This window comes from Streptomyces sp. WAC03905, assembly GCF_057371075.1.
The window spans coordinates 6492501-6721781 of sequence record NZ_JBXYDZ010000003.1 but is presented as its reverse complement, the minus strand read 5'-3'; the positions used below and the strand labels follow the sequence as shown (position 1 = coordinate 6721781).

Annotated in this window: 197 protein-coding genes, 2 rRNA genes and 1 riboswitch (2 of these 200 running past the window's edge); of the genes, 90 read left to right on the top strand and 109 right to left on the bottom strand. The window is 72.9% G+C overall.

Features of this window, described 5'->3' with window-relative positions:
- On the top strand, positions 1-1560 hold the 3' portion of the coding sequence (locus AC2RP6_RS32845) for a SpoIIE family protein phosphatase (RefSeq protein ID WP_486449472.1). 882 nt of this gene lie to the left of the window's left edge; the window shows 1560 of its 2442 coding nt (coding positions 883-2442); the start codon falls outside the window, past its left edge; it ends in the stop codon at positions 1558-1560.
- 51 nt (positions 1561-1611) lie between these two features.
- On the opposite strand, the gene AC2RP6_RS32840 is transcribed toward AC2RP6_RS32845, so the two are convergent.
- Positions 1612-2592 carry a serine/threonine-protein kinase gene (locus AC2RP6_RS32840; RefSeq protein WP_486449471.1) on the bottom strand — a complete coding sequence of 327 codons (981 nt, stop codon included), beginning with the start codon at positions 2590-2592 and terminating at the stop codon, positions 1612-1614.
- A gap of 514 nt (positions 2593-3106) precedes the next feature.
- Between AC2RP6_RS32840 and AC2RP6_RS32835 the strand changes: the two genes are divergently transcribed.
- On the top strand, positions 3107-5626 hold the full coding sequence (locus AC2RP6_RS32835) for a class III lanthionine synthetase LanKC N-terminal domain-containing protein (protein WP_486449470.1): 2520 nt from the start codon (positions 3107-3109) through the stop codon (positions 5624-5626).
- A 12-nt stretch (positions 5627-5638) separates the two neighbouring features.
- Here AC2RP6_RS32835 and AC2RP6_RS32830 read toward each other — a convergent pair whose 3' ends face one another.
- The 3 genes from AC2RP6_RS32830 to AC2RP6_RS32820 form a co-directional block, all read right to left on the bottom strand.
- On the bottom strand, positions 5639-8656 hold the full coding sequence (locus AC2RP6_RS32830) for a helix-turn-helix transcriptional regulator (protein ID WP_486449469.1): 3018 nt from the start codon (positions 8654-8656) through the stop codon (positions 5639-5641).
- A gap of 105 nt (positions 8657-8761) precedes the next feature.
- The gene (locus AC2RP6_RS32825; RefSeq protein ID WP_486449468.1) at positions 8762-9421 is read right to left on the bottom strand and encodes a response regulator; all 660 of its coding nucleotides are present in this window, start codon (positions 9419-9421) and stop codon (positions 8762-8764) included.
- The gene (locus AC2RP6_RS32820) at positions 9409-10587 is read right to left on the bottom strand and encodes a sensor histidine kinase (RefSeq protein ID WP_486449467.1); all 1179 of its coding nucleotides are present in this window, start codon (positions 10585-10587) and stop codon (positions 9409-9411) included. Before AC2RP6_RS32820 ends, AC2RP6_RS32825 begins: the two co-directional genes overlap by 13 nt.
- A 413-nt stretch (positions 10588-11000) precedes the next feature.
- Between AC2RP6_RS32820 and AC2RP6_RS32815 the strand changes: the two genes are divergently transcribed.
- Both AC2RP6_RS32815 and AC2RP6_RS32810 read left to right on the top strand, forming a co-directional pair.
- Positions 11001-13244, top strand: a complete 2244-nt coding sequence (locus tag AC2RP6_RS32815) for an MMPL family transporter (protein ID WP_486449466.1) — start codon at positions 11001-11003, stop codon at positions 13242-13244.
- An 8-nt stretch (positions 13245-13252) separates the two neighbouring features.
- Complete coding sequence (locus tag AC2RP6_RS32810; RefSeq protein ID WP_486449465.1) at positions 13253-13999, top strand: LmeA family phospholipid-binding protein; 747 nt, start codon at positions 13253-13255, stop codon at positions 13997-13999.
- An 11-nt stretch (positions 14000-14010) separates the two neighbouring features.
- Here the strand turns inward: AC2RP6_RS32810 and AC2RP6_RS32805 are convergent, their stop codons facing one another.
- Positions 14011-14646 carry a TetR/AcrR family transcriptional regulator gene (locus tag AC2RP6_RS32805; RefSeq protein ID WP_486449464.1) on the bottom strand — a complete coding sequence of 212 codons (636 nt, stop codon included), beginning with the start codon at positions 14644-14646 and terminating at the stop codon, positions 14011-14013.
- Between the two features lie 93 nt (positions 14647-14739).
- Positions 14740-15360, bottom strand: a complete 621-nt coding sequence (locus AC2RP6_RS32800) for a sigma-70 family RNA polymerase sigma factor (protein WP_486449463.1) — start codon at positions 15358-15360, stop codon at positions 14740-14742.
- 159 nt (positions 15361-15519) lie between these two features.
- On the opposite strand from AC2RP6_RS32800, the gene AC2RP6_RS32795 reads away from it, so the two are divergent.
- Entirely contained in the window at positions 15520-16572 is a 1053-nt protein-coding gene (locus tag AC2RP6_RS32795; protein WP_486449462.1) for a MerR family transcriptional regulator, read from the top strand.
- Here AC2RP6_RS32795 and AC2RP6_RS32790 read toward each other — a convergent pair.
- From AC2RP6_RS32790 to AC2RP6_RS32780, 3 genes are all read right to left on the bottom strand, one after another.
- Complete coding sequence (locus AC2RP6_RS32790) at positions 16563-17939, bottom strand: cryptochrome/photolyase family protein (RefSeq protein ID WP_486449461.1); 1377 nt, start codon at positions 17937-17939, stop codon at positions 16563-16565. The genes AC2RP6_RS32795 and AC2RP6_RS32790 overlap by 10 nt on opposite strands.
- Entirely contained in the window at positions 17936-19486 is a 1551-nt protein-coding gene (locus AC2RP6_RS32785) for an SDR family oxidoreductase (protein WP_486449460.1), read from the bottom strand. The genes AC2RP6_RS32790 and AC2RP6_RS32785 overlap by 4 nt, the downstream gene beginning before the upstream one ends.
- A gap of 102 nt (positions 19487-19588) precedes the next feature.
- Complete coding sequence (locus AC2RP6_RS32780; RefSeq protein WP_486449459.1) at positions 19589-20590, bottom strand: GlxA family transcriptional regulator; 1002 nt, start codon at positions 20588-20590, stop codon at positions 19589-19591.
- Between the two features lie 178 nt (positions 20591-20768).
- Here AC2RP6_RS32780 and AC2RP6_RS32775 point away from each other — a divergent pair, with 178 nt between their 5' ends.
- Positions 20769-21398 (top strand): isochorismatase family protein, encoded by a 630-nt coding sequence (locus tag AC2RP6_RS32775; protein ID WP_486449458.1) that lies wholly within the window; start codon positions 20769-20771, stop codon positions 21396-21398.
- Positions 21399-21454: 56 nt separating this feature from the next.
- Positions 21455-22645, top strand: a complete 1191-nt coding sequence (locus AC2RP6_RS32770; RefSeq protein ID WP_486449457.1) for an SLC13 family permease — start codon at positions 21455-21457, stop codon at positions 22643-22645.
- Positions 22646-22656: 11 nt separating this feature from the next.
- Here AC2RP6_RS32770 and AC2RP6_RS32765 read toward each other — a convergent pair whose 3' ends face one another.
- From AC2RP6_RS32765 to AC2RP6_RS32750, 4 genes are all read right to left on the bottom strand, one after another.
- Positions 22657-23700, bottom strand: a complete 1044-nt coding sequence (locus AC2RP6_RS32765) for an LLM class flavin-dependent oxidoreductase (RefSeq protein WP_486449456.1) — start codon at positions 23698-23700, stop codon at positions 22657-22659.
- 13 nt (positions 23701-23713) lie between these two features.
- Complete coding sequence (locus AC2RP6_RS32760; RefSeq protein WP_486449455.1) at positions 23714-24232, bottom strand: hypothetical protein; 519 nt, start codon at positions 24230-24232, stop codon at positions 23714-23716.
- Between the two features lie 48 nt (positions 24233-24280).
- A complete protein-coding gene (locus AC2RP6_RS32755) occupies positions 24281-25144 on the bottom strand; it encodes an alpha/beta hydrolase (protein ID WP_486449454.1) in 864 nt (287 codons plus the stop codon).
- A gap of 72 nt (positions 25145-25216) precedes the next feature.
- Positions 25217-26626 carry an MFS transporter gene (locus AC2RP6_RS32750; protein ID WP_486449453.1) on the bottom strand — a complete coding sequence of 470 codons (1410 nt, stop codon included), beginning with the start codon at positions 26624-26626 and terminating at the stop codon, positions 25217-25219.
- A 167-nt stretch (positions 26627-26793) separates the two neighbouring features.
- Between AC2RP6_RS32750 and AC2RP6_RS32745 the strand changes: the two genes are divergently transcribed.
- A complete protein-coding gene (locus tag AC2RP6_RS32745) occupies positions 26794-27711 on the top strand; it encodes a helix-turn-helix domain-containing protein (protein WP_486449452.1) in 918 nt (305 codons plus the stop codon).
- A 9-nt stretch (positions 27712-27720) separates the two neighbouring features.
- Here AC2RP6_RS32745 and AC2RP6_RS32740 read toward each other — a convergent pair whose 3' ends face one another.
- From AC2RP6_RS32740 to AC2RP6_RS32690, 11 genes are all read right to left on the bottom strand, one after another.
- Complete coding sequence (locus tag AC2RP6_RS32740; RefSeq protein WP_486449451.1) at positions 27721-28938, bottom strand: acyltransferase family protein; 1218 nt, start codon at positions 28936-28938, stop codon at positions 27721-27723.
- A gap of 191 nt (positions 28939-29129) precedes the next feature.
- The gene (locus AC2RP6_RS32735) at positions 29130-30377 is read right to left on the bottom strand and encodes an FG-GAP repeat domain-containing protein (protein WP_486449450.1); all 1248 of its coding nucleotides are present in this window, start codon (positions 30375-30377) and stop codon (positions 29130-29132) included.
- Positions 30374-31156: a hypothetical protein gene (locus tag AC2RP6_RS32730; RefSeq protein ID WP_486449449.1), complete on the bottom strand. Its 783-nt coding sequence runs from the start codon at positions 31154-31156 to the stop codon at positions 30374-30376. The genes AC2RP6_RS32735 and AC2RP6_RS32730 overlap by 4 nt, the downstream gene beginning before the upstream one ends.
- Positions 31157-31344: 188 nt before the next feature.
- A complete protein-coding gene (gene wecB / locus AC2RP6_RS32725) occupies positions 31345-32541 on the bottom strand; it encodes a non-hydrolyzing UDP-N-acetylglucosamine 2-epimerase (protein ID WP_486449448.1) in 1197 nt (398 codons plus the stop codon).
- A gap of 317 nt (positions 32542-32858) precedes the next feature.
- Positions 32859-34544 (bottom strand): FAD-binding oxidoreductase, encoded by a 1686-nt coding sequence (locus tag AC2RP6_RS32720; protein WP_486449447.1) that lies wholly within the window; start codon positions 34542-34544, stop codon positions 32859-32861.
- Positions 34541-35761: an MFS transporter gene (locus tag AC2RP6_RS32715; protein ID WP_486449446.1), complete on the bottom strand. Its 1221-nt coding sequence runs from the start codon at positions 35759-35761 to the stop codon at positions 34541-34543. The genes AC2RP6_RS32720 and AC2RP6_RS32715 overlap by 4 nt, the downstream gene beginning before the upstream one ends.
- Positions 35762-35768: 7 nt before the next feature.
- A complete protein-coding gene (locus AC2RP6_RS32710; RefSeq protein WP_486449445.1) occupies positions 35769-36554 on the bottom strand; it encodes an SDR family NAD(P)-dependent oxidoreductase in 786 nt (261 codons plus the stop codon).
- Positions 36555-36819: 265 nt separating this feature from the next.
- On the bottom strand, positions 36820-38250 hold the full coding sequence (locus tag AC2RP6_RS32705; RefSeq protein WP_486449444.1) for an MFS transporter: 1431 nt from the start codon (positions 38248-38250) through the stop codon (positions 36820-36822).
- A gap of 78 nt (positions 38251-38328) precedes the next feature.
- Positions 38329-39306, bottom strand: a complete 978-nt coding sequence (locus AC2RP6_RS32700; protein ID WP_486449443.1) for a ParB/RepB/Spo0J family partition protein — start codon at positions 39304-39306, stop codon at positions 38329-38331.
- A 196-nt stretch (positions 39307-39502) separates the two neighbouring features.
- Complete coding sequence (gene galU, locus AC2RP6_RS32695; RefSeq protein ID WP_486449442.1) at positions 39503-40435, bottom strand: UTP--glucose-1-phosphate uridylyltransferase GalU; 933 nt, start codon at positions 40433-40435, stop codon at positions 39503-39505.
- A gap of 57 nt (positions 40436-40492) precedes the next feature.
- Positions 40493-41098, bottom strand: coding sequence for a TetR family transcriptional regulator (locus AC2RP6_RS32690; protein WP_486449441.1), 606 nt, complete (start codon positions 41096-41098; stop codon positions 40493-40495).
- Positions 41099-41388: 290 nt separating this feature from the next.
- Between AC2RP6_RS32690 and AC2RP6_RS32685 the strand changes: the two genes are divergently transcribed.
- Positions 41389-42639 carry an IS701 family transposase gene (locus AC2RP6_RS32685; protein WP_486449440.1) on the top strand — a complete coding sequence of 417 codons (1251 nt, stop codon included), beginning with the start codon at positions 41389-41391 and terminating at the stop codon, positions 42637-42639.
- Here AC2RP6_RS32685 and AC2RP6_RS32680 read toward each other — a convergent pair.
- From AC2RP6_RS32680 to AC2RP6_RS32665, 4 genes are all read right to left on the bottom strand, one after another.
- Entirely contained in the window at positions 42619-43053 is a 435-nt protein-coding gene (locus AC2RP6_RS32680; protein ID WP_486449439.1) for a hypothetical protein, read from the bottom strand. The genes AC2RP6_RS32685 and AC2RP6_RS32680 overlap by 21 nt on opposite strands.
- Positions 43054-43415: 362 nt before the next feature.
- On the bottom strand, positions 43416-44783 hold the full coding sequence (locus AC2RP6_RS32675) for a phosphomannomutase/phosphoglucomutase (RefSeq protein ID WP_486449438.1): 1368 nt from the start codon (positions 44781-44783) through the stop codon (positions 43416-43418).
- A 117-nt stretch (positions 44784-44900) separates the two neighbouring features.
- Positions 44901-45860 carry an NAD-dependent epimerase/dehydratase family protein gene (locus tag AC2RP6_RS32670; protein ID WP_486449437.1) on the bottom strand — a complete coding sequence of 320 codons (960 nt, stop codon included), beginning with the start codon at positions 45858-45860 and terminating at the stop codon, positions 44901-44903.
- Positions 45857-46543: a ScbR family autoregulator-binding transcription factor gene (locus AC2RP6_RS32665; RefSeq protein ID WP_486449436.1), complete on the bottom strand. Its 687-nt coding sequence runs from the start codon at positions 46541-46543 to the stop codon at positions 45857-45859. The genes AC2RP6_RS32670 and AC2RP6_RS32665 overlap by 4 nt, the downstream gene beginning before the upstream one ends.
- A gap of 110 nt (positions 46544-46653) precedes the next feature.
- Here AC2RP6_RS32665 and AC2RP6_RS32660 point away from each other — a divergent pair, with 110 nt between their 5' ends.
- The 5 genes from AC2RP6_RS32660 (at position 46654) to AC2RP6_RS32640 (ending at position 53907) form a co-directional block, all read left to right on the top strand.
- On the top strand, positions 46654-47631 hold the full coding sequence (locus AC2RP6_RS32660) for a ScbA/BarX family gamma-butyrolactone biosynthesis protein (RefSeq protein ID WP_486449435.1): 978 nt from the start codon (positions 46654-46656) through the stop codon (positions 47629-47631).
- 194 nt (positions 47632-47825) lie between these two features.
- Positions 47826-49454 carry an AMP-binding protein gene (locus AC2RP6_RS32655; protein WP_486449434.1) on the top strand — a complete coding sequence of 543 codons (1629 nt, stop codon included), beginning with the start codon at positions 47826-47828 and terminating at the stop codon, positions 49452-49454.
- 132 nt (positions 49455-49586) lie between these two features.
- On the top strand, positions 49587-50795 hold the full coding sequence (locus AC2RP6_RS32650) for a serine hydrolase domain-containing protein (RefSeq protein WP_486449433.1): 1209 nt from the start codon (positions 49587-49589) through the stop codon (positions 50793-50795).
- Positions 50796-51065: 270 nt separating this feature from the next.
- A complete protein-coding gene (locus AC2RP6_RS32645) occupies positions 51066-53129 on the top strand; it encodes a galactose-binding domain-containing protein (RefSeq protein ID WP_486449432.1) in 2064 nt (687 codons plus the stop codon).
- A gap of 118 nt (positions 53130-53247) precedes the next feature.
- Positions 53248-53907, top strand: a complete 660-nt coding sequence (locus AC2RP6_RS32640; protein ID WP_486449431.1) for a TetR/AcrR family transcriptional regulator — start codon at positions 53248-53250, stop codon at positions 53905-53907.
- Between the two features lie 73 nt (positions 53908-53980).
- Here the strand turns inward: AC2RP6_RS32640 and AC2RP6_RS32635 are convergent, their stop codons facing one another.
- Positions 53981-55636 (bottom strand): FAD-dependent oxidoreductase, encoded by a 1656-nt coding sequence (locus AC2RP6_RS32635; protein ID WP_486449430.1) that lies wholly within the window; start codon positions 55634-55636, stop codon positions 53981-53983.
- Between the two features lie 147 nt (positions 55637-55783).
- Here AC2RP6_RS32635 and AC2RP6_RS32630 point away from each other — a divergent pair, with 147 nt between their 5' ends.
- Both AC2RP6_RS32630 and AC2RP6_RS32625 read left to right on the top strand, forming a co-directional pair.
- The gene (locus AC2RP6_RS32630; RefSeq protein WP_486449429.1) at positions 55784-56905 is read left to right on the top strand and encodes a SchA/CurD-like domain-containing protein; all 1122 of its coding nucleotides are present in this window, start codon (positions 55784-55786) and stop codon (positions 56903-56905) included.
- A 13-nt stretch (positions 56906-56918) separates the two neighbouring features.
- The gene (locus tag AC2RP6_RS32625) at positions 56919-57176 is read left to right on the top strand and encodes an acyl carrier protein (protein ID WP_030660595.1); all 258 of its coding nucleotides are present in this window, start codon (positions 56919-56921) and stop codon (positions 57174-57176) included.
- 100 nt (positions 57177-57276) lie between these two features.
- Here the strand turns inward: AC2RP6_RS32625 and AC2RP6_RS32620 are convergent, their stop codons facing one another.
- Together AC2RP6_RS32620 and AC2RP6_RS32615 are read right to left on the bottom strand one after the other, a co-directional pair.
- Positions 57277-58359 carry a methyltransferase gene (locus AC2RP6_RS32620; RefSeq protein WP_486449428.1) on the bottom strand — a complete coding sequence of 361 codons (1083 nt, stop codon included), beginning with the start codon at positions 58357-58359 and terminating at the stop codon, positions 57277-57279.
- A 35-nt stretch (positions 58360-58394) separates the two neighbouring features.
- On the bottom strand, positions 58395-59483 hold the full coding sequence (locus tag AC2RP6_RS32615) for a right-handed parallel beta-helix repeat-containing protein (RefSeq protein WP_486449427.1): 1089 nt from the start codon (positions 59481-59483) through the stop codon (positions 58395-58397).
- Between the two features lie 289 nt (positions 59484-59772).
- On the opposite strand from AC2RP6_RS32615, the gene AC2RP6_RS32610 reads away from it, so the two are divergent.
- The 4 genes from AC2RP6_RS32610 to AC2RP6_RS32595 all read left to right on the top strand — a co-directional run bounded on the left by AC2RP6_RS32610 (position 59773) and on the right by AC2RP6_RS32595 (position 66444).
- Positions 59773-60135 carry a hypothetical protein gene (locus tag AC2RP6_RS32610; RefSeq protein WP_486449426.1) on the top strand — a complete coding sequence of 121 codons (363 nt, stop codon included), beginning with the start codon at positions 59773-59775 and terminating at the stop codon, positions 60133-60135.
- Positions 60136-60291: 156 nt separating this feature from the next.
- Positions 60292-64197, top strand: coding sequence for an nSTAND1 domain-containing NTPase (locus AC2RP6_RS32605; RefSeq protein WP_486449425.1), 3906 nt, complete (start codon positions 60292-60294; stop codon positions 64195-64197).
- Positions 64198-64437: 240 nt separating this feature from the next.
- The gene (locus AC2RP6_RS32600; RefSeq protein ID WP_486450532.1) at positions 64438-64989 is read left to right on the top strand and encodes a streptavidin; all 552 of its coding nucleotides are present in this window, start codon (positions 64438-64440) and stop codon (positions 64987-64989) included.
- A gap of 216 nt (positions 64990-65205) precedes the next feature.
- A complete protein-coding gene (locus AC2RP6_RS32595; protein WP_486449424.1) occupies positions 65206-66444 on the top strand; it encodes a cytochrome P450 in 1239 nt (412 codons plus the stop codon).
- Between the two features lie 55 nt (positions 66445-66499).
- On the opposite strand, the gene AC2RP6_RS32590 is transcribed toward AC2RP6_RS32595, so the two are convergent.
- The 5 genes from AC2RP6_RS32590 to AC2RP6_RS32570 all read right to left on the bottom strand — a co-directional run bounded on the left by AC2RP6_RS32590 (position 66500) and on the right by AC2RP6_RS32570 (position 72042).
- The gene (locus AC2RP6_RS32590) at positions 66500-68041 is read right to left on the bottom strand and encodes an AMP-binding protein (RefSeq protein WP_486449423.1); all 1542 of its coding nucleotides are present in this window, start codon (positions 68039-68041) and stop codon (positions 66500-66502) included.
- Positions 68042-68090: 49 nt separating this feature from the next.
- Positions 68091-69257 carry an 8-amino-7-oxononanoate synthase gene (locus AC2RP6_RS32585; RefSeq protein ID WP_486449422.1) on the bottom strand — a complete coding sequence of 389 codons (1167 nt, stop codon included), beginning with the start codon at positions 69255-69257 and terminating at the stop codon, positions 68091-68093.
- A gap of 16 nt (positions 69258-69273) precedes the next feature.
- Positions 69274-70455 (bottom strand): beta-ketoacyl-[acyl-carrier-protein] synthase family protein, encoded by a 1182-nt coding sequence (locus AC2RP6_RS32580; protein WP_486449421.1) that lies wholly within the window; start codon positions 70453-70455, stop codon positions 69274-69276.
- Positions 70452-70697 carry an acyl carrier protein gene (gene acpP, locus AC2RP6_RS32575; RefSeq protein ID WP_486449420.1) on the bottom strand — a complete coding sequence of 82 codons (246 nt, stop codon included), beginning with the start codon at positions 70695-70697 and terminating at the stop codon, positions 70452-70454. Before acpP ends, AC2RP6_RS32580 begins: the two co-directional genes overlap by 4 nt.
- A gap of 118 nt (positions 70698-70815) precedes the next feature.
- Entirely contained in the window at positions 70816-72042 is a 1227-nt protein-coding gene (locus AC2RP6_RS32570; RefSeq protein WP_486449419.1) for an MFS transporter, read from the bottom strand.
- An 801-nt stretch (positions 72043-72843) separates the two neighbouring features.
- Here AC2RP6_RS32570 and pabB point away from each other — a divergent pair.
- The 18 genes from pabB (at position 72844) to AC2RP6_RS32480 (ending at position 100874) form a co-directional block, all read left to right on the top strand.
- Complete coding sequence (gene pabB, locus AC2RP6_RS32565) at positions 72844-74853, top strand: aminodeoxychorismate synthase component I (RefSeq protein WP_486449418.1); 2010 nt, start codon at positions 72844-72846, stop codon at positions 74851-74853.
- On the top strand, positions 74850-75326 hold the full coding sequence (locus AC2RP6_RS32560; RefSeq protein WP_486449417.1) for a GNAT family N-acetyltransferase: 477 nt from the start codon (positions 74850-74852) through the stop codon (positions 75324-75326). Before pabB ends, AC2RP6_RS32560 begins: the two co-directional genes overlap by 4 nt.
- Positions 75323-76261 (top strand): arginase family protein, encoded by a 939-nt coding sequence (locus AC2RP6_RS32555; protein WP_486449416.1) that lies wholly within the window; start codon positions 75323-75325, stop codon positions 76259-76261. The genes AC2RP6_RS32560 and AC2RP6_RS32555 overlap by 4 nt, the downstream gene beginning before the upstream one ends.
- Positions 76258-76578, top strand: coding sequence for a chorismate mutase (locus AC2RP6_RS32550; protein WP_486449415.1), 321 nt, complete (start codon positions 76258-76260; stop codon positions 76576-76578). The genes AC2RP6_RS32555 and AC2RP6_RS32550 overlap by 4 nt, the downstream gene beginning before the upstream one ends.
- Positions 76575-77162: a hypothetical protein gene (locus AC2RP6_RS32545; protein WP_486449414.1), complete on the top strand. Its 588-nt coding sequence runs from the start codon at positions 76575-76577 to the stop codon at positions 77160-77162. The genes AC2RP6_RS32550 and AC2RP6_RS32545 overlap by 4 nt, the downstream gene beginning before the upstream one ends.
- Positions 77159-78319 carry a LeuA family protein gene (locus AC2RP6_RS32540; RefSeq protein WP_486449413.1) on the top strand — a complete coding sequence of 387 codons (1161 nt, stop codon included), beginning with the start codon at positions 77159-77161 and terminating at the stop codon, positions 78317-78319. Before AC2RP6_RS32545 ends, AC2RP6_RS32540 begins: the two co-directional genes overlap by 4 nt.
- Positions 78316-79092, top strand: coding sequence for a class I SAM-dependent methyltransferase (locus AC2RP6_RS32535; RefSeq protein ID WP_486449412.1), 777 nt, complete (start codon positions 78316-78318; stop codon positions 79090-79092). The genes AC2RP6_RS32540 and AC2RP6_RS32535 overlap by 4 nt, the downstream gene beginning before the upstream one ends.
- On the top strand, positions 79082-80329 hold the full coding sequence (locus AC2RP6_RS32530) for a GNAT family N-acetyltransferase (RefSeq protein ID WP_486449411.1): 1248 nt from the start codon (positions 79082-79084) through the stop codon (positions 80327-80329). The genes AC2RP6_RS32535 and AC2RP6_RS32530 overlap by 11 nt, the downstream gene beginning before the upstream one ends.
- Positions 80326-82353 carry a LeuD/DmdB family oxidoreductase small subunit gene (locus AC2RP6_RS32525; RefSeq protein WP_486449410.1) on the top strand — a complete coding sequence of 676 codons (2028 nt, stop codon included), beginning with the start codon at positions 80326-80328 and terminating at the stop codon, positions 82351-82353. Before AC2RP6_RS32530 ends, AC2RP6_RS32525 begins: the two co-directional genes overlap by 4 nt.
- On the top strand, positions 82350-83417 hold the full coding sequence (locus AC2RP6_RS32520) for an isocitrate/isopropylmalate dehydrogenase family protein (RefSeq protein WP_486449409.1): 1068 nt from the start codon (positions 82350-82352) through the stop codon (positions 83415-83417). The genes AC2RP6_RS32525 and AC2RP6_RS32520 overlap by 4 nt, the downstream gene beginning before the upstream one ends.
- Positions 83418-83422: 5 nt before the next feature.
- Positions 83423-84331, top strand: a complete 909-nt coding sequence (locus tag AC2RP6_RS32515) for an aminotransferase class IV (protein WP_486449408.1) — start codon at positions 83423-83425, stop codon at positions 84329-84331.
- Positions 84328-85701, top strand: coding sequence for an ATP-grasp domain-containing protein (locus AC2RP6_RS32510; protein ID WP_486449407.1), 1374 nt, complete (start codon positions 84328-84330; stop codon positions 85699-85701). Before AC2RP6_RS32515 ends, AC2RP6_RS32510 begins: the two co-directional genes overlap by 4 nt.
- Entirely contained in the window at positions 85698-86969 is a 1272-nt protein-coding gene (locus tag AC2RP6_RS32505) for an MFS transporter (protein ID WP_486449406.1), read from the top strand. Before AC2RP6_RS32510 ends, AC2RP6_RS32505 begins: the two co-directional genes overlap by 4 nt.
- A 100-nt stretch (positions 86970-87069) precedes the next feature.
- Positions 87070-88287, top strand: a complete 1218-nt coding sequence (locus AC2RP6_RS32500) for a 3-deoxy-7-phosphoheptulonate synthase (RefSeq protein WP_486449405.1) — start codon at positions 87070-87072, stop codon at positions 88285-88287.
- Positions 88288-88346: 59 nt separating this feature from the next.
- Entirely contained in the window at positions 88347-93458 is a 5112-nt protein-coding gene (locus tag AC2RP6_RS32495; protein ID WP_486449404.1) for an amino acid adenylation domain-containing protein, read from the top strand.
- Positions 93455-98857 carry a type I polyketide synthase gene (locus AC2RP6_RS32490; RefSeq protein WP_486449403.1) on the top strand — a complete coding sequence of 1801 codons (5403 nt, stop codon included), beginning with the start codon at positions 93455-93457 and terminating at the stop codon, positions 98855-98857. The genes AC2RP6_RS32495 and AC2RP6_RS32490 overlap by 4 nt, the downstream gene beginning before the upstream one ends.
- Positions 98854-99609, top strand: coding sequence for a thioesterase II family protein (locus tag AC2RP6_RS32485; RefSeq protein ID WP_486449402.1), 756 nt, complete (start codon positions 98854-98856; stop codon positions 99607-99609). Before AC2RP6_RS32490 ends, AC2RP6_RS32485 begins: the two co-directional genes overlap by 4 nt.
- Positions 99606-100874, top strand: coding sequence for an MFS transporter (locus AC2RP6_RS32480; protein ID WP_486449401.1), 1269 nt, complete (start codon positions 99606-99608; stop codon positions 100872-100874). The genes AC2RP6_RS32485 and AC2RP6_RS32480 overlap by 4 nt, the downstream gene beginning before the upstream one ends.
- On the opposite strand, the gene AC2RP6_RS32475 is transcribed toward AC2RP6_RS32480, so the two are convergent.
- Positions 100834-101514 (bottom strand): 4'-phosphopantetheinyl transferase family protein, encoded by a 681-nt coding sequence (locus AC2RP6_RS32475; RefSeq protein ID WP_486450531.1) that lies wholly within the window; start codon positions 101512-101514, stop codon positions 100834-100836. The genes AC2RP6_RS32480 and AC2RP6_RS32475 overlap by 41 nt on opposite strands.
- Positions 101515-101672: 158 nt before the next feature.
- Between AC2RP6_RS32475 and AC2RP6_RS32470 the strand changes: the two genes are divergently transcribed.
- Positions 101673-103028, top strand: coding sequence for a cytochrome P450 (locus tag AC2RP6_RS32470; protein ID WP_486449400.1), 1356 nt, complete (start codon positions 101673-101675; stop codon positions 103026-103028).
- 65 nt (positions 103029-103093) lie between these two features.
- Here the strand turns inward: AC2RP6_RS32470 and AC2RP6_RS32465 are convergent, their stop codons facing one another.
- The 7 genes from AC2RP6_RS32465 to AC2RP6_RS32435 all read right to left on the bottom strand — a co-directional run bounded on the left by AC2RP6_RS32465 (position 103094) and on the right by AC2RP6_RS32435 (position 114481).
- Complete coding sequence (locus AC2RP6_RS32465; protein WP_486449399.1) at positions 103094-104803, bottom strand: AMP-binding protein; 1710 nt, start codon at positions 104801-104803, stop codon at positions 103094-103096.
- Positions 104800-109530 carry an amino acid adenylation domain-containing protein gene (locus AC2RP6_RS32460; RefSeq protein ID WP_486449398.1) on the bottom strand — a complete coding sequence of 1577 codons (4731 nt, stop codon included), beginning with the start codon at positions 109528-109530 and terminating at the stop codon, positions 104800-104802. The genes AC2RP6_RS32465 and AC2RP6_RS32460 overlap by 4 nt, the downstream gene beginning before the upstream one ends.
- Positions 109531-109555: 25 nt before the next feature.
- Entirely contained in the window at positions 109556-110398 is an 843-nt protein-coding gene (locus AC2RP6_RS32455; protein ID WP_486449397.1) for an SDR family NAD(P)-dependent oxidoreductase, read from the bottom strand.
- A 30-nt stretch (positions 110399-110428) separates the two neighbouring features.
- Entirely contained in the window at positions 110429-111577 is a 1149-nt protein-coding gene (locus tag AC2RP6_RS32450) for an MFS transporter (RefSeq protein ID WP_486449396.1), read from the bottom strand.
- A 227-nt stretch (positions 111578-111804) separates the two neighbouring features.
- Complete coding sequence (locus AC2RP6_RS32445; RefSeq protein WP_486449395.1) at positions 111805-112380, bottom strand: streptavidin; 576 nt, start codon at positions 112378-112380, stop codon at positions 111805-111807.
- A 211-nt stretch (positions 112381-112591) separates the two neighbouring features.
- Positions 112592-114157 carry a hypothetical protein gene (locus tag AC2RP6_RS32440; protein WP_486449394.1) on the bottom strand — a complete coding sequence of 522 codons (1566 nt, stop codon included), beginning with the start codon at positions 114155-114157 and terminating at the stop codon, positions 112592-112594.
- 129 nt (positions 114158-114286) lie between these two features.
- Positions 114287-114481 (bottom strand): hypothetical protein, encoded by a 195-nt coding sequence (locus AC2RP6_RS32435; protein ID WP_030660483.1) that lies wholly within the window; start codon positions 114479-114481, stop codon positions 114287-114289.
- Between the two features lie 324 nt (positions 114482-114805).
- On the opposite strand from AC2RP6_RS32435, the gene AC2RP6_RS32430 reads away from it, so the two are divergent.
- Positions 114806-115771, top strand: coding sequence for a fibronectin type III domain-containing protein (locus AC2RP6_RS32430; protein ID WP_486449393.1), 966 nt, complete (start codon positions 114806-114808; stop codon positions 115769-115771).
- A 64-nt stretch (positions 115772-115835) separates the two neighbouring features.
- A complete protein-coding gene (locus AC2RP6_RS32425) occupies positions 115836-117932 on the top strand; it encodes an ATP-binding protein (protein ID WP_486449392.1) in 2097 nt (698 codons plus the stop codon).
- A 152-nt stretch (positions 117933-118084) separates the two neighbouring features.
- On the opposite strand, the gene AC2RP6_RS32420 is transcribed toward AC2RP6_RS32425, so the two are convergent.
- Positions 118085-118270, bottom strand: a complete 186-nt coding sequence (locus AC2RP6_RS32420) for a DUF5999 family protein (protein ID WP_486449391.1) — start codon at positions 118268-118270, stop codon at positions 118085-118087.
- Positions 118271-118425: 155 nt separating this feature from the next.
- On the opposite strand from AC2RP6_RS32420, the gene AC2RP6_RS32415 reads away from it, so the two are divergent.
- Together AC2RP6_RS32415 and AC2RP6_RS32410 are read left to right on the top strand one after the other, a co-directional pair.
- Positions 118426-118863 (top strand): SRPBCC family protein, encoded by a 438-nt coding sequence (locus tag AC2RP6_RS32415; protein ID WP_486449390.1) that lies wholly within the window; start codon positions 118426-118428, stop codon positions 118861-118863.
- A 63-nt stretch (positions 118864-118926) separates the two neighbouring features.
- A complete protein-coding gene (locus tag AC2RP6_RS32410) occupies positions 118927-119658 on the top strand; it encodes an LppU/SCO3897 family protein (protein ID WP_486449389.1) in 732 nt (243 codons plus the stop codon).
- A gap of 63 nt (positions 119659-119721) precedes the next feature.
- On the opposite strand, the gene AC2RP6_RS32405 is transcribed toward AC2RP6_RS32410, so the two are convergent.
- Positions 119722-120951 carry an acyl-CoA dehydrogenase family protein gene (locus tag AC2RP6_RS32405; protein ID WP_486449388.1) on the bottom strand — a complete coding sequence of 410 codons (1230 nt, stop codon included), beginning with the start codon at positions 120949-120951 and terminating at the stop codon, positions 119722-119724.
- Positions 120952-121165: 214 nt separating this feature from the next.
- On the opposite strand from AC2RP6_RS32405, the gene AC2RP6_RS32400 reads away from it, so the two are divergent.
- A complete protein-coding gene (locus AC2RP6_RS32400) occupies positions 121166-121810 on the top strand; it encodes a TetR/AcrR family transcriptional regulator (protein ID WP_486449387.1) in 645 nt (214 codons plus the stop codon).
- Positions 121811-121867: 57 nt separating this feature from the next.
- Here AC2RP6_RS32400 and def read toward each other — a convergent pair whose 3' ends face one another.
- A complete protein-coding gene (gene def, locus AC2RP6_RS32395; protein ID WP_486449386.1) occupies positions 121868-122416 on the bottom strand; it encodes a peptide deformylase in 549 nt (182 codons plus the stop codon).
- A 124-nt stretch (positions 122417-122540) separates the two neighbouring features.
- On the opposite strand from def, the gene AC2RP6_RS32390 reads away from it, so the two are divergent.
- The 6 genes from AC2RP6_RS32390 to AC2RP6_RS32365 all read left to right on the top strand — a co-directional run bounded on the left by AC2RP6_RS32390 (position 122541) and on the right by AC2RP6_RS32365 (position 127902).
- Positions 122541-123779, top strand: a complete 1239-nt coding sequence (locus AC2RP6_RS32390; protein WP_486449385.1) for a MurT ligase domain-containing protein — start codon at positions 122541-122543, stop codon at positions 123777-123779.
- A 28-nt stretch (positions 123780-123807) separates the two neighbouring features.
- The gene (locus tag AC2RP6_RS32385) at positions 123808-124536 is read left to right on the top strand and encodes a type 1 glutamine amidotransferase (RefSeq protein ID WP_486449384.1); all 729 of its coding nucleotides are present in this window, start codon (positions 123808-123810) and stop codon (positions 124534-124536) included.
- Positions 124537-124751: 215 nt separating this feature from the next.
- Positions 124752-125777, top strand: coding sequence for a 6-phosphofructokinase (locus tag AC2RP6_RS32380; protein ID WP_030660435.1), 1026 nt, complete (start codon positions 124752-124754; stop codon positions 125775-125777).
- 114 nt (positions 125778-125891) lie between these two features.
- Positions 125892-126848 (top strand): cytochrome c oxidase assembly protein, encoded by a 957-nt coding sequence (locus AC2RP6_RS32375; RefSeq protein WP_486449383.1) that lies wholly within the window; start codon positions 125892-125894, stop codon positions 126846-126848.
- A 99-nt stretch (positions 126849-126947) separates the two neighbouring features.
- Positions 126948-127106, top strand: coding sequence for a hypothetical protein (locus AC2RP6_RS32370; RefSeq protein WP_037929045.1), 159 nt, complete (start codon positions 126948-126950; stop codon positions 127104-127106).
- An 85-nt stretch (positions 127107-127191) separates the two neighbouring features.
- A complete protein-coding gene (locus AC2RP6_RS32365) occupies positions 127192-127902 on the top strand; it encodes a lysophospholipid acyltransferase family protein (protein WP_486449382.1) in 711 nt (236 codons plus the stop codon).
- Positions 127903-127960: 58 nt separating this feature from the next.
- Here AC2RP6_RS32365 and AC2RP6_RS32360 read toward each other — a convergent pair whose 3' ends face one another.
- The 8 genes from AC2RP6_RS32360 to AC2RP6_RS32325 form a co-directional block, all read right to left on the bottom strand.
- Positions 127961-129622: an alpha/beta hydrolase gene (locus AC2RP6_RS32360; protein ID WP_486449381.1), complete on the bottom strand. Its 1662-nt coding sequence runs from the start codon at positions 129620-129622 to the stop codon at positions 127961-127963.
- Positions 129623-129806: 184 nt separating this feature from the next.
- The gene (locus AC2RP6_RS32355; protein ID WP_486449380.1) at positions 129807-130592 is read right to left on the bottom strand and encodes an urease accessory protein UreD; all 786 of its coding nucleotides are present in this window, start codon (positions 130590-130592) and stop codon (positions 129807-129809) included.
- Positions 130589-131284, bottom strand: a complete 696-nt coding sequence (ureG, locus tag AC2RP6_RS32350; RefSeq protein WP_486449379.1) for an urease accessory protein UreG — start codon at positions 131282-131284, stop codon at positions 130589-130591. The genes AC2RP6_RS32355 and ureG overlap by 4 nt, the downstream gene beginning before the upstream one ends.
- Positions 131285-131322: 38 nt before the next feature.
- Positions 131323-131997, bottom strand: a complete 675-nt coding sequence (locus AC2RP6_RS32345) for an urease accessory protein UreF (protein WP_486449378.1) — start codon at positions 131995-131997, stop codon at positions 131323-131325.
- A 13-nt stretch (positions 131998-132010) separates the two neighbouring features.
- Positions 132011-133732: an urease subunit alpha gene (locus AC2RP6_RS32340; protein ID WP_486449377.1), complete on the bottom strand. Its 1722-nt coding sequence runs from the start codon at positions 133730-133732 to the stop codon at positions 132011-132013.
- The gene (locus AC2RP6_RS32335; protein WP_486449376.1) at positions 133725-134036 is read right to left on the bottom strand and encodes an urease subunit beta; all 312 of its coding nucleotides are present in this window, start codon (positions 134034-134036) and stop codon (positions 133725-133727) included. The genes AC2RP6_RS32340 and AC2RP6_RS32335 overlap by 8 nt, the downstream gene beginning before the upstream one ends.
- A gap of 16 nt (positions 134037-134052) precedes the next feature.
- Positions 134053-134355, bottom strand: a complete 303-nt coding sequence (locus AC2RP6_RS32330; protein ID WP_486449375.1) for an urease subunit gamma — start codon at positions 134353-134355, stop codon at positions 134053-134055.
- 335 nt (positions 134356-134690) lie between these two features.
- Entirely contained in the window at positions 134691-135140 is a 450-nt protein-coding gene (locus AC2RP6_RS32325) for an ATP-binding protein (RefSeq protein ID WP_486449374.1), read from the bottom strand.
- A gap of 195 nt (positions 135141-135335) precedes the next feature.
- Here AC2RP6_RS32325 and AC2RP6_RS32320 point away from each other — a divergent pair, with 195 nt between their 5' ends.
- The gene (locus tag AC2RP6_RS32320; RefSeq protein ID WP_486449373.1) at positions 135336-136220 is read left to right on the top strand and encodes a helix-turn-helix domain-containing protein; all 885 of its coding nucleotides are present in this window, start codon (positions 135336-135338) and stop codon (positions 136218-136220) included.
- 13 nt (positions 136221-136233) lie between these two features.
- A complete protein-coding gene (locus tag AC2RP6_RS32315; RefSeq protein WP_486449372.1) occupies positions 136234-136461 on the top strand; it encodes a DUF397 domain-containing protein in 228 nt (75 codons plus the stop codon).
- Here AC2RP6_RS32315 and AC2RP6_RS32310 read toward each other — a convergent pair.
- On the bottom strand, positions 136458-137630 hold the full coding sequence (locus tag AC2RP6_RS32310) for an 8-amino-7-oxononanoate synthase (protein ID WP_486449371.1): 1173 nt from the start codon (positions 137628-137630) through the stop codon (positions 136458-136460). The genes AC2RP6_RS32315 and AC2RP6_RS32310 overlap by 4 nt on opposite strands.
- A gap of 156 nt (positions 137631-137786) precedes the next feature.
- On the opposite strand from AC2RP6_RS32310, the gene bioB reads away from it, so the two are divergent.
- The 3 genes from bioB to bioD are packed head-to-tail and all read left to right on the top strand — an operon-like array spanning position 137787 to position 141117.
- Complete coding sequence (gene bioB, locus AC2RP6_RS32305) at positions 137787-139055, top strand: biotin synthase BioB (RefSeq protein WP_486449370.1); 1269 nt, start codon at positions 137787-137789, stop codon at positions 139053-139055.
- Entirely contained in the window at positions 139048-140370 is a 1323-nt protein-coding gene (locus tag AC2RP6_RS32300; protein ID WP_486449369.1) for an adenosylmethionine--8-amino-7-oxononanoate transaminase, read from the top strand. Before bioB ends, AC2RP6_RS32300 begins: the two co-directional genes overlap by 8 nt.
- A 9-nt stretch (positions 140371-140379) precedes the next feature.
- A complete protein-coding gene (gene bioD, locus AC2RP6_RS32295) occupies positions 140380-141117 on the top strand; it encodes a dethiobiotin synthase (protein WP_486449368.1) in 738 nt (245 codons plus the stop codon).
- A gap of 189 nt (positions 141118-141306) precedes the next feature.
- On the opposite strand, the gene AC2RP6_RS32290 is transcribed toward bioD, so the two are convergent.
- A complete protein-coding gene (locus AC2RP6_RS32290; RefSeq protein ID WP_486449367.1) occupies positions 141307-141729 on the bottom strand; it encodes a GNAT family N-acetyltransferase in 423 nt (140 codons plus the stop codon).
- Positions 141730-141966: 237 nt separating this feature from the next.
- Here AC2RP6_RS32290 and AC2RP6_RS32285 point away from each other — a divergent pair, with 237 nt between their 5' ends.
- The 5 genes from AC2RP6_RS32285 (at position 141967) to mug (ending at position 147228) form a co-directional block, all read left to right on the top strand.
- A complete protein-coding gene (locus AC2RP6_RS32285) occupies positions 141967-143310 on the top strand; it encodes a hemolysin family protein (protein WP_486449366.1) in 1344 nt (447 codons plus the stop codon).
- A complete protein-coding gene (locus tag AC2RP6_RS32280; protein ID WP_486449365.1) occupies positions 143307-144332 on the top strand; it encodes a hemolysin family protein in 1026 nt (341 codons plus the stop codon). The genes AC2RP6_RS32285 and AC2RP6_RS32280 overlap by 4 nt, the downstream gene beginning before the upstream one ends.
- 69 nt (positions 144333-144401) lie before the next feature.
- On the top strand, positions 144402-145184 hold the full coding sequence (locus tag AC2RP6_RS32275; RefSeq protein WP_486449364.1) for an SGNH/GDSL hydrolase family protein: 783 nt from the start codon (positions 144402-144404) through the stop codon (positions 145182-145184).
- A gap of 71 nt (positions 145185-145255) precedes the next feature.
- Positions 145256-146689, top strand: coding sequence for an adenylosuccinate lyase (gene purB, locus AC2RP6_RS32270; RefSeq protein ID WP_486449363.1), 1434 nt, complete (start codon positions 145256-145258; stop codon positions 146687-146689).
- Positions 146686-147228, top strand: coding sequence for a G/U mismatch-specific DNA glycosylase (gene mug, locus AC2RP6_RS32265; protein WP_486450530.1), 543 nt, complete (start codon positions 146686-146688; stop codon positions 147226-147228). Before purB ends, mug begins: the two co-directional genes overlap by 4 nt.
- A gap of 2 nt (positions 147229-147230) precedes the next feature.
- On the opposite strand, the gene AC2RP6_RS32260 is transcribed toward mug, so the two are convergent.
- The 4 genes from AC2RP6_RS32260 to AC2RP6_RS32245 are packed head-to-tail and all read right to left on the bottom strand — an operon-like array spanning position 147231 to position 149886.
- A complete protein-coding gene (locus AC2RP6_RS32260) occupies positions 147231-147707 on the bottom strand; it encodes a hypothetical protein (RefSeq protein ID WP_486449362.1) in 477 nt (158 codons plus the stop codon).
- A 12-nt stretch (positions 147708-147719) separates the two neighbouring features.
- Positions 147720-148157 carry a hypothetical protein gene (locus tag AC2RP6_RS32255; protein WP_486449361.1) on the bottom strand — a complete coding sequence of 146 codons (438 nt, stop codon included), beginning with the start codon at positions 148155-148157 and terminating at the stop codon, positions 147720-147722.
- Positions 148158-148197: 40 nt separating this feature from the next.
- Entirely contained in the window at positions 148198-148947 is a 750-nt protein-coding gene (locus AC2RP6_RS32250) for an ABC transporter permease (protein WP_486449360.1), read from the bottom strand.
- A gap of 27 nt (positions 148948-148974) precedes the next feature.
- Positions 148975-149886, bottom strand: a complete 912-nt coding sequence (locus AC2RP6_RS32245; protein WP_486449359.1) for an ABC transporter ATP-binding protein — start codon at positions 149884-149886, stop codon at positions 148975-148977.
- A 108-nt stretch (positions 149887-149994) separates the two neighbouring features.
- Here AC2RP6_RS32245 and AC2RP6_RS32240 point away from each other — a divergent pair, with 108 nt between their 5' ends.
- From AC2RP6_RS32240 to AC2RP6_RS32230, 3 genes are all read left to right on the top strand, one after another.
- Positions 149995-151173: a sensor histidine kinase gene (locus AC2RP6_RS32240; protein WP_486449358.1), complete on the top strand. Its 1179-nt coding sequence runs from the start codon at positions 149995-149997 to the stop codon at positions 151171-151173.
- 4 nt (positions 151174-151177) lie between these two features.
- Entirely contained in the window at positions 151178-151828 is a 651-nt protein-coding gene (locus AC2RP6_RS32235; RefSeq protein ID WP_486449357.1) for a response regulator transcription factor, read from the top strand.
- 100 nt (positions 151829-151928) lie between these two features.
- Complete coding sequence (locus AC2RP6_RS32230; protein WP_486449356.1) at positions 151929-153086, top strand: ROK family transcriptional regulator; 1158 nt, start codon at positions 151929-151931, stop codon at positions 153084-153086.
- Positions 153087-153244: 158 nt separating this feature from the next.
- On the opposite strand, the gene AC2RP6_RS32225 is transcribed toward AC2RP6_RS32230, so the two are convergent.
- On the bottom strand, positions 153245-154012 hold the full coding sequence (locus AC2RP6_RS32225) for a GntR family transcriptional regulator (protein ID WP_486449355.1): 768 nt from the start codon (positions 154010-154012) through the stop codon (positions 153245-153247).
- A gap of 288 nt (positions 154013-154300) precedes the next feature.
- Between AC2RP6_RS32225 and AC2RP6_RS32220 the strand changes: the two genes are divergently transcribed.
- From AC2RP6_RS32220 to AC2RP6_RS32205, 4 genes are all read left to right on the top strand, one after another.
- A complete protein-coding gene (locus AC2RP6_RS32220; protein ID WP_486449354.1) occupies positions 154301-155179 on the top strand; it encodes an alpha/beta fold hydrolase in 879 nt (292 codons plus the stop codon).
- Between the two features lie 339 nt (positions 155180-155518).
- Positions 155519-157087, top strand: coding sequence for an alkaline phosphatase D family protein (locus tag AC2RP6_RS32215; RefSeq protein WP_486449353.1), 1569 nt, complete (start codon positions 155519-155521; stop codon positions 157085-157087).
- A gap of 111 nt (positions 157088-157198) precedes the next feature.
- Positions 157199-158638 (top strand): GNAT family N-acetyltransferase, encoded by a 1440-nt coding sequence (locus AC2RP6_RS32210; protein ID WP_486449352.1) that lies wholly within the window; start codon positions 157199-157201, stop codon positions 158636-158638.
- A gap of 327 nt (positions 158639-158965) precedes the next feature.
- The gene (locus AC2RP6_RS32205; RefSeq protein ID WP_486449351.1) at positions 158966-160669 is read left to right on the top strand and encodes a DUF885 domain-containing protein; all 1704 of its coding nucleotides are present in this window, start codon (positions 158966-158968) and stop codon (positions 160667-160669) included.
- A 110-nt stretch (positions 160670-160779) separates the two neighbouring features.
- Here the strand turns inward: AC2RP6_RS32205 and AC2RP6_RS32200 are convergent, their stop codons facing one another.
- Positions 160780-161301 (bottom strand): rhodanese-like domain-containing protein, encoded by a 522-nt coding sequence (locus tag AC2RP6_RS32200; protein WP_486449350.1) that lies wholly within the window; start codon positions 161299-161301, stop codon positions 160780-160782.
- A gap of 94 nt (positions 161302-161395) precedes the next feature.
- On the opposite strand from AC2RP6_RS32200, the gene AC2RP6_RS32195 reads away from it, so the two are divergent.
- Positions 161396-161842, top strand: coding sequence for an Lrp/AsnC family transcriptional regulator (locus tag AC2RP6_RS32195; RefSeq protein ID WP_486449349.1), 447 nt, complete (start codon positions 161396-161398; stop codon positions 161840-161842).
- Here the strand turns inward: AC2RP6_RS32195 and AC2RP6_RS32190 are convergent.
- The 3 genes from AC2RP6_RS32190 to AC2RP6_RS32180 all read right to left on the bottom strand — a co-directional run bounded on the left by AC2RP6_RS32190 (position 161832) and on the right by AC2RP6_RS32180 (position 166721).
- Positions 161832-164843: an AAA family ATPase gene (locus AC2RP6_RS32190; RefSeq protein ID WP_486449348.1), complete on the bottom strand. Its 3012-nt coding sequence runs from the start codon at positions 164841-164843 to the stop codon at positions 161832-161834. The two genes, AC2RP6_RS32195 and AC2RP6_RS32190, sit on opposite strands and share 11 nt — an antisense overlap.
- Entirely contained in the window at positions 164840-166009 is a 1170-nt protein-coding gene (locus AC2RP6_RS32185; RefSeq protein WP_486449347.1) for an exonuclease SbcCD subunit D, read from the bottom strand. Before AC2RP6_RS32185 ends, AC2RP6_RS32190 begins: the two co-directional genes overlap by 4 nt.
- Positions 166010-166094: 85 nt before the next feature.
- The gene (locus AC2RP6_RS32180) at positions 166095-166721 is read right to left on the bottom strand and encodes a YigZ family protein (protein ID WP_486449346.1); all 627 of its coding nucleotides are present in this window, start codon (positions 166719-166721) and stop codon (positions 166095-166097) included.
- Positions 166722-166865: 144 nt separating this feature from the next.
- Between AC2RP6_RS32180 and AC2RP6_RS32175 the strand changes: the two genes are divergently transcribed.
- Positions 166866-167288: a CoA-binding protein gene (locus tag AC2RP6_RS32175; protein WP_486449345.1), complete on the top strand. Its 423-nt coding sequence runs from the start codon at positions 166866-166868 to the stop codon at positions 167286-167288.
- A 6-nt stretch (positions 167289-167294) separates the two neighbouring features.
- Here AC2RP6_RS32175 and AC2RP6_RS32170 read toward each other — a convergent pair whose 3' ends face one another.
- Positions 167295-167918, bottom strand: coding sequence for a cupin domain-containing protein (locus tag AC2RP6_RS32170; protein WP_486450529.1), 624 nt, complete (start codon positions 167916-167918; stop codon positions 167295-167297).
- Between the two features lie 107 nt (positions 167919-168025).
- Here AC2RP6_RS32170 and AC2RP6_RS32165 point away from each other — a divergent pair, with 107 nt between their 5' ends.
- Entirely contained in the window at positions 168026-168892 is an 867-nt protein-coding gene (locus AC2RP6_RS32165; protein ID WP_486449344.1) for an EamA family transporter, read from the top strand.
- Between the two features lie 13 nt (positions 168893-168905).
- Here the strand turns inward: AC2RP6_RS32165 and AC2RP6_RS32160 are convergent, their stop codons facing one another.
- Positions 168906-169799 (bottom strand): acyltransferase, encoded by an 894-nt coding sequence (locus tag AC2RP6_RS32160; protein WP_486449343.1) that lies wholly within the window; start codon positions 169797-169799, stop codon positions 168906-168908.
- Between the two features lie 138 nt (positions 169800-169937).
- Here AC2RP6_RS32160 and AC2RP6_RS32155 point away from each other — a divergent pair, with 138 nt between their 5' ends.
- Entirely contained in the window at positions 169938-170477 is a 540-nt protein-coding gene (locus AC2RP6_RS32155; RefSeq protein WP_486449342.1) for a gamma carbonic anhydrase family protein, read from the top strand.
- A gap of 58 nt (positions 170478-170535) precedes the next feature.
- On the opposite strand, the gene AC2RP6_RS32150 is transcribed toward AC2RP6_RS32155, so the two are convergent.
- The 4 genes from AC2RP6_RS32150 to AC2RP6_RS32135 all read right to left on the bottom strand — a co-directional run bounded on the left by AC2RP6_RS32150 (position 170536) and on the right by AC2RP6_RS32135 (position 174701).
- Positions 170536-171207, bottom strand: a complete 672-nt coding sequence (locus tag AC2RP6_RS32150; protein WP_486449341.1) for a DedA family protein — start codon at positions 171205-171207, stop codon at positions 170536-170538.
- A 58-nt stretch (positions 171208-171265) separates the two neighbouring features.
- Complete coding sequence (locus tag AC2RP6_RS32145) at positions 171266-173797, bottom strand: beta-glucosidase family protein (protein WP_486449340.1); 2532 nt, start codon at positions 173795-173797, stop codon at positions 171266-171268.
- Positions 173798-173913: 116 nt separating this feature from the next.
- Positions 173914-174114, bottom strand: a complete 201-nt coding sequence (locus AC2RP6_RS32140) for a type II toxin-antitoxin system VapB family antitoxin (RefSeq protein ID WP_387124738.1) — start codon at positions 174112-174114, stop codon at positions 173914-173916.
- Positions 174115-174248: 134 nt separating this feature from the next.
- Entirely contained in the window at positions 174249-174701 is a 453-nt protein-coding gene (locus tag AC2RP6_RS32135; protein WP_185893812.1) for a DUF4442 domain-containing protein, read from the bottom strand.
- 96 nt (positions 174702-174797) lie between these two features.
- Here AC2RP6_RS32135 and AC2RP6_RS32130 point away from each other — a divergent pair, with 96 nt between their 5' ends.
- Both AC2RP6_RS32130 and AC2RP6_RS32125 read left to right on the top strand, forming a co-directional pair.
- Positions 174798-175835: a DUF8017 domain-containing protein gene (locus tag AC2RP6_RS32130; RefSeq protein WP_486449339.1), complete on the top strand. Its 1038-nt coding sequence runs from the start codon at positions 174798-174800 to the stop codon at positions 175833-175835.
- 77 nt (positions 175836-175912) lie between these two features.
- On the top strand, positions 175913-177256 hold the full coding sequence (locus AC2RP6_RS32125; protein WP_486449338.1) for an MFS transporter: 1344 nt from the start codon (positions 175913-175915) through the stop codon (positions 177254-177256).
- Here AC2RP6_RS32125 and AC2RP6_RS32120 read toward each other — a convergent pair.
- The 4 genes from AC2RP6_RS32120 to AC2RP6_RS32105 form a co-directional block, all read right to left on the bottom strand.
- A complete protein-coding gene (locus AC2RP6_RS32120) occupies positions 177243-178034 on the bottom strand; it encodes a spermidine synthase (protein WP_486450528.1) in 792 nt (263 codons plus the stop codon). The genes AC2RP6_RS32125 and AC2RP6_RS32120 overlap by 14 nt on opposite strands.
- Before the next feature lie 101 nt (positions 178035-178135).
- On the bottom strand, positions 178136-178984 hold the full coding sequence (locus tag AC2RP6_RS32115; protein ID WP_486450527.1) for a patatin-like phospholipase family protein: 849 nt from the start codon (positions 178982-178984) through the stop codon (positions 178136-178138).
- Positions 178985-179090: 106 nt separating this feature from the next.
- Positions 179091-180272 carry an elongation factor Tu gene (tuf, locus tag AC2RP6_RS32110; RefSeq protein ID WP_486449337.1) on the bottom strand — a complete coding sequence of 394 codons (1182 nt, stop codon included), beginning with the start codon at positions 180270-180272 and terminating at the stop codon, positions 179091-179093.
- 264 nt (positions 180273-180536) lie between these two features.
- Positions 180537-181253, bottom strand: a complete 717-nt coding sequence (locus tag AC2RP6_RS32105) for a DNA alkylation repair protein (protein ID WP_486449336.1) — start codon at positions 181251-181253, stop codon at positions 180537-180539.
- Between the two features lie 49 nt (positions 181254-181302).
- Here AC2RP6_RS32105 and AC2RP6_RS32100 point away from each other — a divergent pair, with 49 nt between their 5' ends.
- From AC2RP6_RS32100 to lnt, 5 genes are all read left to right on the top strand, one after another.
- Entirely contained in the window at positions 181303-182031 is a 729-nt protein-coding gene (locus tag AC2RP6_RS32100; protein ID WP_486449335.1) for a TVP38/TMEM64 family protein, read from the top strand.
- A gap of 48 nt (positions 182032-182079) precedes the next feature.
- Positions 182080-182958, top strand: a complete 879-nt coding sequence (locus AC2RP6_RS32095; RefSeq protein WP_486449334.1) for an undecaprenyl-diphosphate phosphatase — start codon at positions 182080-182082, stop codon at positions 182956-182958.
- Positions 182959-183069: 111 nt separating this feature from the next.
- Positions 183070-183246: a hypothetical protein gene (locus AC2RP6_RS32090; protein ID WP_106967693.1), complete on the top strand. Its 177-nt coding sequence runs from the start codon at positions 183070-183072 to the stop codon at positions 183244-183246.
- A gap of 69 nt (positions 183247-183315) precedes the next feature.
- A complete protein-coding gene (locus tag AC2RP6_RS32085; RefSeq protein WP_486449333.1) occupies positions 183316-183783 on the top strand; it encodes a nuclear transport factor 2 family protein in 468 nt (155 codons plus the stop codon).
- Positions 183784-183901: 118 nt separating this feature from the next.
- On the top strand, positions 183902-185467 hold the full coding sequence (gene lnt / locus AC2RP6_RS32080; protein ID WP_486449332.1) for an apolipoprotein N-acyltransferase: 1566 nt from the start codon (positions 183902-183904) through the stop codon (positions 185465-185467).
- Here lnt and AC2RP6_RS32075 read toward each other — a convergent pair.
- Positions 185412-186317 (bottom strand): Gfo/Idh/MocA family protein, encoded by a 906-nt coding sequence (locus tag AC2RP6_RS32075; RefSeq protein ID WP_486450526.1) that lies wholly within the window; start codon positions 186315-186317, stop codon positions 185412-185414. The genes lnt and AC2RP6_RS32075 overlap by 56 nt on opposite strands.
- 84 nt (positions 186318-186401) lie before the next feature.
- On the opposite strand from AC2RP6_RS32075, the gene AC2RP6_RS32070 reads away from it, so the two are divergent.
- Both AC2RP6_RS32070 and AC2RP6_RS32065 read left to right on the top strand, forming a co-directional pair.
- Complete coding sequence (locus tag AC2RP6_RS32070) at positions 186402-186926, top strand: DinB family protein (protein ID WP_486449331.1); 525 nt, start codon at positions 186402-186404, stop codon at positions 186924-186926.
- 199 nt (positions 186927-187125) lie between these two features.
- On the top strand, positions 187126-187587 hold the full coding sequence (locus tag AC2RP6_RS32065; protein ID WP_486449330.1) for a hypothetical protein: 462 nt from the start codon (positions 187126-187128) through the stop codon (positions 187585-187587).
- 20 nt (positions 187588-187607) lie between these two features.
- Here the strand turns inward: AC2RP6_RS32065 and AC2RP6_RS32060 are convergent, their stop codons facing one another.
- The 9 genes from AC2RP6_RS32060 to AC2RP6_RS32020 form a co-directional block, all read right to left on the bottom strand.
- Complete coding sequence (locus AC2RP6_RS32060; RefSeq protein ID WP_486449329.1) at positions 187608-188150, bottom strand: hypothetical protein; 543 nt, start codon at positions 188148-188150, stop codon at positions 187608-187610.
- 94 nt (positions 188151-188244) lie between these two features.
- Positions 188245-188913, bottom strand: a complete 669-nt coding sequence (locus tag AC2RP6_RS32055; RefSeq protein WP_486450525.1) for a uracil-DNA glycosylase — start codon at positions 188911-188913, stop codon at positions 188245-188247.
- A 111-nt stretch (positions 188914-189024) separates the two neighbouring features.
- Entirely contained in the window at positions 189025-190608 is a 1584-nt protein-coding gene (locus tag AC2RP6_RS32050; protein WP_486449328.1) for an ABC transporter substrate-binding protein, read from the bottom strand.
- Positions 190609-190760: 152 nt separating this feature from the next.
- The gene (locus tag AC2RP6_RS32045; RefSeq protein WP_486449327.1) at positions 190761-191522 is read right to left on the bottom strand and encodes an SDR family oxidoreductase; all 762 of its coding nucleotides are present in this window, start codon (positions 191520-191522) and stop codon (positions 190761-190763) included.
- Positions 191523-191549: 27 nt separating this feature from the next.
- Positions 191550-192311 (bottom strand): 3-oxoacyl-ACP reductase FabG, encoded by a 762-nt coding sequence (fabG, locus tag AC2RP6_RS32040; protein WP_486449326.1) that lies wholly within the window; start codon positions 192309-192311, stop codon positions 191550-191552.
- A 130-nt stretch (positions 192312-192441) separates the two neighbouring features.
- Positions 192442-192825, bottom strand: a complete 384-nt coding sequence (locus AC2RP6_RS32035) for a DUF3037 domain-containing protein (protein WP_030658325.1) — start codon at positions 192823-192825, stop codon at positions 192442-192444.
- Positions 192822-193670 (bottom strand): HipA family kinase, encoded by an 849-nt coding sequence (locus tag AC2RP6_RS32030; protein WP_486449325.1) that lies wholly within the window; start codon positions 193668-193670, stop codon positions 192822-192824. The genes AC2RP6_RS32035 and AC2RP6_RS32030 overlap by 4 nt, the downstream gene beginning before the upstream one ends.
- Before the next feature lie 52 nt (positions 193671-193722).
- On the bottom strand, positions 193723-195357 hold the full coding sequence (locus tag AC2RP6_RS32025) for an MFS transporter (protein ID WP_486449324.1): 1635 nt from the start codon (positions 195355-195357) through the stop codon (positions 193723-193725).
- 52 nt (positions 195358-195409) lie between these two features.
- On the bottom strand, positions 195410-196372 hold the full coding sequence (locus AC2RP6_RS32020) for a hypothetical protein (RefSeq protein ID WP_486449323.1): 963 nt from the start codon (positions 196370-196372) through the stop codon (positions 195410-195412).
- Positions 196373-196774: 402 nt separating this feature from the next.
- Here AC2RP6_RS32020 and AC2RP6_RS32015 point away from each other — a divergent pair, with 402 nt between their 5' ends.
- Together AC2RP6_RS32015 and AC2RP6_RS32010 are read left to right on the top strand one after the other, a co-directional pair.
- Positions 196775-197113 (top strand): carboxymuconolactone decarboxylase family protein, encoded by a 339-nt coding sequence (locus tag AC2RP6_RS32015; RefSeq protein ID WP_486449322.1) that lies wholly within the window; start codon positions 196775-196777, stop codon positions 197111-197113.
- 173 nt (positions 197114-197286) lie between these two features.
- Positions 197287-198717, top strand: coding sequence for a DUF2252 domain-containing protein (locus AC2RP6_RS32010; RefSeq protein ID WP_486449321.1), 1431 nt, complete (start codon positions 197287-197289; stop codon positions 198715-198717).
- Between the two features lie 53 nt (positions 198718-198770).
- Here AC2RP6_RS32010 and AC2RP6_RS32005 read toward each other — a convergent pair whose 3' ends face one another.
- Positions 198771-199199: a subtilase-type protease inhibitor gene (locus tag AC2RP6_RS32005; RefSeq protein ID WP_486449320.1), complete on the bottom strand. Its 429-nt coding sequence runs from the start codon at positions 199197-199199 to the stop codon at positions 198771-198773.
- A gap of 308 nt (positions 199200-199507) precedes the next feature.
- Positions 199508-200122: a cysteine hydrolase family protein gene (locus tag AC2RP6_RS32000; RefSeq protein ID WP_486449319.1), complete on the bottom strand. Its 615-nt coding sequence runs from the start codon at positions 200120-200122 to the stop codon at positions 199508-199510.
- A gap of 76 nt (positions 200123-200198) precedes the next feature.
- On the opposite strand from AC2RP6_RS32000, the gene AC2RP6_RS31995 reads away from it, so the two are divergent.
- The gene (locus tag AC2RP6_RS31995; protein WP_486449318.1) at positions 200199-200657 is read left to right on the top strand and encodes a pyridoxamine 5'-phosphate oxidase family protein; all 459 of its coding nucleotides are present in this window, start codon (positions 200199-200201) and stop codon (positions 200655-200657) included.
- Between the two features lie 92 nt (positions 200658-200749).
- Here AC2RP6_RS31995 and AC2RP6_RS31990 read toward each other — a convergent pair whose 3' ends face one another.
- Positions 200750-201658 carry a LysR substrate-binding domain-containing protein gene (locus tag AC2RP6_RS31990; RefSeq protein ID WP_486449317.1) on the bottom strand — a complete coding sequence of 303 codons (909 nt, stop codon included), beginning with the start codon at positions 201656-201658 and terminating at the stop codon, positions 200750-200752.
- Positions 201659-201696: 38 nt separating this feature from the next.
- Between AC2RP6_RS31990 and AC2RP6_RS31985 the strand changes: the two genes are divergently transcribed.
- Positions 201697-202752, top strand: a complete 1056-nt coding sequence (locus tag AC2RP6_RS31985; protein WP_486449316.1) for a DMT family transporter — start codon at positions 201697-201699, stop codon at positions 202750-202752.
- Between the two features lie 94 nt (positions 202753-202846).
- Here the strand turns inward: AC2RP6_RS31985 and AC2RP6_RS31980 are convergent, their stop codons facing one another.
- Complete coding sequence (locus AC2RP6_RS31980) at positions 202847-204181, bottom strand: aminotransferase class I/II-fold pyridoxal phosphate-dependent enzyme (RefSeq protein ID WP_486449315.1); 1335 nt, start codon at positions 204179-204181, stop codon at positions 202847-202849.
- A 37-nt stretch (positions 204182-204218) separates the two neighbouring features.
- Between AC2RP6_RS31980 and AC2RP6_RS31975 the strand changes: the two genes are divergently transcribed.
- Positions 204219-204917 (top strand): pyridoxamine 5'-phosphate oxidase family protein, encoded by a 699-nt coding sequence (locus AC2RP6_RS31975; protein ID WP_486449314.1) that lies wholly within the window; start codon positions 204219-204221, stop codon positions 204915-204917.
- On the opposite strand, the gene AC2RP6_RS31970 is transcribed toward AC2RP6_RS31975, so the two are convergent.
- The gene (locus AC2RP6_RS31970; RefSeq protein WP_486449313.1) at positions 204899-205957 is read right to left on the bottom strand and encodes a DMT family transporter; all 1059 of its coding nucleotides are present in this window, start codon (positions 205955-205957) and stop codon (positions 204899-204901) included. The genes AC2RP6_RS31975 and AC2RP6_RS31970 overlap by 19 nt on opposite strands.
- Before the next feature lie 160 nt (positions 205958-206117).
- Entirely contained in the window at positions 206118-207074 is a 957-nt protein-coding gene (locus AC2RP6_RS31965; protein ID WP_486449312.1) for an EamA family transporter, read from the bottom strand.
- Between the two features lie 181 nt (positions 207075-207255).
- Between AC2RP6_RS31965 and AC2RP6_RS31960 the strand changes: the two genes are divergently transcribed.
- A complete protein-coding gene (locus AC2RP6_RS31960; protein ID WP_486449311.1) occupies positions 207256-207684 on the top strand; it encodes a type II toxin-antitoxin system Rv0910 family toxin in 429 nt (142 codons plus the stop codon).
- An 88-nt stretch (positions 207685-207772) separates the two neighbouring features.
- On the opposite strand, the gene AC2RP6_RS31955 is transcribed toward AC2RP6_RS31960, so the two are convergent.
- Positions 207773-208390 (bottom strand): PadR family transcriptional regulator, encoded by a 618-nt coding sequence (locus AC2RP6_RS31955; RefSeq protein ID WP_486449310.1) that lies wholly within the window; start codon positions 208388-208390, stop codon positions 207773-207775.
- A gap of 182 nt (positions 208391-208572) precedes the next feature.
- Here AC2RP6_RS31955 and AC2RP6_RS31950 point away from each other — a divergent pair, with 182 nt between their 5' ends.
- Positions 208573-209394 (top strand): PhzF family phenazine biosynthesis protein, encoded by an 822-nt coding sequence (locus AC2RP6_RS31950; RefSeq protein ID WP_486449309.1) that lies wholly within the window; start codon positions 208573-208575, stop codon positions 209392-209394.
- Here the strand turns inward: AC2RP6_RS31950 and AC2RP6_RS31945 are convergent.
- The 3 genes from AC2RP6_RS31945 to AC2RP6_RS31935 all read right to left on the bottom strand — a co-directional run bounded on the left by AC2RP6_RS31945 (position 209381) and on the right by AC2RP6_RS31935 (position 212653).
- Positions 209381-210091 carry a hypothetical protein gene (locus AC2RP6_RS31945; protein ID WP_486449308.1) on the bottom strand — a complete coding sequence of 237 codons (711 nt, stop codon included), beginning with the start codon at positions 210089-210091 and terminating at the stop codon, positions 209381-209383. The two genes, AC2RP6_RS31950 and AC2RP6_RS31945, sit on opposite strands and share 14 nt — an antisense overlap.
- Positions 210092-210175: 84 nt before the next feature.
- The gene (locus AC2RP6_RS31940) at positions 210176-210997 is read right to left on the bottom strand and encodes a CPBP family intramembrane glutamic endopeptidase (RefSeq protein ID WP_486449307.1); all 822 of its coding nucleotides are present in this window, start codon (positions 210995-210997) and stop codon (positions 210176-210178) included.
- A 123-nt stretch (positions 210998-211120) separates the two neighbouring features.
- Positions 211121-212653 (bottom strand): glutamate-cysteine ligase family protein, encoded by a 1533-nt coding sequence (locus AC2RP6_RS31935; protein WP_486449306.1) that lies wholly within the window; start codon positions 212651-212653, stop codon positions 211121-211123.
- Between the two features lie 495 nt (positions 212654-213148).
- On the opposite strand from AC2RP6_RS31935, the gene AC2RP6_RS31930 reads away from it, so the two are divergent.
- Together AC2RP6_RS31930 and AC2RP6_RS31925 are read left to right on the top strand one after the other, a co-directional pair.
- Positions 213149-213769 carry a hypothetical protein gene (locus AC2RP6_RS31930; RefSeq protein ID WP_486449305.1) on the top strand — a complete coding sequence of 207 codons (621 nt, stop codon included), beginning with the start codon at positions 213149-213151 and terminating at the stop codon, positions 213767-213769.
- 261 nt (positions 213770-214030) lie between these two features.
- Entirely contained in the window at positions 214031-214219 is a 189-nt protein-coding gene (locus AC2RP6_RS31925; RefSeq protein ID WP_030009772.1) for a DUF5999 family protein, read from the top strand.
- Between the two features lie 99 nt (positions 214220-214318).
- Here the strand turns inward: AC2RP6_RS31925 and gcvP are convergent, their stop codons facing one another.
- Positions 214319-217204, bottom strand: coding sequence for an aminomethyl-transferring glycine dehydrogenase (gene gcvP, locus AC2RP6_RS31920; protein ID WP_486449304.1), 2886 nt, complete (start codon positions 217202-217204; stop codon positions 214319-214321).
- A 195-nt stretch (positions 217205-217399) separates the two neighbouring features.
- Positions 217400-217498, bottom strand: a riboswitch (glycine riboswitch).
- A gap of 112 nt (positions 217499-217610) precedes the next feature.
- Between gcvP and AC2RP6_RS31915 the strand changes: the two genes are divergently transcribed.
- The gene (locus AC2RP6_RS31915; RefSeq protein ID WP_486449303.1) at positions 217611-217976 is read left to right on the top strand and encodes a PRC-barrel domain-containing protein; all 366 of its coding nucleotides are present in this window, start codon (positions 217611-217613) and stop codon (positions 217974-217976) included.
- A gap of 25 nt (positions 217977-218001) precedes the next feature.
- Here the strand turns inward: AC2RP6_RS31915 and AC2RP6_RS31910 are convergent, their stop codons facing one another.
- The 12 genes from AC2RP6_RS31910 to AC2RP6_RS31855 form a co-directional block, all read right to left on the bottom strand.
- Positions 218002-219426, bottom strand: a complete 1425-nt coding sequence (locus AC2RP6_RS31910; RefSeq protein WP_486449302.1) for a DNA polymerase IV — start codon at positions 219424-219426, stop codon at positions 218002-218004.
- Between the two features lie 76 nt (positions 219427-219502).
- On the bottom strand, positions 219503-220141 hold the full coding sequence (locus AC2RP6_RS31905) for a MerR family transcriptional regulator (protein WP_486449301.1): 639 nt from the start codon (positions 220139-220141) through the stop codon (positions 219503-219505).
- Between the two features lie 181 nt (positions 220142-220322).
- The gene (locus tag AC2RP6_RS31900; protein WP_007262890.1) at positions 220323-220796 is read right to left on the bottom strand and encodes a bifunctional nuclease family protein; all 474 of its coding nucleotides are present in this window, start codon (positions 220794-220796) and stop codon (positions 220323-220325) included.
- A 63-nt stretch (positions 220797-220859) separates the two neighbouring features.
- A complete protein-coding gene (gene ftsR / locus AC2RP6_RS31895) occupies positions 220860-221630 on the bottom strand; it encodes a transcriptional regulator FtsR (RefSeq protein WP_486449300.1) in 771 nt (256 codons plus the stop codon).
- Between the two features lie 43 nt (positions 221631-221673).
- Positions 221674-222612: an FHA domain-containing protein gene (locus AC2RP6_RS31890; RefSeq protein ID WP_486450524.1), complete on the bottom strand. Its 939-nt coding sequence runs from the start codon at positions 222610-222612 to the stop codon at positions 221674-221676.
- 88 nt (positions 222613-222700) lie between these two features.
- Positions 222701-223510, bottom strand: coding sequence for a DUF881 domain-containing protein (locus AC2RP6_RS31885; protein ID WP_486449299.1), 810 nt, complete (start codon positions 223508-223510; stop codon positions 222701-222703).
- 5 nt (positions 223511-223515) lie between these two features.
- Complete coding sequence (locus tag AC2RP6_RS31880) at positions 223516-223848, bottom strand: small basic family protein (protein WP_007262894.1); 333 nt, start codon at positions 223846-223848, stop codon at positions 223516-223518.
- Positions 223845-224753, bottom strand: coding sequence for a DUF881 domain-containing protein (locus tag AC2RP6_RS31875; protein ID WP_486450523.1), 909 nt, complete (start codon positions 224751-224753; stop codon positions 223845-223847). The genes AC2RP6_RS31880 and AC2RP6_RS31875 overlap by 4 nt, the downstream gene beginning before the upstream one ends.
- Before the next feature lie 137 nt (positions 224754-224890).
- A complete protein-coding gene (locus AC2RP6_RS31870) occupies positions 224891-227386 on the bottom strand; it encodes a sugar phosphate nucleotidyltransferase (protein WP_486449298.1) in 2496 nt (831 codons plus the stop codon).
- Between the two features lie 100 nt (positions 227387-227486).
- Positions 227487-228077: a cardiolipin synthase ClsA gene (clsA, locus tag AC2RP6_RS31865; RefSeq protein ID WP_486449297.1), complete on the bottom strand. Its 591-nt coding sequence runs from the start codon at positions 228075-228077 to the stop codon at positions 227487-227489.
- Positions 228078-228216: 139 nt separating this feature from the next.
- Positions 228217-228333: ribosomal RNA gene (gene rrf, locus AC2RP6_RS31860) — 5S ribosomal RNA — on the bottom strand.
- 78 nt (positions 228334-228411) lie between these two features.
- A 23S ribosomal RNA gene (locus AC2RP6_RS31855) occupies positions 228412-229281 on the bottom strand (it continues 2250 nt past the right edge of the window).

Sequence of the window (229281 nt, the reverse complement as noted above, 5' to 3'; positions counted from 1 at the left end):
GAGCCCCTGCCGCGCGGCAACGGCCACGCCTCCGCCCCCCAGACGGGCCCCTTCACCGTGTGCCGCACGGCGGTGCGGTCGGCCGTCGAGGGCAGTTCCGAGGGGCGGGTCGCGGTCGGTGAGACGACCCTCTACGCGCCGTTCTCGCCGCCCGCCGAGTGCCTGGCCTCGGGTCGCGGCGCCGTGTACGAGACGACCGCCCCGGCGGTCGCCGAGTGGATGGCGCGCGACCCGGCGGCCGCCTGGCTGGGGGCGCACGGCGCCCGTTCGATGCTGGTGGTGCCGATGCACGCCGACGGCGTCAAGCTGGGCGTGGCCGTCTTCGGCCGCCGCAGCAGCCGGGAGCCCTTCCTGCCGCAGGACCTGACGCTGGCCGAGGAGCTCGCGGGCAAGGCCGCCACGAGCATCCACACGGCGCACCGGTCGGCGCGCGAGCACACCAGCACGATGACGCTCCAGCGCAGCCTGCTCCCGCAGACGCTGCCCGACCACCCCGCGCTGGAGACGGCCTCCCGCTACCTTCCGGCCGGTACCGAGGCGGGAGTGGGCGGCGACTGGTTCGACGTGATCCCGCTCTCCGGCGCCCGGGTGGCGCTGGTCGTGGGTGACGTCGTCGGCCACGGCATCCGCGCCTCCGCGACGATGGGCCGGCTGCGCACCGCCGTGCGCACCCTCGCCGACGTGGACCTGCCGCCCGACGAACTGCTCACGCACCTCGACGACCTGATCATCCACCTGTCCGCCGACGAGGGCGGCCGGGAGGCCGTCGACGAGAGCGCCGGCGGTATCGGTACGACGTGCCTGTACGTGGTCTACGACCCGGTCACCCGGCACTGCACGCTGGCCCGGGCCGGTCACCCGCCGCCGGCGGTGGTCTCCCCGGAGGGTTCGGTGTACCTCCTGGACGTGCCGGCCGGGCCGCCGCTCGGCCTGGGCGGGCTGCCCTTCGAGACGCTGGACGTCGACCTTCCCGAGGGCAGTGTGCTGACCCTCTACACGGACGGGCTGCTCCAGCCCCGCGAGCGGGACATCGACGAGGCCCTGGACACGATGTTCGGGGCGCTCGCGCAGCCCGCCTCCACCCTGGACACGGTCTGCGACCGGGTCCTGACGGCCCTGCTGACCCACCGTCCCGACGACGACGTGGCCCTGCTCGTGGCGCGGACGCGGGCCCTGCACGCCGACAAGGTCGTCGTGTGGGACCTGACCTCGGACCCGTCCAACGTGTCCCAGGCCCGCCGTCAGACCACGGACCAGCTGACGGCGTGGGGCCTGGAGGAGGCCTCGTTCGTCACGGAACTGCTGGTCAGCGAGCTGGTCACCAATGCCATCCGGTACGGGGAGCCGCCCATCCAGCTGCGGCTGATCCACGAGAAGGACACCCTCATCTGCGAGGTCTCCGACGCCAGCAGCACGGCGCCCCACATGCGGCGGGCCCGGACCTTCGACGAGGGCGGCCGGGGTCTGCTGCTGGTGGCGCAGCTGGCCCAGCGCTGGGGCACCCGGCACGCCCCCGTCGGCAAGACCATCTGGGCCGAGCAGTCGCTGCTCGGGTTCTAGGGGGTGTCCGGCCTTGATCCGCCGGACACCCCCAGGGGGGCGTCTCGTCGATCAGGCCGGGCCGCGGAAGACGGGCAGGGCCCACTCGGGGGGCTCCGGCGGCGGTGCGGCCACGACCTGGGTCGTGCGGCGGGGCTTGCGGTCGGGCCCCGGGCCGTCCGCGGTGGCGACCCGGAGGGCGGCGACGAACTCCAGGCAGGAGCCGTAGCGGTCCTCGGGGACCTTGGCCAGGGCCTTGGCGAGGACTTCGTCGGCGGCCGGGGCGATGTCGGGCCGCCGCTCGGTGAGGGGAGGCGGCTGGTCGTACTGGTGCGCCCACAGCAGGGCGGCGTCCTCCTCGCGCACGAAGGGCGGCCCGCCGGCGAGGGTCTCGTAGACGACGCAGGCCATGCTGTAGAGGTCGCAGCGGCCGTCCACCGGGCGGCCGGAGATCTGCTCGGGCGCCATGTAGTCGAGCGTGCCGACGAACTCGCCCGCCGTGGTGAAACCGCTCAGCGACAGGGACTTCTTCGTCAGGCCGAAGTCCGTGAGGTAGATGTGCTCGGGGTGGTCCCGGTCGGGGCCGGCCGCGACGAGGACGTTGCCGGGCTTGACGTCACGGTGCACCAGGTCGTGGTCGTGGGCGGCGTCCAGCGCGGAGGCCACCTGGGCGGCGATCCGCAGGGCGGTGTCGACGGGCAGCGGCCCCTCCCGGTCCAGCAGACCCCGCAGGTCCAGCCCGGGTACGTAGCGCATGGCGATGTAGAGGACACCGTCGGTCTCTCCGGCCTCGAAGATCGGCACGATGTGCGGGTGCTCGATCGAGGCGGCCACCCTCGACTCGTGGGTGAACCGGCGCCGGAAGGTGTCGTCGCGGGCCCGCTCGGGGGCGATCAGTTTGATGGCGACCGTGCGGTCCAGGCGCAGGTCCTTGGCGCAGTAGACCACGGCCATGCCACCCCGGCCGATCAGGCGCTCGATCCTGTATCCGGCGATCTGCTTGCCGACCAGCCCGGAGGGCCGGCCCGTGTACTGGCTCAGGTCCGCGCCCATCCGGCGCCCCCTTCCTCAGCAGGAATTCTATCGAGCGCCCCCGCGGCCCGCCCGGCGGGGATCCGGCCCGGCAGCCCCTGCGCCGGTCGCACCGGCAGGGCGTCCTACCACGGTACGGGCGGCTTGCGCCAGGGGGTGGACCACCACCATTCGGAGATTGCCGGTGCCGTGTCCGGATGGGTGGTCCGGCCGCGGAAAGTGCGGGGCCGACGCGCATGTGCCGGAGGCTCGGATGTCGTTGACTCGTGAGTGCCGATCGGCCGGCGCCAGTCCGACTTCAGCCGCGCGTCCCGCGCATTCGACCTTTCTAGGAGGTGAACCGGGTGAGCGTACTCAAGCCCCATGACACGGAGGCCCGCAGGACGCAGCGCGGCCCGGGATACCTGAACTGACCCGACGGATCCGGGCGGGGGCGCTCCCCCGTGCCCCGGCCCGGATCCCGTCGCTCCCACCGGTCGCTCCCGGCGTCGGCCCGGCGGCGCCCGGCCGACGACCACAGAGGCTGGCAGCTCAGATGCGCAACGAACGTCGGGTCCACCGCGCCCCGTTCACGTGGCACGACACGCTCTTCTTCGATCCGCTCGACGTCTTCCACGAGCCGGACGCCGACCATTTCCTCGCCGGGTTCGACGCCGGCACCCGGGCCCGGTTCGTCCGCAGCGGCACCCGGTGGAGTCACCGGCACGACCCGGCCCCGCCGGAGCAGGGCTGGCAGATCCACGTCTCGGCGGGGCCGCGCGAGGCGCGGGAGGTCGCCGCTCGCGTGGTCCGGTACCTGACGGAGCGCGGAGCCGACTTCGACATCGCCCTGGACCCCACCGTCCTCGCGGTGCTCCACTCCGGTCGTCCCTCCCCGGGCGGCGGCGCGCTCGTCACCGTCCGCCCGCACGACGACGCGGAGTTCAGGACCTGCCTGGCCGCCCTGGCCCGCCTGCTGGACGGGGTGGAGGGCCCGTGCCTCCCGTCGGCCGTGCGCCACCGCGACAGCAGGGCGCTGTACGTCCGCCACGGGCGCTTCCACGGGGCCCGCGCCGTCGACGTCCTCGGGCGTCCCGTGCCCGACGCGGCGGCGCCCTGGCCGTTCGACGACTGGAAGCCGGCCGACGAGGACGCCTCCGACGGCCTGCCGGGAGGCCGGTTCCGGGTGACCGGCACGCTCAGGTCCTTCTCCGGCGGCGGCGTCCACACGGCCGAGGACACCGCGTGCGACGACCGGAAGGTGCTGCTCAAGGAAGCCCGCGACCCCGATGCCGTGGAACTCCTCGGCCGCGAGTGGATGTTCCTCAACCTGCTGGCCGCCACCGGCTCCTATCCGGCTCCGGTCGCGAGGTTCCAGCACGGGGAACACCACTACGTCGCCGAGGAGTTCGTCGAAGGAACCCGCCTGGACGCACTGCTGCCCGCACCCGACCCGCTCGCGCGGCCGGGCTTCGACGTGGAGCGGTCCCGGGAGCACCTGCGGCTCTTCCTCACCGTCTTCCGGGGGGTGGCCCGCGCGGTGCGGGCGGCGCACGACCGCGGGGTGGTCCTCGGCGGCCTGACCGCCTCCGACGTCCTCGTCGACCCGGAGTCCCTCGCCGTGCGCATCGTCGGGCTGGGCGCCGGGCGGGTGACCGGACCGGGCGGCGGGTCCGCGGCCGGGGGCGGTGAGGCCGGGGACCGGTCGGCCATGGCCTACGCCATGGCCGACCTCGTCCTCCCGATCACGGCGATGTCGTACCTGCGCGAGGACGTCCTGGACCTGTACCGGATCCCCCTGACGGAGTGCCTGGGCTGGCCGGAGCGGCTGCACCGGCTGCTCGTGGACCTGGCCCGCGGCCGCCTCGGCCTCAGCGGCCTGATCGACGCCCTGGAGGAGGAGACGGAGCTGCTCGGCGCGGTCGGGCCGGTCCCGCCGCCGCGTCTCGCGCGGTCGGCGCCGCCGGGACCGGGCGGGACGGAGGCCGCCGTGGCGGCGTTCGTCGAGGCGGCCGCCGACGTCCGCCGGGACACGCTCTTCCCCGTCGACCCGTTCGCCCACGTCACCAACCCGCTGGGGCTCGGGACGGGGGCGAGCGGTGTCCTGTGGGCACTGCACGCCTCCGGTGTGCCCGTCCGCCCCGAATGGCTCGACTGGCTGCGCTCCGCGCTGGCGGGGATCGACCCGGCCCGGTACCCGGACGGCCTCATGAACGGCCTGGCCGGCATCGCCTGGGCGGCCGACGTCCTCGGCCTCGGGTCCCGGGCCAGGGACCTGCTCGACCGGGCCAACCGGCGCGTCGTCGCGCAGGGCGACCCCACCTTCCACCACGGCCTGGCCGGGGTGGGCATGACGAACCTGCGCTTCTTCCTGAGCAGCCGCGACCCGAACGACCTGGCCGCCGCGCAGCACTGCGCGCGCGCCCTGCACGAAACGGCCCGGCGCGACGGCGGCCACGCGTACTGGCCGGCCGGGTCCGGCACGCGGGGCCCGCTGAGCGGGCTGGGGTCCGGGCCGGCCGGTGCCGCGATGTTCCTGCTGCGGATGCACCAGATCTCCGGCGAGGAGCACCACCTGCGGCTCGGGCGGGAGGCGCTCGCCACGGAGCTGGCCCGTGCCGCGGCGGCCGGGCCCGCGGGCTCGCGGGACGCGTCCGTCGAGGCGGGCGCGGCTGGCCTGGCGAAGGTGCTGCTGCGCTACGGGGATCTGGCCTCGGCCCGTGCCGTCCTGCGCGGGCCGGACCTGAGGTGGGCGGCGGGGCCGGGGTACGCCTCCGGGCTGTGCGGGGTCGCCGACGCGCTGCTGGACGCGGCGGAGTTCACCGGCGACGCCTCCTACCGCGATACGGCGCTGCGCCGGCTCGACTTCGTCCGGCGGGTGTTCCTCTTCGAGCCCGGCGAACGCTTCGGTGTGCGCGACCCCGGCGGGCGACCCCTGCTGGCCGTGCCGGGTGAGGGACTGCTTCGCTGTTCGACCGACTACCTGACCGGGTCGGCGGGCGTGCTGCGGGTGCTGCACCGCGCCGCCTGCGGTGGCGCGGCCGACTTCCTGCTCGACGAGGTGGGGCCGCCGTAGCGGGCCGGCCGGTCAGGCCGGCACGCGCGGGACGAGGTCGCGGGCGGCGGTGGCGAAGGCGCCCCGGTTCGGGTGGCCGGTCTTCTGCAGGACGCTCGCCACGTGCTTCTCGACGGTGCGCGGCGAGATGTGCAGCCGGCCCGCGATGTCCCGGTTGCTGATCCGTTCCGCGACCAGGCGTGCCACCTCGAACTCGCGGACGGTGATGCCGGACCTGCGCAGGTGGGGCGGTACCTGTTCGGTGCCCGCGCGCCGCTGCCGGACGGACGCGCCCATCCCCCGCAGCAGGGCCCGGCCGGCCGCGGCGGCCTGGTGGTGGCCGGCGGCGTGGAAGTACTCCTCGGCCTCGCGCAGCCACTCGACCGGCGCGCCCCAGCCGTCCTCGAACGCGGGGCGGGCCACCAGCCGCAGGCACAGGCGGCGGGCCAGGGGGTACGGGGCGGCCGCCGCCAGCGCCTCGGCGGCGACGGCCGTGGCCTCCTCCCGGCGTCCTTCGCGGCCCAGCAGCACGGCGTGGGCGAAGCCGGTGAACTGGCGGTTCCAACGGGTACCGGCGGCTCCGGCCCGCGGCGGGCCGGAGCAGTGCCGACGGCCCATGCGGCCGGCCAGTACGCCGAGGAGCACCACGGGGCCGTGCCGGCCGAAGTCGACGGTGGCCGGGTTCTCCGTGTCGTGGGCCAGGGCCCGCGCGAGTTGCTGCTCCGCGGCGTCGTGCCGCTCCTCCAGCAGCGAGCAGAAGGCCCGGGCGGCTCCGTACGACAGGGCCCGCAGGCCGGGGGCGGCGTCGAGGAGCGGCTCCAGGCGCTCCAGCGCCGCGGTCATCTCGGCGCGCCGCCCCTGGTGGGCGTACCGGACGGCGTCGGCGAGCCGGAACAGGGCGAGGGGCCGGTCCAGTCCCAGCGCGGCGGCTTCGGCCGTGCCCTCGGCGATCCCGTCACGGGCCTCGTCGAAAGCGCCACGCCGGACGTGCTCCAGTGCGAGTGCGAAGCCGGCCTCGTGCGCGGCCGGCCGCAGGCCCGCGCGCCTCGCCTGCCGGCGGGCCCGCTCCAGGCGGGTCGGCCGTTCGTCGTGTCCGGCCGCGGTGACGGCCAGCTGTACGTCGGCGGCCGCACGCGGTGCGGGAAGTCCGTGGGCGAGGGCGATCGCGCGGGCCCGCTCGAAATGGACGGCTGCCGAGGCTTCGTCCTCGGCCCGGGCCAGTTGTCCGAGCAGCAGCCGGGCTCCGCAGGCGACGTCCGGCCGGTCGCCGCCGCGGGCGCCGTCGACGGCCCGGCGGGCGAGCCGGGCGGCGGTGTGCAGCCGGTCGGGGGCGGGCCGGCCCAGCTCCGCGTGGGCCGCGGCGAGGTCCACGAGGGCGGTGTGGCCGTCGGCGGGGTGTCCCGGGAGCAGGGAGCGGGCGGTGTCGACGTGGCGCAGTGCCTCGTCGGGGCGGCCGGCGAGGGTGGCGATGGTGCTGAGCCGGGCGTGGATCCCGGCGCGGCGCGCGGCGGGAACCCGCTCGTCGGGGCCGGCCGGGGCCGGCAGGCGGTCGAGGCGGCCCGAGCGGGCGACGGCGTCCAGCAGCAGTTCCAGCACGGTGGCGTGCAGTTCGGGTCCGACGGTGCCCGGCTCCAGGAGGCGGTGGGCCCGGCTGAGCAGGTCCAGGGCCTGCTCCGGACCCTGCCGGCGGGGCGGCTCCGGTGCCTGCTCCAGGGGCTGTTCGGGGGCGGTCCCGGCCGTCGCCCACCGCGCCGCCTCGCAGTACAGGCGTACGGCCTCCCGGGCCTCGCCGGCGTGTTCGTGCAGGCGGGCGGCGTGCGCGCGCCAGGCTCCGGGCAGGCCGGGGTGGAGGTGGGCCAGCGCGCGCGCCGCGCCGCGTGCGTGGCGGGCGCGTTCGCCGGGGCCGAGGTCGTCCAGGAGCGCCTCGGCCGCGAGCGGGTAGCGGAAGGCGTACCACTGGGCGCCCGGTCCGTCGGGTGTGATGAGGGAAGAGGCGAGGGCGGCGCGCAGGACCTCGGAGAGGGCCGTGTGGTCGACGCCCATCGCGTGCTCCAGGACCGGCAGGGGGAAGCGCCTGCCGAACAGGGCGGCCGTGCGCAGGAAGCGCGTGCCGAGCGGCCCGAGCGCCGCGGTCCGCCGCCTGACGTCGTCGGCGACGGCGGGGGGCACGGACGGGGTCCGGCCGCCGTGGTGGGTGGGGCGGCCGGCGTGGTCGTGGACGAGTTCCTTGACGACGAAGGGGATGCCGGCGCTCCCGGTCACCGCGCGGTCCAGGAGTTCGGGGCAGACCTCCTCCGGTGCGACGCCCAGCTCGTCCGCGACGAGGAGGCGCACGTCGGGGTGGGTCAGCGGGGCGAGGTCGAGGGTTTCGGCGGCCTCCCGCTGGCGGGCGCGCAGGGCCAGTCCGGCGGCCGCGCGGGGGGTGCGCCCCGCGACGAGCAGGAGGAGGGCGGGCAGGTGGCCGACGTGGTCGAGGAGGTACTCGACGACGGCCAGGGTGCCGGCGTCGGCGTCGTGGAGGTCGTCGAGGACGAGCAGGCAGCCCCGTTGCCGTCCGACCGCGGCGAGCAGCCGCAGCACGGCTTCGGCGACGGTGAGGGGGGACGGGCGGCCGTCCGCGGTGTCCGGCGTGTCCGCCGTGCCCGGGGGGTCGTTCAGCAGGCGGTCCATGACGGGGCCGTAGCCGCCCACTTCCTCCGGGTCGGGCAGCAGCCCGGCGCGGGCGAGCAGGAGCAGCGCCTCGACGAGCGGCCGGTAGGGGACGGGCGGGCCGACGGTGCTGGCCCGCCCGCGGACGGTGACCATGTCCGCCGCGGCGGCCTCGGCGAGGGCCTCGGTGGCGAGGCGGGTCTTGCCGACCCCGGGCTCGCCGGTGACGAACAGGGCCCCGCCCCGCCCGGACCGGGCGGCGGCCAGGGAGGCCGCGATCCGCGCCGTCTCGGCCGTGCGCCCGACGAGTCGGCCCCTCCCCCGGTGCGGGCCGCGGGCGTCACCCGCGGCGGTGCGGTCCTCGGCCGGCCCCGCCGGCCCCCCCGACCAGAGTGCGGTCACCGGCTCGTCCCCTTCCCGGCGGGCCGTCCGAGGCACCGCCCGGGTGACGATACGAGGAGCGGGGCTCCCCCGGAAGCCGCCTGTTTGGGGGGCTTGCGGCGGGTGTCATCCCCCGTCGAGGCTGTCCTCCCGTACGCGCAGGGCGAGGTCGAGCTTGGTGTGGGCGGGACGGCCCGCCTGCTGGTACTTGGCCTTGACGCGGTCCAGGTAGTCCTTGGCCGTGTGGACGGTGATGCCGGCCCGGCGGGCGGCGGACTTGAGGGTCATGCCGGAGGCGTAGTCGAGCAGGATCTGCCGCTCCCGTGGCGAGAGCCGGGGGCGGGTGGGGCTGTCGTCGTAGGCGCAGGCGAAGGCGAGTTCCATGGAGTGGGCGCCCCGGCCCTCCGCGAGGTCCTTGACGGCGGCCACCAGGGTCGGCAGGTCGTGGTCCTTGGTGAGGTAGCCGTCGGCGCCGGCCCGGATCGCCTCGATGATGCGGGAGCGGTCCGGCACCGTGCTGATCATGAGGACGCGGGTACCGGTGTGCAGCAGACGGCGGATGTTGTCGGCGGGGTCCGAGCCGTCCCGCAGGACGAGGTCGAGGAGGACGACGTCGGCCGGCGGGCGGTCCGGGGGGCCGTGCCGGGCGGGGTCCGCGAGGAGTTCCCCGACGGTGCCGGCGGTGGCGACGAGCCGCAGGTCGGGTACGCCGTCGAGCCAGGCCCGCAGTCCGTCGCGGAGCATCCGGTCGTCGTCGACCACGGCGACGGTGATCACCCCGGCCATCTCAGCTCCACCCGTACGCCTTCGCCGGGGGCGGTGTCCACGGTGGCCCGGCCGCCGGCTTCGGTCATCCGGCCGTGGACCGATCCGCGCAGGCCGAGGCCGGGCTCGCAGCGGGCGGGGTCGAAGCCCGGGCCGCGGTCGACGACGGTGACGACGGCCGCACCGCTGCCGTCCGGGTCGGCGGCGGCGGTGAGGTAGGCGTGGCCGGTGCCGGCGTGCCGTCGCACGTTGTTGAGGGCCTCCCGGGCGGCGTGCCCCAGTGCGGCGGCGACCTCGGGCGGTACGTGCGGCAGGGCGTGGTACTGGGCGGTGACCCGCAGTCCGAGGCTTTCCACGGAGGAGACGGCCTCTTCCAGGGCGGCGCCGATCTCGCGGTGGGGGGCCTCGTCCGCGGTCTGCTGGATCAGGCGGCGCAGGTAGTCGGCCTCGCGGGCGCAACGGCGGCGCACTTCGGGCGCGTTGGCGTCGACGGCGCCAGCCGCCAGGGTGGTGAGGGTGGCGAGGACGGTGTCGTGCAGGGCCCGGTGGTGTTCGAGGCGTTCGGCGTAGCGGGCCTTGTGGGCCTCGGCGGCCAGGGCGCGGGCGTTGGCCTCGTCGAGGAGGCGGCCCTGGCGGCGCAGGTACCAGCGGAAGACCCAGGTCATGACGGCGGACGACACGAGCGAGTTGAGGTGGCCGACGACGACGGCGGGGGTCGCGCCGACGCTCTGGTAGCCGATGAAGTGGGTCACCAGGAGCAGCGCGACCGCGGCGACGGCGTGGAGGCGGTCGAGGGAGATGGCCGCGGCGGCGCTGGCGGAGCCGCCGAGCAGCATCGCCCAGGCGATGGTGGGCGGTTCGCGCACGCCTCCCCAGGCGCACAGGGCCAGGGGCAGGACGCATCCGGTGACGAGGACGTCGGCCCAGATGTGCCGCCGGTCGAAGCTGCCCCGGCGCAGGGCCGTGCCGTAGGTCAGCGCGCTGAGCCCCAGGGCCGCGGCGAGGCCCAGGTGCTGCAGGGGCAGGTTCCAGGGGCGGTGGGCGACGGCCATGACGGCGACCGTGAGGTGGCTGCCCCGGTAGAGCAGGGTGGCCACGATCAGGAAGGACTGGGCCCTGTTCAGCCCGGACTTTATGGAGGTCGTTCCGCGCAGTGCTCGTATGCGGCGTATCTGTAAGGACTGCAACGCCAGGACCACACCTTCCCGAGCCGTGGGCGGCGCGGGGTCCGGGGCGTACCGTGGGGACGATGCGCCGCGAGGCCCGCAGTTGCCGGTGACACCAGGCATTTTGCCCCAGCGGGCGCACGCCAGAAAGCCACGTCCCGGACGGGTCGGTACCCGCCCGAGGCCCGATTTCACCCTCCGTGCGGGTGCTGGGTGCCGGGCGTACCGGAGTCGGACGTGGTGCGGCCGGCTCCGGCCCTGCGGAACGACTGCCTTGCGGGCGGCGGGCGGGACGCCCGGGGGCGCGCCGGCCGGTGCGGTGTTCGACGCACCCGACTGCCTGCGGGCTCCGATTGACATCCTTGCACTGCAAGTGCAAGCGTAAAGCTGCACGGTAAGTGCAACATGTTGTCTGCGGATCACGGAGGGCCCGGATGTTCCTCACCCTGGGGCGCTGGTGCGCCCGTCGGCCGAGACGGGTGATCGGCGCCTGGCTCGTGCTGCTCCTCGCGCTCGGCTGCGCCGTCATGACGTACGGGCGCGTGACCAGCGAGGCGGTGACCATTCCGGGCAGTGACAGCCAGGCCGCCCTGGACACGGCGGCGACGGCCTTCCCCGGTCCGGCCTCCGGCAACCAGCCCCTCGTCCTGCGCACCGGACCCGGGGGCCCGGCCCTGACCGATGAGAGCGCGCGGGACGCCGTCGAGCGCAGCGCTCGGGCCATCGCCGAGGTGCCGCACGTGGTGAGCGTCGTCGTGCCCCACGACAGCGCGGGCACCGCCTCGATGAGCCGTGACGGGCACACCGCCCAGCTCGTCGTCGGCCTCGACGTCACCGGCCGCGACATCACCCCCGAACTGTCGGAGCGGATCACCGACGCGGCCGGGCCGGCCGTGGCCGCCGGGATCGAGGTCACGCCGGGCGGCGACCTGGCCGCGGCCGTGGACCGGCCGGACACCGGACACAGCGAACTCATCGGCCTCGGCGCCGCGGCCGTGATCCTCTTCGTCGGCTTCCGGCGGGCGGCCGCCGCCGGACTGCCCCTGGTCATCGGGGTCACCGGGCTGGTCGCGTCGCTGGCCGCCGTCGGCCTGGCCGGGCACCTCATGGACATGCCCTCCTCCGGCACCACCATCGCCGCGATGATCGGCCTCGGCGTGGGCATCGACTACACGCTGTTCTGCCTCACCCGCTTCCGGGAGTTCCGCGGCCGGGACGTGCCCGCCGTGGAGGCGGCCGCCCTGGCCACCGCCACCGCCGGGAAGGCCTCCGCCTTCGCCGGGTGCGCCGTGGTCGCGGCGCTGGCCGGGCTCGCGCTCGGCGGGCTGCCGCTGCTGCGCGCCCTGGCGTTGGCCCCCGCGATCGCGGTGCTCCTCGCGGTGGCCGCGACCCTCACCCTGCTGCCCGCCCTGCTGAGCCTGCTGGCCCGCTTCCTCGGCGCCGCCCGGGAGGAGGGCGCCGCCGCACCCGGCGGGGCGGACGCGCCCGCCCCCGCGGTCCACGGCTGGCAACGGATCGCCGACCGCGTCACGGCCCGCCCCTGGCGCCACCTGCTCGCCGGCCTCACTCTGCTCCTGCTGCTCGCCGCGCCCGCCACCCAGCTGTCCTTCGGTCAGCTCGACGCCGGCGACAAACCCGCCGGCTCGGCCAGCCGTACCGCCTACGAACAGCTCTCCGAGGCGTTCGGGCCCGGCGTCAACGGCCCCCTCCAGGTGACCGACACCCTGCCCGCGCCGGCCGCCGGCCCTCAGGACGCCCGCGTGGCCAGGGTCTCCACCGCCCTGGCCGCCACCCCCGGTGTGGCCTCGGTGAGCCCGCCGCAGCTCACCGCCGACGGCCGCACCGTCCGCTGGCAGGTCACGCCCACCACCGGCCCCGGCGACCCGGCGACGGCCCGGCCGGTCGGCACCCTGCGCGCCGACACCCTGCCCGCGGCCACCGCGGACGGGGCGGGGAACGCACACGTCGGCGGGGCCGCGGCCGCCGTCACCGACCTCAACGACCGCCTGGCGGACCGGCTGCCCGTCGTGATCGGGACCGTGGTGCTCGTCGCAGGACTGCTGCTCCTGGCCGCCTTCCGCGCGCCGCTCCTCGCACTGAAGGCCGCCGTGCTGAACCTGCTGTCGGTGGCCGCCGCGTACGGCGTGCTCACCGCGGTGTTCCAGTGGGGCTGGGGCGCACGCTTCATCGGCCTGGAAGGGCCGGTGCCCGTCCCCGGCTACGTACCGCTGGTGATGTTCGCCGTCCTGTTCGGACTCTCCATGGACTACGAGGTGTTCCTCCTGACCTCGGTGCGCGAGAAATGGCTGACGAGCGGCGACAGCCGGCATGCGGTGGTCGCCGGCCTCGCCTCGACCGGCCGCATCATCACCTCCGCCGCGCTGATCATGGTGAGCGTCTTCCTCGCGTACCTGATCTCGGACGACCCGGTGGTGAAGATGTTCGGCACCGGCCTCGCGGCGGCCGTCGCCCTCGACGTCACCGTCGTCCGCGGGCTGCTGGTCCCCACCACCATGGCCCTGCTCGGGGACCGCGGCTGGTGGCTGCCGCGCCGCCTCGACCGGATCCTGCCCGAGCTCGACATCGAGGGCACCGCCCACACCCTGCCGGGGGAACGGCCCGCAGCCGCCGCGCCGGAACCCGGCGAGACCACCACCAGCCCCCTTCCGACCCGGTGAGGTTCCGTATGCTCCCCCGCACCACCCCACGGCCCGGCGACACCGCGGGCCGCCGCCCGGCCGGGCCCGCCGCCCGGGCGCCCCGCTCCCGGGGCCGCCGCGCGCTGCTCGCCGCAGCCGTGGCCGGCGTACTGCTGCTCACGCTGCCCGTCACCGACTCCGTCGCCCGCACGCTGGCCGAGGAACGGCTGGCGGACCGGATCGGCGAGCGGCAGGCCAACCTCGCGGGACGCCCCGACGTGGACATCGAGGGGCTGCCGTTCCTCCTCCAGGCCGCCCGCGCGAACTACCCCCGGGTACGGGTGCGGGCCGACGCGACGACCGACCGGGGCAGACCGGTCAAGGCCGACATCACCCTCGACAACGTCACGCGCGAGGGCGACGGCTTCACGGCGGACTCGGCCTCGGCCCGCTTCACCGCCCCGTACTCCTCGCTGGGCGACGGCCCGGACGGCGACACCCGGATCTCCGACGCCGGGGACGGCCGGCTCCTGATCCGCCGCAGCGTGCTGGGCGCACCCGTCGTGCTCACGGCGGGCGTCGAACTCCACGACGGAGTCGTCTCGCTGCGCCCGACGGCGGCCTCGGTGGCCGGCCGGGCCATGGACCCGTCGAGTCCGCTCATCGCGCAGGCGCTCGCCCGGCAGACCCGGACCCTGCCCGAGCTGCCCCTCGGCCTGCGACCCGCGGGCGTCTCGGTGGGCGCGGACGGCGTCACCGTGACCGCGCGGGCCGAGGGCGTCCGCCAGGTCTGAGGAGTCGCAGGTCATCCCCGCGGCTGGTCGCCCGCCGCCAGCAGGTTCAGCACGGTGGCCGCCATCGCCGCGCGCGCCTCCCGCGGGCTCTTCCCGCCGGAGCGCCAGTGGTGCCAGGCCCCCCACGTGGTGACGGCGTCCAGGCCGTCCAGGAGTTCGGCCGCCCGGTTCTCGTCCAGGCGGCCGAGCTCCTCCGCGAAGACCTCCCCGACCTTGCGCCGGGCGTCCGCGAACGCCTCGTCCGTGACCTGCTGGATGCGCGGCGACGGGTGGTCGATCCGCATCAGCGTCAGCCGCGCCGGGGTGATCCACTCCAGGATCCGCGCGCGCTGTTCGGTCAGCGCCTCCACCCGCGCCCGGCGGGGGCCACTCACCGGCAACGGCCTGATCTGCTCGGCCAGTTGCTCCAGACGCCGGGTGATGGCGAGGTCCACCAGCTCCGACATGTCGGCGAAGTGGTGGAAGACCAGCCGACGCGAGACGCCCGCGCGTTCGGCGACCCGGTCGGCCGGGAACTCCACGACGCCCTCGTCCAGCAGGTCGAGCAGCGCGTCCACGATCCTGTCCCGGGTACGGCGTCCGCGCTCGGTCCGCCCGTCCACCCGTACCGGCGCCGGGCCGGGCACCCGGTCGTCCGCCTCCGCCACCGCTGCTCCCTCCGCCGTACGCCTCGCCGGTATTTTCGCACCCCGCAGGGGGGCTGCGGGGGATCGGGAGGCGGGCGCCCGCCTCTGCGCCCCTCAGGCGCAGCCGGCCACGGCCGCGTCCGCCTCCCGGGCGGAGGCGGCGAAGCGGTGGCGCATCCGGTGCAGACCCCGCCGGGTGTGGCTCTTCACCGTGCCGAGCGGCATTCCGGTGCGCTCGGCGATCTGGGTCTGGGTGAGGTCGCCGTAGAAGGCCATGGCGAGCACTTCCCGCTGCGGGCCCGGCAGTTTGGCCAGCTCTCCGGTGATCAGCAGCCGGTCCAGGACGGCCTCGGGGCCGACCGCGGGCTCGTCCGGCGGGGGGAGCTCGGCGCCGGCCGCGGTGACCAGGGCGAGCCGCCGGGTGCGCTCCGCGAGCGCGTCGGCGATCTTCCGCCGGGTGATGCCGACGAGCCAGCCGGGGAAGGCGCCGCGCTCGGGGCGGTAGCCCGCCCGGCCCCGCCAGGCGGCGAGGAAAACCTGCTGGCTGACGTCCTCGGCCTCCCGGGGATCGCCGAGGGTACGGGCGGCCAGGGCCTGGACGAGGCCGCCCCAGCGACGGTAGGCGGCGGTCAGGCACTGCTCGTCCCCGCGGACGAAGCCCTCGGCGACCTCGTGGTCGAGGAGCCCGTCCCCGGTCGGGGGGGACGGCTGGACGGTGGCGCTCCGGGCGGTCATACGGCTGCTCCTCGGGCCGGGACCGGACCGGCTGGGGGCCGGTCGGCGGGCGGGTGCGCCCCTTGGCTGGCCTGGTGGGGCCGGGGCTGGCGCCTCCAGATTCGCGCCGGTGCACGCTTTCGCACCACTCGCATCGGTTGTGCGTCGCATCATGGAGTCATGAACGAGTCCGCACACGGCCTGACCACGGGGGCGGTGGCCCGCCGCCTGGGGGTCGCCCCGACGACCCTGCGTTCCTGGGACCGGCGCTACGGCATCGGACCGGCCGCCCGCGAGGACGGCCGGCACCGGCGGTGGACGCCCGAGGACGTCGCCGTCCTGCACGAGATGTGCCGGCTGACCTCGTCGGGGATCCCGCCCGCCGAAGCCGCGCGGGCCGCTCTCACCGGCCCGTCGCCCGCACGGCCCGCGCCGCCCGGGCCGCCCCCGCCGCCCGTCGACCCGGTACCGCTCCCCCGGCCGGTCCGGCGGCCCGGTTCGGGCAACGGCCTGCCGCTGGGGGCGGTGCGCCAGGAGTGCCGCGGGCTGGGGCGGGCCGCCGTACGCCTCGACGCCTGGGCCGTGGACGACATGCTGGCCTCCGTGATCGACCAGTACGGCCTGGTCACCGCCTGGGAGGAGGTGATGGCGCCGACCCTGCACGCCGTGGGCCGCAAGTGGGAGACCTCGGGCGACCGGTACGTCGAGGTCGAGCACCTGCTGTCCTGGCACGTGTCGAGCGCGCTGCGCCGCGCCGCCCAGCCTCCGCCCTCCGGGGCGAGGGCGGGCGTGCCCCCGGTGCTGCTCGCCTGCGTGCCCGGCGAGCAGCACACCCTCGCCCTGGAGGCGCTGGCCGCGGGGCTGGCCGAACTGGGCCTGCCCACCCTCATGTTCGGGCCGGCCGTGCCGCCCGAGGCACTCGACCAGGCGGTGCGCCGGACGGGGCCCGCCGCGGTCGTGCTGTGGTCCCAGGCCCGGTCGACGGCGAACCCTCCGCTGGCCCGGCACGTCGCCGACACCGTGTGGGGCGTGCGGGGTGCCCGCGCCCGGCCGGCCGTCCTGCCGACGGGCCCGGGCTGGGCGGGTCAGCCCCTCGCCCCGGGCACGCTGCGTCCCCGCGGGCTGCGGGACGCCCTGGCCCTGCTGAGCGGGCTGTGCGACACGGCAGCCGCGGGGGCGGGGGCCCGGGCCGGCGAGGGGGCGGTGCGGTCCGCTCCCCCGGATCAGCCCTGACCGCGGGCCCTGCGGAAGCGGGCCAGCCCGTCCGGGAGAGCGATCAGCGGCTCGGGATAGCCGTCGTACCGGGCCCGTTCGGCGCCGTCCAGCTTCCACGGCTCGTGGACCCGGGGGCCGCGCAGCCCGGCGAGTTCGGGCACCCAGCGGCGGACGTACTCCCCCTCCGGGTCGTACCGCTTGCCCTGGATCACCGGGTTGAGGACCCGGTTGGGGCGGCTGTCGGTGCCGGTACCGGCCATCCACTGCCAGTTCAGCTGGTTGTTGGCGACGTCCCCGTCGACCAGCAGGTCGAGGAAGTGGCGTGCTCCGGCGCGCCAGTCGATGTAGAGCGTCTTGGTCAGGAACGAGGCGGTGAGCAGTCGGCCGCGGCCGGGCATCCAGCCCTCGTGGGCGAGTTGGCGCATGGCCGCGTCCACGACGGGATAGCCGGTCCGGCCGTCCTGCCAGGCCCGCAGGTCGGCCTCGGCCTGTTTGCCGCGCCGCCAGCGGTCGGACCGGGTGCGGTAGTCGGCGTCGGAGACGGCGGGGCGGGCGGCGAGGAGCTGGTGGTGGAAGTCGCGCCAGCACAGCTGCCGTACGAAGGCCTCGGCGCCCGCTCCGCCCCGGTCGCGGGCGCGGTGCACGGCCTCGGCGGCCGACAGCGCGCCGAAGTGGAAGTACGGGGAGAGGCGGGAGGTGAGGTCCGCGGCGAGGTCGTCGTGACCCTCCTCGTACGCGTCGGCGTGCCGGTCGAGCCAGTGCGCGAGCCGCTGGCGGCCCTCCTCCTCGCCGCCGACCGCCAGTCCCGCCGAAAGGGTGCCCGCGCCCGGACGGGCGGGGAGGTCGTCGGAGCGGATGCCGGACGGCACCCGGACCACGCGCGGGGCGGCGAGCGGCGGGCGCAGCCGCTCCGCCGACCAGCGTCTGAAATACGGGGTGAACACGGCGAAGTGGTCGGAGCCGTTCGGCGTGACGGCGCCGGCCGGCAGGGCGGTGACGACCGCGTCGTGGACGTACAGGCGGCGGCCGTCGGCCTCCAGGGCCCGGCGCAGCAGCTGCTCGCGCCGCAGGGCGAACGCACTGCACCCGGCGGCCATGTGCACCTCGTCGGCGTCGGCCTCACGGACGACGGCGCACACCTCGGCGACGGGGTCGCCCGAGCGGACGACGAGCCGGCCGCCCCGCCGGCGCAGCCCCTGGTCGAGGTCGGCGAGGCAGTCCGCGAGGAAGGCGAGGCGGTTCGGCGCCGCGAATCCGGCCCGGTCCACCGCCGGGTCCCGGACGAAGAGCGGGACGGTCTCGGTGCGCGGGCCCAGGGCGGCCCGGAGCGGCGGATGGTCGTGGACCCGCAGGTCCGAGGTGAACAGGACGACGGACACGCTCATGGCTTCGCTCCCGGGGTGCCGGCGCCGGCCGCCGCTTCCGCGGTGCGGGCGATGTTGCGGGCCATGCCACCGAAGACCAGGGCGTGGAAGGGCGAGACGCTCCACCAGTAGGCGTGGCCGGCCAGGCCGCGGGGGTGGAAGAGGGCACGCTGCCGGTACCGCGTACGGCCCTGGTCGTCGCGCTCGGCGTACATCTCCAGCCAGGCGAGGCCGGGGAGGCGCATCTCGGCGCGGAGTCTGAGCAGCCGCCCCCGTTCGATCTCCTCGACGCGCCAGAAGTCCAGGGAGTCGCCGATCCGCAGGAGGGTGGCGTCGCGCCGGCCTCGGCGCAGTCCGACTCCGCCGATGAGACGGTCGAGCCAGCCGCGGACGGCCCAGGCGAGCGGGAAGGAGTACCAGCCGTTCTCGCCGCCGATGCCCTCGACGACCCGCCACAGCGCCTGCGGCGGGGCGTCGACGGTGCGCTCGCGGACGTCGGTGTAGAGGCTGCCGCCGGCCCAGTCGGGGTCGGTGGGCAGCGGGTCGCTGGGGATTCCGGGTACCGAGGCGGAGGACCAGCGGGTGTCGACCTGCGCGTCGCGGACCTTCTGCAGGGCGAGGGAGAGCGCGCTGTCGAAGGTGATCGGGGTGCCGGGCGGGTCGGGCACCCAGTCCTCGATGTCGTGCTCGTCGCAGACGACCTCGTACTTCAGGGACTCCGCGAGGGGGCGGGCGATGGACCGGGGTACGGGGGTGACCAGTCCGACCCAGTGGCTGGACAGGCGCGGGGTGAGGACCGGGACGGGCACGATCAGCCGCCGGGGCAGTCCGTCGACCTCGGCGTAGCGCCGCATCATGTCGAGGTAGGTGAGGACTTCGGGGCCGCCGATGTCGAAGGCGCGGTTGACCTCGGCGGGCATCGTGGCGCTGCCGACGAGGTAGCGCAGCACGTCGCGGACGGCGATGGGCTGGATGCGGGTGCGCACCCAGCTGGGGGTGACCATCACGGGCAGCCGCTCGGTGAGGTAGCGGAGCATCTCGAAGGAGGCCGAGCCGGAGCCGATGATGACGGCGGCGCGGAGCACGGTGGTGGGCACCCCGGAGTCGAGGAGGATGCGGCCGACCTCGGCGCGGGACCGCAGGTGGGGTGAGAGGTCGCGGTCGGGGACGCCGCGCGGGACGAGTCCGCCCAGGTAGACGATGCGGCGCACGCCGGCGGCACGGGCCTGGTCTGCGAAGGTGCGCGCGGCCCGGCGGTCGGTCTCCTCGAAGTCGCGCCCGCTGCCCAGGGCGTGCACGAGGTAGTAGGCGACGTCGACGCCCCGCAGGGCCCCGGCGAGGGACGCGGCGTCGGTGACGTCGCCGCGGGCGATCTCCGCCTGTCCCGCCCAGGGGTGGTCGCGCAGCTTCTCGGGGGTGCGGGCGAGGCACCGGACGCGGTGTCCCGCCTTGAGCAGCTCGGGGACGAGCCGGCCGCCGATGTATCCGGTGGCGCCGGTGACCAGGCACAGCTCGCCGGAGGGCGGGGGGCCGGGGGGCTGGGCCGGGTGCCCTTGGGTGTCGGTCATGGAGGTGCTCCGTTCCGCCGTCGACCGGGGGTGGTTCCCTGATGTCTTCCTCGATCGCGGGCGCGACGGATGCACGGGGTACGCCGGATGGGCGTGTGCTCTTCAGCGGACGGGGCTGCGGAAGCGGTTGCGGTACTCGGTGGGGGTCGTGTCGAGGGTGCGGCGGAAGGCCCGGATGAGGGTGTCGGTGGTGTTGAAGCCGCAGGTGGTCGCGATGCGGTCGAGGGTGGCGTCGGTGGATTCGAGCTGGTTGCGCGCCACCTCGACGCGGGCCGACTCGATGTAGGCGGCCGGGGTGGTGCCCAGTTCCGTCTTGAAGATGCGGGTGAGCTGCCGTTCGCTGACGTGGGCGTGTGCGGCGAGGTCGGCGACGGAGAGCCGGCCGGTGATGTTCCGGGTGACGTAGTGGCGCAGGTCCTCCGTGCGCCGGGTGGTGGACAGGGGTGCCAGGGGGACGCTGAACTGGCTCTGGCCGCTGGGCCGCTTCAGGTACATCACGAGCTGCCGGGCGACCCGCAGGGCGACGGCCTCGCCGAAGTCGTCGGCGACGAGGGCGAGCGAGAGGTCGAGGCAGGCGCTGATGCCCGCGCCGGTCCAGACGTCGCGGTCGCGGATGAAGATCGGGTCGGCGTCGACCTCGACCTCGGGGTGGTCGTCGGCGAGCTGCTGCGCCGTGGACCAGTGGGTGGTGGCGCGCCGGCCGTCGAGGAGCCCGGCCCCGGCGAGGATGTGGGCGCCGACGCAGACGGACGCGACCCGCCTGGTCCGGCCGGCGAGCGCCTTCACCCGGTCGACGACGGCGGGGTCGGCGACGGCGCGGGGCCGGCCGGTGTCGTCGATCTCGACCGATCCGGGGACGACCAGGGTGTCGACGCTCCTGCCGGACAGCTCCAGTTCCGTGAAGGTCGTGTCGGGCAGGATCCGGACCCCGGCGGAGGTGGTGACGGGGTCCGCGGTCTCGGCGGCGAGGACGACGTCGTAGCCGGCGGCGTCGCCCACTTCGCGGCGCAGGAGGGCGAAGACCTCGGGCGGGCCGGTGACGTCGAGCAGGTCCACGCCGTCGAAGAGGACGACCACCACGTACCGTGCGCCGTTGCTGTCCACCGGGTCTCCGTTCGGCGGCCGGCGGGGCCCGGAGGTGCCCCCGCCCGCATGTCTGTTTCTGCAAGTTGGATGACATTGCAGACATTACCGGGTGCTCATAGCGTTCTGTGCACGGCCTCCGCACGAGGGACGGCCGTAACCGCCCGACACACCGTACGACGCCCGAGGGGGCACCTCCATGACCACGTCCACGTCCACGACCGCGCTCGCGCCCGTCACCACGACCACCCTGCGCGAGCTCAACGGCCTCGACCAGAAGCCGGCCTCGCTGGCCGGGTCGACGCTGGTCCTGGTCGACTACCAGAACACCTACACCCGCGGCGTGCTGGAGCTGACGGGCTGGGAGGCCGCCCTCGACGCCGCGGCCGACCTGCTGGCCCGTGCCCGCGCCGCCGGCACGAGGATCGTCCACGTGCAGCACGACGGCGGCGCGGGGACCCCGTACGACGTCCGTGAGGACATCGGCCGGATCCACCCCCGGGTGGCTCCCCGCGACGGCGAGAGCGTCGTCGTCAAGACGGCCGCCCCCAACGCGTTCGTCGGCACCGACCTCGGCGAACTCCTGGACGCCGCGGGCAATGAGGACGTCGTCGTCGCCGGGTTCATGACCCACATGTGCGTGACCTTCACGGCCGAGGGCGCCTTCCTGCGCGGCAACCGGCCGACCGTGGTCGCCGACGCCTGCGCGACCCGGCCGCTGCGGTCGGCGGTCGCCCAGGTGCCGGCCGAACAGGTCCACCACGGCGCCCTCGCGACCATCGCCGACCTGTACGGGGTGGTCGTGCCGACCGCCGCGGACCTCGGCTGAGCCCCGCGGGGGGGGCGTCTGCCGTCCTGGCGCGGGTCCGTGCGACCCTTCTCGCCGTGTCCCTCATCAGACGTCCGCACCCCCTCGACTGGCTGGCCGCCGGCCTGCTCGCACTCGGCGTGCTCTGCGTCGTCACCGGTCTGCTGCCCCGCGGGCCCGCCGGGGACGTCATGGAGCGCATCGGACCGCTGGTGGTCTTCCTGGCCACCGTCATCGTCCTCGCCGAGCTGACCGGCAGGGCGGAGGTCTTCGACGTGGTCGCCACCTGGGTGGCACGGGTGGGCCGCGGCAACTACGGGCTGCTCTTCTGTCTCTGCGTCGCCTTCGCCTCCGTCACGACCATCACCCTCAACCTGGACACCACGGCGGTCCTGCTGACCCCGGTGATGCTGGCGCTGGCCGCCCGGGTGGGCATCGCGCCCGTACCGCTGGCGATGACCACGGTGTGGCTGGCCAACACGGCGAGCCTGCTGCTCCCCGTGTCGAACCTGACGAACCTGCTCGCCGCGGACCGGGTGGCGCTGGCCCCGGCGGAGATGGCCGCCACCATGTGGGCGCCGCAGCTGGCCGCGGTGGCGGTGACGATGGCCTGTCTGTGGGGCTTCTACTGGCGACCGGGACGGCGCGGCGCGGTCAGCTACGTGCCCCCGGCTCCGCCGCGCCCCAAGGACCGGGTGCTGTTCCGGGTGTCCGCGTTGGCGTGCGGCGGCTTCCTGGTGGCGCTGCTGCTCGCCGACGTACCGCTGTGGTCGGCGTCTATGGCGGCGGCACTGGTCGTGGTGGCGGCCTACGCGGTCCGCGACCGCGGTGCGCTGCGGCTGTCCCTGGTCCCGTGGCGGCTGCTCGTGCTGGTCCCGGGGATGTTCCTGGTCGTGGAGACCGTCAACGCGCACGGCCTGCACGACGTCCTGGCCGCGGCGATGGGCTCGGACAACGACCTGGTCGGCATGCTGCGGTCGGCGTCGGTCGGCGCCGGCGTCTCCAACGTGCTGAACAACCTGCCGGCGTACCTGGCGGGCGAGGCGGCCGTGCCGGCCGCCGGCCGGCACCAGCTGCTGGCGCTGCTCGTCGGGGTGAACGTCGGCCCGGTCGTCACGCCCTGGGCCTCGCTGGCGACCCTGCTGTGGTTCGAGCGGTGCCGCTGGCACGGCACGCGCATCGAGATGCGCCGCTTCCTCGGTACGGGCCTGGTCCTCGCGGTGGCCGGCACCCTGGCCGCGACGCTGGCACTGGCCGCCACCACCTGAGCCGCAACGGCTCAGGCGACGGCGCCCGCCTCCCGCAGCAGGTACGCCGGGGTCTCGCCGCGCCCCGCGCGCACGCCGGTCCGCGGCCCCGGCGTCAGACCGCCGCCGCTGCTTCCCTCCGGTACGCCGGGAAGCTCGAAGGCCTCGGCCAGCAGCTCGTAGGAGCGCCGGCGGTCGGCCGGGTCGGCCGTCAGGGTGTTGACGATCAGCTCGTCCACGCCGTGGGCCGCGGCGAGCGCCGTCAGGACGGCGTGCACCTGCTCGGGCGCTCCGGAGACGAGCGCCGTGCGGTGCGCCTCGGCCCGCTCGAGCTCCGCACCCGTCCAGCGGTGCCGGCGCGTGGTCGCGTACGAGGGCAGCGGGGCGTCCTGGCCGAGGTCCTTGCGGGCCCGCCAGAGCAGCAGGCTCTGGGCCAGCTCCTCGGCGCGGCCGGCACTGTCGGCGGTGACCACGCGTACGGCGAGGGCGCCGCCGGCGGGCCGGCCGGTCGTCCTGCGGAACTGCGACCGGTAGTCGGCGAAGGCCTCCGGGCCGCCGGCCGGGGAGAAGAAGTGCCCGAACGCGAAGTCGGTGCCCAGCAGTCCCGCCAGCCGTGCCGACTCGCGTCCCGCGCCCAGCAGCCACATCTGCGGCGGGACCGGCGGGTGCGGTACGACGCCGCCCGCACCGAGCAGCGTCCGCAGTTCCGCGAGCCGCTGAGGGAAGTCCCGCGCGGGGCCGCCGGCCCGGCCGATGCCGAGGTCGACGCGGCCCGGGTGGAGGGAGGCGAGGACACCGAAGACCTCGGCGACCTTGGCCGGCTCGTAGCGGGGCAGCAGCACGCCGCCGGTGCCGATCCGCATGCGTGAGGTGTGGGCGAGGAGGGCTCCGGCGAGGATCTCCGGGGCGCTGCTCGCGAAGCCCGGGGAGCCGTGGTGCTCGGCGGCCCAGTAGCGGGTGTACCCGAGGTCTTCGGCGGCCCGGGCGAGGTCCACGGAGGCGCGCAGCGCCTGGTCCGGGGTGTGGTCCTCGCCGACGGGGGTCTGGTCCAGTACGGACAGTCGCGGCTTCGTCATGACGGACCGCCTTTCAGTGCTGGTGGGCGGGGAGGCCGGTGGCGCCCGCGACGGTGGCCGGGACGATCCTGAAGTCCCGTTCGAACACCAGGTTGTGCAGGTCGGCGGCGGCGATGGCGCGCATCGTGGGCAGTTCGGCGGCGGCCTGCGCCTCGTCGAAGACGTTCAGCGGCCATTCGGAGACCGTGGCGCCGCGCAGGTGGGGGTGGTGGAAGCCCGCACCGTAGTGGGCGTACAGGGTCACCGGCGGGATGTCGGCGGCCGACTGCTCGTCCCACCACAGGGTCCAGGCGTGGAAGAGGCTGCCGTCGTCGGCGCGTTGCACGCCGCTGGCGTCGATCACGCCCCGTCCGAGGAGGAGTTCGTCGTTGAGTTCGGTGAGGGCCCGGCGGGCGTACGGGTCGAGCAGCCGGGCGGCGGTGCGGAAGTGTTCCTCCTTGTCGGGGCGGGTGACCGCGCCGCCGTGGCGGCCGTCGCGGAGGTCGGCGAAGTGCCGGAGCAGGGCGTCGAGGTTGGGTGCGTCGGGGCTCATGTCGGCTCCATGTCAGGTGGGAAAGGGGGACGGGCGGCAGGACGCGTCTCAGGCGTCGGGGGTGTTCGGTGAGGTGAGCAGGCGCAGGGCCACGCCCAGCCAGCCGCGCAGGGACGCCGTCCCGGGTCCGCCGCCCGCGGACCGGTCGGGCTGGAGGAGGGCGCCGTGGCCGGTCTGCGCGAACTCCCGCAGGGTGACCTCCACTCCGGCCGCGTGCAGCAGCCGCGCGTAGCGGTGCACGTCGTCGCCGACGGGGTCGAGATCGCCGGTGGCGAGGACGGCTCGGGCGACACCGCTCAGGTCGGCCGCCTCGAAGGGGGTGCTGTAGAGCCTGGTGCCGTCGGCGGCGGTGGCCGGACCGCCCGGGTCGCGGTACTCCTGCCAGGCCGCCGTCAGGTAGGAGGCGGTCGGGAACAGGTCGGGGAACCGGTGGTACGAGTCCGCCGTGCAGCCGGGGTCCAGCGGCGGGTAGGCGAGCAGCTGGGCGGCGAGCGGGAGTCCCCGGTCCCGGCAGGCGAGCGCGGCGCAGGCGGCCAGGGTGGCTCCCGCGCTGTCCCCGCCGACCGCGACGGGTGATCCCGCCCCGGCCTGTTCCCGGGCCCAGGTGAGGCCCGCGAGTACGTCCTCGACCATGGCCGGGTGGCGTACGTCGGGAACCAGCCGGTAGTCGACGCTGGCTACGGCGAAGCCCGAGGCCCGGGCGAGATCGACGGTGGCGCCGTGCCAGTCCTGGGCGGATCCGGCGCGCCAGCTTCCGCCGTGGGCCCAGACCAGCCAGCCCTGCGGTACGCCTGCCGCCGGCCGGTACACCCGGGCGGGGAGGGGGCGGCCGGACGGGGAGGGGATGCTCGCGTGCTCCCAGCTGACCTGGGCACGGCTCCTTCCGGCGGTCGAGTGGGTGGGTGATGCCATCGGGGTTCCTTCCCTCCGTGCCTGGGGCCAACGTTCGCCGCCGCGGCAGGTCTGTCACAAGGCGGAGTTGCCTTAGTTGCCGGGCTGCTTGGTGCGGAGGAAGAGGACGGTGGTGAGGATCCCGAGGACGACGACGGCCGTGTTGACGATCACCGCGGTGGTGATGCCCGCGTGGATGTCGGAGTTCGCCGCGGCCACCGCCGACATGATCGGCGTACCCATCGTGATACCGATCTGCTGCGTCATCGTCGCCAGCCCCGTCGCCATGCCCTGCTCATGATCCGGCAGACCCGTCGTCGCCGTCACCATGAACCCCACGATCACCAGCATGTTCCCGACACCACCCGCGAACGTCGCCACCAGCAGCAGCCACATGCTCGCCGACGTCTCACCCAACGCCACCAGACTCAACGTCGCCACCGCCTGCAGCACACCACCAACGATCAACGTCGACCGCGTCCCCACCGCACCGATCACCCGAGGAGCCACCGAACCACCGATCACCGTGCCGACACCCAGCACCCCGAACGACAGACCGGCCGTCAACGGCGAGAAGTCCAGCACCTCCTGCAGATACAGCGTCATCAAGAACACCAGACTGGTCTCCGTCAGGAACGCGATCAGACCCGCGATGTTCCCCCACGCCACCGTCTTCCTCTTCAGAACGCTCACGGGAACCAGCGGCGCGGCCGACTTCGACTCGATCGCGTAGAAGACGACCAGCAGCACCACACCCGCAGCCAGCCAGCCCAGCGCCGAGCCCGAACCCCAGCCGTGCTCACCCGCCTGCGTCAACCCGTAGATCAAAGCCAGCAGACCCAGAGTGACCGCAGCCGCACCCGGCAGGTCCAGCCTCGGACGGTCCACAGGACGGGACTCCTTGATCACCGCCGGAGCAATGAACAGAACCGCCAGCGCGACAGGGACATTGATGAAGAACGCCCACCGCCACGACAACAGGTCCGTCAGAACACCACCCAGGATCGCGCCCGTCGTGAACCCCGCCGACATCAACGCCCCGTTCAGACCCAACGCCTTCTCCCGCAACGGACCCTCGGGAAACGACGTCGTCAGCAGCGACAGACCCGCCGGCGTCACCGCCGCCGTCGCCAGGCCCTGGAACACACGCGCCGCGATCAGCATCTCCGGCGACGTCGCCAGACCACCCACCAACGACGACAGACCCAGCACCGCCAGACCCACCAGGAACAACCGACGCCGACCGAACAGATCCGCCACCCGACCGAACAACAGCGTGAACCCCGCCGCACACAACGCGAACGACGTCGCGATCCACTGCAGGTTCGACAACGAGAAACCAAGACCGTCACCGATCACCGGCAACGCCACGTTCAGAATCGAAAAATCCACCGCCAGCATGAACTGCGCCACCAGCAGCACCACAAGCACCAACCTCAGGCGCCCGTCCAGCCTGACGGGCCCGGCGGCCGTATCGACCCGCGCACCTTCGACAACCGACATCGCGGAAACATCCCTTCGATCACGCAACGGTGTGTTGCGTCATCGACTCTGGACCGGTCGGAAGGGGTTACCCAGCCCCCTGGCTGTGCTGGCGCCGCGCAAGCTAGCACTCCCAGGGCCACCTTTGCGGGCACCGTTCGCCGCCCTCCCCCGGCACACTGGACCGCATGGACACACCGACCGCCCTGGGCGAGTTCCTCCGTACCCGGCGCGCCCAGCTCCAGCCCGAGGACGTCGGGCTCCCGTCCCACGGCACCCGGCGGCGCGTGCCCGGGCTGCGGCGCGAGGAGCTCGCCCTGCTGGCCGGCGTGAGCATCACGTACTACACGCACCTGGAGCAGGGGCAGAGCACCAACGCCTCCGACAGCGTCCTCGACGCCCTGGCCCGGGCGCTGCGCCTCACCCCGGACGAGCACGCCCACCTGCACAACCTGGCCCGTCCGCCGCGCGCCAAGCGGGCCCCGTCGCCCCGCCCCGAGTACGCCCGCGACACCACCCGGCGGCTGATCGGCGCGATGCCGCAGGTGCCCGCCGTGGTCCTGGACGGACGCAACAACGTGCTCGCCTGGAACCGGCTGGGGCACGCCCTGCTCGCCGGGCACCTGGACTTCGCGAGCCCCGACGATCCCGCCGTCCGCCCGAACCTCACGCGGATGCTGTTCCTCGATCCGCACACCCGGGAGCTGTACACGGACTGGAAGAGCGAGGCCCGGGTCGCCCTGGCGGCGCTGCGCCTGGTCGCGGGACGCAATCCCGAGGACCGTGCGCTGGCCGAGCTCATCGGCTCGCTCATGCTGCAGAGCCCGGACTTCGCCTCGCTGTGGTCCAAGCACCCGGTGCGGGACTGCACCGTCGGCACGAAGACGCTGCACCACCCGGTGGTGGGCCCGCTGACCCTCGACTTCGAGAACCTGCACCTCACCGACGGCACCAATCACCGGATGCTGCTCTACAGCGCCCCCGGGTCCTCCCCCTCCGACGCGGCACTGCGCATGCTGGCGAGCCTGACCGCCGGACCGGCGGGGGCGGGCCGGGGCACGCCGGAGCCCGCGCCGGCGGAGGCCGACGCGGGCGGGGAGAAGTAGGGCGGCGGGTCAGTCGCGGGCGGCCGCGGCGACCGGGGTCCGGTCGTCGGGCCGCTCGGCGGGGGCCGGCGGGACGGACGGCGTACGGGGCTTGGCGCGGCCGAAGCGGCGCATGGCGGGCATCTCGACGAAGCGGAAGAGGAGCCAGCCGCCGAGCAGGGAGGCGGCGAAGAAGCCGGCGATGACCAGCAGGGCGACGGGGACGCTGTAGGTGTGCTCGCCGAGCAGCGAGCGCAGGTAGAAGATCGTGACGCCCTGGACGAGGTAGAAGCCGAAGGAGACCTCGCCGAGCCAGATCATGGGGCGGCTGCGCAGGAAGGTGGTGCGGCCTTCGACGTCGGCGTGGGCGGTGGCGCCGATGAGCGCGCCGACCGGGATGATCGTGGCGACGACGAACCCGTACTGGAAGGGGGCGACGAGCGCGGCGGCGTATCCGAGGACGGTCAGGGCGAGGGAGACGCCGAAGCCGATGCGGCGCGGCCACAGGCCGGCGAGGACGATGCGGGCGAGCAGGATGCCGAGGACGAACTCGAAGAGGCGGCCGGCGGGCAGCAGGTAGCCGAACCAGAACTGCATGCCGGAGATGGGGGTGATGGTGGACTTCGGGGTGTCGGGGACGAAGTGGGTGGCGATCAGCTGGACGGCGACCATCCCGGCGATCATGGCGGCGCTCCAGCCCCAGAGCGCGGTCCGGCCGCGCAGCTTGCGGATCGGGACGATGAGCGCGGGGAAGAGCATGTAGAAGAGCAGTTCGCTGCCGAGGGACCAGCTGGGCGGGTTGACGCTGAGGTTGACGGTGGGTTGCGGCCACCAGGTGTGGATGAGCAGCAGGTTCGGGAGCCAGTCGGCGATCCCGGTGACGGCCGAGCCGGCGAAGAGGAGCATCGCGGCGGCGAAGACGACGACGTGGTTGGGGAAGATCTTCAGCAGTCGGCGGCGCAGGAACGCGGTGACGGGCTCTCCGGGTTTGGCGGCCCACGCGAGGACGAAGCCCGAGAGGACGAAGAAGAACGAGACGCCGAGGTAGCCGGCCTTGCCGAAGGCGGTGGAGAACCAGTCCGCGGTGCCGGCGTCGGCGAAGGGGTTGATGGGGGCGTTGGGCGGGATCGGGGAGTCGGTCAGGGAGGAGTGGAAGAAGAAGACGGAGAGGGCGGCGAAGAACCGCAGGCCGGTCAGGGAGGGCAGCTTCGCCCGCTTCGCGGCGTCGGAGGACGTCGTGGAGGCCACAGGGAATCGCTCTTTCGGAAGAGGTGCGGAAGAGGTTTCGTGAGGTACGGCCGCCCGGGGGCCGTGGTCCGCCGTGCGGCGGCGGGGCACGGTCCCGGGCGGCGCGCGCGGGGGCGTCGCGGGAGGCGGGACTGCCCGTCGGGGGCGTGGGCGGGGCGTCGGCCGGGCGTGGAGCCGGCGCGGACTCCGGCCTACTGTTCGATCTGGTTGCGGTGGAGCATGAGCTTGGCGTCCTTGGCCACGTAGTAGTTCTGCACGGAGTAGGCGATGGTGGCGAAGTCCAGGCGGCCGTCGCCGTTGAAGTCGGCGGTGGCGATGCGGGCGACGGACTCGTCGGAGACCCGCCACTTCGCCCAGATGCCGTTGGCGGCGTCGATGGCCTTGTAGTACATGACGCCCTGCCACGGCCACGGGCCGCGGAGCGCCACGAGGAACTCGTCGTCGCCGTCGCCGTCGAAGTCGGCGCAGACGATCTGGTGGCCGGGCCCCTCGCCGTTCTCGTTGGGGTCGCCGTACACGTCGAGCAGGACGCGGTTCCAGCCGTCGCCGTCCCCGGCCTTGGTGTACACGGCGACGGTGTTGCCGTGGAAGGGCTCGATGGCGGCGACGTAGGCCATCGGGTCGTCGCCGAGGCGGCCGGCGTTGAGGTCGCCGCTGCCGCGGAAGCCGGTCTGCTCGAACTGGGTGAGCTCGCCGGTGCCGATCAGCTCGCGGATCCACTCCTGGCGGTCCTCGTCGTAGTGGAGCCAGGTGACGCCCTCGTCGGAGGCGAGCAGCAGGGACTCCAGGTCGGAGCCGGGCACCAGGCCGCTCTTCTTCTCGGCTCCGTGGATCATCCGGAAGTGGCTGTCGTCGATGACGGTCATCTCCCATTCCTCGGCCGTGTGCACGTCGTCGGGCTGGGTGAACAGCACGACGGGCAGGACGGCGTGGACGTCCTCCTTGGCGACGATCGGGAGGCCGATGATCTGGAGCCGGTCGGTGCGGGTGAAGTGCCCGGCGCGCAGGCGGTGCATTCCGGTGGCGCGTCCGACGTAGTGGCGCTTCCAGCGGGACTCGTCCTTGTCGGGGGTGCCCGGGTTCTCCAGCCAGTCGATCTTGCCGCCTTCGGTGTTGGCGTCGTGGATCGTGCCGATCGGTCCGTACAGGTCGTAGCAGACGATGACGTCCGGGTGGCCGTTGCCGGTGACGTCGGCGTAGTCGGCGCCCACCGGCATCGTGATGCGGTCGGCTATGAGGCGGCGGGTCCAGTCGCCGTCATTGGCGTACCAGTAGATCTCGCCGAGGCGGAGGCCGTAGCCGAACAGGTCGGGCCTGCCGTCGCCGTCGATGTCGGGGGCCTCCAGCCAGTAGCCGTCGCGGAGCTGGTCGGCGACGACCTCGGCGGTGAACTTCGGTGCGCGCAGCGTGGTTTCGGGGGTGTTGCCGGTGGTGGTCACGACTGGTTCTCCAGGGGGTTCGGGGTGGTCACGGGGAGGAGGGTGCGCAGCGCGCGGGGTACGGGGTGGTACTCGATGGCGAGCCAGATGCAGTCGGTGTCGGCGCGGTACTGGTGCCAGGGGTAGTGGTAGGTGCACTGCGGGCCGGTGGCGCAGAACGGGTCGGGGGTGGTGTAGCCGGGGCTCATCAGGACGTCCTGGTAGAGCGAGGCGTGGTCGCGGTCGCGGAAGCGCTGCATCCGGCCGAGGCCGTGGACCTGGGTGTGGACCTCGATGAAGTCGTGGCTGTTGTGGACGGCGCAGTCGGTGCCGGCGGGCGAGAACCAGAGGTTGGCGCGGACGTTGAACTCGCGGAGGTCCGTGGCGGTCTCGCGCTCGCCGAGGACGTGCGCCGGGTCGAAGAGGACGGTGTTGATGTCGTCCTGGGGGCTGCGGTGGAGGGCGGTCTCGCGGGGGAACTCGCCGGGGCCGAGGAGGTCGGCGAGGTGGGACCAGCCGGGCTCGGCGGTGATGCCGCCGATGTCGGTCCCGTCGGGGGCGGTGCGCAGGAGGAGCAGCGCGTCGGCCTTCTCGATGCGGGTGTCGGCGAGGACGGTGGAGGAGAGCGGGGGGATGGCCTTGCGGGGTTCCTCCGCGATGGTCACGGGGGTGACGCCGGGGTTGACGACGATCGTGCGGCCTTCGACGGTGTAGTCCACGGCGTCGCGCACGAGGTCGGCCCTCAGGTACGGGGTGCTGAAGTTCAGCGGGCGTTCGACGGCGGACGGGGTGGCGCTCATGCGTGCTCCTCTCGATCGGGTGCCGGCCGGCCGGGGCACGGGTACCGGCTCGGGTACGGGCTCGGTGCGGCTCAGGCGCGGGCTCGGGCTCGGGCGCTGGCTCGGGCTCGGGCGCTGGCCCAGTACGGGCTCAGGTACGGGCTCGGTGCGGGCTCATGTGCGGGCTCGGTGCGGGCTCAGGTGCGGGCTCAGGTGCGGGCGAAGTCGGCCGTACGGGCCAGCTCGACGCTGAGCTCGTCGACGGCGTCGTCGGGGACGAACGGCTCGGGGGCGGGGCCCATGCCGAAGAAGTGGGCGAGAGCGGCGACGGTGCGCTCGGTCGCCCGGCCGTCGCCGTACGGGTTGGCGGCGTTGGCCATCCGGTCGTAGGCGGCCCGGTCGCGCAGCAGCTCCAGGGTGTGGGCGACGATGCCCTCGGTGGCCGTGCCGACGAGGCAGGCGGTGCCGGCGACGATGGCCTCGGAGCGTTCGGTGACGTCGCCGAGGACGAGGGTGGGCTTGCCGAGGGCGGGCCCCTCCTCCTGGCTGCCGCTGCTGTCCGAGACGATGACGTCGGCGCGGCCCATGAGCTTGCAGAAGCTCAGGTAGGGCAGCGGGTCGGTGACGGTGATGGCGGGGTGCTCACCGATGTGGGGCAGGAGTGCCTCGCGGACGACCGGGTTGCGGTGGAGCGGGACGACCACGCGCGTGCCGGGCTCGTCTGCGATGCGGGCGAGGGCCCGGCCGATCTGCGGCAGGTGCGGCCAGGCCTCACGGCGGTGCGCGGAGGCCAGGACGACCCGCCGCGGGTCGGTGTCGAGGTCGGCGAGGGCGGGATCGCCGTAGCCGTCGGCACGGCCGCTGGCCCAGCGCAGGGCGTCGATGACGGTGTTGCCGGTGACGGTCACGCTGTCGGCGGCGATGCCCTCGCGCAGCAGGTTCGCCAGGTTGCCGGGGGTGGGGGCCAGGTGGAGGGCGGCGACCTGGGCGACGAGCCGTCTGTTGCCCTCCTCGGGGAAGGGCGAGCCGAGGCGGCCGCTGCGCAGACCGGCCTCGACGTGGACGACGGGGATCCGCAGGTGGAATCCGGCGAGGGCGCCGGTCAGGGTGGTCGCGGTGTCCCCGTGCACGAGCACCGCGTCGGCGGGCGAGGCGGCGAAGTAGTCCTCCAGGCCGCGCAGCGAGCGGTAGGTGACCTGGGAGAGGGTCTGCTTGGGCGCCATCACCTTCAGGTCGACGTCGGCGGTCAGGCCGAAGGCGTCGAGGGTCTCGTCGAGCATCTGGCGGTGCTGCCCGGTGGAGATCACGACGGGCTCGAAACGGGGGTCGTCCCGGAGGGCGCGGATGACCGGCGCGAACTTGATGGCTTCCGGCCGGGTGCCGAGGACTAGGGCGACGGAACGCATGGCTTCCTCTTCTTTCTGGCGCATTCGGGGCGCGTCGGGAGATCGGGCCGTGGCGTGGCGGGAGAAGTGGCACGGCATGGCGGTGCCGCGGGTGCGTGTCGGAGGGTGTGTCCGAGGGGGGTGGCCAGGGGATCGGATCGCTCTGCGAGGGGCCTTTTCGGCTGCCCTCTTCCGGCCTGCACTCAGCTTTCCCGGCGCGGCCCGGACAGTCAACGAACCCCTGCGGCCACTCGAACAGGTGCGCGGAAACGGCGGAAGCCCCGCACTCCGGGGGAGGAGTGCGGGGCTTCTGACGGGAGGGGAGGGGACGAGAGGGATCAGCCTCGGGCCGGCTTGATCGACATGGAGTGGCGGAAGAAGTCGGACGGGTCGTAGCGCCTCTTGACCTGCTGCAGACGCGGGTAGTTGTCCTTGTAGTAGAGGGTCTGCCAGGGCACGCCGGACCGGTTGCGGCGCGGGTCGGTGATGTCGCGGTCGGGATAGTTGATGTAGCAGCCGTCGGTGCTGTCGTCGATGAGGGGCACGCCGCCGGTCGCCGAGAAGAAGTCCTCGTAGAGGTCGCGCAGCCAGCCCAGGTAGAAGTCGTCCTCGCTCTCCTCCTGCCAGAAGGTCTGGAAGCACATCTTGAAGATCGACGACCGCTGCGCGTTCGCCGTCGCGTCGGGTGCGACGGCGTTGACCTGACCTCCGAAGGAGAACAGCACCAGCATCGTGTCGGGATTCCGGAAGTCCGGCCGGCTCATGTACCGGTAGAGCGCGGAGATCTGATGGTCGGTGAAGTTCTTGCGCATGTAGGCGGACTTGTGCGCCCCGCGTGAGGTGGGGTTGGTGATGGTCGGGTTGTTCGTGCCGACGAGCCGGGTCGCCTGGAGCCAGGGCAGCGTTCTGGGCTCCGCGAACTGCGGCATGGCCGGGAGCTCGCCGGTGGCCCGGCTCAGGGCCCGGGGGGTGATCCCCGTACCGGCGGTGATGGCCGCCACGTAGTCGTCGAGCAGTTTCCGGGCGCCGGGCACGGTCGCGTCGACCTGGGTGAACATGCCGACGCTGCCATGGGCCTTGGAGCTGACGTTGAACAGGCTGGACAGATTGCGGTAGGGGCTGTCGGGGGCGCTGTGGGCGGCGTGCCACGCGCCGAAGTTCTTCAGCAGCCGGGTGAACCTGGCTTCGGTGAGCTGTTCCCAGGGGAAGTCGAGGGCGCTCACCAGGACCTTCGACGGCGGCGAGATCAGCTGCTCGGAGGGTTCGGAGCCCTTCGCGCCCGGGGAGCGGAACCAGTAGCGGGTCACCAGGCCGAAGTTGCCGCCGCCCCCGCCGGTGTGCGCCCACCACAGGTCACGGTGCGGGTCGTTCTTCTCCCGGGTGGCGACGACGGTACGGACCCCTCCCCTGCCGTCGGTGACGACCACCTCCACGGCGTACAGGTGGTCGACGACCAGGCCGTGGGCGCGGGAGAGGAGCCCGTAGCCGCCGCCGACGATGTGGCCGCCGGCTCCGACGCTGTAGCAGATGCCGCCGGGTATGGTCACGCCCCAGCCCTTGTAGAGGGCCTCGTACACGTTGATCAGGCGGGCACCCGCCTCGACGACGAAGGCGCGCCGTGCGGGGTCGTAGCCGACGTGGGTCATTTCCGAGAAGTCGATGATGACCTCGGTCTCGGGGTGTGCGGCGAAGTCGGCGAAGCAGTGGCCGCCGCTGCGCACGGAGACCCGCTTGCCGGCTCGGACGGCGTCTCTCAGGGCCCGTTCGGCGTCCGCGGTCGAGCGGACCATCTTGACGTAGTCGGGGCGGGCGACGAAGCGCTGGTTGTTTCCGGTGGTGAGCATCTCGTAGCGCGGGTCGCCCGGCCGTACGACGGCCCCGGTGCCGGCGGCCGCGCCGGACGCCGCGGAGGTTGCGGGGCCGGTGGCCGCGGCCGCGGGGCCGGCGAGGGCGCCGGCGACCGCCGCGCCTCCGACGACGGCAGCGCTGCGGGTGAGCATGGTCCGGCGATCGACACCGTTCATGGGGCTACCTCGACTTCTGTTCGACGATGGGGTGGGTCGGTGGGGAGCGGGGTCGTGCGTGGGTGCGGCGTACGGTTGCGGCGGTCGAGCCGCCCGGAGAGCGCCGCGGTGCCCAGGCCGGCGGCGGCGAGTGCGGCGCCGATCCAGGTCGGGGCGGTCCATCCCAGGCCGTGGGCGACGGCGAGACCGCCCAGCCATGCGCCGAGGGCGTTGCCCAGGTTGAAGGCGGCGATGTTCGCGGCGGAGGCGAGCGCCGGGGCCCCGGCAGCCTGCTGCATCACGCGGGCCTGGAGCGGCGGCACGGTGGCGAAGCCGATCGCCCCGAAGGCGGCCAGCGTCACCGCGGCGGGAAGGGCGGCCCGGGAGGTGAAGGTGAAGACGACCAGAACCAGGCACAGGCCGCCCAGGATGAGGTACAGGCTCGGCATGAGGGCCCGGTCGGCGGCACGGCCGCCGAGCACGTTGCCCACGCACAGGCCGGCGCCGAAGAGGACGAGGAGCCAGGCGACCGCACCGTCGGAGAACCCGGCCAGCTCCGTCATCATCGGGGCGAGGTAGGTGAAGGAGGCGAAGACGCCTCCGAAGCCGAGGACGGTCGTGGTCAGGGCCAGCCATACCTGCGGTCTGCGGAAGACGGCGAGCTCGCCGCGCAGGGCCCCGCGCTCCGGCGCGGGCTGTGCCGGGACCATGGTGATCAGGGCGACCAGTCCGGCGATCCCGATACCCGTGACCGCCCAGAAGGTCGAACGCCAGCCGAACTCCTGACCCAGGAAGGTCCCCAGGGGCACACCGAGCACGTTGGCGAGGGTGAGACCGGTGAACATCAGCGCGATGGCGCTGGCCCGCCGGTCAGGAGCGACGAGGTCGGCGGCGACGACGGAACCGATCCCGAAGAACGCGCCGTGCGTGAGGGCCGCGATCAGCCGCCCGCCCATGAGGGCGGTGTAGTCCCCGGCGAGCGCGCACAGCAGGTTGCCGGCGACGAAGATCGCCATGAGCACGACCAGCATGGTCTTGCGGGGCAGCCGCGCACCGGCTGCCGTCATCAGCGGCGCGCCGACGACCACGCCCAGGGCGTAGCCGGTGACCAGCATGCCGGCGGAGGGGATGGACACGGACAGGTCGTCGGCGACCTCGGGGAGCAGACCGACGATGACGAACTCGGTGGTCCCGATCCCGAAGGCACCGACGGCGAGGGCGAGGAGCGAAGCACGCATCGGCCGGTCAGATCTGCCGCAGGGCGCCGCCGTCGACGCTCCATTCGGCGCCGGTGACCTGGCCCGCCAGGGGCGAGAGCAGGTACGCGATGACGCCGGCGACGTCCTCGGGGGTGCCGATGCGGCCGCTGGGCAGTCGGCGCACCTCGCGGATGAAGTGGTCGACGGCCTCGTCGGCGGGCAGGCCGAACCGCTGACCGAGCTGGTCGGCGAAGCCGCCGGGCGCGTCGAAGAGCGCGGTCCGGGTGGGCCCCGGGGAGACCACGTTCGAGCGGACCGCCCGCGCACCGAACTCCGCGGCGAGGGATTTGGAGAGGGACAGCAGCGCCGTCTTGGCGCCGGCGTAGTCGACGATGCCGGGGTCCGGGTAGCGGGCGGCCTCGCTCGCGACGTGGACGACGGAACCGGCACCCGAGTCGAGGAGCGCGGGCAGGGCCGCGCGGGTCATGCGGACGGCGGAGTGGAAGTTGACTTCGAAGGTGGCCTTCCACTGCTCGTCGGTCACGTCGAGGAAGCCGGTACGGGACACCAGCGCGCCGACGTTGTTGACGAGGCCGTCGAGCCGGCCGTGGCGCTCGACCACGGCGTCGGCGACCTGCCGGGCCGCGGCGGCGTCGGTGAGGTCGGCGGTGAGGGTGCTGACCCGGTCGCCGAGACCCTCGGTGTTCCACGGCTTGCGGGCGACACCCACGACGGTGGCCCCTTCGGCGGCGAGCAGTCGGACGGTCGCCTCGCCGATGCCGGACGAGGCGCCGGTGACGAGGTACACGCGGTCTTCGATGTGGAGGTCCATCACGTTCCTTGAGAGAGGAGACCTTGGGGGTGTCGTGTCGATCGGGCCGGACCGGGGAGCGGGGGCCGGTGTCGCGCGTCGCAGGGCGGAGGAGGGGCGGCGCGGAGCGTCGCCGATGAGGTGCCCGGCGCGGTCGACGGGAGCGGTCGGACGACCGCTCCCGTCGCACTTTCCAGGGGGAGGGGGATCCTTACGGCCGGGCGATCCTCACGGCTGGGGGATCCTCACGGCTGGGGGATCCTCACGGCCGGGGGCAGCCGGTGGTTCAGGCGGCCGGCGCCGCGTCCTTCGCCGCCTTGGTGCGGAGGAAGAGGACGGTGGTGAGGATCCCGAGGACGACGACGGCCGTGTTGACGATCACCGCGGTGGTGATGCCCGCGTGGATGTCGGAGTTCGCCGCGGCCACCGCCGACATGATCGGCGTACCCATCGTGATACCGATCTGCTGCGTCATCGTCGCCAGCCCCGTCGCCATGCCCTGCTCATGATCCGGCAGACCCGTCGTCGCCGTCACCATGAACCCCACGATCACCAGCATGTTCCCGACACCACCCGCGAACGTCGCCACCAGCAGCAGCCACATGCTCGCCGACGTCTCACCCAACGCCACCAGACTCAACGTCGCCACCGCCTGCAGCACACCACCAACGATCAACGTCGACCGCGTCCCCACCGCACCGATCACCCGAGGAGCCACCGAACCACCGATCACCGTGCCGACACCCAGCACCCCGAACGACAGACCGGCCGTCAACGGCGAGAAGTCCAGCACCTCCTGCAGATACAGCGTCATCAAGAACACCAGACTGGTCTCCGTCAGGAACGCGATCAGACCCGCGATGTTCCCCCACGCCACCGTCTTCCTCTTCAGAACGCTCACGGGAACCAGCGGCGCGGCCGACTTCGACTCGATCGCGTAGAAGACGACCAGCAGCACCACACCCGCAGCCAGCCAGCCCAGCGCCGAGCCCGAACCCCAGCCGTGCTCACCCGCCTGCGTCAACCCGTAGATCAAAGCCAGCAGACCCAGAGTGACCGCAGCCGCACCCGGCAGGTCCAGCCTCGGACGGTCCACAGGACGGGACTCCTTGATCACCGCCGGAGCAATGAACAGAACCGCCAGCGCGACAGGGACATTGATGAAGAACGCCCACCGCCACGACAACAGGTCCGTCAGAACACCACCCAGGATCGCGCCCGTCGTGAACCCCGCCGACATCAACGCCCCGTTCAGACCCAACGCCTTCTCCCGCAGCGGACCCTCGGGAAACGACGTCGTCAGCAGCGACAGACCCGCCGGCGTCACCGCCGCCGTCGCCAGGCCCTGGAACACACGCGCCGCGATCAGCATCTCCGGCGACGTCGCCAGACCACCCACCAACGACGACAGACCCAGCACCGCCAGACCCACCAGGAACAACCGACGCCGACCGAACAGGTCCGCCACCCGACCGAACAACAGCGTGAACCCCGCCGCACACAACGCGAACGACGTCGCGATCCACTGCAGGTTCGACAACGAGAAACCAAGACCGTCACCGATCACCGGCAACGCCACGTTCAGAATCGAAAAATCCACCGCCAGCATGAACTGCGCCACCAGCAGCACCACAAGCACCAACCTCAGGCGCCCGTCCAAACGGGTCGGCACCTCCCCCGCACCCGCATCAACCCGCGCACCCTCGACAACCGACATCGCCAGACTTCCTTTCCGACACACACATGAACGGGGCCTTCCAGCGAGGAAGGCCGGTATTAGGGGTTTCTGGGCCGCTCAGGGGCGGTCCGCCGGCGAGGCGCGCCGGCCCAGTTCCTCCGACAGCTCCTGCCAGTCGCGGGCGCACTGCGCGGCAGCGGCGGCGGCGGTCTCGGCGCGGTACGGGGGCACCGCCGCCACGATCCGCTCCCGCTGCCGCAGCCCGCTCACCTGGAGGTCGAGCATGCGCAGGAGCAGCCTGCCCGCCTCACTGAGCCTGAGCAGGGGGTCCTTGCAGAGCCCGGTGACCAGCGCGGGCAGCGGTTGACCGCGGGCCCGTCCGCGGTCCGCCGGCCGGGCCGGCGGGGACGGTACGCCGCCGGAGCGCCGCTGCCCCGCCGGTACGGGGTCCTCGCCCTCGCCGATCCGGCGGCGTACGTCCCGTACGGTCGAGGGCGCGATGCCCGCCTCCCGCGCGATCTGCCGCAGGGATGCGGTGGGCCGGCCCGCGAGGAGCCGGGCCGCCGCTTCGCGGCCGCGGGCCGGATCGGCCGGCCGGACGCGTCCGTCCCGGCCGACGCGGCCCGGCGGCTCGTGCTCCGGAACTTCCCGCCGGCGCAGCGCGCCGACGGTCTTGGCCGCGAGCCCGGTCCGCTGCGCGATCCCACGGTCGGACCAGTCCGGGTGGGAGCGCAGGATCCGAATCGCCGCAGCGGTGCGTTCGGCCTGGGTCAGCGGGAGTCCGTGGCTGGTGTTGGCCTCGACGGAGAGGACGAAGGCGTCCTCGGCGCTGCCGTCGAAGTACGTCACTCCGACGGTGTCGCGGCCGCTCAGCACGGCCGCCCGCAGGCGGTGCGTGCCGTCGATGATCCGCATGGTGGGGCGGTGCACGAGCAGCGGCGGCAGCGTCCGGCCGGAGTGGGCGAGGGCCTGTGCGTGGCTCTCGTCCACCGGGACGGCGCGGGGGGAATCCGCCGCGAGCAGTGAGCCGACCGGCACCTCGGTCGCGGAGTGGGGGGTCTGCACGTCCGGGTGCCGTGCGTTCGGGTCGTCCATGGTGTTCACCTCCTTTCGTGCGCTCGACTCCTGGGGCACAGCACCGTGGCGCCGGGCCCGGAAAAGAAGTTACGTAACTACCGTTCGGTAACCTACGTCGCAGCCGAACCCCGTTGAGATTTGGGCAAGTTGGCAGAGTCGGCGCCGGTCGGGTGGGCGACCGGGGAACTTCGCCGGTCGCCCACCGGGCGGCGCATCAGGCGGTCTGGAGTGTGTCCGCGCGGACGAACTCCCGAAGCCACGAGAGGAATTCGGGCCCGAGGTCGTCCCGCTCGCAGGCGAGCCGGACCGTCGCACGGAGGTACTCGGCGCGGTCTCCGGTGTCGTAGCGCCGGCCGGAGAAGACCACGCCGTGGACCGGCCGTCCGGCCCGGACCAGGGCACGCAGTGCGTCCGTGAGCTGGATCTCGCCGCCGCGGCCGGGGGCGGTGCTCCGCAGCACGTCGAAGATCTCGGGATCGAGGAGGTACCGGCCGATGACGGCGAGGTTGCTGGGGGCGGTGCCGGGCTCCGGCTTCTCCACCAGTTCGGTGATGCGCACGCCGTCGCCGCCCTCGCCGTCGCCGGAGCCGCCGCCCGGCGCCGCCTGCTCGACCGCGGCGCATCCGTACAGGTGGATGGCGTCCGGGTCGACCTCCATGAGGGCCACGACACTGCCACCGAGCCGGGCGCGCACCTCGGCCATCCGGGCGAGCAGGGGGTCCCTGGGGTCGATCAGGTCGTCTGCCAGGAGGACGGCGAAGGGCTCGCGGCCGACGTGCGGAGCGGCGCAGAGGACGGCGTGCCCGAGTCCCTTGGGGTCGCGCTGGCGCACGTAGTGGATGTCCGCGAGTTCGGTGGAGGCGCAGACGCTGTTGAGTTTGTCCTGATCACCACGGCGCTGGAGGGCCTCCTCCAGCTCGTGGTTGCGGTCGAAGTGGTCCTCGAGCGGCCGCTTGTTGCGCCCGGTGACCATGAGGATGTCGGACATCCCCGCCGCGACCGCCTCTTCCACCACGTACTGGATGGCGGGCTTGTCGACCACCGGGAGCATTTCCTTGGGGGTGGCTTTCGTCAGCGGGAGGAAACGTGTTCCGAGTCCCGCGGCGGGGATGACTGCCTTGGTTATCTGCTGGGGTGTGGAATTCATGCCGCCGACGCTAGACGGCACCGTCCGCCGGCGGGTGGAACCGCCGCGCTTTCCTGCCTACTTGGGCATTTCCGTCGGGGGCTGGGCGGCGACGCGCCGCCGGACGAGGCACCACAGCTCCCCGAGTTCGCCGGCGACCGCCCCGGGGCGGACGTCGTCGCGCTCCCGGCGGGCCCGCGCGACGACGCCCCCGACCAGATGGCCCGTCAGCCGGGTGAGGGGACGCGGATCGACCTCCGGATGGAGCTGCCCGTCCTGCGCCGCCTGAGCCAGGAGTTCCTCCACGTCGGGGAGCCAGCAGCCGCACCATTCGGGACCGGCGCCGACGCGCTCCTGCGTGAGCCGCGCCGCGGCGCGCACGGCGGGGTCGGTCTCGATCAGCCGGCCGAGGGCAAGGACGAGCGAGGAGACGGTGTCCAGCGCCGGACCCCCGCGGGCCGTCACCCGCTCGACCACCCTTCGGGTGGCGGCCCGACCGGAATCTTCGACGGCGGTCGCCAGTTCCCCCTTCGCAGAAAAGTGAAAGGTGACGGCCCCGATCGAAATGCCGGCCGATCTGCTCAGCCGGGAAAGCGACGTGCCGTCATATCCGTTGCGGTCGAATTCGGCGGCGGCCACCGAGATCAGATGATTACGGGTGCGTACGCCGCGCTCTTGCTTCACCACTGCACTATCACTGCCATCCGGTTCGTTCCTCACTCGCCCCCGCGCCCGGCACGGGGACGACCTCCAGCCTCACCCCGGCGCGAGCCGCACACAACGGCCACTTGACGAAGAAGCGACCATGCGGCCGACGCTCCGGGCCGTCCGCCCGCGCCGGCGGCTGCCGTGGCTCCAACGTGCCCAAGTCGTTGCGGAGACGCCAGACTTTAGCTGGAAAACAAAACGAACGTTCTGTATTCTCCGAGGTGTCATGGCGCACACCCATGTCCGCACGGGAGGGGAGACGACAGATGACGACGCGCATGAGGACCAGAGCACCGGCTGCCGACGGCACCGCCCTGGACGACTTCACCGAACGCCTCTTCGGTCACTTACCGAGGGCCGACCAGCGCAGATGGGCCCGGGTCTACCTACAGGGCCTGCTCAGCACCCCGGGCAAGAAGTCCGTCCGCAGGCTCGCCGCGTCCGTGACCACGTCACCGACCGCCTCCCAGTCGTTGCAGCAGTTCATCAACGCCAGCCCCTGGGACTGGGATCCGGCCCGCACCGAGCTGCTCCGGCAGGTGGAGGAACGCCACCGGGTGCACGCCTGGACGATCGGACAGGTGTGCTTCCCCAAGCGCGGTGAGCACTCGGTCGGCGTACACCGCCGCTTCGACCCGGCGGCCGGACGCATCGTCAACTGCCAGTTCGGGTTCGGTCTGTTCCTCTCCCTGGACGGCATGAGCGTGCCCGTCGACTGGCGGCTGGTACTTCCCGAGAGCTGGTCGGTGGACCCGGCCCTGCGCCGTCGGGCGCGCATCTCGCCCGACGTCACGCACCGGACCCCCGAGTCACTGGTCCTCGACCTCATCGACTCGACCGCCGCCCGTACGGCGTCCGCCCGCGCCCCCGTGGTCGCCGACATCAGCCGACTCGGCGCCGCCGGCGCGCTGATCGGCACGCTCGGCCGCCGCGGCCACGACTTCCTGGTGTCCGTCCCGCCGACGCTCATCGTGCGCGCGGCCGGCCCGGCGCACGGGAGGGAACTGGCCCGGGGGCCCGTGCACCCGACCACCGCGGGCGACCTCGCCCGACGGGGGAACACCAGCCATCCGTACGCCGCTCCGTACGCCGCCTCCTCCGCGCACCCGCAGCGGCCGCACATCCGCTCGGCGCTGGTCCGGGTGCCCGGCGGGGAGCCGACGGCCCCCGGCACGCACCAGACGTACCGGCTGTTCGGCGAACCGGCGGTGTGGCCGGGGACGGGGGCGGGGCCCGGGGCGCGGCCCGGCGGGGCGGTTTGGCTCACCAACATGAGCCACCACCGGATGGACGACCTGCTGCACCTGGTACGACGCTCGGCCCGGGCGGCGGCCACCCTCGGCGTCCTGGCCGACGAGTTCGGCCTGCTGGACTTCGAGGGGCGCTCGTTCCCCGGCTGGCACCACCACATGACGTTGATGTCCGCCGCGTACGCCTACCAGGCCCTGTTCTCACGGTCCTGGGGAGGCGTCGAGGGTGTCGTCAGCCCGCCCCGATCACTGGCCCGCCGACGGTGACGGAGTGGTGAAGGGCAGGTCCGGGGAGGGGCCGACCTTGAAGGAGCGCAGCGGGACGTTGATGATCACCTTGCCCGGTTCCATCCCCGTGCTCTCTCGCGGTGCGCCCGCGCAGGCGTCGGCCTCGTAGACGAACAGGGACGCGTTGGTGTGGTTCGACACCGCACGGAAGTAGCTGCCCTCCGCCGCGTCGGGGAAGACGTCCTTGACCGAGTAGCACCGGTTGGACTCGGGGCTCTCGACCTTCTTGATCGGGGCGCCCATGAGCGGCCCGTCCTTGCCCGGCTCGCCCAGGGAGAGCTGGACGGCACCGACAGCCGCCGAGGCCGGGGTCAAGGGGGCCGCCGCGAGCAGGAGCGCGGCTCCGGCCGCGACGAGGAGCGCGGGCCGGCGTGCGATCGGTCGACGGGGCATGGGAACCTCCGGGGCGCCACGTGGTCCGGGGGTGCGGTGCGGGGGTGCGGTGCGGGGGTGCGATGCGGGGGCGCCCGACTCGATCCAGTATCCCCTCGAAGCGGCGTCGGTGCAGCGTCGGGCCCGGGCCTGCGGTGGCGCTGGGGCCGCTGGGCCCGGCGGCGGCAGACCCCGGCCACGCGGTAGCGCCGGGGCCCGGCGGCGGCAGACCCCGGCTGCGCCGGGTGCCGGGCTCCGCCCGGACCCGCGCCTCAAACGCCGGCGAGGCTGCATGTGCGGACCCGCCGGAAAGCCCGAGCACGCGAAGCGGGAAAGGCCGGCCCCCGCCGGAAAGCGCGAGCCGGCACCACCTGCCGGGCGGGTCAGGCGCGGATGAGGGCCAGGGCTTCGTCGCGGACGCGGGTCAGGGTGGCCTCGTCACGCGCCTCGACGTTCAGACGCAGCAACGGCTCCGTGTTCGACGCACGCACGTTGAACCACCACCCCTCACCCGTCACCGTCAAACCGTCCAGCTCATCCAGCGTCACACCCTCACGGCCACCGAAGGACTCCCGCACCGCCGCCAGCCGACCCGCCTGATCAGCCACCGTCGAATTGATCTCCCCCGACCCCTCATACCGGTCATAGGAAGCCACCAGCGCCGACAACGGACCGTCCTGACCGCCGAGGGCTGCAAGGACGTGCAATGCGGCCAGCATGCCCGTGTCCGCGTTCCAGAAGTCCTTGAAGTAGTAGTGCGCCGAATGCTCACCACCGAAAATCGCACCCGTCCGCGCCATCTCCTCCTTGATGAAGGAATGACCCACCCGCGTACGAACCGGCGTGCCACCGCTCTCCCGGACGACCTCCGGCACCGACATCGACGTGATCAGATTGTGGATCACCGTGCCCGACCCACCATGACGGGCCAGCTCACGCGACGCCACCAGAGCCGTGATCGCCGACGGCGACACCCCCACACCCCGCTCGTCCACGATGAAACACCGGTCCGCGTCCCCGTCGAAAGCGATACCCAGATCCGCACCCTCCGCCAGCACCCGCGCCTGCAGATCCACGATGTTCTTCGGATCCAGCGGATTCGCCTCGTGGTTGGGGAACGTCCCGTCCAACTCGAAGTACATCCGCGTCACATCCAGCGGCAGCCCCTCGAACACCGTCGGAACGGTATGACCACCCATCCCGTTGCCCGCGTCCACCACCACCTTCAGCGGACGGACCGACGACAGGTCCACCAGCGAACGCAGATGCTCCGCATACCCCTTCAGCGAGTCATGCTCCGTCACCGTCCCCGCCACCGTGCCCGCAGCAACCTCCGGAACGCCCGCGTCCAGCCAGCCCTCCACCAACGACCGGATCCGCGACAGACCCGTGTCCTGACCCACCGGCGCCGCACCCGCCCGGCACATCTTGATCCCGTTGTACCGCGCCGGATTGTGCGACGCCGTGAACATCGCACCCGGCAGACCCATCGACCCCGACGCGTAATACAGCTGATCCGTCGAACACAACCCGATCAACGTCACATCCACACCACGCGCCGCGGCACCCCGCGCGAACGCCGCCGACAGACCCGGCGACGAAGGACGCATGTCATGCCCCACCACGATCGCCGACCCACCCACGACCTCGACGAAAGCAGCACCGAACAGCTCCGCCAGGGACTCGTCCCACTCGTCCGGCACGACGCCACGCACGTCATACGCCTTGACGATGTTCGAAAGGTCGGGCATTTCCACTCCTCCATCGGGTGTACGGGCGACCGGGACCGGCCGTCCCGGACGCTACCCGTCGCCTTCCCCGCCACGGCCCTTCCGCCCCCATCCCGTTGCGGCTTTGGCAGATCTCCGTCACCCCGGCCGGACCGAGCCCCGCTCCCGGTACCAGGACGCCGCCCGGCCGAGCCGTGCCAGCGGGCCCGGTCCCGGGGCGATGCCCGCGAGCCGCCATGCCGCGTCCGCGCGGTACCAGTGGTCCCGGGCGAGCAGTGTGAACTGCCGCTCGCTGACCCAGCCCGGGGTCGCGGCCAGGACCTCCAGGCACCGGCTCCAGGGCCAGTCGGCGGTGGGCCGACCCGGCAGCACCCCGTGGTCGGCGAGCGCCCGCATGAGGTCCCGGTTGCGCACCGGCTCCGGATGGTGGGCGTGCAGTACGCCCGTGGCCGCGGTCGCGGTGCCGCCCCCGAGGGCGAAGGCCGCGACGAGCCGCGCCAGGTCGTCGACGTCGACGAAGGAAGCCGTCCCGGCTCCCCCGTCCCACTGCGCCGGTACCCGTCGGAAGGCGTCGCAGAGGGCCGGCACGGCCCAGCGGTCGCCCCTCCCCAGGACCAGGCCGGCCCGCAGCACCAGGCCGCCCGCGTCGAGCACGGACGCCTCCCCCGCCAGCCGGCTGCCACTGGCCGGCGACACCGGCGCCGGGGTCAACTCCCCTACCTCGGGCCCCCGGTGGGGCCCCGGGCCGTAGACGGCGCACGTCGACAGGTGCACGATGCGCCGCACGCCCGCGCGCCGGGCCTCCGCCATCAGGGCCGCGGTCCCGACGGAGTTGACCGCCTCGCACCGCTCGGCGTCCGGTCCGATGTAGGAGGCGAGGGACAGCAGGACGTCGGCGCCCTCGCACACCCCGTGCAACGAGGACGGGTCGGCCAGGTCCACGGCCGCGCGGTGACCGTGGTCCGCGGCGCCGCCGGCGGCGGGCGTACGGGACACCGCGCGCAGCACGGCGGACGGGCTCCGCTCGGCCAGCCGGCGCACCACCGCCGACCCGACGAAGCCCGTCGGCCCGGTCACGACGACCTGCGGCCCGGTCAACCCCGCTGCTCCGGCTCGGCGGCCGGCTCCGGTTCCGGTTCCGTCGCCGGTGCGGTCGTCGGCGGCAGCGTCAGGCGCAGACCGCCCCGGACGTCGTCGGCCGCCACGGCGGGCAGCAGGTAGCGCCAGAGCGAGGCGATCCGCTGGGGCAGATCGGCCCGGCCGGTGGACGCCTGGGAGAAGAGCTGTGCGCCGGTGAAGGAGCTGACGAGCACCCAGGCCAGTTCGTGGTCGTCGACGTCCGGCTGGAGTTCCCCCTTGGCCCGGGCGAAGCGCAGCTGCTGGCGGAACTCCAGCACCCAGGCCTGGTAGGCGACGTCGTCGCGCAGCCCGAACTCGCCCTGCTCCACGGCCAGTCGTACGCCGGCGCGGAGCACCGGATTGTGCTGGAGCTGCTCGGCGAGGTAAAGGGTGATGTCCACCAGACGCTGGAGGCCGTCCTCGCCCGCGGGGAACTCCAGCCCCTCACCCTGGCCGACCATCACCGCGTAGGCGAGTTCCTCCTTCGAGCCGAAGTGGAAGTACATCCCGCCCTGCGTGACGGCCGCCCGCTTCATGATCTTGCTGATGCTGGCCCCGCTGAAGCCGAACTCGTCGAAGACCTCCGCCGCGGCGCGCAGGATGGCCGCCTTCGTCTGAACTGCCCTGAGTTGAGGGGCCCGTTGCTGCTTCCGCTCTGACATGAGCACCTAATCCTTCTCGACAAAAAAAACGAACATCCTTTATTTTAGGACCCAGCGCCGAACAAGCACCAGCTCCAGCTCATGTCCGACGTTCCAGGGGGGCTCCACCAATGACTGTCTCAGCCACACGCTCCGCCTCGCCCGCGACCGCGCTCAGCAGCGCCTTGCCGCGGGAGTACGTGCACAAGAGCGCGCACTCCGAAGTCCTGCTCACCGGTTGGCGTTCCGTCGCTCCCGACGAGTTCGTCGTCACCGCCCAGTGGCCCCGCGCCCACAGCTTCTACTCGCCCGACGCGGGTCACCACGACCCGTTGCTCCTGGCCGAGTCCGTCCGCCAGGCCATCCCGCTGCTCAGTCACGTGGCGTACGACGTGCCCTTCGGTCACCGCCAGATCTGGGACACGTTCAGCTGTGCGACGGAGCCCGCCGCGCTCGTGGTCGGTCCGAGACCCGCCGACATCATGCTCCACATCCGCTGCTCGGGCATCGCCCGCCGGGGCCGCAGGCTCGCCCGTCTGACCATGCACGTCACCGCCACCCGGGACGGGGAGTTCCTCGGCACCGCCGAGGCCGGCTTCACCAACCAGCCCGAGACCGTCTACCAGCGCCTGCGCGGCGGGAACGCCGACATCGACCAGGTGACCGCCCGCATGATCCCGCTCCCGCCGCCGATGACTCCCCGGCGGGTGGGCCGCGACCGCTTCCACGACGTGGTGCTCTCCCCCACCAGCGCGATGCACCGGGCGCAGCTGCGGACCGACGTCAACCACCCCATCCTCTTCGACCACCCCGTGGACCACGCCCCGGGCATGCTGCTCCTGGAAGCCGTACGCCAGGCCGCGTACGCCTCCGCCTTCCCCCGCCGAGGGGTTCTGACCGACATGGAGATGCGGTTCTTCCGCTACGCGGAGCTGAACGCGCCCTGCTGGATCGAGACGACCCCGCTCCCGGACCTGACGGCGGCTCCGGACCGCCGACGGCTGCCCGTACGTGTCGTGGCCCGGCAGGACGGCGAGGAGGTCTTCACCGCCACGGCGACGATCACCGCCACGGCGCCCGCGCCCCTGCGCGCCTTCGCCGCACGCTGACCCTTCCCTCCGACGTGGACGAAGGCGCCTGCCGGGACTCCCCGGCAGGCGCCTTCCCTTCGGCCCGGAGGCGTGGGCACCCGCGCACGCGGGGCAGGCTGGCAGGGAGTTCCCCGCGTGCCCGTCGGTGACTTCGGGGCGAACCCCGCCCCGGACCGCACCGACCCACCCGCCCGCCCCTCCAGGAGGTCCATGTGTCTGCCGCATCGAGTTACGCGTCCGGGGTCTGCGAAGTGCCGTTGCTCGGTGACACCATCGGCGAGAACCTGGACCGCACGGTGCGCAGGTTCCCCGACCGCGACGCCCTCGTCGACGTGGCCGCCGGCCGCCGGTGGACGTACGCGCAGCTGGCCGCCGACGTCGACGCGCTCGCCCTGGGACTGCTGGACCTGGGCATCGTGAAGGGCGACCGCGTCGGCATCTGGGCCCCCAACCGCGCGGAGTGGACGCTGGTGCAGTACGCCACGGCCAGGATCGGGGCGGTCCTCGTCACCGTGAACCCCGCCTACCGCTCCCACGAACTGGAGTACGTCCTGCGGCAGTCCGGCATCCGGCTGCTGGCCGCCGCGGACCGCTTCAGGACCTCCGACTACGCCGCCATGATCGAGGAGGTCCGCCCGCGCTGCCCGGACCTGGAGTTCGTGGCCCTGCTCGACGGCCCGCTGTGGAACTCCCTGCTGGAGCGCGGCCGGCAGGGCGACCCGGCCGACCTCGCCCGGGCGCAGGCAGCGCTGAGCCCGGACGACGCCGTCAACATCCAGTACACCTCCGGGACCACCGGATTCCCCAAGGGCGCGACCCTCTCGCACCACAACATCCTCAACAACGGCTTCTTCGTCGGCGAGCTGTGCCACTACACCGAGCACGACCGGGTCTGCATCCCGGTGCCCCTCTATCACTGCTTCGGCATGGTCATGGGCAACCTCGCCTGCACCAGCCACGGCGCGGCCATGGTGATCCCCGCGCCGGTCTTCGACCCGGCGGCCACCCTGGCCGCGGTGGAGGCGGAACGGTGCACCTCGCTGTACGGCGTCCCCACGATGTTCATCGCCGAGCTGGCGGAGCCCGGGTTCGACTCGTACGACCTGTCCAGCCTGCGTACGGGGATCATGGCGGGCTCGCCCTGCCCGGTCGAGGTCATGCGGGAGGTCGTCGAACGCATGGGCATGGCGGAGGTGTCCATCTGCTACGGGATGACGGAGACCTCCCCGGTGTCGACGCAGACCCGCGCCGACGACCCGGTCGAGCGCCGCGTGTCCACCGTCGGCCGGGTCGGGCCGCACCTGGAGGTGAAGGTGGTCGATCCGCGGACCGGGCGGACGGTGCCGCGGGGCGAGCCGGGCGAACTGTGCACCCGCGGCTATGCGGTGATGCTCGGCTACTGGGAGGAACCGGAGCGGACCGCGGAGGCCGTCGACGCGGCGCGCTGGATGCACACCGGCGACCTGGCCGTCATGGACGGGGACGGGTACCTGAGCATCACCGGCCGGATCAAGGACATGGTGATCCGCGGCGGGGAGAACCTCTACCCGCGCGAGATCGAGGAGTTCCTCCACACGCACCCGGACGTCCTCGACGTCCAGGTCATCGGGGTGCCCGACCCCAAGTACGGTGAGGAGCTGATGGCGTGGGTGCGCATGCGCGAGGGGGCCGAGCCGCTGACGGCGGACGCCGTCCGCGCGTACTGCGCCGGCCGGCTGGCGCACTTCAAGATCCCGCGGTACGTGCACGTCGTGGAGGAGTTCCCCATGACCGTCACCGGCAAGGTCCGCAAGGTGGAAATGCGCCGGGAAGCCCTCCGCCTGCTGGAACTGCCGTCCTAGAACGGCGCGTTGCGGCTCGCGCCGGCACCGCTCCTGACCGATGATCTTCCTGGGCGCGTCGCGGTCGCGCCGTCCGGCCGTCCGCGACGCCCCGCCCTTTGCCGCCGACTGACCACCGACCAGAGGAACACCGTGCCGCTGCCCGTGAACCGACGTCTCGCCCTGACCGCCGCCCTGCTCGCCGTGACGGCCGCCGTCGCCCCCGCGACCACCGCCCAGGCCGCCGGAACCGCCCCCGACCTCGATGCGCTGACCCAGGCGCTGCGCAACACCACGGCCGCGGGCGCACCCGGCGCCATGGCCCGCTTCAGCGGCCCCGACGGGGTCCGCACCCGGGCCGTCGGCGTGCGCGACAGGTCCACGGGTGCGGCCATGGACCCGCAGGCCCGCTTCCGGATCGGCAGCGTCAGCAAGACCTTCTCCTCCGTGGTCCTGCTCCAGCTCGTCGGCGAGAAGAAGATCGACCTGGACACGTCCGTCAACCGCTACCTGCCCGGTCTGCTGCCCGACGACCGGATCACCGTGCGCCACCTGCTGACGCACCGCAGCGGTCTGGCGGACTACACGGACGCCATGTTCGAGCACACCGTCCCCGGGTTCGAGGCCGTGCGCAACCGGGTGTTCAGCTACCAGGAGCTGGTGGACCTCTCGCTGCGCGAGCCCAGGACCACCGAACCCGGCCTGGCGTACAAGTACTCCAACACCAACTTCGTCGTCGTCGGCATGCTCATCGAGAAGGCCACCGGCAACCGGGTGGGCAAGGAGTACGAGCGGCGCATCTTCAAGCCGCTGGGCCTGCGCAACACCACCTACGTACACCCCGACACCAAGATCAAGGGCCTGCACGCCCGCGGGTACCTGCACCCCGACGAGGCCGGCGCGCCGCTGGTCGACTCCACCGAGCAGACCGTGTCGTGGGCCCAGTCCGCCGGGGCGGTCATCTCCAGCCCGGCGGATCTGAACACCTTCACCTCCGCGCTGCTCGGCGGCCGGCTGCTGTCGCCCCGACTGCTGGACGCCATGGTGACCGCGACCCCGACCGACACCACGAACACCCGGTTCTACGGGCTGGGCCTGCGCCGCTACGACCTCTCCTGCGGCACGTCGGTCTACGGGCACACCGGTACGGTGCAGGGTTTCTACACCTACGCCTTCTCCACGCGCGACGGCCGGCGCAGCCTCTCGGCGATGGCGAACACCTCGAACCGCGGCGAGGCCAACACGGCGCTCGGCGGCACCCTGGAGGCCGCGTTCTGCGGCACGCAGACCGAGAAGAAGGGCGCGCGCGACTTCGGCTTCGCCCCGGCCGAGGTTGACCTTCCCGAGCACAACGCACGCTGACGCGCGCCCGGCGGTGGGTGCCGGCCCGGCTCCTCGGCCGGCGCCCACCGCGTCGTCACTTCGGGACACGAGAGCTACTGACGAATCATCAGGTCATCCGTCCCGGACTCTTGACTCCGTCGACGCCAGTGGCGATTCTCGGACCACCGTTTGCGGGTTCATGACAAGTCAGCACTCCCGTGTGGCCGTCGCGTCCCCCGAACGGGTCCGGCTCCACCCGATCGGATCCGGCTCCTCCACCGCGCCGTCCGCCGACCGAAGACGTGAGTGATGACCATTTCCCGACACACGCACCCCAGGCGCAGCCCCCTCGCGGTCCTGTCATTGCTCCTCGCCGTGGTGGCGATGGTGCTCGGCCCCGTGCCCAGCTCCGCCGCCGACCCCGGCTGGTGGAATCCGGTGGCGCGGCCCGCACCCGACTCCGACATCAACATCACCGGCGAACCGTTCAAGGGCACCGACTCCCAGGGCCGGGTGCGCGGTTTCGTCGACGCGCACGACCACCTGATGTCCAACGAGGGCTTCGGCGGCCGCCTCATCTGCGGCAAGCCCTTCTCCGAGATGGGCGTGGCCGACGCGCTCAAGGACTGTCCCGAGCACTACCCCGACGGCACCCTGGCGATCTTCGACTTCATCACCAAGGGCGGCGACGGCAAGCACGACCCCAACGGCTGGCCGACCTTCAAGGACTGGCCCGCCCACGACTCGCTGACCCACCAGCAGAACTACTACGCCTGGGTCGAGCGGGCCTGGCGCGGCGGCCAGCGCGTGCTGGTCAACGACCTCGTCACCAACGGCGTGATCTGCTCCGTGTACTTCTTCAAGGACCGCAGCTGCGACGAGATGACCGCCATCCGGCTGGAGGCGCAGAAGACGTACGACATGCAGGCCTACATCGACAAGATGTACGGCGGGCCCGGAAAGGGCTGGTTCCGCATCGTCACCGACTCCGCCCAGGCCCGCGAGGTGGTCAAGCAGGGCAAGCTGGCCGTCGTCCTCGGCGTGGAGACCTCCGAGCCGTTCGGCTGCAAGCAGATCCTCGACATCGCGCAGTGCAGCAAGGAGGACGTCGACCGCGGCCTCGACGAGCTGCACAAGCTGGGCGTGCGCAGCATGTTCCTCTGCCACAAGTTCGACAACGCCCTGTGCGGCGTCCGCTTCGACCAGGGTGCGCTCGGCACCGCCATCAACGTGGGCCAGTTCCTGTCGACCGGCACCTTCTGGAAGACCGAGAAGTGCACGGGCCCGCAGCACGACAACCCCATCGGGCTCGCGGCCGCCCCGCAGGCGCAGAAGGAGCTTCCGGCGGGGGTGTCCGTGCCCTCGTACGCGGCGGACGCGCAGTGCAACACCCGCGGCCTGACCGAGCTCGGCGAGTACGCGGTGCGCGGCATGATGAAACGCAAGATGATGCTGGAGATCGACCACATGAGCGTCAAGGCCGCCGGCCGGGCGTTCGACATCCTGGAGTCCGAGTCCTACCCGGGCATCATCTCCTCGCACAGCTGGATGGACGACAACTGGACCGAGCGCCTCTACAAGCTCGGCGGGTTCGTCGCCCAGTACATGAACGGGGCCGAGGGCTTCAGCGCGGAGGCCAAGGCCAAGAACGCCCTGCGCGACAAGTACAACGTCGGCTACGGCTACGGCACCGACATGAACGGGGTCGGCGGCTGGCCCGGACCGCGCGGGGCCGACGCCCCCAACCCGGTGCGCTACCCCTTCCGCAGCGTCGACGGCGGCTCCGTCATCGACAAGCAGACCACGGGACAGCGCACCTGGGACCTCAACACCGACGGCGCCTCGCACTACGGTCTGGTCCCGGACTGGATCGAGGACATCCGCAACGTCGGCGGCCAGGACGTGGTCGACGACCTGTTCCGCGGCGCGGAGTCCTACCTCACCACCTGGGGTTCCTCCGAGAAGCACAAGGCGGGCGTGAACCTGGCCGCGGGCTCCTCCACGCAGGCCAGCTCGGCGGAATGGAACCCGTTCACGAGCTACGCGCCCTCCCGGGCCGTCGACGGGAACACGAACACCCGCTGGGCGAGCGACTGGAGCGACGACCAGTGGATCCGGATCGACCTCGGCGCGGCCAACCTGGTCGGGCGCGTCACGCTCGACTGGGAGCGGGCGCACGGACAGGCCTACCGCATCGAGCTGTCGAACGACGGCACCGACTGGCAGACCGCGTGGTCGACCACCACCGGTGACGGCGGTCTGGACACGGCGTTGTTCACCGGCACCACGGCCCGCTACGTACGCGTCCACGGCGTGCAGCGCGGTACCAAGTGGGGTTACTCGCTCCACGAGGTGGGCGTCTACAGCAGCTGACGTCACGGAGCAGCCAGGGCCGGGGCCGGCCGGATCCGCCGATCCGGCCGGCCCCGGCCGCACCGCCGCACCACGGCACCACGGAACGGCACGATCAGAACGAAGGGAACGAGTGCCCATGGCCCGCATGCCGTCGGCCGAGCGACGCCGCCAGCTGACCGAGGCGGCGATCCGCGTGATGGCCCGCGACGGCGTGGCCGGGGCAACGACGCGGTCGATCTGCGCCGAGGCCGGCGTGTCCCTGAGCGTCTTCCACTACTGCTTCGACTCCAAGCAGGCCCTGCTGGAAGCGGTGATCGTGACGATCACCGAGCACGGCATCGCGGTGGCGAGGGAGGCCATCCGGCCCAGGGCCACCCTCCGGGAGACCGTCCGGGCCGGCTTCCAGGCGTACTGGGACCACGTCGCCGCCAACCCGGGCGAGCACATGCTCACCTACGAACTCACGCAGTACGCCCTGCGCCGGCCCGGGTTCGAGCACCTGGCACGTCGGCAGTACGAGCTGTACTCCGACACCTACACCGAGCTGATCGAGCAGCTGCGCCTGCGGATGCCCTTCGAGGTGCGCGTGCCGGTTCCCGTGCTGGCCCGCTACCTGGCCGCCCTGACGGACGGGCTGACCCTGAACCACCTGGTGCTCGGCGACGCCGAAGGCGTCGCGGCCGTCCTCGACATGATCGCCGATCATGTCGAGGGGCTCACCGACCCCGCGGACGGGGACCGGCCGCACGCGGGGCCGTACGCCCGGGCGTACGCCGGGCCACCACCGCGGGCCTGAGCCGGCCCTTCCCGTCAGGCGCCGTCGGCGCCCACCTCGCGGCCGTGCGGTTCCCCTCCCGGCGGGGCGGGTGTCAGTAGCGGTCCAGCAGGGTGGTCAGGACCTTGTAGAGGACCGATTCCGGGTCCGCGACGCCGTCGGGCGCGCGCCAGGCGACGAAGCCGTCGGGGCGGACCAGGACGGCTCCGGAGGCGGTGGTGCCGTGGGCCTCGGCCCAGTCGGCGCCGTCCTCCGGGACCAGGTCGGCCTCGGGGCCGGTGCCGATCGCGTAGGCGTCCAGCCGAACGCTCATCCGCTTGGCGACCGACCCCGCCGCTCCGCTCCACGGGGTGCCCTCGGAGCTGAGCAGGACGAAGGACCGCTCGTAGAGGTCGATGGTGGAGGTCCGCTCCCCGGCCGGGTCGCGCAGCCACAGGTGCGGGGCACGGGTGCCCGGGTCGCCGCACAGCCGCATCCGTTCGGGCACGACCGGCAGGTCCGGGTCGGCCCCCACGACCGCGCCCTGGACGTAGCCGTACCCCATCGCCACGGACAGGACCCCGCCCTGCGGGCCGCCACCGCGCGCGGGCGCCCCGGGGGTGTGCTCCGGGGTCGGTTCGTACCCGGGATGGCTGTGCTCCGCCGAACGGGCCGAGGCCCGCTCGCTCGTCGCCCGCGCCACCGGGAGCCGTTCGGACTCGTACGTCTCCAGCAGTCCCGGGCCGGCCGCGCCGTCCAGCACCGCGGCGAGCTTCCAGGCGAGGTTGTGCGCGTCCTGGATGCCGGTGTTGGAGCCGAACGCCCCGGTGGGCGACATCTCGTGGGCGGAGTCCCCGGCCAGGAAGACACGGCCGGCGGCGTACCGCTGGGCGACGCGCTCGGCGGCGTGCCACGGCGCCTTCCCGGTGATCTCGACGTCCAGGTCGGGTGCGCCGACGGCCCGCCGGATGTGCTCCACGCAGCGCTCGTCGGTGAAGTCCTCCAGCGTCTCGCCCCGGTCGGGGTGCCACGGCGCGTGGAAGACCCACCGCTCGCGGTTGTCGACGGGCAGCAGGGCGCCGTCGGCGTCCGGCTTGGTGAGGTAGCACACGATGAAACGGCGGTCGCCGATCACGTCCGCGAGGGCGCGCGAGCGGAAGGTGATGCTCACGTTGTGGAAGAGGTCGCCGGAACCGCTCTGGCCGATGCGCAGCTGTTCGCGCACCGGGCTGCGCGGCCCGTCGGCGGCGACGAGGTAGTCGGCGCGCACGGTGCTGTGCTCGCCGGTCTCGCGGTTCTTGACGATCGCGGTGACCCCGCTCTCGTCCTGTTCGAAGGAGAGCAGCTCGGTGGAGAACCGCAGGTCCGCCCCGAGCGCGGGGGTGACGGACATCAGCACCGGCTCGATGTCGTTCTGGCTGCACAGGCACCAGGTCGAAGGGCTGAACCGGGCCAGCGCGCCCCCCGGGTCGATCCGCTCGAACAACCACTCCTGGTCGTCACCGGTCAGGGAGCCGCCCTGCAGGATGCCGTGGTTCTCCGCCAGGACCGCGGCGGCCGCACGGATCCGGTCCTCGACGTGGGCGACCCGGAACAGCTCCATGGTGCGGACGTTGATGCCGCGTCCACGCGGGTGCAGCGAGGTTCCCGCGTGCTTCTCGACCAGCATGTGCGTGATGCCATGACGACCGAGGAACAGCGAGGTGCACAGGCCCACCAGCGAGCCGCCCACGATGAGGACCGGGACGCGGTGGTCGACGTTTTCCTTCATGGCTCTTCCATGCCCTGTACGACGGGGGTTCCCTCGCCCGTTCACCCGCTTGGTTCTCTCCTCTCGCGCCGACGGGGCTATCGGACAACGATCGGTTCGGGTGGCGCCGCCCCGTGGCGACCGTGTGGTCTCGAAGGAGTGTGAACGATGACAACCTTGTCGGAACGGATATCCCAGTCCGCCTTCGACGACTCGAGGCTTCGGGTCGTGCTGCTGCTGGATCTGTACGACGGTGCGCAGAACCAGTTCCTGGAGGTCTACGAGGACCTCCACAAACAGGTCTCCTCCGTCCCCGGGCACATCCGCGACGAGCTGTGCCAGTCGATCGAGAATCCGTCGCAGTGGCTGATCACCAGTGAGTGGGAGAGCGCACCGCGCTTCTTGGCCTGGGTCAACAGCGAGGCGCACGTCGCGTCCGTCCAGCCCCTCCACGGCTGCGTGCGGGACACCCGTTCGCTGCGGTTCAGCGTGCTGCGGGAGACGGGCAGGGACCACGGTCCCGGCGCCGCCGCGGCCTTCTCCCCCGGCCCGGCCACCCCGCGGCGGGGGGACGGCGTGGTCCGCCACGCCCTGACCTTCACCGTCAAGCCGGGCAGCGAGTCCGTCGTGGCGGAGCTGCTGAGCGGGTACGCGTCGCCGGAGGCGCAGGTCGACGAGAACACCCGGCTGCGCCGCAGCTCGCTCTTCATGCACGGCAACCGCGTCGTACGGGCCATGGAGGTCGAGGGCGACCTGCTGGCGGCGCTGCGCCACGTGGCCCAGCAGCCCGAGGTCCGGGCGCTGGAGGAGGCCATCAACCCGTACCTGGAGCAGGACCGCGACCTCGGCGATCCCGGTTCGGCCCGGACCTTCTTCACCCGGGCGGCGCTGCCCGCCGTGCACCACGTGGCGGCGGTCGGCGCCGACGGCGCGGACCTCGGACGGCACGCGCTGTTCTATCCCGCCAAGAAGGGGTGCGGCACCGAGCTCGCCCGGCTGCTCGCCGCACAGGACGAGGCGGCCGTGGACGACGCGACGAGCCCCATCGAGGCGAGCACCGTCTTCCAGCGCGACGACATCGTCGTGCGCCTCCTCGACCTGCGCGGGCCGCACGACGCCCGGCCGGCCCTGACGCTCGGCGTGGAGGGCGGTCACAAGGCGGCGGTGCTGGCACGGCTGCTGGACAGCGCCACGGACGGCGTCCCCACCACCCCCCAGGAGATCTCACGCTTTCTGGAGCGCTCCGAGATGCGCCTGATCACCGACCGGCGTTCGCCGGACCGAGTCTGAGGAGAAGCCCGCCATGACCGATCGACTGACCGTGGAAGAGCTGGCCGCGCTGATGAAGAAGGGCGCGGGCATCGCCGTCGACCCCGCCGTCATGGCGGACCGTCCCGATGCGAAGTTCGACGAGTGGGGGCTGGACTCCCTGGGGCTGCTCGGCATCGTCGGCGAGCTGGAGAACCGGCACGGCCGGTCCCTCCCCGCCGGTGCGGACCAGTGCAAGTCGCCGCGCGAGTTCCTCGACCTCGTCAACGACGCCCTGACGGCCGGGACCTGAGGCGTCCGGGCGGACGGGCGCCGCCGCCCGGCACGCATGACGACGCCCCGGGACCGGCCGACCGCCGGTCCCGGGGCGTCGTGGCGCGTGCCGGCCGGGATCACCCGGGCACGGTGCACTCGAAGGCGTGCAGGTACGCGTTGACGGGGCGGACGTCGCCGAGCAGGAGTCCGGCGTCCGCCAGCCGGGTGCGCAGGCTCTCCTCGGTGTGCTTCGCGCCGCCGACGTTGAGCAGCAGCATCAGGTCCATGGCCGTGGTGAACCGCATCGACGGGGTGTCGTCGACGAGGTTCTCGATGACGACGACCCTGGCTCCGGGGCGGGCCGCGGCGACCACGTTGCGCAGGGTCCGGCGGGTGCTCTCGTCGTCCCACTCGAGGATGTTCTTGATGATGTAGAGGTCGGCGTCGACGGGGACGGCCTCGCGGCAGTCGCCGGGGACGATGCCGGTACGGTCGGCGAGGGCGCCGCCGTCGAGCAGTCGGGGGTCGGCCTTCGCGACCACGCCGGGCAGGTCGAGCAGGTGGCCGCGTACCGTCGGGTGCCTCTCCAGGAGGCTGGCCAGGACGTGTCCCTGGCCGCCGCCGATGTCCGCGACCACCGAGACGCCGGTGAGGTCGAGGAGGTCCGCGACGTCCAGTGCCGACTGCCTGCTGGAGGTGGTCATGGCGCGGTTGAAGACGTGGGCCGACTCGTGCGCGTCCTCGTGCAGGTAGTCGAAGAACCCCTTGCCGAAGACGTCGTGGAAGACGCTCCCGCCGGTGCTGACGGCGTCGTCGAGCCGCGGCCACGCCTGCCAGGTCCAGGGCTCCGTGCACCACAGGGAGATGTAGCGCAGGCTGTGCGGGTCGTCCTCGCGCAGCAGCCGTGACATGTCCGTGTGGACGAAGGCGCCGTCCTCGGTCTCGGCGAAGATGCCGTAGCAGGACAGGGCGCGGAGCAGGCGCTGCAGGGGCTTCGGCTCCGCGTGCACCGCGGCCGCGAGTTCGGCGGGGGTGGCGGGCGACTCCCCGAGGGCGTCGGCCACCTTCAGCCGCGCGGCGGCCCGTACGGCGGCGGCGACGGCCGCGCCGAAGGCGAGCTCGCGCAGGCGCATGGCCGGCGGGGGCGTGTGCGGGGGGCCGGCGTTCGGGGCGGGGACGGGCGCCGGGGTGGCGGCGGGGGTGGAACTCACCGTGGTCATACGGCCTCGATTCTCGTGATGAGGGGGGACACGGGTCAGCACAGACCGGCCGGCACGGAGGTGTCGCACCGGTTGTTGAGGAACCGGTTGCCCGATCCGGCGCCCTGGTTGGCCAGGTCGGCGGGCAGGTTGTCCCGCACCACGTTGTCCTCGATGACGTTGTCGGTGTTCGTCGCGCCCACGAAGCTCTTGAACAGCAGGATGCCGCCCGACAGCGGGGAGGATCCGACGTTGCCCCGGATGGAGTTCGAACGCACGACCGTCTCTTCGGCGCCGGTGAGGACGACGCCGACGCCCTGGATGTCGGGGAGCCGGCTGTTGCCCTTGCAGAACTTGTTGTTCTCGTGGATGCGGTTGCCGCGGATGGTCAGGTCCCCGGCGCCGGGCTCGCCCTCGTCGCCGACGACGAAGACGCCGCCGCAGTTGCCGGTCAGGTGGTTGCCGCTGACGGTGAGGTTCCGCACGCGCCTGACCGTGACCCCGATCCGGTTGCCGGTCAGCCTGTTGCCGCGGATGACGGCGCCGCGGGTATCGGTGGCGCCGCCTTCGCGCGCGACGGTGTTGGCGATGAAGATGCCCGACTCGGCGTTGTCGCGGGCGATGTTGTCGCGGAAGAAGCCGCGGGTGGAGCGTTCCTGGGCGATGCCCCAGGTGCTGTTGTTCTCGGAGATCACGCGCTCGACGCTCAGCCGGTCGGTGTACGACGCCCAGATGCCGTTCCGCTTGAAGCCGGAGACGGTCAGTGCGCGGATCTCGACACCGGTGACGGGCTGCTCCTCCGTACCCATGACGCAGATTCCGGTGTCGGCCTGCGAGCAGGCCGGGGCTGCCCGTCGGGACGTCTTCGGGGTGGCGGGCAGGGTCGTCGCGGCCGGGGGCCTGATCACCGTCCGCTCGCCCCAGCCGCGCAGCGTCAGCCTCTTCGTGATCAGCACGTTCTCGTAGTAGGTGCCGGGCATCACGGTGATGATGTCGCCCGGCCGCGCGGAGTCCACCGCGTCCTGGATCGAGTCGCCCGGGCGCACTCGGTGTCCGGCCGCGGATGCGGGCGGCGCGAAGACGCCGAAGCCGGCGGCCATGACGACGGCGATGCACGTGAGGGACTTGAGTTGTCGGTTCGTCACAATGCAGAAGTTATGGGCGATTGCGACAAATCGCCACACTGGGTGAGCGGATCGACGCATGCCGTCGGCAAACGGCCGCATTTTGACGCCCGGAGAGTGGATCGTCGTACTGCGGGCGCCGCCCCCGGCCCGCGGCGTCGCCCGGTTGCCCGCGGGACGGCAGCGCCGCAGGCCGTACGGGGTTTCCCGGGCCGGCCCCGAACGGGCAACGGGCAACCCGTCGACCCCGGGGTCCCGGCGGCTCCAGCCTGGAGCCGTCAGCACGAGGCACGAACCGCAAGGGGAAACCATGCGCAAGCTGTTCCGCGGCGCCGCCGCTCTCGCCACGTCCGTCGTCGCGGTGATCGCGCTCAGCGCCTCGGTGGAGGCCAAGCCGGTCGACACCTGGGCCGGATGCCCGGACGGGGCGGTGTGCATCTACCCCCAGAACCAGAACCCCGCCGTCCGGCCGACGCACGTCTTCTACCGGTACGGGGCCCACAACCTCAGCAATCAGTTCGGGCACCACTGGGTGCTCAACAACCAGTACGGCGGTGCGACCGCAAACCTGTGCACCGGCACCAACGGCGCGGGCTGCGGCGGCCCCATCGCCGCCAAGACCGGTGTGTACGCCGACCTCACCCCGGTCAACTCGATCCGCCTCAACCGTTAGCGCCGCGGGGGCAGGCGTCGGGAGCCGTCGCGCACGGCGGCTCCCGGCGTTCCTGTGCTCGTCGTACCGGCTGGAAGATCCACGTGTCCGGTCCCCCCGCGCGGTAGCCTGGGCCACGCCGTCTCGTTGCCTGGGCACGCTGCCATGGGGGATGTTTTGGGGGATCCGGACCGCCGGCGGGAGACCGACCGGCCACGGGAGTCCGACGACACCGCGCGGCCCTTCCCGGCCCAGCTGAGACGTCTGCGGTTGCAACGCGGGCTGTCCCTCGCGGACCTCGCGCGCGAGACGCATTACAGCAAGGGCTATCTCAGCAAGATCGAGACGGGCGCGAAGCGCGTCACCGTCGACGTCGCGCGGCGCTGCGACGAGGTCCTGCGGGCGGGGGGTGAACTGCTGCGGATCGCCCGGGAGACCGAGGCCCCGGAAGGCGGTCCCGCGGGCCGGGCCGCCGTGGCCGGGCCGCGGTCGGAGGGCGATTGCCCCTACCGCGGCCTGCCCGCCTTCACCGCCGAGGACGCCCGCTGGTTCTTCGGCCGTGAGCGCGCCACCGCCGAGCTGGCCGAACGGGTCTTCGAGCGGATCGGCGCCGGGCCCGTGATGCTCGTCGCCCCGTCGGGCGCCGGGAAGTCCTCCCTGCTCAACGCCGGCCTCGTACCGGCCCTGAGGGGCGGCGGCTTCCCGATGCCGGGCGCCGACGCCTGGCCGGTGATCCGGTTCACGCCCACCGCCCGGCCGCTGGACGAACTGCTCGCCCGGGCCGCGAAGGTGCTGGGCGGTGATCTCGGCATCACGGCACGGGAGTTGCGGGAGCGCCCCCGGGCCCTGCTCGAAGCGGTCCACCGCCTGTCGGACCCGCTCCCGGCCGGTCCGGGCCTGCGTCCGCCGCCGCTGCGGCCGGTGCTGCTGGTCGACCAGTTCGAGGAACTGTTCACCCTGTGCACCGACGAGGACGAGCGGCACGCGTTCGTACGGTTGCTCCGCGCGCTCGCCGTCCCGGGTGGGGAGGGGGACCCGCACGCCCCGGCCGTCGTGGTCCTCGGCGTACGGGCCGACTTCTCCGGCAACTGCCTGGGCCTCCCGGAGCTGGCTGCGGTCTTCACCGGCGGACTGTTCGTCCTGCCGCCGATGTCACCCGCGGAGCTGAGCGAATCGATCACCCGCCCGGCCCGGCTCGCGGGCCTGGCCCTCGAACCGGGGCTCGTGCCCCTGCTGCTGCGCGACGTGGGCCCGGGAGACGCACCGCCCGGCGGGGCGACGCCGTCCGGGGTGCTGCCGCTGGTCTCCCACGCGCTGATGGCCACCTGGCGCCAGCGCGAGGGCGCCACGCTGACCGTCGCCGGGTACGAGCGCACGGGCGGCATCCGGGGAGCCGTCGCCCGGACCGCCGAGGAGGTCTTCGGCCGCCTGCACCCCGCCGAGCAGAACACGCTCCGCCGGGTCCTGGTCCGCCTGGTGCACGTCGCCGACGGTACGGGGGCGACGCGCCGCCGGATGAGCCGGACGGCCCTCCTGGAGCAGCTGTCCGACGCGGGCCCGGCCGCCGCCGCGCTCGACGCCTTCGTACGGGCCCGCCTGATCACCATGGACAGCGACACCGTGGAGATCACCCACGAGGCCCTGCTGCACGCCTGGCCGCGGCTGCGGGGCTGGATCGGCGCCGACCGGGCGGGACTGCTGATCCACCAGCAACTGGCGCACGCCGCCGCCGAGTGGGAGCGCGAGGGGCGCGATCCGTCGGCCCTCTACCGGGGGACGCGGCTGGAGACCGCCCGCTCCTGGGCGGACGAGCACGACGGCGAGGACCGGCTCACGCCCCGGGAGGCCGCCTTCCTCCGGGAGAGCCGGGCGGCACGGGACGGCCGGGAGCGGCAGGCCGCCCGCCAGGCGCGGTTGCGCCAGCGGATGCTGGCCACGCTGGTCGTCCTGCTGGTCCTGGCCGTGGGCGCGGGCGGGCTGGCGTACCAGCAGCGCGCCGGCGCGCTCGGCCAGGAGCGGACCGCCCGGTCGCGGGCGCTCGCCCTGCAGTCGGCGGCGCTGGCCGCGGGCCAGCCGGAGGCCTCGATGCTGCTCGCCGGCGACGCGTACCGGACCGCGCGGACGAGCGAGGCGCGCGGGGCGCTGCTGAGCACGCAGGCGCAGCCGTTCGTCGCCCGGCTGGGCGGGCACGGCGGGCCGGTGAACGCGGTGGCCTTCGGTCCGGACAACGGCACCCTGGCGACGGGCAGTTCGGACGGGACGGTGACCCTGCGGCGGGTGTCCGACCGGCGGACGACCGCGAGGTTCACGATGGCCGGGCGGGTCCGCGCGGTCGCCGTGAGCCCCGACGGCGGCACCCTCGCGGCGGTCTCCACGGACGGACCGGGCCGGCTCTGGGACACCGCCGACGGGCGTACGAAGGCGGTGCTTCCGGCGAGCACGACGGGCTCGCGGTCGCTGGCCTTCGCTCCGGACGGGCGGACCCTGGCGACCGGTTGCCCGGACGGGACGGTGCGGCTGTGGGAGACCGGCGGGCAGTACCGCGCCGTCGCGTCCCTGTCCGGGCACAGCGGGCGGGTCAACGCCGTGGCCTTCGCCTCGGACGGCAGGACGCTGGTGTCGGCCGGCGCCGACCGGAGCGTGCGCCTGTGGGACCCGGTGGGGGCCGCGCCACTGGCCGTGCTGTCGGGTCACACCGACGAGGTGCTGGGGGCGGCGTTCGCCCCGGACGGCCGCACGGTCGCGACGGGCGGCGTCGACCGCACCGTCAGGCTGTGGGACGTGGCCGGGCGCCGGGCGACGGCCACGCTCACCGGGCACAGTGACGACGTCAACGGTGTGGCCTTCACACCGGACGGGACGACGGTGCTCAGCGCGGGCGGGGACGGCGCGACCCGGCTGTGGGACGTGGCGGGCGCCCGGCTGACGGCGACGCTCGCCGGGCACACCGACTACGTGCTCGGCGTGGCCGTGGACAGCCGCGGCGCGCTCGTGGCCACCGCCGGCTTCGACCAGTCGGTGGTGCTGTGGGACCTGCGCGGCGCGGTGCTGGCGTCGCGGCCGTTCACGGAGGTCTGGCAGGCCGCGTACAGCCCCGACGGGAAGCTGCTGGCCACCGCCGAGGCGGATCACGCGGTGCGGCTGTGGGACGTGGCGGGGCACCGGGTCGTCGCCACGTTCGAGGGGCACAGCGAGACGGTGTTCTCGGTGGACTTCTCGCCCGACGGGCGGACACTGGCCTCGGCCGGGTCCGACGGCACCGTCCGGCTGTGGGACGTGGCGGCGGGGGAACCGTCGGCCACGTTGACCGGTCAGGGCGGGACCGTCTTCGCGGTGGACTTCGCGCCGGACGGCCGGACGCTGGCCTCGGCCGGGTCCGACGGCGCGGTCCGGCTGTGGGACGTCGCCTCGCGCCGGCGCCTCGCGACGCTCGGCGGGCACACCGATTTCGCCAACGACGTGGAGTTCAGCCCCGACGGGCGGACCCTGGCGAGCGCCGGCGACGACCTGACCGTCCGGCTGTGGGACGTGGCCGGGCGCCGGCCGCTGGCCGCCCTCACGGGTCATACGGGCGCGGTCCGGGGCGTTGCCTTCAGCCCCGACGGGCGCACGCTCGCGACCAGCGGCAACGACGGGACCGTACGGCTGTGGGACGCGCGGCGCCACCGTTTCGAGGCGGCGCTGGCCGGGCACACCGGCTCGGCGCGGGGAATCGCCTTCTCCCCCGACGGGCGCACGCTCGCGAGCAGCGGCAACGACCGGACGGTGCGGCTGTGGGACGTGGCCGGCCGGCGCGCGCTGGCGGCGCTTTCCGGACACACGAACGCGGTGTGGGGCGTCGCCTTCTCCCCCGGCGGGGGGACGCTGGCGAGCAGTAGCACGGACGGCACCGTGCGGCTGTGGAACCTCGACGTGGAGGCACGCCTGGTGGTCGTCGACCGGTTGCGCGACCGGGCGGCCGGGTCCTCCTCAGCAGGCGTCCGGGCCACGAACACAGGGGCATTTTTCAGCCGAATGCAACGGGGCCACCAAAAAGACTCGGCCAGAGTTTGGCCGAAATTCCTTTGCAGAAAACGTTGTTGAGAACCCGCCAATCGATAGTACGATTTACACCGAACATGTGCCCTTGGCAACCATCGACCGGGACCTCGACCATCCAGATCTGCCGCCGAGGCGCATGTCGCATTGCTGTTTCGCCCACCGGCACCGCCAGGTGCCCGGCCGAGGTCACAAACCTTGACGGGCAGGAAGCGGGGGAGGCCCACACCAAGCACGCCCCCGTGGCCCGTCGGCAACAACCAGGGGAGATTTTTCGTGTCGCACATGCGCAAGATCGTCGTTGCAGCCATTGCCGTTTCGCTGACCACCGTCGGTATTACGGCCAGCGCCTCCGCCGACCCGTCGAAGGACACCAAGAACCAGGCCGCCGTCGCCGAGGCCGGCATCACCGGCACCTGGTACAACCAGCTCGGTTCGACCTTCATCGTGACCGCGAACGCGGACGGCAGCCTCACCGGCACCTACGAGTCGGCCGTCGGCAACGCCGAGAGCCGCTACGTCCTGACCGGCCGCTACGACAGCGCCGCGGCCACCGACGGCAGCGGCACCGCCCTCGGCTGGACGGTGGCGTGGAAGAATAACTACCGCAACGCCCACTCCGCCACCACGTGGAGCGGCCAGTACGTCGGCGGCTCCGAGGCGCGCATCAACACCCAGTGGCTGCTGACCTCGGGCACCACCGAGGCCAACGCCTGGAAGTCCACGCTGGTCGGCCACGACACCTTCACCAAGGTGAAGCCGTCGGCCGCGTCCATCGACGCCGCCAAGAAGGCCGGCGTCAACAACGGCAACCCGCTCGACGCCGTCCAGCAGTAGCAGCGTCCGGGCACCGACGGTGCCGGGACGCCGGACCGAACACGCGCGGGCGGCCCGGAGGCATGCCTTCCGGCCGCCCGCCGTCGGCGGCCCCGCCGCCGGGCGGTGTCGGCCACGAGACGCGTCTCACAGGTTTTCCGCCCCGGCCGGTATTCAGCGTGATCATGACGGCTTGCTACCGTCGACCGGGGGGAAGGTGGAATTGACGTGATGGCAATGCCCGTTGACCGTGTGGACCTGTTCGACCAGGGGTATGCGCTGGACCCGTATCCGGCGATGGCGGCGCTGCGAGAACACGAACCCGTGAAGTTCGACGAGAACACGGGACTCTGGCTGATCAGCCGATACGAGGACGTGCGCGCCATTCTGCTTGATCCGGAGAATTACCTTCCGGACAATGCGATCGACGCGATAGGGCGATTCTCCGTGCGGACGCTGCGCGTTCTGGCACGGGTCAGGTTCGACCTTCCGCAAACACTTGCAAACAACGGTTCCGACAGCCACGCGGGCTATCGGCGCATCATGACCAGGCTCTTCAACGCCCAGGCCGTCGCCGCCTCGGTACCGATGGTCGAGAAGGTCGTCGCGGAGGCGCTCGACGACGTCGGGCAGCGGCTCGCCGCCGACGGCGTCTGCGATCTGGCGACGACGATCGCCCGGGACGTCCCCTTCCGGGTGATGCTGCGGCTCCTCGGCCTGGAATCGGCCATCGACGTGGACATCGACACCCTCGCCCGCTGGAGCGACGCCTCTCTGGAACTCTTCTGGGGACGGCCGCGCGGCGAGCGCGAGGTGGCGCTGGCGCACGGGGCGGCCGAGTTCTACGCCTGGCTCACCGACCTGGTGTCCAAGCCCGCGCCCGGGGCGGGCACACTGCTCGGCGCCCTGGCCGCGCACCGGTTGCCGGACGGGGAGCCGCTGGGTGTGACCCAGAGGGCGGCCGTGGTCTACTTCATGATCATCGCCGGCCAGATGACGACCACCCAGATGCTGAGCACCATGTACCGCAGGGCGCTCGGCGAGCCCGGCCTGTGGCAGCGGTTCGCCGCGGAACCGGCGGCCGTGGAACCGTGGACCGAGGAGGTCCTGCGGCGGGACCCGCCCATCACCACGTGGCGCCGTGTCACCGGCCGGCCGACGACGCTGTCCGGTGTCGATCTTCCGGCGGGGGCTCCGCTGCTGCTGATGCTGTCGTCCACCGGCTCGGACGCCGAGGTCTTCGAGAATCCCGAGCAGATCTGTCCGCACCGGGCCAACGTGCGCAAGCACCTGTCCTTCGGCATCGGCCGGCACCGCTGCTCCGGGGCCGAACTGGCCCGGATGGAGGCGGACGTGGTGATGCGGATGACCGCCGAGCGGCTTCCGGACCTCCGTCTGTGTGCCGAATCCTCGCCGGAGATGCTGGCACTGCTGTCCTTCCGCGCCCCGCTCCAGGTGCTGGTGCGGCGGGGCTGACCCCACCGCACCCGTGCCGCCGTCCGGCCGACCGGCGCCCGTCAGTCCGCGGCCTTCACAGAACCTCCCGCATGCCGTGCCGACCCTCCAGCAGGGCGCCGCGCACCCGCCCGTGGTCGATCTTTCCACTCGGTGTGTGGGGCAGCTCGTCCGTCTCGAAGAGCCGCCGGGGGCACTTCTGCCGCGACACGTGGGCCGCGGCCCGGTCGCGTACCTCGTCGAGGCCGAGACGGGCCCCCGGCCGCCACCGGACGACCGCGCACACCAGGTCGCCCCAGTGTTCGTCGGGCAGTCCGACGACGGCCACGTCCTCGATCTCCTCCAGCCGGAGCAGGGCCGCCGCGACCTCCTCGGGATGGACGTTGAGCCCGCCGCTGATCAGCATGCCCTTCTGCCTGCCGACGAGGTGCAGGTAGCCGCCCGCGTCGACGCGGCCGATGTCCCCGACGGTGAACCAGCCCTCCTCGTCGGGTGCTCCGCCGTCCTCGGCGGACAGGTAGCCGGAGAAGAGCATGTCGCTGCGCACGTGCACCCGGCCCGGCTCGCCGACGCCCACCTCCTCCCCCGTGGGCGTGCGCAGTGAGAGTTCCACGCCGGTCACGGGCCTGCCGACGGACTCCTTCGGGCCCTCGTCGTCGCCGTGCAGCACCGAGACGAGGCTGAGTTCGGTGGCCCCGTAGAACTCCACGGCGTCGGCGCCGGGAAACAGCTCCGCGGCCAGGGCCCTGCGTGCCGGGGACCACTTGGCGCCCACCGAGAGCAGTGAGCGCACCTGCGGGAACCGGCGGCCCGGATGCCGGCGCGCGTGGTCGAGCAGTGCCTGGAACATGGTCGGCACCAGGTAGAGCCGGGTGACACCGTGCCGTTCGACGGCGTCGAGCGCGCGGCCCGCGTCGAAGGCGGGCATCAGGTGGACGGTCGCGCCCACGTGGAGGGTGTGCACCAGGCCGAAGAGGAAGTGGGAGTGGGCCAGCGAGCCGGGCAGCAGGACGGTGTCGTCCGTACCGATGGCGAACTCGGCGGTGTAGCGGTCGAAGGTGCGCAGCCAGGAGCGGTGGGAGCGGACCACGCCCTTGGGGCGGCCGGTGCTCCCGGAGGTGAAGCCCACGTAGAACGGCCTGTCGTGGCCCACGGACGGCAGCCGCGTGTCCGGCGCGGCGTCGGGTGCCGGATCGTGGTGGCGCAGCCATGCCCGGAAGCCGGGGCCGGTGACGTCCACGAGGACGGCGGGGTCGGCGTACGCGGCGACCTCGCCCGCGGGGCGGTCGCAGAACAGCCGGGCGGGCGGTGCGTCCCGCAGGACGGCGCCCAGTTCGGCGCCGCTCCACGCGGGGTCGAGGACCATGACGGGGATGCCGGCGAGCGCGCCGCCGAGGAATATCCGCGCGAACTCCTCGCTGTTGCCGAGGAGTACGGCGATCCGGACCCCGGGGCCGGGGTCCGGGCCGAACTCGGCGCGCAGGGACCGGGCGACGGCGAGCACGCCGCACCGCAGCGCGTCGTAGCTCCACCGTCGTCCGGTCCCGTCGCCGACGGCGAGGGCGACCCGGTCGGGTGACCGGGTGGTGTGCGTGAGGAAACCGCCGGCGATCGTCATGACGCCCTCCGTCCTCCGGCCCGGCCGTCGTCCGTCCGGGCCGGTCGCGCTACCAGGGACTGTGCTTGACCACCACGTCGATGGCCCGGTCGATCTCCGCCTCGGTCAGGTCGGCCCGGGAGGTGAGCCGGATGCGGGAGAACCGGTCGGGCACCGACGGCGGGCGGAAGCACGCCACCTTGACGCCGTCGGCCAGGCAGTCCTCCGCCCATTGCGCGGTCCGGGCCGCGGAGGGTCCGCGGACCGAGACCACGGCCGCCTGGGCCTCGGTCACCGGCAGACCGGCCGCCGTGAGGCGTTCGGCGAGGGCCACGGCGACCGCGCGGGTGCGGGCCGGACGGTCGGGCTCGGCGCGCAGGACCCGCAGCGCCGCCAGGGCCCCGGCGGCGGAGGCCGGGGCGAGTCCGGTGTCGAACAGGAAACTGCGGGCCATGTTCATGACGTGGTCGACGACCCGGCGGGGGCCGATCACCGCGCCGCCCTGGGCCCCCAGGGACTTCGACAGGGTGATGGTGGTGACCACGTCGGGGCTGCCCGCCAGGCCGGCGGCGGTCACCGCGCCCTCGCCGCGTCCGCCGATGACGCCGAAGCCGTGCGCGTCGTCGACGAGCAGTCCGGCGCCGTGGCGGCGGCAGACGTCGAGGACGGCGCGGAGGTCGACGAGGTCGCCGTCGACGGAGAACACCGATTCGGTGACCGCCACCGCGCGCTGCTGTTCCCGCTCGGCGAGCACCCGTTCCAGGGCCTGCGGGTCGGCGTGTTCGGTGTCGGTCACGTCGGCGCCGGAGAGGCGGTACCCGTCGATCAGGGAGGCGTGGTTGAACGCGTCGGAGGCGATCAGGGTGCCGGGGCGGGCCAGTACGGTCACCGCGCCGAGGTTGGCCAGGTAGCCGGAGGAGAAGACCAGGGCGGCCTCCGCGCCGGTGAACTCGGCCAGTTCCCGCTCCAGTTCGACGTGCACCTCGGTGGTGCCGGTGGCCAGCCGGGAGCCGGTCGACCCGGCGCCCCACGTCAAGGAGGCGTCGGCCACCGCCCGGACGACGTCGGGGTGGCGGGTGAGGCCGAGGTAGTCGTTCCCGCCGAAGTCGATCACGTTCGGCCGGGGGCCCCGGACCTGGACCCGGCGGGTGAGGCCCGCCCGGTCCCGGCGCCGGGTGCTGTCGTCGATCCACGCGAAGACGTCGTGCGGATCGCCGTGTCGCTGCTCTGTTGCCATCGCTTCGCTCCGAACGCTATCCGGCAGGGCCGAGGACGAGGACGCCGTTGTGGCCGCCGAAGCCGAACGACTGGGTGAGGGACGGTCCGGGCTCCCACTTCCGGCCCTCGCCGGTGACCACGTCCACGGCGAGGGCCGGGTCGAGCGTGGTCAGTCCGACGGTCGGGGGTATGACCCCGTGGCGCATCGACAGCAGCACCGCGGCCGCCTCGAACGCGCCGCCAGCGCCGAAGGCGTGTCCGGTGGCCCCCTTGGTGGAGGTCACCGGCGGGCAGTCCGCGAAGACCGACAGGATGGCGTTGGTCTCCGCCTCGTCGTTGCGCAGGGTGCCGGTGCCGTGGGCGTTGATCTGCCGTACGTCCTGCGGACGCACTCCGGCGTCCTGGAGGGCCAGGCGGATGCACCGGGCGGCGTCGGCGCCGGTGGGCGCGGGCATGGTGATGTCGTGCGCGTCGGCCGTGCTGCCCGAGCCGAGCACCTCGCCGTGGACGGTGGCGCCGCGCGCCACCGCCGTGTCCCAGTCCTCCAGGACGAGCACCGCGGCGCCTTCGGCGATGGCGAAGCCGTCGCGCTCCGCGTCGAAGGGCCGGGTGCGGCCGGAGGAGGACAGGGCCCGCATGTTGGTGAACCCGGCCACGATGGTGGGAGTGATGGCGGCCTCGGTGCCACCGGCGAGCACCCGGTCGCAGGTGCCGTCGGCGATCATCCGTGCCGCGTGGCCGATGGCGTGGGTGGCGGCGGCGCAGGCGGTCTCCAGGCTCTCGCAGGGGCCCCGCCAGCCGTGGCGCATGGCCACGGTCGCGGCTGCCGCGTTGGCCATCATCATCGGCACGAGGAAGGGGGAGACCCGCCTGCCGCCGCGCTCGTGGTGGATGACGCTCTGCCGTTCGAAGGTACTGACCCCGGCCAGGGCCGTGGCGACGACGACGCCGCTGCGTTCGGCGTCCACCTCCGTCAGGCCCGCGTCGCGGCGGGCCATGTCGGCGGCCGCGACGGCGAACTGCGTGAACCGGTCGGTGTGCCGGGCCTCCCGGACGTCCATCCAGGGTGACGGGTCCCAGTCCGTCAGCTCCCGGTGGCCGTCCGGCGGTGTCCGGAAGAGGCCCTCCCAGAAGGCCTCCGCCCCGGTGCCGCAGGCGCTCACGACACCGAGCCCGGTGACGGCGACGCGGCGCGCGGCGTCGGCCCGTGTCGTCATCGGGCCACCAGCGAGAGGATCAGTCGGTGCAGGTCGCCCACGGTCCGGATCTCCTCGACGGACTCGTCGGGCACCGAGATACCGAACTCCTCCTCGACGGCCATGACCAGTTCGACCTGGATGAGACTGCTGGCGCCGAGATCGTCGGTCAGGTGCGCGTCCGGGGTCACGGACTCGGCCTTGACCTGCAGGACGTCGACGGCGCAGGTGGTGAGCCGGTCGAAAACGTCGTCGTTAGCCACGGGTGGCCAACCTCCCCCAAAGTAAGATGAATTGTCTGGGTTTCACATTGCTCCGGCTCCCGGTCGCCGTGTCGGCGCCCGAAGTCCGGAAGTCCGGAAGGTCCGGAAGTCGTCGGGGTCACCGGTCGGGCACGGGCTCCCGCAGTGCGCCGACGGGCTTCCCGGCCCGCCCGGGGTGGCCCGCGGACAGCCTCGGCAGGACGACCAGGGCCAGGGCGATCAGCTCCAGGCCCGCCCCCGTCCAGGCCAGGGCGGCCGGCGAGAGCCGGTCGAGGACCGCGCCGCCGACGGCGCCACCGAGGGCGACGCCGAGGTACGACGCGGAGCTGTTGACGGAGATGGCCACGCTCGGGGCCGTCGGCGCCAGGTCCAGCACGCGGTGGATGGCGGTGGGCGGTTCGGCCCAGTAGACCGTGCCCCAGGCGACCGTCACGACGAGGAAGACGGCCACCAGCGCCACCGATCCGGAGGCGAAGAAGCTCGCCAGCACGGCCAGCAGCGCCATGGTCACCGCGACCCCCGACACCGAGGCGGTGAAGGTCCGTTCCGCTCCGACGCGGTCGGCGAGCCGGCCGCCGACCGCGTTGCCGACCGCTCCCGCGACGCCGAACACCAGCAGGACGACGCTCACCCGGGCGTCGTCCATGCCCGTGGTGGCGCGCGTGAAGGCCGCCAGGTAGGTGAAGACGGTGAAGCAGCCGGCGACCGCGAACAGGTTGGCCAGGACGGCCAGCAGCACCGGACGCCGGGCACCGATGCGCACCCGGTCCCGCATGCTGATCGCGGGCGGCTGCGGCACCGCGGGCAGGACCACGAACAGGCCGACGAAGACGGGCAGGGCCAGCACCACGACCAGCGCCAGGGTGAGGCGCCAGCTGCCGAGCTGGCCGACCAGCGTGCCGCCCGGCACGCCGAGCGCCGTGGCCACCGTGAGGCCGCCGATGATCATGGAGACCGCCCGCCCCCGGTACCGCTCCCCCGCGAGCGCCGTCGCGGTGGCCGCGGCGGTGTTCATGTACAGGGCGGCACTGATGCCGGCCAGGATCCGGGCCGCCATCAGCACCCCGTACGTCGGCGCGAGCGCACCCAGCAGGTTGGCGAGCAGGAAGGCCAGCATCGAGCCGCGCAGCATGACGCGCCGGGACAGTCCGGCGGTCAGGGTCATCAGCACCGGCGCGCTGATCGCGTAGCTGAGCGCGAAGGCCGTGACGAGCTGCCCGGCCACCGGTTCGGACACGTCCAGCTCACCGGCGATGCGCGGAAGAATTCCGCTGATGACGAAGCCGTCCGTGCCGACGGCAAAGGAGCCGATTGCGAGAAGCACCAGGATCACCTTGTGGGGCATGACGCCTCCCGGGGATCCCGCGCGGGATCACGCATGTCAGGATCGCGAATTTCCCGGCCCCCCTTTCAAGTCGAGCCGGTCTCGTGAACCGGCTTTACGAACGGGGTCGTTCGATCAACGTACCAGCAAGCATGTGCCGACAAAAACGGCGTGGGCGTGAGGGCGATCACGCGGGCCGCCGACCCCCATCATGCGCTCTGCGGCCGGCTCGCCCCGGAAGGAAAGTCGATTTCCGGCCAAGCCCCCCGCGCACGCACTACATGTGGCTTGAAATTATCCCGTAGTCGATAGGTTCGGATCGCTTGCCCCTACCCGTTTCCGACGAAGCGTCTCGCCATAGGCGAACTGCCAAGGAAGGTTCCGTTTCGGCATCGGTCTCGAACTGACGCTCCCTCAATATTCGCTTGCGGGGCGGGCGTCGATGGTGCGACAACTGGCTCGGGTCGCGGCCGCGGGACGGACCGCAGGTCGCAGTGGGTTGAGTCACACAAGGATGCGTATTCGGCCCGGCTTGACTAGCATCGAACGTTGAAACGGCCTTCCCGGACCGCAGCACCGGCCAACGACCAACGGCCATTCATGAACGTCCGGTGAAGATCCGAGCAGTGACAGACACAACGGGGGCTCGAAAACATGTCACTTTCATCCGCATCGCCATGCCCGGCTTCCGCCTGAGCGTGCCGTCGTGCGCTCAATTCGGCGCAATCGATTCACCGATGAATCACCACCGATAGAAAAGTCGGTCAGCCGGTTCACCGTGCCCAAAAAGCCGGGCCGGCCGTCAAGGAGCTCGACCACATCGTGACAGACCTGCGGATCCTTCTCGTAGACAACTACGACTCCTACACGTGGAACCTCTTCCAGCTGATCTGGAAGGTGGCCGGGGTACCGCCCGTCGTCGTGCGCAACGACGAGGCGACGGCGGACGAACTGCTCAGACGCGACTTCACCCACGTCGTGATCTCCCCGGGCCCGGGCACCGCCGCCCGGGACGAGGACTTCGGACTGTGCCGGGACCTGCTGGAGCGGGCCGCGGTACCCGTCCTCGGGGTGTGTCTCGGCCACCAGGGCCTGGCCCTCGCCTTCGGCGGCGACGTGCGCCACGCCCCGGAGACCGTGCACGGGCGGACCAGCGGGATCACCCACACCGGGACCGGCGTCTTCGCCGGCGTCCCGCAGGGCTTCCGCGCGGTGCGCTACCACTCCCTCACCGTCACCGAACCGCTGCCGGACCACCTCGTCGCGACCGCCTGGTCCGAGGACGGCGTCCTGATGGGCCTGCGGCACCGCGAACGTCCCCTGCACGGCGTGCAGTTCCACCCCGAGTCGGTGGACAGCGAGTACGGCGAGGAGATCATCGCCAACTTCCTGGGCATCACGCCCGCGCTGCGCTGGAGCGAACTGGAGGCGGACCTCGACGCCGAGGGACTGTTCGTGCGCGCCTTCGCCGACAGCCCGTACGGCTTCTGGCTCGACAGCTCGCGCGCCGCCTACGGGATGGGGCGCTACAGCTACCTCGGGTCCTGCGCCGGGGACGGCCTGGAGGTCCTCCGGGCGTACGCGGGCGCGGGCGTCGTGGAACGCGAGACCCACGAGGCCGTGGAGCGGCTTCCCGGCACCGTCTTCGACCACCTGCGGGCCGGCCTGGCGGCCGCGCCCGTGCCGGCCGGCGCGTCACCGGTGCCGTTCGCCGGCGGCTACCTCGGCTACCTGGGCTACGGCGTCAAGGGGAGCGTCGGCATCGGCCGGGCCGGCAGCGGCGAGCGGCCGGACGCCGAGCTGCTCCGGGTCGACCGCTTCGTGGCCTACGACCACGAGGCCGACCGGCGCTACCTGGTCACGGTGGGCCTGTCCGCCGAACAGCACCACGCCTGGTGCGAGGAGGTGCGCGCGCTGGCGCGCCGTCCGCTGGTGCCCCGGCCCCGGCGCGAGAGCGCCCCGGCCGTACTGCGGGCGGGCGTCGACCGGGAGACGTACCTGCGCCACTTCGACACCGTCCAGCAGTGGCTGCACGACGGCGAGTCCTACGAGGCCTGCTACACCTACCAGATCAGCGGCACCAGCGAGGCCGACCCACTGGAGACCTACCTGCGGCTGCGGGCGGTGAACCCGGCGCCGTACGCCGCCTACGTCCGGCTCGGCGAGCGCTCGCTGCTGAGCTCCTCACCGGAGCGGTTCGTGACGGTCGCGGGCAACGGCGAGGTCGAGGCCAAGCCGATCAAGGGCACCGCCCCGCGGCACGCCGACCCGGTGGCCGACGAGGCCGCCCGCGAGGCGCTGGAGACGGACCGCAAGATCCGCAGCGAGAACCTGATGATCGCCGACCTGCTGCGCAACGACCTCGGACAGGTCTGCGACGCCGGAACGGTCCACGTGCCCAAGCTGATGGCCGCGGAGTCCTACGCCACCGTGCACCAGCTCGTCACCACCGTCCGCGGGAAGCTGCGCGCCGACCGCGGCGCGGTCGACTGCGTACAGGCGCTCTTCCCCGGCGGGTCGATGACCGGCGCGCCGAAGAAGCGCACGGTGGAGCTCCTCGACGACCTGGAGCCGGAGGAGCGCGGGGTCTACTCCGGCAGCCTCGGCTGGTTCGGGTTCGACGGGGCGGCCGACCAGTCGATCGTGATCCGCACCATCGTCTGGGAGGGCGACCGCGTGCGCATCGGCGTGGGCGGGGCACTGATCGTGCTCTCCGACGGCGAGGAGGAGTTCCAGGAGACGCGGCTCAAGGCCCGCGCGCTGCTGCGGGTCCTCGGCGTCGAGGAGCTGGACGGGGCGACATCGGGAACGGCCGCGAGGTGCCAGGGATGAGCACGGTGGAATTCGAGACGGGTCCGGCCGCGCCGGAGGAGGCGCAGGCGGTGGCCGACGCCGTCACCGCGCTCCTGCGGGAACTGCGCGGGGACGCCTCGCACACGATCCCCGGGCTCGGTGCGGCCGTGGCGGACGCCATCGCCGGCCGGGACGGCGCAGGGGTGCTGGTCGCGCGGGACGGACGGGGGCGCGTGGCCGGCGTACTGGGGTACACCACCCAGACCGCGCTGCGGCTCGCCGCGCCGTACCGGCACGTCCAGGAGTTGTGGGTGGAACCGGGTCTGCGGTCGATGGGGGTCGCCGCCCTGCTGCTGGCCGAGCTGGACGCGCTGTGCGCCGCCGACGGCGTGCGCCGGGTCGAAGTCTGCCTGCCCGCCGAGCAGTTCCCCTCCTACCCGCGGACGCTGGCCTTCTACGAGCGCTCCGGCTTCCGCGTCATCGGCCCGCGTGTGATCAAGGACCTGTCATGACCCTGCATGTGGTGGTACCGGAGGAGTCCGAGGCCCTGCCGTTCACGGTCGAGCCGGACGGCGCCCGGGTGGCCAGCAAGGAGGTGCCCGAGCGGATCCACCGGATCCTGGCCGGGCTGCTCGACGGCGGGGCGGTCCTCGCCCCACCCGGCGCGCAGGACACGGTGCGTGCCGAGCGCCTCGCCGCGGCCGTGCACGGCGAGGAGCTGCTGGAGCACCTGCGCCACGGGGTGCCCGAGGGCGCGGAGTCCGTCCTGGACGACGCGTTCGCGGCGCCCGGACTGGCCCAGGAGACGCCCGTCACCCGCGGGGTCTGGCCCGCGGCGCTGGGCGCTGCGGCCGCCGCGGTCCGGGCGGCGGCGCTGACGGCCGACCGGGGGGAGCCCGCCTACGCGCTGGTGCGGCCACCGGGCCACCACGCGGGGCCCGGCTGGTACGGCGGGTACTGCTTCCTGAACAACGCCGTCATCGCGGCCCGGACCCTGCAGGAGGAGGGCGCTTCCCGGATCGGCGTCCTCGACGTCGACTACCACCTGGGCAACGGCACGCTCGCCTGCGTGCGGAACGACCCGACCGTGGCGTTCGCCTCGGTGCACTCCAGCCGGCCCGACGACTTCCCGTACGTCTTCGAGCCGGGTCCGGGCCTCTTCGGGGCGGACGGCGACCCCGGCCCCGAGGGGTTCCTGGCGCTCGTCGGCGACGCCGTGGCCCACCTGCGGAGCAAGGACGTCGAGGCCCTGGTGGTTTCCGTCGGCTACGACGTGCTCGGAGGCGACCCGCACGGCTCCTGGGGCCTCGCTCCGGAGGTCTTCGGCCCCGTCGGCGCGCTCGTGACGGAGCAGCGGCTGCCCACCGTCTTCGTCCAGGAGGGCGGATACGGACTGCCGTCCCTGCGCGGCGCGGCCCGCGCCCTGGCAAGGGAGGCCTCGCGATGAACGCGACCCCCGAAGAGGTACTGCGGCCGTACCGCGAGCGGCTGGAGGCGCTGGACCAGCAGCTCGCGGAGCTCGTGGCGGCCCGGCTCGCCGTCTGCTGCGAGGTGGCCGAGGTCAAGCGGGCCCACGGCATCCCGATGATGCAGCCGCAGCGGGTCACCACCGTCCGTGAGGCGTACGCGGCCCGGGGCGAACGGCTCGACCTCTCCCCCGACTTCATGCGATCCCTGGCGACCCTGCTCATCGACGAGGCCTGCCGCCTGGAGGACGAGATCATCGACGCTCCCGCTGCGGCCGGCGCGGAGGCACTGCGATGACCCTGACCTTCACCACCCTCGGCCCCGGCGGAAGCTGTCACGAGAACGCCCTGCAGCACTACTTCCGCTTCCAGGGCATCGAGGACGACGCCAGGATCGACCTCACCATCGACCTGCACGAGGGCCTGGAGCGGGTGCGCCGCGGCGAGTCCGACTACCTGGTGCAGTGCAGCGCGCACCCCGAGGTGCACCTGCTCACGGAGCGGTACTTCAAGGAGGTCCACGTCGTGGACACCTTCGTCCACCCCACCAAGGAACTGGTGCTCCTCAGCCGCGCCGACGTGGAGCGGCCCCGGTCGCTGGGGCTCGTCCCGGCGACCGCCGGATACGTCGACGTGTCGCAGTGGGAGGAGGTCGTACCCGTGGCCTCCAAGCCCGTGGTCGGCGCCGAACTGCTGGCCGGGGCGTACGACTCCGGGCTCACCCACCTCGAATACCTGGAGAAGTCGAACGGGGCGCTGCGCCTGGACCGCTACATCGGCGCGGTGACCACGACGTGGGTGGTCTACGGACGCCGCCCCCGCTTCTCCGGTGAAGTCATCGGCACCAAGTGCCGCGCCTACCTGCTGGGAGAGGACGCATGAGCGAGACCGCATCCGCCGCGCGGAGGATCCGCGTCTGTGACACCACGCTGCGCGACGGCGAGCAGACCTGCGGCGTGGCCTTCCAGGTCGAGGAGAAGGTGAAGATCGCCCGGCTCCTGGACGAGATGGGCGTGGACGTCATCGACGCCGGTTTCCCGGCCTCCTCGCAGGCCGACCAGGACGCGGTGCGCGGCATGGCCGAGCTGGGGCTGAACGCGCGCGTGGTGGCCTTCTGCCGGCCGACCCGTACCGAGATCGACCTGGCCAGGGCCTGCGGTGCGAACGCGATCTACACCTTCCTCCCCACCTCCGACGTGCACATGCGGGTCAAGTTCGGCGGTACGGACAGCTCGGTGCGCGACCGCCTCAAGCGCGAGATGGCCGACGGCGTCTCCTACGCCAAGGACCTCGGCATGTACGTCGGCTGCGGTTCCGAGGACGCCACCCGGACCCCGTACGACTACCTGGAGGAGGTCCTCGTCCTCGCCCAGGAGAGCGGCGCGGACCTGGTCGGTGTCGCCGACACCGTCGGCTCCACCACTCCCGACGCCTTCCGCACGCTCATCGCGCGGCTGCGCTCGCAGATCCACGTGACGCTCTCGTTGCACTGCCACAACGACTTCGGCCTGGCCACGGCCAACACGGTCGCCGGCATCCTCGGCGGCGCCGACGAGGTCCAGTGCACGGTCAACGGCCTCGGTGAGCGCGCCGGCAACGCCTCGCTGGAGGAGGTCGTGGTGGCGCTCACCCAGCTGTACGGCTTCGGGACGAACATCGACCTGTCCCGCCTCAAGCCCATGTCGGACCTGATCGCCGGCCTGTCCGGCATCGAGGTCAGCCCGATGAAGCCGATCGTCGGCGGCAACGCCTTCTCGCACGAGTCCGGGCTGCACGTCTCCTCGGTGATGAAGGACTCCACCGCCTACGAGCCGCTGCGGCCCGAACTGGTGGGCCACACGCGGCGGATCGTCATGGGCAAGCACTCCGGCAAGGGGATCGTCGCGCACGTCCTGGACAAGCACGGGCTCGCCTACGACGACGCGCTCCTCGGCGCGGTCCTGCGCGAGGTCAAGGAGGCGTCCGTGCTGACCAAGTCGAGCGTCACCGAGGCCCAGGTCGTCGCGATCCACCACGAGCGAACGGCCACGACGGGATGAGCGGGGCGCACGTCACCGGCGCATGGTTCGCGGACCAGGCGTTCTGGCGGGACTTCTACCCCCACCTGTTCTCGGCGGAGCGCGCCGCGGAGGCGGTGCGGATCGTGGAGCAGTCCCCGCTGTTCCGCTTCCCGGCCGGTGCCCGGGTCCTGGACCTGTGCTGCGGGCCGGGCCTGTTCACCGTGCCCCTGGCCCGGGCCGGCCACCTGGTCACGGGCGTGGACCTGAGCGCGCCGCTGCTGGAACGGGCCCGGGCGGGCAGCCGGGACGCGGGCGTCGAGGTCCGGCTCGTGGAGGCGGACATGCTCGCCTTCGTCGAGCCGGAGGCCTTCGAGGCCGCCGTCAACACGTTCACCTCCTTCGGGTACCTGGACCGGCACGAGGACAACGTGCAGGTGCTGCGGAACCTGCACACCAGCCTGGTGCCGGGCGGGACCCTGCTCGTCGACGTCGTCGGCAAGGAGGTCCTCGCGCGCCGCGACGAACGGGTCTCGCTGTCCGAGCTGGACGGGAAGGTGCTGGTCCAGCGGGACACCGTCCTCGACGACTGGAGCCGGATGCGCAGCGACTGGTACTCCATCGAGGGCTCGCGCGCGGCCACCGGGTCGATGACCTTCCACCTCTACAGCGCCGCCGAGCTGCGGGCGATGCTGCGCAGCGCGGGCTTCGCCGAGGTCCGCTTCCACGGGGACTACGAGGGCGGGCCGTACGACCACCGGGCCGAACGCCTGATCGCGGTGGCCACGAAGGGCGGGGGCGGCCGTGGGATCTGAGGTCGTCGTCGTGCGGTCGGCGTCCTCCGTCGACCGTGAGGAGTGGGACGCGCTCGTCCCGCCCGCCCAGGTGTACCTGTCGTACGACTGGCTGCGCGCGGTGGAGGAGTGCTTCGGCTTCGAACTGGCCTTCTTCCTGCTGCGGGACGGCGGGCGCACGGTGGCCGGCGTGCAGGGCCTGCTCGTCCGGGATCCGGACGCGTTCCCATACCACGATCCGACGGGCGCGCTGTTCGGCGACTACGAGACGGACCACCTCCGGCGGGCGCTGGAGCGGGACCGGTCGCCGCGGGAGTCGGCCGAGGCGGGCGCCCTGCTGGAGACCGTCGTGCGCGCGGAGGCCGGGCACACGCGTGCGGCGGGCTATCCGGCGCTCGTGATGACCAGCCCGTACGGCTACGCCAGTGACGTCCTCACGCTGTCCGGCACCGACCGGGAGAGGGCGATCGGGGAACTGCTCGTCGCCGTGGACGCGTTCTGCCGGGCCGAGGACATCCCCTCGCAGTCCTTCCTGTGGGAGTCCGGCGGGGACGCGGCCCTGCACCGGGCGCTCGCCGGCCACGGTTACCTGGAGTTCCTCTCCGACCTGGAGTACGACCTCGACACCGGGTCCTGCGCCTCGCTGGAGGAGTACCTGGGGACCCTTGAGCGCAAGCGCCGTACGGTCGTCCGCTCCGAGATCCGCAAGTTCGACGAGGCCGGGCTGCGCGTCGAAGGGATCGCGGACCCGGCGACGGCGGTGATCGCCCGCTGCGCCGAACTGTCCGAGGAGCAGCAGAAGAAGTACGGGCTGCCCGTCGACCGCGGCGCGATGGAGAAGCTGTTCACCGCGCTGCTGGCCGCCCCGGCGCTGGGACCCTCGCTGTACGTGGTGCGGCACCGGGAGGCTGAGGGGCCGGACGTGTCGGGCTTTCTGCTGTGCCTGGAGGCCGGCGGCGTACTGCACCCCAAGTTCCTCGGCTTCGACGCCGGCGCGGTGGGGGCCGGTTACGCCTACTTCAACCTCGCTTTCTACCACCAGGTCGAACGGGCCGTCGCGGGCGGCGCCCGACGCATCAAGTACGGCATGGGTTCGGCGGACGCGAAGCGGCTGCGCGGCTGCCGCCCGGCACCGGTGCGCGGATGGATCCGCTTCTCCTCGCCCGCGGCGCAGCGGCGGATCGAGCCGTACGTGGCCGTCTTCGACTGCCTCAAGAAACAGCTCCTCGGCGACCAGGACGGACGCGTTCAACGATGACTCTCGTAAAGCAGCTCTTCGCGCACAAACTCGGCCGTCCCGTCAGCACCGGCGAGGTCGTGGACCTGCCGTTCGACCTGTGCTGGGGCAGTGAGATGACCGTCAAGTGGGCCCTGGACATCCTGCGCGACTCCGGCTTCGACGACGGGTACGTCGCCGCGGGCCTGGCCGCGCAGCGGGAGAGGACGGCCTTCGTCTTCGACCACGTCGTGCCCACCCACACCGCCTCGATGGCCTCGATCCTGGTGGAGCTGCGGCGCTTCGCGCGCGAGCACGGGATCAAGGTGTTCGACGTCGGTTACGACGGCGGCATCCAGCACAAGATCCTCATCGAGCAGGGGCTGATCCGCCCCGGTGACGTCGCGGTCGGCGCGGACTCCCACAGCTGCACCGCGGGCGCGATCGGCTCGCTCGCCACCGGCATCGGCTCGACGGACCTGGCGATGGCGCTGGTCCGGGGCAGCTGCTGGATGCGGGTGCCCGAGGCGACGCTGGTCCGCTTCCGCGGGAGCCTGCGCCCGCACGTGCAGGGCAAGGACGTGGCGCTGTACCTGTGCGGTCTGATCGGGGTGCACGGGGCGGTCTACCGCAGCCTGGAGTTCGGCGGGCCGGGCCTGGCCTCCCTGGCGATCACCGACCGGCTGTCGCTGAGCAACATGGCGGTGGAGATGGGCGCCAAGTACGGCCTGTTCCCCACGGACGGGGTGCTCGCCGACTACCTCGGCGAGGGGGTGGAGTACCCGGACTTCACCATCGACGAGGACGACGCCGAGTACGTCGACGTGATCGACATCGACCTGGGCCTCATCGAACCGACGGTCGCCCTGCCGTTCTCCCCGGACAACGCCGTGGGCACCCACCAGCTCCAGCACCTGCTGCGCAACTGGGACGAGTACGAGGACCGCGAGGACCTGATGACGGGCGTGGCGCCGCTGGCCCGGAGGGCCAACGAGAACGGCGAGATACCCGTCGACCAGGTCTTCATCGGCTCGTGCACCAACGGCCACCTGGAGGACCTGCGGGTCGTCGCGGACGTCCTGCGCGGCCGGCGCGTCCACGAGGGGGTGCGCACCATCGTCATCCCGGCCTCGCAGAAGGCCTACCGGGCGGCGATGAGGGAGGGCCTGATCGACGTGCTGATCGAGGCCGGCTGCTACGTGGAGTCCTCCAGCTGCGGGCCGTGCATCGGCATCAAGTCCGGGGTGCTCGGCAGGGGGGAGGTCGCGGTCTTCACCTCGAACCGGAACTTCCGCGGCCGGTGCGGCGACGTCGACGCCAGCGTCGTCCTGGCCAGCCCCGCCATCGCCGCGCGGGCCGCGCTGACCGGTGTCCTCGCCCCGATCGGCGACCGTAGCGACTACTACGCCGACGAGGACGCGGTGCGCGGCGGCATCGACGAGCTGTTCGCCCTGCACGCGGCACGCGAGGGCCGGGCCCCGCTCACGGGCGGTACGGAGGCGCCCCCGACGGCGGCTCCGGGTGCTGGCCGGCCGGCGGACGGCGCGAGCCTGGCATGGGTGTTCGGCGACCACGTCAACACCGACGTGATCCTGCCGGGGGTGTTCTGCCAGATCCCCGACCCGGCCGAGTACAAGAAGCACATCATGGCCCACGCGGGCAACCAGGCGTTCCTCGACCACTACGCGGCGTCCGGGCACGATCTGAGCGGCTCGGTGGTCGTGGGCGGGATGAACTTCGGCTGCGGCTCCTCCCGCGAGAACGCCCCGATGGGCATCAAGGCGTCCGGCGCGCCCTTCGTCGTCGCGCACAGCTTCGCGCGGATCTTCTTCCGCAACGCCCTCAACATCGGGCTCAGGCTGGTGGAGGTCGGGGACTTCGCGTACGAGATCCGGGAGGGCGACCGGCTGGTCGTCGACGACGAGCGGGGCGAGCTGGTCAACGTGACCCGGGGGACCTCGGCGCCCCTCACCCCGCCGTCCGCGTTCGAGCGGGAACTGCTCGCCGCGGGCGGCCTGGTCGCCTACGCGGGCGCGCAGGTACGGGCGGAGGCGTCGGCCGGATGAGTTCCCTCGCGGTCATCCCGGGCGACGGCATCGGGCCCGAGGTCATGGCCGAGGTACTGAAGGTGCACGCGGTGGTCGAGGACGTCTTCGGCACCGGCCTGAGGGCCGAGGTGCTGCCCTACAGCGCCGACTGGTTCCTGGAGCACGGTGACGTCGACATCGACGTCCGGGCGATCCGCCGCGACCACCGGGCGGTGCTGCTCGGCGCGCTCGGCGACGCCCGGATCCCCGACAACCGGCACGCGATCCGCGTCATCGGCGGGCTGCGCCAACAGCTCGAACTGGGCGTGAACCTGCGTCCGGTGCGCCTGCGCACGCTGGCGCACTGCCCCCTCAAGCACGTGGGCGCCGTTGAGGACGTCGACCTGGTCGTCGTGCGGGAGAACACCGAGGACGTGTACGTGGGCGTCGGCGGCACGGTCCGCGGCGGCGGCCCCGGGCACGTCGCGATGGAGGTGGGCGTCCACACGCGCTGGGCGGTGGACCGGGTGGTCACGGCCGCCTTCGAACTGGCCCGCTCCCGCCGCCGCCGGATCACCCTGGTGGACAAGAGCAACGCGATGCCGAGCGCCGGCCCGCTGTGGCAGGGCCGCTTCCGGGCGATCGCCGCGTCCTACCCGGACGTGGAGTGCGACCACCTGTACGTCGACGCCGCCGCCATGGAGCTGATCCGCAACCCGGCCCGCTTCGACGTCGTGGTGGCCTGCAACCTCTTCGGGGACATCCTCAGCGACGAGGCGTCCATGCTCGCCGGCGGGCTCGGGGTCGCGCCCTCGGCGAGCTACGACCCCGACGACACCGACTTCGCCGGCGTGTTCGAGGCGGTGCACGGCAGCGCCCCCGACCTGGTGGGCACCGGCCGGGCCAACCCGCTCGCCTCCGTGATGAGTTACTCGCTGATGCTGGACCGGATGGGACTGCGCGCGGCGCACGCCGCCGTGGAGCGGGCCGTCGACGAGGTGCTGTGCGGTGACCTGTTGACCCCCGACCTGGGCGGCACCGCGCGCACGGGCGAGGTGGGCGACCTGATTTGCCGGGCGGTCGCCCGGCACGACAAGGACTGAGAAGGATGAACGAACCAGCGAAGCTCATGTGGTGGCAGGGTCGCGTGGTACCCGCCGGGGACACCGCCCTGACGCTCGCCAACCACAGCCTCCACTACGGGCTCTGCGTCTTCGAGGGCGTCTCCGCCTTCCCCTCCGAGGAGGGCGGCCACCACGTCTTCCGGCTGGAGGAGCACATGACCCGGTTCGCCGCGTCGTGCCGCCTGGTGGGGATCTCCCTCGCGCAGTCCCCCGCCGAGCTGGCCGCCGCCTGCCACGAGACGCTGACCGCCAACGGCCTGCGCCGGGCCTACCTGCGCCCCCTCGCCTTCCTCGGCGACGGGGTGCTGGGCCTGGCGGCGCCCGGCGCCGAGGCCCAGGTGGCGGTCCTGGCCTTCGACGTCTCGTCCTTCGACTCGGTGATCCGCGCGCAGCGACCGCGGCTGACCCTGTCGCCGGTCGCCCGGCTCAGTCCGCACGCCTTCCCGACCAAGGCGAAGGTGTCCGCCGGCTACCTGGGATCCCGGGTCGCCTGGATGGACGCGCGGCAGCGCGGCTACGACGACGCCCTGCTGCTGGACGACACGGGCCACGTCGCCGAGTGCACCGTGCAGAACGTCTTCGGCGTGCGCGGCCGCACGCTGCTGGTGCCCGACTCCCCCGCCGCGCTCGACGGGATCACCGTGGCCTCCGTGATCGAGATCGCGGGCGGCCTCGGGTACGAGGTGGACCGCCGCCCGCTGGCCCCGGCCGACCTGTCGGACTTCGACGCGCTGTGCGTGGCCAGCACCGCGGGCGGGGTACGCCCCGTGGAATGCGTGGACGACATCGTCTTCGACCCGGACGACGCCGTGGTCGCCGAGGTCGTCCGCGCCTACCGGCAGGCCGAGCTGGGCCTGCTGCCCGGCCACGAGCGGTGGGCGGCCCGCCCATGAGCGACACGCGCGGCGCCGCACCCGTGGTCGACCGGTACGACACCCTCCCCGAGGAGGTGCGGGGCCGGATCGACGCCCTCGGCCGGGCGCACTGGCGGCGGGCGCACGCCGGTGTGCCCCGCCGTCAGGACTCCTGGTGCCCCACCCGCCCCCTCATCCTCGACGCCGACGCGTACGCGCTGGTCGGCGCCGTCGCCGACCGGGCGGCGGGGTTGGTGCTGGAAGCCTGCCGGCGCCGGGTGTCGACGGCCGGAGAGCTGCTGGAGGCGCTCTCCATGCCCCGGAGCCAGTTCCCGCTGCTCGACCCGGCCGAGCCGCTCACCGAGCGCCTGCTGACCTCGGTGCGCGCCGACGTGATGGTCGAGCGGGGCGTCCCCAAGGTCGTCGAGCTGAACATCGACGGAGCGATCGGCGGTGCCATCGAGGCCGATCTCATCGCCGGGCAGTTCCAGGAGGTCTACGCGGGCCCGGTGCCCGCCGGCGAGGACCCGTCCGGGTTCGCGCTGCGCACCCCGCCGTCCGCGGTCGACGCGTTCTTCACCGAGCTGGTCTCCTTCCTCGGCCTGGCCCGGGGCGGCTGCCTCGTCGTGCCCGTCTTCCGCGAGGACGGCCTCGACCACCTCGCGGACCTCGACGACTTCGTCTCCTTCCTCGCCCCCATGGCGGAGCGGGGCGCGGCGCACGGCATCACCGTGATCGGGTACCCGCTGGACGGGCTGGCCCTCGACGACGGGCAGCGGCTGCGGGCCGGCGAGCACGTCGCGGACGGGGTCTTCCGGCTCTTCCTGCCCGTCGAGCAGGCCGGTGCGGGGCTCGACGCCCTGGGCGCGGCCCTGCGGGCGGGCACGGCCCGGATGTACACGCCCGAGGCGACCAGCCCGGTCAGCGACAAGCGGGTGCTGGCCTGGCTCTGGGAGGACCTCGGCCTGCTCGGTCCGGACGACCGGGAGTTCGTACGCCGGCACGTGCCGCGGACGGTGATCGCCGGGGCGGGGGCCCTGGCCGAGGACCGGACGGCGCTGGTGCTCAAGCCCGGGGACGGCTACGGCGGTGCCGGGGTGACCCTGGGCCGCTCGGTGGGGCAGGAGGAGTGGCGGGAGCTGGTCCTGGGGGCGGCCCGGCGGTCCGACCACGTCCTCCAGCGGGTGGTGGAGGCCGACCTGGTCACCTTCGAGTTCGCGCACGGGACCACCGGGGAGATCCGCAGCGCAGCCGTCCCCTGCGTCCTGGGCCCGATGATGTACGGCCGCGGGCTCTCCGGGATCTACGTCCGGCACGGCAGCCCCCGGGCGGGCGACCTCATCAACACGCACCAGGGCGCTGCCTCCAACAGCGTGCTGGTCGTGGAGAGTCCGACGGTCCGGCGGTGAACGCCGAAGGGACCCGCGCCCCCACCCTGCTGGACCCGCTGCGGCAGCGGAACTTCCGCTGCCTCGCGGGCGGCCGCATGGCCACGTACTTCGCCAACGCCATGGCACCGATCGTGCTCTCCTTCGCGGTGCTCGACCTGACCGGGTCGCTGATCGACCTCGGCATCGTGGTGGGGGCCCGGTCGGTGGCCAATGTGGCGCTGCTGCTGTTCGGCGGGGTGATCGCCGACCGGCTGCCGCGCAGGCTGGTGCTGCAGGGGTCGAGCGTGGCGGCCGGACTGGCCCAGGCCGTGATCGCGGCGAGCGTGCTGTTCGGCTTCGCCTCGATCCCGGTGCTGGTCGTCATCAGCGTCGTCAACGGCATGGTGTCCGCGGTGTCGCTGCCAGCGGCGGCCGCTCTCGTACCGCAGACGGTGCCGCACGAGATGATCCGCCCGGCCAACGCGGTCGTCCGGATGGCCGTCAACGCGGGCATGGTCCTGGGCGCCTCGACGGGTGGCATCGTCGTGGGCGTCGCCGGGCCGGGCTGGGGCATCGCCGTCAACGCGGCGGTGTTCCTGCTGGCGGGGCTGTGCTTCGCCGGTCTGCGGGCGGCGGGGACGCCCGCGACGCCGACCGGGCCGGCCCGACCGCTGACCGAACTGCGCGAGGGCTGGAAGGAGTTCACCGCCCACACCTGGGTGTGGGTGGTCGTGCTCCAGTTCCTGGTCATCAACGCGGTGGTGGCCGGCGGGCTCCAGGTCCTCGGACCGACCATCGCCGACCGGTCCTTCGGGCGGACGACGTGGGGGCTGCTGCTCGCCGCGCAGACGGCCGGCGCGTTCGCGGGCGGCTTCCTCGCGGCCCGCACCCGGCCGCGGCACGCCCTGCGGATCGGCGCGGCCGTCGGCGCGGTCGAGGCGGTGCCGCTGCTCGCCCTCGGGACGACCTCGCACGTCGCCCTGCTGGCCGCGGCGATGTTCATCAACGGGGTGGCGCTGGAACAACTGGCCGTCGCCTGGGACGTGTCCCTCCAGGAGAACATTCCGCAGGAGCGGCTCGCGCGGGTCTACTCCTACGACGCGCTCGGCTCCTTCGTGGCCATCCCGGTCGGGGAGGTGGCCGCGGGCCCGATCGCGCTGCACGCGGGCATCGACACCACGCTCGTCACCGGCGCCGTGCTCGTCGTCGCGGCCACCGGCTTCGCCCTGTGCAGCTCCAGCGTGCGCCGTCTGACCGTGAAACCGGCCGCGCCACCGCAGTTGCCGGCGGGAGAGGTGGCCGCATGACCCCGGCCACCGCTCCGGCACCGCACCGGACGTCACCACGGGCACCAGAAACACCACCGGCATCACGAGCACCACGAGCACCACAACCAGGGGGACCACCATGCCGAACGGCATATCGCTAGTCGACAAACCGGGCTGGTACGGCGGGGAACCGTATCCGGCCGACGCCCTCGACCACATCGCCGCACTGCCCGCCCTGCAACAGCCCGACTGGGCCGCTCACGAGGACCTGCCCGCGGCCGTCCGGGAACTGCGCGGCGCGCCGGGGCTCGTCGGCCCGGGCGACGTTCACGACTTCGCCCTCCTCGTCGCCGGGGCCGCCCGGGGCGAGCTGAACATCCTGCAGGCCGGGGACTGCGCCGAGAACCCGGCGGACAGCACGCCCGAGGCCGTGGCGGCCAGAACCGGCCTGCTCGACACCCTCGCCACGGCCTTCTCGGAGGTCACCGGCAGGCCGACGGTACGGGTCGGCCGCATGGCCGGCCAGTACGCCAAACCGCGCTCCCGGCCCACCGAACGCCACGGCGGCCGCGACCTGCCGGTCTTCCGCGGCCACATGGTCAACGGTCCGGAGCCGGACGCCGCCGCCCGCGTCCACGACCCGCGCAGGCTGACCGCCTGCTACCGGGCGGCCCTTTCCGTGCACGCCGCACTGCGACCGGACACCGGATGGACCTTCGCCACGACCTGGACCAGTCACGAGGCCCTGGTCATGGACTACGAACTGCCCCTGGTCCGCGGGGACGGGTCGGGGCGGGCCTTCCTCTCCTCCACGCACTGGCCCTGGATCGGCGAGCGCACCCGCTCGGCCCGCGGGGCCCACGCACGCCTGCTCGCCGCGGTGGACAATCCGGTCGCCTGCAAGGTCGGGCCGACGACGACCCCGGCGGAGCTGCTGGAACTGTGCGGGCTGCTGGACCCGCAGCGGCAGCCCGGCCGGCTCACCCTCATCGCCCGCCAGGGGGCCGGCGCGGTGCGGCGCACCCTCCCCGCGCTGGTGGAGTGCGTACGCCGGGCCGGACATCCCGTGGTCTGGATGTGCGACCCGATGCACGGCAACACCGTCACCACCCCGGCCGGCCGCAAGACCCGCTTCGTCGCGGAGGTCGTCCGCGAGGTCCGCGGCTTCCGGCAGGCCGTGGAGTGCGCCGGCGGGACCGCCGGGGGCCTCCATCTGGAGGCCACGCCGGACGACGTGCTGGAGTGCGTGGCCGACGCCGACGGCGTCGCCGGGCTCGACGGCCGGGCCGCGCCGCTGTGCGACCCCCGGCTGAACCGTGACCAGGCCGCCGCGGCCGTGTCCGCCTGGCGCGTCTGACCCACCGACCACTTCTCACCAGCTGGTTCTTTCTTTTCTGCAACGGGGGAACATCAGAGATGGACCAACATCCCGACCAGACGGTCCGCGCCCTGCGCGGCCCGTCCGTCGACCATCCCGCGCCCTACGGCATCCCGGGCCTGATCCGCTCCGCGGGCGAACGGGCCCCGGACGCCGTGGCGTGCACGGGCGCCGGGGAGACCTGGACCTACCGCCGCCTGGAGGAGGTCTCCGACCGTCTCGCCGCCGAACTGCTGCGCCGGGCGCTGCCCGAGGACCGGCCCGTCGCGGTGCTCGCGGACCGCGGCCCGCACATGGTGGCCGCGCTGCTCGGCGTGCTCAAGGCCGGGCTGCCCTACCTGCCGCTGGCCACCGACGAGTCGGCCGAGCGGCTCGCGCTGATCCTGGACACCGCGCGGCCGGACCTGGTGGTGGGGACCACGGGTGCGCTGGCCCGCTGGCAGGGGCCGGCCGGGACCGCCCTGCTGGACGTGGAGCCGCTGTCGGCCGGTCCGGACCCGGCCTACGTGCCGGGCCCGCTGCCTCCGGTCACCGCGGACCAGCCCGTCAACATCATCTTCACCTCGGGCTCCACGGGCACGCCCAAGGGCGTCGTGGTGCCCAGCGGGGGCGTCACCAACCGCCTGCTGTGGGGCCAGCGCCACTACGGGCTGACGGCCGAGGACCGGGTGCTGCAGAAGACTCCGTACACCTTCGACGTGTCCGGCTGGGAGATCTACTGGCCGCTGATCGTCGGAGCGCGGCTCGTCCTGCTCGCCCCCGGCGAGCACGCCGATCCGGCCGCGATCATGAAGACGGTGACCGAACACCGGGTGACGGTCTGCCATTTCGTGCCGTCGATGCTGGACGAGTTCCTGCGCTGGCCGAACGCCGCGGACTGCACCAGCCTGCGGCACGTGTTCTGCAGCGGCGAGGCGCTGCCGGCCACGCTGGCCCGGACGTGCGTCAAGACGCTGCCCGCCCGGCTGCACAACCTCTACGGTCCCACGGAGGCCTCGATCGAGGTCACCTACTGGGACAGCCCCGAGGACCCCTCGCTGATCGACGACGTACCCATCGGCCGGGCCGTCGACAACTGCACCCTGCTGGTGCTCGACGGGCAGGGGCTGCCCGTGGCCGAGGGCGGTACCGGTGAACTGTGCATCGGCGGAGCGCCGTTGGCCCTCGGCTACTTGGGCCGGCCCGATCTCACGGAGCGGGTGTTCGTCCCCGCCCCCGAGGGCAGTGGCCCGGACCGCGTCTACCGCACGGGCGACCTCGTCCGCGTGGTGGACGGCCAGATCCGCTACCACGGCCGCATCGACGAGCAGGTCAAGATCCGGGGCGTGCGCGTGGAGCCCGGCGAGGTGGAGAGCGTCCTGCGCGAGCACCCCGGGGTCGACGAGTGCGCCGTGGTCGTCGCCGGTGAACGGACCCCCCGCCTCGTCGCGTTCGTCCGCCCGCACGGCGCGGACGCGCACGGCGCCGCGGGCGGGCCGGACCGGCAGGAGGAGTACCGCGCCCATGTCGCCGCCCGGCTGCCCTCCGCGTACGTCCCCGCGCACTTCGTCGCCCTGGACACCATGCCGCTGACCCGCAGCGGCAAGCAGGACCGGGTGCTGCTGCGGCAGCGGGCCGCCGAACTCCTCGCGCCCCGCGCCGATGGGCCGGCGGCCGTGGAGGGCGACCCGCTGGCCCGGCTGTGGGCGGAGGTGCTCGGGCTCGACTCCGTCGACGAGGACACCGACTTCCTCGCGCTGGGCGGCCACAGCCTCGCCGCCGTCCGCCTGCGCGGCGAACTGCTGCGCGGCCACGGACTGCGGATCACCCTCGCGGAACTGCTCCGCGACCGGATCACCCTGGCCGCTCTGCGCCGACGGGCCGCCGAGGCGTCCACAGCGGCGGCCGGAGCGGGGCCGCAATCCGCAACCCTGTCCCGGCGGCCCGACCCGGCCCGCGCGCCCGTGTCCGGCGGACAGCGCCGCCTGTGGCTGATGGAACAGCTCTACCCGCGGCTGAGCGCCTACAACGTGGTCGCCGCGGTACGCGTCGAGGACGGCCTCGACACGGCCCGGCTGCGCGAGGCGCTCGGGCTCGTCGTGCAGCGGCACGAGTCCCTGCGCACCGCCGTCCTGAGCGACGGGTCCGGCCCCTACCAGGCGGTCGCCGACCGGGTGGAGCCGCCGCTGGAGACCCGGGTGGTGGACGGGGCGATGACCGCGCGGCGCTGCCGGGCCCTCGCGGCGGATGCGGCCGCCGAGCCGCTGCCCGTGGACCGCGCGCCGCTGGTGCGGGTCCTGTACGCGCAGGGCGGGGACGGGGCCGGCTGCCTGGTCGCCGTGCTGCACCACGCGATCGCCGACCAGCGTTCGGTGGACCTCTTCCTGGCGGAACTCTCCGCCGCCTACGACGGGTTCCCGCCCGCGGGTGACCCGCCGCAGTTCGGCGACCTGCTGGCGGACCGGGCACGACGCGAGGACCCGGCGCGGCGGGAGGCGGACCTCGCGTACTGGGTGGAGCGGCTGGGCGACGCCCCGCGCACGCACGGACTGCCCTTCCAGGCCCGCCGCCCGGCGGTCACCACCTTCGAGGGCGGCGCAGTCGACTCCGCGCTCGGCGGGGCGGACGCACGGCTGCTGGAGGAGGTGGCGCGGCGCACCGGCGCCACTCCCGTCGCGGTCGTGCTCGCGGCCTTCACCGCCGTGCTCACCTCGTGGAGCGGGCAGGGCGAGGTCGTCGTCGGCGTTCCGTGGTCCTCGCGTGACGGGGGTCCCGGCGAGGACGTGATCGGCTTCCTCATCGACACCTTGCCGGTCCGGGTCGACGTGGGGTCCGCGGAGAGCTTCTCCGCCCTGGTCCGCCAGGTCTCCGACACGATGCTCGACGCCCACGGCCACGCCGGCGCGGACTTCGAGCAGATCGTCCGGGCGCTGGGCCTCCCCCGCAACCTCAGCCGCAATCCGCTCTACCAGATCTGGTTCAACGACCTCACGCACGCCGCTCCCGCCCCCTCCTTCGACGGGGTGCCGGCCGAGCCGGTGGAGCCGGGCGCCACCGGCTCCCTGTTCGACCTCGGCCTGTACCTGCACCGGGACGGCGGGTCGGGCTACCGGCTGCGACTGGTGCACGCCCTCGACGTGTTCGACGCGGAGACCGCCCGGCACCTGCTCGGCCAGGTCGTCCGGCTCCTGCGGGAAGCGCCCGCCGACCTCGGCCGGGCGCCGTCCGGATGGATGCTGGGCGGCGACCGGTCGCCCGCCGGACCGGTCCCGCGTCCGGCCCTCACCGACGTGGCCGAGGCCTTCGGCCGGGCGGCCGCGCTGCACGCCGACCGGGTCGCGCTGACCCACACCGGCGGACGGATGACGTACGGGGAGCTGCACGACCGGGTCGTCGCCCGCTCGGAAGGTCTGCGCGCGGCCGGCTGGTCGGGGCGCGCCGTGCTGCTGCCGGGCGACCGGTCGCCCACGACCGTCGTCGAACTCCTCGCGGCCTGGCACTGCGGGTGCTCGGTGGTCCTGGTGGACGCGGCCCTGCCCGCCCGCCGGCTGCTGGCCGCGCTCGCCCGCTCCGGCGCCGAGGCCGTTCTCACCGGCGCGGGCGCCGACTGGCCGGTGCCGGTGCTGACCGGACCGGAGCTGCCGCGTCCGGACACTCGGCAGACGGCCCTCGACTGGGGGCACGCCCTGTGCACGTCGGGCAGCACGGGGGAGCCCAGCGTGGTGTTCGCTCCGCGCGAGGCGCTGCCCGAGGCACTGCACTGGTACCGCGAGGCGTTCGGAACCGGCCCCGACGACCGGTTCCTGATGCTGTCCGCGCCCGGCCACGACCCGGTGCTGCGCGACGTGCTGGTCCCCCTCACCAGTGGCGCCTCCCTCCACCTCCCGGCCGCGGGGACCGAGCCCGGGGCGCTCGTCGAACTCCTGGCGGAACACGGCATCACCGCCGTGCACGCCACCCCGGGCCTGGCCCAGCTGCTCGCCTCGGCGGCGCGCGGCGCGGGTCGGCGGCTCGACCGGCTGCGGCACGTCGTGCTCTCCGGGGCGCTGCTCACCGATCCGGTGGCCCGGGAGCTGCGACGGGTCGCCCCGGCCGCGGAGATCCACCACGGCTACGGGTCCACCGAGACCCCGCAGTTGAGCTCCTGGCTGCGCTGGCGCGACCCGGCGGGCGATCCCGTGCGCCGACGCCGCGACCGGGCGGGGGTGCCGCTGGCGGCCCACAGCCCGTGGCGCGAGCTGGTCGTCGAAGGCGCGGGCGTGGGGCAGCTCGGGGAGATCCTCGTGCGCGGGCGCGGGCTGGCGATCGGCACCGGCCCGGTCCGGGAACCGTCGCCGTTCGGGCCCGATCCGTACGGGGAGCCCGGGGTGACGGCGTACCGCACCGGCGACCTGGGCCGGTACACGCCCGACGGCCTGATCGAGTTCGTCGGGCGGCGCGACCGGCAGGTGTCGGTCGGCGGCCACCGGCTCGAACCGGTCGAGGTCGAGGCCGCTTTGCGGGCCCACGCGGCGGTGGCGCAGTGCGCGGTCGTGGTCTCCGGGACGGAGATCACCGCGTTCGTCGCGGCGCCCGGCGCCGACCCGGCGCTCGGCGAGGAGCTGCGCCACGAGCTGGGCGCGGTGCTTCCGGCGTGGGCGGTGCCGGGCCGGATCGCCGTCCTGGACGAACTCCCGCTCGACCGCAACGGGAAGGTCGACGTCCGGGCGGCGGCGGCCGCCCTGGCGCCACGGGCGACGGCCGCCCGGCCCGCGCCGTCGGCCACCGAGGACCTGATCGTGGCCGCGCTGCGGGAGCAGCTCGGCGCGGGGTCCGCCGTACGGGAGGAGGGGCTCGGCTCGCCCGGCCGGCTGGACGCGGCCACGAACTTCTTCGACGCAGGTCTGACCTCGCTGTCGCTGCTGCGCATGCACGAGCGGCTGCGGGCGCAGGGGCTCCCGGTCGAGGTCGTGGACCTGTTCCGCTTTCCCAACCCGCGGCTGCTCGCCCGGAACCTGCGCGGCGACGGCGCAGGCACGCCGGATGTCGCACTGCCCGCCGCCGCACTGCCCGCCGCCGCGCGGCACGCCGGACCGGCCCGGGCGGCCGGCGCCGCACTGACCGGTACGGCCGCCGCGCGGCGTGCGGTCCGCCGACGCATGAACGACCAGAAGAGGACCACGCAGCGATGAACCCGCCGGAGAAGCACGACATGGACGCGACGACCGACGTGACGACCGCAGCACCCGTGGCGATCGTCGGCATGGCCGGCAGGTTTCCCGGGGCGCGGGACCTGGAGGAGTTCTGGCTGGCCCTCTCGGAGGGCGAGGACTGCTTCACCACCCTCGGCGAAGAGGAGCTGCGGGCCGCGGGCGTCGAGGAACGCCACCTCGGGGACCCGCACTACGTCCGCCGGGTACCGCTGCTGGAGGACGCCGACCGGTTCGACGCCGCGTTCTTCGGGATGACCCCGCGCGAGGCGTCCATGCGCGATCCGCAGCAGCGGCTCTTCCTGGAGCTGGCGCACGCGGCGCTGGAGGACGCGGGCTACGACGCCTTCGCGGTGCCCGGAACGGTCGGCGTGTACGGCGGCGCCGCCTCCAACCGGTACGCCGAGTTCAACATCCGGGCGGACAAGGAGCTCGCGGCCCGCGCGGGCGCCCTGTCCCTGGACATCTACAACAACAACGACTACGTCGCCAGCACCGCCTCCTACCGGCTGGGCCTGACCGGGCCCGCACTGTCGGTGGCCACCGCCTGCTCCACCTCGCTCGTGGCCGTGCACCTGGCGTGCGAGGCGCTGCGCGGGGGCGAGTGCGACGTCGCCCTCGCGGGCGCTACGGAGATCGAGCTGCCGTACGGGCACGGCTACCGCTGGGCGCCGGGCAGCATCTACTCGCAGGACGGCGTGTGCCGGCCCTTCGACGCGAAGGCCAACGGCACGGTGTTCGGCAACGGCGGCGGTGTCGTCGTCCTCAAGCTGCTCGCCGACGCACTGGCGGACGGCGACCCGGTGCGGGCCGTGATCCGCGGCTCGGCCGTCACCAACGACGGCGCGGACCGGGTCAGTTTCAGCGCGCCGGGCGTGGACGGGCAGACGCGGGCCGTGGTGGAGGCGATGACCGTGGCCGGGCTCGCGCCCGGGGACGTCGACTACGTCGAGGCGCACGGCACCGGCACGGACATCGGCGACTCGATCGAGATCGAGGCGCTCACCTCGGCGTACCGGTTCCTGGCCGACGGCCGCGGGCTGACCCCGTCGAGCGTGGCGCTGGGGTCGGTGAAGTCGAACATCGGCCACCTCGGGCCGGCCGCCGGCGTCGCCGGGCTCATCAAGACGGTCCTGTGCCTGGAGCACGGCGAGCTGGTGCCCACGGTGCACTTCACCGAGCCCAACCCGAAGCTGAACCTGGGGGCGACCCCCTTCCGGGTCGTGGGCCGGCGCGACGTCTGGCCGGGCGGGGGCGAGCGGCCGCGGACCGCCGCCGTCAGCTCGTTCGGCGTGGGCGGCACCAACGCGCACGTCCTGCTGGAGCAGGGGCCGGCCGCCCGGCCGGGCACCCCGGCCGACGGGCCCGAACTGCTCGTCTGGTCGGCGCGTACGGAGCCGGCCGAGGCGGAGGTCCGCAGGCGGCTCGCCCGGCACCTCACCTGGCAGGGCGAGGAAGGCTTCGTGGACAGCGTCTCGACGCTGCGCGGCGGCCGGACCGCGCACCGGGAGCGCCGGGCGGCCGTGGCCGGGTCGGCACGGCAGGCGGTGGGCCTGCTCTCCGACGCGGAGGGCCGCGGCGTGATCCGCCCGGCGGAGGGGGCGGCGGCCCGGCCGGTCGCGCTGCTCTTCCCCGGTCAGGGCTCCCAGCGACCGGAGATGGCCGCCGGACTGATGGGGTACGACGCGACGTTCACCGCGACGATGCGCCAGTGCCTCGACACGGTGGCCGGGCTCGGCCTCGACCTCGAACCGGCCTGGCGCGGGCCGCACGCCGCCGAACTGCTGGGGCGCACCGAGTACGCGCAGCCGCTGCTGGCGTCCGTCGGTGTCTCGCTGGCCGCGATGTGGCGGGCGTGGGGCGTCTCCCCCGTCGCGCTGCTCGGCCACAGCGTCGGCGAGCTGGTCGCGGCGGTGGTGGCGGGCGTGACCGGTCTGGAGGACGGGCTGATGCTGGTCACCGCGCGGGCCCAGGCCATGCAGGCCATGCCCGCCGGTTCGATGCTCGCGGTGTCGCTGGGAGAACGGGAGGCCCGGGAGTTCCTGGGCGGCGTCGACGGGGTGGTACTGGCGGCGGTGAACGGCCCCCGCCAGAGCGTCCTCGCGGGCCCGGCCCCGGCGATCGCCGCCGTCGAGGCCCGGCTGGTCGCGGACGGCGTGCAGTGCAAGGTCCTCGCCACCTCGCACGCCTTCCACAGCCCGGCCATGGCCCCGGCCGCCGAACGCTTCCTGGAGGCCTTCGACGGGGTGTCCCTGTCCGCGCCGCGGATCCCGGTGGTCTCGGCCGCGACGGGCCTGCCGATGACCGACGAGCAGGCGGTGGACCCGACTTTCTGGGCCGGTCAGTTGACCGCTCCGGTGCTGTTCGGGCCGGCGCTGGCGGGGCTGCTGGACGGACAGCGGCTCACGGCGCTGGAGGCCGGCCCGGGACGCGCCCTGTCCACGCTGGCGCGCCGGCACGGTGCGGGCTCGCTGGCCGTTCCCGGGCTCGGCCCCGCCGGGAGCGACCGGGAGGCGGTCCTCGCGGCGGCAGGAGCGCTGTGGACCGAGGGCCACGACCTGCGCTGGGAGGTGGTCGGCCCGGCCCGGCCGGCCCGCCGGATCTCCCTGCCGGGCTATCCGTACCAGCGCGAGCTGCACTGGATCAGCCCGCCGGCGCCGACGGCTCCGCAGGAACCCGGGACCGCCCTGCCCGAGCCGGAGCGGACCGCGGCGACGGGCACGCGGGAGCCGTCTCCTGCGGCGGCGCCGTCCGCGCCCGCGCCGGAGGCCGCTGCCGGACCCGTGCCCTCGCCGCTGTCGGTGATGCGCTGGGAGGAGCTGCCCACCGGGACGCGGCCGCCCCGCCACCGCAGCAGCGTCGCGCTGGCGCTGCTGCCGCAGGATGCGGACGCCGCCCGGCACGTCACGGCCGTTCTGGGCCGGGCCGGGCACCGTGTGGTGACCGCCCGGCCCGAGAGCCTGCGGTCCGTGCTGGACGGGCTGCTGGCCCGGGGCGAGGAGCCGGCCGTCTACGTGCACGCCCTCGCGGCGCAGCCGTGGCCGGAGGCCACCCCCGACACGGCCCGGGAGCAGGCCGCCGCGGGCGTGGAGAGTGCGTACGCCCTCGTCCAGACCGTGGTCCGGCACTCCCGGCTGCGGCTTCCGGCCCGGTTCCTGCTGCTCGCGGCGCAGGCCGCCGACGTGTCCGGCGGCGAGCCCGTCAACCCGGCGAAGGCGGCGCTCGCGGGGCTGGCCCGGACCGTACCGCTCGAAGTGTCCGGCGCGCAGTGCATGCTGCTCGACGTGTCGCCGGGTACGGACGCGGACCTGATCACCCAGCAGGTGCAGGAGCCGCAGTGGCCGGCGGTGGTCGCGCTGCGCGGCGACCGCCGCTGGGTGCCGGTGGAGGTGCCGGTCCCGCACGAGCCGGCCACCGAGCCGCCGGTCCGCCCGGGCGGGACGTACCTGATCACCGGTGGGTTCGGGGGCCTCGGGCTGGCCGTCGCCCGCGGGCTGGCCGAGACCGGTCTCGCGCCGACCCTGGTCCTGGTCGGCCGCTCCGGCCTCACCGAGGCCGCAGCCGAGGAGGTGGCCGCTCTCGAAGGGCTCGGCGCGCGGGTGCTGGCCGAACGCGGGGACGTCACCGACGAGGAGTCCATGCGGGCGCTGGTGCGGCGCGTCGAGGACTCGGCCGGGCAGATCCACGGGGTCCTGCACGCGGCGGGGCTGCCCGGCGAGGGCATGATCGCCTTCCGTACGCCCGAGCAGGTCCGGGCCGTGCTGTGGCCCAAGCTGCTCGGCACGCTCGTGCTGGAACGGCTGTTCGCGGACCGGCCGCGGCTGGACTTCTTCACGTCCTTCTCCAGCCGCGCCTCGATCTCGGGGCTGGTCGGCAGCGCCGACTACGCGGCGGCCAACGCCTTCCTGGACGCCCACGCCGCCGTCTCCCGGCAGCGCTGCGTCAGTGTGAACTGGCCGAGCTGGGCGAGCGTCGGAATGGCCGCCCGGTCCACCGTGGATCCGGGCAGCGGTGAACCGCTCTCCGCGTGGACCGCGGAGCAGAGCCGCGCCCCCGGAGCTCTGGTCCACGAGGAGGAGTTGACGGAGAAGGACTGGCTGCTCGACGAGCACCGGTTCGCCGGGCGGGCGGTCCTGCCGGGCACCGGCCATCTCGACCTGGTGGTGCGCGCGGCCCGGGAGGTGTGCCCGCGGCTCGCGGGCGTACCGGTGGAACTGGGTGACGTGGTGTTCCGCCGGCCCCTGTTCGTCGACGGCGCGCAGCGGGTCCGGGCCGTCCTCGAACCGCGCGGCGCCGACACCTGGGCCTTCTCGGTCCGCACCGGCTCCACGGTGCACTGCGACGGCAGGATCGGTGTCGCGGCCGAGCCGTCCGCGCCGGAAGTGGACCTGGCGGCGGTGGCCGCGCGGATGACGGAGACCGTCGACGCGTCGGGGGCCGGGGACCTGGCCGAACTCGGGCCGCACTGGCTCAACGTCACGGGACTGCGCCGGTCCGCGGACGAACAGCTGGGCTCGCTCGCCCTCGACGGGCGTTTCCGTGCCGAGACCGACGGCCGGCCGCTGCACCCCGCGCTGCTCGACAGCGCCACGGCCCTCACCCGGCGCCGCGAGGACGCGCACCACCTGCCGCTGTTGTACTCGTCGGTCACGGTCTACCGCGACCTGCCCGCCGAGTTCACCAGCCACGTACGGCACGTGCGCGGCGGCGGCGACGGCGGCGTGCTCGTCTCGGACATCGACCTGGTGGACGGCGACGGCGTGGTCGCGGTCTCCGTGCGCGGCTTCACGATGCGCAAGGTGGGGGGCAATCCCTTCGAGGCGGGTCCGCCGTCTGCGGAGCGACCCCCGGCGGAGTCCGCCGGACTGCCCTCCTCGGACGGCATCCCGCCCGGGGAGGGCGTGGCCCTGTTGTTCGACGTGCTGAGCGGGCGCCCGGCGCGGCAGGTCACCGTACGGCCCTACCGCGACGGGGCTCCGGTACCGGCCGGGACGCCGCGGGCACCGCTGGCGGCGGCAACGGCGGCGCCGGACCCGGTGCCCGCCCCTGCCCCGATCCCGGCGCAGGCGCCCTCCCCCGCCCGGGCGGCGGTGCCCGAGGCCGTGCCCGTCGCGGCAGCCGGGCCGGCCGCCGGCGGCGCGGGTGCCCCGGACATCGCCGAGATGCTGGAGGAGACCTGGCGGGCGGCCCTCGGCATGGGCTCCGTCGATCACGGCGCGGACTTCTTCGACCTCGGCGGGGACTCGCTCAGCGCCGTCGGTCTGATCGCGGAGGTCCGGGACCGGCTGGGCGTCGAGCTGAGCATCGGCATGCTCTTCGAGTTCCCGACCATCTCGGCCCTGGCCGCCGAGCTGCGCGGCCGGACGGAGGCGACCCGGTGAACGTGCCCGTACGCGACCACCGCACGGGACCGCGCTGGTCCGTCCGCGGGGAGCACCGCGGGCGGGCACGGCTGCGCCTGTACTGCTTCCACCACGCGGGCGGCTCCGCGGCCGAGTTCGCGCGGTGGCACCGCTACCTGCCCGAGGACGTCGACGTGTGCGCCGTCCAGCTCCCCGGCCGCGGGTCGCGCGTCGACGAGCGCCCGCACACCCGCATGCGGCCGCTGGTGGAGGAACTGGCCGGGCAGCTGGAGACGGACCTGCCGATGGTGTTCTTCGGGCACAGCTTCGGCGCGCTGGTCGCGTTCGAGCTGGCCCGGGTGCTGGCGGAGGCGGGCGGGCCCGCGCCGCTGCACCTCTTCCTCTCCGCCCGGCCCGCGCCCGGCCTGGTCACGTACCGGGGGCGCATCCACGACCTGCCGGAGGAGGCGTTCCTGGACGTGATGGACAGCCGCCACGGCGGAGTCCCGGCGGAGCTGCGCGCGCATCCCGAGCTGCGCGGGATGGTGCTGCCGTACTTCCGGGCCGACTACGAGGTCATCGAGACGTACCGGCCCGCCGGGGCGGCTCCGGTCCCGGTTCCGGCGACCGTGCTGGGCGGCACGGACGACTCGATCCCGCTGGAGCAGCTGGAGGCGTGGCGGGAACACCTGTCGGGCCCGTTCGGTCTGCGGATGTTCCCGGGCGACCACTTCTACCTCCGGCCGCGGCGTACCGCCGTGCTCGGCCTGGTGCGCGCGGTGGCCGGATGAGCACGGACGTCCGGGCGGTGCTCGCGAAGCGGCGGCTCGGCGCACCGTACGAGCTGCTGCTGTTCGCCTTCGTGGTGTCCGGGCTGGGCAACTGGATCTACCGTCTGGCGCTGCCGCTGATGGTGTTCGAGCTGACCGGTTCGGCCCTGAACACGGCGGTGGTGTACGCCCTGGAGTACGCGCCGTTGCTGCTGCTGTCGCTGCCGGGAGGCGTCATCGCCGACCGCTTCGAGCGCCGGCGCATCCTGGTCGTGGGCGACCTGGCGGCGACCGTGCTCGCCGGGGTCCTGGCTCTGGTGGTGACGTCGGGGTCCTCGTCGGTGCTGCTGGTCTACCTCGCGGCGTTCCTCCTCGCGTGCGTGGAACCGCTGTACTACCCGGCGTTCCAGGGGATGGTGCCCGATCTGGTCCCCGACAAGGACCTGGAACGTGCCAACGCCTGGATGCAGATGGGCGACAACGTGATGAGCCTGGCCGGTCCCGCCGTGGCCGGTGTGCTCATCGCGGCCGTGGGCTACGAGGGCGCGATCTGGGCCGACGCGGGCACGTTCGCCGTGTCGGCCCTGGCCTTGGTGGCGATCAGGGCCCGGTCGAAGCCGCCGGCCGCCGCGCAGGCGGGGGCGGAGCCGGTACGCGGCGACCTGCTGCGGGAGGTGAAGGACTCCCTGGTGCACATCACCCGGGACAACCGGCCCCTGCTCAGCGGGGCGGTCCTGTTCGCCCTGGCCAATCTGGGCACCTGGCTGGTGCAGGCCAACCTCGTCTACTACCTGAGCGACTACCGGTCGATGTCGCCGGCGCTGATCGGCGTGGTCTTCGCCGCCCAGGGCGCGGGCGCGGTGCTGGGGGCCGCGGTGTGCCCGTGGCTGGGCCGGCGCTTCGCCCCCGGACGGGTCGTCATCGCGGGGACGGTGCTGGCGGGCGCCGGGATCGTCCTGCTGATCCCGCTGCGGGACGTGGTGGGCATCTCCGTGCTGTGGGCGCTGATCTACGGCATCGGCACGGTGAACATGGTGAGCTGGTTCGTCCTGCGCCAGCGCACGGTGCCCCCGCGGATGCTGGGACGGGTGGTCGCGACCACCCGGATGATCGCCTTCATGTCGATCCCGGTCGCGTCGGTGCTGGGCGGTGTGCTGGAGCAGCGGTGGCACAACATGTACCTGATCATCGCGATCGCGGGCGGGCTGCGCCTGCTGGTCGGCCTGGGGGCGCTGCTCTCGCCGCTCAACTCCTCCGCGGGACGGCGCGATCCGGCCGATTCCTGACGGTGGCCGGGGCGGCCGGCACGACGACCGCGGCCAGGAGCAGCTCCGGGGCGGCCGCCCAGCGTCCCTCGTAGACGAGGGGCGCGGGCGGCCCGCCCCCCGTCGCCTCCACGATCCGGGCGCGGAAGGTCCGGCCGGCCGGATCGAAGGTGACCGAGGCGTCCCGGAAACCCAGCCGTCGCCGCGCCATCGGGAACCACGCCTTGTAGACGGCCTCCTTGGCGCAGAACAGCAGCCGGTCCCAGTGCACCGGGGGGAAGTTCGCGGCGAGGGCGGCCAGCCGCTCCCGCTCCTCGGGGCGGGTGACCGCTCCCAGGGTCCGCCCGGGCAGCGCGGCGTGGGGTTCGGCGTCGATGCCGACGGCCCGCACGCGCTCGCGAAGGGCGACGGCCGCCGCCCGGTACCCGGCGCTGTGCGTCATGCTGCCGACCACTCCGTGCGGCCACACCGGCGCCCCGCGCTCGCCGGGCAGTACGGGTACGGGTGGTACGCCGATGTCCGCGAGGGCCCGTCGGGCACAGTGCCGGACCGTCGTGAACTCCCGTCGGCGCCCTTCGTGGCGTGCTGTCCCGAGGACTTGCAATTCCTCGGGGAGAAGCGTGGATTCGGGAACGTCGGCAAAGCTCTCCGCACAAGCCACGGCGGTCGGAAGGATCAGTTCGAGCACTTCAGGACCCTAGCGACCGGAACCGTTCTTCCGCCATTTCTAGGGGTGTTCGGGACTGCTAGCGTGAGTCGGGACCGGCAATTGCATTCGAACGAAACACACGAGTTCGTTCACCGAGGGGGATTTCCGCAATGACCAGCGGTATCGATGATCTGCCGACCTCCATATCGGCGCCCGTCACCGGCCGGGTGGAACGTCCGCCGGGTCCGCGCCTGCCCGCCGTGGTCCAGACCCTGCTGTTCGCCCAGTACCGGCACCGCCTGTTCCCGTTGCTGAAGCGCCGCCACGGGAACGTCTTCACGCTCCGGCTCACCACGCCGACCCGCCATCTGGTCATCCTCACCCAGCAGGAGGACATCAAGACGGTCTTCGGCGGTCCGGTCGAGGTCCTGCACGCGGGCGAGGGCAACGCGATCATGGGGCCGGCCCTGGGCGAGCACTCCGTGCTGCTGACCGACGAGGCCGAGCACCGCAGGGCCCGCCGGCTGCTGATGCCCGCCTTCACGGGCGCGGCCCTCGCCGGTTACCAGGACATGGTCGGCGATCTGACGCGGGCGGAGGTGGAGGGCTGGCCCGAGGGGACGGTGTTCAGCGCCCACGAGCGGATGCAGGCGCTGACCCTGGAGGTCATCCTGCAGGTGGTGTTCGGAGTGACCGACGAGGCACGGCTGGAGCGGATGCGCCCGCTCGTGCGCGGCATCGCGGACATCGGTCCGGTCACCCTGCTCGGGCTGCCCTATCCGCTGCTGCAGCGCTTCGGGCCGTGGCGCCGCCACATCGCGCTCCAGCGGGGGCTGGACAGGCTGCTGTACGCGGAGATCGCCGACCGGCGCCGGGCCGCGGACCTGCACAGCCGGACCGATGTGCTGTCGCGCCTGCTGCAGGCGGCGCAGAACGAGGAGGGCGGCGGGTTCAGCGACGCGGAGCTGCGCGACCAGCTGATCACCCTCCTCCTGGCCGGGCACGAGACCACGGCCACGGGCCTGGCCTGGGCCCTGCACGAACTGGTCCGCCGGCCCGAACAGCTGCGCCGGGCGCAGCGCGCCGCGGACGAGGGCGACGACGCGTACCTCACGGCGGTCGCCAAGGAGGCGCTGCGGCTCAAGCCGGTGGTGTACGAGGTGGCCCGGCAGCTCACGCAGCCGCTCACGGTCGGCGGCTACCGGCTGCCGGCGGGCGCGACGGTGATGCCCGCCATCGGCATGGTGCAGTCGGACCCGGCCTACCACCACCAGCCCGACGAGTTCCGTCCGGAGCGCTTCCTCGACGGCCAGCCGCCCGCCAACACCTGGATCCCTTTCGGCGGTGGCGCCCGCCGTTGCATCGGTGCCGGATTCGCGCTGCTGGAGGCGACCGTGGCGCTGCGGGAGGTGCTCCGGCTGTACGAGATCCGGCCCGACCGGCCCGCTCCGGAGGAGCAGAAGGCCCACCACGTGACGCTGATCCCCTCCCGGGGTGCGCGCCTCGTGGTGAGCCGCCGCGGCTGAACCGCCCGGCCGGGCCGGGTGTCCGGCGCCGCGGCCGCCCCGCACCGGGGCGGCCGCGGCCGGTGTCAGCGGGCGACCTCCGCCAGGGCCTCCAGGCGGCCGGTGAGGTACCGCTCACGGCACAGGCCCCGCTGGACCTTCCCGGAGGAGGTGCGCGGGATCGTCCCCTTCTCCAGGGCCACGACCTTGTCGGGGGCGTGGCCGAGGTGTTCGCGCAGCCGTGTCATCACCTGCGCGGCCACCTCCTCGTGGTCCTCCACGCCCTTCGCGGACTCGAAGGCCACGATCATGCGCTCGGTGTCCGGCACGGCGAAGGCCGCGCACACGGGACGTACGCCCTCCACCTTGGCGGCCACGTGCTCGTAGTCCTCGGGGTACAGGTTGCGGCCGGAGACGATGATCATGTCTTTGATCCGGCCGCAGACGACGAGGCCGCCGTCCTCGGTGCGGTAGCCGAGGTCGCCGGTGTGCAGCCAGCCGTCGCGCAGGACGGCGGCGGTCGCCTCCGGGTCCTGCCAGTAACCCTGCATCAGCGACGGGCTGTTCACGCAGATCTCGCCGACCTGCCGCTCGTCCTGCGGCGTGCCGTCGGCGGCCCGGATCTCGACGCGGACTCCGGGTACCGGCGGACCGCAGACCGCCAGCGCGCGGGCGTCCGGAGCGCCTGCGGGCACGGGCCGGGCGACGCCGCCCGCCTGCAGGCCGTCGCGGGAGACGTGGTCCCAGACCAGCGGCCGGGTCGCCTCCCCCATGGCGACGGCGAGCGTCGCCTCGGCCATCCCGTACATCGGGGTCATGGCCCCGGGCCTGAGCCCGTGGGCGGCGCCGGCCTCGACGAACTGCTCCAGCGTGCCGGCGCGGATCGGTTCGGCGCCGTCCCCGCACACCTCCAGCCCCGACAGGTCCAGCTCGCGCGGGCGCAGCCGCATGCCCTGGGCGGCGAGGCCGTAGGCGAAGTTCGGGGCGACCGTGCTGGTGGCCCTGAACCGGGACAGCGCGTCCACCCAGGAGTCGGGACGGGCCAGGAAGTCCTCCGGCGGCTGCAGGACGAGTTTGATCCGGTAGGCCATGCCGGAGAGGACGGAGATCAGGCCCATGTCGTGGTAGAGCGGCAGCCAGCTCACATGGACGCTGCGGTCCCGCTCCAGCTGCAGCCGCTCGCAGCACACGGCGGCGTTGGTGAGCATCTGCCGGTGGGTGAGCGCGACGGCGCGGGGCAGCCCGGTGGTGCCCGAGGTGAACTGCAGGTACGCGAGGTCGTCGGGCCCGGTCTCGACCGGACCGCCGATCTCCTCGCGCTCCGCCGTGAGGTCGCCGCACGTGAGCACGGGGCGCCCGCCCGTGATCCGGCCGCTCACGAAGTCGCCGAAGGCATCGGCCACCACCACGCAGCGCGCGTCCACGTGGTCGAGCCGGCGGTTCACCTCGGCAACGAATTCCGGCAGGTCCGACAGCCGGTGGGGCAGCGGCAGGATGACGGGCACGGCGCCCGCCCGCCAGGCGCCGAACAGGCTGAGCAGGAAGCCGGGCGAGGTCGAGGAGACGATCGCGACGCGGTCACCCCGGTTCACGCCCGCCCTGACCAGTCCGCCGGCCACCCGGCGGGCTCCGGCGGCGAGCAGCGCGTAGGGCAGCGGGGTCTGGTCGAGATGGCGGTTCACCACCGTGATGCCGCGCGGGGTGGCGGCGGCGAGCTCCAGCACCTCGGGCACGGTCACCGCGCCGAACATGTCCTCGGGACGCGGGTGGTCCATGGTCTTCTCTTCCCCGTTCATCCGGCGCTCCGCGCCAGCGCGTGCAGTTCGTCGACGAAGCGGTCGGCCAGGGTCCGGACCGTCGCTTCCGTGTGCAGGTCGGTGCTGTAGGTCCACACCAGGCGCAGGGTGCCGTCCGAGGCCATCGCCATCAGGTCCAGGACTCGGGTGCGGTGTCCCAGGTCGCTGCGGTGGTGGCCGAAGGACTCCACGACGGGGCGGGCGTCACCGGTGAAGTACTCGCTGACGTCGCCCCAGTAGTTGAAGCCGATCTCCGGGACGGGGACCTGCGCCATCCGGGCCCGTACGGCGGGGTCGGGGTGCAGGTGGCGCAGGAGGCCGAATCCGACGCCCTGGTGGGGCGTCTCCCGGATCTGGTCGCGTACGTCGGCGAGTTCGCCGGGGCGCAGGACCAGCGGGGACAGCGTGGAGAAGCGGGCGACGGTGCGCGAGACGTCCAGCGGGCCGAAGGCGGTCTGCCGGCCGTGCCCCTCGATCTCGACGAGCAGTTCCGGCTGTCCGGTCCATGCGGTGATGGTGCGGGCCAGCGCGGTGAGCAGCACCTCGCGGATCTCGACGCCCAGCCGCCGCGGCAGTCCGCTCACCACGGCCGCCGCGGTCTCGCCGGTCACCTCGGTGAAGTGACGGACCGCGGAGCCCTGGGCGTTGGGACCGAGGCGGTGGTCGACGGGCAGCGGCGGCGGCGAGAGGTCGGCGAGCCGGCTCCAGTAGGGCAGTTCCGCCTCGACCTGCTCGCTCGCGGCGTACGCGCGGAGCTGCTCGACGGCCCGGGGCAGCGAGGCGGTCTTGGGCGGCAGCTGCGGTTCGTCGCCCCGCTCGACGGCGGAGTAGGCCGTGCGCAGGTCCTCGTGGAACACGCGGGAGGAGTAGTAGTCCATGACCAGCCAGTGGGCGCTGACCAGCAGCCGGGGCCTGCGCCGCGGGCCCAGGTCGAACTGGGTGAGCTGGACGGTCATGCCCCCGGCGAGGTCGAGGGTGCTGTTGCGCAGGGCGACGTGCCGGGCGACCTCCGCCTCCACGTCGGCGTCGGCGACGTGACCGAGATCGACCTCGGTGACCCGGGAGCCGTCCGGTGCGCCGCGGGCGGGCAGTTCGGCATACGGGCCGCGGTCGTCCGCGAGGAAGCGGGCGCGCAGTCCGTCGTGGTGGTCGAGCACGGTGGCCAGGGCACGCAGGAGCGCAGCCGGTTCCAGCCGCCGGTCCAGTTCGAAGACGGGCCACATGCCGTTCCAGTGGTCGGCGGCGGCGAAGTCCTGCTCGAAGAACCAGAGCTGGCTGGGCGACAGGCCGGCGCGGCCGGTGACCTCCGACTGGTCGGCCACGGCGAACGGCCGGTCGGTGGCGCGGGCGGCCTGTTCGGCGATGGTCGGGCGGGCGAAGAAGTCGGCGAGCGTGAGGTGGACTCCCTCCTCGGCCGCCTTGGCGACGGCCCGCACGCCGAGGAGGGAGTCCCCGCCGAGCGCGTTGAAGTGGTCGTGGCGGCCGATCCGCTCCACGGGCAGCACGGACGCCCAGGCGCGGGCCAGCGCCTCCTCGACGGGGGTCGCGGGCGGCTCGTCGCCCGGTGCGGCGGCCTCCGGCACCGGGAGCGCCCGCCGGTCGAGCTTTCCGTTGGCGCCGGTCGGGAGCCGGTCCAGGGTCATGACGGCGGCGGGGACCATGTACGCGGGCAGCTTGGCGGCGAGGTGGTCGCGCAGCTCGCCCTCGGCGAGGTCGGCCCCGGTCTCCGGCACGGCGTAGGCGATCAGCCGCTTGCCGTCCTGCGCCACGACGACCGCGGTACGGACGCCGGGGTGTCCCCCGAGCACGGCCTCGATCTCGCCGAGCTCGATGCGGTGACCGCCGATCTTGACCTGGAAGTCGTCCCGGCCGAGGAGTTCGAGGGTGCCGTCGGGCCGGTAGCGGCCGAGGTCGCCGGTGCGGTAGAGCCGTTCGCCGGTGGCCGGGTGGACGATGAACTGCGCCGCGGTGCGCTCGGGATCGCCCCAGTACCCGCGGGCCACGCCCACGCCGCCGATGTGGAGGTCACCGGTGACGTGGTCGGGCTTGTCGGTGAGGTCGGCGTCCAGGACGTGGAAGGTCTGGTTGCGCAGCGGCGTGCCGTACGGGATGCTGCGCCACTCGGGGTCGATGCCCCCGATCGGGTGCCAGATCGACCAGATCGCGGCCTCGGTCGCACCGCCCAGACTGATCAGTTCGGGCGCGCCGGAGGAGGCGGCCCGGACCCGCCCGGGCAGGCTCAGCGGGATCCAGTCGCCGCTGAGCAGCACCGTCCGCACCGAACGCGGGAAGGCCGCGCCCTGCTGCTCGCAGTGCTCCACCAGCAGTTCGAGCAGCGGCGGCACGGTGTTCCACAGCGTCACCCGGTGCTCGTCCGCGAGCTCCGCCCAGCGGCCGGGGTCGCGGGACTCGCCCGGAGCGGGCAGGACCAGCGCCCCGCCCGCGCCGAGCACGCCGAAGACGTCGTACACGGACAGGTCGAAGCTCAGCGAGGAGAGTCCGAGGACGCGGTCCTCGCGGCTCACCGCGAAGCGGGTGCTGATGTCGTCGACGGTGTTCACCGCGGCGCGGTGGCTGATCATCACGCCCTTGGGGCGGCCGGTCGAGCCCGAGGTGAAGATGACGTAGGCGAGGTCGTCCGGGCCGGTGGCGGCGGCCGGGAGCGGCCCGTCCGCCACACCCTGCCCGTCGGGCGCGTCCCGCTCGGCCTCCCGCCGCACGGTCAGGCCGGTGACGCCCCGCGGGACGTGCACGCCGGGCTGGGTGACGGCCACGCGCACCCCGCCCGCCTCCAGCAGCTGCTCGACGCGCTCGCGCGGCAGGCCCGCGTCCACGGGCAGGTAGGCCGCGCCGGCGCGCAGCACGCCCAGTACGGCGGGGACCTGCTCCCAGCCCTTGTGCATGAGGACGGCGACCAGGGTGTTCGGCGCCGCGCCCAGTGCGCGCAGCCGGTGGGCGATCCCGTCGGCGCGGCGGTCGAGTTCGCCGTAGGTGAGGGTGGCGTCGGCGCCGATCACGGCCGGCGCGTCGGGGTGCGCGGCGGCCTGCCGGCCGATCGCGGCGTGCAGGAGCTCACCGGGCTGCGGTCCCGCGGTGTCGTTGACGGACCTGCGGACGGCGAGCTGCCGCTCCGGCAGGCCCACCGGTGCCGGCTCCTCCTCTTCCGCGAGGCGCCCGACCAGGTCGACGTAGGCCGTGAACATGTCGTCGAGCACGCCCTCGGGGAAGACCTCCTCGACGGCGTCCCAGCTGATCAGCAGGTCGTCGCCGCGGGCCACGACCTGGTTGTCCAGGTAGACCTGCGGGGTCTGGGAGACGGCGTACCCGGTCTCGAGGACCACGCCTTCCAGGGAGCCGAGGCTGTCCTGTTCGCGCAGCAGGCTGGTGAAGACGACCGGCATCCGCGCCCGGGTGCCGTCCCCGCGGCGGGCGAGTTCGCGCTGCACCTCGACGCCGCTGAAGCGGGCGTGGGCGAGGTCGCGCCGCAGCTGCGCCTGGATCCGGGTCGCGGCGGTGGCCGGGCCGGGTGCGCCGGCGAGGTCGCACTCCAGCAGGATCGTGCTGGTGAAGTCGCCGATCAGCCGGTCGATGTCGGTGTGCCACCGCGGCCGGTCGGCGAGGGTCAGGTTGAGGGTGAACCGGGACGAGCGGCTCCAGGTGCGCAGTACCTGTGCGTAGGCGGCGCACAGCAGCACGGAGGGCGTCACGCCCAGGGCGTTCGCCCGGTCCCGGACCTGCCGCCACACCCGGCCGGGCAGCCGGCGTTCCCGGCGGGCGAAGGCGGGGGCCTGGGCGTGGGCGACGGCCCGTACGGGCAGTTCGGGAGCCGGTGGCAGGGTGTCGGCGCGGTCCAGCCAGTACGCGCGGGCCCGCTCGTGGCCGGGCTGCGCACGGTACGCGGCGACGCCGTCGAGGTAGTCGCGGAAGGTGGCCGCGGGCGCCGGGCCGAGGGAGTCGGCGTCGAGGATCAGACGGATCCACTCGGCCAGCAGGACCTGGATGCTGCCCGCGTCGACGAAGAGGAGGTCGACGCTGATGTGGAGGCGGAGCCGGCCGGCGTCCAGCTGGTGGGTGCGTATCTCGTACAGGGGCCAGGTGTGCGGGTCGAAGACCTGGGCGGCCATCTCCTCGCGGGTCTCGTCGAGGCGACATCGTCCGTCGGCCTCGGGGAGCCCGCTCAGGTCGCCGTGGCGGATGCGGTAGTACGGCACCTCCCGCGCCACCTGCTGGCGGCCGTCGGCCAGCAGCGTCGCCCGCAGCATGCCGTGGCGGCCGATCAGGGTGTTGAAGGACTGCTCGACGCGGGCGTGGTCGGCGGCGAACAGGTCCACCTCGACGTAGAAGTGGGCGGAGCGCCCGCCGAGGTCGAAGCCCCGGCTGCCCAGCCAGTACGCCTGCTGGACGTCGGTGAGTTCGAAGGGCTCGTGGTCGCGGCCGGGTGTCGGGACCAGCTGCGGGGCGGCGCCGCCGTCCGTACCGTGGTTGAGCAGCGCCGAGGAGAGCGTCTCCAGCGTGCAGTGGCCGAAGAAGACCTCCAGCGGGAGGTCGGTCGCGCAGGCGGTGTCGATCGCGGACTTGAAGCGTACGGCGTCCAGCGAGTCGAGGATCAAGGGCTCGTGCGGATCGACCCGGCGGTCGTATTCACCGTTGACCCCGGCCAGCAGGGCGCGGAGCCGGGTCAGGCCCTCGTCCCGGTCGGGATGGGGCGCGGCGGAGTGTTCGGACATCGTTTCCCCCGTATCGACCAGCGGGTCAGGCTGGTTCAGAGTGCTGTTGCGAACGTGTCTGCGCGTCGGCGACCCCGCGCAGGTACTTGTAGATACCACCTTGTCGGGCGATCCAGGCGGTGAGCCGCGGGGACAGGGCGCTGACCACGTCCGCGACCTTCTCCATCACGGGAGCCACGGTGATCTCCACCTTGTCCTCCCTGATGCACTTCAGGACGGCGCGCGCGACCTCGTCCGGCCCGACCCGGCCGAGCAGCGGCGGCCGGCGGCCCGCCTGCCAGCCGGCGGAGATGCCCACGTCGGAGATCAGCGTCGGGTACACCGCCGAGACCCCGACGCCGGTCCCCCTCAGCTCTTCGCGCAGGGACCAGGTGAAGCCGACGAGGCCGTGCTTGGCCGAGGAGTTGATGGTGGCGTACGGATAGGCCGTACGACCGCCCACGGACCCGATGTTGACGACGTGCCCGCGCCCGGCCGCGAGCATGTCCGGCAGCACCAGACGGGTCATCGCCTCGGCGCCGAACAGGTTCACCAGCAGGACCTGCCGGATGCTCTCGACCGAGGCCTCCTGGAAGCGGGTGATGTGCTCGATGCCGGCGTTGTTGACCAGGATGGCCGCCGGCCCCAGTTCACGGCGGACCGTCTCCACGATGCGCCGCTGCGCCCCTTCGTCGGAAACGTCGGCGGGCACCACCAGCGGCTTCGGACCGGTCCGCCCGATCTTTTCCGCGGTGGCCCGGAGCCCTTCCTCGGACCGGGCGACGAGCGCCAATCGCACACCCGCAGCGGCCAATTCCGCGGCGATGTACGGGCCCACGCCGCGCGAGGCCCCGGTGACGACACCCACAACATCGTTCAATTCGCGCACGGACGTCGTCCTTTGCCGGAGGGACAGGATTCAGCGGGCCGGCTGCGGCGCAGCGCGCCGGCCGGAGAGCACCTGGATCACCGCCGCGACGCAGCACAGCAGCGCCCCGGTCAGCGCCACGGCGGTGATGCCGACGTGGTCGAGCACCGCGCCCCCGACGACCCCGGACAGGCCGATGCCCAGGTAGAGGGCGGAGGCGTTGAGCGCCAGCAGCAGGCCGCCGGCGTCCGGGGAGAGTTCGAGCAGCCGGCGTTGGACCGGGGGGTTGAAACCCCAGCTCGACACCCCCCACGCGAACAGCAGGACCGCGGCGATCGCCGTGCTGTGCACCGCGGACAGCGCGGACAGGGCGATCACGCTGCCGGACACGGCCACCAGCAGCGGTATCCGGTAGCCGTACCGGTCGGCGGCGAGACCGCCGGCCGCGTTGCCGACGGCGCCGCCGATCCCGTAGCCGAACAGCAGCAGGCTCAGCCCGGTGCCGTGGGCCTCGACGGTCTCGGCCAGCACCGGGGCCGCGTAGGTGTAGACGGTGAACACCCCGAGGCTCGCCGCGAGGGTGATCGCGAGGACGGTGCCGACCCGGCTGTCCGAGGCGACCGCGATCCGCCGGCGCAGGGTCACCCGGGCGGGCGCCGCTACGTCGGGCACGGCCACCGCCACGGCCACCGCGGAGAGCGCACAGAATCCCGCGACGAGCCAGAACACGCCGCGGTACCCGAGCGGGCCGACGAGCAGCGTCCCGGCCGGGACGCCGACGATGGTGGCGGTCACCAGGCCGCCGAAGACCCAGGCCGCCGCGCGCGCCCGGCGCTCGGGGCCGCTCAGCTCGGCGGCGACCGCGGTGGCGGCCGGTGTGAACACCGCCGCGCCCACGGCCGTGAGGATCCGGGCGGCCGTCAGGACGGCGAAGTCCGGCGCGAGCGCGGCGAGCGCGTTGCCCGCCGCGGCCACCAGCAGAGCGGCGATGATCAGCGGGCGGCGGCGCCACCCGCCCAGGGCCACGGCGAGCAGCGGGGAGCCGATGGCGTAGGCCACCGCGAAGGACGTGGTCAGCAGCCCAGCGGTGGACAGCGGGACGGACAGCTCCTCGCTCAGCTGCGGCAGCACACCGGTGACGACGTAGCCGCTCGTCCCCACTGCGAACGCTCCGAGCGCGAGCGTAAAGATCTTGCGCAACACGAGATGAACCCCCTGCCCCCGGCCGGTCGGTGCCGAACGTGATCATGGCACGGGTCTCGAAGGCCGCGCGAACCGGAGTCCGTTCCACACTCCCACAGGGGAACTTGCAGGCCAACAGAGGTTTTGCGCCATGATCACCTCACCGGACGCGAACATGCGCGACCCGCCCGCCGCGGGAGACCCCTCACTGCGGGCGGACCACACGCCCGGCCGGTGCGGCCGGATCACTCCCCGTCGGTGGCCGGCGGATTCGCAGATGTCACGCCCAGCTGACGCGCCTTCTCGATGTCGGCGGCGGAGGGCCTGACGCGGGTGAACTCGTCGTGGCCGAGGAATGTCGACTTCCACTGGTCGGCGGGCGTCGTGCCGTAGCTCAGCAGCCACTGGGTGACGATGCGCTCCTGGCTGCCGCCGACGTACTGGCCGCTCCAGGTGGCGACGGAATGGGCATTGCGGTGGGCGTTGCGGTAGGCGACGGTCCATCCGACGGAGGTTCCGGTGCCGTCGGCGGGGGCGCTGTCGTACCGGCCCGTCATGACGTAGCGCTTCTCGGCGTTGCCGACGGCGGACTCGTAGGTCCCGACGAAACCGCCGTTCGCGGCCTTCGTCACGACCATGACCGAGCCGAGCTGGTTGTACCAGGTGCCCAGGATGCCCGGGCGGGACTCCGTCGCGGAACCGGTGTCCGCGGCGTCCGCGGACACGGTCTCCCGGGGGTCCGCGGAAGCGCTCGCGGACACGGTGACGAAGGTCAGGGACAGGGCGCACAGTGCGACCAAGGTGTGGCGTACACGCGTCACGAGATGATTTCCCCCTGTGAGGGCTCCGAAGGGCCCGTCGGTCGCCCGCGACAATGGAAACCCACGGGCGCTTTCGGGAAAAGCGTAGTGTCGTGACCGGCGGTAAGCCGGGGTCGGTCCCGCGAATTGTCGGAGTTCGTACGGAGACTCGGCGCGATGTGTTCGCCCGCCGGCCTCCGGGGAATTCCGGAAGCCGGCGGTCCGCCGATGGTCAGCGGTCGCGTACCGCGACGATGCCGTTGAAGACGCCGATGTAGGCGGTGCCGTCGGGGCCGAGCGTGATGGGCGCCCAGTTGTTGTCGTAGAGCGGTCCGGTACCGGTCAGCTGCCGCCAGCGCCGCTCACCGGTGCGGAAGTCCACGGCCGTGAGGTACCACCCGTCGATCCCCCAGGCGTTGGGCTCCTTCTCGTAGAAGTAGATCAGGCCGTTGGCGGTGGAGAGTTTCGGGACCACGGACGGCGCCCGGACGGCGCTCTGCCACACCGTGTCGCAGCCGCTGCCGTCGGCGCGGACGTCGATGCGGGCCGCCCCGCCCACGACGGATGCGCCGAGCAGGAGGCTGGTGGGGTTCTCGTAGCCGTAGTTGTTCTCGACGACGATGCTGTTCCCCCACGTGATCAGCGAATTGTCGGTGGTCGAGGCGCCGGATCCGAAGACGGGCACCTTGCAGACGAGCCTGCGGTCCGCGGGGACGTCCGCACCCCGCCGGTAGACGAGCACGTTCATCCGGTCGTCGGCGTTGTCGGTGATGGCCACGTAGCCGTCACCGAAGAGGTCGGGGGTGGTGCCCGAACCCTGGTTGACGGAACCGGGCTTGGCGGCGGTGCCACGGTCGTAGGTCTGGCGCCACTGGACCTGGGGGGTACCGTCGGGGCCGGCCCGGAAGCCGTAGAGGGCGTGGTCGGAGACGATGGAGACACCGTCCGCGGCGACCGAGAAGGAATTCTGGATCTCCTCGCCCTCCAGCCGCAGCGAACGGATCTCCGAGGTCGCCGGGTCCAGGGTGCCCACCCGGCCCTGGCGCGTCACCCACCAGATCCGGCCCTCCCAGTCGGGCATGACGGAGGTGACGGGGTCGCAGGTGCCGCTCGGCCGCAGGTTGGTCCAGGTCACGCAGTCGTGCGGGACGTGGCCGGTGAGGTCCCAGTCGTCCTCGACGGTGAACTTCCAGCTGCCGTCCGGGCCCTGGGCGTGGGCCAGGCGCAGGACGTGCTGGCGGGAGTCGGCGAGCACCGCCCGGTCCTGGTGGTCCAGGTAGAAGTAGGCCCCGCCCGACGTGTCCTTGAAGATCTTCGCGAAGTCGAGGGAGGTGATCGCCTCGACGGTCGAGGAGCGCTGCGGGAGCTGGTACTCCGCGAGCGTGGCGAGCGTGCGCGGCTCCAGGAGCTTGACCTTGAAGCCGGAGAAGGTGCCGCAGACCGTGACCAGCCGGCCGCCCGAGTCGAAGGTGGCGGTGGCGCACTCCCCGCCGAGGGCCGCGATCTTCTCGCTGGTCACCCGGAGGTCCCGGCCGAGCGGCCCCGCCCAGGGGGAGGTGGCGCTGCCCGCCGCGTCGGAGTGCATGCCGCTGCGGCCGTTGGGCGCGAGGTACGGGTGCTGCGGCGGGGCCTCGCCCGGCAGCGGGGCGGCGGCCGCGGGGGCGCCTTCGTATGCGGTGATCAGCCGGTGGCCGGGGGCCTTGGGTATCTCCTCGGCCTGGGCCGGGGAGCCGCCGTGGAGCACCGTGAAGGCGGCCACGACGGGTATGACGGCGCAGTTCAGCGCTCTTCGGAACATCCGGACTTCCTCCGTGTCGCATCAGCCTGTTGACATCGCGTCTGACGTCGCGCCGCGGCCAGACGCTAGGTCGCGCCGCCCGAGGAGTCCATGCACGCGCCGGATGATTCACGAAGGCGCAACAGTGCGTCAGGGATTGAGGCTGGAGACGACGTTCGCGGTGGCCGTGAGGCCGTCGTGGATGGTCGCGGCCATGCTGCTGCTCGCGAGGCAGAAGCCGAGCAGGACGCAGACGAGGGCGTGCGAGAACTTCAGCCCGCCGCTGCGCAGGAAGATCCAGGCGAGGATGAGGAGCAGGACGACCACGGAGAGGGAAAGCACCATCGAGACCTCCTGAGTCACCGTCATGGTGGCGCAGGGGCGGGTGCTTCCGGGCGAACGACGTGTCCGCCGTACGGGTGTTGACCGTCCGTGACGGGCGTCAGTCCTTGACGACCTCGCACCAGCGGATGGTGCGTCCGCACCAGCGCCCCAGCAGCACCGGGCGCAGGGGCCGTCGGCGAGCCGGGCCGAGCCGGCGGTCTCAGGCGTGATCAGAAGTCGAGGAATCGGAGCACATCACCGGTCGGTGACGCACAGGTCTTGTCGTCCTCCCTCCTTCCGTGCCATACATGTCTAGACCTTTACGGAAGCCGAGGAAGGCACCCCGTGCGACGCAGCGCCCCCACGCTCGCCCTCGTCCTGACCCTCACCGGCCTCGCCGGCCTCCCCGGACTCACCGCGTGCACCGCGCCCGACACCGAGCCGCCGCCCGCCCCCACCGGGCTCACCGCGCAGGCCGGCAGCGCCACCTCCGTGCACGTCATGTGGGACGCGGTGGCGGACGGGGCCGGGGTGAGGCGCTACCAGGTCTTCGAGGGCGGGCGGCAGGTACGCGAACTCCCGGCCGACAGGACCATGGTGGACGTCACCGGCCTCGCCCCGCAGACCGGCTACTCCTTCACCGTGCGGGCCGAGGACGCCGCCGGGAACCTCTCCGCGCCCGGCCCCGCCGCTTCCGTGACCACCCCGGCGACCAGGACCGAGGACCGCCGGGCACCCACCGCCCCCGCCACCACCACCGGCGGCGCGACCGGCCCGCGGTCCGCCCGGCTGACCTGGGCCCCCTCCACGGACGACACCGGCGTCACGGCGTACGACGTCTACCAGGGCGGCGTACGCATCCACACGGCCGGACCCGGCGAACACGAGACCGCGCTGACCGGCCTGCGGCCCGACACCGTCTACACCTTCACGGTCCGGGCCCGCGACGGCGCGGACAACTCCTCCCCCGACGGCCCGGCCGTGGACGTCAGCACCCCGCCCGCCTCCGGCGACGGGCCGCCCACCGCGCCCGCCGACCTGACCGCGACCGCATCACCCGGCGCCGTCACCCTCACCTGGACCGCCCCGGACACCGGCCGCGCGACCTCCGAGTACGAGCTGTACGTCAACGGACGGGCCACGACCGTCCTCCAGTTCGGCGCGGGCGCGGTGCCCGCGGGCCGGGTGGAACACCGCCTCACCGTGACCGAACCACCCGGCACCGCATGGGCCGTGAAACTGCGGGCCAGGCTCCCCGACGGCAACTGGGGCGCCTTCTCCGCGGAACGGCGGATCACCCTCGTCGCGTGAACCGGGTGGCACCGATCCCGCCCCGACGGCACGGTGGGCCGGGGAGATCACGCACAATACTCCCGTGTTCGGTGAGTACTCGGTCAATGACAGTCAGCCAGATTCGGTCGGCGGCGTGCCCCCGGCGGGCACCGGGACCCCCACGGGGAACCTGCCGCCGGAGCAGGCGAGCTTCATCGGCAGGGATGGCGAACTGCGCCTGCTCGGCGAGCTTTTGCGCCAGCGGCGGCTGATCACCCTGACCGGGGTCGGCGGCGTCGGCAAGTCCCGGCTCGCCCTGCGCGCCGTCGCCGATCCCGGCCAGGCCCGGCCCGACGGCGTCTGGTGGGTGGAGCTGTCGCCCCTGCGCGACCCCGCGCTGCTGACCGCCACCGTCGCGCACGCCGTCGGCCTCGCCGACCATTCCCCGCGCCCCCTCGACGAGGAGCTGTGCGCGTGGATGGCCGACCGCGAGCTCCTGCTCGTCCTGGACACCTGCGAGCACCTCGTCTCCGAGTGCCGTCACCTCGCGGGCGAACTCCTCCAGTCCGCACCAGGGTTGACCATCCTGATCACCTCCCGGGAGCCGCTGCGCTGCGCGATCGAGGAAGTCGTCGAGGTCCGGCCGCTGCCGTGCGAGGGACCGGACAGCGACGCCCTGGCCCTCTTCCGGGCCCGCGCCCTCACCGCGGCCCCCCGCGCCGCCGCCGTCTTCGCCGACCCGGAGCGGACCGCGGTCGCCGCCGAGGTGTGCCGGCGCCTGGACGGCATCCCCCTCGCCCTGGAACTCGCCGGCGCCCGGCTGCGTTTGTGGACCGTCGAGCAGATGGCCGAGCGGATCGGCGAGCGCTTCGAGATGCTGTCGGACGTCCGCGTGCCGAGGCCGCCGCGGCACCGGACGATGCGCACCACGATCGGCTGGAGCCACGAACTGTGCGAACCGCTGGAGCGGCTGCTGTGGGCCCGGCTCTCCGTGTTCACCGGCGACTTCGACATGGCCGCCGCGCGCGCCGTGTGCGCGGGCGGACCGCTGCCCGCGGCCCGGGTGGAACGCGTCCTGGGCGGCCTCGCCGCCAAGTCCGTGGTCCTGCGCTCGGAGGAACGGGGCGTCGGCGCCCGCTACCGGCTGCTGGACACCATCCGCGAGTACGGGCAGGACTGGCTGGGCGAGCTCGGCGAGACACAGCTGGTCACCGACCGGCACGCGCACTGGTACGCGGCGCTGGCACAGGCCGCCGACCGGGGCTGGATGGGCCCGGGCCAGGTCGACTGGTACCGCAGGATCACCGCCGAGCACGCCCAGCTGCGCACCGCCCTGGAGCACCTGCTCACCGCCGACCCGACGGCGGCGCTGGAGATGGCCGGCAGCCTGTGGTTCTACTGGTTCGCGTGCGGGCACGTGCACGAGGGCCGGGCCTTCCTGGAGCGGGCCCTGCGGCTCGCCCCGCGCACGGAGGTCGCGTACAACCAGGCCCTGTGGGCCCTCGGGCTCACGATGGTGCTCCAGGGCGACATGGACGAGGCCCGGCGCGTCGGCGAACGGTGTGCGCGGGACGCCGGCCACCTCGCGGACCCCGAACGGGAGTTGCGCGCCGCCTACCTGCACGCGGCCTCGGTCCTCATGCCGGGCGACCCGGTACGGGCCCTGGAGCTGTCCGGTCCGCGCGCGCGGGCGGCCCACGGCGGACGGCCCACCGGCCCGGGCTGGCTCCTGTGCAAACTGTCGACCAGCTACTCCCTGTGCGCCCTGGAGCGCTTCGAGGAGGCGACCGAGGAGGCCCGGTCACTGCGGGAGGCCTGCGCGGAGCTGGGCGAGCGCTGGATGCGGGCCTACGCGGACTACGTCCTGGCGGTGGCCGCGCTGGGCCTGGGCGACCACGGGGAGGCGGCACGCCACGTACGGGCCATGCTGTCCGGGAAGCGGCTGCTCGGCGACCGCCTCGGCATCGCCCTGGGCCTGGACCTGCTGGCCACCGCGGTGGCCGGACTGGGCGACGGTGAGCTGGCGGCACGCCTGCTGGGCACCGGGCACGCGTGGTGGCGGACCGTGGGCCGGCCGCAGATGGGCTCGCCCTCGCTGACGGCCCTGCGGGACCGGGGCGAGAAGCAGGCGCGGGCGGCGATCGGGGACGCGGCCTTCGAGGCGGCGTTCCGGGGCGGGGCGGCGGCGTCCACGGGCTGACGGTGTCAGCCCGCGAACGGCGCGCTGCGTAAGGTCGGGGCTCCCGTCAGTACGGGAGGGGTCTGCCCGACGGTGTGCGCAGGTCCAGCTCTCGGGGGGCGGGCTTGGGGACGGGCTTGCGGATCAGCTGCTGGCGCATGCTGCCTCCTCGCTCAGACCAGGGCCGGACGGCGGGGTTCCACCGCGCGGCTGTCGGGGAGCAGTTCACCGGTGTCGTCGAAGACCACGACGCCGTTGCAGAGCAGGCTCCAGCCCTGTTCGGGGCGGGAGACCACGATGCGGGCGGCGTCGTGGTCGGCGCTTTCGGCGGCTGGGCAGGGGGGCTGGTGGGAGCACATGGCGCACCTCCTCGCGATGTGGGGCGGGAGGGCCGGTGGTCACCCGGTCGAATCCGCGATCCACGGTGGCGGCGAGTATTACTGATCGCCACCCCCGGACGGAACCCATATTCGCCGTCCAGTTCACGGTGTGTATGCCCGATTACCATGCGCTCATGCCCGTTATCCGGATCGTTCACCGCACGTCCGCACCGCCCGCCGAGGCATGGTCGAGGCTCACCGACTGGGAGCGCCACGGCGCACAGGTCCCCCTCACGCGGACGATCATCGAGACACCTCCCCCGACGCACACGGGAACGATCTTCACGGCCCGTACGGGTGTGGGCAGGATCACATTCGACGACCGGATGGAGGTCGTCGTCTGGCGCCCGCCCGCCGAGGGCTCGCCGGCCTTGGCCCGGCTGGAGAAGCGCGGCCGGGTCGTGCTGGGCTGGGCGGAGATCGAGATCCGCCCCCTTCCCACGGGCGGCTCGGAGATCCACTGGCGCGAGGAACTGCGCCTGCGCGGCCTTCCCCGCGCCCTGGACCCCGTCGTGGCGGCGGCCGGCCGCCTCCTCTTCTCCCGCGCCATCGCCCGCCTGCTGCGCCGCTGACCGCACTGGTTAGGGTGCCGTGATCACCGCGCCGGTGATCACGGCACGAACGAGGAGAGATCCGTGGCCACTCCGCCACCGCCGCAGCAGGCTACCGGCCCGTACGGACCGGCCGGGGGCCCCGTCTTCACGGGCCCGCAGCAGCCGTACGGCGCGTACGGCGCCCACCCGCAGCCCGGCCGGTACGGGTGCAGCCTGTGCGGAGCCTGGCCGGCCGCGCCCGCCACGGTACGGGGCCACCAGGGCATGGTCGTGCTGGCGCGGTTCCTGAGCCGCCGGGGCCCCTTCTGCCGCGACTGCGGCCTCGCCACCTACCGCTCCATGTCCTCGGACACCCTGTGGCAGGGCTGGTGGAGCCCGCTGTCCCTCTTCGCCGCACCCGTGACCCTGCTCATGAACCTCGGCCCACGGGCGGCCTTCCGCAGGCTCGCTCCGCCGTCCGGTGGCTTCCGCCCGCCCCTCGACCCGGGCAGGCCGCTGTGGCGCCGCGGCCCGGCCCTGCTCGTCCTGGTGCCGATCGTCCTCGTGGCCCTCGCGATCCCCACCCTGGTCCTGGTGGGCCTGCTGGCCGGGGACGGCGAACCGACGAGGCTGAGCGTCGGCCAGTGCGTCCGGGACGTCGCCAAGGGTTCCGGACAGACCCTGCTCGTGGAGCCCTGCGACTCGCCGAACGCGGAGTACCGCGTCACCCGCCACCTGGCCCCCGGCACCACCTGCGCGGACGGTGAGCTGTACGCCTACCCCGCATACGGGCCCGGGGGCACGACGACCGGCTGCCTGTCCCCCCTCCGCTGACCCCGCCCGCCCGGCCGGGCGGGGCCTGCGGAGTGCGGCCCGCGCCACCCGTCCGGCTCGGCGCTAGCGGATCGGCATGCCGGAGATCGTGCGCGCGATCACCAGCCGCTGGATCTCACTCGTGCCCTCGAAGATCGTGTAGATCGCACTGTCCCGGTGCATCCGCTCGACCGGGTACTCCCGGGTGTATCCGTTGCCGCCGAGGATCTGGACCGCCTGGGCGGTGACCTTCTTGGAGACCTCGCTCGCGTAGAGCTTCGACATCGACCCCTCGGCCGATTCGAAGGGCCGTCCCGCGACCGCCATCCAGGAAGCCCGCCACACCAGCAGCCGGGCCGCGTCGATCTGCGTGCGCATGTCGGCGAGCTGGAAGGCCACGCCCTGGTTGTCGATGATCGGGCGACCGAACTGCGTGCGCGTCTTCGCGTAGTCCAGCGCAACCTCGTACGCGGCGCGCGCCGTGCCCACGGCCATCGCGCCGACGGCGGGCCGGGAGGCCTCGAAGGTGGCCATGGCCGCGTTCTTGACCCGCTCGCCGCCACCGCTGCGGGCCCGCTCGCGGGACCGGGCGAGGCGCTCGTCCAGCTTCTCCTTGCCACCGAGCAAGCAGGAACCGGGGACCCGTACGTCCTCCAGGACCACTTCGGCGGTGTGCGAGGCGCGGATGCCGTGCTTCTTGAACTTCTGCCCCTGCGACAGCCCGGGGGTGCCGGGCGGCACGATGAAGGAGGCGTGGCCCTTGGTACCCAGCTCCGGATCGACGACGGCCACGACGATGTGGACGTTGGCGATTCCGCCGTTGGTGGCCCAGGTCTTGGTGCCGTTGAGGACCCACTCGTCCTTGGCCTGGTCGTAGACCGCCCGGGTGCGCATGGAGCCCACGTCGGAGCCGGCGTCCGGCTCGGAGGAGCAGAAGGCGGCGACCTTCACGTCGTCGGGGGTCCCGTACATCTGCGGGATCCAGGTGCCGATCTGCTCCTCGGTGCCGTTGGCGACGACGCCGATCGCGGCGAGTCCGGTGCCGACGATGGAGAGCGCGATGCCCGCGTCGCCCCAGAAGAGCTCCTCCATGGCCATCGGGATGCCGAGGCCGGTCGGGTCGAAGAACTGCTGCGCGTAGAAGTCCAGCGAGTAGATGCCGACCTTGGCGGCCTCCTGGATGACGGGCCAGGGAGTCTCTTCGCGCTCGTCCCACTCGGCGGCCGCGGGGCGCATCACATCGGCCGCGAAGCCGTGGATCCAGTCCCGCACCTGCTTCTGGTCCTCGTTCAGCTCCATGGTGAACTCCGCCATGTCCCCTCCACCTGTCCGTGCTCGTCGATCCGGAGGTTACTAGCGGTAACCTACTGGGTGGCCACAGTCTGTTACCGGCGAGTAAGCACTGTCAAGCACGGGCGATGGCGTCGACGACCCTCAGGTCGTGTCCGCCGATTCGATCGCCGGGGTGCCATGGGTGTTACGTTGCGTGGGCGTCACGCACATCGCAAGGGCGGGGAGAGAACACGTCATGGAGACCACGCAGCAGACCGGCGAACCGGGAGCGGCCGAACGCCGCCGGCGGGAGCTGCTCGAAGCCGCCGACCGGGTCGTGCTCAGGGACGGCCCCAAGGCCTCCATGAACGCCATCGCGGCCGAGGCCGGCATCACCAAGCCGATCCTGTACCGGCACTTCGGTGACAAGGCGGGCCTCTACCAGGCTCTCGCCGTCCGGCACACCGACGCCCTGCTGGACTCGCTGCGGGCCGCGCTCGACGCCCCCGCGGAGCGGCGCCGGCGGGTGGAGGCGACCCTCGACACCTATCTCGCCGCCATCGAGGCCCGCCCGCAGGTCTACCGCTTCCTGATGCACCCGGCCGAGGACTCCCACACCGCCGAGCGCGGCTTCGACGTCGGCCTGCACTCGGCGCCGCTGCTGCGCAGGCTCGGCGAGGAGCTGGCCCAGGTGATCAGCGAGCGCGTCGACCTCGGCCCCGGCGGGGAGCAGCTGGCCCGCGTCTGGGGCCACGGCATCGTCGGGATGATGCACGCGGCCGGCGACTGGTGGCTGGGCGAACGCCCCTGCGGCCGCGCGGACCTCGTGGCCGGCCTCACCGACCTCCTGTGGGGCCGCCTGGCCACCGCTGGCAACCGCGAGGACGGCCCCGGCTTCTGACCGGACCGGCCCGCCGCCCCCGGGGCTGACTGATCCGGCCTGATCGCCGGAGACCCGTCAGGGGGCGCCGGGGCCCCAGGGGGCCTTGCGGATCGCCCGCTGCAGGCGACGGGCCCGCAGGCCCGTCACGCGGTCCGCGTACACCGTCCCGTCGAGGTGGTCGCACTCGTGCTGCAGGCAGCGCGCGAAGAACCCCGTCCCCGCGATCCGCACCGGGGCCCCGTCCGACGTGACCCCCTCCACCACCGCGTGGTCGAAGCGGACCGTGCCCGCCTCCAGGCCCGGCAGGGACAGGCAGCCCTCGGGGCCGAGGAACTCGTCCCCGTCGGCCGTCACCAGACGGGGGTTGACGACGTGCCCGACATGTCGTACGTCTTCGTCATCGGGGCAGTCGTAGACGAACACCCGCTGGGCCACACCGATCTGGTTCGCCGCCAGACCGACGCCCTCCGCGGCGTACATCGTCGCGAACATGTCCTCGATGAGCCGGTCGAGACCCGCCCCGAACTCGGTGACCTCCGGGCAGGGCGAGTGGAGCACCGGATCGCCCAGCAGGCTCATGGTGCGGACGAGGCCGGTGGTGCCGGGGATGAGGCGCTGTCGCATGGCGCCAAGCCTACGACGGGCGACCGTACGAGGAGATCGCGCGGCGGGGCGGGGGCGCCGCGGTCAAGGCTCCGGCCGGTACTGGATAGGCTGGGGCCGACCGACGCTAGGAGGACAAGGGACGATGGCAGGCAACACGGAGCCGCTTTCGCCGCGGGCCAAGCTGGCCGTGACGGCGGGCAAGGCCGCGGCGGCGGTGTCGCGGGCCGCGGGACGCGGAAGCGGATCGGTGATCGGTGGCAAGGTCGCACTCAGGCTCGACCCCGATCTTCTCGGCGCGCTGGCGCAACACCTCGACGTCGTCCTCGTCTCCGCGACGAACGGCAAGACCACGACGACCCGGCTGATCGCCGAGGCCCTGCGGGCCAGCGGTCCGGTCGTCTCCAACGCCCTCGGCGCCAACATGCCGGCGGGCATCACCTCGGCCCTCGCGGGCGGCTCGGACGCCAAGTACGGCGTCATCGAGGTCGACGAGAAGTACCTGGCCGGAGTGGCCCGGGACGTCACCCCCAAGGTGATCGCCCTGCTCAACCTCTCCCGCGACCAGCTGGACCGCGCCGCCGAGACCCGCATGCTCGCGGAGAAGTGGCGTGAGGGCCTCCAGGGCTCCAAGGCGGTCATCGTCGCGAACTGCGACGACCCGCTGATCGTCTGGTCCGCCTCCTCCTCCCAGAACGTGGTGTGGGTCGCGGCCGGCCAGGAGTGGAAGGACGACGCCTGGTCGTGCCCCTCCTGCGGAGGTGTCATGCAGCGTCCGGGCGACGACTGGTTCTGCGGCGAGTGCGGCTTCCGGCGCCCGACCCCGACCTGGGTGCTCTCCGGCGACCACGTGCTGGACCCGCACGGTTCGGCCTGGCCGATCCACCTGCAGCTGCCCGGCCGCGCCAACAAGGCCAACGCCGCGACCTCGGCCGCCGTGGCCGCCGTCTTCGGCGTCCCGCCGCAGGTCGCGCTGGAGCGGATGTACCAGGTGCAGGCCGTCGCCGGCCGCTACGACGTCGTCACCTTCCAGGGCCGTGAGCTGCGGCTCCTGCTCGCGAAGAACCCGGCGGGCTGGCTCGAAACGTTTTCGCTGATCGACCCGCCGCCGACCCCGGTGATCCTCTCCGTGAACGCGCGCGGCGCCGACGGAACCGACACCTCGTGGCTGTGGGACGTCGACTACCCCCGCCTGGCCGGCCACCCGATCTTCGTGATCGGCGACCGCAAGCTGGACCTCGCGGTCCGCCTGGAGGTCGCGGGCCTGGACTTCCGGGTGTGCGAGTCCCTCGACGAGGCCGTGCAGCTCGCGCCGCCCGGGCAGATCGAGCTGATCGCCAACTACACCGCCTTCCAGGACGTGCGCCGCCGCGTCGGCAACTAGTACTCATACCCCCAGAGGACACAAGAGCATGAGCGACAACAGCCTGCGTCTGGTGTGGGTCTACCCCGACCTGCTCAGCACGTACGGAGACCAGGGCAACGCCCTCGTCGTGGAGCGCCGGGCCCGCCAGCGCGGCCTGGACGTGCAGCGCGTGGACGTGCGCAGCGACCAGCCCATCCCCACCTCGGGCGACATCTACCTGATCGGCGGCGGCGAGGACCGTCCGCAGCGCCTGGCCGCGGAGCGCCTGCTGCGCGACGGCGGTCTGGAACGGGCCGTCTCGAACGGGGCGATCGTCTTCTCCGTCTGCGCCGGCTACCAGATCCTCGGCAAGGAGTTCGTCAACGACCAGGGTCGGCGCCAGGAGGGCCTCGGCCTGCTGGACGTCGTCACCGTGCGCGGTGAGGGCGAGCGGTGCGTCGGCGACGTGCTCGGCGACATCGACCCGCGCCTGGGCCTGCCGCAGCTGACGGGCTTCGAGAACCACCAGGGCGTCACGCACCTCGGCCCGACCGCGAAGCCGTTCGCCCGGGTGACCATGGGCCGCGGCAACGGCACCGGCGACGGCACCGAAGGCGCCTACAACGACACGGTGTTCGGCACCTACATGCACGGTCCCGTGATGGCCCGCAACCCCCACATCGCGGACCTGCTGCTGAAGCTGGCGCTCGACGTGAACGCGCTGCCGGCCATAGACGACCGGTGGTACGAGGCGCTGCGCGCGGAGCGCATCGCGGCGGCGACGCAGCCCGCGTAACAGCCTCGCGGACCGCTCATCGGGGCGGCCCCCGCATCATGTGTTCGGCCCGGTTTTCCCTAGGGGAAACCGGGCCGACGTCGTTTCGCACGACGATCAGGACCAGCATGTGGAGGATGGTTCAGCGCACCTCCAAACCGCTTGTAGGGTGGCCGTAGTTCCAACCGGACGACGTGGTCCGGTCGTCGGCCCACGTTGCAAAGGTCTCTTCTGCCATGCGCATAGGTGTGCTCACTTCCGGTGGCGACTGCCCCGGCCTCAACGCCGTCATCCGCTCCGTCGTGCACCGTGCCGTCGTCGACCACGGTGACGAGGTGATCGGCTTCCACGACGGCTGGAAGGGCCTGCTGGAGGCGGACTACCGCAAGCTCGACCTCGATGCCGTCGCCGGCATCCTCGCCCGCGGCGGCACGATCCTGGGCTCCTCCCGGGTACAGCCCGCGCACCTGCGGGACGGTGTCGAGCGGGCCCGCGGGCACGTCGCGGACCTCGGCCTCGACGCGATCATCCCGATCGGCGGCGAGGGCACCCTGAAGGCCGCGAACCTGCTCGCCCAGGCCGGTCTGCCGATCGTCGGCGTCCCGAAGACCATCGACAACGACATCGCCTCCACCGACGTCACCTTCGGCTTCGACACCGCCGTCGGGGTGGCCACCGAGGCGCTCGACCGGCTGAAGACCACCGCCGAGTCCCACCAGCGCGTGATGGTCGTCGAGGTCATGGGCCGCCACACCGGCTGGATCGCCCTGCACTCCGGCATGGCGGCCGGCGCGCACGCGATCGTCGTGCCCGAGCGTCCCTTCGACATCGACGAGCTGACGGCGATCGTCGGCGAGCGGTTCTCGGCGGGGAAGCGGTTCGCGATCGTCGTGGTCGCCGAGGGCGCCAAGCCGAAGCCCGGCTCGATGGCCTTCGAGGAGCGCGGCAAGGACATCTACGGCCACGAGCGGTTCGCCGGCATCGGCAACCTGCTGGCCGTCGAGCTGGAGAACCGCCTGGGCAAGGAGGCCCGGCCGGTGATCCTGGGCCACGTCCAGCGCGGCGGCACGCCCACCGCGTACGACCGGGTCCTCGCCACCCGTTTCGGCTGGCACGCGGTGGAGGCGGCGCACCGGGGCGAGTTCGGCATGCTGACCGCGCTGCGCGGCACGGACATCGTGATGGTGCCGCTCGCCGAGGCGACCTCGACCCTGAAGACGGTTCCGGCCGAGCGCTACGACGAGGCCCAGACGGTGCTCTGACACGTCCTCCACACCCCCTTCGGACGCCCCTTTTGTCCTGGGCCGCCCCCGCGCGCACGAGCGCTCGGGGGCGGCACTACTGTGGTGGGGCAGCACAGTCGAGGGAGTGGACAGATGGATCACAGCGGGCACGGCATGGACATGGACATGGACTTGCCGCCGTTCACTCTCGGGCGCGGGCTGGAGTTCTCCTTCGACGCCTTCTTCCTGTTCGGCTCCCTGCTGGGGCTCGCCCTGTACGGGTGGGGCGTGCTGCGGCTGCGCCGGCGCGGGGACTCCTGGCCGCTCGGCCGGACCATCGCGTTCACGCTGGGCGTGCTGACCGTGATCCTGGTGATGTGCACCAAGCTGAACGACTACGGCATGGTCATGTTTAGCGTGCACATGGTCCAGCACATGGTGATCAGCATGATCACCCCGATCCTGGTGCTGCTGGGCGCCCCGGTGACGCTGGCGCTGCGCGCGCTCCCGCCGGCCGGCCGCGGCCGCAAGGGGCCGCGTGAACTCCTGCTGGCGCTGCTGCACAGCCGGTACATGCGGGTGATCACCCATCCGGCCTTCACGATCCCGATGTTCATCGCGAGCCTCTACGCGCTGTACTTCACCCCGCTCTTCGACTTCCTGATGGAGAGCCGCACGGGGCACATCGCGATGATGGTCCACTTCTTCGCCGTCGGCCTGATCTTCTTCTGGCCGATCATGGGCATCGACCCCGGGCCGCACCGCCCGGGCTACGTCATGCGGATGCTGGAGCTCTTCGCCGGCATGCCCTTCCACGCCTTCTTCGGCATCGCCCTGATGATGGCGAGCCAGCCGATGATCGGGACGTACGCCGACCCGCCGGCCTCCCTCGGCATCGACCCGCTCCTCGACCAGCAGTGGGGCGGCGGCATCGCCTGGGCGTTCAGCGAGATCCCCTCGGTGCTGGTCCTGATCGCCCTGATCTACCAGTGGTACCACTCCGAGCAGCGGGCCGCGAAGCGCTCCGACCGGGCCGCCGACCGCAACGGCGACCAGGAGCTGGAGGCGTACAACGCGTATCTGGCGTCGCTGCAAGCGCGTGGCCAGTAGCGGAACCGGCCGTCGGCGCGCCACCATCAACGCGTATCTGGCGTCGCTGCAAGCGCGTGGCCAGTAGCGGAACCGGCCGTCGGCGCGCCACCATGGGGCATGACCGGATCCGTTAAGGCGATGGCAGTCATGACCTTCGCCGCACTGGTGGCCGTCGCCACGTATTCCGTGGTCCTCGGCAGCAACGGCTGGCTGTGGTTCGGCTGGGTGGTCCTGGGGCTGCTGACGGCGGGGATGGCCGCCTCGCGCAGTACCTGAGGAAGGTCATCACCGCCCCCTCCCGTCCCGGGACTCACCGTCCGTAGACTGGACGTGACAACGGGATACCGACGGGAGCGGCCTGGTGTTCTACCACTTGCTCAAGCACGTGTTCCTCGGACCCCTGCTGCGGCTGCTGTTCCGGCCGCGGATCGAGGGGCTGGAGAACATCCCGGCGGAGGGCGCGGCGATCGTCGCGGGCAATCACCTGTCGTTCTCCGACCACTTCCTGATGCCCGCGATCCTGGCCCGGCGGATCACCTTCCTGGCGAAGGCCGAATACTTCACCGGTCCCGGGGTCAAGGGCAGGCTCACCGCGGCGTTCTTCCGCAGCGCCGGGCAGATCCCCGTGGACCGGTCCGGCAAGAACGCCGGCCGGGCGGCCCTGCGCGAAGGACTGGGCGTGCTGGCCAAGGGCGAGCTGCTGGGCATCTACCCCGAGGGCACCCGCTCGCACGACGGCCGCCTCTACAAGGGCAAGGTCGGCGTGGCCGCCATGGCCCTCGGCGCCGGGGTCCCGGTCGTGCCCTGCGCGATGGTGGGCACCTTCGAGATCCAGCCGCCCGGGCAGAAGATCCCGAAGATCCGGCGGGTCACGATCCGCTTCGGTGAGCCGCTGGACTTCTCGCGGTACGCCGGGATGGAGGGCGAGCGCGCCGTCCTGCGCGCGGTCACCGACGAGATCATGTACGAGATCCTCGCCCTGTCCGGGCAGGAGTACGTCGACCGGTACGCGGCCGAGGTGAAGGCCGAGGAGGAGGAAGCGCGGAAGAAGGCCCGGCGCTCGACGCGCTGAGCCTCCTCCCGCCGTACGGGTCACCCCGAAGGGGCTGCCCGCTTCCCCGCGGTCGCGCTCAACGGACGGCGGGGAGTTCCTCACGCGCCGGGAGTCCGCCCTCGGCGGTGTCCAGCGACCGGGCGGCCACCGCGGCCGGGGCGACCGGAGCGGCGTGCGGGGCGCACGTCACGTCCTTGGCGTCGACCTTGCCGGTCAGCAGGTAGGTGTCCACCCGCGTGTTGATGCACGGGTTGGTCAGGCTGGTGACACCGTGCGAGCCGGCGTTCTGCTCGGTGATCAGGCGCGAGCCGGCGAGGCGGCGGTGCAGTTCGACCGCACCCTTGTACGGGGTGGCCGCGTCCCGCTCGGACTGGACGATGAGCACCGGCGGCAGACCGCGCTTGGCGCCGACCTCGATCGGGGTCGACTGCTTGGCGCGCCACGTCGCGCAGGGCAGGTTCATCCAGGCGTTCGACCAGGTCAGGAACGGGTACTTCTGGTGCAGCCTGGTGTTGTCCCGGTCCCACTTGGCCCAGCTGGTCGGCCACTTCGCGTCGGCGCACTCGACGGCCGTGTAGACCGCGTTGCTGTTCTCCGCCGAGGCGTTGCCGGCGGTGTCCGACATGTCCGGGGCGATGGCGTCGACGAGGGCCTGCTCGTCGCCGGCCTCGTAGGCCGCCCAGGTCTGGGCGACGGGCACCCAGGAGGAGTCGTAGTACGGGGCGCCCTGGAAGAAGCCGATGAGCTCGGCGGGGCCGACGACACCGCCGAGCGGGGCGGCCTTGGCCTTGCCGCGCAGCGCCTGCCACCTGGCCTCGACCTGGGCGCGGGTGGCGCCGAGGTGGAAGACCGCGTCGTTCTTGGCGACCCAGTCCTGCCAGTCGTTCCAGCGCGTCTGGAAGGCGACGTCCTGGCCGAGGTTGGCCTCGTACCAGATGTTGTCCTTCGACGGGTCGACGACGCTGTCGACGATCATGCGGCGCACGTGGGTCGGGAACAGGGTCGCGTAGACCCCGCCGAGGTAGGTGCCGTAGGAGACGCCGAGGTAGTTCAGCTTCTGCTCCCCCAGGGCGGCCCGGATGACGTCCAGGTCGCGCGCGCTGTTGGGCGTGGTCATGTGCGGCAGCATCTCGCCGCTGCGCTCCTTGCAGCCGTCCGCGTATTCGGCGGCGAGCTTGCGCTGGGCGCGCTTGTCGGACTCGCTGTCCGGGACCGGGTCGGCCTTGGGCGCCTTGACGAACTCCTGCGGGTCGATGCAGGAGATGGGCGCGGAGTGACCGACACCGCGCGGGTCGAAGCCAACGAAGTCGTACGCCTTCGCGGTGTTGACCCACAGCGGGCTCTGCGAGGTGGACCGGCGCGGGAAGCGCATGCCGGAGCCGCCGGGGCCGCCCGGGTTGTAGACGAGGGCGCCCTGGCGCTCCTGCTTGGTGCCGGTGCTGACGGCACGGTCCACGGCGATGTCGATGGTCTTGCCGTACGGCTTGGCGTAGTCCAGCGGGACCTTCACCCAGCCGCACTGGATGGGGGCGGCCAGTCCCCAGTCCGCGGGACAGTCCTTCCAGTCGATCCCGGTGCCGGCGGCGCGCGCGGCGGCGATCTGCACGCCCAGCGCCTCCGGGAGCCGGAAGTCCCGGCCGGCCGGTGCCGCGGCGGCCGGCGGAGCGAGCAGCAGGCCCGCGGCCAGTGCGCCGGTGATCAGTGTGGCGGCGCTCCCCAGCGTCGCGTTGCGTATCACGTGGTTGTTCCCCCTGCGTCAGGTCCCGCCGTGGGCAGCCGGGTTGGCCGCTTCGGTCGTCGGTGTGCAGGGGGATCCTGGCCTCTGGGCCCGTCCCGGCGACAGGGCGGGGTCGACTTCTTTGCCAACCCGATAACCGGACAGGCGTGTACCGCTGAGCGGTGCCCGATTCGTCCCCCGCGGGTCAGCGGTCGTAGGCACGTCCGGCCGCGTCGAGGACCTCGCGCAGGCCGAGGGCGTCTGCGGCGAGGGCCGTCACCAGAACGGCCGGACCGGCCAGCGGGGTAGCGACGGCGCATTCCCCCAGCACCGCGGCCTTCGGGGGGTGCTGTGCGAAGGCCGGGTCCACGAGCAGGAGTTGCCCGACGGCCCGGTGTCCGGCCAGCCCGGCCGGTCCGTTCCAGCCGCCGGGAGCGCCGGGACCGCAGGCCAGCTCCTGGTCCAGCAGCGGCCGGCCGCCGCGGGTGACGGTGAGGCGGCTGCTCAGCAGACCGGGCGGCTCCCCGTGGCGCCCCAGCACCTGTTCCTCGCGCAGCACCAGGCGGGCGGTGGGTGCGATCCGGACGCGGGTGCGCACCCGCAGGTCGCTGCCGCGGACGGACACGAGCGGCTCCGGCAGCCACCGCACGAAGGCCCCGTCCTCCAGGTCCAGTTCGACGTCGTAGTGCGCGGGCTCGCCGGACCGGCCGGGCAGGGCCAGGGTGGCCGCCGCCGAGGCCAGGGCCAGGCGGGCGCCGGGCCCGGCCGTGGCGCGAAGGGTGAGGTGGTCGCCGCCCAGCGGGGCGCTCATCGCGCCGACGAGCACGATCCCGGCCTCCCCGGCCTCGTGGCCGCGGGTGCGCCGCAGGGCGAGCGGGCCCTCCCCGGCGAGCAGGGGCAGCGCGGTCCCGCCCCGTCCGTCGGCCACGGCGTGGATACGGGCCGTGGCCCGTACCCCGCCGGCGGGCGGGGCGGGGGGCGCGGTGGTCACCGTACGGTCCAGGCGGCGATCCGCCCGCGGACCCAGTCGGCGACCGGGGCCACTCCCTCGGGGCTGCGCAGCGACTGGAAGGCGACGGGCAGTTCGCCGCGCTGCTCGGCCGCGTCGCGGGCCATCCGGCCCAGGTCGGAGCCGACGTGGGGGGCGAGGTCGGTCTTGTTGACGATGAGGAGGTCGGCGGTGGTGACGCCGGGGCCGCCCTTGCGCGGGATGTCGTCGCCGCCGGCCACGTCGATGACGAAGATCTGGGCGTCGACCAGGCCCCGGGAGAAGGTGGCGGTGAGGTTGTCGCCGCCGGACTCGACGAGGATCAGGTCGAGCGGGGCGTGCTCGCGGAAGGCGTCCTCCAGTTCCTCGACGGCTTCCAGGTTGGCGGAGATGTCGTCGCGGATGGCGGTGTGCGGGCAGGCACCGGTCTCGACGGCGGCGATCCGCTCCGGCGGCAGGACCGCCTCTCGGAGCAGGAACTCGGCGTCCTCGCGGGTGTAGATGTCGTTGGTCACCACCGCCATGGAGAGGTCGGTGCGCAGGGCGCGGCACAGGGCGGCGACCGTGGCGGTCTTGCCGGATCCGACGGGGCCGCCGAGTCCGATGCGCAGGGCGCGCCGACTGCCGTCGGGCCGCAGCGGTGCGGCGCTGTGGGAGTGCCGGTGGGGTTGGTCGACGGCGTGGTCGAGGTGCATGGGGTGCTCCCGTGGGTCGAAGGGGTGCGGTGGCGGGCTCAGGAGGCGAACAGGCGGACCGGCCAGTCGGCATGGACCTCGGCCGCGATCTCCAGCAGGGGTGAGGAGGCCGCCGGCAGGGCGTCGGGCCCGTCCAGCAGCGCCCGGTGCGCGGCCTCGGTGGCCCGGGCGGCGACCGCGTCCAGTTCGGGGGCGAGCCGGGCCAGGACCCCGCTCGCCTCGAAGGGGTCCAGGCCGAGCAGGCGTACGGTGGCGGTCGCCGGTCCGCCGGTGCTCTCGTATGCCGCCACGTGCGCGGCGTCGAGCGGCCCGAGCCCGGCGGCCCGGGCGGTGAGGCCGAGCACCACGGGCTGGTGGGCGCCGCGCGGGAACGCAGCGGCGAGGCGTTCCAGGGCGGGGTCGGGCCAGGTGGCCCGTGCGGCCCGCAGCAGCTGCCGGCCCAGCCGCCGCGCCGCGGTGCGCAGCGCGGGTGACGGGGTGCGGGCGTCGGCCGCGGCGTCGAGGGCGGCCGGGTCGAGCCCCAGGGCGGCCGCGGCGGCGAGGGCCGCCGCGGTGAGCCCGGCGGTGTGCAGCCGGCCCCGGCAGAACTCCTCCAGGGTGGCGGCGTCGTGGATGCGGCCCGCCCGGCAGGCGGCCTCGGCCCCGCCGGAGTGGGCGTGGCCCCCGGCGGGGAAGCGGCCGTCCGCGAGGACGAGCAGCGCGGCGAGACTCATGTGGCGGGGCCCGTCAGAAGAGGAAGTAGCGCTGGGCCATGGGCAGTTCGGCGGCCGGTGCCGGTTCCACCGGCTCCCCGTCGATGGTGACGGTGAAGGTGTCGGCGTCGACCTCGACCCGCGGCATGGCGTCGTTGTTGCGCATGTCCGCCTTGGTCACCTTCCGCGTGGTCTCGATGGCGGTGAACCGCTTGCCGAGTCCGAGGCGTTCGGGCAGGCCGTCGTCGAGTGCGGCCTGGGCGGTGAAGTTCAGCGAGTTCAGGCCGGGCGCGCGGCCGTGGCTGCCGAACATGGGCCGGGGCAGGACGGGCTGGGGGGTGGGAATGGAGGCGTTGGCGTCGCCCATCTGGGCGTAGGCGATCTGGCCGCCCTTGATGACGAGTTCGGGCTTGACGCCGAAGAAGGCGGGGTTCCACAGCACCAGGTCGGCGAGCTTGCCGGTCTCGACGGAGCCGACGTCGCGGGCGATGCCCTGGGCCACGGCGGGGTTGATCGTGTACTTGGCGACGTAGCGGCGGGCCCGGTGGTTGTCGGCGGGTCCGTCGCCGGGCAGGAAGCCGCGCCGCCGCTTCATCACGTGGGCGGTCTGCCAGGTGCGCAGGACGACCTCGCCGACGCGGCCCATGGCCTGGGAGTCGGAGGAGATGATGGAGATGGCGCCGAGGTCGTGCAGGACGTCCTCGGCGGCGATGGTCGAGGGCCGGATGCGGGATTCGGCGAAGGCGAGGTCCTCGGGGACGGCCGGATTGAGGTGGTGGCAGACCATCAGCATGTCGAGGTGTTCCTCGACGGTGTTGACGGTGTGCGGGCGGGTGGGGTTGGTGGAGCTGGGCAGGACGTTCGGCTCGGAGACCACGGTGATGATGTCGGGGGCGTGTCCGCCGCCGGCACCCTCGGTGTGGTACGAGTGGATGGTCCGCCCGGCGATGGCCGCGAGGGTGTCGGCGACGAAACCGGCCTCGTTGAGGGTGTCGGTGTGGATGGCGACCTGGGCGCCGGTCTCGTCGCAGACGCTCAGGCAGGCGTCGATGGCGGCGGGGGTGGCCCCCCAGTCCTCGTGGATCTTGAATCCGAGGGCTCCGCCGCGCAGTTGGGAGTGCATGGCCTCGCGGGAGGTGGTGTTTCCCTTGCCGAGGAGGCCGATGTTGACCGGGTAGGCCTCCAGCGCCGCGAACATCCGGGCCAGGTGCCAGGGCCCGGGGGTGACGGTGGTGGCCTTGCTGCCCTCGGCGGGCCCGGTTCCGCCGCCGACCAGGGTGGTGATCCCGGAGGCGAGGGCCTCGTCGATGACCGTCGGGGAGATGAAGTGCACGTGGGCGTCGATGGCGCCCGCGGTGACGATCTTGCCGTTCCCGGCGATGATCTCGGTTTCCGGGCCGATGACGAGGTCGGGGTCGATGCCGTCCATGGTGTCGGGGTTGCCGGCCTTGCCGATGCCGCAGATCCGGCCGTCGCGGATGCCGAGGTCGGCCTTGACGATGCCCCAGTGGTCGAGGATCACGACGCCGGTGATGACGGTGTCGGGTGCGCCTTCGGCCCGGGTGGTGCGGGCCTGGCCCATGGACTCGCGGATCACCTTGCCGCCGCCGAAGACCGCTTCGTCGCCGGAGCGGCCGGGGCCTCCGCCGAGGTCCTGCTCGATCTCGACGAAGAGGTCGGTGTCGGCGAGCCGGATGCGGTCCCCGGTCGTCGGCCCGAAGAGGTCGGCGTACACCTGGCGGGAGATCTCAGCCATCGAGCGGCCCCCCGGTCGCCCCGCGCAGTCCGGGTACGGTCCGCAGCCCTGCCAGCGGGACCAGTTCCACCGACACCGGAATGCCCGGCTCGAAGCGGACGGCCGTGCCGGCGGCGATGTTGAGGCGGAGACCGTGGGCCGCGGCGCGGTCGAAGGCAAGGCCGGGGTTGGCTTCGGCGAAGTGGTAGTGGGAGCCGACCTGGACGGGCCGGTCGGCGGAGTTGAGCACGGTGAGACGGGTGACGGGGCGGCCCTCGTTGAGGAGTACCGGTCCCTCCCCGAAGGCGATTTCGCCGGGGATCATGCGGGGGTACTCCTTGTCAGACGATGGGGTCGTGGACCGTGACGAGTTTGGTGCCGTCCGGGAACGTCGCCTCGACCTGCACGTCGTGGATCATCTCGGGGATCCCGTCCATGACGTCCGCGCGGCTCAGCACGGTGCGGCCGGAGGCCATCAGCTCGGCCACCGTCCGGCCGTCGCGGGCGCCTTCGAGGATGTGCGAGGTGATCAGCGCCACCGCCTCGGGGTGGTTGAGGCGTACTCCGCGCGCCCTCCGCTTCTCGGCCACGTCCGCGGCCACGTGGATGAGCAGTCGCTCCTGTTCGTGCGGTGTCAGTTGCACTCGTATTCACCAAGCTTCCGGGACAGGATCGACTTCGCGCCGAGGCGACCCTAGCGGCCTTCAACACTTTGTTGACCTGCACGTTTCCCACCCAAGCGTCTCTTGTCCCAACGCAGGGGAAGGCTTTCCGTTTCGCCCACCGCAGCTTTACCGGCCCATGGGTGATCATTGGTGGTGGCACGTGACGCCACGTTAAGGGCGGCTTTTTTCCACCGGGTTAACCCGTGTTTCGGGAAGGCACCCGCTCGGGGGCGCGTCCCGCCGCCGGCTCCGGCTTCCGTATACGTCCGTGCAGTCGCACCTCGGCGCGGGCAGGCGGGTGGGCGTCCCGACCGTCAGCAGCCCCCGGCGGCCGCGGCCGGCGCCCCGGCGGTCCAGGGCAGCGCGATCCACACCGTCTTGCCGCCGTCCTCGGTGGGCGTGACCGAGAGCCGCCCACCCGCCTCGACCGCGAGCCAGCGGATGATGACCATGCCCCGGCCGTTGTCCTGCTGGACGGCGGCGGGGAGCCGCCGGGGCCGGCGCGGGTGGCTGTCGGTCACCCCGACGCGAAGCCACTCCTCGCGCTCCAGGCGGATGTCGACGGTAAAGGTGGGCGACTGGCCGAAAGTGTGCTGGACGGCGTTGGTCGCGAGTTCCGAGACGATCAGCCGGACGCTGTCGGCGGTCTCGGCGTCGTCGGGCAGCCCCCACTCCCCCAGCACTTCCGCGACGAATCGCCGGGCAGCGGCCACCGAGGCGGGATCGCTCGGCAGAGTGACGGATGCTTCCAGGTGGTCTGCCATGGCGACGTCCCTTTCCACCGGAGCGGGGGAGCCCCGGATCTGTGCTGGACGCCAGAGTGCCACCCATCGTGCCGCCACATCAGCCTTTCCCCAAAGATATGCATATATCTGTCGCCCGTTGCGGTGAACTCTGCTACGGAAGAGCGTATTTGGACGGCAGACTGGTGCGAGCTGTGCCGGTGGAAGGAGGCGGGTGTGCAGCACGGTCCCGCGGTGCGCCGGCGCAAGCTCGGCGAGGAACTGCGTGCCCTGCGTGACCGGGCCGGACTCACCAGTGGTGAGGCGGCCCGGATCGTGGGATGGCACCAGTCGAAAATCAGCCGTATCGAGACGGGTCGCAGCGGCGTGAAACCGGAGGACATCCGGCTGCTCCTCGATGCCTACGGGGAGTTCGTGAGCCCGGAGCAACGCGCCCTCCTGGAGGCCCTCTCGGCCTCGGCCGCCGGTCCCCGCCCGGGCGGGGACACCGGGCGGGGGCGCCAGTGGTGGCACGACTACCGTGGCCTGCTGCCCCAGGAGTACCGGGACTTCATCAGCCTTGAGGCGGGCGCCCGGTCCGCCCGCACGGTGGAACTGTCCGTGGTGCCCGGACTGTTGCAGACCCCCGACTACGCGAGGGCGGTGACCCGGGCCGCGCTCGGCGGGCTTCCGGAACCGAAGGTGGACGCGCTGGTCGACGTACGACTGGCCCGGCAGTCGGTGCTGCGGGCCGACCCGCCGCTGGAGCTGAGCGCGGTGCTGGACGAGGCGGTGCTGCGGCGACAGATCGGCGGGCCCGGGGTCATGGCGGAGCAGCTGAGGCACCTCGTCAGGGTGGCGAGGCTCCCCCAAGTGAGCCTCCAGGTCCTGCCGTTCAGCGTGGGCGGCCATCTCGGCCTCACCGGACCGTTCGTAATTTTCTCATTTACGAACATCGCCGATCTGGATGTGGTGGTACTCGACCATTTGACGAGTAGCCTCTATCTGGAGCGGAAGGAAGACCTAGAGGCGTACGGCGCCGCGTTCCGCACCATCCAGGCGCACGCCCTCCCGCCCCAGGACTCGTCGGAACTCATCAGCTCACTCGCTGACGACGCGTAGAGGAGGCACCCCCGTGTCCGCAACCCCCTTGAGCACCAGCGGACTTCTGATCAGAGCTGCGCGGTGGCGGCGAAGCAGCCGCAGCACCGGGATGAACAACTGCGTGGAAGCGGCCGCTCTCGGCGACGGTCTGCTGGCCGTCCGCGACTCCAAGCGGACGGACGGCCCGGCCGTGCTCTTCACCGGTCCGGCCTGGGACGGCTTCCTCGCCGTCTTACGGACGGACACGCAGACGACCTAACGGTCCGTGGCCCCGGCGGGCGCGGTCGCGATGATCGTCCCGACCGCCCGATCGATCTCGTCCCCCGTGAGGTCGGCCCGGGCGGTCAGCCGCAGCCGGGAGATGCCGTCCGGCACCGACGGCGGGCGGAAGCACCCCACGGACAGACCTGCCTCGCGGCAGTCGGCGGCCCAGCGCAGTGCCGCCGAGGCCGACGGGGCCCGTACCGACACCACGGCCGCGTCCGGCCGGGCCGCGGTCAGGCCGGACGCGGTGAGCCGCCCGTACAGCCGGTCGGCCACCTCGCGGGCACGGCCGGCGCGCTCCGGCTCCCGCCGGAGCAGGCGCAGGCTCGCCAGAGCCGCGCCCGCGGCGGCCGGGGCCAGTCCGGTGTCGAAGATGAAGGTGCGGGCCGTGTTGACCAGGTGCCGGATCACCTTGGCCGGGCCGAGCACGGCGCCGCCCTGGCTGCCCAGCGACTTCGACAGGGTCAGGGTGGCGACGACGTACGGTGCGCCGGCGAGCCCGGCGGCGTGCAGCGCGCCCCGGCCGCCCTCCCCCAGGACGCCCAGGCCGTGGGCGTCGTCCACCAGCAGGGCCGCGCCCTCGTCGCGGCACGCGGCGGCGTAACCGGCGAGCGGGGCGGCGTCGCCGTCGACGGAGAACACCGAGTCGCTCACGAGCAGCGCCCGGCCCTCGTGCGCGGTGAGCGCCTTGCGCGCGGCGTCCGGGTCGGAGTGCGGGACCACCGCGGTCTCGGCGCGCGAGAGCCGGCAGCCGTCCACGATGGAGGCGTGGTTGCCGGCGTCGGAGACGACCAGCGTGCCCCAGTCGCTGAGCGCCGTGACGGCGGCGAGGTTGGCCGCGTATCCGGACGACAGCACGAGCGCGGCCTCGAAGCCGCAGAAGGCGGCGAGCTCCCGCTCCAGTTCCGCGTGCAGTTCCGTGGTGCCGGTGACGAGACGGGAACCGGTGGCTCCGGCGCCCCAGCGCTCGGCCGCCTCGCGGGCCCCGCGGATGGTCCCGGGGTGCCGGGACAGGCCGAGGTAGTCGTTGCTCGCGAGGTCCAGCAGCGGCGACACCGGCGGCCGGGGGCGCAGGGAGCGGACCAGTCCGGCCTGCTCCCGGGCGCGCTCCGCGGCGTCGATCCAGGCGAAGACGTCCGCGGGGTCGGGAGTGTGCTGGGGCATCGGCGTGTCCTCGTGTTTTGTCGGCAGTCCACAGACCTGCCCGACCCTAGTCCCCGGGACTTGTCCGCCAGGTGTGGTGATACACACACACCCATCCGGCCATGTTGTGCGATCTCTCCTTGGCCGCGATGGGTCGAGTGGGACAGGATCGGGTCCATGGACCTGCTGAACACCCTGGTGGACAAGGGGCTGCGGCGTGAGCTGCCGACCCGCGAAGAAGCGCTCGCCGTACTGGCGACTTCTGACGACGAACTGCTCGACGTGGTGGCCGCGGCCGGCAAGGTGCGCCGCCAGTGGTTCGGTCGTCGGGTCAAGCTGAACTACCTGGTCAACCTGAAGTCGGGCCTGTGCCCGGAGGACTGCTCCTACTGTTCCCAGCGTCTGGGCTCGAAGGCCGAGATCCTCAAGTACACCTGGCTCAAGCCGGAGGAGGCCTCCCAGGCGGCCGCCGCGGGCGTCGCGGGCGGGGCGAAGCGGGTGTGCCTGGTCGCGAGCGGCCGCGGTCCGACGGACCGGGACGTGGAGCGCGTCGGCAGGACGATCGAGGCGATCAAGGAGCAGAACGAGGGCATCGAGGTGTGCGCGTGCCTCGGTCTGCTCTCGGACGGCCAGGCGGAGAAGCTGCGCGAGGCGGGCGCCGACGCCTACAACCACAACCTGAACACCTCCGAGGCCACCTACGGCCAGATCACCAAGACCCACACCTACGCCGACCGCGTGGACACGGTGGAGAAGGCGCACGCGGCGGGCCTGTCGGCCTGCTCGGGCCTGATCGCGGGCATGGGCGAGACCGACGAGGACCTCGTCGACGTGGTCTTCTCGCTGCGCGAGCTGGACGCCGACTCCGTTCCGGTCAACTTCCTGATCCCCTTCGAGGGCACCCCGCTGGCGAAGGAGTGGAACCTCACCCCGCAGCGCTGCCTGCGGATCCTGGCGATGGCGCGGTTCGTCTGCCCCGACGTCGAGGTCCGGCTGGCGGGCGGGCGCGAGGTGCACCTGCGTTCGCTGCAGCCGCTGGCGCTGAACATCGTCAACTCGATCTTCCTCGGTGACTACCTCACCAGCGAGGGCCAGGCCGGCCAGGCCGACCTCGACATGATCGCGGACGCCGGTTTCGAGGTGGAGGGCGCCGGTACGACGACCCTGCCCGCGCACCGCTCCGACGTGGCGGACGCGGCTCCCGCCGGCGGCGGGTGCGGCTCCAACGGCGGCGCCTCCCTGTGCGGTTCCGGCGCGGGCGCGGCGTCGGCCGGGGACGAGGCCGAGGGCTGCGGCTCGGCGTGCGGCGGCTGCTCGGGCCACGCGCACGCGGAGGCCACGCCGGTGCCCGCGCAGCCGGCCCAGGCCGAGCCGGGCGCGCTCCGGTCGGACCTGGTGGCGGTGCGCCGCCGCGGCGCGGGGACGGACATCGCGCCCAATGCCTGACCTGCCCCACTCGCGTTCGGCGGGCGCGGAACTGCTCGCGCTGGACCGGCAGCACGTCTGGCACCCGTACGGCCCGATGCCCGGGCGGCAGGAGCCGCTGGTCATCGACTCCGCCTCGGGGGTGCGGCTGCGGCTCGCCGACCCGTCCCAGGGGGAGGGGCACGACGAGCTGGTCGACGGCATGTCCTCCTGGTGGTCGGCCATCCACGGCTACAACCACCCGGTGCTCAACGAGGCCGTGACCGCGCAACTCGGCAGGATGTCGCACGTGATGTTCGGCGGGCTCACGCACGAGCCCGCCGTCCGGCTCGCCGCGAAGCTCGTCGAGATCACCCCGGCGGGGCTGGAGCACGTCTTCCTCTCCGACTCGGGTTCGGTGTCGGTCGAGGTCGCCGTGAAGATGTGCCTCCAGTACTGGCGGTCGCTCGGGCACACGGGCAAGACCCGGCTTCTGACCTGGCGCGGCGGCTACCACGGGGACACCTGGCAGCCCATGGCCGTCTGCGATCCAGAGGGCGGCATGCACGAGCTGTGGCAGGGTCACCTGCCGCGGCAGGTCTTCGCGGACGCGCCGCCCGGCGGCTTCGACACGCCCGTGGATCCGGCGTACGCCGACCACCTGCGCGAGAGGATCGCCGCGCACGCGGACGAGCTGGCGGCCGTGATCGTGGAGCCCGTGGTGCAGGGCGCGGGCGGCATGCGCTTCCACCACCCGGGCCACCTGCGGGTGCTGCGCGAGCTGTGCGACGAGTACGGGGTCCTGCTGATCCTGGACGAGATCGCCACGGGCTTCGGCCGCACCGGCGCGCTCTTCGCGGCGGACCACGCGGGGATCACCCCGGACGTGATGTGCCTGGGCAAGTCGCTGACCGGCGGGTACCTCACGCTGGCGGCGACCCTGTGCACCGAGCGGGTCGCCGACGGGATCTCCCGGGGCGAGGTACCGGTGCTGGCGCACGGACCGACCTTCATGGGGAACCCGCTGGCCACGGCGGTGGCGCTGGCCTCCGTGGAGCTGCTGCTCGGCCAGGACTGGGCGCTCGACGTCAAACGGATCGAGGCGGGGCTGCGCGAAGGGCTCTCGGCCGCGGCCGGCATCCCCGGCGTACGGGACGTGCGCGTGCTCGGCGCCATCGGCGTGGTCCAGCTGGACCACGAGGTCGACGTGGCGGCAGCCACCCGGGCGGCGGTGCGCGAGGGCGTGTGGCTGAGACCGTTCCGGGACCTCATCTACGTGATGCCGCCGTTCGTCACGGGCGACGCGGACGTGAACCGTATCTGCCGCGCGGTGTGCGCGGCGGCCCAGGAAGGCTGAGAAGAGCAGATGTCCGTAGTGATCGTGTCCGGGACGGGCACGGAGATCGGCAAGACCGTGGTCACCTCGGCCGTCGCGGCGGCGGCCGTGGCGGCGGGCCGCTCGGTGGCGGTGCTCAAGCCGGCGCAGACCGGTGTCGGCCCGCTGGAGCCGGGGGACGCGGCGGAGGTGGTGCGGCTGGCCGGCCCCGCCGTCACGGCGATGGAGCTGGCCCGCTATCCGGAGCCCCTGGCCCCGGACACGGCGGCCCGGCGCTCGGGTCTGCCGACGCTGGCCCCGGCGCAGATCGCGGAGGCCGCCCGGCGGCTGGCCGAGGACCACGACCTGGTCCTGGTCGAGGGTGCGGGCGGGCTGCTCGTGCAGTTCGACGAGGCGGGCCACACGCTGGCCGACGCCGCGCGGCTGCTGGACGCCCCGACCCTGATCGTCGCACAGGCGGGTCTGGGGACCCTCAACTCCACGACCCTCACGGCGGAGGCCCTGCGGGCCCGGGGCCTGACCCCGCTGGGCGTGGTGGTCGGCAGCTGGCCGCACTCCCCGGACCTGGCGGCCCGCTGCAACCTGGCGGACCTACCGAAGTCCTCGGAGCTGCCCCTCCTGGGCGCTGTCCCGGAGGACTCCGGCACCCTCGCCCCGGAACTCTTCCGTGCCGAGGCCCCCTCCTGGCTGGCCCCGCCCCTCTCGGGCACCTGGTCGGCGGAGTCCTTCCTCGCCGCCTGGTCCCCCCCGGCCTTCACCCCGGCCTGACCCCACCCGTCAGCCCCGCCGCCACCCCACCCCCGCTGCCCTCCCAGCCCCGCCGTCCTTCCAGCCCCGCCGGCGTTTGAGGCGCGGGGGCGCGGGGGCGGCGCCCCCGCAACGGCGCCGCACCCGACCCGACACCGCACCCCACCCCGTACCCGGCACCCGCACCCGCACCCGCACCCGCACCCTGCGCTAGCCGAGCGCCTTCACCCACCGCGTCCACTGCTCCTGCGCCCCGTACCCGCCCGCCGCCCAGGCCCGGCGCGCCCGCTCGTTGCGATCGAGCACCATCGCATCGGCCCGCCTCCCGCCCAGCGCAGCGAACCGCTCCTCGGCGGCCGCCAGCAGCGCCGTGCCGATCCCCCGCCGCCGGTGCGCCGGGTGCACGGCGAGCCGGTAGAGGTGACACCGCCAGCCGTCGAAGCCGGCGATCACGGTCCCGACCAGCTCCCCGTCGCGGCGCGCGAGCAGCAGCGCCTCGGGGTCCCGCCCGTGGAGCCCCTCGACGCCCGCGAGGTCGTCGCTGATACTCGTCCCCTCGGCGGCGGTCTTCCAGAAGTCCAGTACGTCGCTGAGATCACCGGCCGACGCGGGGCCGATGTGAAGATCGCTCATGTTCCGATCCCATCACCCGGCCGCGCTCGACCAAAAGGATGATCCGACCGCTTTGCTCGTCCTTTACCATGTGGTCACCGTCCCTCTTGAGTGAAAGGTGTGTGAGCGTCCGCCCATGGGCGAGCCTCCCAGTCCACGACATCCCGCCCCACGACGTCCGCGTGCGCGACATGCGCGTCCGCGACACCGCGCGGTCCCCCTCCTCCTGGCCGATCATGGGACGGAGGTGATCGACCGATGACCGAGGTCCTCCTGCTCGTCGTGGCGCTGCTCCTCTGCCTTGCCTGCGGAGTCTTCGTCGCGGCCGAGTTCTCACTCACGACCGTCGAGCGCAGCGAGCTCGAACGGGCCGCCGAGCGCGGTGAGGGCGGTGCCGACAGCGCACTGGCGGCCGTCCGCACCCTCACCTTCCAGCTCTCCGGCGCACAGCTCGGCATCACCGTGACCGGCCTGGTCATCGGCATGATCTCCAAGCCGTCGATCGCCGCCCTCCTCCAGGGCCCGTTCGAAGCCGTCGGGCTCTCGGCCTCCGTGGCCTCCTCCACCGCCCTGGTCCTCGGCACGGTGCTGTCCACCGTCGTCCTGATGGTCGTCGGCGAGCTGGTCCCGAAGAACTGGGCGATCTCCTCGCCGCTGGCGATCGCCAAGCGGGTGGCGACCTTCCAGCGGGTCTTCAGCCGCGCCTTCAGGCCGCTGATCAGCCACCTCAACTCCACCGCGAACCACCTGGTGCGCCGCTTCGGCATGGAGCCGACCGAGGAGCTGGCCTCCGCACGCACCCCGCAGGAGCTGGTCGCCCTGGCCCGGCACTCCGCCAAGGAAGGCGCCCTGGAGAAGGACACGGCCGAGCTGTTCGTCCGGACCCTGAACCTGGCCGACCTGACCGCGGAGAACGTGATGACCCCCCGCGTCCAGGTCACCGCCCTCGACGTGCAGACCACCGCCGAGGACGTGGCGAACGCGACGATGGCCACCGGCCTGTCCCGCTTCCCCGTCTACCGCGGCAGCCTCGACACCGTCGTCGGCACCGTGCACATCAAGGACGTGCTGGCGCTGCCTGCCGAGGAGCGGCGCCGCCGCCCGGTGTCGCAGCTCCTGCGCGAGCCGCTCCTCGTACCGGAGTCGCTGACCGTGGACCGGCTGCTGGACCGGCTGTCGGGCAAGCAGACCATGGCCGTCGTCATCGACGAGTACGGCGGCACGGCGGGCGTCGCCACGCTGGAGGACATCGTGGAGGAGGTCGTCGGCGAGGTGCGCGACGAGCACGACCCGCACGAGACCCCCGACCTCGCCCCGGCGGGCACCGACGACTCCGGACGGCAGCTCTACTCCGCGGACGGCGCCGCGCGCACCGATCAGCTCCGGCGGATCGGACTGCGGGTGCCGGACGGCCCGTACGAGACCCTGGCCGGTCTGATAGCGACCGAGCTGGGCCGGATCCCGGCCGTCGGCGACCGTCTGGAGCTGGACGGCTGGCGGCTGGACGTGGTGGACGACATCGGACGCAGGGCGGCGCGGGTGCTGCTGCACGCGCCCGTCGACGCCCTGGGGTCCGCCGACGGCACGGAGGACGCGCGATGACCGTGATCCAGCTGTTGATCGGCCTGGCGACCCTGGTCGTGAACGCCTTCTTCGTCGGTGCGGAGTTCGCGCTGATCTCGGTCCGGCGCAGCCAGATCGAGCCGTACGCCGAGCAGGGCGACCGGCGGGCCCGCGCCGTCCTGTGGGGCCTGGAGCACGTGTCGGCGCTGATGGCGGCGGCGCAGCTCGGCATCACGCTGTGCACGCTGGTGCTGGGCGTGGTGGCCGAGCCGGCCATCGCCCACCTGCTGACGCCGCTCTTCGACCTGGTCGGGGTGCCGTCCGGGCTGACCCACGCCATCTCCTTCGTGGTGGCGCTGGCGCTGGCGACGTACCTGCACATGCTCTTCGGCGAGATGCTGCCCAAGAACGTGGCGCTGTCCGAGCCGGTGCGTACCGCGCTGCTGCTGGGGCCGCCGCTGGTGACCCTCACCCGGGCGCTGCGCCCGGTGATCTTCGCGATCAACGCCTTCGCCAACACCCTGCTGCGCCTGCTGCGGGTGGAGGTCAAGGACGAGGTCGCGGCGACGTTCTCGGACGACGAGCTGGCCCGGATGGTGAAGGACTCCAGTGACGCGGGGCTCCTCGACGACCGGGCCAGCGAGCGCCTGCACGACGCCCTGGAACTGGGCCGCCGGCCCGTGAACGACGTGGTGCTGCCGGCGGCGCGGGTCATCTCGGCCCGTGAGGGCATCACTCCGGCCGGGCTGGAGCGGCTGTCGGCGGAGAGCGGGTACTCCCGCTTCCCGGTGGTCGACGCGCAGCACGGGATCCTGGGTTACCTGCACGTCAAGGACGCCCTGGACGCGGACGGGGAGACGCGCGACGAGCCCTTCCCGGCGTCGGCGCTGCGCCCGATCGCGCAGGTCCGGGCGGAGACGCCGCTGGACGACGTGCTGACCGCGATGCGGCGCAGCCGCACCCACCTGGCGGCGGTCCTGGGGGCGGAGGACGCCATGACGGGCCTGGTGACGATGGAGGACGTGCTGCGGGAGCTGTTCGGAAGGCCGGCTTCCGCGTAGTGCTCCGGGCGGTGCGGTGCCCGGCCCTTCGAGCAGGGTCGGGTACCGCGCGGTAGCATCACTCCCGCCATGGAGATGAATGCCTCTTACACCAGTTTCGTCGCGGTCGGCGACTCCTTCACCGAGGGAATGTCCGACCTGCTGCCCGACGGCACCTACCGCGGGTGGGCCGACCTGCTGGCCGCCCGGCTCGCCGCGCGCGAGCCGGGCTTCCGCTACGCCAACCTCGCGGTCCGCGGAAAGCTCATCGGGCAGATCGCGCGGGACCAGGTCCCCGTGGCGGCGGCGATGGGCGCCGACGTGGTCACCCTGGTGGGTGGCCTGAACGACGCGCTGCGCCCCAAGGTGGACATGGGCAGGGTCCGCGACCACCTGGAGTCGTCGGTGGAGCTCCTCGCGCCCTCGTGCAAGAAGCTCGTCCTGATGCGTTCCCCGGGACGCAACGGGCCGGTGATGGAACGCTTCCGCCCCCGCATGGAGCAGCTCTTCGCCACCATCGACGACCTCGCCGCCCGGCACGGCGCCCTGGTCGTGGACCTCTACGGCGCCCCCGTCCTCGCGGACCCCCGGATGTGGGACGTCGACCGGCTGCACCTGACGCCCGACGGCCACCGCCGGGTGGCCGAGGCCGTGTGGCAGACCCTGGGCCTGCCCTCCGAGCTCGACTGGCGCACCGAACTGCCCGTCGCTGAGCCGTCCGGCTGGACGGCCCGGCGGTCGCAGGACCTGAGCTTCGCCCGTCAGCACCTGCTGCCCTGGATCGGCCGCCGCCTGACGGGCCGCTCCTCCGGCGACGGCCGTCCGGCCAAGCGCCCCGAGCTGCAGCCGTACGGGGACGCGCCGCTCTCGTAGGAAGGCACCACGACGAGCGGTGGCTCGACCTGCGTAAACGCACAGCGGCGGCCCAAGTAGAATCCCTACACGTGACTGCCAAGCCCCGCATCCCCAATGTCCTGGCCGGCCGCTACGCCTCTGCGGAGCTCGCCGTCCTGTGGTCCCCCGAGTACAAGGTGACGCTGGAGCGGCGGCTGTGGCTCGCCGTGCTGCGCGCCCAGAAGGATCTCGGTATCGAGGTCCCGGACGAGGCCCTCGCCGACTACGAGCGCGTCCTCGAGACGGTCGACCTCGCCTCCATCGCCGAGCGCGAGAAGGTCACCCGGCACGACGTGAAGGCCCGCATCGAGGAGTTCAACGACCTCGCCGGCCACGAGCACGTCCACAAGGGCATGACCTCCCGCGACCTGACCGAGAACGTCGAGCAGCTTCAGATCCGCCTCTCGTTGGAGCTGGCCCGCGACCGTACGGTCGCCGTGCTCGCCCGCCTCGGCAAGCTGGCCGGCGAGCACGCCGAGCTGGTCATGGCCGGCCGCTCCCACAACGTGGCCGCGCAGGCCACCACCCTGGGCAAGCGTTTCGCCACCGCCGCCGACGAGCTGCTGGTCGCCTACGACCGCCTGGAGAACCTGCTCGACCGCTACCCGCTGCGCGGCATCAAGGGCCCGGTCGGCACCGCCCAGGACATGCTCGACCTGCTCGGCGGGGACACCGCCAAGCTCGCCGACCTGGAGCAGCGCATCGCGGCCCACCTCGGCTTCGCGCACGCCTTCACCTCGGTCGGCCAGGTCTACCCGCGCTCGCTCGACTACGACGTGGTCACCGCGCTGGTCCAGCTGGCCGCCGCCCCGTCTTCGATCGCGAAGACGATCCGTCTGATGGCGGGCCACGAGCTGGTCACCGAGGGCTTCAAGCCCGGACAGGTCGGCTCCTCCGCGATGCCGCACAAGATGAACACCCGCTCCTGCGAGCGCGTGAACGGCCTGATGGTCATCCTGCGGGGCTACGCCTCGATGACCGGCGAACTGGCCGGCGACCAGTGGAACGAGGGCGACGTCTCCTGCTCCGTGGTCCGCCGCGTGGCCCTGCCGGACGCCTTCTTCGCCTTCGACGGCCTGCTGGAGACCTTCCTGACGGTCCTCGACGAGTTCGGCGCCTTCCCTGCGGTCGTCGCCCGCGAGCTGGACCGCTACCTGCCCTTCCTCGCGACCACCAAGGTCCTCATGGGCGCGGTCCGGGCCGGCGTCGGCCGCGAGGCCGCCCACGAGGTCATCAAGGAGCACGCGGTGGCCTCCGCGCTCGCGATGCGCGAGCAGGGCGCCGAGCGCAACGAGCTGCTGGACAAGCTGGCCGCCGACGAGCGCATGCCGCTGGACCGGGAGCAGCTCGACGCGCTGATGGCGGACAAGCTGTCCTTCACCGGCGCCGCGGGCGACCAGGTCTCGACGGTGGTCTCCCGTATCGAGGCGATCGCCAAGCAGCACCCGGAGGCCGCCGGATACGCGCCGGGGTCGATCCTCTGACCCCCGAAGAGCTGGCCGCCGCCCGCGACCGCGTCCTCCCGGACGTGGTCGCGGGCGGTCTGCGTGTGCTGTTCTGCGGTATCAATCCCGGTCTCCTCTCCGCCGCGACGGGCCACCACTTCGCCCGCCCCGGCAACCGCTTCTGGCCGGTCCTGCACCTCTCGGGCTTCACCCCGCGGCGCCTGGCCCCCGCGGAGCAGGAGGAGCTCCTGACCTACCGGCTCGGGATCACGAACGTCGTGGCCCGCGCCACGGCCCGCGCCGACGAACTGAGCGCCGAGGAGTTCCGTGAGGGCGGCCGCATCCTGACGGCCAAGGTGGAACTGCTGCGCCCCCAGTGGCTGGCGGTGGTCGGGGTCACGGCCTACCGCACGGCCTTCGGCGAGAGGAAGGCTCAGATCGGCCCCCAGGAGCGCACCATCGGCTCCACCCGTGTCTGGGCCCTCCCCAACCCCAGCGGCCTGAACGCCCACTGGACCGCCGAGTCCATGGCCGAGGAGTACGCCCGTCTCCGGGAGGCCGCGACTCCCCCGGACTGAGCTCAGCCCGGCCAGCGGACCTGCCCGCTTTCGACCGACAGCACCTCCGGGACCTCGGCTTCGTGGAACCGGAGGAACCCGATCCCGACCGCGTCCGCGTCGCGCCGATGCGTCTCGTCGGCGCGGGCCGCCAGCCACCCGAGCAGCTCCCCCACCCGCTCGAACTCATCGGGGTGAACTTCCAGCCGGGCTGTCAGGGCCCAGCCCTTGCGCGGCAGGTCCGCCCGGCTCACCAGCGCCGAACAGAGCGCCCCGCCCACGCGCCGGGCGGCCCCCCGCCCGGCCAGCAACGGCTGGGGATCGTCCTCGATCACCGGTTCCCCCCGGTCGTCAAACGCGACGACCGGAAACCGGGTGACGATGGACAGCGTCTCCGGCGGCCCTCCGGTCCCCAGATGCCAACGCAACTCGGCAAGCTCCCCCTCGGACATCCCCTCCCGCAGATCGACGGCCACCGTCAACTCGTAGACATCACTCACTGCGCACACTTCCTAGGGCGGGTCGGTGACGGTGACCACGGCCGTCAGCAGGTACGTGTCGTCGGGGTCGCGCTGTGTCACGCAGGCCACCAGCCAGCGCTCCGCGGCTCGCCAGAGGTGGATGTGGTCGGTGCCGGTGCTCAGGTCGGTCCATGGCTGCGGTATCTCCTCCCCCTCGAACACGCGGTCCCTCAGCGTCCCCAGGCTGAAGATCTGCGGTTCTCCCCACCGTTCGCTCGCCGCCTGGGTCAGCGCTCCGTACTCCGCGCTGATCTGGTCGGCGGCCTCAATACGGCCCGAGCCGTCGTCGTCCCAGAAGTGCGGTGTCCGGGAGAGCCGCACCAGGTGGAATCCCGGACCGCTGCTGCTGTCGACGGTCCGGACCGGCTCCTTGGGGAACTCCTTCGCCAGGAGCCGGTCGATCGTGTCGAGGTGCTCTGCCGTGGTCATGCCGTCAGTATCCCGAGCAGCACTGACAACTGGCCCTGTGTCACGCGTCCCTGTGGCGCACCGCCAGCCAGCCGGCGAGGAGGGCGGCTCCGGCCCACAGGGCCATGACGCCGAGACCGGTCCAGGGGCCGAGGTAGTCCTCCGTACGGGAGTGCATCACCAACTGCCCGGCACGGTCCGGCAGGAACTGGGCCGCACCGCCCGAGGCCTCGCCGACGACGAACGACACCACCAGGACGAAGGGTATGAGCAGGCCCAGCACCGCCGTACCGCTGCGCAGCACCGCGGTCAGCCCGGCCGCGAACAGCGCCATCAGCGTGAGGTAGAGCCCGCTGCCGACGACGGCGCGGTAGGTGCCCGGGTCGCCGAGCTCCAGGGCGTACTGGCCCATGAAGGCCTGTCCGGCGACGAAGGTGACCAACCCGGTGACCTGCCCCGTCAGCAGGGCCAGCACGCCCACGGTCGTGATCTTCGACAGGTAGAGGCGGGTGCGGTTCGGTACCGCCGCCAGGGAGGTGCGCAGAGCACCGTTGTGGAACTCGCTGGAGAAGGCACTGGCGCCGAAGACCATCGCGGCGATCTGGCCGAAGATGATCCCGTAGTACGCGGCGTAGAGCGGATCGGCGCCCATGCTGCCCTCCTCGGCCCGGCCGATCGCCGCGGCCGTCAGCGCCTGGATCCCGGCAGTGGCGGCGAGGACGGATATCAGCCCTCCCAGGGTGCCGCGCAGGGAGCGTATCTTGATCCATTCCGAGTGCAGGCTGGGGACGGTGGGCAGAGCGGCGCGCATGGCGGTGCCTCCTGAAGGTCGTGTACGTCAGCGGGTAGCGGTGAACTGCGCGTGGTCGGCGGTGAGGTCGAGGTAGGCCTGCTCCAGTGAGGCGCGCTCGTCGGACAGTTCCAGCACGGGAATGCCTTCACGGGCGGCCAGGGTGCCGAGTTGTTCGGCCGCCATGTCCGCGACGGTCCACCGCCCGTCGCCGGTGTCGGCCAGCTCGAAGCCGTCCCGGGCCAGGGCGGCCCGCAGTCGGACGGGGTCGGAGGTCCGCAGGCGCACGCGCCGGGTGCTGCGGGCGTCGATGAAATCGGCCATCGTGGTGTCGGCCAGCAGCTTGCCGTTGCCGAGGACGACCAGGTGGTCGGCGAGCGCGGAGGTCTCCGACATCAGGTGGCTGGAGACCAGTACGGTGCGCCCCTCGGCGGCGAGGCCGCGCATCAGCTCGCGTATCCAGATGATGCCCTCGGGGTCGAGCCCGTTGGTCGGCTCGTCCAGCAGGAGCACCCCGGGGTCGCCCAGCAGCGCGGCGGCTATGCCGAGGCGCTGGCGCATGCCGAGTGAGAAGGACTTGATGCGCCGCCGGGCGACAGGGGCTATGCCCGTCCGCTCCAGGACCTCGTCCACGCGGCGTGCCGGCATGCGGCCGGCGGCGGCGAGGAAGAGGAGGTGATCCCGGGCGGTGCGCCCGCCGTGCGCCGACTGCGCGTCCAGGAGGGCGCCCACCCGGTGCAGTGGGTCCGGCAGGTCGACGTAGCGCCGGCCGCCGATGGTGGCCGTGCCGGAGGTCGCCCGGTCCAGGCCCAGCAGCAGGCGCATGGTGGTGGACTTCCCCGCGCCGTTGGGGCCCAGGAAGCCGGTGACCCGCCCGGGCAGGACATCGAAGGTGAGCCCGTCCACCGCACGGTGGGAGCCGTATGCCTTGGTCAGTTCTCGGATCTCGATGCTGTTCATGGCTCAAGGTTCGCCGTCCGCCCCACCCCTCTCCCTCCCCCGTGCGAGGGTGCCGTCTCCCCCACACGGGGGAGACGGCCGTCGACGTCGCACTGCGACGATGGGGGCATGAACCGACTGCTGCGGGCCCCGTTCCAACCAGTGACGTATTCGCGCTGGTTACACCTCTGCGTGCCGCTGCTGATCCTTGGCCTGTGGCTGTTCGTGTTCCCCGAGTGGCCGTGGGGGCTGCTGCTGGTCGTCCTTCCCTTCGGGCTGGTGCCCTGGGTGCGTCTGGCGGAGGGTCTCCAGGCGCAGTTCCTGCTCACGCCGGACGCGCACGGATCGGCCAAGGACGTCATAAGCGCGGCGCCGTCGGCGCGTTGGGGAGACCGCTGGCGGACGGTGGTGTGGCTGGAGACGCGGATGGTCGTCGCCGTCGGGGCGATGTGTGCCACGGTCTGGATGCCGATGATGGCGGTCGCGCTGATCGCGACGGCGCTCGGCCATCCCATGAAACCTGAGCCCTTGGGACCGTTCATACCGGACGGCCGCTGGGTCGCCGCCCTGCTGGTGCCCGTCCCGCTGATCGTCCTGCTGGTCGTCGTGGTGCTCCTCGGCGAACTGATCACGGCCGCCGCCACCCGGTTGCTCAGCCCTTCGGCGGCCGAGCGGCTGAGCGCGCTGGAGGAACGGACCGAACAGCTGCTGGAGCGCACCCGGATCGCCCGGGAGCTGCACGATTCGATCGGACACGCACTGACCGTGGCCGTGGTGCAGGCGGGGGCGGCACGCGCCGCCGGCGATCCCGCCTTCACCGACCGGGCGTTGGCCGCGATCGAGGAGACGAGCAGGGCCGCGCTGGAGGACCTGGAGCGGGTGCTCGGTGTGCTGCGGGAGTCCGGTCGGCCGCCGTCGCAGCAGCCGACGCTGGCGGAGGCCGACCGGCTGCTCGAATCGGCCCGGGCGTCCGGCTCCGAGGTGGACGCGCAACTGACCGGACCGCTGGAGAAGCTGCCCGGTCCGGTCACTCGCGAGGGGTACCGCATCCTGCAGGAGGCGCTCACCAATGTGCTGCGGCACTGCGGGCCCGTCCCGGTCCGGGTGCGGGTGGAGATGGCCGGGGACCGGCTGGTTCTGGAGGTGACCAATGCGCTGCCGGAACGCCCCGGCGTGACGATCGGCGGCGGCAGCGGACTGCGCGGAATACGCGAACGGGCCGCGCTGCTCGGCGGGGTGGCCGAGACCGGGCCGCACGAGGGTGGCTGGAGGGTGCGCGCACGGCTTCCGCTGGAGCGAATACGCTGACGGGATGCCGGTTACCGTACTGCTCGTCGACGACGAACCCCTGGTCCGCGCGGGTCTGCGCGCCGTCCTGGACTCCCAGCCCGACATCGAGGTGGTGGGTGAGGCGGCCGACGGCGCCTCCGTGATCCCCCTCGTGCGGCAGCTGCGGCCGGACGTGGTGGCCATGGACGTGCGGATGCCGCTGCTCGACGGGATCGAGGCGACCCGGGCGGTGCTGCGGACGGTGGACTCCCCGCCGAAGATCCTCGTGGTGACCACCTTCGAGAACGACGAGTACGTCTACGAGGCGCTGCGCGCCGGCGCGGACGGGTTTCTCCTCAAGCGGGCCAGGCCTGCGGAGATCGTGCACGCGGTCCGGCTGGTGGCGGAGGGCGAGACGCTGCTCTTCCCGGCGGCCGTACGGGCCCTGGCCGCGGAGTACGGCAACCGGCAGGCGCGGGCGGTGCTGGAGCGGGCCGCCCTGACCGAGCGGGAGGAGGCGGTCCTGCGGCTGATGGCCCGCGGCCTCACCAACGTCGAGATCGCGTCCGAGCTGATCGTCGGCACCGAGACGGTCAAGTCCCACGTCAGTGCGATCCTGGCGAAGCTGGGGGCGCGGGACCGCACCCAGGCGGTGATCACGGCGTACGAGTCGGGCTTCGTCTCACCGGCCTGAGAGGAGGGCCTGCTCCGGCCGATGGGGGGCTGCTTCTCGCCGCCGCACCCGGCGCGCAGTACGATCCGGCTGACAGGCTCGCTAGCTGGGAGGACACACGTTGGGGCAGCTGACCGGCGGGGACCCCTCTCTGCTCCGGCGGATCAATTCCGCGGTGGTGCTGCGTGCACTGCGGACGGCCGGCTCGCCGACCCTCACCGACCTCACGCGGCTGACCGGGCTCTCCCGGCCGACCGTCGAAGGGGTCGTGGAGGGACTGATCGGGACCGGCCTCGTCGTCGAGGCCGAGGCCGAGGAGGGCGCGCGGCGCCAGGGGAGACCGGCGAGGCGCTTCCGGTTCCGGGCCGAGGCGGGGCATCTGCTCGGCATAGAGATCGGCTCGCACCGGGTCGCGGTGCTGCTGTCCGGTCTGGACGGACGCATCATCGGCGCCGGTACCAAGGAGGTCGCAGAGTCGGCCTCCGCCGACGAGCGGCTGGAGCGGGTCCGTGCGGCCGTGGCCGATCTGCTGCGCCGCGCCGGCGTACCGCGGGACTCCTTGCGCGCGGTCGGGGTCGGCAGCCCCGGGATCGTGGAGGCGGACGGCACGGTACGCCTCGGCACCGCTCTGCCTGGCTGGACCGGCCTGCCGCTCGGGGACCGGCTGCGCCGCTCGTTCCGCTGCCCGGTGCAGGTGGAGAACGACGCCAACGCGGCGGCGGTCGCCGAGCACTGGAAGGGCGCGGCGCGCGACACCGGCGACATGGTGTTCGTGATGGCGGGACTCAGCCCGGGCGCGGGCTCGCTCATCGGGGGCCGGCTGCACCGGGGCTTCGGCGGCGCGGCCGGGGAGATCGGCGCCCTGCACCTGCTCGGCCGCGAGGCGACGCCGGAGCGGCTGCTGTCGACCACGGGCGAGCCCCTGCACCCCCTGGACGAGCCGGCCGTCGCCGAGGTCTTCGCGAAGGCCAAGCGGGGCGACGAGCGGGCGGTCGCCGCCGTCGAGCGGTTCCTGCAGCGCCTGGTGCACGATGTGGCGGCGCTGGTCCTGGCGATGGACCCGGAGCTGGTGGTCGTCGGCGGCTGGGCGGCCGGCCTGGACGGCGTCCTGGAACCCCTGCGCCGGGAGCTGGAGCGCTACTGCCTGCGTCCGCCGCGGGTGGCCCTGTCACTGCTCGGCGAGGCGGCGGTGGCGACCGGTGCCCTCCGGCTCGCGCTCGACCACGTCGAGGAGGAGCTGTTCGCGGTGGAGAAGACGGTCACGGCCCGCCGTCGCTGACTTCCCGCGCGGCCCGGCCGTCGTCGGCAGCCACCGGGTTGCCCACGGGACCTCCCGACCCTGACAGACCGCCCTGTAAACCACCCCGAAAGACCGGACGGCCGTGGTCCGCCCCGCAGAAGCGGGCCGCGACCACGGCCGTCCGGCTCGGCCGGGTGTCAGGAGGCGACGGGTTCGTGCGTGATCTCGACGCCGCCGGAGTCGCCGAAGGTGAGGCGGCAGGTGTCGGCGCGGTAGGTGGCCACCGAGACGGCGGCCGTGCCCGCGGCGGTGAAGTACCGCGTGGTGACCAGAAGCACCGGTGCGCCGGGCAGCCGGTCCAGCTCCTTGGCGTCGTCGGCGCGGGCCGAGCCGAGCTCCACCGAGCGGTCCTGCCCGTCGAGGACCAGCCGCTGCAGCTCGCGCAGGACGGCACGCGCACGGGCAGGACCCGACGGGGGCTCGATGGCGGGCAGTCCGGGCACCGAGGCGGCCGGCACGTACAGCAGCTCGGCGGCGACGGCCTGACCGTTCGTCATCCGGGTGCGGCGCACGGTGTGCACGGGCTGGTCGGCGGCGAACGCCCCGCCCGTACCGAGAAGCTTCACCACGGCGGCCGGCGGCAGGGACTCCGCGGCGTCCTGGGGCTCCCAGCCGTCCGCGGACTCCCCGGGCCAGCTGTGCCGCTCGCTGCCGACGGCCACGCCGACGCGCGGCGGGGCGACGGTGGTGCCGACGCCGCGGCGGCGCTGCAGCCGGCCTTCGAGCTCCAGCTGCTCCAGCGCCTGACGCAGCGTCGCGCGGGCGACTCCGAAGCGGGCTGCGAGTTCACGCTCGTTGGGCAGCACCTCACCGACGGCGAAGTCCTGGTCGAGCGCCTCGCTGAGGACGGTCTTCAGGTGCCAGTACTTCGGCTCCGGCACCGTTTCGAGCTGCGTGGTCCCCACCCTGACTCCTCCTGCCATCGCTGCACTCGCCGTGTGTTCCAGCGGCAGTTCTGCGCCCTTGTTTATTAAAGGTTCCTGCACTATCCCTGCGACGATAGGACGGTGCACCCCCTTGGTCAAGACCAATGCTCATACCTTTGCCGGGCAGATCGGGCATATGTATCAAGCCGTTCACGGGATGTTCTCGTACGCACCGAAGGCTTGTAGTCAAGGGCTACCCGACGGTAATCATGGCGGTGGGCACTCCTGACAGCCTGTCTCGCAGCAGTCCAACCGATGAGGAGCAGCATGACCGCCACGGTCTCCTTCACGATCGATTCGCCGCTCGGCCCCCGGACCGCCACCGTCGCCTACGAGCGCAAGGGAGCGGGCGAACCGCTCCTCCTGCTGCACGGCATCGGCCACCACCTCCAGGCCTGGCACCCGGTGACCGACATCCTGGCCGCCGAGCACGACGTGATCGCCGTCGACCTGCCCGGATTCGGGGCCTCGGAGCCCCTGCCCAAGGGCGTCCCGTACTCCCTGGGCACCGTGGCCCCGGCGCTCGGAGCGCTCTGCACGGCCCTCGGCGTCGACCGCCCGCATGTCGCGGGCAATTCCCTCGGTGGCCTGCTCGCCCTCGAAATGGGCCGGAGCAACCTCGTCCGCTCGATCACGGCCCTCTCCCCCGCCGGGTTCTGGACCGAGGCCGAACGCCGCTACGCCTTCGCCGCGCTCCTGGCCATGCGGGCCGGCGCCAGGACGCTGCCCCTGCCCACCGTCCACCGGCTCTCGCGCACCGCGGTCGGCCGGGCCGCGCTCACCGGCACCATCTACGCCCGCCCGGCCCGTCGTTCACCCGAGGCCGTGGTCGCCGAGACCCTCGCCCTGCGCCACGCCAGCGGATTCGAGGACACCCTGGTCGCGGGTGGTTCCGTACGCTTCACCGACGACGTACCGGGGCTGCCCGTCACCATCGCGTGGGGGACCCGCGACCGGCTGCTGCTGCGCCGCCAGGGCGTACGGGCCAAGCACACCCTCCCCGGCGCACGACTGGTGCGCCTCCCGGGGTGCGGCCACGTCCCGATGAGCGACGACCCGGCCCTCGTCGCCCGGGTGGTACTGGACACGGCACGCAGCGCCGGCCCGGCCGCCGCCTCCCTCGAAAGCGCACACGCGCCCGAGTGAGGCCGCGGGCGCACCGGCGCCGGCCGCGCGGGGCCGGCCGGGCGGACCCGAGCGAGCGCGGCCGGCCGGGCGAGCGGGCCCGGGCGAGCGCGGCCGGCCGGGCGAGCGGGGCCGGGCGAGCGCGGCCGGCTGAGCGGGACGGTGCGAGTGCCGGTCCTGGCGCGCGGGACCGGCCGGGCGCGTGAGCGAGGAGTACCTCTTCGGGTCAGCGGGCCGGGCACCTGAACGGGTGAGCGGCTGGCGGCTGTTCATCCGCGGTTCGCGTGGGCGACGCGGCCGGGCCGGTGGGCGACGGCACGCTGGTGCGACCCGTCCTCGCCGCCCCCTGGAGACGCACCGATGGCATCGACCCCGCACACCCGACGGTCCCTCATCGGCGGTTCCCTCGCGCTGTCCTCGGCACTGCTCGCCGCTCCGGCCCTCGCCGCTCCCGCCTTCGCCCGCTCCGGCCGGCCGAACGCCTACTGGGGCGTCCAGTCCGGCGAGATCACCGCGCACTCGGCCACCGTGTGGACCCGCGCCGACCGCCTCGCGCGGATGTACGTCGACACCTCTCCCAGCGAGGCGTTCCGCTACGCCGTCCGCCGCCACCGCGGCCCGCTCCTCGGCCCGTCGAGCGACTTCACCGGGACCACCGTCCTGCGCGACCTCCCGCCGGGACAGCAGATCCACTACCGCGTGGTCGTCGCCGACCCCGACGACCCCCGCCGCACCGCCGAACCCGTCCACGGCACCTTCCGCACCACCCCGGTCTCCCGCCGCCGCGACGTGCGGTTCCTGTGGTCGGGGGACCTGGCGGGCCAGGGCTGGGGCATCAACCCCGATGTCGGCGGCTACCGCGTCTTCGACGAGATGCGCCGGCACGACCCCGACTTCTTCCTCTTCAGCGGGGACACGATCTACGCCGACGGGCCGATCGCGTCCGCCGTGCCCCTGCGCGACGGCTCGGTCTGGCGCAACATCACCACAACGGAGAAGTCCAAGGTCGCCGAGACGCTCGACGAGTTCCGGGGCAACTTCCGGTACAACCTCCTCGACCGCAACCTCCTCGCGTTCAACGCCCAGGTCCCCGTCCTCGCCCAGTGGGACGACCACGAGGTGCGCAACAACTGGTACCCGGGCCAGCTGATCGACGACCCCCGCTACACGGTGAGGGAGGCCGACACCCTCGCCGCCCGTGCCCGCCGCGCCTTCGGCGAGTACTTCCCCGTCACCGATCTGCGGGGCGGCCGCACCGAGGGCCGGATGTACCGCGTGATGCGGTACGGCCCGCTCCTCGACGTCTTCGTGCTCGACATGCGGACCTACCGGAACGCCAACTCCCCCGGCGGCCAGGCCGAGGACCCCATCGGCATCCTCGGCCCCGAGCAGCTCGCCTGGATCAAGCGCGAGCTCTCCCGCTCCCGGGCCACCTGGAAGGTCATCGCCGCCGACATGCCGCTCGGCATCGTCGTCCCCGACGGGGCCTCGGACTTCGAGGCCGTGGCCCAGGGGGACCCGGGCGCCCCGCTGGGCCGCGAGCTGCAGATCGCCGAGCTGCTGCGGCACATCAAACACCAGCGCATCACCGGCACCCTCTGGCTCACCGCCGACGTGCACTACACCGCCGCGAACCACTACGCCCCCGAGCGGGCCGCGTTCACCGACTTCGCCCCGTTCTGGGAGTTCGTCTCCGGGCCCATCGGGGCGGGCGGCTTCCCGGCCGGACGGCTCGACGCCACCTTCGGACCCGAGGCGGTCTTCGTCCAGTCGGCCCCCTTCGCCAACATGTCGCCGTCCGAGAACCCTCCCTATTACGGGGAGGTCGCCATCGACGGCGACAGCGGGGAGCTCACCGTACGGTTGCGCCGCCAGGGAGGCGGCGTACTCTTCACCCGGACCCTCCAGCCGGGGCGTGCGAGCCAGTAGGGCGACCGAAAGAGGCCCGGAAAACTGGATGAAATCGGCCAGATGGACACTTAACCAGTCGGTCACAGTTCGTTCGTGATCACGCAACACCCCTGCGCCACAGTGGTGTGCATGACTGACCGCATCCACGCCCCCGCCCAGCGTCCCCACCGTCACCACTGGCGCCGCGACGTCGTCGAGCTCGCCGCACTGTTCTGCGCCGTCGCGGTCGCCGACGGCATCGCCAATCTCGTCGTGCACGGCCCCAGGGGCCCGGTCCTGCTGGTCGCCTCGGCCGTCGCGCTGCTGGTGACCGCGGCCTTCCACACCTGGTGGGCGCGGCGGCACAGCCATGCGCCGCCGCCCACCACACCGCCGCCCGCGGATCCGGCGCCGCGGGCGACGGCCGCAGCCACCGGAGCCACGGGTACCGCCGCCGCCACCGCGCTGTGGCGGATGCGCACGACCGTGCGGGACCAGCCCGGCTCCCTGGCCGTCCTCTGCACCGCCCTCGCCCGCAACGGCGTGGACATCCTCACCCTCCAGACGCACCCGCTGCCCGAGGGCGGCACCGTGGACGAGTTCCTGCTGCGCGCCCCGCAGGAGCTGCCCTCCGCCGACCTCACCCGCGCCGTCTCCCGGGCCGGCGGCCACAGCACCTGGATCGAGCGCGCCGACGCCCACGACCTCGTCGACACCCCGACCCGTCTGCTCGGCCTGGCCACCCGCACCGCTTTGGACGCCGCCGAACTGCCCCTCGCCCTGCGCCAGCTGCTCGGCCGCTGCACGATCCACTCGATCCCGGCGACCACCCTCTCCGGCCGCCCCAACTCCGGCGCGGACGCCCCCGTCGAGGGCGTGCTGGAGTCCACCGTCATGCGGCTGCGGGACCCCTCGGGCGGCGCGATCACCATCGAGCGGCCCTACCTGCCCTTCACGCCGACCGAGTTCGCCCGGGCCCGCGCGCTGGTCGAACTCGACGCCCGGCTCGGCCCGCGCGTCCCGCGCAGCCAGGACGTACTGACCCTCCCCGAGGGCAACGAGATCACCGTGCGCCGCGCCGACGGGTCCGACCTGGCCGCGGCCCGCGCCATGCACGACCGCTGCTCCGAGCGCACCCTCGGCCTGCGCTACCACGGCCCCGTCGCCGACGCCGACCGCTACCTCGGCCACCTGCTCAGCCCCCGCTTCGGCCGCACCCTCGCCGCCACCACCGCGTCCGGCAAGCTCGTCGCCCTCGGCCACCTGCTGTGGGACGGCGACGAGACCGAGGTCGCCCTGCTCATCGAGGACGACTGGCAGCGCCGGGGCATCGGCACCGAACTGCTCGGCCGGCTCATCGCCATGGCCGTCGAGGCCGGTTGCGACAGCGTGTACGCCGTCACCCAGGCCGCCAACACCGGCATGGTGGCCGCCATGCGCGGCCTCGGCCTGCCCCTCGACTACCAGATCGAGGAGGGCACCCTGGTGATCACGGCCCGACTGGAAAAGAGGGCCGCCGGCTCGCGTCTGCCGTACGAGCTCCCTCTCGGACTGCCGCGGGAACAGCAGGCCACGCGCCGCCCGCACTGAACCCGGGCCGCGCCGCGGGCGCCCGCGCCGCCAGGGACACCAGGGGCCGGAGCGGGCGCCTGAACCCGGAGCGGGCGCCTGAGCCCGTGGCCGGCGCCCGCAGACCGAGCCGACGCCGAAGCCGGAGCGGGCGCCTCCGTACGGATCCGGCCAAACTCCGGACCGCGGCCGCACCCGTCCCCATCCCCCGCCGAGCCGTGAAATCGCTTGTATACAGGCTCCGTCGATCATCCCGGGCCGGACCCGGCCGCCGTGCTCCGGCCCCCGTCAGGAGGCCGACGACAATCGGTGATGACGGGAGGACGCCTCACATACGAAGATGGCCGCATGTCAGAGACCCTCCACACCGGCAGCGCCCCCCGGCTGCCCCGCCAGGTGGCCGACGATTACGTCGACGGCCTCGTCGCCCTCGACCCGATCACCGGCACCTACCTGGGTGTAGCCGAGAGCTCCGCCAAGCTCCCGGACTTCTCCCCGGCGGGCCGTGCCGCCGTCGCCGAACTGTCCCGTGAGACCCTCGCCCGTCTCGACGCCGCCGAGGCACTGCCCGGTGCCGACTCCGACGCCGAGCGGCGCTGCGGCCGGCTGCTCCGCGAACGGCTCACCGCCGAACTCGCGGTCCACGAGGCCGACGAGGACCTGTGCGCGGTCAGCAACATCCACAGCCCCGTGCACTCGGTCCGCGAGGTCTTCTCCCTGACCCCGGCCGACTCCGACGAGGACTGGGCGGCGATCGCCGAGCGGCTGCGCGCCGTCCCGGCCGCCTTCGCCGGCTACCGCGAGAGCCTGCAGCTCGGCCTGGAGCGCGGTCTGTACGGCGGCCCCCGCGCCACCGGGACCATGATCGGCCAGCTGACCACATGGGCCGGCCAGGACGAGGCCGCCGCGCCCTTCTTCGAGGACTTCGCGTCGAACGGCCCGCAGGCCCTGCGCACCGAGCTGGACGCGGCGGCCGCCGGCGCGACCGCCGCAGTGGTCGAACTGCGCGACTGGATGACCGCGGTGTACGCCCCCGCCGTGGAGGGCCGCCCGGACACGGTGGGCCGCGAGCGGTACGCCCGCTGGTCCCGGTACTTCAACGGCACCGACCTGGACCTCGACGAGGCGTACGCGTACGGCTGGTCGGAGTACCACCGGCTGCTCGCCGAGATGAAGACCGAGGCGGCCAAGATCCTCCCGGGCGCCGGTCCGTGGGAGGCACTGAAGCACCTGGACGAGCACGGCACCCACATCGAGGGCGTGGACGAGGTCCAGGCCTGGCTCCAGGGCATCATGGACGAGGCCATCGAGAACCTCGACGGCACCCACTTCGAACTCGCCGAGCGGGTCCGCAAGGTGGAGTCCCGCATCGCCCCTCCGGGCGGCGCCGCCGCCCCGTACTACACCTCCCCCTCGGAGGACTTCTCCCGCCCCGGCCGCACCTGGCTGCCCACCATGGGCCAGACCCGCTTCCCGGTCTACGACCTGGTGTCCACCTGGTACCACGAGGGCGTGCCCGGCCACCACCTGCAGCTCGCGCAGTGGACGCACGTGGCCGACCAGCTCTCCCGCTACCAGGCCACCGTCGGCTGGGTCAGCGCCAACTGCGAGGGCTGGGCCCTGTACGCGGAGCGCCTGATGGACGAGCTGGGCTACCTCAAGGACGCCGAGCAGCGCCTGGGCTACCTGGACTGCCAGATGATGCGCGCGGCACGGGTCATCGTCGACATCGGCATGCACCTCGGCCTGGAGATCCCGGCCGACTCGCCGTTCCACCCGGGCGAGACCTGGACCGTGGACCTGGCGCAGGAGTTCTTCGGCCTGCACAGCGGCCGGCCGGCGGAATTCGTGGAGAGCGAGGTGACCCGCTACCTGTCGATGCCGGGGCAGGCGATCGGCTACAAGCTGGGCGAGCGCACCTGGCTCCTGGGCAGGGACAACGCGCGCGCCGCGCACGGCGACTCCTTCGACCTGAAGGCCTGGCACATGGCGGCGCTGTCGCAGGGTTCGCTGGGGCTGGACGATCTGCTGGACGAGCTGTCGAAGCTCTGACGATCGGGTCCCGGGGCCGCGACGCAGAACGGACGGGCCGCTCATCCCCCTCGGGAATGGGCGGCCCGTCCGCGTCGGGGGGGGCCTCGGGGGCGCCTCGGGGGGGCGCGTCAGCAGCCGCAGTCGTCCGATCCGGTCGGGGCGGTCAGCGGGTCGGCCTCGCCCCGCTGCCGCGGGCCCTGCCAGGTCTCGACCTCGAAGCCCTCGCGGATCCAGTACTCGATGCCGCCGAGCATCTCCTTGACCTGGAAGCCCAGTTCGGCCAGGGCCAGGGCGGAACGCGCGCCGCCGTTGCAGCCGGGACCCCAGCAGTACGTCACCACGGGGACGTCCTTGTCCAGGAGCCGCTCGGCCTGCTCGGGGACGAGAGCGGTGGGCAGGTGGACCGCGCCGGGCACGTGCGCCTGGTCCCAGGAGGGCGTGGAGCGGGAGTCGACCAGCTGGAAGCCGAGCTCGACGCCCGACTCGCGGTGGGCCCTGAAGGCGCTCGCGACGTCGGAGACGTCGGCGTGGAAGGCCAGGCTCGCGGCGAAGTAGGCGGCGGCCGCGGCCGGGGAGGCCGGAGGCACGCGGAGCACGGGATTCCCGGCGGGCGGGGCGGGGGTGGAGGAGGCGTTCGGCGTCGTCGTCATGACCGGAAATCTACGACCCGTTGATCGCCTGCTGAAGCGACTTTCCACGGCTCTGACCTTGTCCCGCCGGGGAATCCCCTGCTAGACCTGCTCCATGACCGACTATTCCCCGGACGCCACCGACTGGCGGATCCTCGAAGCCCTCCAGCGGGACGGCCGTGCCAGTTTCACCGAGCTCGCCCGCTCCGTGTCCATGTCCGCGAGCGCCGTCACCGAGCGGGTGCGCAGGCTGGAGGAGGCCGGAGTGATCACCGGGTACACGGCGGTGGTGGACCCGGAGAAGCTGGGCAAGTCGGTCCTCGCCCTGGTGCGGCTGCGCTATCCGCACGGCAACTACAAACCGTTCCACGACTTCCTGGAGGCCACCCCGGAGATCCTGGAGGCGCACCACGTCACCGGGGACGACTGCTTCGTCCTGAAGGTCGCGACGCGCTCGATGCGACATCTGGAGGAGGTCAGCGGCCGGATCGCGGGGCTGGGCTCCGTGACGACGAGCGTCGTCTACTCCTCGCCGCTGCCCCGCCGCCCGCTCAGTCCGTGAGCGCCGCCGTCCGGTGGCGCACGACGGAGCCGCCGCGCTGCTTGACGATCTCCAGCTGGGCCTGGACCCGGGTCCGCAGGTCGGCGACGTGACTGACGATGCCGACGCTGCGGTCCCGCTCGCGCAGTGAGTCCAGGACGTCGAGCACCTCGTCCAGTGCCTGGTCGTCGAGGCTGCCGAAGCCCTCGTCGATGAAGAGGGTGTCGAGACGCGTGCCGCCCGCCTCGTCGGTGACCACGTCGGCGAGGCCCAGCGCGAGGGCGAGCGAGGCGAAGAAGGTCTCGCCGCCCGACAGGGTGGCGGTGTCCCGCTCGATGCCGGTCCAGGCGTCGACCACGTGCAGTCCGAGGCCGGAACGCCCCCGTCCGCCCGCCCGGGCGTCGGAGTGCACCAGGGTGTAGCGGCCGCCGGACATGCGCAGCAGCCGTACCGTCGCGGCGGCGGCCACCTGCTCCAGGCGCGCGGCCAGTACGTAGGCCTCCAGGCGCATCCGGCGTTCGTTGTCGGCGGAGGTGCCGGCGGTCAGTCCGGCCAGTCGGGCCACCCGGTCGTAGGCCTCGCGCAGCGGGCCCAGGGCGCTCAGTTCCTGCTCCGTCTGCCGGGAGAGCCGGTCCAGTTCGGCGCAGCGGACCCGGGCCGCGTCGCAGGCGGAGCCCGCCGTACGGAGCTTCGCCGCGGCCTGGGCGGCGTACGCCTCGGCGGCGTCCGGTGCGGCCGGGGGCAGGGCCGCGGCCTCGGCGGCGTCGGTCTCCCGGAGGCGGTCCGCCAGGAGGGCCTCCTCCGCCTGCCAGGCGTCCGTGCGGTGCTGGAGCGCGGTGCGTTCGTACTCGGGAAGGACCGCGTCGGCGGCGGCCTCGATGGTGTCGAAGCCCGCCTTGAAGGCGGCGTCGGCGAGCTGGTCGTCGGCCTCCTTCAGCCGGGCGGCGGCCGTCTCGGCGCGGCGCAGGCAGGCGGCGGCCGCGGCGACGATCCGGACCCGGTCCTCCAGGGTCCGCGCGCGGGCCGCGACGGTGGGCGCGTCCCGCCGTACGAGGGCGAGTTCGGCCTCCAGCGAGGCCTGTTCCCGGTCCAGGGCCTCGCGGCGGGAGGCGCGGGCGGCGGCTCGGGTCTCGGCGTCGAGCCGGTCGGCGCTGCGGGCGGCGTGCTCCCGCTCGGCCCGGGCGAGCTGCTCACGGGCGGCGTGCAGGCCGGCGGCCGCGGCGTGGGCGGCGGCGTGCCGGGTGGTCAGGTCGGTGGTGAGGGCCAGGAGTTCGGCGGTGGTCGCTTCGCCGGCGGCGGAAGCGGCCTCGGCGCGGGCCTCGCGGGCGGCGGCGAGTCGGCGTTCGACGGCGGCCCGGGCCTGCTCGGCCTCCTCGAAGAGGGCGTGGGCGGCGTCCTCGGCGGCCCGGTCCACGTGGCCGGGGGCGGGGCGGGCCGGAGCCGGGTGCTCGGCGGACCCGCACACGGTGCAGGCCTCCCCGGCGACCAGGGCTTCGGCGAGTTCGGCGGCGATGCCGCGCAGCCGGGCCTCCTTGAGCTCCAACCAGCGTTCGCGGGCGGCGGCCGACTCCTCGCGCAGGTCGAGCAGTTCTGCTCCGGCGCGTTCGGCCTCGGCGGCGAACTCGTCCCGCCTGCGGGCGGCGTTGAGGTTCATCCGGGCCGGTTCGAGTCTGCCCGCGAGCTGCTCGGCGAGGGTGGCGGCCTGCTGGGCGGCGTCCGCCCGCTCCTGCAGGTCGGTGCGGGTCTCGTCCCAGCGCTCCAGCCACTCGGCGGACTCCTGGTACTGCTCCTCGGCGGCCCGGGACTCCCGTTCCAGGTCGGCCCGCTCGCGGCCGATCTCGGCGCTGCGCTGTTCGGCGCGGTGGGCGGCGCCGAGCGCGCCGAGCTCCTCGCGCAGGCGCTGCTCGACGGTGGCGAGCTGCTCGGTGCCGGCCTCCCGGAGCGGGGGCGGCAGTTCCGCCCGCGCGGCGGCCTCGGCGTGCGCGGCGGCGAGGTGCGCCGCGGAGGCGGCTCCGCGCAGCTCCAGGGCGGGGGCCACGAGCGCTCCGCGCCGGGCGCCGTCGAGCAGGGCCCGTACCCGTTCCCGTTCGGGCTCCGCTTCGGCCAGCAGGGCCGCCCGGTGGGCGGTCTCCGCGTGCCGGCGCTGGAGCCGGTCCAGTTCCCGCGCGTCCTCGGCGGCCCGGCGGGCCGCGGCGTGCCGGCTCTCGACGGCGGCGAGCGCGTACTCGGCGACGTCGAGCCGTTCGCGGGCGGAGCAGCGGGCGACGGCCGCCCAGGCACGGACGGCGTCCGCCAGCCCCGGGTCTCCCGGCTGGTGCCCGGGCAGCGGCCAGGCCCGCAGGTCGCAGCTGTCCCCGGCGGCCTGGGCGAGCCGCTGGGCGGTGTGGAGCACCTTCTCGTCACCGGCCCGGACCCTGGCCTCGGCGGCCCGGCGGCGTTCCCCGAGCAGCGCTTCGACGGCCGCGAAGCGCCGGGTGTCGAAGAGCCGGCCGAGGAGCCGGCCGCGGGCCGCCTCGTCGGCGCGCAGGAACCGTGCGAACTCCCCCTGCGGCAGCAGCACGACCTGGCAGAACTGCTCACGGCTCATACCGAGCAGCTGCTCGATCTCCTCGCCGATCTCCTGGTGGGAGCGGCTCAGTGCGGCCCAGTCCTCGCCGGTGTGCTCGCGCAGGAAGCTCTGGGCCTTGTCCTTGGTGGTGCCGGTGCCGCGCTTCTTCGGCCGTTCCTGTTCGGGTCGCCGGGTGATCTCCAGGCGGCGGCCGCCCGCGGTGAGTTCGAGGGTGACCTCGGTGGGGGTTCCGGCGGTGGCGTGGTCGCTGCGCAGGCTGGTCCCGGGGGCCTGCCGGGGGCCGGGCACGGATCCGTAGAGGGCGTAGCAGACGGCGTCGAGCACGGACGTCTTCCCCGCACCGGTGGGGCCGTGCAGCAGGAAGATCCCGGCTCCGGACAGGGCGTCGAAGTCGATCTCCTGCGGTTCGGCGAAGGGACCGAAGGCGGTGACGGCCAGCCTGTGCAGCCTCATCGATGGGTCTCCCGGCAGCTGTCGTCGGCGCGTACGTCGTCGAAGGCGCCCTGGAGGACGGCCCGTTCGGCCTCGTCCGGCCGGCCGCCGCCGCGTACGTGGGCGACGAAGTCCTCGGCGATCTGCTGGTCGGTGCGGCCGCGCAGGCGCTGGGCGTAGGAGGTGCCGGTCTCCTCCCTGCGGCCTTCGGGGTCGAAGGCGAGGGTGAGGGTGTGCGGGAAGCGGGTGGCGAGGCGGGCCATGGGGTCGTCGGGGCGGACCGGGTCGGTGAGGGTGGCCTCCACCCAGGCGTCCTCGTGCACGGCGTGGGCGGGGTCGTCGAGGAGGTCGTCGATGCGTCCGCGCAGCCTCGCGAGGCGGCGCGGCACGGGGGTGTCGACGCGTTCGGCGGCGCCGATCTCCCCCGCCGCGCCCAGTTCGATCAGCCACATGGTCTTGCGGTGGTCCGCTTCGGAGAAGGAGTAGGCGAGCGGGGAACCGGAGTAGCGGACCCGTTCGTTGATCGTCTGGCAGCCGTGGAGGTGGCCCAGGGCGGCGTAGTCCACCCCGTCGAAGACGGAGGCGGGCACCGCCTCGACGCCGCCGACGCTGATGTCGCGCTCACTGTCGCTGGCCTGCCCGCCGGTGACGAAGGCGTGGGCCAGGACGACGGAGCGGGTGCCGGGCGGGCGGGTGGCGAGGTCGGCCCGGATCCGGTCCATGGCCGCGCCCAGGACCGCCTCGTGACTGACCTTCCGCGTGCTGAACTCGTCCTTGACCAGGGCCGGCTCCAGGTACGGCAGTCCGTAGAGCGCCACGTCGCCGTGGGCGTCGGCCAGGACGACGGGGTCGGCGCAGCCGGCCGGGTCCGTGCGCAGGTGGATCCCGGCACGGCCGATGAGTCCGGCTCCGACCCCGAGCCGGCGCGCCGAGTCGTGGTTGCCGGAGATCATCACGGTGGGCACGCCGAGTTCGGCGAGCCGGTGCAGGGCCCGGTCGTACAGTTCGACGGCGGGCAGCGGGGGGACGGCACGGTCGTAGACGTCGCCGGCGACGAGGACGGCGTCGACCTCGTGCGTGCGGACCGTCTCGACGAGGTGGTCCACGAAGGCCGCCTGGGCGCCGAGCAGGTTCACCCGGTGGAAGGCCCGGCCGAGGTGCCAGTCGGAGGTGTGCAGGAACTTCACTCGCCGGCCCCGCCGCACATGCCGTCTCCCCCTGGTCGTTTCCCGCTCGCTGGACCCCACTACGCTAACCCGTCCCCGGGGGCGCTCAGGGCGCGTACGTCTCCCCGCCCAGGGTGATGCGTGCCGTACCGGCCGTGCTGTCGGCGAGCCAGGCCTCGAAAGCGGGCAGGTCCGCCTCGGGGAGGGCGACCTCGATCTCCACGTCGGTCCCGTAGCGCAGGTCCACCACGGTGCGGCCGGTGGAGCGCAGGTCGTTCTGCGTCTTGCCGGCCCGCTGGTGGTCGACGGTGACGGTGGCCAGCCGGTAGCGGCGGCGGGTGACGGTGCCGAGTTCGTCGAGTGCCTCGCCGACGACGCCGCCGTAGGCGCGGATCAGCCCGCCGGCGCCGAGCTTCACACCGCCGTAGTAGCGGGTGACGACGGCCACGGCGTAGCGGACGTCGCGGCGCGTGAGCATCTGCAGCATGGGCACCCCGGCGGTGCCGCCGGGCTCCCCGTCGTCGCTGGCCTTCTGGACGGAGGCGTCGGCCCCGATGACGTAGGCGTAGCAGTTGTGCGAGGCGGTGGGGTGCTCCTTGCGGACGCGCGCGATGAAGTCCTGCGCCTCCTGCTCGGTGGCGGCGGGCGCCAGCGAGCACAGGAAGCGCGAGCGGTTGATCTCCGACTCGTGCACGCCCTCGCGGGCCACCGTCACGTACTGGTCTGCCTTCACCGCTCCACCCTAAGCCGTGGCTCCGCCAGCGCCGACCGCCCGGCAGGAGGGCGGTCGGGGAATCGGACGCGCCGGTTTTCGGTTGACGCGGCTGAGCAGGACCGGCAGACGACGACGGACTGGCAGCAGCAGGAGGCGGCGCACGTGTACGGCGATCCGGCAACCATTCGCAAGATCCTCACCGAGCTCGGTGACACCTGGGCCGTGGTGGGCCTCTCGAACAACCGGGACCGGGCGGCCCACGGGGTGGCGCGTGTGCTCCAGCAGTACGGCAAGCGCGTGGTCCCTGTGCACCCCAAGGCCGAGACCGTGCACGGCGAGCAGGGCTACGCCTCGCTGGAGGAGATCCCGTTCACGGTGGACGTGGTGGACGTCTTCGTGAACAGCGAGTTGGCCGGGGCGGTGGCCGACCAGGCGGTCGCCGTCGGCGCCGCAGCCGTCTGGTTCCAGCTCGGCGTGATCGACGAGGCCGCCTTCGACCGGACCCGCGGGGCCGGGCTGACGATGGTCATGGACCGCTGCCCGGCGATTGAGATCCCGGCGCTCCGGGGAGCGTCCGCGAAGTAGCCCCGGTCAGGCGGAGCCGCCGCCGTGCGCGTGCGCGGTGGCGGCCGCCGGTACCGGTACGGACACCGGGGGGACCGACACCGCGAGGGTCATCTCCATCGGTACGGGGCCTTCGTTGCGGTAGGAGTGCGGGAGGCTCGCCTCGAAGGCCGCCGCGGCCCCGGCGGGGACGCGGAACTGCTCCTCGCCGACCACCAGGGTCAGCTCCCCGGCCGTGACGTGCAGCATCTCGATGGTGCCGGAGGGGTGCGGGACGGAGTCCGTGCCCTCACCGGGCACCAGGTGCCAGGTCCACAGCTCCATGGGCCCGCGTTCGTCGGTGCCGATCAGCATGGTCGTCGAGCTGCCCGCCTCGCTGGACCAGATCCGCACCACCTGTTCCGGCGGGACGACCCGGACCTGCGGGCCGCGGTCGTGGTCCAGCAGCGCGGAGATGCTGACGCCGAGGGCGTCGGCCAGCCGGACCGTGGTGCCCACACTGGGATTCGTACGGGCCTGCTCGATCTGGATGATCATCCCGCGGCTCACACCGGCGCGGGCCGCCAGGGAGTCCAGGGTGAAACCGCGCTCGCCGCGCCACCTCTTGAGGTTCCGGGCGAGCGCCTGGGTGAGCTGTTCGAGGTCCGACACCATTCCGTCCAATATTCTGGATGCCGCAGTCCAACGGACTGCACTACCGTGTTCCGTATTCGATGCTGCACTCCGGCGTTCACTGCACTGTACTGCGAGGCCTCCCGATGACCGCCCTCTTCGCCCTGGCCACAGCCGTCCTGTGGGGCCTCGCCGACTTCGGCGGCGGGCTGCTGACGCGGCGGATCCCGGCGCTCACGGTGGTCGTCGTCTCGCAGATCGTCGCCGTCGTCGTGCTCGGCGCCGTCGTCCTCGGAACCGGCGCCTGGCACGAGGCCGGCCCGCAGCTGTGGTTCGCCGTCGCCGCGGGCGTGGTCGGACCGGTCGCCATGCTCAGCTTCTACAAGGCGCTGGCCCTGGGCCCGATGGGAGTGGTCTCACCGCTCGGCTCCCTCGGCGTGGTCGTGCCGGTCACCGCCGGGCTGATCCTCGGCGAGCGGCCCGGCCCGGGCCAGTTCGCCGGTATCGCCGTCGCCGTCGTCGGCATCGTCCTGGCCGGCGGCCCCGAACTGCGCGGCGCACCCGTCCAGCGGCAGGCCGTGGTCCTCACCCTGGTCGCGGCCTTCGGCTTCGGCGCGGTGATGGCCCTCATCTCGGCGGCCTCGACCACCGTGACCGGCCTCTTCCTCGCCCTCTTCGTCCAGCGGATCACCAATGTCGGCGTCGGCGGCGCCGCCCTGTGGGTCCAGTCCCGGCGCGGTGTCCCCGCCCTGCCGGAGGGCACCGGACCGCGCGTCCTGTGGGCCCTGCTGCCGGCCCTGGCCTTCGTCGGCCTCGCGGACGTCGCGGCGAACGGCACGTACTCCGTCGCCGCCCAGAACGGTCCGGTCACCATGGCCGCCGTACTGTCCTCGCTGTACCCGGTGATCACCGCGCTCGCCGCCTTCGCCGTCCTGAAGGAACGGCTGCGCACGGTCCAGGCGGCGGGCGCCGGACTGGCCCTCGCCGGAACGGTTCTGCTGGCCGCGGGCTGAGAAGGGCGGGCCGCTACTTCTCGGCGTCCGCGAGCTGAGCCTCCGCGAGCCGCCCCTCCGCGGGCCCGCCTTCCACGAGCCGCCCTTGCGCCGGCCCGGCTTCCACGGGCCGCCCCTCCGCGACCACGCTCTCCGCGCCTTCCGCGCCCGCCCGTTCGACCTCGGCCAGCTCGGCCTCGGTGAGTTCGGCCAGCCCCCGCAGCTGCTCCGGCGTCACGCCGTCCGGGATCGGCACGGGAGCCGGGGTGCGCAGCGGCGGCTGCCAGCCCGTCTCCGGCGTCCAGCGCCGTACGATGCGCGCCGGTGCCCCCGCCACCACGGCGTGGTCGGGCACCTCGCCCCGTACGACGGCCCCGGCGGCCACCACCACGTTGCGGCCGAGGCGCGCGCCGGGCAGGATCACCGCGCCCGTGCCGAGCCAGCATCCGGGACCGATCTCCACCGGCGCGCTGCGCGGCCACTGCCGGCCGACGGGCTCGTGCGGATCGTCGTAACTGTGGTTCGTGGACGTGATGTAGACACCGGGCCCGCAGAAGGTGTTCGAACCGATCTCGATGCGGGCGTCCGCGATGACGTGGCTGTCCCGCCCGATGACGACCCCGTCGCCGAGCACCAGCATCGGCTCCGCGCCCAGGTCGAGGTCGGGCATCATGCCGGCGGTGAGGGTGACCTGCTCGCCGATGATGCAGTGCCCGCCGAGCCGGATCCACCGCTCGCCGAAGACCGTGCCCTGCGGGAAGGCGAGCCGGGTGCCGTCCCCGATCGCACCGAACCTCAGCCGGCCCGGGGTCTGCGCGGTCACCGCGCCGGCCTGCTGCATCCAGCGCCAGCCGGTGTGGACCACACGGCTCGCCAGCCGGCGGCGCAGGACCGCCACGGATGAGAACGTGTTCTTTTTCTTCGGCACCCGGCCACGGTAGTGCGCCCGGCGGCGGTCGTCCGGACCACGGTCCTGTGATCTTCACCCCATCGCCGGAACGGCGGACGGCGTGGCCTACGGTGCTGTTGGCGCGGCAAGCGGACGACCGAGGAAGTGGAAGCGAACATGACGCAGCAGACGGCCCAGGCACTCGTGGCGGGTGTCGGGGGCAAGCACCCGGACATCGACCCCACGGCCTTCACCGCGGCCACGTCGGTCGTGGTCGGAGAGGTCACCCTCGCCGCCGGCGCGAGTGTCTGGTACTCGGCGGTGCTGCGCGCCGACTGCGGACCGATCACGCTCGGCGCCGACAGCAACGTGCAGGACAACTGCACGCTCCACGTCGACCCGGGCTTCCCCGTGTCCATCGGCGAGCGCGTGTCCATCGGCCACAACGCGGTCGTGCACGGCTGCACCGTCGAGGACGACTGCCTGATCGGCATGGGCGCCACCGTCCTGAACGGCGCGGTGATCGGCGCGGGTTCCCTCGTGGCCGCACAGGCGCTGGTCCCGCAGGGCATGGTGGTCCCGCCCGGCTCCCTGGTGGCCGGCGTCCCCGCGAAGGTGCGCCGCGAACTGACCGACGAGGAGCGCGAGGGCATCAAGGTCAACGCCCTGATGTACGTGGACCTCGCCAAGCAGCACCGCGCCTCGGTGACCCCTTAGGTCGGGTGCGGAGGGCGGCGCCGGGCACCCGGGGGCGGGCCGAGGCCGGCGGAAGGCGTCATTCGCCGACGGTGGCGCGGGCGGTCGGCTGTGCGGGGATGTCCGCGCCGGCCGCCCCTGCGACGTCGGCCGCCTTCTTCATCCTGCTGCGCACCACCAGGGTCACAACGAGCCCGAACGCCACCGCGAGTCCGAGGGCCAGCCAGGAGAACCGCTTGAGCCAGGGCTCGGCGACGATGCCGACCGAGTAGATGACGGCGGTCGTTCCGCCCGCCCAGAGGATCCCGCCGAGGACGTTGGCGACGAGGAAGCGCCAGTACGGCATGTGCAGTACGCCCGCCAGCGGCCCGGCGAAGATCCGCAGCAGCGCCACGAACCGGCCGAAGAAGACGGCCCACATGCCCCACTTCTCGAAGGAGCGTTCCGCCAGCGCGACCTGCTGGGGCCCGAAGTGCTTGGGGAAGCGCCGCCCCAGCCGGTCCAGCAGCGGCTTGCCGCCCCGGCGGCCGATCGCGTAGCCGATCGAGTCGCCCACGATCGCGCCGGTGATGGCGCACAGACCCAGGACGACGGGGTCGATCTCGCCGTGCTGCGAGGCCAGCAGGGCCGAGCTGACCAGGATGATCTCGCCCGGCAGCGGGATGCCCAGGCTCTCCAGGCCGATGACGAGACCCACCAGGAGATAGATGCTGACCGCCGGAATCGTCTCCAGCCATTCCTGGATGTGCACCGGTGCGTCCTCCCGAGTCGTCCCCGGCGCGCCCCCTGTGACACGCCGAACGGGCAGCCTATCGGCTCGCCGTCGCGACCTTTGACCTCAGAGGCAGTTCACGGGAGGAACGTCCGGCGAACACATCCCGGCGGCCGGAGCCCCGCACCCAGGCGCGCTGCTCCGGGTCCCACGACGACAGCGTCCGGGCGTCGATGTCGATCGTGACGCGCTGCGCCGCTCCCGGCGGCAGGGTGATCCGCCGGTAGCCGGCGAGTGCGCGGACCGGCTGGTCGAGCCGGAGCTCCTCGGACGGGCCCACGTAGACCTGGGCGACGTCCGTCCCCTTGCGCCGGCCGGTGTTGCGGACGGTGAACTCCACGCGCAGCCCGTCGCGCTGCGCGCGGACCGTGAGCTTCTCGTACTGCCAGGTCGTGTAGGACAGGCCGTGCCCGAAGGGGAAGAGCGGGGTCGCCCGCTGGGCGTCGTACCAGCGGTGGCCGACGTGGACGCCCTCGGAGTACTCCTGCCGGCCGCCCACCCCGGGGTAGCGCGCCGGGTTCACCCCGACCGCGGTGGTCCGCTCGTCGGCCGGGAACGTCTGCGTGAGACGGCCCCCGGGATCCGCGTCGCCGAAGAGGACGTCGGCGGTGGCCCCGGCGCCCTCCTGCCCCGGGTAGTACATCTGGAGGACCGCCCCGGTACGGGAGAGCCAGGGCATCGTCGTGGCGGAGGGGGTGTTGAGCACGACCGTCGTACGGGGGTTCGCGGCGGTGACCGCCTCGATCAGCCGTTCCTGCCCGCCCGGCAGCGCCAGCGAGGTCCGGTCCCTGCCCTCGGTGGCGTCCTCGTGGGCGAACAGCACCACGCTGCGGGCGGCCTTCGCGGTGCGGACCGCCTCGGCGAGGTCCGCGGCCCGGATCGCCCCGGTGATGTGCCGCAGGCGCAGACGCTGTCCCCTGTCCCCGCCCTCGGCGGTGACCACCAGCCGGTGGGTGCCCGCCGTGAGGGCGAGGGTGCGGCGGCGCACGGCCATCCCGTCGGGTGCGGAGCCGAGGAGCGCACCCTCGTACTGTTCGGCCAGGCCCTGCCGGACGGGGAACAGTTCCTCTCCGTCGAGGCGTACGCCGGGCCGCTTCCCGGTGTAGTGGACCAGCAGGGTCCATTCGTCGTCGGCCGGGAGGCGGAAGGTGGCCTCGTGGCTCCAGACGCGCCCGGGGCCGACCTCACGGTGCTCCAGATCGGCGGCGGGGGTCAGCAGCTTGGCGGGGAGCGGCCGTCCGTAGAGGTCCTCCCCGAGGGCGTGGCGCACGGACGCGCCGTTCCCGGCCCGTCGCCGGATGGCGGTGAGGGGGGCGTCCGCGCCGTCGGGGCCCACGTGCGAGCTGCCGCCGCCGCCGGTGAAGGGGACGAGGGCGGTGGGTCCGATCACCGCGACCGAGCGGGCCGCGGCGCCGGTCAGCGGCAGGGTGCCGTGCTCGTTGCGCAGCAGCACGGCGCCGGCGGTCGCCACCTTGCGGGCGACCCTGGCCCCGGCCGCGGCGTCGCGCGGCGGCCGGGCGGGCTGCCGGGCCGACAGCAGTCCGAAGCGGTCCAGGGTGGACAGGATCCGGTGCACGGCCCGGTCGACGGCGTCCTCCGGGACGGTTCCGCCGCGCACCGCCTCGCGCAGGGGCGCGCCGTAGTGGGTGCCGCCGGGCATTTCCATGTCCAGGCCGGCGCGGACGGCGGCGACGGTGCTGCGGGTGGCGCCGCGGTCGGAGACCACCCAGCCGTCGAATCCCCAGCTTCCGCGCAGCAGTTCTTCGAGCAGCGGTCCGCTCTCGCAGACGTGGACGCCGTTGACCTTGTTGCAGGAGCCCGTCACGGCGCCCGCGCCGGCGGCCACGGCGGCCTCGAAGCCCCGTAGTTCGGTCTCGCGCAGGGTCTGCTCGCCGACGGACACGTCGACGGTGTCGCGGCCCCGTTCCTGGTTGTGGAGGGCGAAGTGCTTGACGGCGGCGATGAGCCCTTCGTCCTGGATGCCGCGGACGATCTCGCCGACGAGGTCGGCGGTCAGCCGCGGATCCTCGGAGAAGGTCTCGAAGTTCCGGCCGGCGTAGGGAGTGCGGATGAGGTTGGCCATGGGGGCCAGCACCACGTCCTGGCCGAGGGCCCGGCCCTCGCGGCCGATGACCCGCCCGTACTCGCGGGCCAGCGCCGGGTCGAAGGCGGAGGCGAGCATGACCGGCGCGGGCAGTGCGGTGGCGGGCCGGTCGACCCGCACCCCGGCGGGCCCGTCGGCGAGCCGCAGCGCCGGGATGCCCAGCCGCGGTACGCCCGGCACGTAGCCGGCCTGGCCACGGGGGGCCGGGTCGGGGGCGCCGTGCAGCAGGGCGGTCTTCTCCTCCAGCGTGAGCCGCTCCAGCAGGGCGTCGATCCGGGCGGCGCCGCCCGTACCGGTCCCGGTGCCGCCCCCGGCGGCTGGTGCGCCCGCCGCGCCGGTGGCCGGGCCGCCGGCCCCGGGCGGTGGTACGGCGGGGGCGCAGCCGCCGGCCGCGAAGGCCGCGCCCACCGCACCGGCCCCTGCGATCAACCGCATCGCCGAACGTCTGGACACGTCCTCGCTCATGGGTGCTCCCTGCGGCACGGGTCGGCGGGAGCGGCCCGCGCCGGACCGCTCCCCGGGCCACTGTGCTCGGTGGGTACGCGGGCCCGGCCGAGACGCGCCACCGCGGGCGCCCAGGTTCAGCCCTCCGGCAGGGGCGGCAGGCTGTCGGCGGTGCGCCGGGGTTCGTCCTGGCTCTGGATGCGCGCCTCGGTGCGGTGACCGCGGGCGATGTAGTCCCGTACGACGGCCTCCACCGCGTCCTGCGGCGAGCCGACCCCGGCGAGCACCATCACCTCCACCACGAGCTCGGCGTCGAGGCTGATGTTGACCTTGGCCACGGGTACCCCCTCCATCGTCGTGCGAGGACTCTAGACGGTCGGGGGGAGGGTCGCCGGTACGACGGCGTCGCGGTCCCGGGAAAGCACCACGTGCCCGCGGTCCCGAGGGGGCGGCGGGCACGTGGGGGGATGTCCTACGCGTTGGGACGCAGGGTCCAGACGACCGTCATCTCGCCCGTCACGGCCTCGTCCTCGCGCTGGATGGCGATGGTGACGGGGAACTCGGGGCGGCCGCCCGCGTCGAGTTCGGCCACGACCTCGGCGGCCGGGCGGCCGAGGGTGGCGGTGGCGGTGACGACGCCCTTGGCGAGCTTCTTGTAGCCGATCTCGGCCTTGACGGCGAGTGGCACGGCGCGCGAGAGCTGCTCGCCGAAGGCTGCCAGGACGATGGCGCCGCTGGCGGACTCGGCGAGGGTGAACATGGCGCCGGCGTGCGGGCCGCCGACGTGGTTGTGGTAGTCGGGCTGGTCCGGGAGCCGGACGACCGCGCGCTCGGGGGTGGTCTCCAGGAACTCGAGGTTCAGGGTCCGGGCCATCGGCACGGTCGCGGCGAGCAGTTCGCCCACGTTCATCTGGTCTGCGCTCATGAACCGCGATGTTACCCACGAGTAGAGAGGATTGGCCATAGGTCTCCGGGGGGCGGCCGTGGCTGCCGGGCACCGCTCCCACTATCGTTACCGGCCATGTGGCCAGGACAGCAGCAGCCGCCCGGGGGCGAGCAGAACCCCCAGGACGCGCATCAGAACCCGTACGCGCAGCCGCCGGGACAGCCGGCGCAGCCGAACCCGTACCAGCAGCAGCCCGGTTACGGATACCCGCAGCAGCCCGGCTACCCCCAGCAGCCGGGATACCAGCAGCCCCCCGCGGGCCCGGGCCAGTCCTGGGGCCAGCCCCAGCCGCCCCAGGCACCCCGGCCCTCCGGCGGGAGCCCGTACTCGACCAGGACCGTGGCCATCGTCGCCGCCGCGGCGGTCGTCGTGGCGGCCGCCGCGACCGGCGCGTACGTCCTGACCCGGGACGACAAGAAGACCGAGGCCGACGGCAAGCCGGCGACGAGTTCCTCCGCGCCCGTCGAGACGCCCGCCCCGGCCGGCAGCAGCGCGAACCCGCGGGCCGGCGGCGCCATGCAGCCCGTCATCCCGGGCTGGAAGGTCGTCACCAACACGAAGTACAACGTGGCCTACGACGTCCCCCCGGAGTGGAACGTCAACGACCCGGGCGTCTCCCTCTTCTACGACGACGAGGTCAAGAACGACGGCAAGCCCGTCATCACGATGTCCGGCACCGCCACCCTCAAGCAGGAGTGGTGCACGGTCGACAAGGACGCCGACGGCAACCTGGAGAAGTTCTCGATCGCGGACGCCGGCGTCAAGGGGGCCCAGGGCGCCAAGGACACCGCGCAGGCCGCCACCGACAACACCGGCACCTGGGTGTGGGCGGGCTTCGCGCAGAAGGAGCCCAAGGGAACGGTCAAGGTGACCGAGCCCAAGGAGTTCACGACCTCCTCCGGGATCAAGGGCCACATGGTGGTCGCGACCGCGCCGAACGTGAAGAAGGAGCACAAGTGCTCCACCGACGGCAAGGCGGTCGGCTTCGCCTTCAAGAACGCCGCCGGTGACTTCGCCAGCTTCGCGCTGGTCACCGCGGCCGGCGTGAAGGAAGAGGTCTCGACCGAGATCTCCGACAAGATCCTCAGCTCGATCCGGCTCAGCAGCGGATGATCTCCGGCTGAACCCGTCCCCGCCCCGGCTCCGGCAATCCGTTTGGATTCTCGGCCCGGGGCGGGGATAGTCCGGGGGTGAGTTCTCCCCCCGACGCACCGCTCCGTACGCCCGAGCCCCGCCGCACCCGCAGCCGCCCGGAGTGGGCCGGCCGCAACTACACCCTGCTCACGGGTGCCGCGGTGATCACCAACCTCGGCAGTCACGGCGCGCTCATCGCCTCCGCCTTCGCCGTCCTGGAGGCCGGTGGATCCGGCGGCGACGTCGGCCTGGTCGCGGCCGCCCGCACCCTGCCGCTCGTCCTCTTCCTGCTCGTCGGCGGCGCCGTCGCCGACCGGCTGCCGCGCCACCGCGTGATGGTCGCCGCCAATGCCCTGAACTGCGTCTCGCAGGGCGCCTTCGCCCTGCTCGTCCTCACCGGCGACCCCCAGCTGTGGCAGATGATGCTGCTGACCGCCCTGTGCGGCACCGGTACGGCCTTCTTCAACCCCGCGGCCGAGGGCATGCTCCTCTCCACGGTCTCCGGCGAGCACGCCAACCGTGCCTTCGCCCTCTTCCGCATGGCCATGAACGGCGCCGGCATCGGCGGGGCGGCCCTGGGCGGGGCGATGATCGCCGCGATGGGCCCGGGCTGGGTGCTCGCCGTGGACGCCGCGGCCTTCGCCGTCGCCGGCGCGCTGCGCGCCTTCCTCGACGTCAGTCACACCCCGGACCGGGCCCCCGGCAGCGGCCTGCTGGCCGACCTGAGGGAGGGCTGGGAGGAGTTCCACACCCGGCCCTGGCTGTGGAGCATCGTGCTCCAGTTCTCGGTCGTCGTCGCCGTCGTCGGCGCCGCCGAGGCGGTCTACGGTCCGCTGGTCGCCCGGGACCGGCTGGGCGGACCGGCGCCCTGGGGCCTGGCCCTGGCACTGTTCGGCGTCGGCACCATCGCCGGTGCCGTCCTGATGATGGTGTGGAAACCGCGGCGGCTGCTGCTGGTCGGGACGCTCTGCGTGTTCCCGCTGGCGCTGCCGTCGGCGGGCCTGGCCGTACCGCTGCCGGTGTGGGGGCTGTGCGCGGTGATGTTCGTCAGCGGGACCGCGATCGAGGTCTTCGGCGTGAACTGGATGACGACGATGCACCAGGAGATCCCCGAGGAGAAGTTCTCCCGGGTCTCCGCCTACGACTGGTTCGGCTCGGTCTCCATGCTCCCGCTGGCCACGGCGCTGGCCGGGCCGGTCGAATCGGCCTTCGGCCGCACCGAGGCCCTGTGGGGCTGCGCGACCCTGGTCGTCCTGGTCACCGCTCTGGTGCTGCTCGTTCCGGACGTGCGCCGCATGACGCGCCGGCCGTCCGCGCACCGGACCGGGGGTCCCGCGGCCGCCGCCCCCGCCGCCTCGTCGTCCGCCGTGGCGTCCCCGTCGGGCGTCACCCCAGGCTGAACGCGCCCTCCGGCGGCGCCGGAGAGGGAGCGGCGTCCGCGTCGGCGACGGGCGCCGCGCCCCCGAGGAAGCGGGCCAGACCGTCGCCGTACTCGACCCGGGCGGGAAAGGCGTCGGACGCGCACCGCCGGGCCAGCGCCCCCACGTCCAGCGGGGTGTCCGACGCCAGCAGCACGGCGTTCCCGAAGCGCCGCCCCCTCAGCACCGACGGCTCGGCGAGGAGCGCAAATTCCGCGAAGGCGCCGGCGAAGTTGGCGAGCTGGCTCCGCAGGAAGTCGAAGGGCGCCCCGTCCGCCAGGTTCGCCGCGTAGAGCCCGCCGGGCCGCAGCACCCGGGCGGCCTCCCGCGCGTACTCCAGCGAGGTCAGCTGCGCCGGCACCCGCGAGCCGCCGAACACGTCGGCCACCACCACGTCCGCGCCCCCCGCCGGTGCCGCCTCCAGCCAGGCCCGGGCGTCGGCGGTGTGCACGGTGATCCCGGCCCCCTCCGGCAGCGGCAGGTGTTCGGTGACCAGCTCCACGAGGCCCGCGTCGAACTCGACCACGGCCTGCCGGGATCCGGGCCGGGTGGCCGCGACGTAGCGGGGCAGGGTGAGCGCGCCGCCGCCCAGGTGCAGGACGTCCAGCGGGAGGTCCGGCCGCGCCGCGCAGTCCAGGACGTGCGCGAGGCGGCGTACGTACTCGAATTCCAGGTGCTGCGGATCGTCGAGGTCCACGTAGGACTGCGGGGCGCCGTCGACGGTCAGCAGCCAGGCTCGTTCCCCGTCGACGTCCGGCATCAGCTTGGCCGTGCCCTGGCTCACGTCCCGTACCACCGGGATCCGTTCGTCGCTCACCGCTCCATTGTCCGGCAGCCCCCGCCATTCCGGACCGGGGGCCCTCAGCCCGACCAGACGGCCGCGGCCTCGGCGGCGTGCTCCGGAGCCTGCGCCAGGCCGGCCCGGGCGGCCGGGTCGCGCCGGGCCGGGTCCAGGACGTTGCGCCCGAAGGCCTTGCGGGCCGTGGCCGAGGGGGTGATGAGCAGCACCCGCGCCCCCGCCTCGCGCAGCCGGGCCGCCTGCGCGGCAGGAGCGGGGACGAGACCGGAGCCGAGCGCGATCGGTGCGACGATCACCACGCGCGCGTAGCCGGCGGCCAGGTCGGCGTTGGTGGCGGAGCGGATGCCGCCGTCGATGAAGCGGCGCCCGCCGACCGTCACCGGAGGCCACACCCCCGGCACGGCGCAGCTCGCCGCGACCGCGTCGACCAGCCCGCTGCCGCTGTCCCGGTCGAAGGCCCTGAGGTCGCCGGTGAGCGCGTCGACCGCGGTGACCACGAGCCGCCGCTCGGGCCACTCGTGCGAGACCAGCCGGGCGGCCAGTACCTTGCGGCGGTCCGCCTCGGAGCCGGTGTCGGCGGCCAATGCCATGGCGCCGACCCGTCGGCGGTAGTCGGCCGCGTCCCTGCGGGAGCGCGCCATGGCCAGCGCGTACCGGGCGATGACGCCCGCTCCCAGCTTGGCGACGGTCTCCCCGGCGGCGTCGCCGAGCTGGCGCTCGTACAGTTCCCGTGCGCCGAGCCCTCCCGCGGTGAGCTGGGCGCCGACCACCGAGCCGGCCGAGGTACCGACGACCAGGTCCGCGGTGGTGAGGTCCACACCGGCGCGGGCGAGTCCGTAGAGGATCCCGCACTCCCAGCCGACGCCGGTCAGTCCGCCGCCGCCGAGCACCAGTGCCGTGTCGCCGCCCATTTCCGCCCGCCCCTCGTTGACGCCTGTGGTGACGGCAGTCTGGCGCAGCCGTCCTGCCGTCACCACAGGGGGTCCCGACGGGGCGGGTCGCCCCGGGACGGCCGGGTCAGCCCAGGACGGTCGTCACCGTGCCGGCGCCGACGGTGCGTCCGCCCTCACGGATCGCGAAGCCGAGGCCCGCCTCCAGTGGGACGTCCCGGCCCAGCTCGACGGTCATCGTGACCGTCTCCCCGGGCCGGGCGACACCCGCGGGTCCCAGGTCCACGTCCCCCACCACGTCGGCGGTCCGGATGTAGAACTGCGGCCGGTAGCCGCTGGCGACCGGAGTGGTACGCCCGCCCTCGCGCCCGGAGAGCACGTACACCCGGGCGCTGAAGCGGCGCCGGGGCGTGATGCTGCCCGGCGCGGCCACCACGTGCCCGCGGCGGACGCCGTCGCGCGGCACGCCGCGCAGCAGCAGCGCGACGTTGTCGCCGGCCTCGGCGGACTCCATGGGCTTGCCGAAGGTCTCCAGGCCGGTGACGACGGTCTCGACCGGCTCGCCGTCGCCGCCCAGGACGGCGACGCGGTCGCCGAGGCGTACGCTGCCTCGCTCGACGGCGCCGGTGACGACCGTCCCGCGCCCGGTGATGGTGAGGACGTTCTCCACGGGCAGCAGGAACGGCGCCCCGGTGTACCGCACGGGCGTGGGCACGTAGGTGTCCACCGCGTCCAGCAGGGCTTCGATCGCCCCGGTCCAGCGGGGGTCGCCCTCCAGCGCCCCGAGCCCGGAGACCCGTACGACGGGTGCGCCGTCACCGCCGTAGCCGTGCGCGGTGAGCAGCTCGCGGACCTCCAGCTCGACCAGGTCGGTCAGCTCGGGGTCCCCCGCGTCGGCCTTGTTGAGGGCGACGACGATGTGGTCGACGCCCACTTGGCGGGCGAGGAGCACGTGCTCGGCGGTTTGCGGCATGACCCCGTCGAGCGCGGAGACGACGAGGATCGCGCCGTCGAGCTGCGCGGCCCCCGTGACCATGTTCTTGATGTAGTCGGCGTGACCGGGCATGTCGACGTGGGCGTAGTGACGGGTGTCGGTCTCGTACTCGACGTGCGTGAGGTTGATGGTGATGCCCCGGCGGGCCTCCTCGGGGGCCCGGTCGATGCGGTCGAAGGGCACGAAGGAGGCTCCGCCGCGCTCGGCCAGGACCTTGGTGATGGCGGCGGTGAGAGTGGTCTTGCCGTGGTCGACGTGACCCATGGTGCCGATGTTGAGGTGCGGCTTGGTCCGCACGAAGGCCGTCTTGGCCATGGTTTCTTCCCGTTGCTCGAAGCGTGGACGGGACCCCTGAACCGAGCCGACCCTCCCCCTGCGGGGTCCGCCGGACGATCCGGGAAGGGTCAGCTTCGTGCGCCGTCGAATGCGGCGAGGACGGGTGCGTCCGCGAACGCGGCAGCCTTCGGCGCGTCCGCGACTGCGGACGGCGCTGCGGGGAAGGCGTACCGGGACATGACCCCGATCCTGCCGGACCGGCCCGCGCCCGTCGAATGATTTACGGGGTGAACCGGCGCGCGGTCAGAGGTTCTTGAGTGCTTCGCGCACGGACAGCGGTGAGAGGGCGGCGCGTTCGGCGTCGACGAAGGCGCGCACCGCACCGGGGTCGGTCCTGGCGTACTCGCGCAGGGCCCAGCCGATCGCCTTGCGGAGGAAGAAGTCCGGGTGGTCGGCCCGCAGGCGGCAGTACGCGAAGAGCCGACCGCTGTCGGTGGCGTCCTTGAAGCGGAGCTGGTGCAGGAGGGCGGCGCGGGCGAGCCAGAGGTCCTCGTCGCCGATCCACTCGTCCATCACGGAGGCGAGGCGGGGGTCGGCGGCCACCAGCGGTCCGACGGTGTGCGCGGCGAGCAGGTCGACGGTGTCCCACCAGGAGACGGTGGTGATCAGGTGCCGGACGACCGGCAGGAGTCCGGAGGAGCAGCGGCCGACGTGACGGCGCAGGTAGTCGACGGCGAAGTAGTGGTACTCCCGCTCGGGGAGCCGCCAGCAGCGCAGCGCGAGGGCCGCGCAGTCCGCCTCGGACGGCCGCGGAGTGTTCTTGGTCACTGTCCTGGACAGATCCCGGCGCAGCGGTGTGGGGATGCCGAGGAAGGGGGCGACGTGCTTCATGTACGCGGCCATCGCCCCGGCCCGCCCGGAGTCGGCCGCGGCGGGGTACGCCGCGGTCAGCCGTGCCAGCAGGGTGTCCGCGAGGGCGCTGCGGGGAACCCCGGGAGGTCGTGCGCCGTTCGACAGCATGAGGCCCAGATTACGGCGCCCTGCCCCGTACCTCGGCTAGTCTCCCCGGATGTCCCTCCTCCTCGCGCCGTGGATCCGGCTGGCGCTGCTCGTCGTGCTGCTCGCGGCGGCCGGCGTGTGCGTGCTGGTGTACGAGCCCCAGCGGATCCTCTCGGAGGGCTGGCCACCCGGCCTCCCGGTGGGCACGGCCGTCCTGGCGTTCGCAGCCGTGTACGGCGTGTGCTCGGCGGCGTTCGTACCGCGCCCCCTGCTCAACCTGGCCGCAGGAGCCGTCTTCGGCACGCAGTTCGGCGTCGTCGCGGCGGTCGGCGGCACCGTGCTGGGGGCCGGCATCGCCTTCGGGCTCGGCCGGGTCATGGGCCAGGAGGCTTTGCGTCCGTACCTGCGCGGGCGGCTGCTGGAGGCGGCCGACGGCCAGCTCAGCCGGCACGGGTTCCGCTCGATGCTGGCGGTGCGGCTCTTCCCCGGGGTGCCCTTCGTGGTGGCCAACTACTGTGCGGCGGTGTCCCGCTGCGGCTGGACGCCGTTCCTGCTGGCGACGGCGCTGGGTGTGGTCCCGAACACCACGGCGTACGTGATCGCGGGAGCCAGCGCTTCCTCCCCCGGCTCCCCCGCCTTCCTCGTCTCGTTCGGCTTCATCGTGGTCTCGGTGGTGGCCGCCGGCATCGTCGGCTGGCGCAAAAGGCACCGCCTGGCGGCCCCTCGGAGCGGCGGTCCGGCGTACGAACTGACGCCCCAGCACCCCCCTGTGGTCAGCGGCGCTTCGCACGGGCCCTAGCATCGGGGGCGAACTGCCCGACGATCACAAGGACGAGCGCACCCCGACATGAGCTGGTTCGAATCCCTAATCCTCGGTCTCGTCCAGGGGCTTACGGAGTTCCTCCCGATCTCCTCCAGCGCCCACCTGCGGCTGACCGCGGCATTCGCCGGCTGGCACGACCCAGGAGCGGCCTTCACGGCCATCACCCAGATCGGCACCGAGGCCGCCGTGCTGATCTACTTCCGCAAGGACATCGCCAGGATCGTCTCCACCTGGTTCCGTTCCCTGTACACGAAGGCCCTGCGTTCCGAACAGGACGCCAAGATGGGCTGGCTGGTGATCGTCGGCTCGCTGCCGATCGGCATCCTCGGCCTGGTCTTCAAGGACGCCATCGTCGGTCCGGCCCGCGACCTGCGGCTGACGGCCACGACCCTCATCGTGATGGGCATCGTGCTGGGCGTCGCCGACCGACTGGCCGCCCGCGACGAGGAGGGCGGCCGGCACCGGGCGATCCGCGAGCGCAAGACGCTCCAGCAGCTGGGCGTCAAGGACGGACTGATCTTCGGCTTCTGCCAGGCGATGGCCCTGATCCCGGGTGTCTCGCGCTCCGGTGCGACGATCTCCGGCGGTCTGCTGCTGGGCTTCACCCGCGAGGCGGCGGCCCGGTACTCCTTCCTCCTCGCCATCCCGGCCGTGCTCGCCTCGGGCGCCTTCGAGATCAAGGACGTGATGGAGGACCCGGGCCACATCTCCTGGGGTCCGACGGTCTTCGCGACGGTGATCGCCTTCTTCGTCGGCTACGCCGTGATCGCGTGGTTCATGAAGTTCATCACCACGAAGAGCTTCATGCCCTTCGTGATCTACCGCATCGCGCTGGGCGTCCTGCTGTTCGTGCTGATCGGCACGGACGTGCTGAGCCCGCACGCCGGCGAGTCCGGCTCGTAGCGGGCCGCGCCACCTCTTCGCGTGAATCGGAGGCCCCCCGGGAACGTTCCCGGGGGGCCTCCGCGTCGTTGTTCACGAAGAGTCTGAAAGGCAAGGAGCAGGGGGTGTCCCATGGGTCGAGTGGTGCTGGAGCGTTTTCCGGCCGGAAGTCCGCGGGGTAGCTGGCCCGCCGAGGAGTACGCGGCGCAGCGGATGCGCGAGGGCGTGCCGGCCGAGGTGGTCATGGATCTGGCGAGCGACGCGTTCCTCGTGGTGGTGCGGCAGCGGGAGGCGCGTTCAGGTCACTGACGGGCCGCTCGGGGATCCGGTCGGCGCACGCCCCTTGGCCTCGCGCCCGTGCAGCCCCACACTGACCCGATGACTCAGCGTGTGGATCTCGCGACGGTGATGGACCGGCTGGCGATCGACGACGTGGTCACGGGCTACGCGGTGGCCGTGGACGACGGCGACTGGGCCGCCTACCGGGCCCTCTTCGCCGCCGGCGGGCGGGCCGACTACAGCTCGGCGGGCGGGATCGAGGGGCCGGCGGGGCAGGTCGCGCAGTGGCTGGAGGAGACCATGAAGCTCTTCCCCGTACGTCAGCACCTGATCGTCAACCGGCTGATCCGGGTGGAGGACGCCGGAGGCTCGCCCGGCGACAGCGCCGAGGTCCGCGCCGACTTCCTCAACCCGATGCGGCTGGAGGGGCCGGACGCCGACGGCACGGTGACCGCCCCCAACTTCGTCGCCGCCGGGCGTTACACCTTCGCCCTGGCCCGGACCCGGGAGGGCTGGCGGCTCACCCGGGTGACCGTGCACGAGAAGTGGCGGCACACCGCCGTCTGAGCCCGTCGCGTCCGCCCCGCCGCCCGGGGGCGCTCGATGCCCGCCGGGCGCGCAGCGGGCCGGCCCGGCCGGAGGGGCGGTCCCGCCCGGCACTGCCCACACTGGAAGCGGAGGCGCCATGATCCCGATGCACGACGGGTGGTCGCGCCGGTGGCGGGCGCCCGCGGCGCTCGTGGCCGGCGCCCTGCCCGCGCTCGCGTTTCCCGCCCCGGCCCTCTGGTGGTTCGCCTACGTCGCCCTCGTGCCGTGGATGCTGCTGCTGAGGTCGGCTCCGGCCGGCCGGCGGGCGGCGCTGGAGGGCTGGCTCGGCGGAGCCGGCTACGTCCTGGCCGTGCACCACTGGCTGCTGCCGAGTCTGCACGTGTTCCTGCTCCCGGTGGCCGCGCTGGTGGGCCTGTTGTGGATCCCGTGGGCGCTCCTGGTGCGGCGGCTGCTCGGCGGGCAGCCCTCGGCGGGCCGGGCCGCCTGCGCGCTGGTCGTCGTACCGGCGGGGTGGCTGCTGTCGGAGGTGGTGCGGTCCTGGCAGGGGCTGGGCGGGCCGTGGGGACTGCTGGGGGCCAGCCAGTGGCAGGTGCCGGCGGCGCTGCGGCTGGCTTCGGTAGGCGGGGTGTGGCTGGTCAGTCTGCTGCTGGTGGCGGTCAACTGCGCCCTGGTGCTGCTGGTCGCGGTGCCCCGGGCCCGGGTCCCGGCGGTGGCCGGGCTCACGGGCTGTGCGCTGCTGACGGGTGCGGCGTGGGCGTGGGCGGCCCGGCCCGCGGAGTCGGGCGGCCTGCGGGTGGCCGTCGTACAGCCGGGGCGGGTGCCGGACGGCCCGGACAGTGCGGAGCGGCGGTTCGCGGCCGGGGAGCGGCTCACGCGTCCGCTGGCCGGGCAGGGCGTGGACCTCGTGGTCTGGGGCGAGAGCAGCGTCGGCGAGGACCTGGCGGCCCGGCCGGACCTGGCCCGGCGGCTGGCCGTGCTGTCGGCGGAGGTGGGGGCGCCGCTGCTGGTGAACGTGGACGCGAGGCGGGCCGACCGGCCGGGCATCTACAAGAGCGCCGTCCTGGTGGGTCCCGCCGGCCCCACGGGCGACCGGTACGACAAGATGCGGCTGGTGCCGTTCGGCGAGTACGTACCGGCCCGGGCACTGCTCGGGTGGGCCACCTCGGTCGGCCGGGCGGCCGGCGAGGACCGGATGCGCGGGGAAGCGCCTGTGGTCATGGACCTGCCCTCGGCTCCGGGTGGGCGCGCCGCCGTCCGGGTGGGACCGCTGGTCTGCTTCGAGTCGGCCTTCCCCGACATGAGCAGGCGCCTCACCCTCGACGGGGCCTCCCTGCTGGTCGCCCAGTCGGCGACCTCCACGTTCCAGGACAGCTGGGCGCCGGCCCAGCACGCCTCGCTGGCGGCCCTGAGGGCGGCGGAGAACGGCCGGCCGATGGTGCACGCCACCCTCACCGGGGTCAGCGTGGTGCACGGCCCGTCGGGCGAGCGGATCGGTCCCGCACTGCCGACGTCGGCGCGGACCGCGGAGGTGTACGAGGTGCCGCTCGCCCGGGGCTCGACCCTCTTCGTGCGCTTCGGGGCCTGGCCGGTGACCGCGTCTCTCGCCGTACTGGCCGCCTACTGCGCGGTGGTGGGCGCCCGGTCGCTCAGAAGGCCTGCTCCAGAGCCGAGTTCACCACCGTCTCGCACAGCTCGTGGGTGAGCAGCGCGTCGCGCGCGCTGAGGGTCCGGCCCGTCGCGACCGCCTCCAGGAAGTGGTCCACGACCTGTTCGACGCCGCGCTGGCGGGCGACGGACACCCAGTCCCCGCGGCGGCGCACGGTGGGCTGGCCCTTGTGGTCGATGACCTCGGCGAGGTTGACCACCTGCCGCTTGGTGTCCGTGCCGGAGACCTCCAGGACCTCCTCGTTGGAGCCCGAGAGGCGGTTCATGATGCCGAGCGCGCTGAATCCGGGGCCGGACAGGTGCAGCACCACCTGGCTCATCAGCCCGTCGCGCACGACCGCGCGGACGTCGGTGCGGTCGGCCTCGCCGGGCAGCAGGAAACGCAGGGTGTCGACGACGTGGATGAAGTCGTCGAGCACCAGCGTGCGCGGGTCCTCGGGCAGGCCGACCCGGTTCTTCTGCAGGACGATCAGGTCGCGCGGGTGGTCGGCGCACTGCGCGTACCCGGGTGCGTAGCGGCGGTTGAAGCCGACCGCGAGGGAGACCCCGCGCTCCTCGGCCAGTTCCACCAGCCGTCGTGACGCGGCGAACTCGTAGGCGAGCGGCTTGTCCACGTAAGTGGGGACGCCGGCTTCCAGCAGGCGCGTGACGATCTCCGGATGGGCTCCGGTCGGGGCGTGCACGAAGGCCGCGTCCAGGTCCTGGGCGAGCAGGGCGTCGAGATCGGTGTGCCGTCGCGCGGCCGGGACGTGGTGGGTGTCGCCGACCCGCTGCAGGGTGGCGGGGGTGCGCGTCTGCAGGTGCAGTTCCACGTCCGCGCGGGTGGTGAGGACGGGCAGGTACGCCTTCTGCGCGATGTCGCCGAGTCCGATGCAGCCGACCTTCACCGGGGCCTCCAAATTTGTTCCTTGTGGGATCTTGGCAGCTTAATCCCTGGTGGTCGGAGGCCCTGTTCGCCCAGGATGATCCTCATGACCACCAGTTCAGGATCACATCGCGACGAGCCCTCCACCACCGCCGACGAGCGGGAGATGCTCGACGGCTGGCTCGACTACCACCGTGCCACCCTCATGTGGAAGTGCGAGGGGCTGCAGGACGAGGAGCTGCGCAGGACCCCGCTCGCACCTTCCGAGTTGAGTCTTCTGGGCCTCGTGCGGCACATGGCGGAGGTGGAGCGGTACTGGTTCCGGGAGATCATGCTGGGCGAGGACCTGCCCGAGTTGTACGTCACCGACGAGGACCGGGACGGCGACTTCCACTTCACCGAGGCCGCCACCTGGGCGGAGACCGAGCAGGTGTGGCAGGCGGAGGTGGACGGCGCCCGCCGGGCGGCCGCCGGCCGGTCGCTCGACCTGCGTTCGGAGGCCGAGAGCCACCACCGCGGGGAAGTGTTCAGCCTGCGCTGGGTCTACACCCACATGATCGAGGAGTACGCGCGGCACAACGGCCACGCCGACCTGCTGCGCGAGCACATAGACGGCGCCACCGGCGAGTAGCCGGTCCGCGGCGGCGGGGGGGGCCGCGCTCCGCCGGTCACCCCCGCGTCCGTCACCCGTGCGGGGTGAATATGCGCTCCTGGTTTTCACAACGGGGTCCTCGCACAGCAGAGTTGCGCGGGTGCATCCAACGCGAACCACGACAAAGCTCTTGCTCGGAGTCGCCTGCGCCGTTTCGGCGGTCTCCGGCTGTGTCAATGTGAGCCCCGGACCCGTGCAGCCCGCGGCGGCCCCCGCCGCCGGTGTCCCGCCCCGGCACGCGCCGCGCGGCGGGCCCGGTACCGACCCGGTGGCCGTCCGGGCACCCGCCCTGGAGGCGCTGGAGGCCGTGGAGGCGGCTCCGGAGCGGCCCGCACGGCCCCCGGCCTCGGCCCCCGCCCGGCCGGCCGCCGACGGCCCCGCCCGGAGTGCCCCGGGCGGGCCCGTACCGGACGCTCCGCCGGTTCCCGACATCCCGGAGCCCCGGCGGGCCGTCGGGCCCGGCCAGGGGCGTCCTGACGGCGCCCGCAAGCACGGGCGGCCCGACGCCGAGGCGGAGCGTGAGCTGGTGCGGAAGCTGCCGGTGCGGCCGGCCGACGTCTGCGCGCTGGGCCGGCGCCACGGCCGCTGGCACCCCGACAGCCCCGAGGCCCGGATCTGCGCAGGCGTCCACGGCGGCTGAGCCGCGGCCGGGGCCGTTCCTCACGCCTGTTCGGGAAAGGGCCGCGGCCGGCCGCCCGGTTCCGCGGCGAGGCGGCGCTCCAGCCGGGCGATGGCGGCCCGGACGCCGTTCCCGTAGCCGTCGTCGGCCAGTGCCCCGGCGGCCGCGCGGGCCCGCGCGAGGTGGACCCGGGCGGCCTCCGGCCGCTGCAGCTTGAGGTAGTCGGTGGCCAGGCTGAGGTGCAGCGAGGGGTAGAACACGCGCATCGCGGGACGCGGCTGCCGCAGTGCGGGCGGCCCGGTCGCCGGCCCGTAGGTCCCGTTTCCGTCCTCGTCGCCCAGGGCGTCGGCGGCGGTCAGGGCCCGGAGGTCCCAGGCCAGCTCGTCCGCGGGGTCGTCCTGGGCGTCGGCCATGTAGTGGGCGAGGGTGCACCGGTGCAGGGAGTCCCCCTCCTCACCGATCTCCTGCCAGATCTCACCGAGCCGGTTGCGGGCCTCCTCGCGGTCACCGGCGTGCAGCAGGATGACCGCCTGGCCGATCCTCGTCATGACGGCGTCCTCCGACGCCTCCTGCTGCTCGGTCACGGCGCCTCCGGCTTGCTCCGCCGGACCTGTTCCGGTCCGGTCGTCTCGAAGCTAGCCGCAGGTGCGGGCGAAGGCGCCGAGGCGCGGTGGGACGTCAGCCGAGGTCCGGGATCCGCCAGTCGATCGGCTCATGCCCCTGGGCGGCGATGGCCTCGTTGATCTGCGTGAAGGGCCGGGAGCCGAAGAACTTCTTGGCCGACAGCGGGGAGGGGTGGGCGCCCTTGACGATCACGTGCCGCTCCTCGTCGATGAGCGGGATCTTCTTCTGGGCGTAGGCGCCCCACAGGACGAAGACGGCCGGGTCGGGACGCGCCGAGACCGCGCGGATCACGGCGTCGGTGAACTTCTCCCAGCCCTTGCCCTTGTGCGAGTTCGGCTCGGCCTCGCGGACGGTGAGCACCGCGTTGAGCAGCAGGACGCCCTGCTGGGCCCACGGCATCAGGTACCCGTTGTCCGGGACGTCCAGGCCGAGCTCCTCCTTCATCTCCTTGTAGATGTTGCGCAGCGAGGGCGGGGTCTTGACCCCGGGCTGCACGGAGAAGCAGAGGCCGTGACCCTGGCCGGCGCCGTGGTAGGGGTCCTGGCCGAGGACGAGCACCTTCACCTTCTCGAAGGGCGTGGCGTCCAGGGCGGCGAAGACCTGCTCACGGGGCGGGTAGACCGGCCCGTTGGCCCGCTCCTTCTCGACGAACTCGGTGAGTTCCCTGAAGTAGGGCTGGTCCAGCTCCCCGCCGAGGACGGGGAGCCAGGACTCGGGCAGCATCTGGGTCACGGCGACAACCTCCGGTACAAGTTCGTGCAACTGCTCAGAACCTACCGGGGGCCACTGACAGCGCGTCGGCCGCCCGGGCGGATCGCCCGGGCGGGGCCGCGGCTACCAGCTGGTCTTGCGGTACAGCTCCCACATCTGCATGGCGGTCTGCGGGTCGAGGGCCCGCTCGGCGCCCGCGATGTCCTCGCGTGCGGCGACGTACAGCTTGCCCTGCCACAGGGGCAGCAGGCGGACGTCGTCGGCGAAGATCTGCTGGGCCTTCTCGAACTGCTGGACCCCGGAGGAGCGGTCGCCGTCGCGGCGGGACTTGGGCAGCAGGTCGGTGAGGATCTCGTTCTGCTCGTACGGGGTGCCGACCGCGTTCTCCTTGCCGACGAACGGCGCGATGAAGTTGTCGGGGTCCGGGAAGTCGGGGAACCAGCCTCGGCCGAAGACCGGGTACTCCTGGCTCTTGTACCCCTCCTGGAAGGCCTTCCAGGGCTGGCTGCGCAGGGTGATGTTGAAGAGGCCGCTCTCGTCCAGCTGGCGCTTGATCTCGGTGAACTCCTCGGCGGTGGAGGAGCCGTACCGGTCGGTGGTGTACCAGAAGGTCAGGTCGACCGTCTGGTTGATGCCCGCTTCCTTGAGGATCTTCTTGGCCTTGCCGACGTCCGCTGCGCCGTACTTGTCGTAGAACGGCGTCTTGTGGCCGACGACGCCCTTGGGAACCATCGAGTACAGCGGCTCGGCGGTGCCCTGGTAGACCTTGGAGACGAGCGTTCCGCGGTCGATGACCTGGGCGATGGCCTGGCGGACCGCGAGCTTGTTGACGGCCGGGTCCTTCGGGTTGAAGACCAGGTAGCGGATCTCGGCGCCGACGTTCTCGACGACCTGGACGCCCAGCGCGTGCGCGGCGGGGCTCTGCAGGTCGGTGATCTGCGGGGCCGACAGTCCTCGGTAGGTGGCGTCGAGCTCCTTGGCCTTCAGGGCCGCGACCATCTTCTCGGAGTCCGCGAAGTAGCGGATCGTCACGGCTTTGTTCTGGCGGTTCGCGAAGCCGGTGTAGTTCTTGTTCTCGGAGAGGACGGCCTCGCCGCCCTCCTTGTACGAGTCCAGCACGTAGGGGCCCGAGCCGGTGATCTTTCCGTCCTCGCGCACCTTGTCGGCGGGGTAGTCCTTGGGCGCGACCAGCGAGGCGGCCGGGGAGCCGAGGACGTACGGGAAGGTGGCGTCCGAGGTCTTCAGGTGGAAGACGACGGTCAGCGCGTCGGGGGTCTCGATCTTGTCGAGGCTGCCGAAGAGGTCCTTGGGACCGACCTTGGAGCCGATGGTCCGGATCCGGTCGAGGGAGTGCTTGACGGCCTTGGCGTCGAGGGGCTCGCCGTTGGAGAACTTCAGGCCCTTGCGCAGGGTGCAGCGGTACGCCTGGCTGGCGCCGTCGGTGAACTCGCAGTTCTGGGCGGCGTCCGGCTGGGGCTTGGTGGAGCCCGTGGGGAACGCCAGGAGGGTCTGGTAGACGTTCCGGTACAGCTCCCAGGAGCCGTCCCACGCCGCGGCGGGGTCGAGGGTGCTCGGCGCGCTCGTGGTCCCGACGACGATCCGCTTCGCTTCGTCGCCGTCGTCATCCGACAGCAGGCCGCAACCGGCGAGCAGGGATATGGACGCAAGGGCCGCAGTGATCTGCAGGCATCTGGTCCGGTTGAACACGTGCACGCTCCTCGATCAGCCAGGGGTGCGGCAGACCCTACCGCAGTGCCCCACGAATCCAATGGGTTGGTTTCGTGAGGCACTTGACCGGTTCCGTGCACTTTCGATATGCATTTACCTCCCTTTCGGAGGCAAATACGTCCGATTATCGGTCAGTGCACCCCGGCATTGAGGAACATCCCACCGTCGACGACCAGAGTTTGCCCAGTGATCCATTCCGCTTGTGCAGATGTAAGAAAGGCCGCGGCCCCTCCGATGTCCTCCGGGAGCCCGAGCCGGCCGAGCGGATAGGCCGCCGCGGCCTCCTGCTCGCGGCCCTCGTAGAGCGCCTGGGCGAACTTCGTCTTGACCACTGCCGGGGCGATGGCGTTCACCCGGACCCCGGGCGCCATCTCGTGGGCGAGCTGGAGGGTGAGGTTGACCATGGCGGCCTTGCTCATCCCGTAGGCGCCGATGAACGGCGAGGCGGAGACGCCGGCGATCGAGGCGATGTTCACGATCGCCCCGCCGTTGTCCTTCTGCCAGGCGTGCCAGGTCCGCTGGGCGAAGCCGAGCGCCGAGATCACGTTGGTCTCGAAGACCTTCCGCGCGACCCCGAGGTCCAGGTCCGCGATCGGGCCGAAGACCGGATTGGTGCCGGCGTTGTTCACCAGGAAGTCGACCCGGCCGAACGCCTCCATCGTGCGCTCGACCGCGAGGGCCTGGTGGGCCTCGTCGTGCGCCTTCCCGGCCACCCCGATCACCCGGTCCGCCCCGAGGCGCTCCACGGCCTCCTTGAGGGCCTCCTCGTTGCGTCCGGTGATGCAGAGCCGGTCGCCCCGGGCGACCAGCGCCTCGGCGACGCCGTAGCCGATGCCCCGGCTCGCCCCGGTGATCAGCGCGACCTTGCCGCTGTCGGTACCGCTGTACGTCATGACTACGCCCTGCCTCTCGTCGTCGCGTCAGTTGAGGGGGCCGCCGGCCACGTACATGACCTGGCCGGAGACGAAGCCGGCGGCCTCGCCGGTGAAGAACGCGATCGCGTTGGCGATGTCGTCCGGGCGGCCGACGCGCTGGACCGGGATCTGGGTGGCCGCGGCCGCCTGGAAGTCCTCGAAGCCCATGCCCACGCGGGCGGCCGTCTGGGCGGTCATCTCGGTGACGATGAAGCCGGGGGCGACGGCGTTGGCGGTGACTCCGAACTTGCCGAGCTCGATGGCCAGGGTCTTGGTGAAGCCCTGCAGACCGGCCTTGGCGGCGGAGTAGTTGACCTGGCCGCGGTTGCCGAGCGCGGAGCTGCTGGAGAGGTTCACGATGCGGCCGAACTTGGCGTCCACCATGTACTTCTGACAGGCCTTCGACATCAGGAACGCGCCGCGCAGGTGCACGTTCATGACCGTGTCCCAGTCGGTCTCGCTCATCTTGAACAGCAGGTTGTCGCGCAGCACACCGGCGTTGTTCACCAGGATGGTGGGGGCGCCGAGTTCGGCGGCGACGCGCGCGACGGCCGCCTCCACCTGGGCACCGTCCGAGACGTCGCAACCGACCGCCAGGGCCCGGCCGCCGGCCGCCGTGATGGCCTCCACGGTGTCCTTGCAGGCGGCCTCGTCGAGGTCGAGAACGGCGACGGCGCGGCCCTCGGCCGCCAGGCGCACGGCGGTGGCCGCGCCGATGCCCCGGGCCGCCCCGGTCACGATCGCGACGCGCTGCTCGGTGGTGGACATGCTGGTTCTCCTCGCCCTAGAGAGGCGGCCGCCCAGAGGTGAGCAACCGCTTAGTAGCTTCAGCTGAGGAGACGCTAGGAGCCCTGGCACCCCGTGTCAACGCCGACCGGCCCGGCCCGGCGGCCGGCGGTCAGCGCACCAGCAGGTCCAGCAGCCGTTCCACCTCCGCCGCGGGGTCGGCCGTCAGACCGGTGTGCACCGGCCCGGGCTGCACCACCGTGCTGCGCGGGGCGATCAGCCAGCGGAAGCGCCGGCCCGCGTCGTCGCCCGCCGCCTGCCCCGCGGCCTCTCCCCCGCCGCACACGCCCTCGACCCCGCGCAGGGCGGCCCGTACGCCGGCCACGTCGGCCGCCGGGTCCAGCGCGAGGAGCTTCGCCTCGTCGAGGTGGGTGCGCGCGGCGACGTAGGAATGCGCCCGGCAGTAGACGATCACGCCGGCGTTGAAGCACTCGCCGCGTTCCATCCGGGGCACCACGCGCACCAGCGCGTACTCGAACACGTCCCGCTTGGTCACTCGTCGCCGCTCTTCTTCTTGTGGGTCTTGTGGGGCCATTCCGGCAGGTGGTCGGTCAGCCAGCCGGGAGGCCCGGCCGGTGCCCTCACCTCGGCCTCCAGCGAGATCCTCTCGTGGATCGTGGCCGCGCGCGGCAGCAGCGCCTCCACGTAGGCCCGGCGCAGGGCGTCGGCGGAGTCGAAGCCCGGCTCGTCGACCAGCCATGCGTCGGGGACCTCGGCGGTGACCTCGGTGAGCAGTTCCTCGGTGACGAGGGGTGCGAGCGCGGCGGCCGCCGCCCCGATGTCCGGGCCCACGGGGGCCAGTACGTGATCGGAGGCGTTGTACGGCTTGGCGGCGGCGGCCTGCGCCGTGGGCCAGTTGTGGTGCCAGATCATGGTGGCGCCGTGGTCGATGAGCCACAGGTCCCCGTGCCAGACGAGCATGTTCGGGTTGCGCCAGGACCGGTCGACGTTGTTGATCAGGGCGTCGAACCAGATCACGCGCCCCGCCTCGGCCGGGTCCACCCGGTACGCGAGCGGGTCGAAGCCGATGGAGCCCGGCAGGTAGTCCATGCCGAGGTTGAGGCCTCCGCTGGCCTTGAGCAGCTCCTGGACCTCCTGGTCGGGCTCGGCGAGGCCGATCACGGGGTCGAGCTGCATCCGCACCAGCGTGGGGACCCTCAGCCCCAGCCGCTGGGCCAGGCGGCCGCAGATGACCTCGGCGACCAGGGTCTTGCGGCCCTGGCCGGCTCCGGTGAACTTCATGACGTAGGTACCGAGGTCGTCGGCCTCGACGATCCCCGGGAGCGAGCCGCCTTCGCGCAGGGGCGTCACATAGCGGGTCGCGATCACTTCTGTGAGCATTTTCCCAGGCTATAGGGCGAAGGAGGTGCACGTTCAAAGGGTTTTCCCCCGCTCAGGCCGGCTGCTCCCCCTCCTGCGCCGACGAGGGCTGGGTGGTGGGGATGCGCTGGGTGAAGAAGAGCGCGAGGAGCGCGGCGAAGGACAGGATGGAGAGGGCCGCCCGCAGCCCGTCCAGCCTCGCCTCCTCGTTCGCCTCCAGGGTGGCCGCGGTCAGCTCCTGACCGGCGCCGGCGTCGACGAGGGCGCTCTCGAGCTGGGCGTCCGACAGGAAGGGCGCGCCGCTCGCGAGCTGTACGGTCGCCTGGCTCTTGACGCTGCTCGGGACGGCGGGGTTCGCCTGGACGCTCGTCAGGAAGGAGGACGTGAGCGCCGCGATCATGATGGATCCGGCGAGTGCCGTGCCGATGGAGGAACCGAGGTTGGTGACGGCGTTCTGGACCCCGCCGACTTCCGCTGACTGAGCCTGCGGCACGGCCGACACGGTGACCGATCCGAGCTGGGACGCCAGTGCGCCCATCCCGGACCCGATCAGCAGCAGGGGCACGGTGACCACCTCGGCCCCGGCGTCCGCGTCGAGCGCCGCCATCAGGATCACCGCTCCGACGAGCAGGGCCAGGGTCCCGAGGCGGACCACTCGGCGCGGTGACACGTCGGGGAGGAACCGCGGGATGAGGACGGCGGCGGCCAGCAGCGTCACCGACAGCGGCAGCAGCCGTGCTCCGGTGGCCAGTGCCGACAGCCCGAGGGCGACCGAGAGGTAGAGCGGGACGACGAAGAAGACGCCCATCATCACCAGGTACTGGAAGAAGAACATCGTCAGGCCGCCGGTGAGCTGCCGGTTCGCCAGCATGGCCGGGTCGACGAGGGGCTCCCGGCCCCGCCGGACGAGGCGGTGCTCCCAGCGGAGGAAGAGCCAGACCAGGAAGATCCCGAACAGCATCAGCCATACGGTCAGGGAGACACCGAACACGGCGGGCCCGCTCGGCTTGGGCCTGAACCAGCCCCACTCGTCGGAGCGGAGCACGCCGTAGACGAAGATCCCGAGCCCGAGCGCCGACAGGACGACCCCGAGGAGGTCGATGCGCGGGCGTTCCTCGCTCACGGCGTCCGCGATGGGGCGGGCCAGCAGGAGGATGCCGGCCACCATCAGCACTTCGCCGGCGAAGACCCACCGCCAGGAGAAGTAGGTCGTGGCGATCCCGCCGATGAGGGGGCCGAGGGCGATGGCGATCGCGCCGGCGGCCGCGACGAGCCCGTAGGCGGCGGGGCGGCGCTCGACGGGGAAGTTGCCGGCGACGAGCGCGACGATCGCGGGCAGGATCAGCGCCGCCCCGACGCCCTCCAGGAACGACCAGCCGATCAGCAGCACCGTCAGGTTGGGGGCGAGGGAGGTGACGAGGGAGCCGCAGCCGTAGATGACGCAGCCGATGAGGAAGGCGCGTTTGCGGCCGATCAGCACCCCGACCTTCCCGCCGGGGATCATCAGCATGGCCATCACGAGGGTGTAGGCCGTGATGGCACCCTGGATGCCGGTGACGTCCGTGCCGATGTCGTCGGCGACCGTCGCGATGGAGACGTTCATGACGGAGCTGTCGAGCGCCATCAGGAACTGGCCGGCCGCGAGCGTCATCAGGACGAGTCGCGCCTTCGAAGGGTTCCCGGTCGCCGTCCCTGCCCTGGATACCATGCCCGCATGCTTCCAGCCGCCGGCGGGACGGGCCTGACGACCCGCCCGGAAGTCAGCCGGACGGACAGGCGGTGACCGGGTCGTCGTGGACGAGGGCGCAGACCATCTGCGCGCCGCGCCCACGCTCGGGATGGGCGGAGCGCAGTGCGTCCTCGAAGGACTTCCACTGGCGGCTGATCTCCGCGGCCGCCCCCGCGGTGGCCCGGCGGAAGTTGTCGCCCGTCCTGGCCCGGGCGGAGGCGGGTGTGTCCTTGTTCAGGTCGCGGTTGTGCGCGACTCGGCCGTCGCAGTCCGCGGGCCTGACACCGGTGGAGTCGATGTCGGGGTAGCAGCCGGTCGCCAGGTCCTCGGGGACGAGGGCGCGGACCTCCCGCGTCCAGTCGGCGTCCTTCATGCCGCTGTAGCGGCGGATGTCGAAGAACGGGGCGACGTCGCCGCGGTGCAGTCCCGGCGGGTTGGCGGTCCCGATCGCGCCGGGGGCGGCCCGGTCGGCCCAGTTGGAGTGCGAGTAGAAGTCCTCCAGCGGGTGCCAGCCGCGGCCGAGCTGTTCCAGGACGGCGCACTTGGCCGGCGCGGGCCGCTCGTCCCAGGTGCAGGGCGCGGACAGGTCCGTCTGGTCGGCGCGCACCCGGCCGTCGGCGTCGACGAGGCCGTCGGCCGCCCGTACGGCGTTGCGGAAGCGCGCGACGGCCGTACCGACGCAGGCGACGAGTTCGGTGGTGGCCCGGTCCCGGGTGCGGGGGTAGCCGGGGTCGTGGCGCGGCGCCAGGTAGTCGGCGTTGTCGCAGTGCAGGGGGCCGACATCGAAGTAGGGACGCTTGTCGTCGGCGTTGACGGCGCCGTCGCGGGCGTCGGCCATGGCGGTCAGCGTGGCGGGCTGCCAGGGCAGGGCGCGCCGGGTGATGTCCTCGTGGTGCTCCCCGGTGAACGCGGCGGCCGGGCCGACCGGCAGGGCGACGAGCGCGGCGAGGGCGGCCGCGAGGAGGGCCACCGGTGTGCGGCTGGGTCTCTTCACGGAAGGGCTCCCCAGGGGTGTCGTGTCGATCGGCCGGATCAGGGAGCGGCTGACGGTGTCATGGGGTCCTCTCCGGCCCCGGAGGGCCGTGGGGAGGGATCGCACGGCGGACGAGGCTGCTTCCATGCTGCGCAGCGGGCTCCGGCCCCGCATCCCGGTGGACGCCCCGGGGCCGCGGCAGGCCGGGGAGCAGGCCGCAGGACCGTATGCGCACCGCTTCGGATGGTGTTTCCCGGGTGCCCCGGTCGCCGCGTGAGGTGACCGCTCCGCGCCCTCGCGCGCCCCGGGGTCGGCAGACCTAGAGTTGAAGCCGAGGCGGCGTGCCGGGACTCGGGGCGGCCGCTCGCTCGGCTCCGGTCCCCGCGCCAGGGCGCGACAACACACCCCAGGAGGGCATGCGTCATGTCCACTGCATCCGAAACCCCGGTCCTGGACACCCTCGCCGCCATGACGGGCGATTCGCTCGAGCGCTGCGGGATGGCCCCGGACGTGCTGCTCATGGTCCGGATAGCGGCCCTCGCCGCGTCGGACGCTCCCCCGATCTCCTACGTCGCGCACATCGACCCCGCCCTCAAGGCGGGGCTGACGGCGGAGCAGTTGCAGGACGTGTTGGTCGCCGTCGCCCCCATCGTCGGCACGGCCCGCGTCATGACGGCCGCCGGCAACATCACCCGGGCGCTCGGCGTGGCCATCGCCGTCGCCGAGGCCGAGGCCCAGGCCGAGATGGACGCCATGGGCTGACAGGTGGGGCCGCCTGCACGGCACCCCCGGACCCGGCCCGGCGGCCGTTCCCGGGGTGCGGGCGGACCGGCCGGGCGGGGCGGTCGGCGAGGCGGTCGGTCAGTGCGGCGGCAGTCAGTCAGCGAGTGCAGTCGGTCGGTCAGCGAGTGCAGCAGTCAGTCAGGAGGGCCTCCATGTCCCGGAGTGCGATCACCGCCATGCGCGCGGTGCCCGAGGCCACGCCCGAGGAGCGCGCGGCCATCGGCAAGGAGGCCCGCAGCCGTTGCCCCCGGTCGGGCCACGCCGTGTACCAGCCCTCCGCCCGGCGGCGGGACCCCTTGGCGATCCTGGAGGCGCAGTCCGCGACGCGGGTGCCCGAGCTGGTCCCGATCCGCTACGCGCGGATGACGGAGTCGCCGTTCCGGTTCTACCGGGGAGCCGCCGCGATCATGGCGTCGGACCTGGCCGGCAGCCCCGACTCGGGGATCGCCGTACAGCTCTGCGGCGACGCCCACCTGCTGAACTTCCGCCTGCTGGCCTCGCCGGAGCGGCGGCTGATGTTCGACATCAACGACTTCGACGAGACGCTGCCCGGACCCTGGGAGTGGGACGTCAAGCGGCTGGCCACGAGTCTCGTCATCGCCGCGCGGGCGAACGGCTTCGACGAGGCGGAGCGGGCCCGCATCGTGAACTCCGCGGTGCGCTCGTACCGCGAGGCGATGACCGGCTTCGCCGGTATGGGCAATCTCGACGTCTGGTACGCCAAGATCGACGCCGAGGGACTGGAGGCCCTCGTCACCGAACAGCTCGACAAGCGGGGCCGCAAGAAGCTGGCCACGGCGATGGCGAAGGCACGGACGCGCGACAGCCTGCAGGTCTTCGACAAGCTCACGGAAATGGTCGACGGCAGCCCGCGGATCGCGGCGGACCCCCCGCTGCTGATGCCGCTCGGCGACCTGCTGCCCGACGACGAGCGCGACGAGCTGGTGGACCGGATGAGTTCACTGGTCGGCCAGTACGGGCGCACGCTGGAGAGCAACCGGCGGGCGCTGCTGGAGGACTACCGCCTGGTGGACGTCGCCCGCAAGGTGGTCGGCGTCGGCAGCGTCGGCACCCGCTGCTGGATCCTGCTCCTGCTCGGCAGGGACGGCCGCGACCCCCTCTTCCTCCAGGCCAAGGAGGCCGACACCTCCGTGCTCGCCGATCACGTCGGCGCCAGCCTGTACCGGAACCAGGGAGAACGCGTGGTCTCCGGACAGCGGTTGATGCAGGCGGCGAGCGACATCTTCCTCGGCTGGGAGCGGGTCGACGGTATCGACGGCAGGAAGCGGGACTTCTACGTCCGCCAGTTGCGCGACTGGAAGGGCATCGCGATGCCCGAGACCATGTCGCCCGCGCAGCTGGAGACCTTCGGCAACGCCTGCGGGATGACCCTGGCCCGCGCGCACGCCCGGTCCGGCGACCGGGTGGCGATCGCCGCGTACCTGGGCCGCGGCGACGTCTTCGACCGGGCGCTCGCGGAGTTCGCCGAGGCGTACGCCGACCAGAACGAACGCGATCACCAGGCCCTGGTCGACGCGGTCCGGGCGGGCCGGCTGCCGGTACGGGAACTCCCCGCGGCCTGACCGCGCGTCCGGACGGCGCCCCCTCCCGTGGCGCCGTCCGGAGGGGCGCCCCGTCAGAACGCGAAGACCGCGTTGCCGTTCAGGGTCGCCGCCATGGTGCAGGAGTTGGCGAACGTGTGGTCCCACGCCACGCGGCGGCCCTCCCACACGCCGACCGCGGACACGGTGACGGGGGCGTAGTGCATCGGGCACGCCCGGTCCGGGTTGGGCGCGGACAGCAGCCGGTCGAACGAGCCGCCGGTGGACTTCAGGGCCTCGCACGCGGCCTTGGGGTCGGGGTGCGTCCCCCGGGCCCCCGGCGCGCAGCTGACCGTCGTGGCACGGACGACGGTGGGCGCGGCCACGTCATCGCCCTGGGCGACGCTGAAGACCATCGCCGAGGGAGCGTAGAGGCTGTCGGGCTGGGCCTGCGCGATGCCGGCGGCACCGGCCAGACAGAGGAGCGCGGCAGCGGAGACGGCGGCTGAGCGACGGTAACGCACGGGACTACTCGCTTTCGATTCGATGGTTCAGCGCGATCCATACTTTCGGAATCGCGCTCCGTTGCCTCGAATCCTTGCGGAGCCGCAGGGTCATTGCACATCGACGACCGATTTACGGACACCTCGTTCGCATATCGGTAGCCGAATGGTCGTTCGAGCAGCTCAGACGGGGTGCGACCGTGTGGTCACTCCCAGCGATCACCCCACCGCCCCGTCGGCGACGTGCGACGTTGCGGGCGCCGCACCGGCGCCGGGCGCCCCGGGTTCACCGGACGGCTACCCAGCTTGTCCGGATGTGTGCGCTCCGCTCAGCCCTCGGGAGCCCACGCGGCCAGCAGGGCCCGGGTCGTGGTCACGTCCGCCACGAGCGCGAGCGAGTTGCGGATCACGTCGGTGGTGCAGGAGGCGGGCACCCCGGCGATGGCATCGGAGGGGACCACGACCTCGTAGCCGAGGTTCACCGCGTCGAAGACGGTGTTCGGGATCGCGATGTTGGAGGAGACACCGGTGACGACGAGGGTCCGGATGCCCAGGTTGCGCAGCAGCGCGTCGAGGTCGGTGCCGGCCATGGGCGACAGTCCGTGCAGCCGGCGGACGACCAGGTCCCGGTCGGCCACGGTGATGGGCGCGGCCACCTCCACCGCGCGGCTCCCGGTCAGCTGCCGCACGGGCAGCCTCCCGGCGGCCCGGAAGAGCCGCGCGTTGCCGTTGGCCCCGAGCCCGTCCGGCCTCCGCTCGGCGACCGCGTGCAGCACCTGTACGCCTGCCCCGCGCGCCGCCCCGACCAGCGCGGCCACCCGTTCCAGCATCCCGGAGTCCCGCGCCTCCCTGGCGAGTTCGGGCAGCGCGGACTCCTCGCCCACGACACCGTTCTGGCACTCGACGGTGAGCAGCGCGGTGGTGGCGGGATCGAGATCCGACATGACTCCCCCTGGCGTGGCGTCGGAAGAGCCCCCATGATTCCTGACACATAGTCAGATGTGAAGGGATGCGGGGCCGATGGACGGGACTCAGCGGCGGGGGCGCCGCATCATGATGAGCACGGCGGAGGTGGACGCGTTCCTGCGGGAACAGCGGACCTGCCGGGTGGCGACGGTCTCACCGGACGGACGCCCGCACGTGGGCGCCCTGTGGTTCGCGTGGGACGGCACCTCGCTGTGGCTGTACTCGATCACCCGCAGCCGCCGCTGGGCCGACCTGCGCGAGGACCCGCGGATCTCAGTGGTCGTGGACGCGGGCGAGTCGTACGACGAGCTGCGCGGCGTGGAACTGTCCGGCAGCGCGGTGTTCGTGGGAGAGGCCCCGCGCACGGGTGAACCCTGCCCCGAACTGGCCGGGCCCGAGCGGATCTTCCCGGTGAAGAACTTCGGTATCGAGGAGATGCCGCACGACGGCCGGCACGCCTGGATCCGCCTCACCCCGGACACGGTCGTCTCCTGGGACTTCCGCAAGATCTGACGCGCGCGGCCCCCCTGGGCCCTGTCGTCAAAGTTGCACCTGGCCCGCGGCGCCCGGCACCGGCCTGACCGGCGCCACTTTGACGACAGGACCTAGGCTCGTTGGGATTCGGCGGCCGTCGCCTTGAGGGCGTCGACCGCGGCCCGGATGGAGGGCCTGCGGTCGGCGTCCGCGCGCCACACCGCGTACACGTGGCGGCGCACGGCGTCGCAGACGGGCAGCAGCCGCACGCCCGGCGGCACCGGCCCGCGCCCCAGCTTCGGCGCGACGCAGACGCCGAGCCCGGCCTCCACGAAGGCGAGCTGGGTGTGGTGCTCCTCGGCGATGTGCGCGATGCGCGGTTCGACGCCCGTGCCGCGCAGCGTGAAGACCAGCCACTCGTGGCAGAACTGGCCCTCGTTCCAGGAGATCCACTCGTCGTCGCCGAACTCGGCGAGGGAGATCGTGGCGCGGTCCGCCAGCCGGTGGCCGGCCGGGACCGCGATGTCGACGGAGTCGTCCAGCAGGTGGGTGCGGGTCAGTTCCGCGGGCACCGGCATCCGCTTGTTGTGCCAGTCGATCGCGAGGGCCATGTCGAGGTCTCCGCGCACGACGGCAGCCATGCTCTCCTCGGGCTCCTGCTCACGCACCCGGACCCGCAGTTCCGGGTGGCCGGCGCGCAGGGCGGACAGCGCCCGGGGCAGCAGTCCGCGCATGGCGGTCGGGAAGGCGCCGATGCGCAGCTCGCCGACGGCGCAGCCGCGCTGGGCCTCGACGTCCGCCTGGGCCTGCTCCACCTGGGAAATGATCCGGGCCGCGTGGTCGGCGAGCAGCCGTCCGGCGTCGGTGAGGCGGACCCCGCGGCCGTTCCGGGCCAGCAGCGGCTGGCCGACCTCGCGCTCCAGCTTGGCCATCTGCTGGGAGACGGCGGAGGTGGTGACGTGGAGCCCGTCGGCCGCACCGCTGACCGAGCCGTGGCGGGCGAGGGCGTCAAGGGTACGCAGGCGCTCCAGGTTCAACATGTAAGTGATGCTACGCCGTCACGCCGAGAAACTCTCGCTTGTCCTACGAAGTTGATACGAGCACAGTAAGGGGTATGAGCGCACCCGCAGCCCCTCGGCCGGCCCTTCCGGCCCCTCCTCCCGCGTCCGCCACGGCGCCGGTCCCGCCCACGACGACCCCGGCCACGGCGACGGCCACGACCACAGCCACGGCCACGACGACCCGGCGGCGCGGCCTCCTCGACTGGCGCGTGCGCTTCGCGATCCTGTCGGTGATCTGGGGCTTCAGCTTCCTGCTGATCAAGGTGGGCACGGAGGCGTACGCGCCTTTCCAGGTGGCCCTGGGCCGGGTCCTGTTCGGAGCGCTCGCCCTGCTCGCGGTGCTGCTGGTCCGCCGCGAGCCGCTCCCCCGGGGCCCGCGCACCTGGGGGCACCTCACCGTGGCGGCCCTCCTGCTCAACACCGCGCCGTTCTCCCTCTTCGCGTACGCGGAACTGAGCATCCCCTCCAGCCTGGCCGGCATCTGCAACGCCACGTCACCCCTGTGGGGCATGGCGCTGTCGCTGGTCGCCCTCTCCGAGGACCGTCCGACGCGCCGCCGTTTCGCCGGCCTCGGCCTCGGCTTCCTCGGCGTCCTGACCGTGCTCGGCGCCTGGAACGGCTTCTCCGGCGTCGACGCGCGAGGAACGGCGTTCGCCCTGCTGGCCTCGCTCTGCTACCCCATCGGCTGGATCTACGTGCGCCGCACCCTGGCCGGCACCCCCGGCTCCCCGGTGGCCCTGACCGGTGGCCAGCTCATGATCTCGACGCTTCAGCTCGCGCTGGTCAGCGCCGTGTTCACGTCGGCCCCGACGTCGTTCCCGCTCTGGCCGACCCTGTCGGTGATCGCGCTGGGCGCCCTGGGCACGGGCATGGCGCTGCAGATGCAGTACGGCCTGGTGACGGAGGTCGGCCCGACCACCGCCCAGATGGTCACCTACTTCATCCCGGTCATCGCCACCACGGCGGGTGTGCTGGTGCTCGGCGAGCAGCTCCACTGGAACACCCCGGTCGGCGCCGCGATCGTCCTGGCGGGCGCCGCCCTCACCCAGACCCGCCGCCCCGCCGCCCGCTAGCCTCCCCGGCCGGGCGCCCCCCGCCGGTCCTGTCGGCAGGACCGGCGGGCGGGCGCCCGGCCGTTCCCGCTGCGCCGGCCGACGGGACCCGCGGTCAGACGCTGCGCCCGCCCGCCACGCCCGGCCGGACCGCCGCGGCCACGGCGTCGGCCAGTACCGGCACCTCCGCGACCGCCAGCTGGGACACCGTCAGCCGCACCCCCGGTCCCGCCTCGACCCGGAAGACGGCCCCGGCGGCCACCCCCCACCCCGCGGCCAGCAGCCTGGTGACCACCACCGTCTCGTCGGCCACCGGCACCCACACGTTCAGCCCGCTCCGGCCGTGCGCCGGGACCCCCCGCTCCCGCAGGGCCTCGACCAGCGCGTCACGCCGCTCCGCGTAGGCCCGCGCGACCGCGGCCGGGTCCACGGCGTGCGAGGTCCACAGTTCCACCACCGCGTGCTGGAGCAGCCGGCTCACCCACCCCGGACCCAGCCGCTGGCGCCCCCGCACCCGGTCCAGCGTCACCTCGTCGCCCGTCAGTACGGCGAGCCGCAGGTCGGGCCCGTACGCCTTGGCCGTGGACCGGATCAGCACCCAGTGCCGGGTGACCCCGCCCAGCGGGTGCAACGGCAGGTCGACGATGCCGTTCCCGTGGTCGTCCTCGATCAGCAGCACCCCGGGGTGCTGCGCGAGCAGTGCGCGCAGCTCGCCCGCCCGCCGCGCGGTCACCGCCGCCCCAGTCGGGTTCTGCGCCCGGGAGGTCACCACCAGCGCCCGCGCCCCGGCCGCCAGGGCCCGGGCCACCGCGTCGGTACGGGGCCCGTCGTCGTCCACCGCCACCGGCAGCGTCCGCAGCCCGAGCGCGGGGACCAGGTCCAGCGCGGCGCCCCAGCCCGGGTCCTCGACCGCCACCGCGTCGCCGGGTCTCATGTGCGCGGCGAGGACCCGCTCGATGGCGTCCAGCGCCCCCGAGGTCACCGCGACCGGGCCGGGCGGCACCGCGTCCGCGTCGAAGCCGGCGCGGGCGATCCGCGCCAGGTCGGGGGCGACCGGATCCGCCCCGTAGAGGGTGGGCTCCTGCCCGTGGCGGCGGGCGGCGGCCGCGAGCGCCCCGTCGAGCGGGGGCAGCAGCGCCACGTCCGGATTGCCCTGCGCGATGTCGCGCACCCCCTCCGGCACCGCCATCCGCAGGGCGTCACGCGGGGTGCTGGCCGGGCGGGACCGCACCCGGCTCCCGCGCCGCCCGTCCGTTTCGATGACCCCGCGTTCGCGCAGAGTCCTGTAGGCGGCCGCCACGGTGTTGGGGTTGACGCCCAGCACCCCCGCCAGCTCCCTCATGGGCGGCAGCAGCGATCCCGGCGGCAACGCCCCCGATGCCACGCCCGCTTCGACACTGGCCGCGATTTCGGATGTGCGGCGCCCTGTAATCCGATACTCTCCTAGCACAAAGAATATTATGCACTAGTGCAATGGAGTCCGCACCATGACCGCCACGCCTGCCCCCGAGACGACGCAGCGCACCGGGACGACCGGTGCGTACGAGCCCACCGGCCGCACGGTCCCCACCCGTTCACGCGACCGGGCGCGCTACGACCGCGACACCGTGCACTCGATACTCGACGAGGCCTACGTCTGCCACCTCGGCTTCGTCCGCGACGGCGCACCGGTGGTCCTGCCGACGCTGTACGCCCGGGTCGGGGAATCGCTCTACATGCACGGCTCCACGGGTTCCCGCCCGCTGCTCGCCGCCGGCCGCACCGACCCGGGCCTGCCCGTCTGCGTCACCGTCACCCACGTCGACGGACTGGTGCTGGCCCGCTCGGCCTTCCACCACTCGCTCAACTACCGCTCGGTGGTGGTGCACGGCACGGCCCACCAGGTGACCGACGAGGCCGAGTGCCGCACGGCGCTGGACGCCATGATCGACGCCGTCGCTCCGGGCCGCTCCGGCGACGTGCGGCCGGCCAACGCCAGGGAGCTCGCGGCCACCGCCGTGATCCGGGTGGACCTGGAGGAGGTGTCCGCGAAGCTCCGTACCGGACCGTCGAACGACGACGCCGAGGACCTGGAGCTGCCGCACTGGGCGGGCGTCGTCCCGGTCGGCAGGGTGTACGGGACCCCCGTGCCGGCCGCGGACCTGGACCCCGGCATCGCCGTCCCGGACTACTTGACCGCGCTCTGACGGGCGGCCCGCCCGGCGGTGGGTCCGGCCGGATCGGCCGGCACCGCGGGCCCCGCGGGCCGGCCCGCCGCCGGTCGGCGGCGGCCCTCCGCCGCGATCAGCGCACCCACCGCCGCCAGCAGCAGTACGGTGCCCAGCACCACGGCGCCGGTCAGCCGCTCCCCGAGCACGAGGACGGCGATCGCCGCCGCGCTCACCGGCTCGATCAGCATGATCACCGAGACGGTGGCGGCGCGCACGGCCGCGGCGCCCGTGAAGTAGAGCGCGTACGCCAGCGCCGTCGGCACGGTGGCGACGTACAGCAGCAGCCAGAGCACCCGTCCCAGTTCGGCGGTGTGCGGCAGCAGCCCTTCCACCGCCGCGAGCGGCAACAGGCAGACCGCTCCCACCGCGACGGACCACGCGGTGGTCACCAGCGGGTCCCCGCCCGCCCCGCGCCGTCCCAGGAGGCGGGCCCGCAGGGTCATCCCCGCGTACCCGGCCGCCGACAGCAGGGCCCAGCCGACGCCGAGCGGGCGCACCTCGGCGCCACCACTGCCGAGGACCAGGACGGCCAGGCCGGCGAGCGCGCCCATGACGGCGATCACCCCGCCGCGGCCGAGGCGCTCGCCCATCCAGTGGCGCGCGCCGAGCGCGATGAGTACGGGCCCGGCGCCGAGGGTGACCACGGTGCCCACGGCCAGCCCGGTCTCGCGCACCGCGGCGAAGTAGGCGGCCTGGAAGACGGTGAAGAGCAGACCGGTGACGATCAGCGATCCCACGGACTGCGCGACGGCGGGAGTGCGCTCCCGCCCCCGACCGGAACGCCCCCGAGCGGAACGCCCTCGCCCGGACTCCCGTCCGGGGCGGCCGCGCCGTACGGCGAGCACCCCGAGCAGGACGACCAGGCCGCCGGCGCACCGCCAGAACGACAGGGCGAGCGGGCTGAGGTCACTGGCCAGGAAGAGGAGGGAAGCGGCCGCCCCGGCGGTGCCCCAGGCGGCTCCGGCGATGACGAGGTACAGCAGACTGCGCCCGGTGGCGGGCGAATGGTTCGACACGTGCGTTCTCCGTGCGTGCGTGAAGGATGAGTGGATCGAGTCATCGCTTCGCGGGCAGCACCGGCCGGCCCGGGGACTCCCCGGGCCTGGCCGTCGTCGTGGGGGCGCCGCCCGCTAGGACGCGGGCGGCGAAAGCACGGTCGTATACATGGTCGCCACCCTAGGCCCTCGAAGGCTCCCGGTCCATCGCGGCCGGTTCCGCCGCGGGCAGCGCGGCCGCCCGGGAGGACTGCGCGATGAACGCTCCGCCCAGGACCAGGCCGCCGCCGACGATCTGCCAGGTCGAGAGGTGTTCACCGAGCAGGATCCAGGCCAGCACGGTGGCCACCACGGCCTCCAGGAAGGCCACCACGCCCGCGATCTGCGGCGAGAGCCGGCGCACCGAGACCACGCCGGTCACGTACGCGAAGACGGTCGCGACGAGCACGACCCAGCCGAGCAGCAGCGGCGCGGCCACCATGGTGCCGCCCACGGAGGCCTCTCCGCCCAGCACCTGCCAGTCGATCTCCCAGGGCCGGGCGATCACCGTCATCACCAGGGCGCCGACGAGCATCCCGTAGGCGATCACCCCGAGCGGGTCGGGGGCGTCCTCACCGTCGGCGCCCTGGTCGGCGAAGACGAAGTAGAAGGCCTGGCAGCAGGCGGCCGCGAGGCCGAAGAGCACGCCGAGCAGGTCCAGGCTCAGCCCGGCCCAGATCTCGACCACGCAGGCCAGGCCGACGACGGCCACGGCCGCGCCCGCCGCGGCTCCCCGCGTGACGGGCTTGCGCTGCACGAAGCGGATGTAGCCGAGCAGCAGCGCCGGGCCCAGGTACTCCAGCAGCAGGGCCACGCCGACCGGGATCCGGGACAGCGAGGCGAAGTAGAAGGCCTGTACGCCGGCGACGGCGACCAGGCCGAAGCCCGCGAGCAGGGCGGGCCGGTGCAGGAGGAGGTCGCGGTGGCGCCAGGCCAGCGGGGACAGCACGAGCGCCGCGCCGGCCACCCTGAGCCAGACCATGTGGAGGGGGTCCAGACCCGCCTCGATCAGCGGCTTCGCAGCCACTCCGGAACCACCGAACGCGAACGCCGAGACGAGGGCGAGGCCCAGTCCGGCGTTTTTCCCTGACGCTTGCATCCGGCCATCATGACAGGGCGGGTCAGGAGCGTCACTGCGGTGACACCTGTTGAGACACACCTGAGATCACGCCGTGCGGAGCACACTGGGAAGCCACCGGACCTGACAGGCCGTCAGTATTGAATGTTTCCGCCGCCGGGGCTACCTTCCGCGCACGGATCCGACGAGAAGGGGTGGTCGCATGGCTGAAGTCACCGCGGAATCACGCATCGAGGCGCCCGCCGCGAAGCTCTGGTCCCAGCTGACGGACTGGGACGCCTACGGGCAGTGGAGCATGACCCACACGAACTTCCCGCAGGGCGGCCCCCGGACCCTGGCCGTCGGATCGACCTTCGCCGAGAACATGAAGATGATGGGTTTTCCGGCCGAGGTCCTCTGGACCGTCTCCGAGCTGGAGGACGAGCGGCTGTTCGCGATCACCGGCAAGGGCCCGATGGGCGTCGCCGTACTGACCCGCTACACGCTGACGCCGGACGGCGGCGCCACCACCGTCCGCATCGACGGCGAGTTCACCGGGGCGGCCGTCTCGCTGATGGCGGGCAAGCTGAAAGACTCGGCCACCGCCGCGCTGAACGAGTCGCTGCGCAAGCTCGCCGGCCTGGTCGCCTGACCCGCACCGGCCACCCGGTAACCGGACGGCGGTGCGCCCCGCGACGGAGAAGTCACGGGGCGCACCATCCGCATCAGGGCCTGCGGGCTCAGTGCTCGTCGGCCAGGATCAGGTAGAGCTTCTTGCGGGCGTCATTGAGCACCGCCAGCGCCTTCTCGCGCTGCTCGGGCGAGCCGGTCCTGAAGACCTGCCCGAAGGCCTCCATCAGGCCGGCGCCGGCCTGCCGGACCTCGTGCATCGCCTCGAAGTCGAAGCCCCGCCCGGCGTCCGCCCAGGGAGCGTCCGGCCCGGCCTCGGCCTCGGTGCGGCCGGCGTCGGTGAGCGTGAACAGCTTCTTGCCGCCCTCGCTCTCGCTGCTGATGAGGCCCTCGTCCTCCAGCAGGCTCAGGGTCGGGTAGACCGAGCCCGGGCTGGGTTTCCAGGCCCCGCCGCTGCGCTCGCCGATCTCCTGGATCATCTCGTAGCCGTGCATCGGCCGGTCGGCGAGCAGCGCCAGGATCGAGGCCCGTACGTCACCCCTCCGGGCCCTCCCGCGCGGTCCTCCGCGGCCTCCGCGGCCCCCGAAGGGCCCCGCGCCGAACGGCGGCCCGAACGGACCGAACGCCGCACGGAATCCCTGAAAAGCCTCCCGGCGGTCCGGCCCGCAGTGGCCGTGACCCCGTCCGTGCTCGTGGCCGTGCTGTCCGTGCTGTCCGTGTGAACGCATGTCTGCGCTCCTTTCGTCACTTCGTGTCTGCTTCATCGGTTGTCCGATGTACCTACTATCGATGAGCCATCGCGATGCGTCAACGATATATCGGAAACTTTTTCACCGAACAGCCTCGAACAAGGCCAGTCACCCCGGATTGGCCTTTGTCGATGATCAAGGAACGGTCCTACCGTCGGTCCATGCGCATCCGAATCGTCGACGCCTTCACCGACCGCCCCTTCCACGGCAACCCCGCCGGAGTCCTGCTCCTGGAGGGTGGGTTCCCCCCGGACGCCTGGCTCCAGCAGGTGGCGTCCGAGGTGAACCTCTCCGAGACCGCCTTCGCCCACCCCCTGCCTCCCGGCGGGGACGCCGACTGGGCTCTGCGCTGGTTCACCCCCGCCGCCGAGGTCGACATGTGCGGCCATGCCACGCTCGCCACGGCGCACGTGCTGGCCACCGCCGGCCTGGCCGAGGGGCTGATCCGGTTCTCCGCCCGCTGCGGCGTCCTCACGGCCGAGACCGCCGCGGACGGCACGATCACGATGGACTTCCCGACGTCCTCGCTGACCGCGGTCCCGGCGCCGCCGGCCGTGGACCACGCGCTCGGCGGGGCGCCGATCCTCTCCGTCCACGACACCGCCGCGCACATCGGCGACCTCGTCATCGAACTCGCCGACGAGAAGACCGTCCGCGAGCTGGAGCCGGACCACGCGGCTCTGCGCGCCTTCGCCCGGCGCGGAGTGATCGTCACCGCCGCGGCCGAGGACCCCTCCCGCGGGTACGACTTCGTCTCCCGCGGCTTCTTCCCGGCCTTCGGGATCGACGAGGACCCGGTCACCGGCAGCGCCCACACCGCGCTCGCGCCGTTCTGGGCCCAGCGACTGGGCCGCACGGAACTGACCGGCCTCCAGGGCGGCGCCCGGCAGGGGCTGGTACGGGTGACCCTCGCCGGCGACCGCACCCTGCTGACCGGTCACGCCGTCACCGTCGTGGACGGCGAACTCCTCACCGCCCCCTGACCCGACCGCCCCGCGCGCGGGCCCGGGCCCGGGCCTCCGCCTTCGCCTCGGCCGCAGCGCCTCGCTTCCGCTCGCTCTCCCGCCAGGCGTCCGAGTCGATGCGCTTGCGGTAGACCTGCTCCGGCTCGGCCGCGCCCAGGTGGACCGTCCACAACCACAGGACGGCCGAGATCACGAAGAAGCTGACCGCCGCCCCCAGGTAGGAGCCGATCTCCTCGGACTCCGGGACGCCCTCGTCGTGCATGAAGCCCGGCACCCCGGAGACGAGGGCGTTCACCCACCACGCCAGCGCCAGGTTGAACAGGACGAGGGCGATCCAGTACGCGACCCGCACGCTCCTCGCCGGGCCGGACAGCTCGCCCAGCAGCAGCAGGCGCCGCAGGGAGACGGGCCCCGTACGGTGCCGCTCGCCGGTGTCCGCCTTGGCACGGCGCACCGACGCGTACAGGTCGTCCAGCCAGCGCCCCGGCTCCGGGTCGGGAGGCGGGCCGTCGGTGGGTGCCAGCTCCTTCGCCTGGATCCAGCCGGAGATGAACTGGATCTCCAGCTGGGCCTTCTCCAGCCGTCTGCGGTAGTGGTGGTCGGCACTGCGCGCCTCGCGCCGGTCCCGGATCAGCAGGCTGGCCCCGCCCACCAGGCCGCTGACCACGGGCACGAAGAACGGGGCGAACGACACCAGGGAGTCCATGACGGCCACAGCGCGCGCCTCCTCACTCCCCCAGCGTCGCACCGCCGCGGCCCACGGCCCCGCCCTGCGCGGCCGATCGGGTGCGCCGCCGCGTCAGGGCGTGGGCAGCCAGCCCACCTTGCCCGCGAGCAGCGCGTAGCCGCCGAAGGCCACGACGTCGAGCAGCGCGTGCGCGGCGACGAGCGGCCCGACCCGCCCCCAGCGGCGGTAGGCCAGCACGAAGACGACGCCCATCACCACGTTGCCGATGAAGCCGCCGATGCCCTGGTAGAGGTGGTAGGAGCCGCGCAGCAGGGAGCTGGCGGCCAGCGCCGCCATCGGTGACCAGCCCAGCTGGCCGAGCCGGCGCAGCAGGTAGGCGAGCACGATGACCTCTTCCACGACGGCGTTCTGGATCGCGGAGAGGATCAGCACGGGGAACTTCCACCACACGTCGGGCAGGGCCTCCGGCACCACCGTCAGGTTGAAGCCGGCGGCCCGTGCGCCCAGGTAGAAAGCCAGGCCCGCGCTCCCGATGCCCGCCGCGACGAGGGCGCCGCGGCCCAGGTCCCACAGCGGCCGGGTCCGGTCGAAGCCCAGGACGCGCAGCCCGGGCGCGCCCTCGCGGGTCAGCAGGTGTGCGACCAGCAGGACGGGAACGAGCGCGCTCGCGATGCCGAACAACTGCCAGGCGAGGTCCAGCCAGGGCCGGCCGGGGGCGTAGGAGCCGTTGAGCGTTGCGGCCTGGTCCTTCAGCCCGCCCGGCTTGGTCAGCGAGCCGATGAAGCTGATCAGGGCCGAGACCCCGCTCGCGCCCAGCGACAGGGCCAGGACGAGCAGGGTCTCGGTGCGCAGGAGGTCCCGCCGCCCGTCCTCGCCCAGTTCCACGAACACCGGCTCCGGCTCAGCCCGCACGCCCGACTCCCGTCCTGCCATCCCGTTGCGACCACCCCATACTGCCTCGTCGGCGGGGCGGACGGATCACCGAGGCGGCAGCGCGGGGGCGGGGCGAGGAGCGGGGCGACGAGCCGCCGGCGGGCGTCTCGCCCGGCGGGCGTCTCAGCGCGCGGCCGGCACCGCCGCGATCACCTCCTCCGTCAGCCCCACGGGCCAGGTGTGCACGGGGTCGCCCCGGTGCATGAGTTCGGTGTAGCGCCGGGTGGTGGCGGCCAGGGCCCGGTCCCGCTCCAGCCCCGCCGCGAGCGCCCGGTGATAGGTGTCCACCTGCCACGTCGCGCCGTTGACCCGGCGCCGGCAGCGCTCCTCGATGATGCCGAGGTAGTGGTCGCGGTCCGCCGGCTCGATGCCCCAGGCGTCCAGGCCCGCCGCCGCCATCGGCAGCAGCTCGTCCAGGACCAGCCGCGTCGCCGGCACGCTGACCAGACCCCCGGCCCGGCCCCGGCGCGGCCACCGCAGGCGCGCGTCGATCCCGTACCGGCAGGCCGCGTCGAAGTTCGCCTCCGCCTCGGCGAAGGGCAGCCGGGTCCACACCGGGCGCGGCTCGTCCGCGAGGGTGCGGACGAGCCCGTAGTAGAAGGCGGCGTTCGCGACGACGTCCGTGACCGTCGGCCCGGCCGGCAGCACCCGGTTCTCCACCCGCAGGTGCGGCACCCCGTCCGCCACCCCGTACACGGGCCGGTTCCAGCGGTAGACGGTGCCGTTGTGCAGGACCAGCTCCTGCAGGCTCGGCACCCCGCCCTCGGCCAGCACCCGCAGGGGTTCCTCCTCGTCGCAGATCGGCAGCAGGGAGGGGAAGTAGCGGACGTTCTCGGCGAAGAGCTCGTACGCCGAGTCCACCCACCGCTCCCCGAACCAGGTGCGCGGCCGCACTCCCTGGGCCTGGAGCTCCGGCGGCCGGGTGTCGGTCGCCTGTGTGAACAGCGGCGGCCGCGACTCCCGCCACAGTTCACGCCCGAACAGGAAGGGCGAGTTGGCACCGACGGCTATCTGTGCGGCGGTCACGGCCTGCGCCGCGTTCCACACCGCCGGGAAGCGGGCCGGCGTCACCTGCAGGTGCAGCTGTACGGAGGTGCAGGCGGCCTCGGGCACGATCGACCCGGAGGTCCAGATCAGCCGCTCGACACCGTCGATGTCGAGCGTGAAGTCCTCCCCGCGCATCATCAGGATCTGCTCGTTCAACAGGGAGTAGCGGTCCACCGCCGAGAGGTTGCCGGCGACCAGGTCGCCACGGGAGAGCGTCGGCAGGATCCCGATCATCACCACTCCGGCGTCGATCTCCGCGGCCTGCCGGTGGGCGTAGCCGAGGCCCGCGCCGAGTTCCTCTGCGAGCTGGTCGAATACCCGGCCGCCGAGCCGGTGCGGCAGAACGTTCACCTCCAGATTGAACATTCCCAGCTCGGTCTGGAAATCCGTGCTGGCAATCCGCTCCAGCACCTGGGCATTCACCATTCGCGGCAGCCCGTCGGTACCCGCGAGATTCAACTCGATCTCCAGCCCCATCATGTTCTTCGGGCGATCGAACCTCTTCTCCGCCAGAAGTCGCTCCAGTCCCTCCAGACACTCGTGGAGTTTCCTTCGATACCGCTGCCGATCGGACAGGTCGAATCCGCCCGCCACGACCTTCTCCCCCATCGAAGCGTCCCTCCTCGAGTGGGCCTGGCCCAAGGCACCCAGGCGCGCGTTACGGTCGATGATGCCCCGGCAGCGTGATCCATAACGCGGCGGGGGCGTGCGTGGCGAGGAGCGCGCGCCGGGTTGGCCGAAGGGCGCTTCGGCACATTCACCCGGCAAGTCGCTCGACGCAAATTCCGCATGGCATTTGCCCGCCCCGGAAAAGAGGTGCTTTCCAGCCGAGCCCCCTTCCGGTAACCTCCGAGGTCAGCGCGGCACGTTCGCGCGCATCCGGCATGAACGCCATGTCAGCGGGACCGGTAAGCGCCTTGTCGGCAATAGGCGGGACAGCTAGCCGAAACACTGCGTGAACACATGTCGTATAAACTCCGCAAACGAGGCAGAGAGTTGGCGCGTGGCCATTGCCCCTCGGCCCCCCTCTGGCCCCAGAATGCGACAGCGCCGTCCCGCACCTGCCCCCGTTCCACAGGTCTCCCAAGTGAGAGGCGACCCACCATGCCGCTGCATGTCCCCCCGGCTCCCGCACCCGCCCTGCGCAGCGTCCTCGCGGCACTCGGTTCCCCCACCGCCGTCCACGAGGCGCACACCCCGTCCCTGCGCGCGATCCAGGGGCCGCTGACCGCCGAACTCCCCCTCCCGGTCCACGTCCTGGACCGGCTGAACCTCTCGGACCTGGCGTCCGCCGGCCGGCCGCCCCGTACGCGGCTCGTCGGATGGCGGTTCCTGATCCGCAGCGGGGAGCGCCACGTCGCGGCGGCGGACACCCGGCTGACGCCCGACGGCTGGGCCTTCTCCCATTTCTTCGAAGGCCCCTATGTCACCGCCACCGAGCGGGCGTTGCGCCAGGCCGAACTGCTCCCCACCGGCTACCAGCCGCGGCTGCTCTCCGTACCGGAGCTCTACATGCTGACGCTGTGGCTGCACGGGGCGGTCGGCGCGGACGCCGCCGCCGGGCTGCCGGCGGGCGAGGACCTGCTGGTGCCGCTGGCCCCGGCCCCGCCCGGGATCGCGGCGTACCGGCCGCATCCGGTCTCCGAGCTGCTGCCGGTGCTGACCCACCGGCTCACTCCCGCGACGGCACCGGTCCCGCCGTCGCTGGCCGCGCCCGCCGCCTGACCCGGTTGACCCATTCGGCCTAGCCCGCCCGGGCCACCCGCGAACCATCCGAAATGACAGGGGAGTTGGCCTGAACCGCCCGCACGAGTGATGCGTCATCAATCCATGAGGACAGCTGCGGGGAAATCCCTGCGAAGCAGCTGTCGTGGGGGAACACTGATGGCAAGCGCCCCGCGGCTGCGGGGATGACCCAGGGGGACGGCCATGAACCAGGTATCGAGCCGTAGCACTCAGACCACACCGCAGCGAAAGAACGCATCCATGTGCCAGCACCAGCCAGCCTGCCCGTCTGCCGAATCCGCCGACCGGGAGGCCGCGCGCCCCGTGGCCAACCACCCGGAACAGGGCTGGAGCCTGCTGTGCAACGGCGTCCTGCTCTTCGAGGACACCGGTGAGCTGCTGCCGGACGGGCAGATCATCGCCCCGCACCGCCCGCTCGCGGCTGCGTAGGCGACGCGGTCCGACGACGGAAGGGGCCGGTCCGGGAGTGTCTCCCGGACCGGCCCCTTCGTCATGTCCGCACGACGGAGATCACGTGCGGCGGGTGCCTCAGTTGTCGTACTCGTCCAGCGGCGGGCAGGAGCACACCAGGTTGCGGTCGCCGAACGCACCGTCGATGCGGCGCACCGGCGGCCAGTACTTCTCGGCGGCCGTGACCCCGCCCGGGAAGACGGCCTCGTCGCGGGTGTAGGGGTGGTTCCACTCACCGCCCAGCGCCGCCGCGGTGTGCGGGGCGTTGGCGAGCGGGTTGTCGTCGGCAGGCCACTCGCCGCCCGCGACCCGCTCGATCTCGGCGCGGATGGCGATCATGGCGTCGCAGAAGCGGTCGATCTCGGCGAGGTCCTCGGACTCCGTCGGCTCGATCATGAGCGTTCCGGCGACCGGGAAGGACATCGTCGGCGCGTGGAAGCCGTAGTCGATCAGGCGCTTGGCGATGTCGTCCACGCTGACGCCGGTGGCCTTCGACAGCGGGCGCAGGTCGATGATGCACTCGTGCGCGACCAGGTTGCCGGGGCCGGTGTAGAGCACCGGGTAGTGCGGCTCAAGGCGCTTGGCGATGTAGTTGGCGCCGAGCACCGCCACCTGGGTGGCGCGCTTGAGGCCCTCACCGCCCATGAGGCGCACGTAGGACCAGGAGATCGGCAGGATGCCGGCGGAGCCCCACGGCGCGGCCGAGATCGGGCCGACGCCCGTCTCCGGGCCGGCGGTCGGCTGCAGCGGGTGGTTCGGCAGGTACGGGGCCAGGTGCGCCCGGACACCGACCGGGCCGACGCCCGGACCGCCGCCGCCGTGCGGGATGCAGAAGGTCTTGTGCAGGTTCAGGTGCGAGACGTCGCCGCCGAAGTGACCCGGCTTGGCGAGGCCCACCAGGGCGTTCAGGTTGGCGCCGTCGACGTAGACCTGGCCGCCGGCCTCGTGGACCTGGGCGCAGATGTCGGCGACGTGCTCCTCGAACACGCCGTGGGTGGACGGGTAGGTGATCATCAGCACGGCCAGCTCGTCGCGGTGCTGCTCGATCTTGGCGCGCAGGTCGTCCGCGTCCACCTCGCCGTCGTCGGCCGTCTTGACGACGACGACCTTCATGCCGGCCATGACGGCGCTGGCGGCGTTGGTGCCGTGCGCGGAGGACGGGATGAGGCAGACGGTGCGCTGCTCGTCGCCGTTCGCACGGTGGTAGGCGCGTACGGCCAGCAGTCCGGCGAGCTCACCCTGCGAGCCGGCGTTCGGCTGGATGGAGACCTTGTCGTAGCCGGTGACCTCGCAGAGTCGTTCCTCCAGCTCGTTGATGAGCGTGAGGTAGCCCTCGGCCTGCTCCACCGGGGCGAAGGGGTGCAGCTGGCCGAACTCGGGCCAGGTCACCGGCTCCATCTCGGTGGTCGCGTTGAGCTTCATGGTGCAGGATCCCAGCGGGATCATGCCGCGGTCCAGCGCGTAGTCCTTGTCCGAGAGCTTGCGCAGGTAGCGCAGCATCGCGGTCTCGGAGCGGTGCTGGTGGAAGACCGGGTGGGTCAGGACCGCGTCCGTGCGCAGGAGGCCCTCGGGGAGGGTGTCCGCCGCGGTCTCGTCGAGCGCCTCGATGTCGGCGGTGACGCCGAAGGCGGCCCAGACGGCCTCGATGTCGGCGCGCAGGGTGGTCTCGTCGCAGCTGATGGAGACGAGGTCGGCGTCGACCCGGTGGAGGTTGACCCCGCCCTCGCGGGCGGCGGCGACGACCTCGGCGGCACGGCCCGGTACCCGGACCGTGATGGTGTCGAAGTAGGAGCCGTGCACGGTCTCCACCCCGCCGGCCCGCAGACCGGCCGCGAGCAGCGTCGCGTAGCGGTGGGTGCGGCCGGCGATGGTGCGCAGGCCGTCCGGGCCGTGGTAGACGGCGTACATGCCGGCCATGACGGCGAGCAGGACCTGCGCGGTGCAGATGTTGCTGGTGGCCTTCTCACGGCGGATGTGCTGCTCACGGGTCTGCAGCGCCAGGCGGTAGGCCTTGTTGCCGTCCGCGTCCACCGAGACGCCGACGAGGCGGCCGGGCAGCGAGCGGGCGTGCTTGTCCTGGACGGCCATGTAGCCGGCGTGCGGTCCGCCGAAGCCCATCGGGACGCCGAAGCGCTGGGTGGTGCCCACCGCGATGTCCGCGCCCAGGGCGCCCGGGGACTTCAGCAGGGTCAGGGCGAGCAGGTCGGCCGAGACGGTGACGATGGCACCGAGCTCGTGCGCCTGGTCGATGACCGGCTTGATGTCCCGGACGGCGCCGGAGGCACCGGGGTACTGGAGCAGGACGCCGTAGACGCCGCGCTCGGCGATCTCGGCGGGGATGCCGTCGGAGAGGTCCGCGACGACGACCTCGATGCCGATCGGCTCGGCGCGGGTCTCGATGACGGCGACGGTCTGCGGGAGGGCGTCGGCGTCGATGAGGAAGACGTTGCCCTTGACCTTGCCCACGCGGCGGGCGAGGGTCATGGCCTCGGCGGCCGCGGTGCCCTCGTCGAGCAGCGAGGCGCCCGAGGTCGGCAGGCCGGTGAGGTCGGCGACGACGGTCTGGAAGTTCAGGAGCGCTTCGAGGCGGCCCTGGGAGATCTCCGGCTGGTAGGGCGTGTACGCCGTGTACCAGGCCGGGTTCTCCATGACGTTGCGGAGGATCACCGGCGGGGTGAAGGTCCCGTAGTAGCCCAGACCGATCATGGGGGTGAGGACCTGGTTGCGGTCGGCGAGCGAGCGCAGCTCGGCGAGCACCTCGGCCTCGGTCCGTGCCTCGGGCAGGTCCAGCGCGTCGGCGGTCTTGATCACATCCGGGACCGCGGCGGCGGTCAGTTCGTCCAGGGAGCCGTAGCCCACGTGGGCAAGCATCTTCGCCTGCGCCTCGGCATCCGGGCCGATGTGGCGCTGTTCGAAGGGGATGCCTCGCTCCAGCTGGGAGAGCGGAATGCGGTTGGCGGTCATGTACGGAGGCCTCCTGGTCATATGACCTGCGAGGGGCACCACGGCGCGGGCACCCGGACGGCCTCCCCCTCTGTCATCTGCACCTGAGAGTTTCACCGGAGTCACGGGGGTCTCCCGAGAGGTCCGGCTTTCACCGTCGGTGAGGAGGGGGACCGGCACTGCGCGCCCGGTACCCGCCCTGCTTTCCAGAGTGGCCTCGTCCGTGCGGTACGTATGCCTGAGAGATTCCGGGGAGGATTTGCTCCTTCGGCGCCTCCGTCTTGCTCATTCGGAGGACTCTCCCGCACAGGGTCGACAGCCGTCATCCAGACTACCAGCGGGGTTCAAGGGGCTCCCCGAGTGGCCTCCGCTGCGGAAATGCACTTCTGTAGTCATTACGGAGCAGTTGCGACCATTTGGAGGGACCGTGCAGACCGACATCGATCCGCGCAGCCTGATCGGCCGCAAGGCGTTCGACCGCAACGGTGCCAAGATCGGCACCATCGACGAGGTCTACCTCGACGATGCCACGGGTGTCCCGGAGTGGGCCGCCGTCCGCACCGGTCTGTTCAGCCGGGACGCCTTCGTCCCGCTGGAGCCGAGCGAGATGGTCGGCGAGACCCTGCGGGTCCCCTTCGAGCGCTCCCTCATCAGGGACGCGCCGGACTTCGGCGTCGGCCGCCACCTGTCACCCGAGCAGGAACTCCAGCTCTACCACCACTACGGCCTGGACACGACCCTGCCGTCCGACTTCCACCGCGACTTCGGCCGGCTGGCGGGCGACGAGGGCTGAGCCCCCCGCTGCGGCCGGCCGCCTCCTACGTCCCCTCCCCCACCAGCGGCAGCGGGTCGGACGGCTCCAGCTCCGGGTCGTCCACGAGGAAGGTCCGCACCCGGCCGGGCTCCGAGCCTGGCTGCTCGAACCGTACGGTCACCCGCCCGACGCCGCTGCCCTGCACCCACCCCGGCCCGTACAGCACGTGCCGGACGTCGCTCCCTGCCGTCCAGCGGCGCTGCGTGGCCTCCTGCGGCCCACGGGGCTGCTCCGGCCCCTCCAGCTCCTGCTGCCCCTCCTGTCCCTCCCGTCCCGCTGCGCCGCCGCCGGCGGCCTCCGGCTCCGCCTCCCCGCCGGTGCCTCCCGCACCGCCGTCCTCGTCCGACGCCCGCGTGGCGGACGACTGCGCGAAGAGGTCTTCCTGCGTGTAGTCCGCCAGCCCCGTCACCCCCACCCCCAGCAGTCGCACCCCGCCCGTGGTGTCGACCGCCTCCAGCAGCCGCGCGGCGGCCTCCCGCACCACCGCGGGATCGTCCGTGGGCCCCCGCAGCGTCTCGGACCGCGTCAGGGTGGAGAAGTCGTAGCGCCGGACCTTCAGCACGATCGTGCGCCCCGAGTGCCCGGATCCCCGCAGTCGCTGCACGCACCGGTCCGCGAGCCGCTGCACCTCACCCCTGATCCGCACCCGGTCGTGGAGATCCACGTCGAAGGTGTCCTCGACGGACACCGACTTCGCGTCCCGTTCCGCGACCACCGGCCGGTCGTCCAGCCCCAGCGCCATCCGGTACAGCCCCGCGCCGTGCGCGCGCCCGACCATCCGGACCAGCTCGTCCTCGCCCGCCTCCGCCAGCTCCCCCACGGTGGTGATCCCGGCGCGGCGCAGGTGTTCCCCCGTGGCCGGCCCGACCCCGGGCAGGGTCCGTACGGACATCGGTGCGAGCAGCTCCCGCTCGGTCCCGGGCTCGATGAGCAGCAGCCCGGCCGGCTTGGCCTCCTCCGAGGCCACCTTGGCCAGCATCTTCGACCCCGCGAGCCCCACGGACCCGCTGAGCCCCGTGGCGGCCCTGATGCCGGCCCGCAGCCGCTCGCCCGTGGCCCGCGCGGAGTCCGAGTCGAAGGCGACACCGCCCGCCTCCAGGTCCACGAAGGCCTCGTCCAGGCTGAGCGGCTCGACCAGCGGGGACAGCTCCCGCAGCATGGCCATGACGATGTCGCTGACCTGCCGGTAGAGCGGGAAACGCGGGATCAGGTAGGCGCCGTTCGGGCAGAGCCTGCGCGCCTGGCCCATCGGCATCGCCGAGTGCACCCCGAACCGCCGGGCCTCGTAGGAGGCGGTGGCGACGACCCCGCGCGGTCCGAGCCCGCCGACGATGACGGCCTTGCCGCGCAGGCTCGGCTTCGACGCCTGCTCCACGGAGGCGTAGAAGGCGTCCATGTCCAGGTGCAGGATGGTCGGAGCGGCTCTCACAGCACCGATGCTGCCCTACGCCTCTGACATCGCCGCGGCTCGGTCCGCCGACATCGCCGCGGCTCGGTCCGCCCGGTCAGACGGCACGGTTGCGGCGGGCCGCGAGTTCGTCCGTCGGGTTGTGCCGGACCAGGGTCTCGCCGGTGTCCACCCGCTCCCCGTGCAGCTGCGACAGCGCGCTCTGCACGTCGCGCCACACCACGCCCACGGCGATGCCGAAGACGCCCTGCCCTCCCTGGAGGAGGCTCACGACCTGGTCCGGCGAGGTGCACTCGTACACGGTGGCGCCGTCGCTCATCAGCGTCATCCGCTCCAGGTCCGCCAGCTCGCGGTCGTGCAGGTGCTGGACCGCCGTGCGGATGTTCTGCAGCGCCACACCGGTGTCCAGGAAACGCTTGACGATCTTGAGGACCACGACGTCGCGGAAGCTGTAGAGGCGCTGGGTCCCCGACCCGTAGGCGGCCCGCACGCTGGGCTCCACCAGCCCGGTGCGCGCCCAGTAGTCCAGCTGCCGGTAGGTGATGCCGGCCGCGGCGCACGCCGTCGGTCCGCGGTAGCCGATCTGCTCGGGCGCCTGCTCCCCGCCCACCGGCTGGACCGGCGTCGACTCCGGCTGGCGGCGTGCGGATCCGACCGCGCCACCGTGCAGCGGGTACGGCCCAGCGCCACTGCGTGCGGGGGTGCCCCCGGTCGTACCGTCGCCCGTGATCCTCACGCCGACCCTCCGTCCTTGACCTGCCCACCTCGAAGGTAGGCAGTCACCACGGGTGCGTCAACGATCGCCACACTCGGCACGCCGAGTGATAATCACCCTGAGAGTGGTTTCCCGTGTCCGTATCCGGGGAAAGGCTACTCGAATGGGCTGCTGCCGCACCGTGGATGACGCGGCCGGAGGCTCACTGCGGCCCGGTGCCGAAGTCCTCGGGCGAGATCTGGTCGAGGAACTCGCGGAACTTCTCCACCTCGTCCTCCTGCTCGTCCGGAATGGCGATCCCGGCGTCGTCCAGGACCCCGTCACTGCCGTAGATCGGCGTACCCGTCCGCAGGGCGAGGGCTATGGCGTCCGAAGGGCGCGCGCTCACCTCGACCCCGCTGGCGAAGACGAGCTCCGCGTAGAAGACGCCCTCCCGCAGATCCGTGATCCGGACCTCGGTGAGCTCCTCACCGACCGCCTCCAGCACGTCCTTGAACAGGTCGTGCGTCAGCGGCCGGGCAGGGGCCATCCCCTGCTGGGCGAAGGCAATGGCCGTAGCCTCCCCAGGACCGATCCAGATGGGGAGGTACCGGTCGCCTCCCACTTCACGCAGGAGCACGATCGGTTGGTTGGAGGGCATTTCCACCCGGACACCCACAACGTCGAGCTCGTTCACACAGCAACCCTAGGACCTGCTCGGCAGGTTTGGGTAGTCGGGGCTCCACCCGGACCGACGCGCTCAGCGCAACCGGACACCGAGAGCGGTCTGCACCAGGGCCTCGTGCAGCCGTACGGAGAGCCCCGCGAGCTCCTTCATCGTGGCCTCCGCATGGGCCCTGGTCTGCGGGTTGCGGTGCCGGCGCAGCGGGGCCACGACCTGCTCCACCAGGCCCGCCTCACGGTCGGCGGCCGCCTTCATCGCGCGCAGGTGCCGGGGCTCCAGTCCGAAACGCCCCAGGTCGGCCACGAGCCGGGCCACCGTGACCGCGTCGGCGTCGAACCCGCCGCCCGGGGTCTCCCCGAGCAGCCCGTACGACTCCCACTCGGCCAGCTGCTCCTCGTCCACGCCGACGGCCGCGAGGAGCTCGGCCCGCCCCACGCGGGGCGCGGCGGGCCGTTCCTGTCCCACCGCGCCGTAGACGACGGCCGGGTCCGAGGGATCGGACGGATCGGTGGCGTCACCGTGCGCCGAGGGGCCCGGGATCCGGATCTGCTCACCGCGCGCGAGCGCGTCGAGCTGCTCGCGGATGACCTTGAGCGGCAGGTAGTGGTCGCGCTGCAGCCGCAGGATGCGGGCGAGGCGCTCCACGTCGTCCGTGCTGAACTTGCGGTACCCGGAGGGTGTGCGCCGGGGCTCGACCAGCCCCTCCGCCTCCAGGAAACGGATCTTCGAGATCGTGACTTCGGGGAACTCGTCACGCAGCGTGGTGAGCACCGTGCCGATGCTCACCAGCCGCCCGGCCGAGCCGGCGGAGCCGTTGCCGGCACCGCCTGTCGGATTGCGCAGCATGGGACCTTCCCTCGGGTGCCCCCGGACCGGGTCCGGGGGAGGGTCAGACGCCCCGCAGGCTCGCGTAGAAGACCAGCCGGTACTTGCCGATCTGCACCTCGTCGCCGTTGTGCAGGGCGACCGAGTCGATGGGCTCACGGTTGACGTACGTGCCGTTGAGGCTGCCGACGTCGGCCACGGTGAAGCCGCCGTCCTGGATCCTGCGGAACTCGACATGGCGCCGGGAGACGGTGACGTCGTCCAGGAAGATGTCGCTCTGCGGGTGGCGGCCGGCCGTGGTCAGCTCGCCGTCCAGCAGGAAGCGGCTGCCGGAGTTGGGTCCGCGCCGCACGATGAGCAGGGCGGAACCGGGCGGGAGCGCCTCCACCGCGGCCTGGGCCTCGGGGGACAGCGAGGACGACACGTGCGTCTGGCCCGACACCTCGGCCTCGTAGGCCTCAAGGCCCGAGATCGAGATGGTGGACGTGGTCTCCGAGGCACGCTCCGGCGTCAGGCCCGCCCGCAGCGGCGCTCCGCAGTTGGAGCAGAACCGGCTGGCCGCATCGCTGCGGTGTCCGCACCTGCTGCAAACCTGCTCGGCCGACATGGACGGCTCCTCGCGCCGCGGCTGCCCCGCGGAGGCGTTGGTGGCATACGGGTCGGGGGCAAACCCTCCACCCGCACTTGAGGTTGATGGTTCACCGAAACCTATGCGGCCGGTACCGGCCGGGTCAACGGACGACGCGCCGGGAGCACCCGGAACCTCACCCGGACCGGCGACCTCGTCGCGGAACAGCGGGCGGTCACCCTGCCCTTCCGCGCCGCCGGCACGGTGCCGCGCCGCGCCGCTCTCCTCGCGGTTCTTCTTGCCGAACAACTTCTCAAACAACTTCACGGGCGATTCCCCTTGACTGAAACAGACCCGCCCGTGGGGCAGGACGAACTCCGAATGCAGACACCTGCCGACCCGGACATTCTCACAACGTCCGTAACCACCAGACAGTTTCCACCACGCACCGCAACTTCGGTGCGGCGACCCCCCGCAGGCATCGGCCCGCGTGCGCCGCTCCACCCTCCACTCCGCTTCATCTTCATCCCGATGACGACCGAGCGTAGTCAGGCTGCTTCGCAGCCCGCAAGGCATCCACAACGATCTTCGCCGACCGTGTGACGGCCACTGTGGCCTGCTCCTTCTCCAGCGTCTGGACGACACCGCCGGGGATGTTGAGCGCGGGCTCCAGGTCCTGCGGCTTGCCGATCACCCTGAACTCGTAGGGTTGTGTGATCTTCTTACCGTCGATCCCGACCCCGCCGTTCTCGTCCGAGAAGTACGAGCCTGCCACGATGCGCACCCCGTTGATCTGGATCGCCTCGGCGCCGGCGGCCCGCAGCTCCTGGAGCGTGTCCAGCAGCTGGTCGGACTGCACCTGCCCCGTGGGATCAGTGATCCTGAGCGTGATGCCCGGCCCCTGTGCTGCCACGGTACCGGCCAGGATGCCGAGTTGACGCTCCTTCTCCACGGTCTGCTTGCGGGCCTCCTCCGCCTGGTTGGAGCTGCTCTCCAGCTCCCGCCGCTGGTCCTCCAGCCGCTGCTTCTCGTCCTCCAGCCGCTTGGTCCGCCCGTCGAGCTCGTCGAGGATCCGTACGAGGTCCTCCTGGCGGGCCCCGCGCAGGGCGCTGGAGTCGCTGTTCGAGCGGACCTGGATGGCCAGGCCCAGCCCCAGGACGAACAGCAGCAGGGCGACGATCAGTTGGGCCCTGCTCACCCGCGGCGGCCACAGACCGGCGGCCAGCCGCTGCCGCCCCGTCTCCTCGGCAACCGGCCCGGCCTGTGTCTTTCCCTCTTCAAGAGGCTGTTCCGGCACGTTCGGTTCCTCGGGCGGGGTGTCGTTCGCGCTCATTCCCATCACGCCCGGAACACGTGGCGGCGGATGGCCGCGGCGTTGGAGAAGATGCGGATGCCGAGGACGACGACCACACCGGTGGACAGCTGCGAGCCGACGCCCAGCTTGTCGCCGAGGAAGACGATCAGCGCGGCCACGACGACGTTCGACAGGAACGACACCACGAAGACCTTGTCCACGAAGATGCCGTCCAGCATGGCGCGCAAGCCCCCGAACACCGCGTCCAGCGCCGCCACCACGGCGATGGGCAGATAAGGCTCCACCACGGCCGGTACCTCGGGCCGGACCAGAAGTCCGACCACCACTCCGGCCAAGAGGCCCAGTACCGCGATCACGATGCACCCTTCTGCTGCTCTGCTGCTGTGGCTGTACGTACGATCAGGCTCGCCGCGGGCGGCAGCCGGAGGTCATCGGCCGGGGACAGCGTGGAGCGGATCCCGTAGCTCTCCTGCAGGACGTGCAGGTACTGGCCGTCCGCCGAATCCTGGAAGGCCGGACCGAGCCGCTTCTTGTCCCCCACCGCCAGCACCTCGTACGGCGGCACCAGCGGCCGGTTGTCGACCAGTATCGCGTCACCGGCGGCCCTGATCGCCGACAGCTCCGTCAGCCGCTGCCCGTTGATCGAGATCGCCTCTGCGCCGGACTGCCACAGCCCGTTGACGATCTTCTGCATGTCACGGTCGCGGAGCCGGCCGGTGTCGGAGAACCCGCTGCTCTCGCGCGGTTTGCCGCCCTCGCCCGTGGAGGAGCCCTTGGCGTCGTCCACCACCAGCTTGATCCCCGGGCCGCGGACCTCGGTGGCCCCCGAGAGCAGCGAGACGAGTTCTCCGCCGCTCCCGCCGGGCTGCTTGAGGGCCGCGCGCTGACGTGCGGCGACATCGGTCCGCAAGCCGTCGATGGTCTTCTCCAGGGCGTCCGCGCGCTCGTCGGCGCGCTGCACCCGGTCGATCAGTTCCTGGCGCTCCTTGGCGAGCACGGGCGCGTCCACGCGGGCCTCGGCGGCACCGAGCGTGACGACCATCGCCGTGATCACGAGCCCGGCGGCGAGCCCCAGCTTGGCCTTGAGGGTGCGGGGCAGACCGGCCGTGCCGTCGGCCTCGCGCCGGGCGGTCGCCTCCGCGTAGCCCTCGTCGAGGCTGTGGTCCATCACGTGCGTCAGCAGCGACATGGAGGCGTCGGGGCGCGCTGGCACAGGAGACGCCGGAGTCCGGTTGGGGGGCGGCTGCGACATGCCGCACATCGTCGCATGTCGGCGCCGCACACACCCAATGCGTCCATCCGGTGGGCCCGGGCCGGGACTCCCCCGCCCCGGGCCCACCGGACTTCCGCCTTACGTCCTCACGTCAGCACGTCAGGACGTGAGTGCACGGCACGCGCTCAGCGACCGGCGCCGTCCACGACGGCCGCCCACTCGTCGAGCAGCGCCTGGGCGGAGGTGTCATCGGGCCCCTCGGCCCACAGGTGCGTCACGGCCTCCGCCGGGTCCGGCAGGACCAGAGCCCACCGTCCGTCGGCCTCGACCACCCGCACCCCGTCGGTGGTGTCCACCTGCCGGTCTCCGGCCGCTTCGACGACCCGTCGCATGACGAGCCCCTTGACCGCCCACGGCGTCGGCACGTCCCGCTTGAGCACGTGCGCCCGCGGGATCCGGGCATCGATCTGGCTCAGCGTGAGCTGGGTGCGGGCCACCAGGCCGAGGAGCTGCACGAACGCCGCCGAGCCGTCGAAGACGCTGCTGAACTCGGGAACGATGAATCCGCCCCGGCCGTCTCCCCCGAAGATGGTGGTCTCGGCCCGGCCGACCCGGGTCAGGTCGTCGGGCGAGGTCGTCGTCCATTCGACCTGGGTGCCGTGGTAGGCGGCCACCTGCTCGGCGACGCGGGTCGTGGTCACCGGCAGCGCGACCTTGCCGCTGCGCTTCTCGGCGGCCACCAGGTCGAGCATGACGAGGAGCGCCCGGTCGTCCTCGATGATCCGCCCGCGTTCGTCGACGAGGGAGATCCGTTCGCCGACGGGGTCGAACCGCACGCCGAAGGCGGCCCGCGCCGAAGCCACGATCTCGCCCAGCCGCACCAGGCCGGCCCGCCGGGACTCGGCGCTCTCGGTCGGCCGGGACTCGTCGAGCCCGGGGTTGATCGTCAGGGCGTCCACCCCGAGCCGTCCGAGGAGGCTCGGCATGACCAGCCCGGCGCTGCCGTTGGTCGCGTCGACGACGACCTTGAGCCCGGCGTCGGCGATGCCCGTGGTGTCCACCCGCCGCAGGAGCGAGCCGGTGTAGGCGTCGAAGACGCTGCCCGGGAACTGCAGGTCACCGATCTCGCCGGGGAAGGCCCGTCGGTACTCCTGGCGCGCGTAGACGCGGTCCAGCTTGCGCTGCTGCTGCAGCGAGAGGTCCGCGCCGCGCTCGTCGAGGAACATGATGTCTACGGAGTCGGGCACTCCGGGTGACGTCCGCAGGACGATGCCGCCGGCGCTCCCTCTGGCGGTCTGCTGCCGCGCCACGGGCAGCGGTACGTTCTCCAGGTCCCGTACGTTGATCGCGCTGGCCTGGAGCGCCGAGATCACGGCCCGTTTGAGCGCTCGGGCGCCGCGGGAGTGGTCTCGGGCGGTGGTGACGATCGCACCCTTCTTCAGGGTGGTGGCGTAAGCGCCGGCCAGCCGGACCACCAGCTCGGGGGTGATCTCCACGTTCAGGATCCCGGAGACCCCGCGCGCTCCGAAGAGGTGGGCCTGTCCGCGGGACTCCCAGATGACGGAGGTGTTGACGAAGGCACCGGCCTCGATCGTCTTGAAGGGGTAGACGCGTACGTTCCCCTGGACGATCGATTCTTCGCCGACGAGGCACTCGTCGCCGATGACGGCGCCGTCCTCGATCCGTGCCGCGCGCATGATGTCGGTGTTCTTGCCGATGACGCAGCCGCGGAGGTTGCTGTGGGGGCCGATGTAGACGTTGTCGTGGACGACGGCCCGGTGGAGGAAGGCGCCGCTCTTGACGACGACGTTCGACCCGACGACGGTGTGCTCGCGGATCTCCACGCCGGCTTCGATCTTGGCGTAGTCCCCGATGTAGAGGGGGCCGCGGAGCACGGCGTCCGGGCTGACCTCGGCGCCTTCGGCGACCCAGACGCCCGGGGAGATCTCGAAGCCGTCCATCTCGACCTCGACCTTGCCCTCGAGCACGTCGGCCTGGGCCTTGACGTAGCTCTCGTGCGTGCCGACGTCCTCCCAGTAGCCCTCGGCGACGTAGCCGTAGATCGGCCGGCCTTCCTTCATCAGTTGCGGGAAGACGTCGCTGGACCAGTCGACGGAGACGTCCGCCTCGACGTAGTCGAAGACTTCGGGCTCCATGACGTAGATGCCGGTGTTGACGGTGTCCGAGAACACCTGCCCCCACGTCGGCTTCTCCAGGAAGCGCTCTACCTTGCCTTCCTCGTCCACGATGGTGATGCCGAATTCCAACGGGTTCGGGACCCGGGTCAGGCACACCGTGACCAGTGCGCCCTTCTCCTTGTGGAAGCGGATCAGGTCGGTGAGGTCGAAGTCGGTCAGCGCATCGCCGGAAATGACGACGAAGGCGTCATCCTTCAAGGCCTCCTCGGCATTCTTCACGCTGCCGGCGGTCCCGAGTGGCTTTTCCTCGTTGGCATAGGTGAGCTCCATACCGAGCTCTTCGCCGTCACCGAAGTAGTTCTTGACGAGCGACGCCAGGAACTGCACGGTGACCACTGTCTCGCTGAGCCCATGCCGCTTGAGCAGCCTGAGTACGTGCTCCATGATCGGGCGGTTCGCCACCGGCAGGAGCGGCTTGGGCATGCTCGAGGTCATGGGACGAAGGCGGGTGCCCTCGCCACCGGCCATCACGACGGCCTTCATGTCGGAAGAGTCCTCCTTGAGAGATGACAGTCGTGCCGACTATCACCCGCCCCGTTCGGTGACTTCGCGACTCCTCCGCGTCATCCGGCATCCGGCGGGCTCAATCGGCCGTGGCGTCAGCCTTCACCAGTCGGCGGACTTGAACCACGTAAAGGATTCCTGCCCACCAATAGAGGGTTGTACCCCATCCGGCGAACGCCCATCCGAAAACTGCCGCCAACCAGGCCAACCAGCCGCTTCCGTCACTGAGCAGGAGCAACGGGAAGGCGTACATCAGGTTGAAGGTCGCCGCCTTGCCGAGGAAGTTGACCTGCGGCGGCGGATATCCGTGGCGGCGCAGGATCCACACCATGACCAGCAACATCAGCTCACGCGCGAGGAGCGCTCCGGTGAGCCACAGCGGCAGGATCTCGCGATAGGTCAGACCGAACAGCGTCGACAGGATGTAGAGGCGGTCCGCTGCGGGGTCCAGCAGCCGGCCGAGCTTGCTGATCTGATTCCAGCGCCGGGCGAGCTTACCGTCGAGGTAGTCGCTGATGCCGCTGAGCATGAGGACGGCCAGGGCCCACCCGTCGTACTCCGCGAGGATCAGCCACAGGAACAGGGGCACGCCGGCGAGGCGAGCCATGCTCAGGATGTTGGGAATGGTGAAAATTCGGTCAGTCTGAACCCGAGTCTCCTGGACCTCCACCCGGGGGCCTCCACTGTGACGCTAGAAATGGTCGTTCGATGCCCCCTGACCCTACAGGAGGCCGGACAGGTGCCCGGAACGCAGAAAAGCCCCGCACCGAACCCGTAACGGGCTGGTGCGGGGCTTTCCCACAATGATTGTTCGGCGGCGTCCTACTCTCCCACAGGGTCCCCCCTGCAGTACCATCGGCGCTGAAAGGCTTAGCTTCCGGGTTCGGAATGTAACCGGGCGTTTCCCTAACGCTATGACCACCGAAACACTATGAAATTTGAACGCTGGTGTGTAATCACAGCTGTTCGTTATTTCAGAACTAACACAGTGGACGCGAGCAACTGAGGACAAGCCCTCGGCCTATTAGTACCAGTCAGCTTCACCCGTTACCGGGCTTCCACATCTGGCCTATCAACCCAGTCGTCTACTGGGAGCCTTACCCTCTCAAGGAGGTGGGAATACTCATCTTGAAGCAGGCTTCCCGCTTAGATGCTTTCAGCGGTTATCCCTCCCGAACGTAGCCAACCAGCCATGCCCTTGGCAGGACAACTGGCACACCAGAGGTTCGTCCGTCCCGGTCCTCTCGTACTAGGGACAGCCCTTCTCAATATTCCTACGCGCACAGCGGATAGGGACCGAACTGTCTCACGACGTTCTAAACCCAGCTCGCGTACCGCTTTAATGGGCGAACAGCCCAACCCTTGGGACCGACTCCAGCCCCAGGATGCGACGAGCCGACATCGAGGTGCCAAACCATCCCGTCGATATGGACTCTTGGGGAAGATCAGCCTGTTATCCCCGGGGTACCTTTTATCCGTTGAGCGACGGCGCTTCCACAAGCCACCGCCGGATCACTAGTCCCGACTTTCGTCCCTGCTCGACCCGTCGGTCTCACAGTCAAGCTCCCTTGTGCACTTACACTCAACACCTGATTGCCAACCAGGCTGAGGGAACCTTTGGGCGCCTCCGTTACCCTTTGGGAGGCAACCGCCCCAGTTAAACTACCCATCAGACACTGTCCCTGATCCGGATCACGGACCGAGGTTAGACATCCAGCACGACCAGAGTGGTATTTCAACGGCGACTCCACCCCAACTGGCGTTGGGGCTTCAAAGTCTCCCACCTATCCTACACAAGCCGAACCGAACACCAATATCAAACTGTAGTAAAGGTCCCGGGGTCTTTCCGTCCTGCTGCGCGAAACGAGCATCTT

Bases quoted from the DNA above. Each gene is read 5' to 3' on its own strand.
- AC2RP6_RS32840 (WP_486449471.1), bottom strand. From the start codon at position 2,592: ATGGGCGCGGACCTGAGCCAGTACACGGGCCGGCCCTCCGGGCTGGTC.
- AC2RP6_RS32835 (WP_486449470.1), top strand. From the start codon at position 3,107: ATGCGCAACGAACGTCGGGTCCACCGCGCCCCGTTCACGTGGCACGAC.
- AC2RP6_RS32825 (WP_486449468.1), bottom strand. From the start codon at position 9,421: ATGGCCGGGGTGATCACCGTCGCCGTGGTCGACGACGACCGGATGCTC.
- AC2RP6_RS32815 (WP_486449466.1), top strand. From the start codon at position 11,001: ATGTTCCTCACCCTGGGGCGCTGGTGCGCCCGTCGGCCGAGACGGGTG.
- AC2RP6_RS32810 (WP_486449465.1), top strand. From the start codon at position 13,253: ATGCTCCCCCGCACCACCCCACGGCCCGGCGACACCGCGGGCCGCCGC.
- AC2RP6_RS32800 (WP_486449463.1), bottom strand. From the start codon at position 15,360: ATGACCGCCCGGAGCGCCACCGTCCAGCCGTCCCCCCCGACCGGGGAC.
- AC2RP6_RS32795 (WP_486449462.1), top strand. From the start codon at position 15,520: ATGAACGAGTCCGCACACGGCCTGACCACGGGGGCGGTGGCCCGCCGC.
- AC2RP6_RS32790 (WP_486449461.1), bottom strand. From the start codon at position 17,939: ATGAGCGTGTCCGTCGTCCTGTTCACCTCGGACCTGCGGGTCCACGAC.
- AC2RP6_RS32785 (WP_486449460.1), bottom strand. From the start codon at position 19,486: ATGACCGACACCCAAGGGCACCCGGCCCAGCCCCCCGGCCCCCCGCCC.
- AC2RP6_RS32775 (WP_486449458.1), top strand. From the start codon at position 20,769: ATGACCACGTCCACGTCCACGACCGCGCTCGCGCCCGTCACCACGACC.
- AC2RP6_RS32765 (WP_486449456.1), bottom strand. From the start codon at position 23,700: ATGACGAAGCCGCGACTGTCCGTACTGGACCAGACCCCCGTCGGCGAG.
- AC2RP6_RS32760 (WP_486449455.1), bottom strand. From the start codon at position 24,232: ATGAGCCCCGACGCACCCAACCTCGACGCCCTGCTCCGGCACTTCGCC.
- AC2RP6_RS32755 (WP_486449454.1), bottom strand. From the start codon at position 25,144: ATGGCATCACCCACCCACTCGACCGCCGGAAGGAGCCGTGCCCAGGTC.
- AC2RP6_RS32750 (WP_486449453.1), bottom strand. From the start codon at position 26,626: ATGTCGGTTGTCGAAGGTGCGCGGGTCGATACGGCCGCCGGGCCCGTC.
- AC2RP6_RS32745 (WP_486449452.1), top strand. From the start codon at position 26,794: ATGGACACACCGACCGCCCTGGGCGAGTTCCTCCGTACCCGGCGCGCC.
- AC2RP6_RS32730 (WP_486449449.1), bottom strand. From the start codon at position 31,156: ATGAGCGCCACCCCGTCCGCCGTCGAACGCCCGCTGAACTTCAGCACC.
- wecB (WP_486449448.1), bottom strand. From the start codon at position 32,541: ATGCGTTCCGTCGCCCTAGTCCTCGGCACCCGGCCGGAAGCCATCAAG.
- AC2RP6_RS32720 (WP_486449447.1), bottom strand. From the start codon at position 34,544: ATGAACGGTGTCGATCGCCGGACCATGCTCACCCGCAGCGCTGCCGTC.
- AC2RP6_RS32715 (WP_486449446.1), bottom strand. From the start codon at position 35,761: ATGCGTGCTTCGCTCCTCGCCCTCGCCGTCGGTGCCTTCGGGATCGGG.
- AC2RP6_RS32710 (WP_486449445.1), bottom strand. From the start codon at position 36,554: ATGGACCTCCACATCGAAGACCGCGTGTACCTCGTCACCGGCGCCTCG.
- AC2RP6_RS32705 (WP_486449444.1), bottom strand. From the start codon at position 38,250: ATGTCGGTTGTCGAGGGTGCGCGGGTTGATGCGGGTGCGGGGGAGGTG.
- AC2RP6_RS32700 (WP_486449443.1), bottom strand. From the start codon at position 39,306: ATGGACGACCCGAACGCACGGCACCCGGACGTGCAGACCCCCCACTCC.
- galU (WP_486449442.1), bottom strand. From the start codon at position 40,435: ATGAATTCCACACCCCAGCAGATAACCAAGGCAGTCATCCCCGCCGCG.
- AC2RP6_RS32685 (WP_486449440.1), top strand. From the start codon at position 41,389: ATGACGACGCGCATGAGGACCAGAGCACCGGCTGCCGACGGCACCGCC.
- AC2RP6_RS32680 (WP_486449439.1), bottom strand. From the start codon at position 43,053: ATGCCCCGTCGACCGATCGCACGCCGGCCCGCGCTCCTCGTCGCGGCC.
- AC2RP6_RS32675 (WP_486449438.1), bottom strand. From the start codon at position 44,783: ATGCCCGACCTTTCGAACATCGTCAAGGCGTATGACGTGCGTGGCGTC.
- AC2RP6_RS32665 (WP_486449436.1), bottom strand. From the start codon at position 46,543: ATGTCAGAGCGGAAGCAGCAACGGGCCCCTCAACTCAGGGCAGTTCAG.
- AC2RP6_RS32660 (WP_486449435.1), top strand. From the start codon at position 46,654: ATGACTGTCTCAGCCACACGCTCCGCCTCGCCCGCGACCGCGCTCAGC.
- AC2RP6_RS32645 (WP_486449432.1), top strand. From the start codon at position 51,066: ATGACCATTTCCCGACACACGCACCCCAGGCGCAGCCCCCTCGCGGTC.
- AC2RP6_RS32640 (WP_486449431.1), top strand. From the start codon at position 53,248: ATGGCCCGCATGCCGTCGGCCGAGCGACGCCGCCAGCTGACCGAGGCG.
- AC2RP6_RS32635 (WP_486449430.1), bottom strand. From the start codon at position 55,636: ATGAAGGAAAACGTCGACCACCGCGTCCCGGTCCTCATCGTGGGCGGC.
- AC2RP6_RS32630 (WP_486449429.1), top strand. From the start codon at position 55,784: ATGACAACCTTGTCGGAACGGATATCCCAGTCCGCCTTCGACGACTCG.
- AC2RP6_RS32625 (WP_030660595.1), top strand. From the start codon at position 56,919: ATGACCGATCGACTGACCGTGGAAGAGCTGGCCGCGCTGATGAAGAAG.
- AC2RP6_RS32620 (WP_486449428.1), bottom strand. From the start codon at position 58,359: ATGACCACGGTGAGTTCCACCCCCGCCGCCACCCCGGCGCCCGTCCCC.
- AC2RP6_RS32610 (WP_486449426.1), top strand. From the start codon at position 59,773: ATGCGCAAGCTGTTCCGCGGCGCCGCCGCTCTCGCCACGTCCGTCGTC.
- AC2RP6_RS32600 (WP_486450532.1), top strand. From the start codon at position 64,438: ATGCGCAAGATCGTCGTTGCAGCCATTGCCGTTTCGCTGACCACCGTC.
- AC2RP6_RS32595 (WP_486449424.1), top strand. From the start codon at position 65,206: ATGCCCGTTGACCGTGTGGACCTGTTCGACCAGGGGTATGCGCTGGAC.
- AC2RP6_RS32590 (WP_486449423.1), bottom strand. From the start codon at position 68,041: ATGACGATCGCCGGCGGTTTCCTCACGCACACCACCCGGTCACCCGAC.
- AC2RP6_RS32585 (WP_486449422.1), bottom strand. From the start codon at position 69,257: ATGGCAACAGAGCAGCGACACGGCGATCCGCACGACGTCTTCGCGTGG.
- AC2RP6_RS32580 (WP_486449421.1), bottom strand. From the start codon at position 70,455: ATGACGACACGGGCCGACGCCGCGCGCCGCGTCGCCGTCACCGGGCTC.
- AC2RP6_RS32570 (WP_486449419.1), bottom strand. From the start codon at position 72,042: ATGCCCCACAAGGTGATCCTGGTGCTTCTCGCAATCGGCTCCTTTGCC.
- AC2RP6_RS32560 (WP_486449417.1), top strand. From the start codon at position 74,850: ATGAGCACGGTGGAATTCGAGACGGGTCCGGCCGCGCCGGAGGAGGCG.
- AC2RP6_RS32555 (WP_486449416.1), top strand. From the start codon at position 75,323: ATGACCCTGCATGTGGTGGTACCGGAGGAGTCCGAGGCCCTGCCGTTC.
- AC2RP6_RS32550 (WP_486449415.1), top strand. From the start codon at position 76,258: ATGAACGCGACCCCCGAAGAGGTACTGCGGCCGTACCGCGAGCGGCTG.
- AC2RP6_RS32545 (WP_486449414.1), top strand. From the start codon at position 76,575: ATGACCCTGACCTTCACCACCCTCGGCCCCGGCGGAAGCTGTCACGAG.
- AC2RP6_RS32540 (WP_486449413.1), top strand. From the start codon at position 77,159: ATGAGCGAGACCGCATCCGCCGCGCGGAGGATCCGCGTCTGTGACACC.
- AC2RP6_RS32535 (WP_486449412.1), top strand. From the start codon at position 78,316: ATGAGCGGGGCGCACGTCACCGGCGCATGGTTCGCGGACCAGGCGTTC.
- AC2RP6_RS32525 (WP_486449410.1), top strand. From the start codon at position 80,326: ATGACTCTCGTAAAGCAGCTCTTCGCGCACAAACTCGGCCGTCCCGTC.
- AC2RP6_RS32520 (WP_486449409.1), top strand. From the start codon at position 82,350: ATGAGTTCCCTCGCGGTCATCCCGGGCGACGGCATCGGGCCCGAGGTC.
- AC2RP6_RS32515 (WP_486449408.1), top strand. From the start codon at position 83,423: ATGAACGAACCAGCGAAGCTCATGTGGTGGCAGGGTCGCGTGGTACCC.
- AC2RP6_RS32510 (WP_486449407.1), top strand. From the start codon at position 84,328: ATGAGCGACACGCGCGGCGCCGCACCCGTGGTCGACCGGTACGACACC.
- AC2RP6_RS32500 (WP_486449405.1), top strand. From the start codon at position 87,070: ATGCCGAACGGCATATCGCTAGTCGACAAACCGGGCTGGTACGGCGGG.
- AC2RP6_RS32495 (WP_486449404.1), top strand. From the start codon at position 88,347: ATGGACCAACATCCCGACCAGACGGTCCGCGCCCTGCGCGGCCCGTCC.
- AC2RP6_RS32490 (WP_486449403.1), top strand. From the start codon at position 93,455: ATGAACCCGCCGGAGAAGCACGACATGGACGCGACGACCGACGTGACG.
- AC2RP6_RS32480 (WP_486449401.1), top strand. From the start codon at position 99,606: ATGAGCACGGACGTCCGGGCGGTGCTCGCGAAGCGGCGGCTCGGCGCA.
- AC2RP6_RS32470 (WP_486449400.1), top strand. From the start codon at position 101,673: ATGACCAGCGGTATCGATGATCTGCCGACCTCCATATCGGCGCCCGTC.
- AC2RP6_RS32465 (WP_486449399.1), bottom strand. From the start codon at position 104,803: ATGAACGGGGAAGAGAAGACCATGGACCACCCGCGTCCCGAGGACATG.
- AC2RP6_RS32460 (WP_486449398.1), bottom strand. From the start codon at position 109,530: ATGTCCGAACACTCCGCCGCGCCCCATCCCGACCGGGACGAGGGCCTG.
- AC2RP6_RS32440 (WP_486449394.1), bottom strand. From the start codon at position 114,157: ATGTTCCGAAGAGCGCTGAACTGCGCCGTCATACCCGTCGTGGCCGCC.
- AC2RP6_RS32435 (WP_030660483.1), bottom strand. From the start codon at position 114,481: ATGGTGCTTTCCCTCTCCGTGGTCGTCCTGCTCCTCATCCTCGCCTGG.
- AC2RP6_RS32420 (WP_486449391.1), bottom strand. From the start codon at position 118,270: ATGTGCTCCCACCAGCCCCCCTGCCCAGCCGCCGAAAGCGCCGACCAC.
- AC2RP6_RS32415 (WP_486449390.1), top strand. From the start codon at position 118,426: ATGCCCGTTATCCGGATCGTTCACCGCACGTCCGCACCGCCCGCCGAG.
- AC2RP6_RS32405 (WP_486449388.1), bottom strand. From the start codon at position 120,951: ATGGCGGAGTTCACCATGGAGCTGAACGAGGACCAGAAGCAGGTGCGG.
- AC2RP6_RS32400 (WP_486449387.1), top strand. From the start codon at position 121,166: ATGGAGACCACGCAGCAGACCGGCGAACCGGGAGCGGCCGAACGCCGC.
- def (WP_486449386.1), bottom strand. From the start codon at position 122,416: ATGCGACAGCGCCTCATCCCCGGCACCACCGGCCTCGTCCGCACCATG.
- AC2RP6_RS32390 (WP_486449385.1), top strand. From the start codon at position 122,541: ATGGCAGGCAACACGGAGCCGCTTTCGCCGCGGGCCAAGCTGGCCGTG.
- AC2RP6_RS32385 (WP_486449384.1), top strand. From the start codon at position 123,808: ATGAGCGACAACAGCCTGCGTCTGGTGTGGGTCTACCCCGACCTGCTC.
- AC2RP6_RS32380 (WP_030660435.1), top strand. From the start codon at position 124,752: ATGCGCATAGGTGTGCTCACTTCCGGTGGCGACTGCCCCGGCCTCAAC.
- AC2RP6_RS32375 (WP_486449383.1), top strand. From the start codon at position 125,892: ATGGATCACAGCGGGCACGGCATGGACATGGACATGGACTTGCCGCCG.
- AC2RP6_RS32370 (WP_037929045.1), top strand. From the start codon at position 126,948: ATGACCGGATCCGTTAAGGCGATGGCAGTCATGACCTTCGCCGCACTG.
- ureG (WP_486449379.1), bottom strand. From the start codon at position 131,284: ATGCACCTCGACCACGCCGTCGACCAACCCCACCGGCACTCCCACAGC.
- AC2RP6_RS32345 (WP_486449378.1), bottom strand. From the start codon at position 131,997: ATGAGTCTCGCCGCGCTGCTCGTCCTCGCGGACGGCCGCTTCCCCGCC.
- AC2RP6_RS32340 (WP_486449377.1), bottom strand. From the start codon at position 133,732: ATGGCTGAGATCTCCCGCCAGGTGTACGCCGACCTCTTCGGGCCGACG.
- AC2RP6_RS32335 (WP_486449376.1), bottom strand. From the start codon at position 134,036: ATGATCCCCGGCGAAATCGCCTTCGGGGAGGGACCGGTACTCCTCAAC.
- AC2RP6_RS32325 (WP_486449374.1), bottom strand. From the start codon at position 135,140: ATGGCAGACCACCTGGAAGCATCCGTCACTCTGCCGAGCGATCCCGCC.
- AC2RP6_RS32310 (WP_486449371.1), bottom strand. From the start codon at position 137,630: ATGCCCCAGCACACTCCCGACCCCGCGGACGTCTTCGCCTGGATCGAC.
- bioB (WP_486449370.1), top strand. From the start codon at position 137,787: ATGGACCTGCTGAACACCCTGGTGGACAAGGGGCTGCGGCGTGAGCTG.
- AC2RP6_RS32300 (WP_486449369.1), top strand. From the start codon at position 139,048: ATGCCTGACCTGCCCCACTCGCGTTCGGCGGGCGCGGAACTGCTCGCG.
- bioD (WP_486449368.1), top strand. From the start codon at position 140,380: ATGTCCGTAGTGATCGTGTCCGGGACGGGCACGGAGATCGGCAAGACC.
- AC2RP6_RS32290 (WP_486449367.1), bottom strand. From the start codon at position 141,729: ATGAGCGATCTTCACATCGGCCCCGCGTCGGCCGGTGATCTCAGCGAC.
- AC2RP6_RS32285 (WP_486449366.1), top strand. From the start codon at position 141,967: ATGACCGAGGTCCTCCTGCTCGTCGTGGCGCTGCTCCTCTGCCTTGCC.
- AC2RP6_RS32280 (WP_486449365.1), top strand. From the start codon at position 143,307: ATGACCGTGATCCAGCTGTTGATCGGCCTGGCGACCCTGGTCGTGAAC.
- AC2RP6_RS32275 (WP_486449364.1), top strand. From the start codon at position 144,402: ATGGAGATGAATGCCTCTTACACCAGTTTCGTCGCGGTCGGCGACTCC.
- AC2RP6_RS32255 (WP_486449361.1), bottom strand. From the start codon at position 148,157: ATGACCACGGCAGAGCACCTCGACACGATCGACCGGCTCCTGGCGAAG.
- AC2RP6_RS32250 (WP_486449360.1), bottom strand. From the start codon at position 148,947: ATGCGCGCCGCTCTGCCCACCGTCCCCAGCCTGCACTCGGAATGGATC.
- AC2RP6_RS32245 (WP_486449359.1), bottom strand. From the start codon at position 149,886: ATGAACAGCATCGAGATCCGAGAACTGACCAAGGCATACGGCTCCCAC.
- AC2RP6_RS32240 (WP_486449358.1), top strand. From the start codon at position 149,995: ATGAACCGACTGCTGCGGGCCCCGTTCCAACCAGTGACGTATTCGCGC.
- AC2RP6_RS32235 (WP_486449357.1), top strand. From the start codon at position 151,178: ATGCCGGTTACCGTACTGCTCGTCGACGACGAACCCCTGGTCCGCGCG.
- AC2RP6_RS32220 (WP_486449354.1), top strand. From the start codon at position 154,301: ATGACCGCCACGGTCTCCTTCACGATCGATTCGCCGCTCGGCCCCCGG.
- AC2RP6_RS32215 (WP_486449353.1), top strand. From the start codon at position 155,519: ATGGCATCGACCCCGCACACCCGACGGTCCCTCATCGGCGGTTCCCTC.
- AC2RP6_RS32210 (WP_486449352.1), top strand. From the start codon at position 157,199: ATGACTGACCGCATCCACGCCCCCGCCCAGCGTCCCCACCGTCACCAC.
- AC2RP6_RS32205 (WP_486449351.1), top strand. From the start codon at position 158,966: ATGTCAGAGACCCTCCACACCGGCAGCGCCCCCCGGCTGCCCCGCCAG.
- AC2RP6_RS32200 (WP_486449350.1), bottom strand. From the start codon at position 161,301: ATGACGACGACGCCGAACGCCTCCTCCACCCCCGCCCCGCCCGCCGGG.
- AC2RP6_RS32195 (WP_486449349.1), top strand. From the start codon at position 161,396: ATGACCGACTATTCCCCGGACGCCACCGACTGGCGGATCCTCGAAGCC.
- AC2RP6_RS32190 (WP_486449348.1), bottom strand. From the start codon at position 164,843: ATGAGGCTGCACAGGCTGGCCGTCACCGCCTTCGGTCCCTTCGCCGAA.
- AC2RP6_RS32165 (WP_486449344.1), top strand. From the start codon at position 168,026: ATGACCGCCCTCTTCGCCCTGGCCACAGCCGTCCTGTGGGGCCTCGCC.
- AC2RP6_RS32155 (WP_486449342.1), top strand. From the start codon at position 169,938: ATGACGCAGCAGACGGCCCAGGCACTCGTGGCGGGTGTCGGGGGCAAG.
- AC2RP6_RS32145 (WP_486449340.1), bottom strand. From the start codon at position 173,797: ATGAGCGAGGACGTGTCCAGACGTTCGGCGATGCGGTTGATCGCAGGG.
- AC2RP6_RS32135 (WP_185893812.1), bottom strand. From the start codon at position 174,701: ATGAGCGCAGACCAGATGAACGTGGGCGAACTGCTCGCCGCGACCGTG.
- AC2RP6_RS32130 (WP_486449339.1), top strand. From the start codon at position 174,798: ATGTGGCCAGGACAGCAGCAGCCGCCCGGGGGCGAGCAGAACCCCCAG.
- AC2RP6_RS32120 (WP_486450528.1), bottom strand. From the start codon at position 178,034: ATGCCGGACGTCGACGGGGAACGAGCCTGGCTGCTGACCGTCGACGGC.
- AC2RP6_RS32115 (WP_486450527.1), bottom strand. From the start codon at position 178,984: ATGGGCGGCGACACGGCACTGGTGCTCGGCGGCGGCGGACTGACCGGC.
- tuf (WP_486449337.1), bottom strand. From the start codon at position 180,272: ATGGCCAAGACGGCCTTCGTGCGGACCAAGCCGCACCTCAACATCGGC.
- AC2RP6_RS32105 (WP_486449336.1), bottom strand. From the start codon at position 181,253: ATGCTGTCGAACGGCGCACGACCTCCCGGGGTTCCCCGCAGCGCCCTC.
- AC2RP6_RS32100 (WP_486449335.1), top strand. From the start codon at position 181,303: ATGTCCCTCCTCCTCGCGCCGTGGATCCGGCTGGCGCTGCTCGTCGTG.
- AC2RP6_RS32095 (WP_486449334.1), top strand. From the start codon at position 182,080: ATGAGCTGGTTCGAATCCCTAATCCTCGGTCTCGTCCAGGGGCTTACG.
- AC2RP6_RS32090 (WP_106967693.1), top strand. From the start codon at position 183,070: ATGGGTCGAGTGGTGCTGGAGCGTTTTCCGGCCGGAAGTCCGCGGGGT.
- AC2RP6_RS32085 (WP_486449333.1), top strand. From the start codon at position 183,316: ATGACTCAGCGTGTGGATCTCGCGACGGTGATGGACCGGCTGGCGATC.
- lnt (WP_486449332.1), top strand. From the start codon at position 183,902: ATGATCCCGATGCACGACGGGTGGTCGCGCCGGTGGCGGGCGCCCGCG.
- AC2RP6_RS32070 (WP_486449331.1), top strand. From the start codon at position 186,402: ATGACCACCAGTTCAGGATCACATCGCGACGAGCCCTCCACCACCGCC.
- AC2RP6_RS32055 (WP_486450525.1), bottom strand. From the start codon at position 188,913: ATGCTGCCCGAGTCCTGGCTCCCCGTCCTCGGCGGGGAGCTGGACCAG.
- AC2RP6_RS32045 (WP_486449327.1), bottom strand. From the start codon at position 191,522: ATGACGTACAGCGGTACCGACAGCGGCAAGGTCGCGCTGATCACCGGG.
- fabG (WP_486449326.1), bottom strand. From the start codon at position 192,311: ATGTCCACCACCGAGCAGCGCGTCGCGATCGTGACCGGGGCGGCCCGG.
- AC2RP6_RS32030 (WP_486449325.1), bottom strand. From the start codon at position 193,670: ATGCTCACAGAAGTGATCGCGACCCGCTATGTGACGCCCCTGCGCGAA.
- AC2RP6_RS32025 (WP_486449324.1), bottom strand. From the start codon at position 195,357: ATGGTATCCAGGGCAGGGACGGCGACCGGGAACCCTTCGAAGGCGCGA.
- AC2RP6_RS32015 (WP_486449322.1), top strand. From the start codon at position 196,775: ATGTCCACTGCATCCGAAACCCCGGTCCTGGACACCCTCGCCGCCATG.
- AC2RP6_RS32010 (WP_486449321.1), top strand. From the start codon at position 197,287: ATGTCCCGGAGTGCGATCACCGCCATGCGCGCGGTGCCCGAGGCCACG.
- AC2RP6_RS32000 (WP_486449319.1), bottom strand. From the start codon at position 200,122: ATGTCGGATCTCGATCCCGCCACCACCGCGCTGCTCACCGTCGAGTGC.
- AC2RP6_RS31995 (WP_486449318.1), top strand. From the start codon at position 200,199: ATGGACGGGACTCAGCGGCGGGGGCGCCGCATCATGATGAGCACGGCG.
- AC2RP6_RS31990 (WP_486449317.1), bottom strand. From the start codon at position 201,658: ATGTTGAACCTGGAGCGCCTGCGTACCCTTGACGCCCTCGCCCGCCAC.
- AC2RP6_RS31975 (WP_486449314.1), top strand. From the start codon at position 204,219: ATGACCGCCACGCCTGCCCCCGAGACGACGCAGCGCACCGGGACGACC.
- AC2RP6_RS31965 (WP_486449312.1), bottom strand. From the start codon at position 207,074: ATGCAAGCGTCAGGGAAAAACGCCGGACTGGGCCTCGCCCTCGTCTCG.
- AC2RP6_RS31960 (WP_486449311.1), top strand. From the start codon at position 207,256: ATGGCTGAAGTCACCGCGGAATCACGCATCGAGGCGCCCGCCGCGAAG.
- AC2RP6_RS31955 (WP_486449310.1), bottom strand. From the start codon at position 208,390: ATGCGTTCACACGGACAGCACGGACAGCACGGCCACGAGCACGGACGG.
- AC2RP6_RS31950 (WP_486449309.1), top strand. From the start codon at position 208,573: ATGCGCATCCGAATCGTCGACGCCTTCACCGACCGCCCCTTCCACGGC.
- AC2RP6_RS31940 (WP_486449307.1), bottom strand. From the start codon at position 210,997: ATGGCAGGACGGGAGTCGGGCGTGCGGGCTGAGCCGGAGCCGGTGTTC.
- AC2RP6_RS31935 (WP_486449306.1), bottom strand. From the start codon at position 212,653: ATGGGGGAGAAGGTCGTGGCGGGCGGATTCGACCTGTCCGATCGGCAG.
- AC2RP6_RS31930 (WP_486449305.1), top strand. From the start codon at position 213,149: ATGCCGCTGCATGTCCCCCCGGCTCCCGCACCCGCCCTGCGCAGCGTC.
- AC2RP6_RS31925 (WP_030009772.1), top strand. From the start codon at position 214,031: ATGTGCCAGCACCAGCCAGCCTGCCCGTCTGCCGAATCCGCCGACCGG.
- gcvP (WP_486449304.1), bottom strand. From the start codon at position 217,204: ATGACCGCCAACCGCATTCCGCTCTCCCAGCTGGAGCGAGGCATCCCC.
- ftsR (WP_486449300.1), bottom strand. From the start codon at position 221,630: ATGCTGCGCAATCCGACAGGCGGTGCCGGCAACGGCTCCGCCGGCTCG.
- AC2RP6_RS31885 (WP_486449299.1), bottom strand. From the start codon at position 223,510: ATGAGCGCGAACGACACCCCGCCCGAGGAACCGAACGTGCCGGAACAG.
- AC2RP6_RS31875 (WP_486450523.1), bottom strand. From the start codon at position 224,753: ATGTGCGGCATGTCGCAGCCGCCCCCCAACCGGACTCCGGCGTCTCCT.
- AC2RP6_RS31870 (WP_486449298.1), bottom strand. From the start codon at position 227,386: ATGAAGGCCGTCGTGATGGCCGGTGGCGAGGGCACCCGCCTTCGTCCC.